197 protein-coding genes, 17 tRNA genes, 3 rRNA genes, 1 pseudogene and 1 riboswitch (2 of these 219 cut by a window edge) are annotated in these 230,686 nt (G+C 38.5%); of the genes and pseudogenes, 43 read left to right on the top strand and 175 right to left on the bottom strand.

Annotated features, from left to right (window positions below; genetic code table 11):
- A protein-coding gene (locus AC2TFD_RS07185) for a M14 family zinc carboxypeptidase (RefSeq protein WP_484675365.1) crosses the window boundary here: on the bottom strand, positions 1 to 966 show its 5' portion. 24 nt of this gene lie to the left of the window's left edge; 966 of the gene's 990 nt are visible here — the first part of the coding sequence; its start codon is at positions 964 to 966; its stop codon lies beyond the left edge, outside the window.
- Positions 967 to 1,116: 150 nt separating this feature from the next.
- Between AC2TFD_RS07185 and AC2TFD_RS07180 the strand changes: the two genes are divergently transcribed.
- Positions 1,117 to 1,371: a YhdB family protein gene (locus AC2TFD_RS07180; protein ID WP_335509629.1), complete on the top strand. Its 255-nt coding sequence runs from the start codon at positions 1,117 to 1,119 to the stop codon at positions 1,369 to 1,371.
- A 106-nt stretch (positions 1,372 to 1,477) separates the two neighbouring features.
- On the opposite strand, the gene AC2TFD_RS07175 is transcribed toward AC2TFD_RS07180, so the two are convergent.
- The 3 genes from AC2TFD_RS07175 to AC2TFD_RS07165 all read right to left on the bottom strand — a co-directional run bounded on the left by AC2TFD_RS07175 (position 1,478) and on the right by AC2TFD_RS07165 (position 4,520).
- Positions 1,478 to 2,200: an SDR family oxidoreductase gene (locus AC2TFD_RS07175; RefSeq protein ID WP_335509627.1), complete on the bottom strand. Its 723-nt coding sequence runs from the start codon at positions 2,198 to 2,200 to the stop codon at positions 1,478 to 1,480.
- Between the two features lie 44 nt (positions 2,201 to 2,244).
- Positions 2,245 to 3,987: a phospho-sugar mutase gene (locus tag AC2TFD_RS07170; protein WP_335568944.1), complete on the bottom strand. Its 1,743-nt coding sequence runs from the start codon at positions 3,985 to 3,987 to the stop codon at positions 2,245 to 2,247.
- 146 nt (positions 3,988 to 4,133) lie between these two features.
- The gene (locus tag AC2TFD_RS07165; RefSeq protein WP_335509624.1) at positions 4,134 to 4,520 is read right to left on the bottom strand and encodes a YhcU family protein; all 387 of its coding nucleotides are present in this window, start codon (positions 4,518 to 4,520) and stop codon (positions 4,134 to 4,136) included.
- Positions 4,521 to 4,656: 136 nt separating this feature from the next.
- Between AC2TFD_RS07165 and AC2TFD_RS07160 the strand changes: the two genes are divergently transcribed.
- Positions 4,657 to 5,574 (top strand): RluA family pseudouridine synthase, encoded by a 918-nt coding sequence (locus AC2TFD_RS07160; RefSeq protein ID WP_335509622.1) that lies wholly within the window; start codon positions 4,657 to 4,659, stop codon positions 5,572 to 5,574.
- 33 nt (positions 5,575 to 5,607) lie between these two features.
- Here the strand turns inward: AC2TFD_RS07160 and AC2TFD_RS07155 are convergent, their stop codons facing one another.
- Complete coding sequence (locus AC2TFD_RS07155; RefSeq protein ID WP_335509619.1) at positions 5,608 to 5,868, bottom strand: GlsB/YeaQ/YmgE family stress response membrane protein; 261 nt, start codon at positions 5,866 to 5,868, stop codon at positions 5,608 to 5,610.
- Positions 5,869 to 6,192: 324 nt separating this feature from the next.
- Between AC2TFD_RS07155 and AC2TFD_RS07150 the strand changes: the two genes are divergently transcribed.
- The 3 genes from AC2TFD_RS07150 to AC2TFD_RS07140 all read left to right on the top strand — a co-directional run bounded on the left by AC2TFD_RS07150 (position 6,193) and on the right by AC2TFD_RS07140 (position 8,497).
- On the top strand, positions 6,193 to 6,807 hold the full coding sequence (locus AC2TFD_RS07150; protein WP_335509617.1) for a DUF47 domain-containing protein: 615 nt from the start codon (positions 6,193 to 6,195) through the stop codon (positions 6,805 to 6,807).
- A gap of 11 nt (positions 6,808 to 6,818) precedes the next feature.
- Complete coding sequence (locus AC2TFD_RS07145; RefSeq protein WP_335509615.1) at positions 6,819 to 7,811, top strand: inorganic phosphate transporter; 993 nt, start codon at positions 6,819 to 6,821, stop codon at positions 7,809 to 7,811.
- A 110-nt stretch (positions 7,812 to 7,921) separates the two neighbouring features.
- Positions 7,922 to 8,497 carry a YitT family protein gene (locus AC2TFD_RS07140; RefSeq protein ID WP_335509613.1) on the top strand — a complete coding sequence of 192 codons (576 nt, stop codon included), beginning with the start codon at positions 7,922 to 7,924 and terminating at the stop codon, positions 8,495 to 8,497.
- A 52-nt stretch (positions 8,498 to 8,549) separates the two neighbouring features.
- Here AC2TFD_RS07140 and proC read toward each other — a convergent pair whose 3' ends face one another.
- The 3 genes from proC to deoC form a co-directional block, all read right to left on the bottom strand.
- Positions 8,550 to 9,353: a pyrroline-5-carboxylate reductase gene (gene proC, locus AC2TFD_RS07135; protein WP_335509612.1), complete on the bottom strand. Its 804-nt coding sequence runs from the start codon at positions 9,351 to 9,353 to the stop codon at positions 8,550 to 8,552.
- A 66-nt stretch (positions 9,354 to 9,419) separates the two neighbouring features.
- Entirely contained in the window at positions 9,420 to 9,590 is a 171-nt protein-coding gene (locus tag AC2TFD_RS07130; protein ID WP_335509610.1) for a XapX domain-containing protein, read from the bottom strand.
- A gap of 21 nt (positions 9,591 to 9,611) precedes the next feature.
- Positions 9,612 to 10,286 (bottom strand): deoxyribose-phosphate aldolase, encoded by a 675-nt coding sequence (gene deoC / locus AC2TFD_RS07125; protein WP_484675364.1) that lies wholly within the window; start codon positions 10,284 to 10,286, stop codon positions 9,612 to 9,614.
- Between the two features lie 189 nt (positions 10,287 to 10,475).
- Here deoC and AC2TFD_RS07120 point away from each other — a divergent pair, with 189 nt between their 5' ends.
- Complete coding sequence (locus AC2TFD_RS07120) at positions 10,476 to 12,653, top strand: MMPL family transporter (protein ID WP_335509606.1); 2,178 nt, start codon at positions 10,476 to 10,478, stop codon at positions 12,651 to 12,653.
- A gap of 36 nt (positions 12,654 to 12,689) precedes the next feature.
- On the opposite strand, the gene AC2TFD_RS07115 is transcribed toward AC2TFD_RS07120, so the two are convergent.
- The 6 genes from AC2TFD_RS07115 to AC2TFD_RS07090 form a co-directional block, all read right to left on the bottom strand.
- On the bottom strand, positions 12,690 to 13,031 hold the full coding sequence (locus AC2TFD_RS07115) for a cupin domain-containing protein (protein ID WP_335509603.1): 342 nt from the start codon (positions 13,029 to 13,031) through the stop codon (positions 12,690 to 12,692).
- Positions 13,032 to 13,179: 148 nt separating this feature from the next.
- On the bottom strand, positions 13,180 to 13,728 hold the full coding sequence (locus tag AC2TFD_RS07110; protein ID WP_335509600.1) for a 2-oxoacid:ferredoxin oxidoreductase subunit gamma family protein: 549 nt from the start codon (positions 13,726 to 13,728) through the stop codon (positions 13,180 to 13,182).
- 7 nt (positions 13,729 to 13,735) lie between these two features.
- Positions 13,736 to 14,482: a thiamine pyrophosphate-dependent enzyme gene (locus AC2TFD_RS07105; RefSeq protein ID WP_335509598.1), complete on the bottom strand. Its 747-nt coding sequence runs from the start codon at positions 14,480 to 14,482 to the stop codon at positions 13,736 to 13,738.
- Positions 14,479 to 15,543: a 3-methyl-2-oxobutanoate dehydrogenase subunit VorB gene (locus AC2TFD_RS07100; protein WP_335568945.1), complete on the bottom strand. Its 1,065-nt coding sequence runs from the start codon at positions 15,541 to 15,543 to the stop codon at positions 14,479 to 14,481. The genes AC2TFD_RS07105 and AC2TFD_RS07100 overlap by 4 nt, the downstream gene beginning before the upstream one ends.
- A gap of 19 nt (positions 15,544 to 15,562) precedes the next feature.
- Positions 15,563 to 15,793, bottom strand: a complete 231-nt coding sequence (locus AC2TFD_RS07095; protein WP_335509595.1) for a 4Fe-4S dicluster domain-containing protein — start codon at positions 15,791 to 15,793, stop codon at positions 15,563 to 15,565.
- Positions 15,794 to 15,812: 19 nt separating this feature from the next.
- Positions 15,813 to 16,484 carry a hypothetical protein gene (locus tag AC2TFD_RS07090; protein WP_335509593.1) on the bottom strand — a complete coding sequence of 224 codons (672 nt, stop codon included), beginning with the start codon at positions 16,482 to 16,484 and terminating at the stop codon, positions 15,813 to 15,815.
- A 204-nt stretch (positions 16,485 to 16,688) separates the two neighbouring features.
- Between AC2TFD_RS07090 and AC2TFD_RS07085 the strand changes: the two genes are divergently transcribed.
- A complete protein-coding gene (locus AC2TFD_RS07085; RefSeq protein ID WP_335509590.1) occupies positions 16,689 to 17,807 on the top strand; it encodes a metallophosphoesterase in 1,119 nt (372 codons plus the stop codon).
- Positions 17,808 to 17,849: 42 nt separating this feature from the next.
- Here the strand turns inward: AC2TFD_RS07085 and AC2TFD_RS07080 are convergent, their stop codons facing one another.
- The 13 genes from AC2TFD_RS07080 to AC2TFD_RS07020 all read right to left on the bottom strand — a co-directional run bounded on the left by AC2TFD_RS07080 (position 17,850) and on the right by AC2TFD_RS07020 (position 37,285).
- A complete protein-coding gene (locus AC2TFD_RS07080) occupies positions 17,850 to 19,337 on the bottom strand; it encodes a UxaA family hydrolase (RefSeq protein ID WP_335568946.1) in 1,488 nt (495 codons plus the stop codon).
- Between the two features lie 14 nt (positions 19,338 to 19,351).
- Entirely contained in the window at positions 19,352 to 20,821 is a 1,470-nt protein-coding gene (locus AC2TFD_RS07075; protein WP_484675363.1) for a tagaturonate reductase, read from the bottom strand.
- Between the two features lie 27 nt (positions 20,822 to 20,848).
- A complete protein-coding gene (gene uxaC / locus AC2TFD_RS07070; RefSeq protein WP_335568947.1) occupies positions 20,849 to 22,249 on the bottom strand; it encodes a glucuronate isomerase in 1,401 nt (466 codons plus the stop codon).
- Between the two features lie 38 nt (positions 22,250 to 22,287).
- On the bottom strand, positions 22,288 to 23,130 hold the full coding sequence (locus tag AC2TFD_RS07065; protein WP_335568948.1) for a sugar phosphate isomerase/epimerase family protein: 843 nt from the start codon (positions 23,128 to 23,130) through the stop codon (positions 22,288 to 22,290).
- A 172-nt stretch (positions 23,131 to 23,302) separates the two neighbouring features.
- Positions 23,303 to 24,856: a response regulator gene (locus AC2TFD_RS07060; RefSeq protein ID WP_484675362.1), complete on the bottom strand. Its 1,554-nt coding sequence runs from the start codon at positions 24,854 to 24,856 to the stop codon at positions 23,303 to 23,305.
- Positions 24,849 to 26,654, bottom strand: a complete 1,806-nt coding sequence (locus AC2TFD_RS07055; RefSeq protein ID WP_335568950.1) for a sensor histidine kinase — start codon at positions 26,652 to 26,654, stop codon at positions 24,849 to 24,851. The genes AC2TFD_RS07060 and AC2TFD_RS07055 overlap by 8 nt, the downstream gene beginning before the upstream one ends.
- A gap of 189 nt (positions 26,655 to 26,843) precedes the next feature.
- Positions 26,844 to 29,750 (bottom strand): fibronectin type III domain-containing protein, encoded by a 2,907-nt coding sequence (locus AC2TFD_RS07050; RefSeq protein ID WP_335509575.1) that lies wholly within the window; start codon positions 29,748 to 29,750, stop codon positions 26,844 to 26,846.
- Between the two features lie 121 nt (positions 29,751 to 29,871).
- Positions 29,872 to 30,978, bottom strand: coding sequence for a glycoside hydrolase family 88/105 protein (locus tag AC2TFD_RS07045; RefSeq protein ID WP_484675361.1), 1,107 nt, complete (start codon positions 30,976 to 30,978; stop codon positions 29,872 to 29,874).
- 86 nt (positions 30,979 to 31,064) lie between these two features.
- On the bottom strand, positions 31,065 to 32,408 hold the full coding sequence (locus AC2TFD_RS07040; RefSeq protein WP_484675360.1) for an ABC transporter substrate-binding protein: 1,344 nt from the start codon (positions 32,406 to 32,408) through the stop codon (positions 31,065 to 31,067).
- Between the two features lie 142 nt (positions 32,409 to 32,550).
- Positions 32,551 to 33,387: a carbohydrate ABC transporter permease gene (locus tag AC2TFD_RS07035; protein ID WP_335509570.1), complete on the bottom strand. Its 837-nt coding sequence runs from the start codon at positions 33,385 to 33,387 to the stop codon at positions 32,551 to 32,553.
- A gap of 8 nt (positions 33,388 to 33,395) precedes the next feature.
- Complete coding sequence (locus tag AC2TFD_RS07030; RefSeq protein WP_335509568.1) at positions 33,396 to 34,337, bottom strand: carbohydrate ABC transporter permease; 942 nt, start codon at positions 34,335 to 34,337, stop codon at positions 33,396 to 33,398.
- 153 nt (positions 34,338 to 34,490) lie between these two features.
- A complete protein-coding gene (locus tag AC2TFD_RS07025; RefSeq protein WP_484675359.1) occupies positions 34,491 to 35,828 on the bottom strand; it encodes an ABC transporter substrate-binding protein in 1,338 nt (445 codons plus the stop codon).
- 152 nt (positions 35,829 to 35,980) lie between these two features.
- Positions 35,981 to 37,285, bottom strand: a complete 1,305-nt coding sequence (locus AC2TFD_RS07020) for a Gfo/Idh/MocA family protein (RefSeq protein ID WP_335509564.1) — start codon at positions 37,283 to 37,285, stop codon at positions 35,981 to 35,983.
- 236 nt (positions 37,286 to 37,521) lie between these two features.
- On the opposite strand from AC2TFD_RS07020, the gene AC2TFD_RS07015 reads away from it, so the two are divergent.
- Positions 37,522 to 38,535 (top strand): DUF1646 family protein, encoded by a 1,014-nt coding sequence (locus AC2TFD_RS07015; RefSeq protein WP_335509562.1) that lies wholly within the window; start codon positions 37,522 to 37,524, stop codon positions 38,533 to 38,535.
- A gap of 202 nt (positions 38,536 to 38,737) precedes the next feature.
- Here the strand turns inward: AC2TFD_RS07015 and AC2TFD_RS07010 are convergent, their stop codons facing one another.
- Positions 38,738 to 39,751, bottom strand: coding sequence for a PAS domain-containing protein (locus AC2TFD_RS07010; RefSeq protein ID WP_484675358.1), 1,014 nt, complete (start codon positions 39,749 to 39,751; stop codon positions 38,738 to 38,740).
- A gap of 235 nt (positions 39,752 to 39,986) precedes the next feature.
- Between AC2TFD_RS07010 and AC2TFD_RS07005 the strand changes: the two genes are divergently transcribed.
- A complete protein-coding gene (locus tag AC2TFD_RS07005; RefSeq protein ID WP_484675357.1) occupies positions 39,987 to 40,649 on the top strand; it encodes an FMN-dependent NADH-azoreductase in 663 nt (220 codons plus the stop codon).
- 34 nt (positions 40,650 to 40,683) lie between these two features.
- Here the strand turns inward: AC2TFD_RS07005 and AC2TFD_RS07000 are convergent, their stop codons facing one another.
- Positions 40,684 to 41,688 (bottom strand): hypothetical protein, encoded by a 1,005-nt coding sequence (locus tag AC2TFD_RS07000; protein WP_484675356.1) that lies wholly within the window; start codon positions 41,686 to 41,688, stop codon positions 40,684 to 40,686.
- A 177-nt stretch (positions 41,689 to 41,865) separates the two neighbouring features.
- Between AC2TFD_RS07000 and AC2TFD_RS06995 the strand changes: the two genes are divergently transcribed.
- Together AC2TFD_RS06995 and AC2TFD_RS06990 are read left to right on the top strand one after the other, a co-directional pair.
- Entirely contained in the window at positions 41,866 to 43,017 is a 1,152-nt protein-coding gene (locus AC2TFD_RS06995) for a diguanylate cyclase domain-containing protein (protein ID WP_484675355.1), read from the top strand.
- 160 nt (positions 43,018 to 43,177) lie between these two features.
- Entirely contained in the window at positions 43,178 to 44,443 is a 1,266-nt protein-coding gene (locus tag AC2TFD_RS06990; RefSeq protein ID WP_484675354.1) for an ATP-binding protein, read from the top strand.
- 40 nt (positions 44,444 to 44,483) lie between these two features.
- Here the strand turns inward: AC2TFD_RS06990 and yhbH are convergent, their stop codons facing one another.
- From yhbH to queG, 6 genes are all read right to left on the bottom strand, one after another.
- A complete protein-coding gene (yhbH, locus tag AC2TFD_RS06985; RefSeq protein WP_335509551.1) occupies positions 44,484 to 45,650 on the bottom strand; it encodes a sporulation protein YhbH in 1,167 nt (388 codons plus the stop codon).
- Between the two features lie 256 nt (positions 45,651 to 45,906).
- Complete coding sequence (locus AC2TFD_RS06980) at positions 45,907 to 47,802, bottom strand: PrkA family serine protein kinase (protein WP_335509549.1); 1,896 nt, start codon at positions 47,800 to 47,802, stop codon at positions 45,907 to 45,909.
- 448 nt (positions 47,803 to 48,250) lie between these two features.
- Complete coding sequence (gene nfsA, locus AC2TFD_RS06975) at positions 48,251 to 49,000, bottom strand: oxygen-insensitive NADPH nitroreductase (protein ID WP_335509547.1); 750 nt, start codon at positions 48,998 to 49,000, stop codon at positions 48,251 to 48,253.
- A 57-nt stretch (positions 49,001 to 49,057) separates the two neighbouring features.
- Complete coding sequence (gene trmL / locus AC2TFD_RS06970) at positions 49,058 to 49,531, bottom strand: tRNA (uridine(34)/cytosine(34)/5-carboxymethylaminomethyluridine(34)-2'-O)-methyltransferase TrmL (protein WP_335509637.1); 474 nt, start codon at positions 49,529 to 49,531, stop codon at positions 49,058 to 49,060.
- Between the two features lie 65 nt (positions 49,532 to 49,596).
- Positions 49,597 to 50,463, bottom strand: a complete 867-nt coding sequence (locus AC2TFD_RS06965) for an amidase domain-containing protein (RefSeq protein WP_335509544.1) — start codon at positions 50,461 to 50,463, stop codon at positions 49,597 to 49,599.
- A gap of 88 nt (positions 50,464 to 50,551) precedes the next feature.
- The gene (gene queG / locus AC2TFD_RS06960; protein ID WP_335509542.1) at positions 50,552 to 51,685 is read right to left on the bottom strand and encodes a tRNA epoxyqueuosine(34) reductase QueG; all 1,134 of its coding nucleotides are present in this window, start codon (positions 51,683 to 51,685) and stop codon (positions 50,552 to 50,554) included.
- A 567-nt stretch (positions 51,686 to 52,252) separates the two neighbouring features.
- Between queG and AC2TFD_RS06955 the strand changes: the two genes are divergently transcribed.
- Positions 52,253 to 52,924 (top strand): B3/B4 domain-containing protein, encoded by a 672-nt coding sequence (locus AC2TFD_RS06955; protein ID WP_484675353.1) that lies wholly within the window; start codon positions 52,253 to 52,255, stop codon positions 52,922 to 52,924.
- Positions 52,925 to 53,007: 83 nt separating this feature from the next.
- Here the strand turns inward: AC2TFD_RS06955 and AC2TFD_RS06950 are convergent.
- Positions 53,008 to 53,081, bottom strand: a tRNA-Gly gene (locus tag AC2TFD_RS06950).
- 455 nt (positions 53,082 to 53,536) lie between these two features.
- Between AC2TFD_RS06950 and AC2TFD_RS06945 the strand changes: the two genes are divergently transcribed.
- On the top strand, positions 53,537 to 53,956 hold the full coding sequence (locus AC2TFD_RS06945; protein WP_484676283.1) for a hypothetical protein: 420 nt from the start codon (positions 53,537 to 53,539) through the stop codon (positions 53,954 to 53,956).
- 80 nt (positions 53,957 to 54,036) lie between these two features.
- Here the strand turns inward: AC2TFD_RS06945 and AC2TFD_RS06940 are convergent, their stop codons facing one another.
- The 7 genes from AC2TFD_RS06940 to AC2TFD_RS06910 form a co-directional block, all read right to left on the bottom strand.
- Complete coding sequence (locus AC2TFD_RS06940) at positions 54,037 to 55,224, bottom strand: DUF2812 domain-containing protein (RefSeq protein ID WP_484675352.1); 1,188 nt, start codon at positions 55,222 to 55,224, stop codon at positions 54,037 to 54,039.
- Entirely contained in the window at positions 55,217 to 55,537 is a 321-nt protein-coding gene (locus AC2TFD_RS06935; RefSeq protein ID WP_335517714.1) for a PadR family transcriptional regulator, read from the bottom strand. Before AC2TFD_RS06935 ends, AC2TFD_RS06940 begins: the two co-directional genes overlap by 8 nt.
- 308 nt (positions 55,538 to 55,845) lie before the next feature.
- Positions 55,846 to 56,235, bottom strand: coding sequence for a VOC family protein (locus AC2TFD_RS06930; protein WP_335517717.1), 390 nt, complete (start codon positions 56,233 to 56,235; stop codon positions 55,846 to 55,848).
- A 177-nt stretch (positions 56,236 to 56,412) separates the two neighbouring features.
- Positions 56,413 to 58,488 (bottom strand): sigma-70 family RNA polymerase sigma factor, encoded by a 2,076-nt coding sequence (locus AC2TFD_RS06925; protein WP_335517720.1) that lies wholly within the window; start codon positions 58,486 to 58,488, stop codon positions 56,413 to 56,415.
- 209 nt (positions 58,489 to 58,697) lie between these two features.
- A complete protein-coding gene (locus AC2TFD_RS06920; RefSeq protein ID WP_335517723.1) occupies positions 58,698 to 59,885 on the bottom strand; it encodes an MFS transporter in 1,188 nt (395 codons plus the stop codon).
- Positions 59,878 to 60,309: a MarR family winged helix-turn-helix transcriptional regulator gene (locus tag AC2TFD_RS06915; RefSeq protein ID WP_335517726.1), complete on the bottom strand. Its 432-nt coding sequence runs from the start codon at positions 60,307 to 60,309 to the stop codon at positions 59,878 to 59,880. Before AC2TFD_RS06915 ends, AC2TFD_RS06920 begins: the two co-directional genes overlap by 8 nt.
- A 456-nt stretch (positions 60,310 to 60,765) precedes the next feature.
- The gene (locus AC2TFD_RS06910; RefSeq protein ID WP_335517729.1) at positions 60,766 to 62,130 is read right to left on the bottom strand and encodes an amino acid permease; all 1,365 of its coding nucleotides are present in this window, start codon (positions 62,128 to 62,130) and stop codon (positions 60,766 to 60,768) included.
- Positions 62,131 to 62,285: 155 nt separating this feature from the next.
- Positions 62,286 to 62,367: riboswitch (glycine riboswitch) on the bottom strand.
- 239 nt (positions 62,368 to 62,606) lie between these two features.
- Between AC2TFD_RS06910 and AC2TFD_RS06905 the strand changes: the two genes are divergently transcribed.
- Positions 62,607 to 63,509 carry an EamA family transporter gene (locus AC2TFD_RS06905; protein WP_335517732.1) on the top strand — a complete coding sequence of 301 codons (903 nt, stop codon included), beginning with the start codon at positions 62,607 to 62,609 and terminating at the stop codon, positions 63,507 to 63,509.
- A gap of 203 nt (positions 63,510 to 63,712) precedes the next feature.
- Here AC2TFD_RS06905 and AC2TFD_RS06900 read toward each other — a convergent pair whose 3' ends face one another.
- A complete protein-coding gene (locus AC2TFD_RS06900) occupies positions 63,713 to 64,348 on the bottom strand; it encodes a YczE/YyaS/YitT family protein (protein ID WP_335517735.1) in 636 nt (211 codons plus the stop codon).
- Positions 64,349 to 64,788: 440 nt separating this feature from the next.
- Here AC2TFD_RS06900 and AC2TFD_RS06895 point away from each other — a divergent pair, with 440 nt between their 5' ends.
- The 4 genes from AC2TFD_RS06895 to AC2TFD_RS06880 are packed head-to-tail and all read left to right on the top strand — an operon-like array spanning position 64,789 to position 67,912.
- Positions 64,789 to 65,976, top strand: coding sequence for a hypothetical protein (locus AC2TFD_RS06895; RefSeq protein WP_335517740.1), 1,188 nt, complete (start codon positions 64,789 to 64,791; stop codon positions 65,974 to 65,976).
- A gap of 12 nt (positions 65,977 to 65,988) precedes the next feature.
- Positions 65,989 to 66,549 carry a hypothetical protein gene (locus tag AC2TFD_RS06890; protein WP_335517742.1) on the top strand — a complete coding sequence of 187 codons (561 nt, stop codon included), beginning with the start codon at positions 65,989 to 65,991 and terminating at the stop codon, positions 66,547 to 66,549.
- A gap of 20 nt (positions 66,550 to 66,569) precedes the next feature.
- On the top strand, positions 66,570 to 67,148 hold the full coding sequence (locus AC2TFD_RS06885; protein WP_335568961.1) for a hypothetical protein: 579 nt from the start codon (positions 66,570 to 66,572) through the stop codon (positions 67,146 to 67,148).
- A gap of 29 nt (positions 67,149 to 67,177) precedes the next feature.
- Positions 67,178 to 67,912: a hypothetical protein gene (locus tag AC2TFD_RS06880; protein ID WP_335568962.1), complete on the top strand. Its 735-nt coding sequence runs from the start codon at positions 67,178 to 67,180 to the stop codon at positions 67,910 to 67,912.
- Positions 67,913 to 68,103: 191 nt separating this feature from the next.
- Here the strand turns inward: AC2TFD_RS06880 and AC2TFD_RS06875 are convergent, their stop codons facing one another.
- The 21 genes from AC2TFD_RS06875 to AC2TFD_RS06775 form a co-directional block, all read right to left on the bottom strand.
- Positions 68,104 to 68,595 (bottom strand): OsmC family protein, encoded by a 492-nt coding sequence (locus AC2TFD_RS06875; protein ID WP_335568963.1) that lies wholly within the window; start codon positions 68,593 to 68,595, stop codon positions 68,104 to 68,106.
- Positions 68,588 to 69,769, bottom strand: a complete 1,182-nt coding sequence (locus AC2TFD_RS06870) for a cobalamin-independent methionine synthase II family protein (RefSeq protein ID WP_335517755.1) — start codon at positions 69,767 to 69,769, stop codon at positions 68,588 to 68,590. Before AC2TFD_RS06870 ends, AC2TFD_RS06875 begins: the two co-directional genes overlap by 8 nt.
- 95 nt (positions 69,770 to 69,864) lie before the next feature.
- Positions 69,865 to 70,686, bottom strand: coding sequence for a phosphate/phosphite/phosphonate ABC transporter substrate-binding protein (locus tag AC2TFD_RS06865; protein WP_484675351.1), 822 nt, complete (start codon positions 70,684 to 70,686; stop codon positions 69,865 to 69,867).
- Between the two features lie 16 nt (positions 70,687 to 70,702).
- Entirely contained in the window at positions 70,703 to 71,830 is a 1,128-nt protein-coding gene (locus tag AC2TFD_RS06860) for an acyl-CoA dehydrogenase family protein (protein ID WP_335568965.1), read from the bottom strand.
- Between the two features lie 794 nt (positions 71,831 to 72,624).
- Positions 72,625 to 73,575, bottom strand: a complete 951-nt coding sequence (locus AC2TFD_RS06855; protein ID WP_335518188.1) for an aminoimidazole riboside kinase — start codon at positions 73,573 to 73,575, stop codon at positions 72,625 to 72,627.
- A 12-nt stretch (positions 73,576 to 73,587) separates the two neighbouring features.
- A complete protein-coding gene (locus AC2TFD_RS06850) occupies positions 73,588 to 74,976 on the bottom strand; it encodes a sucrose-6-phosphate hydrolase (RefSeq protein WP_335518191.1) in 1,389 nt (462 codons plus the stop codon).
- A gap of 42 nt (positions 74,977 to 75,018) precedes the next feature.
- A complete protein-coding gene (locus AC2TFD_RS06845) occupies positions 75,019 to 76,413 on the bottom strand; it encodes a sucrose-specific PTS transporter subunit IIBC (RefSeq protein ID WP_335518194.1) in 1,395 nt (464 codons plus the stop codon).
- A gap of 157 nt (positions 76,414 to 76,570) precedes the next feature.
- The gene (locus tag AC2TFD_RS06840; protein ID WP_335518197.1) at positions 76,571 to 77,560 is read right to left on the bottom strand and encodes a LacI family DNA-binding transcriptional regulator; all 990 of its coding nucleotides are present in this window, start codon (positions 77,558 to 77,560) and stop codon (positions 76,571 to 76,573) included.
- A gap of 138 nt (positions 77,561 to 77,698) precedes the next feature.
- Complete coding sequence (locus tag AC2TFD_RS06835) at positions 77,699 to 77,869, bottom strand: hypothetical protein (RefSeq protein ID WP_335518200.1); 171 nt, start codon at positions 77,867 to 77,869, stop codon at positions 77,699 to 77,701.
- On the bottom strand, positions 77,851 to 78,321 hold the full coding sequence (locus AC2TFD_RS06830) for a YczE/YyaS/YitT family protein (RefSeq protein ID WP_335518202.1): 471 nt from the start codon (positions 78,319 to 78,321) through the stop codon (positions 77,851 to 77,853). Before AC2TFD_RS06830 ends, AC2TFD_RS06835 begins: the two co-directional genes overlap by 19 nt.
- 240 nt (positions 78,322 to 78,561) lie before the next feature.
- Entirely contained in the window at positions 78,562 to 79,179 is a 618-nt protein-coding gene (locus AC2TFD_RS06825) for an SGNH/GDSL hydrolase family protein (RefSeq protein ID WP_335568966.1), read from the bottom strand.
- Between the two features lie 31 nt (positions 79,180 to 79,210).
- Positions 79,211 to 80,776: a beta-N-acetylhexosaminidase family protein gene (locus AC2TFD_RS06820; protein ID WP_335518208.1), complete on the bottom strand. Its 1,566-nt coding sequence runs from the start codon at positions 80,774 to 80,776 to the stop codon at positions 79,211 to 79,213.
- A gap of 28 nt (positions 80,777 to 80,804) precedes the next feature.
- The gene (locus AC2TFD_RS06815; RefSeq protein ID WP_335518211.1) at positions 80,805 to 82,649 is read right to left on the bottom strand and encodes a hypothetical protein; all 1,845 of its coding nucleotides are present in this window, start codon (positions 82,647 to 82,649) and stop codon (positions 80,805 to 80,807) included.
- A gap of 28 nt (positions 82,650 to 82,677) precedes the next feature.
- The gene (locus AC2TFD_RS06810; protein ID WP_335518213.1) at positions 82,678 to 84,258 is read right to left on the bottom strand and encodes an FAD-dependent oxidoreductase; all 1,581 of its coding nucleotides are present in this window, start codon (positions 84,256 to 84,258) and stop codon (positions 82,678 to 82,680) included.
- Between the two features lie 73 nt (positions 84,259 to 84,331).
- Entirely contained in the window at positions 84,332 to 85,306 is a 975-nt protein-coding gene (locus AC2TFD_RS06805; RefSeq protein WP_335518216.1) for a Gfo/Idh/MocA family protein, read from the bottom strand.
- Complete coding sequence (locus AC2TFD_RS06800) at positions 85,303 to 86,313, bottom strand: Gfo/Idh/MocA family protein (protein WP_335518219.1); 1,011 nt, start codon at positions 86,311 to 86,313, stop codon at positions 85,303 to 85,305. Before AC2TFD_RS06800 ends, AC2TFD_RS06805 begins: the two co-directional genes overlap by 4 nt.
- Before the next feature lie 45 nt (positions 86,314 to 86,358).
- Positions 86,359 to 87,702: a GH1 family beta-glucosidase gene (locus AC2TFD_RS06795; RefSeq protein ID WP_335568967.1), complete on the bottom strand. Its 1,344-nt coding sequence runs from the start codon at positions 87,700 to 87,702 to the stop codon at positions 86,359 to 86,361.
- A 12-nt stretch (positions 87,703 to 87,714) separates the two neighbouring features.
- A complete protein-coding gene (locus AC2TFD_RS06790; protein WP_335518225.1) occupies positions 87,715 to 89,595 on the bottom strand; it encodes a beta-N-acetylhexosaminidase in 1,881 nt (626 codons plus the stop codon).
- Between the two features lie 115 nt (positions 89,596 to 89,710).
- The gene (locus tag AC2TFD_RS06785; protein ID WP_335518228.1) at positions 89,711 to 90,715 is read right to left on the bottom strand and encodes a zinc-binding dehydrogenase; all 1,005 of its coding nucleotides are present in this window, start codon (positions 90,713 to 90,715) and stop codon (positions 89,711 to 89,713) included.
- Between the two features lie 21 nt (positions 90,716 to 90,736).
- On the bottom strand, positions 90,737 to 91,792 hold the full coding sequence (locus tag AC2TFD_RS06780; protein ID WP_484675350.1) for a dihydrodipicolinate synthase family protein: 1,056 nt from the start codon (positions 91,790 to 91,792) through the stop codon (positions 90,737 to 90,739).
- Positions 91,792 to 92,808 (bottom strand): NAD-dependent epimerase/dehydratase family protein, encoded by a 1,017-nt coding sequence (locus AC2TFD_RS06775; protein ID WP_335518233.1) that lies wholly within the window; start codon positions 92,806 to 92,808, stop codon positions 91,792 to 91,794. Before AC2TFD_RS06775 ends, AC2TFD_RS06780 begins: the two co-directional genes overlap by 1 nt.
- Positions 92,809 to 93,043: 235 nt before the next feature.
- Here AC2TFD_RS06775 and AC2TFD_RS06770 point away from each other — a divergent pair, with 235 nt between their 5' ends.
- On the top strand, positions 93,044 to 94,399 hold the full coding sequence (locus tag AC2TFD_RS06770) for a hypothetical protein (RefSeq protein WP_335513906.1): 1,356 nt from the start codon (positions 93,044 to 93,046) through the stop codon (positions 94,397 to 94,399).
- A 73-nt stretch (positions 94,400 to 94,472) separates the two neighbouring features.
- On the opposite strand, the gene AC2TFD_RS06765 is transcribed toward AC2TFD_RS06770, so the two are convergent.
- From AC2TFD_RS06765 to AC2TFD_RS06745, 5 genes are all read right to left on the bottom strand, one after another.
- Positions 94,473 to 95,372 (bottom strand): Gfo/Idh/MocA family oxidoreductase, encoded by a 900-nt coding sequence (locus AC2TFD_RS06765; RefSeq protein ID WP_335518972.1) that lies wholly within the window; start codon positions 95,370 to 95,372, stop codon positions 94,473 to 94,475.
- 29 nt (positions 95,373 to 95,401) lie between these two features.
- On the bottom strand, positions 95,402 to 96,178 hold the full coding sequence (locus tag AC2TFD_RS06760; RefSeq protein WP_420489117.1) for a carbohydrate ABC transporter permease: 777 nt from the start codon (positions 96,176 to 96,178) through the stop codon (positions 95,402 to 95,404).
- A 63-nt stretch (positions 96,179 to 96,241) separates the two neighbouring features.
- Positions 96,242 to 97,168: a carbohydrate ABC transporter permease gene (locus tag AC2TFD_RS06755; protein ID WP_335518999.1), complete on the bottom strand. Its 927-nt coding sequence runs from the start codon at positions 97,166 to 97,168 to the stop codon at positions 96,242 to 96,244.
- Positions 97,169 to 97,284: 116 nt separating this feature from the next.
- Positions 97,285 to 98,553 (bottom strand): sugar ABC transporter substrate-binding protein, encoded by a 1,269-nt coding sequence (locus AC2TFD_RS06750; protein WP_335518977.1) that lies wholly within the window; start codon positions 98,551 to 98,553, stop codon positions 97,285 to 97,287.
- A gap of 271 nt (positions 98,554 to 98,824) precedes the next feature.
- Positions 98,825 to 99,904 carry a GNAT family N-acetyltransferase gene (locus AC2TFD_RS06745; RefSeq protein WP_484675349.1) on the bottom strand — a complete coding sequence of 360 codons (1,080 nt, stop codon included), beginning with the start codon at positions 99,902 to 99,904 and terminating at the stop codon, positions 98,825 to 98,827.
- A 153-nt stretch (positions 99,905 to 100,057) separates the two neighbouring features.
- On the opposite strand from AC2TFD_RS06745, the gene AC2TFD_RS06740 reads away from it, so the two are divergent.
- Entirely contained in the window at positions 100,058 to 100,678 is a 621-nt protein-coding gene (locus AC2TFD_RS06740; protein WP_484675348.1) for a YesL family protein, read from the top strand.
- A gap of 136 nt (positions 100,679 to 100,814) precedes the next feature.
- Entirely contained in the window at positions 100,815 to 102,410 is a 1,596-nt protein-coding gene (locus AC2TFD_RS06735; RefSeq protein ID WP_484675347.1) for an FAD-dependent oxidoreductase, read from the top strand.
- 56 nt (positions 102,411 to 102,466) lie between these two features.
- Here the strand turns inward: AC2TFD_RS06735 and AC2TFD_RS06730 are convergent, their stop codons facing one another.
- Both AC2TFD_RS06730 and AC2TFD_RS06725 read right to left on the bottom strand, forming a co-directional pair.
- Entirely contained in the window at positions 102,467 to 105,490 is a 3,024-nt protein-coding gene (locus AC2TFD_RS06730; RefSeq protein WP_484675346.1) for a cohesin domain-containing protein, read from the bottom strand.
- Complete coding sequence (locus tag AC2TFD_RS06725; RefSeq protein ID WP_484675345.1) at positions 105,481 to 106,383, bottom strand: carbohydrate binding domain-containing protein; 903 nt, start codon at positions 106,381 to 106,383, stop codon at positions 105,481 to 105,483. Before AC2TFD_RS06725 ends, AC2TFD_RS06730 begins: the two co-directional genes overlap by 10 nt.
- Positions 106,384 to 106,747: 364 nt before the next feature.
- Here AC2TFD_RS06725 and AC2TFD_RS06720 point away from each other — a divergent pair, with 364 nt between their 5' ends.
- Both AC2TFD_RS06720 and AC2TFD_RS06715 read left to right on the top strand, forming a co-directional pair.
- Positions 106,748 to 108,730, top strand: coding sequence for an NHL repeat-containing protein (locus tag AC2TFD_RS06720; protein ID WP_484675344.1), 1,983 nt, complete (start codon positions 106,748 to 106,750; stop codon positions 108,728 to 108,730).
- Positions 108,731 to 108,755: 25 nt separating this feature from the next.
- Positions 108,756 to 111,803 (top strand): FIMAH domain-containing protein, encoded by a 3,048-nt coding sequence (locus AC2TFD_RS06715; RefSeq protein ID WP_484675343.1) that lies wholly within the window; start codon positions 108,756 to 108,758, stop codon positions 111,801 to 111,803.
- A gap of 54 nt (positions 111,804 to 111,857) precedes the next feature.
- On the opposite strand, the gene AC2TFD_RS06710 is transcribed toward AC2TFD_RS06715, so the two are convergent.
- The 21 genes from AC2TFD_RS06710 to AC2TFD_RS06610 all read right to left on the bottom strand — a co-directional run bounded on the left by AC2TFD_RS06710 (position 111,858) and on the right by AC2TFD_RS06610 (position 123,666).
- On the bottom strand, positions 111,858 to 115,637 hold the full coding sequence (locus AC2TFD_RS06710; RefSeq protein WP_484675342.1) for a carbohydrate binding domain-containing protein: 3,780 nt from the start codon (positions 115,635 to 115,637) through the stop codon (positions 111,858 to 111,860).
- Positions 115,638 to 115,935: 298 nt separating this feature from the next.
- Positions 115,936 to 116,017, bottom strand: a tRNA-Leu gene (locus AC2TFD_RS06705).
- Between the two features lie 23 nt (positions 116,018 to 116,040).
- Positions 116,041 to 116,126 (bottom strand) — tRNA-Leu (locus AC2TFD_RS06700).
- Between the two features lie 28 nt (positions 116,127 to 116,154).
- Positions 116,155 to 116,225 (bottom strand) — tRNA-Cys (locus tag AC2TFD_RS06695).
- Between the two features lie 6 nt (positions 116,226 to 116,231).
- Positions 116,232 to 116,306 (bottom strand) — tRNA-Gly (locus tag AC2TFD_RS06690).
- Between the two features lie 4 nt (positions 116,307 to 116,310).
- A tRNA-Gln gene (locus AC2TFD_RS06685) sits at positions 116,311 to 116,385 on the bottom strand.
- 16 nt (positions 116,386 to 116,401) lie between these two features.
- Positions 116,402 to 116,477 (bottom strand) — tRNA-His (locus AC2TFD_RS06680).
- Positions 116,478 to 116,492: 15 nt separating this feature from the next.
- Positions 116,493 to 116,566 (bottom strand) — tRNA-Trp (locus AC2TFD_RS06675).
- Positions 116,567 to 116,604: 38 nt separating this feature from the next.
- Positions 116,605 to 116,689: transfer RNA gene (locus AC2TFD_RS06670), tRNA-Tyr, on the bottom strand.
- Between the two features lie 24 nt (positions 116,690 to 116,713).
- Positions 116,714 to 116,789 (bottom strand) — tRNA-Thr (locus AC2TFD_RS06665).
- A gap of 25 nt (positions 116,790 to 116,814) precedes the next feature.
- Positions 116,815 to 116,890: transfer RNA gene (locus tag AC2TFD_RS06660), tRNA-Phe, on the bottom strand.
- Between the two features lie 47 nt (positions 116,891 to 116,937).
- Positions 116,938 to 117,014 (bottom strand) — tRNA-Asp (locus AC2TFD_RS06655).
- A gap of 3 nt (positions 117,015 to 117,017) precedes the next feature.
- Positions 117,018 to 117,091: transfer RNA gene (locus AC2TFD_RS06650), tRNA-Met, on the bottom strand.
- 48 nt (positions 117,092 to 117,139) lie between these two features.
- Positions 117,140 to 117,215, bottom strand: a tRNA-Val gene (locus AC2TFD_RS06645).
- A 42-nt stretch (positions 117,216 to 117,257) separates the two neighbouring features.
- A tRNA-Glu gene (locus tag AC2TFD_RS06640) sits at positions 117,258 to 117,332 on the bottom strand.
- A 23-nt stretch (positions 117,333 to 117,355) separates the two neighbouring features.
- Positions 117,356 to 117,447, bottom strand: a tRNA-Ser gene (locus AC2TFD_RS06635).
- A 9-nt stretch (positions 117,448 to 117,456) separates the two neighbouring features.
- A tRNA-Asn gene (locus tag AC2TFD_RS06630) sits at positions 117,457 to 117,531 on the bottom strand.
- 17 nt (positions 117,532 to 117,548) lie between these two features.
- Positions 117,549 to 117,665: ribosomal RNA gene (gene rrf / locus AC2TFD_RS06625) — 5S ribosomal RNA — on the bottom strand.
- Between the two features lie 131 nt (positions 117,666 to 117,796).
- A 23S ribosomal RNA gene (locus AC2TFD_RS06620) occupies positions 117,797 to 120,751 on the bottom strand.
- 217 nt (positions 120,752 to 120,968) lie between these two features.
- Positions 120,969 to 122,518: ribosomal RNA gene (locus tag AC2TFD_RS06615) — 16S ribosomal RNA — on the bottom strand.
- Together the 16S, 23S and 5S rRNA genes with 16 tRNA genes alongside form the textbook arrangement of a ribosomal RNA operon.
- Before the next feature lie 272 nt (positions 122,519 to 122,790).
- Positions 122,791 to 123,666, bottom strand: a complete 876-nt coding sequence (locus AC2TFD_RS06610; RefSeq protein WP_484675341.1) for a nucleotidyltransferase-like protein — start codon at positions 123,664 to 123,666, stop codon at positions 122,791 to 122,793.
- 149 nt (positions 123,667 to 123,815) lie between these two features.
- Between AC2TFD_RS06610 and AC2TFD_RS06605 the strand changes: the two genes are divergently transcribed.
- Positions 123,816 to 124,181, top strand: a complete 366-nt coding sequence (locus AC2TFD_RS06605) for a YgzB family protein (RefSeq protein ID WP_335514338.1) — start codon at positions 123,816 to 123,818, stop codon at positions 124,179 to 124,181.
- 23 nt (positions 124,182 to 124,204) lie between these two features.
- Here the strand turns inward: AC2TFD_RS06605 and perR are convergent, their stop codons facing one another.
- The 4 genes from perR to AC2TFD_RS06585 form a co-directional block, all read right to left on the bottom strand.
- Complete coding sequence (perR, locus tag AC2TFD_RS06600) at positions 124,205 to 124,642, bottom strand: peroxide-responsive transcriptional repressor PerR (protein ID WP_335514335.1); 438 nt, start codon at positions 124,640 to 124,642, stop codon at positions 124,205 to 124,207.
- A gap of 106 nt (positions 124,643 to 124,748) precedes the next feature.
- On the bottom strand, positions 124,749 to 125,303 hold the full coding sequence (locus tag AC2TFD_RS06595; protein ID WP_484675340.1) for a cob(I)yrinic acid a,c-diamide adenosyltransferase: 555 nt from the start codon (positions 125,301 to 125,303) through the stop codon (positions 124,749 to 124,751).
- A gap of 245 nt (positions 125,304 to 125,548) precedes the next feature.
- Positions 125,549 to 126,019, bottom strand: a complete 471-nt coding sequence (bcp, locus tag AC2TFD_RS06590) for a thioredoxin-dependent thiol peroxidase (RefSeq protein WP_335514330.1) — start codon at positions 126,017 to 126,019, stop codon at positions 125,549 to 125,551.
- A 66-nt stretch (positions 126,020 to 126,085) separates the two neighbouring features.
- On the bottom strand, positions 126,086 to 126,433 hold the full coding sequence (locus AC2TFD_RS06585; RefSeq protein ID WP_335514326.1) for an ion channel: 348 nt from the start codon (positions 126,431 to 126,433) through the stop codon (positions 126,086 to 126,088).
- Positions 126,434 to 126,645: 212 nt separating this feature from the next.
- Here AC2TFD_RS06585 and AC2TFD_RS06580 point away from each other — a divergent pair, with 212 nt between their 5' ends.
- The 3 genes and pseudogenes from AC2TFD_RS06580 to AC2TFD_RS06570 all read left to right on the top strand — a co-directional run.
- The gene (locus tag AC2TFD_RS06580; RefSeq protein ID WP_484675339.1) at positions 126,646 to 127,941 is read left to right on the top strand and encodes a glutamate-1-semialdehyde 2,1-aminomutase; all 1,296 of its coding nucleotides are present in this window, start codon (positions 126,646 to 126,648) and stop codon (positions 127,939 to 127,941) included.
- 341 nt (positions 127,942 to 128,282) lie between these two features.
- Positions 128,283 to 129,356, top strand: coding sequence for an aromatic acid exporter family protein (locus tag AC2TFD_RS06575; RefSeq protein WP_335514322.1), 1,074 nt, complete (start codon positions 128,283 to 128,285; stop codon positions 129,354 to 129,356).
- Between the two features lie 96 nt (positions 129,357 to 129,452).
- Positions 129,453 to 129,536, top strand: a pseudogene (locus AC2TFD_RS06570) (nucleoside-diphosphate kinase); the annotation flags it as partial.
- Positions 129,537 to 129,748: 212 nt separating this feature from the next.
- Here AC2TFD_RS06570 and AC2TFD_RS06565 read toward each other — a convergent pair.
- The 15 genes from AC2TFD_RS06565 to AC2TFD_RS06495 form a co-directional block, all read right to left on the bottom strand.
- Entirely contained in the window at positions 129,749 to 130,906 is a 1,158-nt protein-coding gene (locus tag AC2TFD_RS06565; RefSeq protein WP_484675338.1) for a CaiB/BaiF CoA transferase family protein, read from the bottom strand.
- A gap of 47 nt (positions 130,907 to 130,953) precedes the next feature.
- Positions 130,954 to 131,508, bottom strand: a complete 555-nt coding sequence (locus tag AC2TFD_RS06560) for a Fe-S-containing hydro-lyase (RefSeq protein ID WP_484675337.1) — start codon at positions 131,506 to 131,508, stop codon at positions 130,954 to 130,956.
- A gap of 14 nt (positions 131,509 to 131,522) precedes the next feature.
- Complete coding sequence (locus tag AC2TFD_RS06555; protein ID WP_484675336.1) at positions 131,523 to 132,368, bottom strand: fumarate hydratase; 846 nt, start codon at positions 132,366 to 132,368, stop codon at positions 131,523 to 131,525.
- A 121-nt stretch (positions 132,369 to 132,489) separates the two neighbouring features.
- Positions 132,490 to 133,335, bottom strand: coding sequence for an HpcH/HpaI aldolase/citrate lyase family protein (locus AC2TFD_RS06550; RefSeq protein ID WP_484675335.1), 846 nt, complete (start codon positions 133,333 to 133,335; stop codon positions 132,490 to 132,492).
- Between the two features lie 111 nt (positions 133,336 to 133,446).
- On the bottom strand, positions 133,447 to 133,971 hold the full coding sequence (locus tag AC2TFD_RS06545) for a PaaI family thioesterase (protein ID WP_484675334.1): 525 nt from the start codon (positions 133,969 to 133,971) through the stop codon (positions 133,447 to 133,449).
- Between the two features lie 50 nt (positions 133,972 to 134,021).
- Entirely contained in the window at positions 134,022 to 134,780 is a 759-nt protein-coding gene (gene sdhB, locus AC2TFD_RS06540) for a succinate dehydrogenase iron-sulfur subunit (protein ID WP_484675333.1), read from the bottom strand.
- Between the two features lie 17 nt (positions 134,781 to 134,797).
- Positions 134,798 to 136,576 carry a succinate dehydrogenase flavoprotein subunit gene (sdhA, locus tag AC2TFD_RS06535; RefSeq protein ID WP_484675332.1) on the bottom strand — a complete coding sequence of 593 codons (1,779 nt, stop codon included), beginning with the start codon at positions 136,574 to 136,576 and terminating at the stop codon, positions 134,798 to 134,800.
- 67 nt (positions 136,577 to 136,643) lie between these two features.
- Positions 136,644 to 137,294 (bottom strand): succinate dehydrogenase cytochrome b558 subunit, encoded by a 651-nt coding sequence (locus AC2TFD_RS06530; RefSeq protein WP_484675331.1) that lies wholly within the window; start codon positions 137,292 to 137,294, stop codon positions 136,644 to 136,646.
- Positions 137,295 to 137,584: 290 nt separating this feature from the next.
- Positions 137,585 to 138,982, bottom strand: a complete 1,398-nt coding sequence (locus AC2TFD_RS06525) for a short-chain fatty acid transporter (RefSeq protein WP_484675330.1) — start codon at positions 138,980 to 138,982, stop codon at positions 137,585 to 137,587.
- Between the two features lie 47 nt (positions 138,983 to 139,029).
- On the bottom strand, positions 139,030 to 139,860 hold the full coding sequence (locus AC2TFD_RS06520) for an alpha/beta fold hydrolase (protein WP_484675329.1): 831 nt from the start codon (positions 139,858 to 139,860) through the stop codon (positions 139,030 to 139,032).
- Between the two features lie 17 nt (positions 139,861 to 139,877).
- Complete coding sequence (locus tag AC2TFD_RS06515; protein ID WP_484675328.1) at positions 139,878 to 140,273, bottom strand: hypothetical protein; 396 nt, start codon at positions 140,271 to 140,273, stop codon at positions 139,878 to 139,880.
- A gap of 39 nt (positions 140,274 to 140,312) precedes the next feature.
- Positions 140,313 to 140,723: a hypothetical protein gene (locus AC2TFD_RS06510; RefSeq protein ID WP_484675327.1), complete on the bottom strand. Its 411-nt coding sequence runs from the start codon at positions 140,721 to 140,723 to the stop codon at positions 140,313 to 140,315.
- 160 nt (positions 140,724 to 140,883) lie between these two features.
- Positions 140,884 to 142,080: a CaiB/BaiF CoA transferase family protein gene (locus tag AC2TFD_RS06505; RefSeq protein ID WP_484675326.1), complete on the bottom strand. Its 1,197-nt coding sequence runs from the start codon at positions 142,078 to 142,080 to the stop codon at positions 140,884 to 140,886.
- A gap of 24 nt (positions 142,081 to 142,104) precedes the next feature.
- Complete coding sequence (locus tag AC2TFD_RS06500; RefSeq protein WP_484675325.1) at positions 142,105 to 143,277, bottom strand: acetyl-CoA acetyltransferase; 1,173 nt, start codon at positions 143,275 to 143,277, stop codon at positions 142,105 to 142,107.
- Between the two features lie 3 nt (positions 143,278 to 143,280).
- Positions 143,281 to 144,714, bottom strand: a complete 1,434-nt coding sequence (locus AC2TFD_RS06495) for a zinc ribbon domain-containing protein (RefSeq protein WP_484675324.1) — start codon at positions 144,712 to 144,714, stop codon at positions 143,281 to 143,283.
- A 145-nt stretch (positions 144,715 to 144,859) separates the two neighbouring features.
- On the opposite strand from AC2TFD_RS06495, the gene AC2TFD_RS06490 reads away from it, so the two are divergent.
- Positions 144,860 to 146,542, top strand: a complete 1,683-nt coding sequence (locus AC2TFD_RS06490; protein ID WP_484675323.1) for a PucR family transcriptional regulator — start codon at positions 144,860 to 144,862, stop codon at positions 146,540 to 146,542.
- Between the two features lie 83 nt (positions 146,543 to 146,625).
- Here the strand turns inward: AC2TFD_RS06490 and AC2TFD_RS06485 are convergent, their stop codons facing one another.
- Positions 146,626 to 147,513 (bottom strand): LysR family transcriptional regulator, encoded by an 888-nt coding sequence (locus AC2TFD_RS06485; protein ID WP_484675322.1) that lies wholly within the window; start codon positions 147,511 to 147,513, stop codon positions 146,626 to 146,628.
- A gap of 120 nt (positions 147,514 to 147,633) precedes the next feature.
- Here AC2TFD_RS06485 and AC2TFD_RS06480 point away from each other — a divergent pair, with 120 nt between their 5' ends.
- Positions 147,634 to 148,851, top strand: a complete 1,218-nt coding sequence (locus AC2TFD_RS06480) for an MFS transporter (RefSeq protein ID WP_484675321.1) — start codon at positions 147,634 to 147,636, stop codon at positions 148,849 to 148,851.
- A 90-nt stretch (positions 148,852 to 148,941) separates the two neighbouring features.
- On the opposite strand, the gene AC2TFD_RS06475 is transcribed toward AC2TFD_RS06480, so the two are convergent.
- The 7 genes from AC2TFD_RS06475 to fabL form a co-directional block, all read right to left on the bottom strand.
- A complete protein-coding gene (locus tag AC2TFD_RS06475; RefSeq protein WP_484675320.1) occupies positions 148,942 to 149,745 on the bottom strand; it encodes an alpha/beta fold hydrolase in 804 nt (267 codons plus the stop codon).
- Between the two features lie 27 nt (positions 149,746 to 149,772).
- The gene (locus AC2TFD_RS06470; RefSeq protein ID WP_484675319.1) at positions 149,773 to 150,147 is read right to left on the bottom strand and encodes a hypothetical protein; all 375 of its coding nucleotides are present in this window, start codon (positions 150,145 to 150,147) and stop codon (positions 149,773 to 149,775) included.
- Positions 150,148 to 150,489: 342 nt separating this feature from the next.
- Entirely contained in the window at positions 150,490 to 152,262 is a 1,773-nt protein-coding gene (locus tag AC2TFD_RS06465; protein WP_484675318.1) for an ABC transporter ATP-binding protein, read from the bottom strand.
- Between the two features lie 124 nt (positions 152,263 to 152,386).
- The gene (gene ntdP, locus AC2TFD_RS06460; protein ID WP_335568927.1) at positions 152,387 to 152,917 is read right to left on the bottom strand and encodes a nucleoside tri-diphosphate phosphatase; all 531 of its coding nucleotides are present in this window, start codon (positions 152,915 to 152,917) and stop codon (positions 152,387 to 152,389) included.
- 195 nt (positions 152,918 to 153,112) lie between these two features.
- Positions 153,113 to 153,370: a YgaB family protein gene (locus AC2TFD_RS06455; RefSeq protein ID WP_335514314.1), complete on the bottom strand. Its 258-nt coding sequence runs from the start codon at positions 153,368 to 153,370 to the stop codon at positions 153,113 to 153,115.
- Between the two features lie 195 nt (positions 153,371 to 153,565).
- Positions 153,566 to 153,883: a gamma-type small acid-soluble spore protein gene (locus AC2TFD_RS06450; protein ID WP_484675317.1), complete on the bottom strand. Its 318-nt coding sequence runs from the start codon at positions 153,881 to 153,883 to the stop codon at positions 153,566 to 153,568.
- Positions 153,884 to 153,956: 73 nt separating this feature from the next.
- Entirely contained in the window at positions 153,957 to 154,706 is a 750-nt protein-coding gene (fabL, locus tag AC2TFD_RS06445) for an enoyl-[acyl-carrier-protein] reductase FabL (RefSeq protein WP_484675316.1), read from the bottom strand.
- Positions 154,707 to 154,816: 110 nt separating this feature from the next.
- Here fabL and AC2TFD_RS06440 point away from each other — a divergent pair, with 110 nt between their 5' ends.
- The gene (locus AC2TFD_RS06440) at positions 154,817 to 155,041 is read left to right on the top strand and encodes a hypothetical protein (RefSeq protein ID WP_484675315.1); all 225 of its coding nucleotides are present in this window, start codon (positions 154,817 to 154,819) and stop codon (positions 155,039 to 155,041) included.
- A gap of 34 nt (positions 155,042 to 155,075) precedes the next feature.
- Here the strand turns inward: AC2TFD_RS06440 and mutY are convergent, their stop codons facing one another.
- Positions 155,076 to 156,170 (bottom strand): A/G-specific adenine glycosylase, encoded by a 1,095-nt coding sequence (gene mutY / locus AC2TFD_RS06435; RefSeq protein ID WP_484675314.1) that lies wholly within the window; start codon positions 156,168 to 156,170, stop codon positions 155,076 to 155,078.
- 171 nt (positions 156,171 to 156,341) lie between these two features.
- Here mutY and AC2TFD_RS06430 point away from each other — a divergent pair, with 171 nt between their 5' ends.
- Positions 156,342 to 157,325, top strand: a complete 984-nt coding sequence (locus tag AC2TFD_RS06430) for a metal-dependent hydrolase (RefSeq protein ID WP_335514299.1) — start codon at positions 156,342 to 156,344, stop codon at positions 157,323 to 157,325.
- Between the two features lie 28 nt (positions 157,326 to 157,353).
- Here the strand turns inward: AC2TFD_RS06430 and AC2TFD_RS06425 are convergent, their stop codons facing one another.
- Positions 157,354 to 157,623, bottom strand: coding sequence for a YfhJ family protein (locus AC2TFD_RS06425; protein ID WP_484675313.1), 270 nt, complete (start codon positions 157,621 to 157,623; stop codon positions 157,354 to 157,356).
- Positions 157,624 to 157,761: 138 nt separating this feature from the next.
- Between AC2TFD_RS06425 and AC2TFD_RS06420 the strand changes: the two genes are divergently transcribed.
- On the top strand, positions 157,762 to 157,935 hold the full coding sequence (locus AC2TFD_RS06420) for a small, acid-soluble spore protein K (protein ID WP_335514348.1): 174 nt from the start codon (positions 157,762 to 157,764) through the stop codon (positions 157,933 to 157,935).
- Positions 157,936 to 157,984: 49 nt separating this feature from the next.
- Here the strand turns inward: AC2TFD_RS06420 and AC2TFD_RS06415 are convergent, their stop codons facing one another.
- Positions 157,985 to 158,308, bottom strand: coding sequence for a YfhH family protein (locus AC2TFD_RS06415; protein WP_484675312.1), 324 nt, complete (start codon positions 158,306 to 158,308; stop codon positions 157,985 to 157,987).
- A gap of 84 nt (positions 158,309 to 158,392) precedes the next feature.
- On the opposite strand from AC2TFD_RS06415, the gene AC2TFD_RS06410 reads away from it, so the two are divergent.
- Complete coding sequence (locus tag AC2TFD_RS06410; RefSeq protein WP_484675311.1) at positions 158,393 to 159,070, top strand: SDR family NAD(P)-dependent oxidoreductase; 678 nt, start codon at positions 158,393 to 158,395, stop codon at positions 159,068 to 159,070.
- A gap of 8 nt (positions 159,071 to 159,078) precedes the next feature.
- On the opposite strand, the gene recX is transcribed toward AC2TFD_RS06410, so the two are convergent.
- Positions 159,079 to 159,888 (bottom strand): recombination regulator RecX, encoded by an 810-nt coding sequence (gene recX, locus AC2TFD_RS06405; protein WP_484675310.1) that lies wholly within the window; start codon positions 159,886 to 159,888, stop codon positions 159,079 to 159,081.
- Positions 159,889 to 160,029: 141 nt separating this feature from the next.
- On the opposite strand from recX, the gene AC2TFD_RS06400 reads away from it, so the two are divergent.
- Positions 160,030 to 160,164, top strand: coding sequence for a YfhE family protein (locus AC2TFD_RS06400; protein WP_484675309.1), 135 nt, complete (start codon positions 160,030 to 160,032; stop codon positions 160,162 to 160,164).
- A 94-nt stretch (positions 160,165 to 160,258) separates the two neighbouring features.
- The gene (locus AC2TFD_RS06395) at positions 160,259 to 160,447 is read left to right on the top strand and encodes a YfhD family protein (protein ID WP_090760423.1); all 189 of its coding nucleotides are present in this window, start codon (positions 160,259 to 160,261) and stop codon (positions 160,445 to 160,447) included.
- Positions 160,448 to 160,523: 76 nt separating this feature from the next.
- Here the strand turns inward: AC2TFD_RS06395 and AC2TFD_RS06390 are convergent, their stop codons facing one another.
- The 12 genes from AC2TFD_RS06390 to argC all read right to left on the bottom strand — a co-directional run bounded on the left by AC2TFD_RS06390 (position 160,524) and on the right by argC (position 175,858).
- Positions 160,524 to 161,192 carry a GNAT family N-acetyltransferase gene (locus tag AC2TFD_RS06390; RefSeq protein WP_484675308.1) on the bottom strand — a complete coding sequence of 223 codons (669 nt, stop codon included), beginning with the start codon at positions 161,190 to 161,192 and terminating at the stop codon, positions 160,524 to 160,526.
- Positions 161,193 to 161,206: 14 nt separating this feature from the next.
- Complete coding sequence (locus tag AC2TFD_RS06385; RefSeq protein WP_484675307.1) at positions 161,207 to 161,875, bottom strand: GNAT family N-acetyltransferase; 669 nt, start codon at positions 161,873 to 161,875, stop codon at positions 161,207 to 161,209.
- 12 nt (positions 161,876 to 161,887) lie between these two features.
- Entirely contained in the window at positions 161,888 to 162,745 is an 858-nt protein-coding gene (locus AC2TFD_RS06380; RefSeq protein ID WP_484675306.1) for a carbon-nitrogen hydrolase family protein, read from the bottom strand.
- A 785-nt stretch (positions 162,746 to 163,530) separates the two neighbouring features.
- On the bottom strand, positions 163,531 to 164,907 hold the full coding sequence (argH, locus tag AC2TFD_RS06375; protein ID WP_335514272.1) for an argininosuccinate lyase: 1,377 nt from the start codon (positions 164,905 to 164,907) through the stop codon (positions 163,531 to 163,533).
- A 63-nt stretch (positions 164,908 to 164,970) separates the two neighbouring features.
- Complete coding sequence (locus AC2TFD_RS06370; protein WP_335514269.1) at positions 164,971 to 166,182, bottom strand: argininosuccinate synthase; 1,212 nt, start codon at positions 166,180 to 166,182, stop codon at positions 164,971 to 164,973.
- Between the two features lie 76 nt (positions 166,183 to 166,258).
- Positions 166,259 to 167,236, bottom strand: coding sequence for an ornithine carbamoyltransferase (gene argF / locus AC2TFD_RS06365; RefSeq protein WP_484675305.1), 978 nt, complete (start codon positions 167,234 to 167,236; stop codon positions 166,259 to 166,261).
- Positions 167,220 to 170,456: a carbamoyl-phosphate synthase (glutamine-hydrolyzing) large subunit gene (gene carB, locus AC2TFD_RS06360; RefSeq protein WP_484675304.1), complete on the bottom strand. Its 3,237-nt coding sequence runs from the start codon at positions 170,454 to 170,456 to the stop codon at positions 167,220 to 167,222. The genes argF and carB overlap by 17 nt, the downstream gene beginning before the upstream one ends.
- Positions 170,443 to 171,516, bottom strand: coding sequence for a carbamoyl phosphate synthase small subunit (locus AC2TFD_RS06355; RefSeq protein ID WP_484676282.1), 1,074 nt, complete (start codon positions 171,514 to 171,516; stop codon positions 170,443 to 170,445). Before AC2TFD_RS06355 ends, carB begins: the two co-directional genes overlap by 14 nt.
- A 19-nt stretch (positions 171,517 to 171,535) precedes the next feature.
- Entirely contained in the window at positions 171,536 to 172,723 is a 1,188-nt protein-coding gene (gene argD, locus AC2TFD_RS06350; protein ID WP_484675303.1) for an acetylornithine transaminase, read from the bottom strand.
- Positions 172,723 to 173,517: an acetylglutamate kinase gene (gene argB / locus AC2TFD_RS06345; protein ID WP_335514257.1), complete on the bottom strand. Its 795-nt coding sequence runs from the start codon at positions 173,515 to 173,517 to the stop codon at positions 172,723 to 172,725. Before argB ends, argD begins: the two co-directional genes overlap by 1 nt.
- Before the next feature lie 14 nt (positions 173,518 to 173,531).
- On the bottom strand, positions 173,532 to 174,758 hold the full coding sequence (argJ, locus tag AC2TFD_RS06340) for a bifunctional glutamate N-acetyltransferase/amino-acid acetyltransferase ArgJ (protein ID WP_335568914.1): 1,227 nt from the start codon (positions 174,756 to 174,758) through the stop codon (positions 173,532 to 173,534).
- A 62-nt stretch (positions 174,759 to 174,820) separates the two neighbouring features.
- The gene (gene argC, locus AC2TFD_RS06335; RefSeq protein ID WP_484675302.1) at positions 174,821 to 175,858 is read right to left on the bottom strand and encodes an N-acetyl-gamma-glutamyl-phosphate reductase; all 1,038 of its coding nucleotides are present in this window, start codon (positions 175,856 to 175,858) and stop codon (positions 174,821 to 174,823) included.
- 321 nt (positions 175,859 to 176,179) lie between these two features.
- Between argC and AC2TFD_RS06330 the strand changes: the two genes are divergently transcribed.
- The gene (locus AC2TFD_RS06330) at positions 176,180 to 176,767 is read left to right on the top strand and encodes a YdcF family protein (protein ID WP_484675301.1); all 588 of its coding nucleotides are present in this window, start codon (positions 176,180 to 176,182) and stop codon (positions 176,765 to 176,767) included.
- A 26-nt stretch (positions 176,768 to 176,793) separates the two neighbouring features.
- Here the strand turns inward: AC2TFD_RS06330 and AC2TFD_RS06325 are convergent, their stop codons facing one another.
- From AC2TFD_RS06325 to desA, 5 genes are all read right to left on the bottom strand, one after another.
- A complete protein-coding gene (locus AC2TFD_RS06325) occupies positions 176,794 to 178,131 on the bottom strand; it encodes a diguanylate cyclase domain-containing protein (RefSeq protein ID WP_484675300.1) in 1,338 nt (445 codons plus the stop codon).
- 104 nt (positions 178,132 to 178,235) lie between these two features.
- Entirely contained in the window at positions 178,236 to 179,000 is a 765-nt protein-coding gene (locus tag AC2TFD_RS06320; RefSeq protein WP_484675299.1) for a MerR family transcriptional regulator, read from the bottom strand.
- 244 nt (positions 179,001 to 179,244) lie between these two features.
- On the bottom strand, positions 179,245 to 179,844 hold the full coding sequence (locus tag AC2TFD_RS06315; RefSeq protein ID WP_335514238.1) for a response regulator: 600 nt from the start codon (positions 179,842 to 179,844) through the stop codon (positions 179,245 to 179,247).
- Between the two features lie 3 nt (positions 179,845 to 179,847).
- On the bottom strand, positions 179,848 to 180,981 hold the full coding sequence (locus AC2TFD_RS06310; RefSeq protein ID WP_335514233.1) for a sensor histidine kinase: 1,134 nt from the start codon (positions 180,979 to 180,981) through the stop codon (positions 179,848 to 179,850).
- 147 nt (positions 180,982 to 181,128) lie between these two features.
- Entirely contained in the window at positions 181,129 to 182,157 is a 1,029-nt protein-coding gene (desA, locus tag AC2TFD_RS06305; RefSeq protein ID WP_335514230.1) for a Delta(5) desaturase DesA, read from the bottom strand.
- A gap of 324 nt (positions 182,158 to 182,481) precedes the next feature.
- Here desA and AC2TFD_RS06300 point away from each other — a divergent pair, with 324 nt between their 5' ends.
- A complete protein-coding gene (locus AC2TFD_RS06300) occupies positions 182,482 to 182,847 on the top strand; it encodes a DoxX family protein (protein ID WP_335568912.1) in 366 nt (121 codons plus the stop codon).
- Positions 182,848 to 182,983: 136 nt separating this feature from the next.
- On the top strand, positions 182,984 to 184,006 hold the full coding sequence (locus AC2TFD_RS06295; protein ID WP_335568911.1) for a UvrB/UvrC motif-containing protein: 1,023 nt from the start codon (positions 182,984 to 182,986) through the stop codon (positions 184,004 to 184,006).
- 35 nt (positions 184,007 to 184,041) lie between these two features.
- Here AC2TFD_RS06295 and AC2TFD_RS06290 read toward each other — a convergent pair whose 3' ends face one another.
- From AC2TFD_RS06290 to hpt, 11 genes are all read right to left on the bottom strand, one after another.
- Positions 184,042 to 184,650, bottom strand: coding sequence for a methyltransferase (locus AC2TFD_RS06290; protein WP_335519916.1), 609 nt, complete (start codon positions 184,648 to 184,650; stop codon positions 184,042 to 184,044).
- 22 nt (positions 184,651 to 184,672) lie between these two features.
- On the bottom strand, positions 184,673 to 185,230 hold the full coding sequence (locus AC2TFD_RS06285; protein ID WP_335519919.1) for a hypothetical protein: 558 nt from the start codon (positions 185,228 to 185,230) through the stop codon (positions 184,673 to 184,675).
- Positions 185,231 to 185,233: 3 nt separating this feature from the next.
- Positions 185,234 to 185,866: an SCO family protein gene (locus AC2TFD_RS06280; RefSeq protein ID WP_335568910.1), complete on the bottom strand. Its 633-nt coding sequence runs from the start codon at positions 185,864 to 185,866 to the stop codon at positions 185,234 to 185,236.
- Positions 185,867 to 186,016: 150 nt separating this feature from the next.
- A complete protein-coding gene (locus AC2TFD_RS06275) occupies positions 186,017 to 187,699 on the bottom strand; it encodes a cbb3-type cytochrome c oxidase subunit I (RefSeq protein WP_335568930.1) in 1,683 nt (560 codons plus the stop codon).
- A gap of 19 nt (positions 187,700 to 187,718) precedes the next feature.
- Positions 187,719 to 188,186, bottom strand: coding sequence for a cytochrome c oxidase subunit II (locus AC2TFD_RS06270; RefSeq protein WP_335519924.1), 468 nt, complete (start codon positions 188,184 to 188,186; stop codon positions 187,719 to 187,721).
- Positions 188,187 to 188,198: 12 nt separating this feature from the next.
- Positions 188,199 to 188,342 carry a hypothetical protein gene (locus AC2TFD_RS06265; protein WP_335519926.1) on the bottom strand — a complete coding sequence of 48 codons (144 nt, stop codon included), beginning with the start codon at positions 188,340 to 188,342 and terminating at the stop codon, positions 188,199 to 188,201.
- A 328-nt stretch (positions 188,343 to 188,670) separates the two neighbouring features.
- Positions 188,671 to 189,588 (bottom strand): heme o synthase, encoded by a 918-nt coding sequence (cyoE, locus tag AC2TFD_RS06260; RefSeq protein WP_335519928.1) that lies wholly within the window; start codon positions 189,586 to 189,588, stop codon positions 188,671 to 188,673.
- Positions 189,589 to 189,681: 93 nt separating this feature from the next.
- Complete coding sequence (locus AC2TFD_RS06255; RefSeq protein WP_335568909.1) at positions 189,682 to 190,434, bottom strand: TPM domain-containing protein; 753 nt, start codon at positions 190,432 to 190,434, stop codon at positions 189,682 to 189,684.
- Positions 190,434 to 191,009, bottom strand: a complete 576-nt coding sequence (locus AC2TFD_RS06250) for a LemA family protein (RefSeq protein WP_335519934.1) — start codon at positions 191,007 to 191,009, stop codon at positions 190,434 to 190,436. The genes AC2TFD_RS06255 and AC2TFD_RS06250 overlap by 1 nt, the downstream gene beginning before the upstream one ends.
- A 95-nt stretch (positions 191,010 to 191,104) precedes the next feature.
- The gene (locus AC2TFD_RS06245; RefSeq protein WP_335519937.1) at positions 191,105 to 191,332 is read right to left on the bottom strand and encodes a hypothetical protein; all 228 of its coding nucleotides are present in this window, start codon (positions 191,330 to 191,332) and stop codon (positions 191,105 to 191,107) included.
- A gap of 28 nt (positions 191,333 to 191,360) precedes the next feature.
- Positions 191,361 to 191,888, bottom strand: coding sequence for a hypoxanthine phosphoribosyltransferase (gene hpt, locus AC2TFD_RS06240; RefSeq protein ID WP_335519940.1), 528 nt, complete (start codon positions 191,886 to 191,888; stop codon positions 191,361 to 191,363).
- Positions 191,889 to 192,584: 696 nt separating this feature from the next.
- Between hpt and AC2TFD_RS06235 the strand changes: the two genes are divergently transcribed.
- Complete coding sequence (locus AC2TFD_RS06235; RefSeq protein WP_335568908.1) at positions 192,585 to 193,013, top strand: VOC family protein; 429 nt, start codon at positions 192,585 to 192,587, stop codon at positions 193,011 to 193,013.
- 51 nt (positions 193,014 to 193,064) lie between these two features.
- Here the strand turns inward: AC2TFD_RS06235 and AC2TFD_RS06230 are convergent, their stop codons facing one another.
- The 5 genes from AC2TFD_RS06230 to AC2TFD_RS06210 form a co-directional block, all read right to left on the bottom strand.
- A complete protein-coding gene (locus tag AC2TFD_RS06230; protein WP_335513241.1) occupies positions 193,065 to 193,811 on the bottom strand; it encodes an amino acid ABC transporter ATP-binding protein in 747 nt (248 codons plus the stop codon).
- Positions 193,812 to 193,825: 14 nt separating this feature from the next.
- Positions 193,826 to 194,485, bottom strand: a complete 660-nt coding sequence (locus tag AC2TFD_RS06225) for an amino acid ABC transporter permease (protein WP_484675298.1) — start codon at positions 194,483 to 194,485, stop codon at positions 193,826 to 193,828.
- A 64-nt stretch (positions 194,486 to 194,549) separates the two neighbouring features.
- Positions 194,550 to 195,329, bottom strand: coding sequence for an amino acid ABC transporter substrate-binding protein (locus tag AC2TFD_RS06220; protein ID WP_335513237.1), 780 nt, complete (start codon positions 195,327 to 195,329; stop codon positions 194,550 to 194,552).
- A gap of 130 nt (positions 195,330 to 195,459) precedes the next feature.
- Positions 195,460 to 196,005, bottom strand: a complete 546-nt coding sequence (locus tag AC2TFD_RS06215; protein WP_484675297.1) for a GNAT family N-acetyltransferase — start codon at positions 196,003 to 196,005, stop codon at positions 195,460 to 195,462.
- Positions 196,006 to 196,021: 16 nt separating this feature from the next.
- Entirely contained in the window at positions 196,022 to 197,266 is a 1,245-nt protein-coding gene (locus tag AC2TFD_RS06210; protein WP_335513233.1) for an MDR family MFS transporter, read from the bottom strand.
- Positions 197,267 to 197,365: 99 nt separating this feature from the next.
- Between AC2TFD_RS06210 and AC2TFD_RS06205 the strand changes: the two genes are divergently transcribed.
- The gene (locus tag AC2TFD_RS06205; protein ID WP_484675296.1) at positions 197,366 to 199,018 is read left to right on the top strand and encodes an ABC transporter substrate-binding protein; all 1,653 of its coding nucleotides are present in this window, start codon (positions 197,366 to 197,368) and stop codon (positions 199,016 to 199,018) included.
- Positions 199,019 to 199,054: 36 nt separating this feature from the next.
- Here the strand turns inward: AC2TFD_RS06205 and AC2TFD_RS06200 are convergent, their stop codons facing one another.
- The 11 genes from AC2TFD_RS06200 to AC2TFD_RS06150 all read right to left on the bottom strand — a co-directional run bounded on the left by AC2TFD_RS06200 (position 199,055) and on the right by AC2TFD_RS06150 (position 214,423).
- On the bottom strand, positions 199,055 to 199,228 hold the full coding sequence (locus AC2TFD_RS06200; protein WP_420489061.1) for a hypothetical protein: 174 nt from the start codon (positions 199,226 to 199,228) through the stop codon (positions 199,055 to 199,057).
- 372 nt (positions 199,229 to 199,600) lie between these two features.
- Complete coding sequence (locus AC2TFD_RS06195) at positions 199,601 to 201,403, bottom strand: ABC transporter ATP-binding protein (protein ID WP_484675295.1); 1,803 nt, start codon at positions 201,401 to 201,403, stop codon at positions 199,601 to 199,603.
- On the bottom strand, positions 201,400 to 203,139 hold the full coding sequence (locus AC2TFD_RS06190; RefSeq protein ID WP_484675294.1) for an ABC transporter ATP-binding protein: 1,740 nt from the start codon (positions 203,137 to 203,139) through the stop codon (positions 201,400 to 201,402). The genes AC2TFD_RS06195 and AC2TFD_RS06190 overlap by 4 nt, the downstream gene beginning before the upstream one ends.
- A gap of 222 nt (positions 203,140 to 203,361) precedes the next feature.
- Complete coding sequence (locus AC2TFD_RS06185; RefSeq protein WP_335513223.1) at positions 203,362 to 204,051, bottom strand: ABC transporter ATP-binding protein; 690 nt, start codon at positions 204,049 to 204,051, stop codon at positions 203,362 to 203,364.
- On the bottom strand, positions 204,048 to 205,694 hold the full coding sequence (locus AC2TFD_RS06180; protein ID WP_484675293.1) for an ABC transporter permease: 1,647 nt from the start codon (positions 205,692 to 205,694) through the stop codon (positions 204,048 to 204,050). Before AC2TFD_RS06180 ends, AC2TFD_RS06185 begins: the two co-directional genes overlap by 4 nt.
- 1 nt (position 205,695) lies before the next feature.
- A complete protein-coding gene (locus AC2TFD_RS06175; protein ID WP_484675292.1) occupies positions 205,696 to 206,778 on the bottom strand; it encodes a Fe(3+) ABC transporter substrate-binding protein in 1,083 nt (360 codons plus the stop codon).
- A 217-nt stretch (positions 206,779 to 206,995) separates the two neighbouring features.
- Positions 206,996 to 209,356 (bottom strand): polyprenyl synthetase family protein, encoded by a 2,361-nt coding sequence (locus AC2TFD_RS06170; RefSeq protein WP_484675291.1) that lies wholly within the window; start codon positions 209,354 to 209,356, stop codon positions 206,996 to 206,998.
- Positions 209,357 to 209,524: 168 nt separating this feature from the next.
- Positions 209,525 to 210,730: an ABC transporter permease gene (locus AC2TFD_RS06165; RefSeq protein ID WP_484675290.1), complete on the bottom strand. Its 1,206-nt coding sequence runs from the start codon at positions 210,728 to 210,730 to the stop codon at positions 209,525 to 209,527.
- Positions 210,727 to 211,407: an ABC transporter ATP-binding protein gene (locus AC2TFD_RS06160; RefSeq protein ID WP_484675289.1), complete on the bottom strand. Its 681-nt coding sequence runs from the start codon at positions 211,405 to 211,407 to the stop codon at positions 210,727 to 210,729. Before AC2TFD_RS06160 ends, AC2TFD_RS06165 begins: the two co-directional genes overlap by 4 nt.
- Positions 211,391 to 212,614, bottom strand: coding sequence for an efflux RND transporter periplasmic adaptor subunit (locus tag AC2TFD_RS06155; protein WP_484675288.1), 1,224 nt, complete (start codon positions 212,612 to 212,614; stop codon positions 211,391 to 211,393). The genes AC2TFD_RS06160 and AC2TFD_RS06155 overlap by 17 nt, the downstream gene beginning before the upstream one ends.
- 339 nt (positions 212,615 to 212,953) lie before the next feature.
- Positions 212,954 to 214,423 (bottom strand): protein adenylyltransferase SelO, encoded by a 1,470-nt coding sequence (locus AC2TFD_RS06150; protein ID WP_484675287.1) that lies wholly within the window; start codon positions 214,421 to 214,423, stop codon positions 212,954 to 212,956.
- Between the two features lie 268 nt (positions 214,424 to 214,691).
- On the opposite strand from AC2TFD_RS06150, the gene AC2TFD_RS06145 reads away from it, so the two are divergent.
- The 3 genes from AC2TFD_RS06145 (at position 214,692) to AC2TFD_RS06135 (ending at position 216,226) form a co-directional block, all read left to right on the top strand.
- Positions 214,692 to 215,030 carry a YmaF family protein gene (locus AC2TFD_RS06145; protein ID WP_484675286.1) on the top strand — a complete coding sequence of 113 codons (339 nt, stop codon included), beginning with the start codon at positions 214,692 to 214,694 and terminating at the stop codon, positions 215,028 to 215,030.
- A gap of 168 nt (positions 215,031 to 215,198) precedes the next feature.
- Positions 215,199 to 215,906 carry a DUF421 domain-containing protein gene (locus AC2TFD_RS06140; RefSeq protein ID WP_335568902.1) on the top strand — a complete coding sequence of 236 codons (708 nt, stop codon included), beginning with the start codon at positions 215,199 to 215,201 and terminating at the stop codon, positions 215,904 to 215,906.
- Between the two features lie 80 nt (positions 215,907 to 215,986).
- Positions 215,987 to 216,226, top strand: coding sequence for a hypothetical protein (locus AC2TFD_RS06135; RefSeq protein WP_335568901.1), 240 nt, complete (start codon positions 215,987 to 215,989; stop codon positions 216,224 to 216,226).
- A gap of 340 nt (positions 216,227 to 216,566) precedes the next feature.
- Here the strand turns inward: AC2TFD_RS06135 and AC2TFD_RS06130 are convergent, their stop codons facing one another.
- From AC2TFD_RS06130 to AC2TFD_RS06100, 7 genes are all read right to left on the bottom strand, one after another.
- Positions 216,567 to 217,508, bottom strand: a complete 942-nt coding sequence (locus AC2TFD_RS06130) for a carbohydrate kinase family protein (RefSeq protein WP_335568900.1) — start codon at positions 217,506 to 217,508, stop codon at positions 216,567 to 216,569.
- 115 nt (positions 217,509 to 217,623) lie between these two features.
- Positions 217,624 to 221,244, bottom strand: a complete 3,621-nt coding sequence (locus tag AC2TFD_RS06125; RefSeq protein WP_484675285.1) for a 5'-nucleotidase C-terminal domain-containing protein — start codon at positions 221,242 to 221,244, stop codon at positions 217,624 to 217,626.
- Positions 221,241 to 224,714 (bottom strand): lamin tail domain-containing protein, encoded by a 3,474-nt coding sequence (locus AC2TFD_RS06120; RefSeq protein ID WP_484675284.1) that lies wholly within the window; start codon positions 224,712 to 224,714, stop codon positions 221,241 to 221,243. Before AC2TFD_RS06120 ends, AC2TFD_RS06125 begins: the two co-directional genes overlap by 4 nt.
- A gap of 296 nt (positions 224,715 to 225,010) precedes the next feature.
- A complete protein-coding gene (locus AC2TFD_RS06115; RefSeq protein ID WP_484675283.1) occupies positions 225,011 to 226,276 on the bottom strand; it encodes an anaerobic sulfatase maturase in 1,266 nt (421 codons plus the stop codon).
- 36 nt (positions 226,277 to 226,312) lie between these two features.
- Positions 226,313 to 227,821, bottom strand: a complete 1,509-nt coding sequence (locus tag AC2TFD_RS06110; protein ID WP_484675282.1) for a sulfatase family protein — start codon at positions 227,819 to 227,821, stop codon at positions 226,313 to 226,315.
- A 104-nt stretch (positions 227,822 to 227,925) separates the two neighbouring features.
- Positions 227,926 to 230,547 carry a polysaccharide lyase 8 family protein gene (locus tag AC2TFD_RS06105; protein ID WP_484675281.1) on the bottom strand — a complete coding sequence of 874 codons (2,622 nt, stop codon included), beginning with the start codon at positions 230,545 to 230,547 and terminating at the stop codon, positions 227,926 to 227,928.
- A 104-nt stretch (positions 230,548 to 230,651) separates the two neighbouring features.
- Positions 230,652 to 230,686: the end of a YesL family protein gene (locus AC2TFD_RS06100; protein WP_484675280.1), read on the bottom strand. It continues 577 nt past the right edge of the window; the window shows 35 of its 612 coding nt (coding positions 578-612); the start codon falls outside the window, past its right edge; the stop codon is at positions 230,652 to 230,654.

Raw genomic sequence — 230,686 nt, 5'->3', positions numbered from 1 at the left:
TTTTGCTTCTTCGGCCAAGGTTAGTCCCACATATTTATTTCTCTCCCACTCTGATTCAAAGACATCAAGCGGAGGGGAAGTTTCTCCAACAAGCGGGCTAATTTCAATCGTCATGGCAGGGCGATGGTATTTTGTAATAAACCAGTCGGTAAAACCTCCACCAGTAGCTTGTTTAGGCGGTTTAGCTAGTGGATACCCCGTCAGTTTTGAGATTCTTGCCGCAACCTTCTTGTCGCGTTGAAGGTGCCTGCCATTTTTGTAATTCCAAAAAATCTCTCTGCCAGATGAGTGATAGGCTATGGCAATTTCCGGCTTCACCTCGTCAATGAAGTTAGTTAAGTATATTACCTCTTTAGCAACTAATGGCCTTCTCCCCTTGTAAAATTGGTAATTAGGATATGTAGGTCCATCCTTCAGCCCCTTCCACCCCGCTGGATATTGTCGATTTAAGTCAATTCCAACTCCATTTGCTTTCCACCGTTCAAAGTTCTTTAAATCATCATTCATACGTAACAGTTTCTTGGTAAATCTATTGGGAAACGAATCAAGTTCATTTTGTTGGATGGTGACACCGTCAGGATTTAGCATAGGAATAAACCAGATGGATACATCATTTAATACATCTGTTGAAAAGGATCCAAATTTGACTTTTCTATGATAAGCGTCAGCATACTCCTCAAGTTTCTTTATTAATAGCATGCTTGTAATCCATTCACGCCCATGGTGGGCCCCAATTAATACAATATTTTTCTTTCCTTTTCCAAGCTTAATCGCGTAAATATTTCTTCCAAAATGAGTTTCCCCAATTTTTTTAACTTTTAATGCACGATATTGATGATTAATTTTCACAATATCTTCTTTCATTCCTTCATATGTATAAGGTTGTTTTGTATCAAGAATTTTAGCATGCGCAATATGTTCAATCTGGAAGGATACAACCAACAAAATGGAGAGTAGCTTCTTCATACTGCCTTCCTTTCGAAATGAATAATTTTGCTTTTATACAGGTAAATGTTGAAAACCGCTATATAATGGTTTGTCCAACATTTTCTGCGAAAGTTATCTGCAAAATATCATAAAATAAATTCAACTCCTAGTAAGGAGGAGACAAACCAAATGAATAAAATGGATTATGATCGAGCTTTGTACTATACACATCGATCTCAATGGGATAATTTACTGATACTCATGGTACGAACGAAAGATCAGTTCTTATCAAAAAGGATAGAGCAATTCCTGCATGCCTATCACTTTGAACGTGACTATTCAGTAATTGAAAAGAAATTATATTCACTGCTCCGTTATATCGACCATGCTAACGAAAACAGTGATCCTGATAATAATGAGTTACCGATGTATAGTCTTTCCTGAAAAAAACAAGTGGATACCATTTTTGTTGAGAAATACTTAACCGGACCAAAGAATTCCACCAAAAAAACGGCTTCCTAACTGGAAGCCGTTTTAAAAGTTCTTTATATTAAGCAATGGGATATTGTTGAACAAGCGGATGAAGGACAATTTCATCGATAAGCATATACTTCGGTGCTGAAGCCATATAGACAACCGCATTTGCAATATCTTCCACTTTCAGCCAATCTTGTTTCTCCGGTAAACCTTGTGTAGATTCAGCAAAGTACGTATCCACCATACCGGGGTTGATCGTCCCTACACGGATACCATATTCACGAACTTCTTGTGCGACAGAACCAGAAAAGCCTTGAACCGCATATTTCGTTGCGGTATACGCTGCTCCGTTGGGAATCGTATATCTGGCTACATCTGAAGCAATTGAAATAATGGTGCCTGATTTGCGCTCTTTCATATGAGGCAGGACAGCTTTCGTAGCAAGAAACACACCTTGGACATTTACTTCAAACGCCTTTTTCCATTCCTCCAGCGTTACTTCCTCTGTTAATTTAAAAAATCCAATACCAGCATTATTAACCAAAAGGTCCACCTGGCCATATTCTTCGATGGTCTTTTTTACTACTTGCTGTAAGTCTTCTTCCTTTGAAACATCAGCTTGAATCGGCAATATATGTGGAAAGCCCCTTTTCTTAAGTTCATCAGCTGTTTCTGATATTTGTGCCGAACTCCCAATAATTGCTATCTTCATTCCTTGCTCCGCAAGTTTAACCGCAATTTCTTTACCAATACCTCTAGAAGCACCAGTTACAATGGCGATTTGATCCTTTAGCATGTTGTTCTTTCCTTTCGTGATGAAGTACTTAACTGCGTCGCAAATTAGTTTCCTGTGACCATTTTAATTTTTTCGTCAACCAGTCCCATAAAGTTCTTTTCAATTTCCTGTAACTTGTTTCTGCTTTCCTCTAAGCTTACACTATTTACTCCAAAATAGAATTTAACTTTTGGTTCCGTTCCGGATGGTCTCAAGCAAACCCATGATCCATCAGTAAAAGTATATTTTAATACATTCGACTTTGGTAAATCAATTTTTTCCTCACCATTTGCTGTTTGGCGGATACCTGTGAGGTAATCCTCTGATAACGCAATAGTTAAATTTCCAAGGTTCTTGATTGGCTCTGAACGGAAAGAAGCTAAAATGCTTTGAATCTGTTCAGCCCCTTCTTTCCCTTTTAACGTTAACGATCTTAGGCCTTCCTGGTAATAACCATACTTTTCAAATACCTGCAGTAAGCCTTCATAAAGTGATTTACCTTGTTTTTTATAATAAGCGCAGACTTCTACTGCTAAAACAGCTGCTTGAACTGCATCCTTATCCCTTGCAAAATCTCCAATTAAATAACCATAACTTTCTTCATAACCGAATAAGAAAGAATACTCACCAGTTAATTCATACTCCTTAATCTTTTCAGCAATAAATTTAAAGCCTGTTAACACATCAAAAGTAGGAATTTTGTATGCTTCAGCAATTTTTCTGCCGATTTCCGATGTCACAATCGTTTTTAGTACAGCTCCATTTGATGGAAGAGTACCTTTGCTTTGTTTTTGTGTCAGGATGTAATCCAACAATAAAGCTCCTGTTTGATTTCCTGTTAACACCACATACTCACCTTCATGGTTTAGAACAGCGATTCCCAAGCGGTCTGCATCAGGGTCTGTTGCGATTAATAGATCTGCTCCCACTTTTTTACCGTCCCGAATCGCTAATTCAAAGGCAGCATGTTCCTCAGGATTTGGACTTTTCACGGTTGAAAATTCGGGATCTGGCAGTTCCTGTTCTTTGACAACGGTTACGTTGGTATATCCCAATGCCTCTAAAGCTGCACGAACAGGTTTATTCGCTGTTCCATGCAACGGTGTAAATACAATCTTCACATCAATTTCTTTTGAAATCGATGGATTTTCTGAAATGGTTTTTAATTTTTCGTTATAAGCTTGGTCAATCTCTGCACCAATGGTGTTAACTAACCCAAGGGCTCTAAGATTTTCCTCAGTGTCAACCTCAATTATCAATTCATTCGCTATTTCGTTCACCTTCGCAATTACCTCGTCAGCTGCCTCTGGCGGCAGCTGACCGCCGTCAGATCCATATACTTTATATCCATTATATTCTGGCGGATTATGGCTTGCGGTAATAACGATCCCAGAAAAGGCATTCAAATACCTTAATGCAAAGGATAGTTCTGGAGTTGGTCTTAATTCATCGAATACATATGTTTTGATCCCTTTAGAAGCAAGTGTTTTGGCAGCCTCCATACAAAACTCTGGAGATTTATGTCTTGAATCGTATGCAATGACGACTCCACGTTGTTTTGCCTCACTGCCTTGTTCATCTATGTGCGCAGCTAGTCCAGCGGAAGCTTTGCGAACTGTATATAGATTCATCCGATTGGTACCAACACCAATTTCCCCTCTCATTCCGCCAGTACCAAACTCAAGATTTTTATAAAAAACTTCTTCAAGTTGTTTTTCATCGTTTTTGATTTCCTCAAGCTGCTGCTTTAGCTCTTCATTTAAAGCAGGAAACCCCATCCACCTGTTTGCATTTTCTTTCCAACTCATGATTTTTCCTCCTTGTTCCTTCCATACTTAATTATTGTTTGTTTCTCCCAAAAAACTTACACCTACTTATTGTATATTGTATCTTTAGTAGTTCCAAGGATAAATTAATAAAAAAATGCCTGCAATTGCAGACATTTTCCTCTAAATTATATAAGTAACTCATTAGCGGCTTTGATATAAACACTAAATACACTGTTTTTCATATTTTTTGCTTCAACGAATTGCTCAAACTCAAACGGAAAGAAAAGACCGAATTCTTGTAATGTGGAAACATTCTTATTAAATAATGCTTCATATTGATCATCTAATGTTGGAGACTCCAATATCGAAATTACAGTTTGCATACTTGTCATCACTTGAAAAGCATCTTTTAATGTATTAAAGTCATCTGGAGTATGCAATACTTTTAATTCTTCAAATTCACTAATTTCCTTATCCGTAAAGTAGAGTGGAAAAACAGTTGAATAGATATACCTCACAAGTCCACTAATTTCTTCTTCCTGACCCGGCGTCGAGGCAAAGACAATTTTCACTTGTAACCCACCTTTGCGATAACAATAATCTATCGTAATATATATACATAAGAATAGCATATAAAAAGTAAAATTCACGGTGGTAATTATAACCACGTCAAAACTTGCAGGGGTATCCCAGGAAAAAGGAGTAAAAATGCTTACATACACGCGAAAAGGCAATTGGATGGAAATTATTACACCAAGAAAATGGGAAGGAAAAACACTTGAAGATATCTTTCGAACGGAATGGCAGGTCCCGAAGAAACTTACTCATCATTTCCGCATGGAACAAAGCCTATTAGTAAATGGAAATAGAGCGAATTGGAATTTACCACTTACAATAGGAGATAAGATTCTTATTAAATTATTTGCTGAAGAAGAGCAAAATACTATACCTGCCTTCGTTTATGATGTACAAGTTTTGTTCGAAGATGACCATGTTATTGTTTTTAATAAACCACCTTATATGAACACTCATCCGAATGATGATTCTGATACAAACTCACTTGTAAATGCAGCTCAGTTCTATGCCCAATCAAAAGGAGAAGTTATGATGGTTCGGCAGATACATCGATTAGATAGGGATACATCCGGTGCTATCCTTTTTGCAAAACATGGATTAGCGGGTGCTATCTTAGATCGAATGCTTGAGAAGCGCGAAATAAAAAGAACCTATCTTGCCCTCGTCCAGGGTCACTTAAAGAAGAAGAAGGGGACAATAATAGAGCCAATAGGACGAGACCGGCATCACCCGACTAGAAGAAGAGTATCTGTGACTGGGCAAGAAGCTAAAACACATTATCAGTTTCTCAAAGAAGATCATGGGGATTGTTATGTAAAATGCTGGCTAGATACCGGAAGGACCCATCAAATACGTGTCCATTTTAGCCATATCGGCCATCCCTTAGTAGGCGATCGATTGTATGGGGGCAAACCACTGTTTAAGCGGCAGGCACTGCACGCCGCAAAATTGGAGTTCCCCCACCCTATAACGGGTGAAGAAATTATTTGCTATGCCCCGTTTATAGATCAGCCCCCTATATTTAGAGGAATCGATGTCTATCGTATTTAATGCAAAAGGCCCCCCATTTTGGGAGGCCTTTGCTTATTTATCTGTCTGTTTTCTAAATGCCCTCATAATTAGTGATAACAGGAAGACCAACGCCACAGATCCGACAATGGCGGGGATAATCGCAAAATCTGCAACCACAGGTCCCCAATCTCCTAATAATGCAGTACCTAGCCAAGCACCTACAAACCCAGCAATTATGTTACCGAAAATACCACCTGGAATATCTCTACCTAAAATAAGACCAGCTAACCATCCAATAACGCCTCCGACGATTAATGACCAAATGAAACTCATTCAGAACACTCCTTTTTAAAATCATTACTTTAATGACACGGTTTATTATTGATAAACATTGCTGCCGTGTACCCTTAAAATACCCAACATTTGAATTTCCATACAAAGGATTATTCTTTGTTCCGAAAAATACATAATAATATTTGGTCAGGTAACATTAATGAAATAAATAATAATCTATATTGATAGACTGAATTAACAGAATTTTCTTTTGTTAAGTTTTTGTAAATTAGGTTAATTTTTTGTGTTTTTTCGTTCTTTTTCCTATAAAATGTTGTCCGTTGGTCTAATAATTTTTACATACTATTTAGGGGGATTCATACAATGGCGAAAAAAGTAGATAAATTTTCTGGTCTTTTACGTAATATTTCTTCTAATTTAACCGAAGGCGCAGATTACTTTGCTGATTATAAATTAAAAAATGTTAGTGACTTGAAAATTTTCTCCGAAAAGATGAAAGAGATTGAAACGAAAGGTGATTCTTTTGTTCACGAAGTAATTAAACAATTAAATGATGCCTTTATCACCCCTATTGAAAGGGAGGATATTCTTCACCTAGCTAATAGTATGGATGACGTACTAGACGGATTGGAAGCAACAGCTGCATTATTTGAAATGTATTCCATAACTAAAGCGGATGATTTTATGCTTCAGTTTGTTAGCGCCATAAAATCCAGTGTTCATGAAATTGATAAAGCGACTGATTTGTTAGCGAATAAGAAATTACCTCAAATGAGGGAGCATGCAATAAAAATAAAAGATTACGAATCAAAGTGTGATAACATTCTACGTCAATCGATTAAGCATTTGTTTACAGTAGAAAAAGACCCAATTAGAATTATTCAGTTTAAGGAAATTTATGAAAATCTTGAGGATATCGCTGATAGCTGCCAGTCAGTTGCGAATACACTTGAAGCCATCATCATGAAAAATGCCTAAGGAGCAAACAAATGGATATATTAATTATTTTAATTGTCATTGGTGCCCTTGCATTTGACTTTATTAATGGGTTCCATGATACAGCAAACTCAATCGCAACCTCCGTTTCAACAAAGGCTCTAAGACCGCGGCAAGCTATTCTCTTAGCAGCAATCATGAACTTTGTTGGGGCAATGACGTTTACAGGTGTCGCAAAGTCAATTTCAAAGGATATCGTGGATCCTTTTACGCTTGAAAATGGATCACTGGTTATTCTAGCAGCATTACTCGCAGCTATTTTTTGGAATCTATTGACTTGGTACTATGGAATCCCAAGCAGCTCCTCTCATGCTATTATCGGTTCTATTGCTGGTGCTGCGCTAGCTTCTGCAGGTTTTGGTGCACTTAACTATAGTGGATTTTTGAAGATCATCCAAGCGTTAATTATTTCACCACTTTTAGCTTTTGCTGTCGGTTATATTGTTTACAGTATTTTTAAAGTGGTGTTTAAAAATGCAAATTTAGCGAAGACAAACCGGAATTTCCGGTTTATGCAAATTGCTACCGCTGCACTTCAATCGTATTCTCATGGTACCAATGACGCTCAAAAAGCGATGGGGATCATCACTATGGCACTAATTGCGAATGGTTACTTAGGCGGTAATGCTGAAGTTCCATTTTGGGTACAGTTCTCCTGTGCGCTGGCAATGGGACTAGGTACATCTGTCGGTGGATGGAAAATTATTAAAACCGTTGGCGGTAAAATCATGAAAATCAGACCTATTAACGGTGTAGCAGCGGACTTAACTGGTGCAGCTGTTATCTTTGGTGCAACCTTCTTACATGTACCAGTTAGTACAACACACGTTATTTCTTCCGGTATTTTAGGGGTTGGTTCGGCACACCGCATAAAAGGAGTTAAGTGGGATACAGCGCAGCGGATGCTGATAACTTGGGTGATCACTCTTCCAATATCAGCTGGAATCGCAGCCATTTCTTATTTCATCTTAAACCTGTTTTTTTAGCATACTACTTTAAAAGAGGATGGTTTTCCCATCCTTTTTTTATTTTCGGCACTTCTAAATGGAAATCCTCTTCATATTTTTTATGGAGGGACAAGTTTGGAGTGAGCGAAATGAAACAAAAAATAGCCGCCATGCTGATTGGCAGCTTATTATTAAGCCTTGGTGTCAATGGTTTTCTCGTGCCTTATCATCTTTTAGATGGCGGCGTGATTGGTTTAGGATTAATTATTCATTATTTTTATGGATGGCCGACAGGGCTGAGTATGATTGTTTTAAGTCTTCCTCTCTATATCTTGGCATGGTTTTATGAAAGACGTTATTTTTATTACAGTCTGCATGGATTAATTATTTCCTCTTTCTGTATTGACCTGCTATCCTTTATAAATGGAAAAATAGAGGTTGGCATTTTTCCTAGTACAATCATTGGAGGCATTCTTGTAGGAGTTGGAATCGGGCTCATGCTGCGCTACGAAACGAGTACGGGTGGAACTGATTTACTTGCCCAGATACTAACGAAATTTACCTCCATTAATGTTGGAGTTATCATATTTTTAATTGATGGTCTTGTCATTACAAGTGGAATTCAAGTAATTGGATTAGAGAAATTTTTCTACTCTTTATTAACGATTATTTTTGTAGGCTTAATGACATCTCTGACAGTGATTAAAAAACCCCAAACTTATTAATGTAAAAGGAAAGAACCTACTCCATTGTAGGTTCTTTTCCTATTAAACATCGTTAAGTTAGTGATTTTACTTTTTTTGTACAGCTTTCCATCGCTTCGAGGATGGAACCGCGGAACTGCATTTTCTCAAGGGTGGATACGGCTTCAATTGTTGCTCCCCCAGGGGTGCAGACATTATCTTTAAGGACTCCTGGGTGTATTCCCGTTTCAAGAACCATCTTAGCAGCCCCAAGTACGGACTGTGCTGCTAGACGATACGCTTTATCCCTTGGAATACCTTGGAGTACACCACCGTCTGCTAGGGCTTCAATGAACATATACACATATGCAGGTGACGAGCCGCTTATCGACGGAATACCATCCATTAATTTCTCTACGATTCTTTCAGTCTTACTAAAGGTATGAAAAATCTGTTCTACTTCCACTATTTCATTTTCACTCAATACATCATTTGGACAAATTGCACTCATCCCCTCACCCACTAATGCTGGGGTATTGGGCATAGTCCGTATCGTTTTAATCCGAAAACCAAATTCACGTTCAATATCTGCTAATGTAATCCCTGCAGCAATCGTAATGATTATTACATCGGGGTTAATCTCGTTACGAATCTCAGCTATGACCTTTGAATGTAAGTCAGGTTTTACAGCAAGAAAAAGAATATCTGCAAATCTTGCCACTTCTTTATTATTCGTAGTCGCTGCTATTTGGCAGGCGGTTTTTATCTTATCAATCGTTTCTTCAGAAATAGCACTTGCCATAACATTTTCTCTTGCTATTTGATCTGTTTTTAGCATGCCTTCAATCATAGCTTGTGCCATTTTCCCTGCACCGATGAAGCCGATCTTCCTATTCACCAAGCTCACCCTCCAAAAGTATTAAAAATAGAGACAGGGATCACAGCCTGTCTCACGTAAAAAACTTTATTTATTGAAAAAACTAACCATCCAATTGGCAATAACGCCTCCAAAATAAACACCAAAAACCCCAACTACTGCGGAAAATACTGGAGGGGCCGGTAATGGCAGCCTCATAAATTTAAATATGATTCCTACAATTAATCCAGCAATTAGTGCCAATACTACTTCTTTCATTTTTATCCCTCAAATCGTTAATTAATAATTACTTTGAGAAATTTCACCTTTACTAATCGATACTCCAGAACTTGCACCAATACGAGTAGCTCCTGCTTCGATCATAGCAAGTGCCTCCTCACGGCTGCGAACGCCTCCAGAGGCTTTCACACCAATATTTGGCCCGACAGTTTCCCTCATTAAACGAATATCTTCAACTGTAGCACCGCCTGTAGAAAACCCAGTAGAAGTTTTTACAAAATCAGCCCCAGCGTTAACGGAAAGTTCACATGCTCTAACCTTTTCCTCGTTCGTTAAAAGACATGTCTCAATAATAACTTTTGTTAATGCTTTGCCTTTCGCTGCCTCAACAACTGCTTTGATATCCCTTTCCACTAAATCATCTTGTTTATCCTTGAGTGCTGCAATGTTGATCACCATATCGATTTCATTCGCACCATTTTCAATCGCATTTTTTGTTTCAAATGCTTTCGTTTCAGATGTAGATGCTCCCAAAGGAAAACCAATTACGGTACATACTTTTACTTCTGGGGTTTCTTTAAGCATATCTGCTGATATTTTTACCCAAGTTGGATTCACACATACGGAAGCAAATGAATATTTCTTTGCCTCTTCTACTAACTTCACGATTTCTTCCTTGGTTGCATTCGCTTTTAATAATGTATGATCAATCATTTTAGTTATATTTTGAGTCATATTTTTCATCCTCCATATTTTAGAAAAGCATAAATTTTATGGTTAATATTCACAAATGTAACTATAACAAAACGGGTAAACAATTGTAAATTAGTTATCGAACTAATGTAATATTCAAATTCTTTTCCATGAACTGGTTCTGATATACTAGTGTAGGGAATCAAAACCTATGATAAAGGAGGGGTAAATTTGGAGAGACTAGGGGGATTCACATACCGTTATCGGAAATGGGTACTAGCCCTTTGGGTAGTACTGATTGGGTTATCAGTGGTTTTTGCATTAAAATTACCTGCCGTTTTAAGTGGAAATGGCTTTGAATATAAAGGTGAATACAACGAAACCAGAATGCTCCTTGAAGAGGAATTTGGACAAGCCAAGTCATCCATCATCCTTGTTTTTGAAAAAGAGCAAACTGTTAACAAAACAGACTGGAATCAATTTATCAATGATACCTTTGAGAAATTAAAAGAGTTCGATGGTGCTAAAAGCATTACCAGTCCTTTAGACAGGGACGGAATGATGAAAGGTGAAATTGCTTATGGTCTGATAGCTTTTGATAAAAAAGCAGAGGATCTCGAAGAGGAAATTGATCAATTAAAAAAAATACTGAAAAACAAACAGGGACTATCTGTTACGATGACGGGTGAGCCGATTATTGTTCAAGATCTAAATATCGCAAGCCAAGAGGATTTAGCAAAAGCAGAAATGATTGGATTACCCATTGCCTTGATCGTGTTGGTCCTTGCATTTGGAGGGTTAATTGCTGCCTCTATTCCAATTGTAATTGGTGTGTTATCCATTTTAACTACAATGGGTGTTGTTTTCTTTTTTAGTTATGGCACCGATTTGACGATCTTTATTTTAAATATTGTCCCGATGATTGGGCTCGCCTTAAGTATTGACTTTGCCTTATTATTAATAAACCGCTACAAAGAGGAATTACATACCAAGTCGATTGAAGAAGCGATTAAAATTAGCGTCGCAACCGCTGGACGATCCATTATCTTTTCAGGTCTTTGTGTTTTTATTGGCTTATCCGCTCTCTGGTTCATTCAAATTGATATCTTTCAGAATGTTGCATTAGGCGGGATGGCCGTTGTATTGATTTCGGCCTTTTGTGCTTTAACCTTTCTTCCTGCCTTGTTAGCGGTTATCGGTACAAGAATTAACAAATATAGCATTCTTCGTTTCAAGGATACAAAAACAAGTATATGGCATAGGTTTGCCAAGTTAGTCATGAGGCACCCCGTTGTTATGGCAGGGTTATCTCTGGTTATTCTTCTAGCAGGACTTGTTCCCGTTGCCCAAATGACTATGTCAATTCCAGGAACAGAATCCCTTCCTGAAAAATATCCATCTAGAATAGCCATCGAAGCCTTTGAAAAACATTTTATCCCGAAAGACAAACGAACTGAAAACAAAGTTTCAATTGTTATAGAAACGCAAGGTAATATGATTGAAACCAGCAATCTTGAGAAAGTAAACAGATTTCTTGAGAAACTTTCGAAGGATAAACTTGTTGATACGATTGATTCTCCTTTTTCTGCAACGGGAGTGGACGACACGTCAATTTTATCGCAATTGCTGCGTTTTGGTCCAAAAGAACAGACAGCACCGATCCTTGATTACTTTGTCAGAGATAATAAAATGCTGGTTGACGTGTATTTAAAGACTACTGATCATTCTGCTGAAGCGAGACAATGGGTCCGTGATTGGTCATCAAATGGAGATGAAAAACTAACGACCCATTTCGGTGGAGCAATTAAGTTTGAACAAGAAATCTTCGATGAGATATTTGAGAAAGCACCATATGGTTTATTATTAATTGTTGTCTCAACCTTCTTCATTCTCATGGCTGCCTTTAGGTCCATTCTCATTCCACTAAAGGCGATCGTAATGAACATCTTGAGCCTGAGCTGTACATTTGGAATTGTCGTCTGGATTTTTCAGAAGGGGCATTTTGGAGTAGAGCCTGTTGATATCGCCTTGATCTTACCAGTGTTTGTGTTTACCCTTGTCTTCGGGCTTTCAATGGACTATGAAGTATTTTTAATCTCGAGAATACAGGAATTTTACTTAGAAACTGGAAATAATACGGAAGCTACCATATCCGGGTTGACGTACACAAGTAAAATCATTACCTCTGCCGCAGCGATTATGATTGTCGTAACAGGAGCTTTTGCCTTTACAGGAGTTATGCCGATTAAACAGCTTGGCGTCGGCATCGCAATTGCCATTTTCATTGACGCCACCATCGTTCGAATGGTCCTCGTTCCGGCGTTGATGAAGTTGTTAGGTGACTGGAACTGGTGGTTCTTTGGAATTAAATATAAAGGTAAAACAAAGAATACAAAGAAGCCAGCATGATTTAAGCTGGCTTTTTCTGTTTAGATCGCTTACTTACTAGATATTTTTAGCATATTCTTCACTTGGTACCTTACTTAAAACTACATATAAGCTTACGGGTTCAGTGCCTGTATGGTTAAAGGCAAGTTCTTCTTCTCCACCTACATGAACTAAATCCGCTTCAGATATCACGGTTTCCTGACCATCAATGATGAGTGTACCGCTTCCTGTTACTACATATAGATATAATTCAGTACCAGGGTGCTTATGCACCGGAAGCTGCTGTCCAGGCATAAAGTTTAACACAAACGCTGTTGTTTCCCCTTTTTTGTAGATAATTCGTTTTGTAAATCTCTCTTCATTAAATTCCTGGTAGGCTTTTACCGAATTTTTTTCCATCCTAAATTCCCTCCTAACGTTGTCTTACTTATATCTTAACTGAAAATTATTTTCAATTAAGTGAAGCGTGTCACTGTTTATTCTTTCTTACATTTCCCTGAACAAACCATAAATAAGCCAGCCTGACAAACTGTCTGGCTGGCTTATCTCACTTTACCGTGACCGAAACCATTGCTGCTCCCTTACGCAGTGCTTGTTTGTTGACTTCGATTAAATGATGCTTGTCTTCTGACAAGACTTTCTTCAATGATTCGATGATGGAGTCACAGGTAACCACTTTTGTAAGTTCGATAAATGCTCCTAATAAAATCGTGTTCGCGACCCGTGCATTTCCAAGGTCCGCTGCTATATCGGTTGCAGTTATTTCAATTATTTCGACATCGCTTCGGTCTGAAACCCTTGTAACTAATGAGGAATTAATAATCAGTAATCCCCCTGGCCGTACACGGTGCTCGAATTTTTCGAAGGAAGGATTATTTAGAACGATCGCAGTCGAAGGATTTGTGACGAGTGGCGAACCCACGGGTTCATCGGAAATAACTACCGCACAGTTTGCCGTACCGCCGCGTTGTTCTGGACCATAGGAAGGCAGCCAGGATACCCCCTTTCCTTCAAGCATCCCCGCATAGGCAATCAACTGACCCATCGACATAACTCCTTGTCCGCCGAATCCTGCAATAATTATTTCTTGCAACATTGTTACTTCACACCCTTCTGTTTTTAAAAACACCTAGAGGGTAAACCTGGATCATGTTTTCTTTTACCCATTCAAGGGATTCGTAAGGATCAAGTCCCCAGTTTGTCGGGCAGGTCGATAATATTTCAACCATTGAAAAGCCAAGACCATTTCTTTGTGCTTCAAACGCTTTCCCAATTGCACGTTTTGCTTTTTGAATATGTGGTACATCATGTGTTGAGACCCTTTCGATGTAGGCAGTTCCATCCAGTGTTGCCAACATTTCACAGACTTTAATCGGCAAACCCTGAACACTTTCATCACGCCCCAAAGGGGTTGTTGCTGTTTTTTGTCCAATCAAGGTTGTTGGTGCCATTTGTCCGCCTGTCATTCCATAAATGGCATTGTTAACAAAGATAACCGTAATCTTTTCCCCTCGAGCCGCAGCATGAATGGCCTCGCTAATGCCGATGGAGGCAAGATCGCCATCACCTTGGTAGGTGAAAACAAAGCGGTCTGGCAAAACCCTTTTCACACCTGTAGCCACAGCTGGTGCTCTTCCGTGTGCAGCCTGTGTCATATCACAGTTAAAGTATTCATACGATAAAACCGAACACCCAACAGAGGCAACTCCAATCGTATCTTCTAAAATATCCATTTCTTCTAAAACTTCACCAACAAGGCGATGAATTACACCGTGAGTACAGCCAGGACAATAATGTGTAGGGGTATCGGTCAAACCGCTTGTCTTTTTGAAAACTGTCTTCATCGTCATACGGTAATCACTCCCGTTACACTCAAAATCTTCGCATAAATCTCTTCCTGCGTTGGTACAACTCCACCTGTCCGTCCATAAAAGTCCACCTCTGCATGACCGTTAACAGCCAATCTTACATCTTCAACCATTTGCCCAGTACTCATTTCCACAGAAATATATCCTTTTACTCTATCTCTTGTTTCCAGGAAAGGTTTTTCAGGGAAAGGCCAAAGTGAAATCGGCCGGATTAATCCAACTCTTATGCCTTGCTGCCTTGCTTTATTAATGGCATTCATTGTAATTCTGGCAACTGTGCCAAAAGCAACCAAAATATAGTCCGCATCATCCGTTTTATAAGTTTCGAAGCGAACCTCATTTTCTTTTATTCTTGCAAACTTTTTCTGTAATGCCTCGTTACGCATTTCAAGCGCTTCTGCATTAAGCTCAAGCGAGGTGATAATCTTAGGAGGACCGTCGCCGCGGGTCCCAGTAGTTGCCCAATTCTTATCCGGAAGTTCAGATTGGGCCTCTTCTTCAAATTCTACTGGCTCCATCATTTGTCCCAGCATCCCATCCCCCATCAGAATCACAGGTGTTCTGTAGTGATCTGCAATATCGAATGCTGCACTCGTCAATTCGACAATTTCTTGTAAAGAGGCAGGTGCCAACACTGGGATATTGTAGTCACCGTGACCACCTCCTTTTGTTACCTGGAAGTAATCAGATTGGGCAGGCTGGATATTACCTAAACCTGGACCACCTCGAACAATGTTTACAACCACGGCAGGAAGCTCCGAACCTACCAAATAAGAAATCCCCTCTTGTTTTAAACTAAAGCCAGGGCTTGATGATGAAGTCATCACCCTTACACCTGTTCCTGCAGCACCATATACCATATTGATAGCGGCAATTTCACTTTCAGCCTGCAGGAAAAGCCCCCCAACCTCAGGCAGTCTTCTCGCCATATAGGCAACCAGTTCGCTTTGCGGTGTAATTGGGTAGCCAAAAAAGTACTTACAGCCTGCTTGGACAGCAGCTTCTGCTATTACTTCATTTCCCTTCATTAATACTTTCCCCATAAAGAAGTCTCCTTTCACGTTAAACGGTTTGCAATACCTTTACCGGTCTGTATACCGATATCACAGTATCCGGACAAATTTGTGCACATTTTGCACAGCTGATACAATGCTCCTGATCGGTTACCGCAGCCGGACGGTACCCTCTTCTATTCAAATAGTCTGCGAGAAAAATAACATTTGCCGGGCATACCTGTACACAAAGCCCACACGATTTACACATGTCCTCATGAAAAACAACCTTCTTTTCCACCTGATTTCATCTCCTATCCTTACCAAGGTACTCTCATAAAACGTTTGATAAACATGACTGGATGATTTATCGCAAAACTTTCTGCTTCCTTTTCTAAGTCGACAGAAATAGTTGTACAAACCAGTGGTATTGAAATCACGTCAGATATTCTGACTCCCAACTCATAACCCTTAAGGATGTCATCCATGCTCGTTTCATTCCCAATATTGGAATTGTTTATGACTCCAGTCACCTTTAGTCGCGATGCCTTTTCGATTTGTTCAATCGTGTAACTCGCTCCTTTCAAGGTGCTGACATAGGGACGATTCGCATTTAAAACAAATAACAGCTCAGGTTCTAATGACTTCCATTCATGATAATATTGCCCTAATACTTTGGCTCCATCTATGTCACCACCTGCGTCAATTATTAATCTATAGCGATCGTCATGTAATACACGATAGATTTCACCAGATACAATTGGTAGATCTGAGGCTGCGAGGCGGTTATGAGGGGCAATTAAATCTACGTCATGCTGCAGAAAAATATCGGATACATCTCTTGAGCGAAAATAAGGGTTAATAATATCTAAGTCATTAATAGCTGTTTTCTCATATAGTTTCTTTTCCTTTAATGCTAAATTAATAGCGATTTCAGTTTTCCCACATCCAAAATGTCCTGTGAGAATAATAATTCTTTTATGTAATTCCAATGGAATGAACACCTCCGCCAGGAATTTTTGTAAACACTTACAACACTATCACGTACCTAGCCTACTTTTATTATAAATGACTTTTTCACCCAACTGTGTTGACCAATGTCACAATTTAATGAAAACGAGTCTTTTCTAATGTATCAACCGAAACCATCTGCCAAATAATACATATAATTAGAAGTTTAGAGGAGGCTCTCATTAGTGAAAATTAAAAAGTTTTTCCCATTACTCTTTCTTCTTACAGTAAATTGGACTTTATTTCCTTCCATGATGTCCGCAGAAACCACTAAAGCAGACAACAATGGAATAATCGATTTACGCATTCTTGAAACAACTGATTTACATGCTGCTTTAGTAAATTATGATTATTATCAAACAAAAACGGACAACAGTATTGGACTTGTAAAGACCTCTAGCCTTATCCATCAGGCAAGAAGTGAGGCAATGAATTCTCTTTTGTTTGATGATGGTGACCATTTAAAAGGGAACCCCCTTGGTGAATACTTAGTACGGATCAAAGGTATTCAAAAAGGAGACATCCATCCCGTTTACCGTGCCTTTAATTACTTAAAGTATGATGCCATTACAATCGGCAATCATGAACTAAATTATGGGTTAAAATTTCTAAAAACAGTTTTGAAGGGGGCTAAAATGCCAGTTGTTAATGCAAACGTTTATTCAGCAATTAAAGCCAAGCCCTACTTTAAGCCCTATGTCATTTTAAAAAGAAAAATGGTTGATAAACAAGGGGCAGCCCACAATATAAAGATTGGTGTCATCGGTTTCATGCCGCCGCAAATTATGAAATGGGACAAAGCAAACCTAGAGGGTAAAGTGATAGCCAGGCCAATCGTGGAGACAGCCAAGGAATTTGTACCAATCATGAAGGCTGAAGGTGCGGATATCATCATTGCCCTTGCTCATACGGGAATAGATAGTGAGCCTTACCATCCTGAAACAGAAAACGCAGTCTATTACCTAAGCGAAATAAAAGATATTGATGTAATATTGGCCGGACATTCTCATAGCGTATTTCCCGGAAGCACCTATAAGGATTTACCAAAGACCAATATTAGTGAAGGGAAAATTAATGGAAAACCTGTAGTCATGGCAGGTGCCTTTGGAAGCCGGCTTGGAATCATTGACCTTCAGCTTGAGGCTAATGCTGGAAAGTGGAAGATCCTAAAAAGCACCTCATTTACTAGACCTATTGCCGATGAAAACGGAAACCCACTTGTGAAAACTGATAAAAAGTTATATAAACTGATTAAACCAGAACATCAGGAAACCGTTGACTTCTTAAAAAAACTTGGTATATAGAAAAACGATAGGTCTTCGCTGACCTATCGTTTTTTACTACTCCTATAAAGTAACTCCTGTTTTAAAAATAGCTATCTCTCTATAATCATTTTTTTCGTTATTTACTAGTTCGCCGCTTGCCACCTGGATAATATACTCAATAAATTCTCGTAATACTACATCTGGCTCCTTCTCCAACAGCACGCCTGCATTAAAGTCAATCCAATGCTGCTTCGCCTCGTATATTGGTGTATTAGTGGAAATCTTAACTGTTGGAACAAAAGCTCCAAATGGTGTTCCGCGACCAGTTGTAAATAGAACGAATTGACATCCTGCTGCAGCTAAAGCGGAAGATGCTACAAGGTCATTTCCAGGGGCACTTAATAAATTTAGACCCTTCTGTTTAATCATTTCTCCGTATTTAAGGACATCCATTACTACCGATGTACCTGCTTTTTGCGTACAGCCAAGTGATTTATCCTCGAGGGTAGTAATCCCGCCTGCTTTATTTCCTGGAGATGGGTTTTCATACACTGGTTGATTATTTTGAATGAAATATTCCTTGAATTCATTAATTAATTCAACGGTTTTTTCAAATACTTTACCATCTGCGGCCCGTTCCATCAAAATCGTTTCAGCGCCAAACATTTCAGGTACTTCTGTCAACACCGTCGTTCCGCCTTGTGATACCAAGAAATCTGAGAATCTTCCTAATAACGGATTTGCGGTAATCCCTGAAAATCCATCCGAACCACCGCATTTTAAACCAACCTTTAGTTCGGATAGCGGCACTGCTTCCCGCTTGTCATCCTTTGCATTCTCATAGATTTCCTTAAGCAGCTTAACACCAGCTTCAATTTCATCCGTCACCTCTTGAGAGACTAAAAACTTTACTCGATCTTCATCATATTCTCCCAAGCTTTCTTTGAATTCATATAAATTGTTGTTTTCACAACCAAGACCCAGTACTAACACTCCACCGGCATTTGGGTGTAGCACAGCATCCCTAAGAATTTTCTTTGTATTTTCATGGTCGTCACCTAACTGTGAGCAGCCATAATTGTGTTTTAGGACAAGGACATTTTCGAAAGGACTAATATCGCCTATTTCTTTTTCAAACAGCTTAATCATTCTTTCAGCCACGCCATTTACACAACCTACTGTTGGCACAATCCACAGCTCGTTTCTTATTCCTACATGCCCATTTTTTCTTTTGAATCCTTTGAATGTTCGGTTCTCTTTTTCATATTGAGTGGTGTTAAGCCTTTGATTATATTGATATTCCTGGATACCCTCTAAATTTGTCTTCGTATTATGGGTGTGAATATGTTCCCCCACAGAAATTCCTTTGATGGCATGCCCAATCGGATAACCATATTTAACAACATGCTCATCTATGTCAAAGTTTTGAATGGCGACCTTATGTCCTCTTGGCACATCTTCCTTTAGCGTGATTGTTTCCCCATCTACAGTAAAAGTTTGACCTTCTTTTAAATCTTTTAAGGCAACCACAACATTGTCTTGATTATGGATCTGGATGATATCCAACATTCGATTTCCCCCCGTTAGTTGGCTGCTTTTTGTCCTAAAATTGCTTCTACTGCCTTTTTCATTCCCTTTGTTTCAATCGTGAAAAGATCATTCGTAACAGCAGCGGTTAGTCCAGGCACTTGGTTTAAATCCATCTCCCAAACCTTCTCGAATGCTAACACAGTAGAAACGATGTTCTTAACGCTGTCGATTGTTCCATTATACTGACTCCACTGTACATTGAATAATTCCAGTACATCCTGGTCATCGGCTAATTGAATCTGTTCTTCTCCTCTTTTTCCCTTATAAAAAGAGATAAGGGCTGCAAGAGAAAAGACAAGTTTTTTTGGAAATTCACACTTCCGCTTGTGATATTCCAATAATGAAGGTAAATCTCTTGTCTTAAACTTAGACATCGAATTAAGTGAAATACTTAATAGAAAATGCTGCATAAATGGATTCCTAAATCGATCTAAAACAGCCTCTGCAAATGAATGCAATTCTTCGATTGGAAGGTCCAGCGTCGGGATGATTTCATCATAAATAAGCTCTTTGACAAATTGCCCGGTCACTTCATCCTCAATTGCTTGGGCTACAGTATTGATCCCGTATAAATAGGAAACTGGTGTCATTGCCGTATGGGCTCCGTTTAAAATACGTACCTTTATTGTCCGATAAGGTGTCAAGTCATCAACTACCAACGTATTTAGTCCTGCCAAATGTGCTGGAAACTCTTCACGAATTGATTGTGGTCCTTCGATTACCCATAGATGGTATTGTTCACCGGCGACTAGTAGATTATCTTTATATCCAAGCTCTTGTGTGATTTCCTCAATCGTATCTCTTGGATAGCCAGGAACGATTCGGTCAACAAGACTATTACAGAATGTATTCCCTTCATGTGTCCATGAGATAAATTCGTCATCCAGATACCAAAATTCTGCATATTTTAGGACGATTTCCTTTAGCTTTTCACCATTCCGTTCAATCAGTTCACAAGGAATGATAATAAAGCCTTTTTCCTTATCACCTTGATAAGCAATGTAGCGCTCATATAAAAAAGCGGTTAATTTTCCAGGAAAGCTTTTTTGCGGGCGATCTTCTAAATGATCATTTTCGTCAAAGGCAATTCCGGCTTCTGTTGTATTTGAAAAAATAAATCTCAGCTCTGGACTCTTTGCCAGCTCAAGATATTGATCGTATTCGTTATAAAGATTTATGCCTCTACTAATACTGGTAATTATTGAATGCTCCTGAACTGCTTTACCTTCCTTCACCCCCTGTAAGTAGAGTGTAAACAGACCATCCTGTATATTTAATCTCTCAATTTTTTCTTGGCCGCGCGGTTGGACCACCACAACACTGCCACTAAACATCCCCTGTTTATTCATGACATCAATCTGCCAATCAACAAATCCTCTTAAAAAATTCCCTTCACCAAATTGCAATACTTTTTCAGGGTATTTTTGGCGATCCTTAACTAAGCTATTATTTAAAAGTTCCATGAATGCTCCTCCTTATAAATGGGGCATCTAAAATTGAAAATACTCTTTTGCATTGTCATAAGAGATTCCTTGAACAATCTTTCCTAAGAATTCTGTATCATTAGGAACCTCGCCATTCTCCACCCATTCACCGATGAAATAGCAGACTAATCTTCTAAAATATTCATGTCTTGTATAGGATAAGAAGCTTCTGGAATCTGTAAGCATTCCAATAAAACGAGTAAATAACCCAACATTGGCTAATGCCTGCATTTGATCAAGCATCCCTGATTTATTATCGTTGAACCACCATGCGGTTCCAAATTGAATCTTTCCTGGAATACCGCCGCCTTGAAAATTACCAATCATCGCTGCGATAATTGCATTATCGTTAGGATTGAGAGAATAAATAATCGTTTTAGGAAGCGCATTGTCCTGCTCCATTGTATTTAATAATCTTGCTAATGGCTTAGCAATTTCCTCGTCATTAATAGAATCATAGCCTGTGTCTGGACCTAATATTTTAAACATTCTCGCATTATTATTTCTTAATGCATTAATATGGAGCTGCATCGCCCAGCCTAATTCGGAATAGAGCTTGCCTAGGAAAGTTAATGTATAGCTTTTATATTTCTTTTCATCCTCAATAGAAACCTTTTGACCATTCAAGGCCTTTTTAAAAATCTGTGCAGCTTCTTCTTTTGTTGTATCAGCATACATCATAACGTCAATCGCATGGTCCGAAACTCTTCCTCCAACGGAATGAAAAAAACGAGCTCTTGATTCAAGCGCTTGTAAAAAGCCATCATAGGTATCAAACGGAATATCAGAAACCTCCTGCAGCTTGTTTACCCACTCGAGATATCCATCGCGATTAATTTCTAGTCCTTTATCCGGCCGGAAACTTGGCAGTACCTTTACATCAAAATCGGACTCTTTTTTTAATCGTTGATGATATTCAAGACTATCTACAGGGTCATCCGTGGTACACACCACTTGAACATTCGATTTTTTGATAAAATCCCTTGCTCCAAAGCCATCACTATTGAGTAAAGCATTTACCTTCACCCAAATAACTGGAGCACTTTCTTCATTCAATAGCTCATTAATCCCAAAGAACCGTTGTAACTCTAAATGCGTCCAATTAAACAGTGGATTCCCAATTGTCATTGGAACGGTCTTTGCCCAAGCCAGAAACTTTTCATAATCACTGGCACTGCCAGTAATAAACTCTTCATTAATTCCATTACTGCGCATTAAGCGCCATTTATAGTGATCCCCAGATAACCAGATATCTGTAATGTTTTTAAATTTCTTATTTTCATATATTTCCTTTGGACTTAAGTGGCAATGGTAATCAATGATTGGCATATCCTTTGCATATTCACGATACAAAGTAATCGCTGTTTTATTGTTTAGTAAGAAATTATCATCCATAAAGTTTCTCATCTCGACACCCAACTCTCTTTGTTTTGTTTTATCTCTAACTAGGCATTCGCGTATTTATCGATTAAGAACGCTAGACTTCCATCAACGTATGGTTCCTGTGTGCTTTCCATTAAAATATTGATAAATGGTTTTTTCTTTTTTAATAAGGTAAATAGTAAGTCATAATTTAACAATCCTTGACCGACTGGAACGATTTTGACTTGTTCATCCTCAATAATAAAATCCTTCGCATGCATAATCACCATTCTGTCTCCAAACAACTCAAACGCTTCTTGGATAACTGCTTCTTGATTTGGATAATTATCTATGGAAATAAAGTTGGCAGGGTCATAAATTACCTGAAGATTATTAGATGGAACAAGCTCCAGTAATCTCTTCATCCGCCCAGGTGTATGAATCGGGTGGTTGATTCCTCCTTCGATTCCTACTATTACACCAAACTTTTCTGCTTCCTCCACGAGCTCCTTAACACTCTCCACTACTTCAAGAAACGGCTCTTCCGTAAAGTTCTCTTCTGTATAAACGATTTCAGCCTGAACATTTCCAGTTTCGGTCCCCACAATACAGCAGCCAAAATCCCTTGCAAACCGGAGATGCTCCTTGAATCGCTCCATCCCTATTCTTTTTTCCGCGGGATTAGGATGAATCATGTTGAAATAGCAGCCTAATACAGCTATTTGAATATCCTGGTTATTAAAAACACGCCGTATAGTTTGTACAAAACCGGGACTTAAGCTTCCTAATTCGGAATTGATATTCCTTAAGGATTTGCCTAATGCTAACTGAACAGAACTGAGCCCTTTATTTGCGATTATTTTAACGACATTCTCGATTGATGGGTCCCCAATATCATGTGCCCGGATTCCTATATTCGCCGTCATTTCCATCCTCCAGTCATTTTCCGTTCATTCCCTTACAAGTTGATTATATTAATCCGTGAAAGGGGTTACAATTAATACTGATAAAGTCCTTAAAATCTTAAACAATTTTCTTAAAAATTTCATAATATTAAAAAATCCGCATGGAATCTTCCACGCGGATTTTTTTCGTTATTTATTTGAATTTTTTCTTGAATTCAGCGGGGGTAAAACCAGTATATTTTTTAAAACAGATACCAAAATATTGAGGATTACTATACCCTGCTTGTTCACATACTTCGTACGTTTTCATATTCCCTTCTCCCAGCAGCTCCATCGCTTTTTTCATGCGTAACTCTAGCAAGAAATCCCCAAAGTTAAACCCTTTCTCTATTTTAAATAGATTACTAAGGTAAGGTGTGCTGACATGGATGAACTCAGCAACTTTTTGAAGAGTTAAACTGCTGTCGTGGAAATTCTCCTGCATATACTTAATTGCTTGGTCAACATGACTATAGTAATTGTTTTCTTTCTTTTTATACATAGCTGAAGACCATTCTTCGATTAGACTATGCAGCATTTCTGTCATTTCTGTCAGGCTTGATAATGCCATGATATCTTTATATACATCAGATGAGTTAAAACGATCTGTTGAGTCTTCCTTTTTCCATTTCTCAATTTCAAAAAAGAGCATAGTACTGAATTTAAGTCCCAGTACTTTTAAATCTGCTAGAGGAACCGTTTTTCGATCAATTATAGCGGTGCTTAACTCCACCAGTGCTTCATTTGCCTTTTCTGGTAAACCGGACTTGATTTGATTCTCGAATTTCATCTCTAAATCTTGGATATGCTCTTCTTTTTGGTTACACTTTGAAACCGTCTCATCCAAAGAGATGACACGCCCTGTCCCCATAATATGTCTCATATCCATAGCTACCCTGGCTTCTAGGAAAGACTTACCGACTTCAAACCGATTTGGATAGGCACGTCCATGTGTAATGGTAATGTTATCGTCTATTTCTATGCTTAGATAATTAAACAGAGCTTCGGCTAGCTCCCCTTTCCTTGAATCCTGATCTTTTTCAAGTGATAAAAGGATGACATATTCACCAACTTCTGCGTTCATCACCAAACAAGGTAAGTCAATAAAAAAGGAAGAAGTGAAACTTGTAATCTTATCTTTAAAAAAGTTTCCCTCGAGCTCAAGCTCAATGGTATTCTTAACAAGAATAACCGCATAGAAAGGACCTTCCATTTCAACATCCAGCGCCAGCAGCTCATTCTCGACATCCACTCGGTAATCGCCTTCTCGAGACAACTTTTGAAAGAATTTCTGCTGCAGTAAAGGCAGGGACTCTATGATTCTTTTTTCCTTCACTGATTCTTTTTCCCAATCTGCTGCTGCTTCTTTGGCTTTTTTTAGCAGGTATTCCGAATCAACAGGCTTTAATAAATAGTCAAATGCTCTCAACTTAAGAGCTTCCTGTGCATACTTGAAATCTTCATATCCAGTCAGAAAAATAATTCTTGTCTCAGGGCTTCTTTCTTTAATCTGTTTCGCCATTTCTAACCCACTCATAAAGGGCATATTTATATCGGAAATGACCACTTGGGGCTGTTCCTTTTCGATTAACTCTAATGCCACCTCACCGTCTCCCGCTATAACAAAACCATGTTCTCCCCAAGGGATCGCCTGGCATATGCCCCGACGAATAATTCTATCATCCTCTACAACAATTACTTTATGCATATTCGTTAATCTCCCCTTTTGTTTTGGGAATCCTAATGCTAACTACTGTTCCATTACCAGGTTCACTTGCAATAGTAAGACCATATTCGTTTCCGAAGTGAATTTTAATTCGTTCATTTACACTTTGCAGGCCAATACCGAGATACCTCTTTTTCTCTTGATACGAGGCTTCTATTTCTAGCAAGATATCTTTTAACTTTTGTGGTTCAATTCCGTTTCCATTATCCTCGACCTCTAAGTGGATGGTATCTTTAACCTGAAATCCACGAATGGTGATTTTTCCTTGCCCTCGTTTCTGCTTTACCCCGTGGTAAATAGCATTTTCAATAAGAGGCTGCAATGAAAGTTTAATAATATTATTGGAAAGAATCTCTTTGTCCATTGCAATTTCATAGGAAAAATCATCGCCATAGCGCATTTCCTGTATAAACAAATAATGCTGAATATGTTCCATTTCTTCATGAATGGAAATAATTTCTCTTCCTTTACTGATTCCAATGCGGAAAAAACTTGCAAGTGCACTAATCATTTGGCTAGCGTCTTTATTTAGACCCATATCACACAATCCTTTAATGGAATACATCGTATTATAAAGAAAGTGTGGATTAATTTGGGCATGCATAATGGCGAACTCTAATTGTCGTTTCTCTTCTTGTTCTAAACGGATTTGGTCCATTAAGGTATTAATTCGGATAATTAATTCTTTAAAGCCTGTATGGAGAATTTTCATTTCTTCTGGACCTGACATTTCAATATTTAGGTCCAGATTTTTTTTATTAATCATCGCCATCTGGTTCGCCATTTTTTTAAATGGATGGGTAATATATTTCCCTACTATATTGGTAATAAAAATTGCACTCATAATCATCAAAATGACCAATAGGATGGTGAAATCTTTGATGTAATTGACTTTATTTAAGATTTCATCTTGTGGAATTACAGCTGCTATTTTCCAGTTGTTCGAACGTAATGTATTGAAAATCACAATCATTTCTTCCCCTGCGGTATTTTCATAGGAGAACTCCCCAGCTTCGTCATTAAGGTTTTGCAGCGATTGAAGAGTAGGCTGATCCAGCTTATATTCGGTTTTAACAGTTTTAGATTCATAGATTCCATCTGGACTAATCAGTGTCAGGTATCCATTCTCTCCGATTAACGATTTATTCAATACTTGTTCAAAAAATTCTACCCGTAAATTAAATAAAATAATTCCTTTTGAGGATGATTGATTCTTATCAATCAATCGAAATAACGACATGACCTTATTATCTTTATTAAATTCATGGTCTTCGTGGATATTTCTCCAATAAAAACCCTCTTTGTTACCATTAAATTTTGTAAAATACTCATCATAATTGATCGTTGGATTTGAATTGTAATTGGTATGATACAATAAGAAACCATTTTGCTTATGATTTACGAGGACGGATTCAAGAATGACATTGTATCGTGAATAAATTAGCTTTAAATTATTATCAATCTCAACATAAGATTCCGGCTTTATTTCAGATACATCTTTATCTACTAACGATAATATTCTAGGATCATTCGATAAGGAGACTAACTGCTGAAAAACATCTGCCAGCATATTATCAAGATAATTCTTCGTTTGAAAAATCGTATCATTCACATTTTTATAGGCATTTTCTTCTATTTGTGCGGTTGCTAGCAAAGATGAAACCCATCCTGTAATGAGTATAAAAAGAATAATGATAGGTAAATAGAGAGTATTAATGGTGGATTTAAAAGAATAGAAAAAATGTTTGCGAATAAAGTTTTTAATCTTTACAGCTGTCATAGAAGGAACTCCCTGTTAGTATATAAATTATTAATATCCTCTAATTTAATTGTAACCGTTTTCCGCATTTTATCATAATACAAAATTATTGGTCAATTGGATATAAAAACAGCGGCCAGATTAAAAAATCTAGCCGCTGTAGTCTAGTTTACCTCTGGAGCAATTAATCTTAATGCTTTTACTGCATTATTACCATTTTAAAGTGAGCGTTTTGCTTGGTCCAAAGCCACTCCAACGATAGCCTTCCACTCTGACAAGACCGTTCGGAATGACATCGGATAGTCTTTCTCTTTTTGAATACTTGATTCCTTTTCCGACTGCTTCTACTTTAAATGTATACTCTTTTCCTGGTTCGAGACCTTTTGCTGTATAAGTAGTAGCAGCAGTTGTCATTTCTGCGTTAATTGGCGTAAAATCCACACCTTCAGGCCTAATTGGCTGCCCATTGATATATACGCGATATCCAATTACCTCTTGGTTATTGGCTTTTGCATTGTTCCAAGAGAGAGTCACACTTGCTTTATCTTTTTCGACTTTTGCCCTTAATCCACCATTAAAGCTTGGTGCTCCAATCGCATATGGAGCGGCTGTTTCGATTTCCAGAGTGGTGTTATAAGGTGTCTTGTTTCCTGCAAGATCTACTGCTGCCACTGTTACATCATATTTTGTGCCTGGTTGAAGATTGGATAGTGTATAGTTGCTAGTTTTAGCAAATCCTTGTAATTTGCCATTTGCATATACATTATAACCTGCAATACCAGTATCATCACTTGCGGCATCCCATGTAACGGAAGCCCATGTAAAGCCGGGATATATAACCTCAACTGCCTTGCCGCTAAAAGTATCACTAGCAGGAATCGTAGTTGTTGGTTCCTTAATCTCAGTATTTGCTGGAAGCACTGGAGCAGTTACATCCGCTCCTCCATTTGTTTTTACTTTGGTGGTTGGGCCATCAGAAGTACGATTGCCAATCCCGTCCGTTGCTTCTACCTTAAAGGTGTATTTCTTAGCTGGTGTTAAACCGGAAACTGAAAAACTCGATTCTTTCGTTGTCGTGTAGCCAGCTCCAATCTTCTCACCATCTTTATAGACAGTGTACCCCGCTACCCCTAAATTGTCTGTTGCGGCATCCCAGGTTAAAGTCACACTCTTACCATCTTCAGATGAGACTGCCTGCATCGCAGCACCTTTAGACCATTTAGGCTTTTGCGCGGCATTTACAGGAGCTGCTGTCGTATTTTCAAAAACTAGACCAGTAGAGTTGGTAATTCTCCAAGGACTTCCATTGTTATCTTTGACATTCGTAAATGCAACATTTATAAATTTAATATCTTTCGCGTAATCCATTTTCACGGAATATACATTATCAAATTTCACATCTTTAAAGGTAATATTTTCGTGATAGACTTCTCCGACATCATTATTTCCTTGTAAGAGGATTGCCTGTTTATTGCTGCCGCCTTGGTTGCGTACAGTGGTATTTTCAATCTTCATATCTCTGAATTGCGAAATTTGCTGTGCTGGTTCATAAAGTATCGCAGCATTCGCGTCTTCATATGCAGAAGTAAAAACAAATGGACCATCACCGTCAATTCCTTCTAAAGCATTATCCCGGAATAGGATGTTCCTTGCTCCGCCACCCATCGGGGTATTGGTTTTGCTGCGTAAACCAACATCCGTTTTATACATGATATTGTCTTCGATGACAAAGTCTTGGATCCAGCTGCCAGTATGACTGCCTGTTACCACCCCGCCGTGACCTTCACGAATATAGTTATTGAAGATCCATGCATTTCCAGTCGGTTCTTTACCTGCTGCTGCCTGCCCCATACCTGCTGCAAAGTTAATGGCATCATCTCCGGTATCCACAAAGTTATTGAAGACCATAATATGCTGGGAGTCCCCAAACTCATAACCATCCGCATTATTGGCATCGTATGTTTTTGAAATCGTTCCATTTACAACAATGTTTTTACTATGAAGATTCACAATCCCGTGAAAAGCGGGATTCAGTTGTGTAAATCCTTCATAATACATACCGTCTACACCACGTACCGTAATTAAGCTAGAGCGTGTGGAATAAGCGGATTTCACGTTCATCCCCATCTCTTGTGACGCATAGGATTGGGTAGCTCCTAAAATACCAAGTGTATTAGGAGAATTAAGATCTAACGGACTCATCTTTCCATTTTCTACTTTTACATTGCCTGTAACTTTTGAGTTATTGCCCGCAAAGTAAAATGGCAGTTCATTACCTAGTTCATCAATGGTTGGTTTTTTTGACGGGTCTAGCTTCCAGCCATTCCCATCAATCGTTCCTTTCCCTGTAATTCTAATATTCTTAAGACTGCCATAATCATATGTATGAGCATTGATCAGGGAATAGGAACGTTCATCTGTCGAATAATCATATACCCAGAAATTCCTGCTATAATCTTCCGGGTCATTGGAACCTAGTAAGTAACCATCTACTTGTAAAGTCATATCCGATTTAAGCCATAACTCTCCGGAAGTAAACTTTCCTTCTGGAATTAAAACTTTCGCTCCTGTTGATGCTGCATCAATGGCAGCTTGAATGGCTGCAGTATCCTTCGTGTCATCATCTGGAGTGGCACCAAAGTCGACAATATTGAAAACCTCTGGTACTGGTGTTGTTTTTCCTTCAATCTTGTTAGAAGGAGCTGATTCAACTCCATCTTTTTTTACGGAAGTGACATAAAATTGATATGAACGGTTTGCTTCCAGATTTTCTACGGTGAAATTATGAATGAGAATGTCGACATGAAAATCATCTTTATCAATATTTTCATAGAAACTATCTATATACTCTTTTGCCGGACCGCTGTTATCCTTTAAAGCACTGCCAATTTTTACCCCATCCATATAAACATTAAAATCAACGATATCCTTATAATCTTCAGGTTTTTCCCACACAAGGGTGATGCTGTCATCGTCAAAAGCAAGTTTCGGTATCTGTAAGTTTACTGGTGCATCCGAAGTAGAAGTTTGTGTTTTTGCCAGAGGTGCTGTTCCCAAATTACTGAATATCAGCAATATTGCAAAAAATAAAGAGAAACTGTTTTTAAATATCTTCAACTCTTTTACCACCTTTTTTCTGACTTTATGGAACTCCTTTTCCTATGCAAAAAAGCTACATAGGAAAAGGTTCATATCTTAATATTCTGAAGGGCTAAAAAAAACGTTCCGTTGAATGCTATTACTTAATTAGGTCGTAGTACGCCATGCTGCCTAAAATAAATGCACCCATTCCATGAAGATCATTTTCGGATGTTGGACGTGATACATAGTAATCGTATGTTCCTGCTGAAGTTCCGATCACGATTCCTTTTAAGGTGAAAGAAGAATCATTCGTTTCCACCATATGCTCTAATAATCCTGCATAGGCTTTATCACAAACTTCACGGTAAGAATCATCAACAATACCATGCTTTACAGCCTTCGCAATAAAATATAAGAAGAGAGCAGAACAAGAGGATTCTAACCAATTGTCTGGACGGTCTCCTTTATCGACCACATTGTACCATAGGCCAGACTGTTCATCCTGGAATTTCACGATAGCTGGAATGAAACTTTGGAGGGATTGAATCCATTCTTCTTGACCACGTTTCTTTTCACCCAAAACCTCTAACAGATCAATCAATGCCGCACCGTACCAGCCAACCGATCGGCCCCAAAAGTCCGTTGAACAGCCTGTTTCTGGATCAGCCCATGGCTGCACTTTTTTCTCATCCCAAGCATGGAAGAGCAAACCAGTACTAGGGTCTGTCATGTGTTTTCTCATTAACTTTTCCTGAAGCAATACATGCTGAACCAATTCTTCTTCTTGAAAATGCTTGCTGTACATAAGCATGAATGGCCCACCCATAAAAAGACCATCTAACCACATTTGATAAGGGTATTTTTCCTTATGCCAGAAACCATTTTCAGTGGTTCTGTTAATGGTATCTAATGCGCTTCTTAATTTCTTTGCCGCAATCATATATTTAGGATTCTTTGTCTTTTCATATAAAGGAAATAAAAGAATCCCCGGCATGATAGAATCTAATTGATCTCTCTCGAAAACGACATTTCCTTCTTCATCAATTAAGCGATCAAAATAACCTTGGATGTAGTTAAAATACTCTTCCTTACCGGTTTCTTCCCATACTCTATACATTCCATATAGAAAGACACCTTGGTGATAATGGAACCAATTTACTGGAGGTAAATCCGCAGCCCGATAAGTATTCATTAATGCTTGGCATGCCTTTTCCGCCATCACCAACGGAGTTTCTGTTCTTATTTTATCTGTTGTATTTTCCATTATCCTATCTCCTTCTCAGCTATCTATTTAATCTTCCATATAAGAAAACTGGGTGTTAATAGAATCAACACCCAGAATGTACTAACTTACTTTTTAAATGTTGCATCATATTTTTCTTTAGAGTCTTCAATTGCTTTTGCCCACTCATCTAGGAAGTCCTTTGCAGACATTTTTCCACTCATAACTGCCTGTACACCTGGGTCTACTACACCATCAAGAATGGCACGATAATCTGGCAGATAGAATGGCGGTTCATATAGTTTTGTATCAGGATTATTGTAAACTTCAAAGGCTGTTTTGATATGCTGTGCATCTTGTACCCATTTATCATCCAACACATCAGAGTTTGTAGGGATTTGGCCCGTTTGTTCATTCCAATAGCTTTGTGCTTCTTCTGAGTTAACAAATTCTACGAATTTCCATGCTTCATCAGCATGCTTTGTTGATTTGAAGATCGCTAGATTAACTGCATTACCACCTTCTGCAACATATTGACCTTTTTCTGTTGTCGGTAGTGGAATTAACTTGTAGGAACCAGCTGGTAACGCTTTATTGTGCTCACCGTAAGAACCAGGATTGTGGTGTACCATTGCTACTACACCTGTGTCAAAGCCTGCAATCATTTCTTTATAACCATTTGTGATATCACTCTTTGGTGTAAATTTGTCATAGTAAGAGAAATACTTCTCAACAAATTCTACGTGTTTCGGATCGTTGATGTTCGTCTTACCATTTTTATCAAAAAAGTCTAAACCACTATAAGCAAACATTGCTCTTTGAATCGTGAAAGATGCACCTGCACCACCGCGAATGGTAAATCCATAACGATTATTGTTTTGATCTTTCATTTTTTCAATAACTGTAAAGAACTCATCCCATGTTTTAGGCTCTTGTACACCAGCTTGTTCAAACCAGTCTGTACGAATCCATAAAGCATCTAAATTCTGTGCATATGGAATACCATAAAGCTTGCCATCTTGAGTAATTTTCTTATTTACACCAGTAGCACTAGGGTTAATTTTCTTACTGATGTCAGACTTTTCGAAATAAGAATCTAGTGGCAGCAAAGCTTCACGAATAGAGAATTCTGGCAGCCAGGTTGTTTGCACAGAGCCAATATCCGGCATATCATCTGCCGCAATTGCAGCATCATATTTTGATTTTGCAGAACTATTCGGAATACCAACATACTCAACATCAATATTAGGGTTCTTTTCTTCAAATCGCTTAATGACTTCTTCCCAAACAGGGGTACGTGCTGGGCCTGCGTTTTCATCCCAAAATTGGAGTGTTACAGGTTCATCCGATTTCGTTGTGTCTTTCTTAGTCGTTTTTGTTGCAGCTTGTTCCTCCCCACCGCAGCCTGCAAGCAGCATACTTGCCGCCATTGTTAGTGCAAGTACAGAGGTTGTCATTTTTTTCTTCATCATGGTAATGCCCCCTTAATATTTTTTATAAGTCTTGTTTCTAAAAGTATGGTGTTAAAATCCTAAAGCCGATTTTAACGCTGAACAAAATAGTTTGGTGCTTGAAATAAAGGTTGCAAGTTCTTTTCTAAAGAGCCTTTTATAATTAGCCTTTTACAGCTCCACCCATACCGTTTACAAGGTGCTTCTGTGCATAGGCAAATAATATAACTGCAGGAATTAAAGCGATTACACTCCCAGCCGCCAGTGCACCATAGTTGATACTAAATTCTCCCAGCATCGTACTTAATCCAACTGGGAGGGTAAATTTGGATTGTTGATTGGTCAGCATCAGTGCGATTAAAAATTCATTCCAAGTATAGATAAAGGTAAAAACTCCAGTTGCTACAATCCCAGGCAGCAATAATGGGAATACTACATGACGCAGTGATTGAAGTTTCGAGCAGCCGTCAATCATCGCTGCTTCTTCTAATTCCCTTGGAACATTTGAGATAAATCCACTCATCAAGATCGTAGTAAACGGAATCTCAATTGCTGTATATGTAATAATAAGTGAAAGTGGATTACTGATTAACCCAAGATTTTTGAAAATGACGAACAAAGGAATAATCATCATCGCTCTTGGAATAAATTGAGTACATAACAGCATAATCATAAAACTGCGTTTTCCTTTGAACTGATATCTGCTTAATGCATAACCGGACAATGTCGAACAGACAAGCACAACCAAAACAGTAGAAACCCCAACGATTAAACTATTTTTAAAGAAAGTAGCAAAACCGACATTGGTCCACGCAGTCACAAAGTTTTCAGTTGTCGGGTTTACCGGCAAGTACTGCAGAGGACGTTTTACGATATCTCCTTCAGGTTTAAAAGCTGTATTTAATGTCCAGTAGATTGGAAAGATGGTAAAACTCAACAACATGGTTAAAGGAAGGTATAGAGTTAAAAGTTTGTCGACTTTTTTATTTGCTGTAAACATCCTTCAAATCACTCCTTTTCATAACGTGATAGCTTCAAATAAAGGATGGCGAAAACGAGTAAGATTCCAAATGAAACGACCGTTAATGCTGACCCATATCCAAAATTGCTTCCATGAACAGCTAAATCTGCAATATACATCGTAAGTGTTGTAGTTGAATGTGCAGGTCCGCCACCCGTTAAGTTAAACAAAAGATCGACGTTATTAAACTCCCAAACTACTCTTAGTAATGTAGTTAGGACAATCGTATTTTTTAATTGTGGTAATGTTACATAAATAAACGACTTCCATCTGCTTGCACCATCTACCTTGGCTGCTTCATATAGTTCATTCGGAATACTTGATAATGAAGCTAGTAACGTGATGGCAAAGAACGGAATCCCCCTCCATAATTCAGCTATAATAACCGACGTAAAGGCTGTTGACGTACTTGCTAAGAAAGCCTGTGGTTCATCAACGATTCCCATTTTCATCAGCAAGTCATTGAGTACACCCATATGTTCATTAAACATCAATGACCACATAGTTGATGCCAGCACCCCTGATATAGCCCAAGGGATAAAAGCCACCGCACGTACTACCCCTCTAAACTTAAATGTTTGGTTCAATAGTAGGGCTAGGATCATACCAAACACTAATTGTAGTCCAACTTCCGTTACAACCCATTTCAAACTATTTATTAAACTAGGTATGAACATCTTGTCATTTGTAAATATTTCTTTAAAGTTCTCTAAACCAGCAAAGCCATTATAATATGGTGCCGACACATCATAGTGTTGAACACTGTAATAGAATACAGTCGCTATCGGATAAAATAGAAAACCTAAGATTATCAGGAAAGAGGGCAGTATAAAAAGGTAGGGAACCCATTTATCCTTTTTGATTTTCTTCCGATTCACCGCCTTTTTGCTGTTAATAACCGTTTCAGTAAAACCTTGTGATAAACTCATCTCGTTTCCTCCTCTCTGTTTTTTATAATAAATGAAAACGGTTACTTAAATAATTAAAGATTTTAAGATGATTGATTAAAATTTTAAGATATTTCAAAATATAGTTTAAAATACAAAAAGGCACCGGTGCTTATTTGCACCAAATGCCTAAGTTTATCTTAAATTAGCTAATGATTCATCGTATTGCCGCTCTGCTTCTTCCATTGCTTCTGCCCAATTATCTAGAAACTCTTCCACGGTTATTTTACCGCTTAACACTGATTGTGTACCGGTGTCGACGATGGTATTAAGAATGGTTCGATATCCCGTGAGATAGAATGGCGGCTGAAAAAGAATAGTATTCGGGTCATTATAGACTTTCAGAGCTGTCTGAATATGCGGTGAAGTCTTGACCCATTCTTCATCGAAAACATCAGTATAAGTAGGAATTTGGCCAACTCTTTGATTCCAAAAACTTTGTGCCCACTGCGAATTAATAAAAGTGATAAATTTCCATGTTTCCTCTGGATGTTCCGTTCCTTTAAACATACTTAAGCCAATAGTATTGCCGTCTTCCGCTACATAATGGCCTTTAATAGATTTTGGCAAGGGGATCGCTTGGAATTGACCCGGATTCAACGCTTCGCTATGTTCCGCAAAAGATCCGATGTTATGCTGAACCATCGCAATCTTCCCTGAATCAAATCCAGCAATCATCGCCTTATAATCATTCGTGATATCGCTAATAGGAGTATAGGTTTGATACAAGGCAAAATATTTCTTTAAGAATTCCACATGCTTGGGGTCATTGATTGTGCTTTTCCCATCTTTGAAGTATGTTTCAATGCCTGAGTAGGTATACATCATCCGTTGTAACTGGAAAGAGCCCCCTGCTCCTCCTCGAATGGAATATCCATAACGATTATTCATTTTATCCGTTAACCTTTCAACGGATTGAAAGAAATCATCCCATGTGTCAGGCGTGTTCAAATTGGCTTCTTTAAACCAATCCGATCGAACCCAGAGAATATCCAGGTTTTGTGTATAGGGAATTCCATATAACTTTTGATTATGCACGATGCGTTTATTAAACTCGATTGCAGCTTTATTTATTTTTTCCTTTTCGCTCCATTTTGAAAAATTAGTATCTAATGGCATTAATGCGTCACGCATCGAAAACTCTGGCAGCCAGCTCGCATAAACGCTAGCAACATCAGGCATTTCTCCTGATGCAATAGCAGCATCAAACATGGCCTTTGCTGAGTCCTTAGGCAAACCAACGTATACAACATCAATGGTTGGATGCTCCTTTTCAAATCTAGTAATTAATTCGTCCCAAATAGGGGTCCGCTGTGGTCCAGTATTATCATCCCAAAAAATAATTTTAATCAATTTATCTTCTTCTTGGTTTGTCTGTTGGTAAAAGGAGTATTTGCCTTTGCACCCTGTAAGCAGCAATCCAATGATCATGATTAGAGCCATCACAGATGTTGTTCGTTTCTTCCTAAGCATGCTTTACTCTCCTCTTTGAACAGCCGATAATTCCTTAAAGTATAAAATCATTCTACTCATTTTGAACCACCATGCAAAGTTAATTTCATTGAAAAATGAAAAAAACATACTATCAGTCTAAAATTACGATAGTATGTTTTTCTATCCATTCCCTAAAACTTATTTGGCAGGAGATCAGACTGAAATAAAATTTCTTTTATGTTAATAGGTCTCTTTTCTGCTACGGATCGCCATACCGCTTCCCCAACAGCGATGGAATAGGCACCCGCATCCGCACCTGCCAATATTTGATATTTTCTAGCTGGGTCCGGACCAAGGAATAGATCTGCTAGAAGAATAGGATCTCCCCCTCCATGTCCGCCAGACTCTTTGACAAGTTCAATCGTTTCTTTTCCACCAAAAAGAGGAAAATATTCGATCTTTTGTTCAGGATACTCAAAAGGAATTCGAGAAGGTTCATGGTATTCCGTTGTTTCAATTCTTCCTTTCGTTCCATTGATCGCCAGGCGGTACCCCTCATAAGGAGCCGAAAAATTAATCGAGTAACTTAGCATACTCCCGCCGTCATATTTAACTGCAGCCACATACGTATCCTCAATCGAGATGTCTTCATCAAAAATACAAGCATCAGGTCGATAATTCGTATAAGGCACATCCTTTTCATAAACACCTGCTAAAAGATGGTCATCTCTTACGGTAGTCGACCCGCTTCGAGGGTTCCAACGCCTAAAATAACTGCAATCGTTCCGAACATCACAAGTTCCACAAAAACGTCCCGACTCTTTTTGCGGATTCAACTCACTCTCATGACCAAAGTAATTTAAAGCTCCGTATGCAAACACTTCTTCAGGCTTTTGGTCTAACCACCAATTGATTAGATCAAAATGATGGGTAGACTTATGAACTGATAAGCCTCCTGATGTATTACGATTCCGATTCCATCTTTTAAAGTAACTTGACCCATGATACGTATCAATATACCAATTTAGGTCAATGGAAGTGATCCTGCCAACTTTCCCTTCAAGAATCATTTCTTTAATTTTTCTGTGAAAGGTACTATAGCGGTAATTAAAGGTGACAAGGACCTTTCCTTTGCTGGCTGCCTCAGCTTGCATTACCTTATAGGCATCATCTGCGTTTGTCACCATTGGCTTTTCAGTAATCACATTCACCTGTTTCTTTAAGGCCCTTAAAATATAATCAACGTGAGTATCATCTCTGCCTGTTACAAGAACATAATCCGGCTTTGTTTGATCGACCATCGTTTCAAACTGTTCTGGGAGAAAGATTGGAACTCCCTCTAACTGCGGATACTTTTCCTTGCAAATCGTAAATCGAAGTGTGTCTGAATCTAGTAATCCTACAATTTCATTCTCTTTTGAAAACTCATGTAAAAGAGGTTTAATAAACATTTCCAATGCGCGATTGCTAACGCCGCAGATTACATACTTTTTCATACAAATCCCTCCAATTTTTAATAAAGGCAGATTTACTTATCCTCATTTTATATGGAAACCCTTTCTTAATTAATTGAGAATCTTTAGTCTTTTGTGTAAATATTTAAGATAATCTAGTTATAAATTTAATAAATATAACTTATAAATATCTCAATATTCTGTTAAACTTCATCCAAAAAGGTTTATAATAGACTTATAGTTTTTTCATTTAATAAAATATAAAGGATTTGGTATGTTTGATTGGATTAGTAATCATTTTAATTTTAGTTTTATTTCTACCTTTTTCCGTGAAAAAAGTGGAACACAATTTGGAGATTTTCTTATTTGTTATGGGAATTGCCGCTGCGACGATTAGCGGTATGATGAACCTTCATTTAATCGAAAAGGCACTTATTGATCCGATTAACATTACACTTGCAGTATTGATTGCTGGATTAGTATGTAAGTGGGGGCAGGTTCAACTCGAAAAGTCGATTCTTTGGTTAAGCAAAGCATTAACTCCAAGAATTTTCTTCGGCTTAACCGTCATTATTCTAGGACTAGCATCCAGTATTATTACTGCGATTATCGCAGCGATTGTCCTGGTTATTATCATCAACGTCCTTCCACTTGACCGTAAATCAGAAATTCGCTTTACCGTTTTAGCTTGTTTTTCAATTGGGCTTGGCGCTGCCCTCACCCCTATTGGCGAGCCATTAGCAACGATCACCATTAGTAAGTTAAATGAAGACTTTTTTTATCTTCTAAAATTAATTGGTCCAGAAGTTATTCCTGCGGTCGTCCTGTTTGGTTTATTGACAATCTTTTTGGTTAAACCCCAAGAAAGCTCTGATGGTTTAGCGTCAGAACAAAAGGTAGAAAGCTATAAAGAAATTTTGGTTCGATCTGCAAAAATTTACTTGTTTGTCATGGGTCTAACCTTCTTGGGACACGGATTTGAGCCATTAATAAATGAGTATATTCTTGGACTTCATCCAATGTTGTTATACTGGATTAATATGATTTCAGCAATTTTAGATAATGCTACCCTTGCAGCAGCAGAAATTAGTCCAGCCATGGACCAAGAAACAATACGTGCTGTTTTAATGGGTCTAATTATCAGCGGCGGTATGCTGATACCTGGTAACATTCCTAATATTATTGCAGCTGGGAAACTGAACATTACAAGTAAAGAATGGGCACGTTTTGGTGTTCCCGTTGGACTAATAACCATGGCAGTTTATTTTGTAGTTCTGTTTTTTATCTATTAATCTTATGGTAAAAAAAGAATCGGAATCCACTTAAAAGTGAAGCCGATTCTTTTTATTGTCTAGCTCCAGCGCCCAGCGGCTAGTGTACTTCGCCCTTTTCCCTACGATAAGTCAACATCGGATCGCTAACGCTCTCCGTGTTTCCTTTATCTCAGTCAAAGTACTCCAGTCCATACGCCGCTGAACGGGCGCTTCCGCTTTTCTATTTTGACAACATATGCATGCGGTCAATTGCCTTTTCTTTCATCATTGGTGTAAACAATGAATAACAGTTTCTCCCTTTCTCCTTGGAGTGATACATAGCTAGGTCCGCATTTATTATTAAGGTTTCCATATCTTCACCATGAATGGGATGCAAGCTAATTCCAATACTAGGAGAAATGATAAACTTTTGTCCATAAATCCTAAATGGTTCTTTCATAGTCTTGATGATCTCTTCACTCACTTCAAATGCTTCATCTACGGATGTTATTTGGGGCATAAAGATAATAAATTCGTCTCCGCCAAATCTGGCTAGGACGTTATCTTCTTTTATTACTTCTCTTAGCCTCCTTGCAACAGATTGCAATAACTGGTCTCCTGCTTCATGACCCAAGCTGTCATTAATTATTTTGAAATGGTCTAAATCCAGCAAGAGAATACCTTTATCAGCCGCAGAGTTATATTTATTTAGACAGGACTTAATAAACCAGCGATTCGGTAAACCAGTTAGGGCATCATGATAGGCCATATGTGAAATCTTCTCTTCTGCATTTTTTAAATCTGTGATATCCAAACCAAAACCAAGTAAATACTCTTTCTTTGATTCCTCAAGATTTATAATTGTTTTTCCAGTAAGCATATGACCTTTTTTTCCGTTGAATTCTGTGCTTACCTCATTTGTTTGAAGTGTCCCTTTTTTCCATACCTCTAGATCAATTTCACGCAAACTCTCAGCTATAGATTTAGGAAAAAAGTCAAATACTGTTTTTCCAACAAGATCTTCCCCATTTACACCATGTGCTTTACAGACCTGTTCATTTACAAAAATGGTTCGACCTTCCGGATCCTCTAAAAAAATATTAATAGGTAACGCATCAAGAATTTTTAGATGCAGGGACTCGTTTAAGCGCAGGCTCTTTATAAGATGTTTCTCTCTATTTTCTAACTCTTCTACTCTATTCCGTAATTCTTCTATTTCACTTTCCTCATTAAAATGCGATTTTTGCCGAATCATCATAAATTCCGCCTTTAGTCTGATATCTGCTACTTTAATAACTTAATCATATTGTATTTCTAAATCATTATCTATTAGATTTCTAACAATTTAATGAAAATTTTAAATTTTTTCCTTCAAGGAAATAGACACTGATTGTTCAAGAACTTCACTTTATGTTCAAGAATGTTCAAGTTTTTTTCCTTATAATAATAGTAATGATTGATCTCATAAAAATTGATTGGATGTGTGTTAGGTGGAGAAATTATTATATATCACTGCTAATCCTAAAGGGCTTGGAAAATCAAAAGGGTTAAAAATTGGTGAAGCCTTTATTACCACAGTTAAAGAGGAAAATCCGGAAATGGAAATCAAACATATCGACCTCTTTACATTAGATATTGCTCATATGGATGCAGAATTAGTTTCTGCAAGAGGAAAATTAGCAGGATATGGATATACATTAGATCAATTAACCGATGGAGAAAGAGAGAAAATCCTGAAAATGCATACACTAGCTGAGGAATTCCTGTCTTATGACTATTATGTTTTCGTCTCTCCTATATGGAATTTAAGCTCTCCAGCAGTGTTAAAAGCATATTTGGATAATCTATTTATTGCAGGTAAAACCTTTGCGCATACGGCAAATGGTCCAAAAGGTCTTCTTACTGGTAAAAAGGCAATTCATATCAATACCCGCGGTGGTCTCTACACTGGTACACCAATGAGTGAGTTAGAATGTGGAGACCGTTATTTAAGAATTGCACTTAACTTCCTAGGAATTGAAGTAATGGACACGATTATTGCCGAAGCATTAGACATCTATCCTCAAAAAGTTCCAGAAATTATTGAAAAAGCGAAAGAAGCAGCTGTTCAAGCAGCAAAGGAAATGATAAAAGCTCCAATCGCTCAAGCATAGCATGAAAAAAGCTTCCTTATAGAGGAAGCTTTTCTTATGCAAAACGATAGTAAATGAGAAGGAATGTTGATAGGGTAAAGACAAAATTCAAAAATACAAATACCATACGGGAAATTTTGGTACTATGGATATTAATAGGCGGGTCATAAAAGGATACACCCTCTATAATAAAAATCAGCAAAACGATGTGAATCATGAGATGACCAATAATCTCCGTTACACCAAATAGCATGGTCGATGTGATAAAGATTAAGGTCAAAACAAAAGCTAAGAGACGATTCAGAATCCCTACTATTAGCAAATAGCCTACAACAAATTCGATAAACGCAGCAAGAACCACAAAGGTTGCTGGCGCAAACCCAAATGTTGGAACGGCGTGCTGGTGAATAATATCAATACTCATAGCCGGATAGACCCATTTTTCAACAGCCACCCAGCATAGCGACAAACCTGTCCCTAAGTAAAGAAATGGAAATCCCCAATCTTCTAGTTTTGATCTTCCTACTAATAAAACTCCAACAATGGCCAGGTAAAATCCATAATCAAGCATATGAAATAGTCCTGATTGCCCCAGCTGATAGAAGAATAAAATCAGTATAATCAGTGCTCCGGCTTTGGTTGCAAAATGATTTGGAATAAGTAATAGAAGGATTGTTATCCACATTAATATACGTATGATTGAGTTAGTAATCGCAAATTCTGGTGCAAATAGGGTACCCGACAAAACCTGAATAAGGAACGCAAGGGCAGTACCATATTTTAAAATATATCTAGAAGATTTACGATATTTATCTAGGAACCCATCAATTTTTTTGGTGATTGGAATATTATCAAGTATTGGCAATAGCTGCGTTAAGACAGCAAGTAATGCGGCAATCAATAAGGTAATAGATATGAACATCGGCGATAAAATGTTTTCGACTTCCTCTTTTTCCGATGTAACTTCCGTAAACCATTTTACATGTGCATCCACCAAAAAAGGTGAACAAACCATAACAAAAACAAATAATATTACGACTATAGCTTTTCTCTTCTTCATTAGGTCCTCCCCAAAAAGTTTTCATTTATATGTTTTTCGGATACACGCCTAAATATTCGAGCGATAGGAAATATTCGCACCTGCTCATTCACAGATGTATGTTTTTCTACTATAATTAATTGATGGTTTATGTAATGATAGAGTGGACTAATGTTCCAGAAATATAGGAGTTTATGAATGATAAAAGACTTAATATCTAATGCAACAATTTTAATTGCCACATTTACAATGATGGGTCAACTTTTTAAAAACAAGCCATTACATTCCTCCTCACGTGCTCTAACAAAAATTTATTGGGGGATTTGTTACGGGATTCTTGGAAATATCTTAATGCAATATAGCTTTCAAATTAATACAACGACCATAGCAGATTTACGCCACTTGGCTATAGTAATTGCTGCTGCCTTTGGTGGATATATTCCCGCTATTATTGCCTCTGGGATCATTGCTTTAGGGAGATTATTCTTTTTTGGCTATAATGAAACAGCTTTACTTGCAGCTATCGGAGCACTTTTAACAGGGATTGCGTGTAGCATGTTTTCGAAATTAGATTACCATCCTGCAGTGAAAGCCTTTTATATGAACTTAATAGGTTTATTTTTCATTTCAATTGTTTTTGTTACATCTATTGAAGATCGAACAACCTTGACATATGTACTCATTACCCACTATCTTATTTCATTCATTGGTGGATTTTTGGCCTATCACTTATCCGCGTATATTGCCAATTCAAATGCTGCGGAACGAGAATTACATTTGAGCTTAATAAAATTAAAGGAAAGTAAACAAAAACTCAATAGAGCAAATGAAAAGCTAAATCGCCTTTCATATATGGATGGTCTTACAGGCATTGGTAATAGAAGACATTTTGATGAAACTTTAACAAAGGAATGGTCAATGGGAGCCCCAAGAAATACACCAATTACACTAATTATGTTTGATATTGATTATTTTAAAAAGTTCAACGATACTTATGGTCATTTAGAAGGCGACCATTGTTTACAAAGAATTGCTGAAGCCATAAATAAATTGGTAATCGACAAACCAAACATCACCTTTTGTCGATATGGCGGAGAGGAATTTGCGATGATTCTGTCTTCCACTGAACAGAAAAAAGGAATGCAATTGGCCGAACTGGTTCAAGAGGAAGTTGAATCACTTAAAATCGCCCATATTAGTTCGGAAATATCCAAAATTGTAACACTTAGTATAGGAATGGCCACACTAACTCCGTCTCCTGTAAATACACCCAATCAATTAATTCATTTGGCAGACACGGCCTTATATACTTCCAAAACCAATGGGAGAAATACCATTTCTATTTCATAAAAATACTGAAGGGATGTTGCATACATACCCTTTTTTATGTCAATCTTCTACATTTTCCATCTGTTTTCACGGATTTATTCTAAATAATTAGTAAATTTAGTTGTATTAAGTCGAAGAAGATTGTAAAATTTTCCTAAAGGACTATTGGACGGTGAAATAGATGGAAATAACGAAACACCTTTTCTTGAATCTTTCCATTTTAATAATATTGCTCCTCTTTCTCTTAATTTGGCTTGACCGAAGCAGCAATATATCATTATCAAAAACTGTTATTATCTTTATATCCATCTTAATGTTATGGATTTGTATTCATTTCGCCTATAGTCCTGTTCCATATGCAAGGTATGATTTGCGTATTATTCCCATTGTCATAGGCGGTTTATATTTTGGAATTGGTCTCATTCTTATTGCTGCTATGTTTATTATTAGAATCTTTTACGGTTTTGATGCAGGTCTAATTGAGACAATCATTCTTTATATTCCACTCTCCATCGCTTTTTTCCGGCTTTCACCCTGGTTCTGGAAACAACCCTCAGACCGTCGAATTACCATATCAATTTTTTTAGGAATCATCCTGGGAATCCTTACTGTCGGGGGTATGGAATTTATCAATCAAACCGGAAGTAACTGGTATGATGTATGGTTAGCATATTTAACGATTCCCCCTTTAGGTATTGGGCTTATCGCATATTCGATAGAATATATCAAAAAAAGTGTGGAACTTAAACTTCAATTAATCAAAGTGGAAAAATTAAAAGCTGTAGAACAAATGGGTGCAGCCATTTCCCATGAGATTCGAAATCCACTGACTGCAGCAAATGGGTTTGTTCAGTTACTCAATGATGACTACCTTCCTAGACATAAAAGAAGAGAATATCTCTCGATTGTAAAAGACGAACTAAATTCTGCTGAAAGAGTCATTCAAGATTATTTAACATTTGCCAAACCTTCCTTGGTTTCAATTGAAGAACTAAATGTCAAAAATGAACTAAAGCAAATCATTAACATCTTAACACCGATGGCGAATCAAAATTCTGTAGAAATTATCACCGATTTTTCGGTCATTGGATTTATTAAGGGTGATCGCCAAAGATTTCGGCAATGTTTTATAAATATTTTAAAGAACGCTTTAGAGGCAATGCCAACTGGCGGTCATCTTTATATTGATACTTTTTTCAGCAAGGATTATGTAACCATATGTGTCAGAGATACTGGAATGGGGATGACTTCCGAACAGCTTGAACGACTTGGCGAACCCTATTATTCAACAAAAGGCAAAAATGGGACTGGGCTTGGCATGATGGTGGTTTATAGTATTGTACGAGCTATGAATGGTTTTATCAAAGTGGAAAGTGAATTGGGGGCAGGTACTACCTTTCGCGTAAAATTTCCAACCATCACATCTATTCATAAAAATGAACAGTAAAAAAGATAAAATCGACAGGCATTGTACCTGTCGATTTTCGTTAAGCATACATCTTATTTTCTTCTTTTTGGAAAAAGCTTTTCATCGCATGGAATACATCCGCTTTTTGCTTGAGAATATAGTAGCGGAACTGCTCATCTTTGATATTCTTGTAGGCAGACATTAATGTCGAATGACGGTTATACTGATTAACCTCTCCGTAACCAAACATGTTTGAAACTTTCATTAGTTCTTCAACAAGCTTTACGCAACGAGCATTATCAGATGTTAGATTATCACCATCAGAAAAGTGGAATGGATAAATGTTGAATTTTCGCGGGTTGTACTTAGCATCGATAATTTCTAAAGCCTTTCGGTATGCAGACGAACAGATTGTTCCACCGCTTTCACCCTTTGAGAAGAAATCCTCTTCAGGAACAACCTTAGCTTCTGTATGATGGGCAATGAATTCAATTTCTACAGTTTCATATTTGGTCCGCAAGAAACGAGTCATCCAGAAGAAGAAACTTCTCGCCATATACTTCTCCCATATTCCCATGGATCCACTTGTATCCATCATGGCAATAACGACCGCCTTGGAGTCTGGTTTAATCACTTCATTCCACGTCTTAAATTTTAAATCTTCCTTGTAAATCGGATGGAATGCAGGTTTCCCCGTCATAGCATTTCTCTTGAATGCCGACATCATGGTACGCTTCTTATCAATATTACCCATTAGGCCTGTTTTACGGATATCATTGAACTCGATATTTTCAACCAAATGCTCCTGTTCTTCTTTTCTCTTCAGATTTGGCAGTTCTAGTTGTTTAAACAAAGCTTCTTCTAATTCCATTAATGAAACTTCAGCTTCAAAGTAATCCTCACCGGCTTGATCCCCAGCACCTTGCCCTTTTCCTGGACCTTTTTGCGCATTGGAACCATCACGAGCAATAACGTCACCTACTTGACTCTCACCGTCACCTTGGCCCACGTGTTTGTTTTTATCATAATTATAGCGGATTTTATATTCGTCCAAGGAGCGTATTGGAATTTTCACCACATCGCGTCCATTAGACATAATAATGCTTTCCTCTGTAATGAGGTCAGGAAGATTGTTTCGAATAGCCTCCTGAACTTTTTCTTGATGCCTTTGCTGGTCATCGTGGCCTTTGCGGTGGAGGGACCAATCTTCTCTAGAAATCACAAATTGATGGTTATTGTCAGACAATGTAAACCCCTCCTTATGAATTTTTTGTTTGCTTGAGTCACATTTTCTTTCAAATGTCATAAAATAACCCGAGTGCAAAAATGCATATTATATTGATTACTTTATCCTATGCAGAAACCGCAAATTATTTACAAATTATTATGACAATTAGGCTCATGCAAACAAAAATGGACGAGCATTTGTGATAATTTATATAAGTTAAACCAATTATTGAAAAAAACAGACTGGCAGATCCTTCCGCCAGTCCCTACTATTTTTACCGGTTTAACAAGCTGCCTACATACCTTAATAGTTCATTCGCGGATGTTGAGTTATAGCCATGTTCGTCAATAAGTCTGGCAACCACATCATTAATCTTCTTTAACTGCTGCTCATCAGGTGTTTTTGAAGAAGTAGTAATCTTCACTACGTCTTTAAGGTCAGCAAATAATTTCTTTTGAATTGCTTCACGAAGACGATCATGTGAGTTGTAATCAAATCGCTTCCCTTTTCTTGCAAAGGCTGAGATACGAATCAAGATTTCTTCCCTAAACGCTTTTTTCGCATTCTCAGAAATACCAATTTGTTCTTCTATCGAACGCATTAATTTTTCATCTGGATTGATTTCCTCACCAGTTAAAGGATCACGAAGCTTTGCTTTGTTGCAGTATGCTTCAACATTATCAAGATAATTGTCCATTAACGTTTTAGCAGACTCTTCATAGGAATAAACAAAGGCTTTTTGAACTTCATTCTTAGCGATATTGTCATACTCTTTTCGGGCAACCGAAATGTAATTCATATAACGCTCACGGAGTTCAGCCGTGATTGATGGATGTTGATCCAGCCCGTCTTTTAATGACCTTAATACATCTAAAGCATTAATGGACGGTACTTCTTTCCGGATAATCGTAGATGAAATTCGGTTGATAACATAACGCGGATCAATTCCGCTCATACCTTCATCTGGATACTCTTTCTTAAGTTCACTTACATCTACGGCGTTAAAACCTTCTACGTTTTCACCATCGTATAGGCGCATTTTCTTTACTAAATCAATATCGCCTTTTTTCGGCTCTTTTAGACGAGTTAGAATGGTAAACATTGCCGCAACGCGTAATGTATGCGGTGCAATATGCACATCCGAAACATCACTTTCACGGATCATCTTTTCATAGATTCTCTCTTCCTGAGAAACTTTTAAATTATAAGGAATTGGCATCACGATAATCCTAGAATGTAATGCCTCATTCTTCTTATTTGAAATAAAGGAACGATATTCCGTTTCGTTCGTATGAGCTACAATCAACTCATCTGCTGAAATTAAGGCAAACCTTCCTGCTTTAAAGTTACCTTCTTGCGTTAATGACAGCAGGTGCCATAAGAATTTTTCATCACACTTTAACATTTCTTGGAATTCCATCATCCCACGGTTTGCTTTATTAAGTTCCCCATCAAACCGGTAGGCGCGTGGATCTGATTCGGAACCAAATTCAGCAATCGTTGAAAAGTCAATACTTCCTGTTAAGTCGGCGATATCTTGTGACTTTGGATCGGATGGGCTAAAGGTTCCGATTCCAGTTCGCTTATCTTCTGAGAAGAAGATTCTTTCTACTAATACATCTTCAATTCTTCCACCGTATTCCTTCTCCAAGCGCATCATATTCAATGGTGAAAGATTTCCTTCAATTCGAATTCCATATTCTTCATAAAAATCGGCGCGCAGATGATGCGGGATTAAATGAAGTGGATCCTCGTGCATTGGGCACCCTTTAATGGCAAATACAGAGCCTCTATCCGTATGAGAATATGCCTCTAACCCCCGCTTAAGCATAGTAACAAGAGTAGATTTCCCTCCGCTTACCGGACCCATTAATAGTAAAATCCTTTTTCTTACGTCCAGTCGTTTTGCTGCAGGATGGAAGTACTCCTCAACCAGTCTTTCCAGTGACTCCTCAAGACCAAATAATTGATTACTAAAGAAATTATAATTCTTTGTTCCTTTTACGTCCTCAATACCAGAGTCCTTGATCATATTATATACGCGTGAATGTGCAGATTGTGCTACCCATGGCTTCTCTCTTAACAACTGTAGATAATCAGCAAATGAACCTTCCCAACGGAGCTTTTCTTCCTCTTCTCGAAACATCTCAATTTTTTTTAGAATATCCATAAGGCCCTCCCCCTGTGGCGTTTTCAGAGACGATTAATATACTCTATGCACCAAATAACTTGAACATGCGTACCGATGAATGATTCCTGCCTATCTTTTTTGTTTTACAAAAAGATTGGAATATTGCTCTTTTCATTTTTTTAAGATAGGCTATAATAAATGTATATGTGACTAAATAGAGAAATATCTTAAAATTAAGGAGGCTTTACATAAGCATGGGAACATTTATAATTATTTTAGTTATGGTGGCGTTTCTATCAGCTATTTTTACAGCAGGTTATAATGATAAGCCAGGTTCAAATAAATAATTTTCTGCATAAATAGGCTGCCTTCGAGGCAGCCTTTATTTTGTAGGAACGGTATTTTTTTGTTGAAACTGTATGGTTTTTTGTAGAAACTGTACGGTTATATATAAAACCTGTACGCTTTTACGCAGGAACTGCACACCTTATCTCAGATTCATCTTATTTTTCTGAACAAATTCCTTCATATACATACGGGTTTGTTTTTCTAGCATGTTCGCCATCTGCTCGGACCAGCGATCTTTCCGTTTCCCGCCTGTCCTTTCATCATAATAGCTGGAAATTAATTGGTCGTATTCTTGAAGCTGACGTACATAAGTGTCCTTATCCTGCTCATATTCTTCTTCATGATAGATATGTTCAAAGGGAAGTCTCGGCTTTTGGTCATTGATTTTATCTGGATAGCCAACCGTCATTCCAAACAGCGGTATTACTCTTTCAGGTGTCTTTAATAATTCCTTCACTTCATCGAGCTTATTTCGAATTCCACCTATGTAACAAATACCCAGCCCCATGGATTCGGCAGCAATTGCAGCATTTTGTGCAGCTAACGAGGCATCAATGAGGGCAACCATAAATTTCTCTGTACTTTCAATTGAAGGCAGTACATCCTTCCCTTCTAATTCTCCAATCAATTCATGGCGGCTTAGATCGGCGCAGAAAACAAAGAGATGACCATTTTGGGCAACATATTCTTGATTACCTGCAATCTCAGCAAGCTTTCGCTTCTTTTCCATATCTTTAATACCTATTATGGAATAGGCTTGTATAAAGCTGGATGTGGACGCGGCTTGTGCAGAAGCAACAATCATTTTAATTTGTTCATCACTTAATGGTTTGTCCTTAAAATGTCGGATGGAACGGTGGTTTAACATAGTGGTAATAGTCTCATTCATTAAAATACTTCCTTTCACATTACGAAAAAGAGGCCCCTTCGCTTGGCCCCTTACGTCTTATTTTAGATGACGATAGTCTTGCTGGCGCAACGCTTCATAGATTAGAATCGCAGCGGTATTGGATAAATTCAAGGAACGAATATTTTCGTTCATTGGAATTCTCAAGCTGACATCCTTATTCTTTTCAATTACTTCTTTTGGAAGCCCCGTCGTTTCACGGCCAAAAATGAAAAAGTAATCTTTATCTGGGCTGCTATAGTCAAAGGAACTATATGCCTTCTCACCAAATTTCGTGATATAGAAAAACTCTCCGCCTTCATTCTTCTGATAAAAATCATCTAGAGAATCATAGTAAACAATGTTTACAAACTCCCAATAATCCAATCCTGCTCTCTTTAACATTTTATCATCCGTAGAAAATCCTAATGGGCGAATCAAATGTAAGGATGTATCGGTTCCAGCACAGGTTCTCGCGATGTTTCCTGTATTTGAAGGGATTTGCGGCTGATATAGTACAACATGTATTGCCAAGTCACTCACCTCATAAAAAAACTCTCTAAACATTATACCATTAACCACCAGTCAAACAAATTTTCCTACCCATCCACAATTGTGAAAAACTTATATTTCATGTTAGGTGTATATGCGGATGAATCTTCATATGCCCAATACCTCATACGGCTATTGTACGTATTTGCATTTACAAGCGGCATTCCATAGGCATCCTTACCTGTAACAATCGTATTATGATTAAACCTGCCATCCCCTTCGAAGTCATAGCAAATGACATCTCCCAATAACAATTGATCCGGGTTGCTCATTTCCCTTGCCCTTAAGCCACTCTTAGAATTAGCCAAATACAAGCGTAACGAATGGGCCACAGTCCAGCTATAGCTCCAATTATTATTTCGAAGCCACCAGCCTGTTCCCCGGTTTGGATATCCTCTCATCGGTGCTCCGCCTGCGTGAAGACATTGCGAGATATAATTCGTACAGTTGTTTTCAAACGACTTATAAGCAGGATTGTAACTGTTCCACCAGCGTTCCGCATATTGAACCGCCTTTATGCGGTTATATTGATAGCTAATCCGTTCCTCCTGTTCACCAACTACTTCGATTTCTAACTCAGGCTGATTTTCATAAGGATTTACTTCTTCATCCATAATCAGATCATTGTTAAAAAACGTGCACATTCGTACTTCGACTTCTTCTTCTTGATAGAGAGTCCCTCTTTGTTTTATCAGGTATTGGTAATGAACCCGATAGATAGTAGTTTGATAATCCCCATCGAAAGATTGATTGAGGATATCCCCCCGTGCCTTTACCTTTACAATATCTGCAGAACGCTTCGCAAAAGACTCCAGCTTTCGTTCTGCCTTTTCATAATTTCCAGATTGTCTTTTACTCTTTGAAACAAATTGTTCGATACGCGCTTCAAACAATTTTTGGAGTGATTGATCCATCTTCATCTCCCCCTTCTGTTTCATACATATGTGCAGAAGGGAAAATTAATCAAAAAAAATGAGCAAGGACAGAATGTCCATTGCTCATTTAGTTCTTTCGCTTTAGTAGGCTTTTTTCAATCATATTCTTTACTTCTAAGTCCATTTCTTTTGCTGCCGCTTTTTCTAGTACTTCTACTGCTTCCGGACTGCCAATTTTACCTAGAGCCCAGGCAGCGGTTTCCTTTAGAACAGCGCTGGTTTCATTTTCTAAAACACCTTGTAAATCGGGAACTGCGGTTTCATCCCTGAAATGGGCAAGAGCGATGATAGCATTCCGTTGAATCGGCTTTTTGCCTCGCCACGATCCTGCTACCGAGCCAAATTTATTCTTGAATTCACGATTACTCATTTTTAACAAGGGTCTAAGTAATGGCTTCGCGATCTCAGGGTCAGCCTCCATTTCCTCATGGAAGTGAAAATCCTTCCCTTTATTGACTGGGCAGGACGTTTGGCAGGAATCACACCCATACACCCGGTTGCCGATTTTATCTCTGTATTCCTCAGGAATCACAGTTTTTGTCTGTGTCAAATAGGCGATACAGCGCTGAGCATTAATTTGTCCCCCTTGAACCAACGCTCCAGTAGGACAAGCTTCGAGACAGGCTGTACAGGAACCACATTGATCCTCCATTGGAGAATCAGGAGCAAAAGGAATACTCGTAATCATTTCGCCTAGATAGACGTAGGAGCCATATTCCGGCGTCATAACGGCACAGTTTTTACCGCTCCATCCAATTCCGGCCCTCACGGCAACACTACGGTCAGAAAGCTCACCGGTATCGACCATTGATTTTAGACGAGCATCTGGTACTTTTGTGAGGATAAATTCTTCCAGTTTTTTAAGGCGATCACGTAATATATGATGATAATCCAATCCCCAGGAAGCACGGGAAAAAAAGCCTCTCCGCTCGCCCTTTTTCCCTTCAACACGAACCTTCATTTTCGCTGGATAGGCCAGAGCGATAGAGATAATTGACCGCGGTTCCGGAAGAAGTAATGCAGGTGTCACCCGTTTTTCAATATCAGGTTCTTCAAAACCTGATTGATACCCAAGCTCATTCTGGCGAATCAGTCTATTTTTCAACTCAGTAAAAGGGTCTGCCGTGGTAAAACCAATCTTATCAATGCCTATTGTTTTGCTATAAGCAATGACTTCCTCTTTCAATTGATCAACATTCATTTGGAAACCTCCCTTCTTCTCGGCTAAGTTGATTTATCTAAAAAAATCCTTATGAAGGACATATCATACTGGAAACTCTTCTGTTTTGTCCTTCATCCACCTTATGAAGGACATATCTTACTGGAATCTCTTCCGATTTGTCCTTCATCTACCTTATGAAGGACATATCTTACTGGAAACTCTCCCGATTTGTCCTTCATCCAACTTATGAAGGACATATCTTACTGGAATCTCTTCCGATTTGTCCTTCATCTACCTTATGAAGGACATATCTTACTGGAAACTCTCCCGATTTGTCCTTCATCCGCCTTATGAAGGACATATCTTACTGGAAACTCTCCCGGTTTGTCCTTCATCTACCTTATGAAGGACATATCTTACTGGAAACTCTCCCGATTTGTCCTTCATCCGCCTTATGAAGGACATATCTTACTGGAAACTCTCCCGGTTTGTCCTTCATCCAACCTTTTATCAAAATATAGTAAAAATCAAATCAGTAAGCCGTTAATTTTCGGTACACATCTAATTATGATAAACTATTTTTATTAAATTTTGGAGGTGGAATCATTGGAAATTCAGCTTTCGTCAGAAATCATTAGCAAGATTCCTCATTTTAAGTTAGGAATCATTGAATATAAAAATATCACTGTAGGCGATTCCCCACAAATGGTAAAAGGAAGACTGCAGCTTTTTCAGGAATCAATATTCTTTGATTTAGAAAATAAAAATTTATCTGAGCTTCCTGGAATTCATGAATGGCGTGGTATTTTCAAAACATTTGGCAAGGACCCTAACCGTTACCGGCATTCAGCAGAGGCTCTATACCGCAGAGTCCAGAAACAGAATTATCTAACCAGTGTTCAAAGTGCCATCGACATTAATAACTTTTTCTCCCTCCAATACCAAGTTCCGATTGGAATTTATGACACCGATCGATTAGAAGGACCTATCACAATCAAAATCGCGAAGGCAGGAGAAGAATATCTTGGCCTAAATGGCCGGATGAATTCATTAGAAAACTTGATTGTCTCCTCGGATCAGCTTGGACCATTTGGAAGCCCGTTTGTCGATTCCAATAGAGCGCCAGTTACAGAAGCAACCAAAAATGCACTGCAGATTATTTATTTACAACCGAAAACAGCGTTGATTAGTGCCGAAAAGCTGACAGAGTCATTGATGAAGATGTTTAACCAAATACATGGCGGTGACGCAAGCTTCTATATAATAGGAAGCGATTAGAGCCTCCTTTATTAGCAGCCAAAATATAAAAAAACGCAATGCATCGTTCTCAAGTAACGATACACTGCGTTTGGTAATATGTATGGAGCGGGTGATGAGAATCGAACTCACGTCATCAGCTTGGAAGGCTGAGGTTTTACCATTAAACTACACCCGCACAATAATAATTATGAACAAAAAACAAATAACTTAAACACGTTTATTATAATACTAAGTTTTTTCTCAATGGTCAAGAGGATTTTGTGTTTTTTTGTCGAAAAAAGTTATTAACATAAATATCCCATTTGAACATTCTGTTTATTGTTATGCTGCTGTACCAGTATAAATACCAACTATTATTTTTCCTTTAGTGTTAAACACTTTCTGCCAAATGATAAATCTCTCCTCTTTAAAAAGTACTTTATCAGCATTAAATATTTTTTCTAAAATAAAGGGAAACTAATTTATAGTTGAATTAGCAAGAGGTACCTTAGTGGAAAATTCCCACAATCTCGAAATTACCCTGCATATAGTCTGTGTTAATAGGGCTGAAATGCTTATTGATTACTTACCTAAAAAATAAAATTGATAAGGGATCGTAGGATTAATGTGAAAAATGCAAAAGAAAAATTAATGTGGAGTATTGCCCTGCCAGGGTTTGGACAATATTTAAATGGAAAACTTTTTAAAGGTACTGTTTTTATATTTTTAGAATTTCTAATCAATGTGCAATCCAATTTTAACGAAGTGATTATTTTAAGTTTTCATGGGGAGATTGAAAAAGCCATTGCACATACTGATTATCAATGGTTAATGTTTTATCCTTGTTTGTATTTCTTTGCAATGTGGGATGCGTTTAAAGATGCAGGGGGTGGAAAAGAAAAGAATTCTTTCCTTCCGTTTGTATTTTCAGCATACTTTGTAACTGTTGGATGCATTTTTTCCTCGAATTTACGGATATTTGGGATACTTTTTGGACCTGTTTGGCTTCCGATGTTATTTGTCATTCCAGGATTAGCTGTCGGCTTTATCATTATGAAATTGATTAAATGATATAAAATTAACTAGGGGCAATCGCCCCTTTTTATCTTTATTATCCCAACCGTTATTTTAATAGAAAGTTTTACGATCGATTAATCCAACTTCTCCACGATATTTTCAATTATTGAATTTATATCTGCATAGCCAAAATAGCGTACATACATCACAGCTTTTCCTTTAGATGCAAATACCTCTTTCCTCTCTTCTTCCTCACGAACAATCAAGAGTTCCAATTCAGGATGTTCTGTTTCAACAAAATCTTCTCTACTATCTTCATATCGATATCTTTCTATTAAATCATAAATCAGATTATCCGACATCGAAGGAATACTCAGCTGATAAAACTGTGTATGAATGGACGGTGAATATTCACCGCTGCCGTCCTTCCACATCTTTCCTGGAACTACACCCTCTTCATCTGTTTCATATTGCACAGGGGCTAATGGACTCCACTCATATGTATACCGGTTGCCCCAATCCACATTGTCACTTACATAGGAAGGTTCCACTCGGACCATTGCCGGATTCTTTTCTATATATGTTAATCTAACAATCGGTAAGTCAAGACTTGCTGCAGGCAAGGTTTTGGTTTCCATTTTTACAAGCTGAACGAATGGAATGATCGCACTCAATCCCACCCCTGCTGTAAAAAGAAATGCGATGGTCGAATGTAATCGGTAGTGCCTCTTCCAAGGTGCATGATGATCAATCGGTTTACCCTCAATAAGATTTCTTCGCAAAGCACGAATTGAAATAGATGCTTGCAGCGAAGTAAAGGCAGAGTATCCCAAGAAGAGAGCCAATATGGTTTGTTGAATAGCAACGCCCTTCACCATAACGAATGTGGGTGCCCCATCAAGAAACCAAATTGCAGATAACATACCGATTATTAATATCATTGCTATGACTACGATGAAAGCATTGGAAGCTAATTTCTTATCCAGTTCCTTTAATGTATAAGACTGTTCGGCGGGGTCTGTATGAAGCTCCGGTGCATCGAGCTCTTCCGGTGATGAAAATACATGAAAAAAACTATAGCTTGTTATGTAATCCCAGCCACTTTCCGCATACATCTGGGTTTGTTCTGGTGTAATCCTCTTCTTTGGAGATACCTCTATTCTGTACCTCATTTTTTCCGGAGTACCCTTAGTAAACTTGGCAAAATGTATCCCCATCTTTTTTAGATGCAGCCCATTAGCCGCCATGTCTGTAAACCAGCTTTCATGCTTACCAATCCGCCAATAATCACTCGGCCGAAGTTTATGGACTGTTTTATTCATCCTCATCACCTTCCTCTAAAATGCTGCTATCTTTTATCAAGGCTTTCAATCGACCATACTCTAAATGAAGAGCTTGTTCCCCTTCTGGTGTTATTCGGTAGGTTTTTCTTCTGCCATCATCTTCTGCTAGTGATATAAGACCGTCTTTTTGCATCCGTGAGAGTACCCCGTAAAGTGTCCCCGGCCCCATTTTTAATCTGCCATTTGATACCTCTGTAATTGCGTGCATTAGCTGATACCCATGGTTAGGACGCATTAAAGCTAGTAGTACATAATACATTGCTTCGGTCATCGGTCCCCCATTATATGCCATTGTTACCTCACTTCTTTCGTTTTTAGAGATAGTATGTAACGCGATATTATGTATAACGATATATCGTATGACATAACAATACATCATGAAATGTCATCTGTAAATATATAAACAGAAATAGTTTTCATAATTTTTCCTATTTGCAACTATAGGAATTCATAAAAAATAGCCTAGTCCTAATTGGACTAGGCATTTAGATTATGAAATCTCCGTAAATAATTCAACTTCTCTTTCTGTAAAAGTCCGTTTAAACGGAATGATCTCTCCTACTATTAACGGTATTTAAATCTCCCTTCCCAAGGTTCCTTCTATTTATTCTTTTGTGCGATCTGTATATAGTTGCCACAGGTATCGTCGAAGACAGCGATTGTGACTTGTCCCGCATCTGTCGGCTCCATCTTAAATTTCACCCCAAGATTCTTTAATCGTTCGTACTCTTTATGTATATCTTCAACCCCAAACATAGTTGCTGGGATGCCATCTGCAAATAGCCTCTTCTGATACTCTTTGGCAGCGGGATGATTATTCGGTTCGAGCAAAATCTCCGTACCTTCTTGATCCTCGGGAGAAACAAGCGCTATCCACCTATATTCTCCTACTGGAACGTCATGCTTTTTTATAAAGCCCAGGGTTTCAGAATAAAACTTCAGTGCCTTGTCTTGGTCTTCTACAAATATACTGGTCACAATGACTTTCATATTAGTTTGCCTCCTTTGATTTGTCCATGTATCTAGCCTTCCATAATCCTACTTCGTTCTATTATTAAAAGCAACTTTCACGATTAAATCACCATGACTAATAGTAGTTTTGGTCATCATCAACATCATCAGCTTGGTAATGACCACAAGCAAGATTCCTAATATGAACAAAATCCCTTATTTCAACGAAATCTTTACTAGATCATCCAAATATTTTATCGCATTATATCCATAAATCTCGAGTCTTTTTGGATTTACTTTTTCTCCAGTTCTGTCATTTTGTAATTCCACGCTAAGAACGGTAATAAAATGGCGGGGCTGCTCAATTTCTTCATATATGACCGGGTTTTTATTGTAATCGTAAACGACCCCGTTTTTATCCATGAGCACTCCTTCCGTATACATCTCCATTGAATTTATGGCATTTTCGTCCTCACCGAAAATTTGGAAATGAAGAGTCTCATATGCACGATTCTCAATTCCATGATCGCTTATGACCACTTTAGCCGGCTGCCCTGCTTCTACCTTATCAATAGAAATTGTACTGCCAGCATATTCAAAGGTTTGAGGATAATCCTTTGAAGAATCCAGCTCAATGATATGATGGTCATCAAACGTTAACTGAGCGGATTCGAGTTGAACGTTAACCTCCTTTGGCTTCTCTCCAAAAAGAGGGGAAAAGTGTCTTTGATAAGAAATCCAATTTACATCTAGTTGTGTATCGAAAAAGGACCTGGCATACAAATCTACTTTCACTTTTTTATCATTCACTTGCAGATGATTAAAATTAAGATTGTCAATCTGCTTATTGGGTTGTTCCATATTGATGTCATAGTGCAAAACCGTCGCTGTTGGCGCAATGGTTAGCTTATCAAATCGAACCGGTATTCCTTCGACTTGTGTTTCTCCTTTCAATGCATATTCGACGGAAGGCTTTTTGGTTACAGGGATTTCGAAGGTCCACTTCCCTATTTTATCCCCCATGATTTGGAAACCCATCCCACCATTCTGTTCAGCGGAATCACTAATTATTTTTTGAAGCTTGGAGATCTGCAGTTTAATTGTCCCGTTATCAGTATTGATTGGCTGCAGACTAATTTTTCCATGATACACATTCTTCTCTTCTTTATTCATATCCGATTCAAGATCAGGGGGATAGAACCCTTGGTACCCTTCACCATCCATGATTTCATGTTGGTTCTCCACAAAAACACCATCAAAATTATCCATCATATATTGGGAGTCTTTTTTTGTATCTTCTATTTCATAAAAAACGAGCGTCTGAACCTCATCCGCAATCGTACCCTTAATCTTGATTTTCACTCCGTCGCTCTCATCCTCAAGGTTCAGCCTTTCACCCAGGTCATGTTGCAGAAAGGCACGCAATTCCTGATTTTTTTCTGTCCAATTATAGTAGAGGTTGGAAAACGCCCCAGTGAAAAAATCGATTCCTATTAATAAGACGAATATACCTGCAAAAACAAATCCTTTTCTTATTCGTTTCTTGTTCCTCTTTTGTCTGTGCTTTTCCTTTTCTGCCAGCCTAGCTTCGAGGTTCTCTATGAAATCAACGGGCACATGAAAATCTTCCAGCCTATCAGGTAGATTTAACATAGTCAACATGACATCCTGAAAGCTGGCCAAATCCTCCTGACAATCTTGACAATGATAAAGATGTTTTTCAAAATCTATCTTTCTGGGCCGATCCAGGGTTCTTTCTAAGTAATTGATGTAATCCTTATGATACTCCTTACAACCATTAAAGGTTGGTCCGTACCCCATCTCAATTCGAAGTGACTGGATTCCGGAAAACAAAATCCCCTTTATCTTATTCTCTGAAACTTGGAGAAGATGTGCCACTTCCTCCTTAGACATTCCTTTAACATATGTAAGGACCACCGCATCTTTCTCGTTCTCTTTTAAGCAATCTAGTGCTTTGAAAAAATCCTGACGAGGTTCAGTTTCTACTCTAGCTAGTAAACTTCTATCATAAGAAAGCTCCCTGCAAATATGTATGAAAATGGATGTAACCCACGTTTCGAATGATGTATCTCTTTTAAATCGGGGCAATTGCTTATGTACTTTAATAATAGTCTGGTAAAAAAGCTCTTCCATTTGCTGCTGATTGCTAAGATAGGACAAACCAAGTAAATAGAACGATTGTTTATGCTGATCGAACCAATCGATAATGGATTCCACGTCTCTTTCTCTTATCGGTGCGATTGAATTGGAATCTATTTTTGCTGGGATCATAAGTGTGTTCCCCCTTTAAACATATTAACCTACTTTTAATATAACAAAAATTGGATATGAAATCTCTTTTTTCCATCGAACAAAATCCCGCTAAATTGGAAAAACAGCCGATCGCTCATTAAATTACATTTATATATGAAAAAAGCCGAGATCCAGATAGGAAGTTCGGCTTTTCTTGTGAAGGATTGTACGTAAACAAATTTATTAAGTTAAAGCATAGCATTCATACTAGCCTTTTCTTTCTTTCCGTGTAGAAAAAAGTAAAGACCAGACGTTCCCAACACGACAACTCCTAGAATCATATAAAGAGTACTAAAGCTCGAAAATGGCAGGAAGAATCCAAGTAAATAAGGACCGAATCCAAGCCCTGCATCAAGAAAGATAAAGAAAGTCGATGTGGCCAGTCCCATACGTTGAGGAGGAGTCACCTTAATAGCGATTGCCTGAGAGCATGACTGCATATTACCAAATCCGAGGCCAATAAGGATTCCCGCTAACAACAAAGTAAAACTGCTATGGGCTGTACCTAATAGAAGCATTCCAGCTGCAAATAGGACAAAGGACGGATACATCACATAGTTCGCCCCTTTTACATCCATTAAACGTCCTGTGAATGGGCGTGAAAACAATACTGCTATGGAATACACAAGAAAGAAGAAACTGGCTGTACGAACCAGGTCAATTTCAATGGCATAGAAACTAATAAAAGAAAGAACACTAGAGTAACAGAAACCTAATATTAAAGTAATCATTGCAATGGGAATTGCCTTTGGTTCAATAAGTTGAGAGAGTTTGAATCCCTTTATTCCATTTATGTTTGTGATGCCTTCCAATGCCGGCACATTCACAAAGAATGCTGTTATTAAACTGAAGATACCTAAAGCTAGACAAAGACCAAATATGAATTGAATGCTTGCATGTTGGATCATATAAAGACCAAAGAAGGGTCCGATTGCTGTAGACAGTGTCGAGCTCATACTGTAATAACCGATACCTTCTCCTTTTCGTTTCTTCGGTATAATCTGAGCCACAATTGTTCCTGCTGCGGTACTCGCAATACCAAGTGCAAAACCATGTAATAAACGGGTAATAAGTAAGAAGGTGATACCCAATTGAATAAAATATAACGCTGTTGTTAAAACAAAAAGAATTAATCCGATGAACAACGTTCTTTTTAAGCCAATTGAATCCATACTGCGGCCAATTAGGAGACGCCCTATTAATGTCCCAACAATAAAAATTCCAGTAATCAACCCCGCCTGGCTTGTGGTTGCATGATATTCATTTACCGCATAAACACCTATAATCACGATTAATAAATAAAAGATTAACGATAACAAAAAATTGACGCCGGAAACAATAATAAAATCCTTCGTCCATAATTTAGGTTTATTCACGTTTGTTCCCCTCGCCTACGGTAATATTTTCCTGTATTTTAGGAAGAGTTTGAAACGTAATCAGTTGATCTTCATAAGAAATACTTTCCATCACACTATTTTCTAAATTCGTAATATTTTTTCTACATGCTAAGTAAATCTCTTCTCCAAATTCTGTCAACTGAATAACTTTTTCCCGCCTATCCATACCAGGAATTTGTTTCACCATTTGTAATTCTTCTAAACGGTGAACCCTTCTTGTAATGGTTGGTTTTTCTACATTGTATTTATTGGCAATATCTACAAGTGTCGATGGCCCATTGGTTTTTATATAAAAAATAACCTGCCAAAGAGAATAAGAAAGCTCATACGTACTCATAAGTTCATTCAATTTGGTTATCAAGGGTCTATAAAGACTTAAATAATGCTGAAAAAAACCTTCCAATTCATTCTCCCCTTCCAACCAAATTAGTTACCATGGGTAACTATTACCTTAGATAACCATAAATACTTTTTAAAAGGATGTCAAGGGAAATGTCTTTAACTAAGCTTTGATTGCTTATTAAAAAGGGAGTAATTAAGGTAATAAGGAGATAACGATGATAGTGTATTTCTACTTGATAAAAAGATGGGTAGCTAAAATGAAATTCAAAAAAGAACATAAGGACCGCGTTGCATGGAAATGTCTATCAGTGACCAATTCCTAAAGAAGTTGTCCCTGCTTGTAATAGATAAATGGATTACAAAAGTCATTTAAATAATCATACTGAAAAGGCTTCTTTGTAGAAGCCTTTAGTCGTCCACCATGACGTATCTGAATGAAGTATCGAGTTATCCTCGCGGTCTAGTTTTTCAATAATACTGCTTTTCAAAGTGAGAAGTGCGCTTTTATTCCATGCTCTTATGCTGATATCTTGATATTTTTATTCTTTTTTCTTCTATTTGAATACAGCATAAATAATAGAATAAACCACAGCGGTGTCAGCAATAACGCAGGACGTGTTTCTTCCGCAACCAGCATGATAATTAGAACCATTGCAAACAATGTTAGGACCGCATAATTGATAAATGGTGTGAATGGTGCTTTAAATGTTGATTTTGCATGTAATTGCGGCTGTGTTTTCTTGTATTTAATATGGCAAACGAGAATGACACCCCAAACCCAGATAAAACAAATCGCACTAATCGTTGTCACAATTCCAAAGGCTTGTTCTGGAATGAGTTTACTCAAAAGTGCGCCCGCTGATACGACAAGCGTGGATGTAAATAGCGCATTACTTGGTACATGATTTTTATTCAGTTTTGCCAGATTGGATGGTGCCTGGTCATTTTTGCTTAAGTTAAAAAGAATCCGGCTTGTTGAGAACATCCCGCTGTTACAAGCAGAAGCCGCTGACGTTAATACGACAAAATTAATAATGCCTGCAGCAATCGGAATCCCGACTAAACTGAAGGTTTTAACAAACGGACTTTCCCCTGCATTTAGCTCCGTCCAAGGATTCACGCATAATAGGACAATCAGTGCACCCACGTAGAAAAATAGAATTCTTAAGGGAATTTTATTAATAGCCGATGGAATACTTTTTTTAGGATCGGATGTTTCCGCTGCCGATACCCCAACTAATTCCACACCGACATAGGCGAACACGACCATTTGGAAGGAAAGTAAGAAACCTGTAACGCCGTTTGGAAAAAGCCCTCCATGGTCCCAGAGATTTTGAACTGTAACACTTCCTGCTTCGGTTTTGAACCCCATTATCAGCAAAATAACCCCAATGGCAATTAATACGAGAATCGTGATGACTTTTATTAATGCAAACCAAAACTCTAATTCTCCGAAAAGCTTTACCGTTAGTAAATTGAATCCTAATAAGATAATTAAGCAGATGATGGCAGGTATCCATTGCGGAATATCAAACCAATATTGGACATACACACCAACCGCAATCACATCCGCCATCGCCACCATAATCCAGCAAAACCAATAGGTCCACCCGGTTACGAACGCTGCCCGAGGTCCAAGATAATCTTCGGCAATGTCAGTAAAAGATTGATACCCTGCTTTTGACAACAAAAGTTCTCCCAGTGCCCTCATGACGAAAAAAATAGCGATACCTACAAGTAAATAGGCAAATATAATAGATGGCCCCGCCAGTTGTATGGCTTTACCTGATCCCAGAAATAATCCGGTTCCGATAGTCCCGCCAATGGCGATGAGTTGAACATGCCGATTTTTTAAATCCCTTTTTAATTCTTGCTGTGCCATACCAAATTCCTCCCTATAACCATTTTCACTGTGAATCGATGAGCAATAAATTTACCCATCAAAAAAGAGATTGGAAGTTTTCCAATCTCTTAGGTCATAAGAATAGCAAATAATAGTTGTAATGCTAACGGATATCAGCACCACAAATAAATATTTAGTACTCTTCTGTCCTTTTGCCTGAGATAGTGAACCCTTCGGCGCCGTGGAAAATCCAGCGGTCTCTCCAGAAGCTGCTCCTGCTATAGTGTGATCCATAGCAATCATAGCTGCTAATTATTAAATTTTTAAAAGTGAAATTATTTTTGAATATTTTCTATATATTAATAGTAGTTTATTATTTTGTCAATATATTTTATTATTGTTACTTCAGATAAGGTTCATCTAAACCCCTCACTTAAAGGAGTTACTAGGAACAACCTTTTTTTCTATTTATGATATAATAATTTGATAGTTTTTTGCTCCAAGGAGGTATCATCATGAAAGGCAATAAAGGGATTTTATTTATATTAGTAGGTGCTGGCTGCTTTGGTTTTACACCGATATTTGCTAAATTGGGATTTAACTACGGCTATTCTCTTGGCCAAATTAATATCGTTCAAATGATCATTTCCTCATTTTTATTATGGTCTTTGACTCTACTTAAACGCAGCAGCTTTAAGGGACTTAATAGGAAAAATATTCCCCAAATTATGGTAACTGGTTGTTTTATCGGCTTAACAAGTATCTTTTATTATGGTGCGATGCAATATCTGCCGGCCTCATTGGCCATCATTTTAATGTTCCAATTCGTTTGGATAGGAATAATTTTAGAATGGATTTTTAGTAAAATAAAACCTGCTCCTATCACCATATTGTCCATCATTTTAATTTTGATCGGGGTCTTTTTTGCTTCCAATTTATTAAATGGCGATCTACAGGGACTACCTTTGAAAGGCTTCCTTTTTGGAATTTTATCCGCATTCACTTATGCCGGATTTATTTTTTTCAGCGGAAAGGTAGCTGTAAATGTAGACCCATTGACTCGGACTTCTTTAATGGCAACAGGGTCAACTATCTTAGTACTTGTCCTATTCATGCGTGACATTCCATCCGTACTGCCATTCGAGGCAAATTTGCTAACAACTGCACTTGGTGTTTCGCTATTTGGAGCAGTCCTTCCCCCGCTATTTTTCGCTGTTGGCGCACCATTGGTTTCAGGTGGAATCGCCAATATACTTACATCGATTGAATTACCAGTCGCTATCCTATCTGCCAGCATTATTTTGTCAGAGGAGATAACTCCGCTTCAGTGGTTAGGCACGGCTATTATTCTAGCAGCCATTGCTTTAAATGAACTTGGCAGTAGTATTTTTAGGGTCAGGAAACATCTTAAGGGGTAGAGTTTTTGGATGCTTTTATTATGAAAAAGGGTCAAGCCCCTTTTTCCGTTCTGGGGAATATCTTTTTATGAATTAATCATACACGGCACTGGCTCATATTTCATAGACTACCTTAAAATGGATGTGGAAAAGGGTTAAAAATAACTTACTATCAACAAAGGCGCAGATTAGTGATCTGCGCCTTCTGTAATGGAACTGCGGAACTAAACCGCTAGTTTATTATCAGCTTTTTCATCGAGTAAAAACTTTAGTAGATTTTTAGACTTCGGTAAGGAAATTCCTACAACTGGTCCTAATAGGAATGCAATGATTACTGTTCCAATGCCCACTGGCCCTCCTAATGCCCAACCAAGTAGAAGTACTAGTACTTCCATTCCACTGCGAACCCGTTGTATACTCCAGCCTGTTTTCCCTATAATCAATAGCATGATTCCATCACGCGGTCCAGAACCCAAACCAGCCGACATATAGATTCCTGTTCCAACACCCATAAGAACTGCACCTATGCTAAAGAATATGACAGCACCAATTACACTATTGGTACTTGGCAAAAGCCAGATAAAGAAATCCGTAAACAAGCCAATCAACAGCATATTTAAAAACGCACCAATTTTAGGCAGTTTTTTCGTTGCAATGAAGGTAACCATTAATAATAGCAAGCCCATAATGATATTCCATGTGCCAATCGTCAGTCCGATTCGCAAAAACAGTCCATAGTGAAACACATCCCAAGGCCCTATTCCTATTACTTTTCCTTCAACTGTTAAGGCAATGCCCAACCCAAATACGATTAATCCAAAAATAAAAAAAGACCAGCGACAAATCTTTTCTTTTCTCATAACTGCTCCTTTAAATGCATAAATTTTCTCTTACGTATAATACCATAACTAGCAATCTAAAAGTATATTTAATATATGGAATCCAGTGTAAGACTAATATATTTAAGGTTGATTCCCCCAACTTCCATGGATAAATAACCCGTTTAAAAAACAAACGAAAATAAAGCTAATGTTATGTTCTTACAAAGTGTGACACCTTCTCGAACCAAGTTAACTCTTGGATTTTGGCTTTACTCCATCCAATTCGTAAATTTCTATGCAGTGGTTACATAGAGACTTCACGACCTGAAACTTCCAGAAGACTTTCCTTAATCATTCTCTACATACTCCTGTGATAGGCACCTATATAGTATTAAATTCCTATTTTAAACCTGCCGAATATTCGTTATGGTAAAATATAGGGATTTTTCATAATGATCCAGGGTGAAGGTGGAATGGAATTGTCTACAATTAAGGTGAATTTAACAGGTATTCAACAAACGATTCCCGAGGTTCATACTTGTTCAAATAAACTTTCTAACATTAAAAATCAGTTAACCGGTTTAAAGTCGGGTATCGATACAAGAATAATAAACCGCCGAGGAATTGGCGCCAGATTAAATCATACGGTACAGGCAACAAATGAATTGGAAATGAAACTTAAAGCACTCGAAAACTTCCTTCGTATTTCAATAGAAAAATATGTACAAGCCGAACAAATTATAGAGCGAAAGTCCCAATCACTACAAGGTGCGGATTCGAAAGCGGCCACTACAATCGGAATCCATCTGGCACTTGGGAATTCCACTTTTCGATCGAATAACGGACTTAGTGCATTAGGTTTAGGAACTTTTCAAAATGCTGCTCTTTTTAGAGGAGCAGCGGCTTGGAGCACTTCCATAAATGGAAAATTCCCGAGTGTATCGAAGAACGCGGACATAAGCTGGGGTCAACTTTTATTAAAAAAATGGAATCAGGCTGTTGGTGAAACAACAAATGCTTGGACCCGCGGGACGAACTATATCGGAAATCAAGCCACCCATGCTTGGAATCGCAGCACTAACTATATTGAAAATCAGGCAGGCGATGCTTGGAACTATGTGGAAACGAAACGCAAGCAAATGATCACTACTTATGAATTTGCAAAAGACAATAAAACAGATATTTTTAATGCTCTGCTAGAAACTGGAGTGAGAAAGACTCTTGATATCACCCCGAGTGGACAGGATTTTAGGGAACGGCTGGAGTATTTCCATTATGAGCAGAGAAAAGAAATGAATGGCCCCCCTCCAATCTATGAAGAGGTAAAAGACCCTGCATCGGGATGGATCAGACTCCCTGTGGAGATGTCGATTTATCATGATAATAATCAAGGCGAGCCTGAACTGAAATTCATCCATCCTGATGGCAGAGAAGCTGTGTTTAATGGAGACGATCATAGCCTTGTAACGGACCCCCGGTATATAGGAACTTATAATTATATTAATCCATCCCTGCAACCTGAAGGTTTTCCGACAAACAAGGAGGAGTTACTAGAATGGATAGAGTTCGGTAAAACTGGAATTGGCCATGTTGCTACAGATGTTGTCCCTTATTATATGGTTGGACAAAAGAACGAACGGGATCAACAAAGATTTTTAAATGATTAGGGGTGGTTAAGTATGTTTAAGAGGTTAGTAAAATTTTTTACGATTGGAATGCTTGCTATAAATCTTGCTGGCTGTCAAACAGCTACCATTATCGATTTATTTCATGCCAAAACAGAAAAGCTTCAAGTAACGGAAGTTGTTTTTTCAAATCCTGCCTATGAACCCAATAGGGTGGGTACTGTTTTCTTTGCTCCTTATACTGTACAAAATGAGTCTGATACCGATCCCGTCTATTACAAGTATTCTTTATATCTTAAAGCCTTTAGACTCGTGGAAAATAGCAATCCGGTTACCATCAATAGTGTTAAAGTGAAGGGAACGAAAGATGTAACCTTTAAAGAGCTTTCTAAAGATTTGTCCATTCCTTTGGAGTTTTCCGACTGGGAGGGCTCCATTCAAAAGAGTGACAATCTTCTTTTTGAAGAAATAAACGAAGAAAATATGAAACTAACGGACGACAGTATTATTACGGTTTTAGTCAACGTAAGTGTAGAAGAAAATGGAGAAACCATTACAAAGGATTTAACCTTTGAATTAGAAACAAGATCCCGAACCTATTCGGTTCAACAGTAATTTCTTAAGGGGGCTGAAGTGTGTTTAAGAGATTACTTAAAATTCTGAGTATAGGTGTGCTTTCTATTAGTCTGGCCGGCTGTCAAAAGGACTCAATCATCGATCTGATTCATGCTGACACGGAAAAGATGAAGATTTCGGAAGAAGTTTTCTCTGACGATGCCTATAAGCCTTATGTTGTGGGAGAGGTACTCTTCATGCCCTACATGAGACATGCTGGCTTTGAAAAGGATGAGGAAGGCAATGATTATACCAATTTCACGCTGAAATTAGCCGCTTATAAACAGCAGGATAATATGAATACTATTTTGATAAATAGCATTAAAATCGTTGGAACTAAAGATGTTAATTTCGAAGAAATAACGAAGGATTTAGCACTTCCTCTGGAGTTTACTGCGGATGAAGAACTTCCATCTATCCAGCTAAGCGATAATGTTCTTTTTGAAAAAATAAACGGCAATAAAAATTTAAATCTCACCGATAACAGCATGATTACCGTTGCTATAAACGTAAGCGTCACAGCGGATACCGAAACGATTACCAAGGATTTAACGTATGAGTTTAACACAAGAATCCGAACTTATTCGGTTCAAAGATAAACGTCCCAAAAAAGGGAGTGTCACTATTTATGGATATTAGGTTATCATCAAAGGAAATTTATTTTTTGAGTGAGCTGCTTCATATAGAAGTAATTGTAGGAATGACGGATCCTTTTGCAGGAAATACCCAAAGCGAGTTAAAGGAAGCTCTTTTTCAAATACAAGAGGATTTGATCGAAAAAGAAATTCTTTTTGAAAAAGAAACCTTTGAAATCGAACGAAGGGTTGCGATTCTGATCAATGCGATGCGACCACAGTCAGTTTACCTGCGATTGAGTAGGATTGAGCAACATCAGCAGGAGGACACCCATTATTACTTTACACCTAAGCTTGTAGTAAAAAGAACTAAAGCTCCCGATGCAGATATACATAAGATTGAATTAATCGGAACCCCTCTCGAGGCATTTACAGAAATCGTGGAGCGGTTTTCTCTGTCTCATGTGGAAAAAGTAGATTCTAGGAGCATTTATTTATCGAGGGATACCTTTAACCAATTGTTACAGAGTCAGCCCGTTGATATGGGCCCTGAAATAGAAGCATTCCTTTATAGTTTGAAAACACGGAAATTAGCAGGACAAGTCGAGGTCATCACATGGGATGATCAACGAGGTAACTGGGATACCGCGGATTTAAGTTTTATTCACGGTGAAAACGGTGTTTGGCTCACCACTCCAGAAACCGTCGAAGGCGTGAAAATAGTCTATATACAGCCTGTTGCTGGAGTGGAAATTGAAGAACAAATAAAAAAATTGATTTTAGAGTGAAGAAGCTGTCTCGAATAATTTAGGGACAGCCTTTTTTGTAAGAATATCAAGCTATCCACCAGAAAAACCCTGAAATTGTAAAATTGTTTATCTATTTTAATATAAAAATAGATATCCTGCCTGAATTTTTCGGTTCTTCCAGGAACAGAATAATTCCATTTCAATGGCTGCTTACCATTTGAATTGAGCACTTATAAAAGCTTTTTAAAAAAGACCTCAAGTTCCATTGATTTTTTTAACGTATTGTAAATAGGGGAATTTTTAAGTGCCCTGAAGCACAAGTCATTAAAATCTTTGTCCTCAAGATCTAAAAATAAAAAAACGGTAACGGTTATTTTTTTGATAAACGGTTCTTGATCATATCCTTTTACACCTACCAAGTACAGAGGATTTTCCAGTGTTAGGTTCAAAACCCCTTCTATTTCTTCAATCTTGGAACCCCTTTTTTCCGACTGCTGCAGTAGAGTCAATAGTATGCTGCTTAAAACTGAACCAGCAAAGTATTCAATACTACTAATTTGTTGGTATTCTGAGTCAAAGCTGATTTGCTTCTCGATTTCAAAGCTATTTTTACTTGTAAAAATTTTTACAGTTGAAAGGTCATTTGACGTTCCCCTAAAGCTCATGTCAAAAATCCTAGACTCATATAAAGTGTTTAATTCAGCTTTCGACTTTTTATTCATATTTGCTCCTGAGTATGGAACTTGCTTCTGTTAATGAGCGTATTTTTCTAGAGATATTCTCAAGTATGTTAACGGGACTATTTGAGAAGGTTGCAAAACCGCAATCCGTATTCAGCCACACTTTTTCTCTTGGAAGATAATTTATTGCCTCTTCCGCTCTAGTAAGGATGGAGTCCAATGTTTCAATTTCATCTGTACGTGGGTTTATCACACCTAAACCAAGTGTTGTGAGCTCTCTGATTCTTGAATCAGTCAATAATGAGCTTAACTCCCCTGCTCTTGGTGTTGAAAATTCAAGTGTTAAAAGGTCCGGGTTCACCTCTGCAAATAAATCAAGCAAAGGAGTATAGGATCCTGATAATAAAATGCTCTCATTCTTGCTCCAGTTTCCTCTGCAGACATGTAAAGAAGCAACTGTCTTTGTCCTATCTATATGCCCCATAACTTGACCAATCAAGGAGCAGGCAAATTCGAGCTCCTCTTTAGGATCCTTTCTCTCGGAAAGAGCAGCACACATAAATGACCTTGGCTTTCCCTCTGTGAAAACAACCTCAGTCAAAACTGGTTCGTCTAATTGAATCACATCAACCCCTATGTCCATAAGATGGTCTATCTCTTCCTTCATGATTTTTATTACGTCTTGCCCTAGTTCTTCCTTGCTCCCATAAATCTTACCAGAGAGAGTAGGAAGCCACATTGATCTGGTAAGAAGATAGGGACCCGGCATGGTAATTTTAATGGGTTTATTGGTGAACTTCTTCATCGTCATAAGCTCATTTGCAACAATATCACCATTGTAGTTCAACTTACCAACACAAATAGCATTTTTAATACTGACTGCTGGAACATCAAGCGTGGTTAAAATATTCTCAAAAGCTTTTTTATCCTCAATATAATCGAGCATTTCACTCATGCTCATCATTCTTACTCCGCCAATTTTATCGGAAACAAAGGACACATAGTTATCCCGTCCGATCTCTCCACTTGTAATGATATCAATCCCTAAATTCTCCTGAAGCTTGACGACCTTTTGCGTTTCACTCTCAATAAGCTTGTTGAAGTCGTTTCGTCCAATCGTTCCTCTTCTATTCATTCTAAGGGCTTTTAGAACCTCTTTTGATCTTGGCATACTTCCTATTAACGAAGTGGGAAATAGCGGTAATGACCTTATCATGTCATTCAACTCCAAAACTCAATGTAAAGTACAAGAGAAGCAGCGGAAAAACCACACGCTTCTCTTTTTTATTACCGATTTCATTAGTCCTCTATTTATCTAGTAAGCACCCTTTTAAGATAGTCATGAGCTTCACATAATTGCTGAAATCCTGTGATTCTGCCTTCAACCCATTCCTTTAACCCTTCCATATCCATCATCTTTTGATGGGCTTCATTGGAATAGTCCATTCGATGGAGCACCTTTTGCCATTCTTTAAACCTTTCATGTGAAAACTCAGGATGAGCGACGAAAATACAGTGGTCATACAAATCCGTCGTGTCTATGCATACCAATTGATTTTCATCAATACTTCCATCCTTCTTCCAAGCTTCCCAGTTCAAATCCAGCGTGACAGAAGCATCTACTGTTCCCTCCAACAATGCTTTAATAGCCTCTAGCTCACCTCCGATATGGTCTCCATGGAGGCCGATGCCAATATCAAATCTTATCTCTGTGTAATCTTCTCCATACTCAAGTCCATTTTTATACAAATGGTTGATTGGGATCAATCTTGCTTGCGGAGAGTCAATCGCTCCAAAACCAATCGTCCTGCCCCTAAGTCCATCAAGATTGGTGACGCCGCTATCTTTTCTAACAATAAAGCAGGACTTTCTGTCTCTGTCCGTATCTCTCATGGATCCCATCTGGCATTTGCCATTGGTTCTCGTATACGCATCCAGCCATGCTAAGGGCGAATTCCAGGCGATATCAATCTCTCTGTTCATTAGACCGTCAACCTGTTTTTCATAATCCTTATAGAAGATACATTCGATTTCAAGCCCTTCCTCTTTGAAAAAATCTGCGATAATGCCCCAGATCACTGTAACTCTCGGATCATAAATAACTGCACCGACTTTTATTGTATCATTACTCAATGCGCTCACCCTTTCCTTATGGAATCATCTGACCAGTTAGTGCTTTTCCTAGCCAAACAGCCAGAACGTCGGCACTTGGGGCCATAATTTGACCGGCATATGCATCTCTCAGAAGTCTTTCTGTAGGGAGTGCCTTATTGTATGCTTTCCCTCCTCCCACTCTCATGGCAAGTCTTCCACATTCGATTGCAGCTTCTGATGCCACGATTCTTGCAGCCAGGATCTTTGCGAGCGCGTCGGCTTCCCCATTTGCACCTGCTCTGGCAGCATCTAGCGTGATAGCTTTGGCAGCAGCTGCATGTTTATAAATGTTTCCAATATGCACCTGGACTGTTTCAATATTTGAAAGTGTCCTTCCATCAGGATATTGCCTATCAACAACATGATTGCTGGCGATTTCAAACATATGCAATGCGGTACCGCTGTAAACTGCTCCAAGCCCTGTAACAAAAAATGGAGCTACTACGTTAAATACCTGCTCTTCGCCTGAACCTTCTTCGCCGATCCGCAAGGATGAGTCCAATGTCACATGATCAATGTTCATTGGACAGGATGAATTACCTCTCATTCCAAGACCATTCCATTTGGCCATTTCAAACGATAGACCTTTTGTTTCCAGAGGAAATACCCAGTTATTAATTTTTCCTTCTTCCACAGATGGTGCAAGAACGAGGTAGTAGGAAGCATATGTAGCAGAGGTTACCATGCTCTTACTTCCATTAAATGTTGTGTAATCTCCGTTAATTTCCGTAGTCATGCCTGAAATATAAAAGTTTGTCCCTGTTCCAAACTCGCTGTATGCCAGTGCCATGAATTTCCCATTTTCTATAATGTCGGTAAAAATTTTCTCCTTTAACTCCTCACTGCCATGAGCTAAAACACACATCACCGCAACATTGTGCATCATATAGCAAAGAGCTGTAGTGGCGCATGATTCTGCAAATGCCAGACAGGCCTGTGCATGCTCTTCAAGCCCTTTCCCGTGTCCGCCATATTGTCTAGGTATGAGCAGTTTTAAAAAGCCCTTTTCATTTAGCTTTTTAAATGACTCTTCAGGAAATATCGACTCCTTGTCAATCATTTCTGTATAAGGCAGTATGTAGGACCTTGCAAATTCCTTACCTTCAAAATAAACATTGTTCAAGCTATCTCCTCCTTATTTTTTCATGTCCTATAAAAATCTATTAATCTAATTGAATATTATGTAGGATATTTCCAATTATTTTTTTGAAAATTAGAGTAAGGACTAATCCTTCTAGCTGCTCGTTTCGTTTTGTCCTCAAGATCTCGCATTGAGGACTAATCCTTCTGGCTGCTCGTTTGGTTTTGTCCTCAAGACCCCGGATTGAGGACTAATCCTTCTGGCTACTCTTACTGATTTGTCCTCAAGACCCCTCATTGAGGACTAATCCTTCTGGCTGCTCGTTTTGTTTTGTCCCCAAGACCCCAGATTGAGGACTAATCCTTCTGGCTGCTCTTACTGATTTGTCCTCAAGACCCCGCATTGAGGACTAATCCTTCTGGCTCCTCTTACTGATTGGTCCTCAAGACCCCGGATTGAGGACAAATCCTTCTGGCTGCTCGTTTCGTTTTGTCCTCAAGACCCCGCATTGAGGACTAATCCTTCTGGCTCCTCTTACTGATTGGTCCTCAAGACCCCGGATTGAGGACCAATCCTTCTGGCTCCTCTTACTGATTAGTCCTCAAGACCCCGGATTGAGGACTAATCCTTCCGGCTGCTCTTACTGATTTGTCCTCAAGACCCCGCATTGAGGACAAATCCTTCTGACCTGTCTTGGTGATAAGTCCTCAAGCGATGTTATGATGACCATCTCCACGACTTTCCTAGGAATTCTGTTCATCATCGGCATAATGAACTCAACAAGAACAAAAAAGGTGCATACTAATAAAAAGTACACACCTTTTCCATACCATGTATTAAGCTTTTTCCCTTGCTAATCTGTCTTTGATTTCCTCTAGTGCAGGCAGACCCGTCATGGCGCCTTTTTTGGTCGTGGCTAAACCGCCGGAAACACTTGCAAATTGGATAACTTCACTTATTTCCTGTTCCGAAAACTTATCTAAGGCTTTTCCAGCTTCATTCACCGAATAAAGAATTCCGGAAACAAATGCATCACCGGCCCCAGTTGTATCAACCACCTTGCATTCCAATGCAGGCACCTTTCCAATCTGGCCTTTAAATCGGTACATACAACCCTCTCCGCCTAATGTCACCAAAACCAGCGGCAAATCAGGTAATTGCCCCATCCCTTCTTCTAAATGGCTGCAGCCTGTTAAAAAGATAAGCTCTTCCTCGGAAACTTTTAAGATATCTGCATGGGAAAGAGTAGCAAGGATGGTCCCCTTCGCCTGTTCTTCAGAATCCCACAAACCCAACCGAAGATTCGGATCATACGAAATCAACATACCTTTTTCCTTCGCCAGCTCAATCGCCCGAAGTGTGGCTGATTTAGCCGGCTCGCTGATTAATGAGATTGAACCGAAATGAAAAATCTGATGCTGTTCAAATAGTAACGGATCCAATTCTTCTTTTCTTAAAAATCGGTCCGCACTCGGATTGATATAAAAACTGAAACTCCGCTCTCCGGAAGACTCCAATGTAACAAACGTAAGCCCTGTTCTGGCTTCATCTGTAAACTTCATCGATTGTGTATTGACACCGTAATCTATCAACGTCTTCTTAAGGAAATGCCCTAGGACATCATTTCCGACCTTGCCAAGGAAAGTTGCCTTCCCTCCAAGCTTTGCAATTCCAACAGAAACATTAGCCGGTGCACCGCCCGGAGCTTTTTGATATGTTAAATTGTCGGAATCAAGCGGGATAAAATCAATAAGGGCTTCGCCTAAACATAAAACTCCGTTCATCATCGTCACCTCTGTCTAACCAAGATTCCACTTGGTCCATTTAAATTCTGCTTCCCCTTCAATGCTAATCATAGTATCTTTCGGTTTTGGAAAATACCGTGCCGTAAATACCTCTTCACCGTCATTGATGAAAATCTCCAGAGAGGAATGGTCCATAAAAATTTGCAACGTAGAAACTGAATCTATTTTACAGGATCTTTTTTCGAATTCTCCTGTCTTTAAACTTCTTCTTTTTAACGTAAGCTTATCAGAATCAAAGCTTAGGTAAGCTTCATTACGAAATGAGATTTCAAATGGACCGGCTTTTACAAAGTCCACAAGTAATTCTGTTGAAGTCCCTTCGCATGTATTCCCTTCCACAACTTCTTGAGTCTTTCGCAGCTTCTTTAATTCGTCCACTGGCTTTTGAAAAATTTTCCCGTTATGAAGCTGTAATTCTCTTGGGATGGTTAGGGCATGGACCCAATGATTCGCGATGGTCGGCTGATAAGCTTCCTGCTCATCAGTTATTCCCATCCAGGCATATAGAATCGTTCTATCTGACTCATCCTTAAAGGTTTGCGGTGCATAGAAGTCAAAGCCGCGGTCAAGTTCGGTAAACGGGCCATGCTGGAACTTTATGCTCTTATTATTTAACTCTCCAATAAAATATCCAGATTGAAACAAATTATGATAGAGATCCCCTTCTGGCTCAAGCCCCTGCGGCGAAACCAACAAGACATCTTTACCATTTAAATGAATCAAGTCCGGACATTCCCACATATAGCCAAAGTCCCCGAGTCCATTCATACCGGAGCCTGCAATCGGGCCCGCTTCCTCCCAATGATACAAGTCTTTTGAGTGAAACAATACCGCTATACCCTTTTCATCCAAGGTTTGCGCCCCGACTACCATATACCAGGTATCATCTTTTTTCCAAACCTTTGGATCGCGGAAATGGGCTGTATACTGTTCTGGAAGCTGTAATACCGGGCCATGCTTTTCAAAAAGCATTCCATCTTCAGACACCGCAAGGCATTGATACGTTTCTCGAGTTCCATCTTCTTGCTTCACATTCCCTGTATAAAAGAGATACAGTTTTCCATCCGCTTCTACGGCGCTGCCAGAATAACAGCCGTTTCTTTCATACCACTCACTTGGGGCCAAGGCAATCGGCTCCTCCCGCCAATGGACCATATCCTCGGACGTAAAGTGCCCCCAAAACTTAGCACCATGCGTTGTATCAAATGGATTCCACTGGTAAAAAACATGATAAATCCCTTTAAATTGAATTAATCCATTAGGGTCGTTTAACAATCCAACAGGCGGCATGAGATGATAGTCTAACCGGTAATGATCGTTTATTACCTTATTCTTATATTTTTCTACTTCATTGTACGCTGTTTGAACAAGGATTTCTGTCATTTCAGAACCTCCAATTAAAAAGAAAAGGCAAGTTAACCTTGCCTATTTCTCCACTTCTTTATCTGAATAGCCGAACATCCAAGTTAAAATGAAGGCTACGGCGATTGCAACGACGTTTACTAAAATATATTGTAAAATCTGCCCATTTAGATAAAGCAGGGTTCCAGGAATAACGGTAACCGCCATACCTGTTGCCTTTAGTCCAAGAATGGAAGCTAAAAATCCTCCTGCAGCACCGCCAATCAGTGCCATAATAAATGGTTTTCCGTAACGAAGATTTACCCCGAAGATGGCTGGCTCAGTGATTCCTAAAAATGCTGAGAATGAGGAAGGCAGAGCCAGTGCTTTTAATTTTGCAGATTTTGTTTTTAATCCTACTGCCAGGGCAGCACCGCCCTGTGCCGCAACCGAACACGTTATAATCGCGTTGTAAGGGTTGTTTTTGAATTCAGCCAGCAGTTGAATTTCTAACATATTGAATACATGGTGAACACCTGTGATTACAATCAGCTGGTTTAATCCGCCAATTAATAGACCCGCCAATCCAAATGGCCATGAAAGGACATTGGTCGCAACATTTAAGATACCTTGCTCAACTGTATGGAAGATTGGGCCGAGGACTAATAGTGCAAGAGCACTCATCACAAGTAGCGTAACAAAAGGAGTAACAATTAAATCCAATGCTTCAGGAACACGTTTTCTAATCGCTCTTTCAAGCTTCGCTCCAATAATACCGGCAATAAAGGCTGGGATCACAGAACCTTGATAACCAACTACCGGAATAAAGTCGAAGAAACGTAGCGCTTCTTCACTGCCGCCTGCAACTGCATAGGCATTAGGCAAGGCAGGTGAAACCAGCATGAGTCCGAGAATCAATCCAATAATTGGAGTTCCGCCAAATACTCTAAACGTTGACCAGGCAACAAGAGCCGGCAGGAAGATAAAGGCTGTATCCGTTAACACCTGTGTAAAGAGCAAGAAGTTTTGTGATACATCCTCCGGCTTCATTCCAAATAAAGCTAATAGTTGGTCCTGCATCACCAAACCGCGAAGACCCATAAAGAGACCTGTTGCCACTAGAACCGGAATAATCGGTACAAATACGTCCCCAAAAGTACGGATTGCTCTTTGAAATTTTGTTCCGCTTTTTACTGCTTCTTTTTTCTGATCAGTTGCGGACTTTGTATCGAGTCCTAAGTTGGATACTTCTTCGTAAATTTTATTTACTGTACCGGTGCCAAAGATAATTTGGTATTGACCGGAATTATAGAAAGCTCCCTTTACTTTATTGATTTGTTCTACCTGTTCTTGGTTGATTTTTTCTTTATCATTGACCATGATTCTTAGTCGTGTTGCACAATGGGCTACTGATTGGATATTCTCCTCGCCCCCAACAGCTTCGATCACATCTTGCGCAATTTTGCGATTTTCTGACATCGTATTCACCTCAGTTTTTAGTATGGAATCGATTCCAGATAGTAAAAAAAAAATTTCTCTTATTTTGTGGAATGTATCCTACATTTATACCTTGTGGAATCGATTCCCTTTTTTGAAAAAATAAAGTGCAACCGTTGTGGAATCGATTACACACTAATTATATACTGGAACGTTCCAGAAGTCTATACTTAATTGTCTTAACGGTTTCATGATAATTTTCACCTTTTATTTGCGCCAATAATAAACTGGCAGCCTCGCGCCCTGCCTCTTCCACTGAAAAATCAATTGTGGTCAAAGGAGGAGAAATATGTCTTGCCAGCTCTGAGGCACCCATTCCAGTAACAGCGATATCCGTTGGGATGGAAAGTCCTTTATCTTTAATGTAATGGGACGCACCTATCGCAAGCCGGTCCGTCACAGCCACCACCGCATTAGGTGTTCGTTTGGAGGTTTCCATGATGGTCTTCATGCAATCATAACCCGAATCGACATTAAAAATTCCTGTTTGCACCCAGCTTTCCTCAACACCTAACTGATTCTCTTTCATCGCATCCAGGTAACCCAACTTCCGTAAATACCCAACTGAATAGTCTTCCTCCGTTACGCCGATAAAAGCAATATTTTTATAGCCTTTTTTAATCAAGTAATAAATCATATCTTTAGATGCCTGATAATCATCAAACAGGACATTGGCCAAACCGGAGATAGGCTGCCCAACAGTAACAAATGGAATTTTTAACTGATAAATCTCTTCCACTAATGGCGGGTTAATATTGGTCGCCGACAGGATCATGCCATCGACATGTCTGCTTTTTAACAGCTTTAAGTATTCAATCTCTTTTTCCGGATTGAGATTGGTATTGGCTAATAGGATTTGATAACCCTCTTTTGCGAAAATTTCGTCCAATCCACTTACAAGCCGGCTCGATGTTTCCGTACTGATTTTAGGGAGAATCACACCAATAACCTTTGTCTTTTTCGTCCGTAATGATTTAGCATTTTCACTAGGGATATATCCGGTTTCTTCAATTACCTTTAATACTCTTCTTTTCGCGTCCTCACTAACATACCCCGTATTATTTATGATTCTTGAAACGGTAGTACGCGAAACATTTGCCCTTTCGGCTATTTCTTTAATGGTTACCATCCATGGATCCTCCTGGACTCAAATTATCCTATACCTATTTTATTTTAACACTCTTGTTATCTTTATCAACAAAGTGCGGAACCAGGATGATTAACTGATAGTTAGTTAATCATCCTGGTTCCGCTGGAAACATGTCCGTTAAACTGCTAGTTTATTATCTGCTTTTTCCTCGAGTAAAAACCTTAGCAGTTTTTTAGACTGTGGTAAAGAAATTCCTACAATTGGTCCTAAAAGGAAGGCAATAATTACTGTTCCGACACCAACTGGACCTCCTAATGCCCAACCAAGTATTAGTACGAGTACTTCCATTCACTACGAACCCGTTGAATACTCCAGCCTGTCTTTCCGATAATCAATAGCATGATTCCATCACGCGGTCCAGAGCCCAAATCAGCCGACATGTAGATTCCCGTTCCAACCCCCATGAGAACTGCACCTATGCTAAAGAAAATTACAGCTCCTATTAAACTATTGGTACTTGGCAAAAGCCAGATAAAGAAATCTGTAAATAAGCCAATCAACAGCATATTTAAAAACGCACCAATTTTAGGCAGCTTTTTCGTTGCAATAAAGGAAACCATTAATAATAGCAAGCCCATAATGATATTCCATGTTCCGATTGTTAGCCCGATTCGCAAAAACAATCCATAGTGAAACACATCCCAAGGACCTATTCCTATTAACTTTCCTCCGACTGTTAAGGCAATGCCCAACCCAAATACGATTAATCCAAAAATAAAAAAAACCAGCGGCAAATCCATTCTTTTCTCATAATTGCCCCTTTAAATACGATATTTTCACACTGGTACTATACCATAACTAGTAAGCTAAAAGTATATAAAAAACATGGAATCCTGAGAGACTACCTTTATCTTAGGTTGATTTCCTGTTTTTATAGCATAAAAAACCTCGTTTATTTTCTAAACGAGGTTGGTACATTTAAATAAACATTACCTTCATAATGCAATAGGTTTCAAGTTGAAGTAGTAAGTCTTCCTTCTCTACCCTAATACTAACTTTGTTGCTTTTACCCATGCTTTTGCCATCAGCATATTCCCCAACGAATTCATATGGACACCATCTATTGTAAGAGGATTATCATTACTAGACTCCAAAAATCCAATAAACGCTTGGTGTGTTGGGACGACAGTTGCATTATATTTATCTGCTAATCGATGAATAGCTTCAATATATGGGATGAGCAATTTATTTCCTAAAGAGTGAACATCTTCTTCAATAATCGTTGGCTCCATTAGTACAATAGAGGCTTTTGTTTTTGTTGTAATGCTTGTAAGGAGAGAATCATAAATTTTTTCAAATTGCTCTGGATATACTTGATCTATCTCAGGAGAATCGACTTGTCGCCATACATCATTAATACCGATTGAGATAGAAACAAAATCCGGATTTAAGGAAATAACATCACTCTCCCAGCGATTGGCCAAATCTGTCACACGATTCCCACTGATACCTTTATTAAAAATGGCCAAATTCCGATTTGGATAGGTAACCTTTAAATAATCATGAAGCAAACGCACATAGCCAGTACCTATTGGATCATCTTCACTTATTCCCCACCATGTAATACTATCCCCAATAAAGACAATTCGTTGTTTCATATTCTTACTCCCACCGTTCCATATCTCATTTTTACTTATCATTCCACTCAGATAGGTACTCTGCTAATTTTTCGTTTAAGTACTGTATATAAAAGCAAATCATACTATAAGGATCGACAATTTCTTGTACAGCATTGCCCTTCAATTGTTCAAGATCCTTTTTCCATTTTAATAAATCATTACAAACTAACTGTAAGTCTTTATGACCTACTACTTTTTCTGGATCCATAATCCGATTTGGAAATAATGGCACATTCCATTTAGAGACTTCCGATAGTATAGATTCAATCTTTCCTAACGCATGTTTGACTTCAGCTTCATGTTCATCAAAAACGGAAAAAAAGTCTGTTTCTACATCTTCAAAAACATCTCCCCAACTTAATCGAGCAAAGTAATAACCATTCATTAACTGAGTTGATTTCCATGGATACAAAAAATCTAGTTCAGTTGCATGTTCTTTTGGAAGATAAGGAACAATCAAATTAACAATATTTTCTATTCCTAGCTGATAAAAAGACTCGATATCTTCATGAATCCGTTTGAATAATGGTGGAAATAAATCACCAAGCATAAAATGATCACTATAGTATTCAAAAACGGCTAATTCCTTATTCCATGCTTTTGTTGCATCACACCATTTTTGTAGTACATCCATTGCCCTTTCTTCATTTCTGAAAGATTGCTGATAGTTTCTACCCCAATAGGCGAATAATGTATTCACAGATTTTGAGTTTTCCACATCGTCCGTTAACTCTAACATTTTCCACGATAGACCCGCATTGTAGGCAATATGTTCAACGTGAATTTTGGGAAGTTCACTTTGGATTTGTTCAGTAAACGCGATATAATGAGCTAAAAACGGTTGGTCATCTTCTACTCCAATATCAGCAGGCCATAATGATACTCTTTCTATCGAGCTGGTTTCAGCACAATAATCCTTTATTTTTTTGATGATCAAGTCCTTCCAACTGTCATCTGCAAAATTGATCTGTTGTTTTTCTATAACAGAAGTTTCCTTTAATAAGTAGTGCATACTATGACCGCCCAAAGTGATTGACAATCCACGTTTTTCAATCTCTTTTACCACAATATGTTTCACTTTATCCCATAACATGAATGTAAAAAATAGTTCATTTAGATAATGTTTGGCTGCCCAGTCGATTAACTGTACTAGAAAATCAGGTTCATCATAGTTTTCAACAACCAACCCTCTCCGTTTCATTTTTCCTTTAGATATAGCAGGAACAAGGATTCTTTGATCATCAAATGTGATTTTTTCATTTGGAAAAAAACTAACCCACTTATAACCAAAAAGATTTTTACAAAGATGATAAACACCAAATAGGACTGAACGTGGGTTTGCACCAACAATATAAATTACACTTTCTTTTTGAATCAGTTGAAATGCATCGATTGATGCGCCATCTTGAAATAATGGTTGATCAATGAAGCCAATTTGAAGAAAATCTTTTTCCACCCCTAATACAAATGAATAATGGATGGGCTGTTTAACTTCTTCTGCATATTTGTGTAACTCTTCTTTCGCAAATTTAACAGGGGTTTCATCCGTTAAAATTGTACAGTTAATGGTAGACATATAAACATCTCCTTGCTTTAGCTTTACATCAAAAATCTAGTAGCGACTGATCCAATTCTTTCAATAATAATCCTGACACAATGATAGCATTCGTCCAACCGCTCTCCATTACATAAGCACCCCAGCCTGTATCGCCATTATTGCCATAATACTCGCCACGCTCCAGGTGAAAAGAACGCATCCAACCGCCATCAAATTCGCATTTCGGAGCGGAGATTTGAATGGAAGAGATAAAATGGACTATTTTTTCATGGAAATCTTTTAAATCAGAATTTCTAGTTGCTTTCACGGCTTCCCAGGCATTTACACATAAGAAATTATTAGTATATAACTGATCAGCAATACCTTCTTGATTCAAACGAAAAACACCGGTATCTTCCGTTCCATATCGTTCTGGATCAGGATTATCCGCTTCCTCAATAGCTCCGAGTTCATGTTGGTGTCTAGTTAAATAATCAGTAACTTCATATAGACCTTTACGGATTTCTTCATCTTTTGTTATGGCATACAATTGCGCTAATGATAATAGGAATCTGCTGTATCCTGCTGTTTTGCTATACATAAACTTCAGTTTCTCTTTATTTTCCAACAAAGTTAACGTACCCTTAGAGGCAGTCTGTAGAAATTCACCATCATTTGAAACAAGATAGGCTTGTATAAATGCAGCATGAACAATTGCTTCGAAATGCGGATTCATACTGGCTTCCGTTGAAGTTTGAAAATAAGCCTTTCCGTTATCTACTAATTCTTGTTCTCGGATACATTCTGGTCGTAGACCATTTACATTTTGAGTGTTTAATAAAGCATAAGCTGTTAACAGACCTCTTTTTTTGTATTCTTCAATACCCGTTTTTCGATAAAGATATAATAGAACAAGTGCCACCCAGCTATTATCATCTGAAAAGATTTGATCAGGTTTGCTTCGAGGACTTTGATACCACTTCCAAAAACCATAAGTTATCGAATTTGGGACAACGTCCTGATAGCCTGCTTCGAATAAGTAAGTTAGCAAGTTTGCAGACATGTTTTCCCATTTACTATCCTTGGTATATTCTCCATACAAATAAAACATTAAAGCGGTATGAGCATGACAATCAGGCCGTAAATCATTGCTAATATCACTTCGAATCGAATGAACATTTTCATAAACCCCGAGACTTCCATCAGCCTTCGGCAAAATTCCTGAATGTAAAAACCACTGCACACCCTTTTCAATGGTTTTTTCAAAATCACCTTGTTTTGATAGCTGAATAACCGGATTTATCATCTTCAGTGGCATTTGATAATCCTTTATCAGCCATTTTATAACATCATTCCATAACCAATTAGGTCGCAGCGTCCAGATTTGTTCATTTCCTAAAAAGGAAAAAGTAGAAAAAATAGCTTTCCCTTTACCATGACTTTTTACAATTATCCCAGGATATGCCCCTTCCTCTTCTGTCCTATGGGTTTCTTTAAAATGACCGATATCCAATAATCTTTCCGTATCAAATGTAAACCCAGTTAAAAAGGGACCTTGCCATTCGAGCAGCTGACCTTTTTTACAATAGAGGTTATCGGTGGAAATGACTAATTTCTCAAGACGGCGATTGGTCACAGCAAAATCTTGTTTGAATCCAAACAGTCTTGATGTTGGGAATTCCTCACAATTAATTAATTCTCCATATAAGGTCCCGCCCTGCTCTATAAATTCCCATAACTTTTCTATCATTCCATAAGGCAATTTCATTGGTATCCCATTGTCGTTACCATTGATGATAATAAACTCATACTTTAACAGATTTTTTTCTTGTAACTCTTCAATACTTGAAAAGTAGTTTGTAACATCCACAAACGGTTTCATTTGCTTACTGTTGTCAACAAGAGCGATCAAAGCTATCCACTCCATTCTAAAATAGGAATCAGACTTTATGAATTTTTGGCCATTCTAATTCAATTCCTGCTTGTACCAATCGTGACTGAAAATCCTTTAAAAATGATTCTTTATTTCTCACTTCATGTGGAACTATGTTTTTATCTATACAATAAGAGGCTAATTGCCCCGCCGCTTCTCCGATATTCCACTCAACGGGATGAAGCCGGTAACAACCATTGGTTAGATGAGTGGTACCGATATTTTTACTAGCAGGCAAAAGATTTCGAACTCGAATCGGAATTAAACTGCCAAGTGGAATCTGGAATGGATGGGCTGCTATATCAATGTAACTATTCATTCCTGTGCTTGGATGAAGGTCTAAACGGTAACAACCAATCCCTACACTATCTTCAAAAAAAGTGGCAGTATCCTTTCCATCGATTTCACCACTAATATGCTGTTCTTTCACCGTGAACTCTGCTTTAATTCTTCTTGATTCCCGTATATATGGGTACATCGCCAAACCATCTTCTGTGCCTAAAACATCTTTTCTTAACCGTAAACCAGGATACCCGCTGCCTCCATCTGGACGCGGGGCTTCGGTTTGCATCCAATATAGTAACGATAAACTTAATTGTTTTGCATTAAATATATGCTTTTCCCTTTCTTCATCCGATACATCAATAATAGGACCTAACCAATAATCATTTTGCGGCCAGTTTACAATGGTAATATCACTTTGAAATGTTCCTTGTTCAAAATTTGTTTGATCAATAATTCTCCGGTAATTCCATAATGAAAAACGGTTTGGCTCGTAAAAAAATGAATACTCAATGGGTTCCAATGTATGTGGTACTAGACCCCACCAGCTTAATTGCTTTGCAGGCCAAAAGTGCGCCTGGTAGTCTTTCCAAAACTCATATTGGGCAGGTTTTTCGATTGTATGGTCTTCCCCCTCAACATAATCAACTGCAAAACAATACGTAAAAGCCTGCATATTGAAAGGTTCTGCTTCCATACTAACCGCATGGTCTTCACCGGTTTCTGCTTGTGATTCGGCTCCAGTTACATACTCAACATTCGCAAGAGGCAATACATCACCTGTTTCCGTTGCGTCCAAAAAATAGTTTCCCTTTAGTAGAAGCAAATGTTTTGTTATTGGATTATTAACGGTTAAAGCAAGCACCTGATCCTTTTCTGTTTCAGCACAAATTATTTTGTACTCGATTAACAATGTGAGCTTCCCACTACTTAAAAAAGGAGCCAACATATCATTTAGAACAGTTAATGCCACTCTTGGTTCGTGGCTAATAGTACTAACTAATGCATTACCAGGATTAAATTGCTGATTGTTTCGTTGGTTATTCTTCACTGGATAGTTAGTAAAATAGTAGTCTCTAATTTTTCTTCGGAATGTTCGATAATTTCTTGTTGCACCGAAACTTTCAATCCATGGATGTTCATCTGGCGGTACCCCTTGGTTGGTAATTTGACCACCAATCCATTTTGTTTCTTCAGTTAAAATTACCGTTTTTCCAGTCTGCAGTGCAGCAAGTGCAGCTGCACAACCTCCCAGACTGCCGCCAATAATGACAAGATCCGCAGATATTTCTTGTGAAACTTTCAATGTATTCACCCCTTCATTTTGTTCATGTAAAAGCAATCAAGGAATCAAGTAACCCCCTTGATTCCTATCATTATTAGTTCAGTTTTATTGGGGTCTTTTTTTCATTAGACTGATAGGCTGCAAGTGCTACCTCAACTGCCTTCATACCAGAAAAGCCAGTTGCCAGCGGAGACTTCCCTTCTCTTACACTGTTAACAAAATCTTCTATAAGCCCTGCATCCATATCATCACCCCAGCCAATCCATTTGACACCATCGTGATCAGAATATAAATCAAGCTTTTGTGAAAAGGCATCCACCTTTAACGTTCCATTCGTTCCAATAATTTCTAGCGTTACATCGCCCCATGTAGGATAGCAGCTATTCCTAGACCAGCTGCAATCTAAAGTGGCAAACATCCCATTCGTAAATTCCATCGTAATAATTCCGCAATCATCAATGGGATGATTCGTATAAACACTACCAATTTCCGCATATACTTCCGTCACTTCGGCACCTGTGAACCATCTCATAATATCGACAACATGAACAGTATGGTCAAGCACAGCTCCACCACCCGACTTCTCTTTTTCAATAAACCAGCCTCCAGGATTAGTTCCACGATTGGTTCCTTTAATCGCTAAAATTTCTCCTAGCACGCCCTGTTCAATCATCTTTTTAGCCTGTTGAATGGGAGTGTTAAATCGAACTGGAAAAGCTGTCCCTAACAAAACTTGATTTTCTTCGCATACAGTAATCATTTCTTCCATATCGTTTAAATTCGTTGCTAATGGTTTTTCACACAGAACATGTTTGCCAGCTTTGGCTGCTGCCAGTACATGTTGATGATGTAAACTGTTTTCTGATGTAACGATCACAGCCTCAATATCGCTTTTTAGCAAATCTTGATAGTTTTGATAATAGGTCGTGTCAAAAAACTGAGAATACGTTTTGCCTCTTTCTTCATTATCATCGGCTATTCCTGCCAGTGTCACACCTTCCATACCTTTCAATACGGATGCATAACTATGTGCATGCATATGGGCAAAACTGATAATTCCAATTTTCATTTCAGATCGCCCCTTTCTGTATCAAGTGATACAGGTAAACCTGTTTTTAAAGACTTTAGTGCAGCCACTGAGATTTCCATAGCTTTATAGGCATCTTCTGCTGTTACAATAGGCGTTTCATTGGTTTGTAAACATTTTAAGAAATGTTCAAGTTCAATATAATACGGTGACTTTTTCAAAGGACTTTGAGGTACGGGTACACCGCTATTTTCCTCATTTGATTTTCTAACTGAAAGTAAAACGGGCTCTTCTTTTAAACTATCATATTCGAGAATGCCGCTTTTTCCTGCAAATTCAAATTGTGAAGAAAAGGTTTGATGTGCCCATGTTCCTTCTACATGAGCAATAATTCCTGATTTAAAAACTACCGTCACTAACGCATAATCAAGGTGTTCGATGTTCCGTTCAGAAAGGCCTTTTGCAAACACTCTCTCAACCTCTCCAAAGGTCCAGCGCAAGAAATCAAAATCATGAATAATTAAATCAAGAATCACTCCTCCACTTTTCGTATGATCGGCATACCAATCGCTCCATCCTGCAGGAAAGTTCCCTCCCCTTTTCGTTCGAACGACACCTATATCTCCAATCGTTCCATTCGATACGAGTTCTTTTGTTTTTGAGTATTGAGGGAAAAACCGAACAACATGCCCAACGAATAATCTCACATCTTTCTTTTCACAATAATCAATCATTTCTCGTGCATCTTGAAGTGTATACGCTAACGGTTTTTCACAGATTACATCAATTCCATAATCCGCTGCCTTCATCACATATTCTTTATGTAAAAAAGTAGGAACACAAACATCGATAACATCAATATGATCTAGATTATCAACTGCTTCCTCTAAGGTTTGAAAAATCTTTGTATCATGTTGACCAATAATTAGTTCAGCTTGTTCTTTCCTTAAATCAACAATCCCGACTACATGAACATCTTCCATAGAATAATAGGAAGTGGCATGTTCCATCCCCATCGTTCCTGCACCAATCAATACTATCTTTTGCATACGATTAATCCCTCTTTCGATATATTCAGGATTCTGTCAGCCAATTTATATTTCCATCCAGCCATTAGAAATTACTTTTTTATACCAGTAGTAACTATCTTTTTTTATCCGTTCCGCTGTATTGAAATCTACATAAACAAGACCAAATCGTTTTCCATATCCTTCTGCCCATTCAAAATTATCGAGTAATGACCATGCCAGATAACCTATAATATTGATTCCTGAATCAATTGCTCTGCTTACCGCTGTTAAATGCTGTTTATAATATTTGATCCTATCTAGGTCTATCACTTTTCCATTAACAAGTTCATCAATACAACATGCCCCGTTTTCTGTAATAAATAATGGAACATTGCCATAGCGCTCTGCAAGATATTGAAACACTTTATAAAAGCCGTCTGCATAGATTGGCCATTCAATATAGGTCTGGTCATAATCGATTTCAATGTTTTCAATATCCAATAATCCAGCATTTTCTTTATAACGTGCAATATTTCCTGAATAATAGTTAACACCTATAAAATCAATCGGCTGATGAATGATTTCCATATCCCCTTCTTCAATATGGAGTTCTGCGCCTTTCTTTTTAAACCACTCCACCAAATAGTCTGGATAACGCCCCTTTAAAATGGGGTCTAGAAACCAGTCAATATTATGTCCAATTTCTCTTCTGCAAGCTTCAATGTCTTCCCGCTTATTGCTAAATGGTTCTCTCCACGTTGTATTGGTTGCTGTGCCAATTTGACCTTCTATTTCCATATCTCTAAATAACTTGACTGCTCTTCCATGTGCTAAAACTAAATGATGGGAAACATCAACAGCTAGCTGCAGGTCTTTAAACCCGGGCGCATGAACACCTCGATAATTGGATAAAAAGGCTGCACACAAAGGTTCATTAATTGTTTGCCAATACTTTACTTTCCCATTAAATTCTTTAAAAATCGTTTCAGCGTATTGACTATAGGCTTCAACGGTTTCTCGGTTTGCCCAGCCTCCATTATCCTGTAGAGCCTGTGGGAGATCCCAATGGTAAAGGGTAAGCATTGGTTCAATCCCTTTTTCCACTAAATGATCAACAAGGTTATGGTAATATTCCAACCCTTTAGGATTGAGTTCTCCTTTTCCGTTTGGATATATCCTTGGCCAGGAAACTGAAAAGCGATACACATTCGCCCCTAATTGGTCCAATAGTTCAATATCCTCTGTATAACGATGATAACTATCACATGCGACATCACCGTTATCTCCATTTTTCACGTTTCCCGGGGTACGGGAAAAGGTATCCCATATGGATAACCCTCTCCCATCCTCGAATGCTGCCCCTTCTATTTGATAAGCAGCAGTTGCACTTCCCCACTTCATATCTTTCGGAAACTGAATAATTGGCATATGTCTGACCTCCTAAATTAAGTTGCCCGCTGTGACAATCCGATGATAGAAGTGGTTTCCTAAAGAACCTTCTTCAATACCATTTGGACCATCATGTATTAATCTCTTTTCTTCTAATTCTTCAATGATTGTAATCTTATCTTCTAGCCATTGCTGTATACGGAATTGTGCAGTTTCCATCCGCGCAATTAGACCACCATAGCGAAGTTCCAATACTTCCCATCCAAATGGTTTATATAAGGAAAACCATACTTCTCTATGCTTGTGTCGAAGAAACCCGGCCTCTTTGGTCAGTTCGTTACTTTCTTCTAAAAGAGATGTCATTTTCTCCTTATCTTTTTGGTCATAGGCAGACTTTAACTGTATTCCCATTTCTGCCTTTACACTTAAAACACGAGCTAATTGTTCATAGAACTCAAATAAAAGCAATGCGTTAGGGTTTCTATCCTTGGCAGCATTTAATTGGGGAACTAGTTTTTGAAAATGCTCATTCATTCCCAGCCCGCGGATATTTTCATCAAATAAACCTAACAGTAAATCCTGCCACAGCAAAAATTTTGAAGCATTTGATGAATGTAGATTTTTTTCCATTACACCTGGGGTTTCATCTAATTGATTTAATAAAAGAAAATCCTCTAAATGATTACCAGTACTGAAATGGAATCGGTCTGCTAATTGATTTTTCCCAACCTTTTCATGATAGGTATGTTCAGCAAAAAGCTGAATGACGGGTAATGCAGTAGATAGTGGTGTTTCTGCTCCATTGTCACCCCATAATGTAGTGAAAATTTCTTGAATACCTTCTTTTTTACATGCCGTTAAAGCTGCTTCCGTTGTCGCAAACGCTCTTCCATAATTAGGTGATATCCCATTCCACGTCCATGCGCCGCCAGCAAAAACAGTATTTGTTCCCAACTCTCTATGTTTCTCAAAATAAGCGCGGTAAAAGTCTTCATCATCATGATAGTAGTCCCAATAAACAAGCTGAACATTCTTTGGAATGGATTCAATCGCTTCTTTTGGAATACTAACATCTGTATCATAATATTCCCCATGCTTTGAGCCTAATCGGAAGTACATATCACTCCAAATCATTGGCTTTAAACCATGAAGTTCCGCGATGGAAACAACCTGACTTAAATGTTTGTTCATAATCTCAAAACGATTTTCATAACCATTTAAGTCTAAATAACGCCCGAGCCCAAGCTGATGGGCTTCATCCATCCCAATATGAATTCGTTTCGATTTAAATGGTCTCGAGGCAGCTTCGATCATACTTTCGATAAATTGATAAGTTTTCGGTTCACCGACTAGTAATATATCAGCTGTATCTCTTATATCTGAAGCATAGCCCCACTTTAAAGCCATTATTAAATGGGCTAGGGTTTGAATGCAAGGAATCATTTCAATGCCAAAGGTATCAGCATATTCATCGCAAGCTTTCAGTTCTGCTTCTGTATATCTTCCACGCATATAACCAAAATACGGATAATCTGGAACTTCATATGTATCCTCTGTATAAAGCATAACGACATTTAAACCCATTACTGCCATTTTCCTAAGCAGTCCGTTTACTTCCTCTACTTTTAAAACAGCATTTCTAGAAACATCCAGCATCACACCACTGGTTTGAAATTGAGGGTGTTCTTTCAGTTCAAATTCACCATTCTTCCGGTAGTTTTCCAACCATAAACCAATGGCTCGAAAGAAATGAATTTTTTCCTGATAAATGATTTCACCTTTGCCACCTTTATTACTAACTTGAATAGGACCGACCCTTTGTGTGACAGAAATCGGGTACCCTTTTTCATGTAATTGAATGTTCAACTCATCCGATAAAAGCTGTAATCCTGTTAAAATCGAATTAGATTCGCCCATTAAATTTATTTGCATATGGTCATACCTCATTTCACCAATTTCATAATTTCAGTAAGTACGGTGTAGATAAAACCCATTGCATAAATACAATGGGTCAAATCTATTCCTTCAAAAAGTGAATTTTATTTATTTACTTATAGTGAATTAGTTTAGTAAGTGTCGTAGATTCCTTATTAAACAATTTTTCAAATTCTTGTGGTGCTTCATCAAATTCAACTACTTCAGTAATAAATGCTCGAACATCAATCCGTTTTTCTTTGACAAGTCGAATATATTCTTCTACGTTTCTACCTTCCGTCCAGCGAACATATTCATATGGATAGTCAATTGCTTCATATTCATATACTTTGTCATATCTGCCAGGTCCGCCTGCTCGAGAAATAAGCAGCTGTGCTTCTTTAGCAAACATTAAATCTCTCGGGAAATCTGGTTCAATATCACCAACAATTACAGCCTTTCCTTTATTGCGGATCCATTTCAAACATTCCTGTGTTAGTGGTGAACGTTTGCCTCCCGCACATAATAGAACCGCATCAGCGCCATGGGATTTCGTTTCAACCCGAATGGCCTCTTCCATCTCTTCAATTGTCGAAAAGGATTTAATTTTTTCTCCCTGCAGCATTTCAACTCTGCTTTCGTGAAGATCATAGGCGATGACATTGTAGGCAGCAGCATTAGCAATTTTGGCAATTAATTGTCCGAGAACGCCTAATCCTACGATAACCACCGTTTCACCAAAATGTAGATTCGCAATACGCAGACCATGAATGGCAATAGCACCGAGTCCAGCAAGAGCCGCTTCTTTTGGATCAACTGATTCAGGAACTTTCGCATATAAAGTTTTCGGAACTAACAAATATTCATCATGATGAACATATGGAGCTCCATAACACGCTACCAAATCCCCTTTTTTCACATCGGTGATTTCACTTCCGCATTCAACAACCTCACCCATCGCACTATAACCAAGATGAATCTGTTTATTTTCACTATTTGAAAGAATCGTAAGTTCAGTTCCTGGCGAAATGACAGAATATAACGTTTTAACTAATATATAAGAAGGCTTTCCTTCTATTTGCGGTAACTCGTCTTCAATAATTTCAACCTTCTTGTTGTGGGCTACAATTCTTTTCATTTGAACTCTGCCTTTCGTCTATTATTTAGCGAACCACTTTGATAAATTTGCTTTCACAAAATCATCATCGTGCAAGTGTGGATAGCTAGCATAAACCCGATTCAGCTCTTCTGCCTGCCCCGGACTTAATACTTCATGATCAAGCAAACACCAATTCCCTTGTAACAATCCTTGTCTTGCTAAAATTTCATTAATTCCAGCAATACTTCCTTTAAAACTATTTCTAGAATCAAAAATTGCTGCATTTGCATCTGTAATCTCTTGACCAAGAGTTAGCAGCTCTTTTGGAATCAAATCGTGATTTTGCACTTCTTTTACTTGATCAAAAATCTCAACTACTCGTTTTGTCCAAACGGACCAGTGTCCAAGTAGACCGCCGACGATTTTCTTTTCCACTTTTTGATTTCCAATATTGAATTGAAAAGTTGTAAGCAAGTCATTTATGATGTTATCGTCATTACCAGTGTACAAGGCAATTTCTTCATTACGAGGAGAATGACAAACGGCACGTACAACGTCTATCGAACAATAGCGATCAAATGGTGCTATTTTTATTGCATAAACATTCGGGATGGATGCGAATCTTAGCCAAAAATCATATGATAAAACTCTTCCACCCACTGCCGGTTGTAAATAAAACCCGAATAGTGGAATGATTTCTGCTACTTTCTCTGCCCGGTCAATTAAATCATCTTCTGACAGATGGTTTAATCCACCCATACTTAGAAGTCCTAAATCATAACCGGCTTCTTTACTAAATTTTGCTTCAAAAAGAGCCTGTTCAGTTGGTCCGCAAATCCCTGCCACCTTAATAAATTCATCCGGAACATTGGCCTGTTTTGTTTCTTCTATCGCAAGAGATAACACTTTTTTATATAGATTATATTCAGGTTCACGAATTTCAAATTGGGTGGTGTGAACCCCAACTGCAATCCCACCTACACCAGCATCAATGTAATACCGTGTTAATGCCCGTTGACCAGGTTCATCCAACTGTCTATCCTTCGTCAATGCCAGCGGATGTGCTGGTATAACTGTACCTGCATGAAGCTTTTTCTTAACAGCCTCTTTCAGCATTAAAATGCACCTTCTCTTTCTTGGAAATGAGTTGGTTTATTAATGGTCTGCCCATCACTGACAACCCAGTCAGCAATCATATCAATCATTTGTTGTGCCGTTACTTTTGGATACCCAAATAATTTATGTGCATGTGATGCATTGTTAAGCAGCGCAGTTGGGCTTTCTGTATGAACAAACACTGGTTTCTTATCCATCCGTTTTCCGAACTCCGATGCCAGCCATCTTACAGATAATGTTTCTGGTCCTGTCACATTTAAGATTTTCGGAGGGTGATTGGTATGTAATAATGAGCGAATCGCATACTCATTCGCATCTCCCTGCCAGATTACATTTACATTTCCCATTGTCAAATCAATTGGTTTTTCTGAATACACACTTTTTGCAATTTCTAGTAGTACTCCATAGCGTAGATCGATTGCATAATTCAATCGAAATATAACCATTGGTGTTTGATTTTTATGAGAAAAATAAGTAAGCACACGTTCTCTTCCTAAACAAGATTGAGCATACTCTCCAACCGGATTTGCCGGTACATCCTCCGTGCAACTATTGCTTAAAACAGTTGAAAATGGATATACATTTCCTGTTGAAAAAGCAACAATACGTGAGTCTTTAAATTTTTCCGCTAACCGACCTGGCAAATAGGCATTCATCGCCCATGTATAATGCTCATTCCCTACTGTTCCAAATTTGTTTCCTGCCATATAGATAATATTGTTAACATTAGGCAAGTCCTGAAGATCTTCTTCTTTTAAAAGATCAGCCTGTATCGTTTCAATTCCGAATCCCTCTAATTCTTCTCTTAAACTACTATCGGTAAATCTTGCCACACCAATTACCCTTTTTTGTACGCCTGCTTGATCAATAGCTCTTTTTGTCATTTTCGCTAACGTTGGCCCCATCTTTCCACTAACACCTAATATCATAATATCGCCATTTACCTGTGCGATGTCTTGAATTAATTCTTGGCTGGGTTTGGTCATAAAATTGTCTAATTCTGCAATCGTTTTCATACTGATCCTCCTAGAATAAATATTAATGTCTTCTGTTATGAAACTCATATATTACTAATTTGATTTCATTTTATATTTAGCTTTATTAAAAGACAAGTCACTTAAAGGTCTTTTAATAGCCATCACTTTTCAGAAGAAAATTTTATGTTTGACAATTAGAAACGTTCATCTTAATCTAGTAGTAAGATTATATAAAGACATTTCTTTAATGTGTCTTTAAACAGGAGATGACAAGATGAAAACTAACCAATTATCTAACAACGTCCCCGAAATTATTATTGGAATCGTTGGTCCTGAAGCACTTGACAAAGAAATAATGAAAGCGCTTGAAGCCTTCCCGAATTTTCATCCCATTTTTTTAAATGCAACACCATCAACAATCGTCCCTGAAGTCATTGTTACCTTGATTAATAAAGTTGAAGTACTTCTATTCACCGAATTTCCCACTTACTTTAAAGCAAAACAGCTTATGGACTTCTCAATTCCTTCTCATTATGTTCCTTTAATGGGGACAGGTCTTTATCGATCATTGTTTCTAATTAAAAATCAATATGATTCAAAATATTTATCTATCGATACAGTTGAGGAAAAATATATTCAACATATTTTTTATGATTTGGGTGAAACCAAATATGAATATAAATCCTTTCCTACATATAATCAGGCCGAACCCATTCACTCAATCGTTCAATTTCATCAAGAAAACTATCGAGAATTTGGTTCCATTGCGATTACGGGTATACAGGAAGTTTCACTGGAATTATCAGAAATGGGCATTCCTAATGAATGGGTTACACCAACCTATCAGGATATAATTGTTTCCCTTGAACGAGCATTACTCGCTACGGAAGCTCGCAAAAATAAGGAATCGCAAATTGTCTTTGGAATCATCGATATTGATAAATTTGATAAAGCCACTGAAAAATATACAACTGAACATGAAGTACAATTATTAAAGCTGAAGTTTCAACAAATGATGCTGAATTACACAAAACTCCTTGATGGCCATTTAATCAATTCAGGCGGAGAGGAATTTTCTTTTATAACTACACGAGGTATTTTCGAAAGAGAAACACGTGGTTATAAATTTATTCCATTATTAAATGCCGCCAAAAGCGAACTTGGTGTGTCATTAAGCATTGGCGTTGGATTTGGACGCTCAGCAGCTGAGGCAGGCAGCCATGCAAGGATGGCACTGCGTCAATCAAAAGAATTAGGTGGTAATGTATGTTATATCGTTCGAGAAGACCAAAGTGTCATAGGACCGGTTGACATTATAACCGATACCCAATATGAAAAATATGATTTATCAATCACAGATGCAGAGCTGCTAGAAAAAGCAGAAAAAGCAGGAATGTCTGCAGCCTATATGACCAAATTAATGGCAAGAGTGGCACGTCATAAAAAATATGATTATACGGCCCAAGAATTAGCTTCAACATTAACCATTACAACGAGAAGTGCCCACCGGATCCTGTTAAAATGGATGGATGCGAATTTGGTAGATATTGTAGGTGAAGAAAAAATCACCTATAAAGGCAGGCCAAGACGCATTTATCGGCTTAGTTTTATAATGGATAGCAATAAATAATAATAATGATAGGATGAAACAGCGGGAATAGGAAAGTGACCGCTGTTTCACATTGTTTCTATCCCAACTAAAATCAAATCCATATTTGTTCCCCAGTCACTTTGCTGTCATTGGCCGCTTCAATAAAGCGAATTATTTCTTGCGTTTCAGTTACTGGTACACTCTGTTTGCCTTTTCTAAAGAAAAGGATAATTTGTTCTAGCAAACTAGCATAATACGGTTTTGATGCCGAGTCGATTAATACATATTCATTCCCGTATTCATAATGAATAACTGCACCAAAGTTATTATTGCCTTTTCTATTCCCTCTTGCTGTACCTATTCTGCCATCTTCCCATTGTGAAATAATCAAATCATAATCTTGATTGGACACTGTCCGTACATTTTTTGCCCCGCGCCCTAAAATGGCATAAAGCATTTCAATTGTATGTATCCCATACCAAAAGTACCCTGGCTGCGTTTCAACTATTTCCATTGGACCAAAACAGTCTGCTCCAATTATTTTTCCTTTATCTTGTATAGAAAGTGCCTGGCTCAAGGCTTCAGCAAATCGCAACGCAGAAGTGCTCATGATGGGAGTATTATATTTTTCTGATAGTTTCACCATTTTAGCAGCATCAGAGGAACGTAAACAAAATGGCTTATCAATGAATATTGGTTTATTAAACATGACCATTTTACTTAATTGTTCCAAGTGTACTCTGCCATCTACAGACTCTAATAAAATGGCATCACATTGCTCTGCCACTGCTTCAATGGTCCGAACGATTTTTACCCCATATTGTTCAACTTCCTTCGTTATCCCATCAATCCGAGAATAACTTAACTCAAAATCAAATGATCCAGCGGGGCATGCCATTATAACCCTTCCACCTGGTACATGAAACTGGTTTTTCGGATCATTTAATAATTTTGTAAAAGCAACAGCATGAGAGGTGTCTAAACCAATCATTCCAATTTTTAAATTCTCCATATTCCCTCTCCTCAATTAAACTAAAGAGACTATTTCAACCCTGACATCTGTATGCCTTCTGTAAAATATTTTTGGAAGAACAAAAAGATTAAGAAGGTCGGAATAAAGGATAAGGTGGCACCTGCCATTTCAATTCCAAAATTCCCTTCCTTACTCAAAGTAGAGGCTAAACCGACTGTAATTGGATACATTTTTTCATTCGTCATATAAATTAAAGGCTGAAATAAATCATTCCAGTTACTTACAAAAGCAAATGTCCCAACAGTTGCAATCGATGGAAATGCTAATGGCATATAAATTTTCCGAAAAACATGAAAGTCATTGGCTCCATCCATCCGAGCAGCTTCATCTAATTCCATCGGAATACCTTGCATAAATTGGCGAACTAAAAATACACCCATAATGGCCCAAAGTTCTGGAATAATTAATGCTTGATATTCATTAATCCAGCCAAATTTTGAAAACATAATAAATTTAGGAATGATTAGTAATTGTGGCGGAATCATTATGACTGCCATAAATGTCCAGAAAATGACTTCCTTCCCAACGAATTGCTTTCTAGCAAAAATGTAACCTAAAATACCTGCAAAAAACATTTGTGAAAAAACAGGAATGATTGTCACGATTACTGAGTTTAAAATCCAGCGCAGAAAATTATCATTTCTAAATAAGTAAATAAAATTATTCAAAGATGGATTATCTGGGAGCCAAAATAATGGATCTAAGGATGCAAATGTAGTTTCTTTTAGTGAACTTAACACCATGATTAAAAACGGAAGGAGAAAGCAAAATCCTAAGAAGAACATGACAAAATATTTTAATATTTGCTTTAACAAGTTATTTCATCTCCCTTACATCACGCTGTCTCATTAGTAAATACTTTGATCATTTCCAAAATATTTTTTCTGAATTAGCGAAATGACTAAGATAATAGCGAATAATACATAGGATAATACGGCTGCATAACTAAAATTCAAATTCGTGAATCCAATCGTATATAGGTAATACACAATCGTACTTGTTGAGAAGTTCGGTCCGCCACTCGTTAATAAATAAGCTGAGTCGAATATTTGGAAAGATCCGATGGTTGTAATAATTAATACATAAAAATGAATTGGTTTTAATAACGGGAAGGTAATCATCCAAAAGGATTTAAAAGGTGAGGCACCATCGATTTTTGCAGCTTCATACATTTCTTTTGGTACCGACTGCAATCCAGCAAAATAATAGATCATTGTACTTCCGGATACTTTGAAAATACTTAATCCAGCTAACACGATCAGTGCTTGTGTAGAATCGGATAAAAATAATTGGGGATTCACTCCCAAAAAGCTTAATAAATAGTTGATAAAACCTGATTTTGTTCCCGAAAATAACCATTCCCAAATTCCGGCTACAACAACAAACGATGTGACAACAGGAAGGAAAAATATGCCTTTAATCAATTTGGTGAATCGAATACCAGACTTGATGATGAGCGCCAAAATTAATCCAAGTGCCATTGTAGGAACAATATAATAGAAGGAAAATAATAATGTATTCCAAATAGACTTCCATGCAATGTCGTCATTAAATAATTGCATCCAGTTTCTTAGCCCAACGAATTCTGAAACACCGATAATTCGATAATTTAGAAAGGTTAATATAAAACTATAAATAAATGGAATGACTTGAAAGACAAGGAAATGAGCTAAAATTGGTACAAGTATAATATAGACGAGGGCATTCTTTCTCCATTCGTCTTTGATTCTTTGCTTTAGAGGACGCTTCACTTTTTTTTCATTTTCTAAAGTCATCTTGTTTTTGTTTACCATGACCTTTTCCAAGCAATCACCTTATTTCCTTTTTTGTTAAGTAACAGAGAGTTTTATTCACGTTGGAATAAAACTCTCTAATTAAAGAAACTATTCGTTTACGGCTTAGCTAATTCGGCTTCGATCTTTTTAGCTGCTGCGTCTGCTGCTTCTTTAGGAGTTTTTTCTCCAGACATCATTGATTGAATTTCTGCTTGAATAAATGGCATGATGGCACGACCTTTAGGGTGAATCACACCAGGTAATGCATATTGTGTATATGTGGATAGCTGTTTCATATGTTCATTGGAATCAAATATGTCTTTCGCTTCTTCTTGTGTTGGGATATATTGTGTCACATTATTGAAAATTCGTTGGTTTTCAGCATTGGTAATTGCTTTGACAAATTCTGCGGCTGCATCTGGATTGTCAGTATTGGAAGGTACTACAAACATTCCCGTCGTACCATACGTTAATTGTTCTTTATTCTTTAATGGTTCTGCAATGGCAAACTCAAACTTACCCTCTTTTTGCAGCATTGTAACATCAATACCTGAGCCTAGAACTGCCATGATTTTCCCACCAAACCATAATTCATTTTGGTTGGTTGCTGTAATCGAATCTTCAGGAATATATTTATTTTGGTACATCTTGTTAACAATTTCGAACGCTTTAACACTATCTGCGCTATTGATTAGAACTTTATTATCTTCTGACACAACACCGCCGCCAGCTTGCCAAATCCATGGATAAATGGTACCGTTCATGGAACCTCCGCCAGAATAAGCTAATGCATAGAAATCCTTTTCTTTTGCTTTTGCTGCCCAAGCTTCAAATTCTTCCCAAGTCTTTGGAAGATTAGCTGGATCTTCACCAATCGCTTTAACAACATCTACATTATAGAAGAATGTATAGGCTTCTTGTAAAATTGGTAATCCGTATTTCTTATCTTTCCATGTTGTTGATACTAATGAAGATTCAACGAATCCATCAAGATCACCCTCATCTAAATAGGGATCTAATTCTAGAAGCATTCCTACATCTGCATATTGTGGCATTTGGTCAGGTATGGCATAAAATACATCTGGTCCATTGTTAGCAGCTAATGCAGTTAACACTTTTTGATCGCGATTGGACCAAGGAATCGTTTCAATATTTACCTTTACATCAGGAAACTCTTTATTATAGTTTGCAATAATGTCTTTCCACATTGCTTCTTCTTTTTTCGCATCACTTGTATAAGGATGTACCCAAACTGTTATTTCACCATCAACTTTATCTTCACCTTTGTCATCACCTGGTTTTGAACTTGTTTTATCACTGCAAGCTGCAAGAATTAAACTAAATGCTACCATAAGTATCAGTAACCATTGACTTTTCTTTTTCATGTAATAAACCCCCGTTTAATTATTGAAATAAAAATCTTAAAGTCCTTAAATCTAATAAACTTTTATTTTTTATTGATCCCCTCCTTAATCCTTTATCCCTTTTTTGTAAAAAACATATAGTTGAAAGCGTTAACAAGGGTATCCAAAAAAATGAGCACCCATAAATTCTTAATACCTTCATTTTAGGTTTTTTTAAATATTGTGACAAGTCTATAAAGTGTCTTTAATAAAAACCATGAATTAATATAGTCCCTATATTAATTCAGTTGGATTAAACATAGTTTAACCCTTGCGGAAATGGAAAGGGAACTGGAAAAATATTTTCTAAATAGGAATCAAAACTTATGTTCCCTTTTAAGATTAGTTCTTCTAATTCTTGATTACTAATGACTACAGAATTTTGTTTAAAGGTAAGTTTTTTATGATTTTCATCTTCATTCGATATTTCTACCTTTCCATCAAAATATGAACCAAGCTGTTTTAGTAATAAATCCAAATTCATAATCTTCATTGTTCCTGGATATGGTACTTCCCCTTTCTCCAATGAGTCGAGCAGTTGATTAAGAGCTTTTTCAAAGGCAGGGACATTGGCTATCAAAGTATTCAAACCATAGTTAAAGGCTTCTGCAAGTAAACTCCGGATGGCTAAAGGGTCTCCTCCCCATTCTATCACTCTAGAATCTATATTTTCTTGTTCCTCATATGGCGTTCCAAACACCAAAAATGCTTTTAATTCCTGATTTTCTTTCGCTACAAGAACTTTATGATTCATTTTAAAAATACTAGCAAAACCAGCGGCCTCATTAAGAGTAGCTATTTCATAAATACTTTGTTCATATCGAATCGATCGATTTTGACTTAGTTTCCTTAACTGAAACCAGTCATAAGGCTGCAGCTCGCGAACTGTATAGTCTTCATCTATTTGAAGATCATTTGGATGAATTTTATATTGATTCATTTTTCCATAATAGGTACATCCTTGTTTCATGTAGATGGGTAAATCTCCAGAAATAAATAGTACAGAAGCGCATGACTTATTGACATGTTCAAAAATTATTTGTAAAAGTGTATTCGCTAGTCCTCTTTTACGATAATCAGGCTCCGTACAGACTGCACCAATTGAAAAAGCCTGCACTTCTGCACCCTCGATATGAAGAACTGATGGAACTAATCCAATAAAAGAGACTAATTTTTCATCGATAAAGGCTCCATATGATTGATTTAAAGCTGAAGAAAACACTTGAGGGAAGGCTTTTCCCATAGACACATGTCCTTCTTTACGAAATACTTTATCTGCTAAATCAAAAGCCTGTTGAAATTCTCCCTTTTGTAATAATCGGTATTCTATCATTCTTTTCACCTCAGTTTTTATTTAGTTAACATTTTGAATTATGCTATACTACTACTAAACTATATAACCTACTTTTTATTATTTATGATGTGACACGTCTATTAAATGTCTTTAAATAATTCCATTACACTATTTTTACATGAGGTGGTTTATTTGACTGGATGGGAAAAATTTAATACTTTTGCAATTTGGATGTTAAAGGTGGCTTATTTAAATTTACTTTGGATTGGTTTTACGCTACTAGGTGTGGTGCTATTTGGTCTGTTCCCCTCCACTGGTGCCATGTTTTCAATTGTACAAAAGTGGCTGCGAAAAGAGCCTGTCGAGAAAATTTTCCATACTTTTTGGAACATCTATAAGAAAGAGTTTATTTCCCTGAATAAATATGGGATCTTTTTTATCATGATTGGCTATATGTTAGTTTTTGACTTCTTATTTTTACTAAAAAATGCTGAGAAATTACAATGGCTCTATCCCGTTATCGGATTTATTACTATTTCATACATCGTTACTTTACTGTATTTCTTTCCTATCTACACACAATTTGAAATGAAATTCTTTCAATATATTAAACAATCCTTTTTAATCGGCGCCAGTGCCCTGTTAGAAACGATTCTTATTTTTACCTCATGTATGCTTTTAATGATTATTGTAAGATTCATACCAGGGATTCTCCCTTTATTTACTGGAAGTGTGTTAGCTATTGCGATTACATGGTGCAGCAACCGTGCCCTTCACAAAATTAATACCCGGAAAAAAATTCTAGATTATTAATTTGCTATTTGTTTTAGAGTGCCCATATTTGAGCACTCTTTTTACTTTTTCCTAGCAATATATTTAAAGTCCGTTAAGAGTCTTGCTTATTCCAATGATTATTTTAAACTTTAAGTAAAACCGAGGAGGTAATCAAATGGATTTCAGTGCATTACATTATTACTTACCAACTACTAAACCAATAAAACCAAAGATAATTGAAAGAAATTTAATCGTATATGGTGCAACACCTGCTGGAATCACAGCAGCCATACAAGCGAAACGGATGGGCTTGTCTGTAACAATTGCAGAATTTGGTACCCATATTGGCGGTATTACAGCCAGTGGTTTAGGTGCCTCTGATAGTGGTGCTAAAGAAGCAATTGGAGGTTTATCAAGAGAATTCTTTCAAGAGTTAGGAAAGTATTACCACACCGATGAACAATGGACTTTCGAACCAAAAGCCGCAAAATTTGTATTTGATAATTGGCTTAAAGATAATGAAATTGATGTATTTTTTAGCCAGCATTTAGAAGTTGTAAAAACAGAAAATAGCAAGATTATCGAAATAGTAATGGAAGATGGCACTACATATAAGGGATCATTCTTCATTGATGCTAGCTATGAAGGCGACCTAATGGCTAAAGCAGGTGTTTCGTACTTTGTGGGCAGAGAATCGAATGCCACGTATAAAGAGACCTATAATGGAATTCAGTTTGGACATCCCCACCATCAATTTGAAAAATGGATTGACCCATATGTGGTCGAAGGAGACCCTTTAAGCGGGGTGTTACCAGGCATTACAGAAACCACGTATGAAACTCTTGGGTATCAAGGACAAGGAGACCACCGAATTCAAGCGTTTAACTTCCGGGTTTGCCTAACAAAAAATCCTGATAACCGTGTTTCTTTTCCTAAACCACCTTCTTATGACCCGGAACGATATGCTTTATTGTTACGATACATCAAGGCTGGGGTTTGGGATGCAATGAACCTTCATACATTTCTCCCAAGCGGAAAAACTGACTTAAATAATTATGGCGGATTTTCCACTGATAACATTGGGATGAATTATGAATGGCCAGATGGAAACTATCAATCGCGTGAAAAAATTTTCCAAGACCATTTCACATATAACCTTGGCATGCTGTACTTTTTAGCAAATGATGAACAAGTTCCACAAGCGGTTCGAGACGAGGTAAGTGAGTGGGGATTGGCAAAGGATGAATTCGAGGAAACTGGGCATTGGCCGCATCAGTTGTATATACGAGAAGCACGAAGAATGCTAGCTGACTATGTTATGACCGATCATAATTGTTTAGGGGATCTTTCAGTTGAGGATTCGATTGGCCTGGCCTCCTATCAAATGGATTCCCATCATTGTAGAAGAGTGATTATCGACGGCCGTGTATACAATGAGGGGGATGTTGAAATCCCCATTTCGCCATATCCTATTTCATACCGGAGTATTCGACCTAAAGCTGATGAATGTACCAATTTACTTGTTCCAGTTTGTTTATCTAGTTCACATATCGCATATGGTTCGATTCGAATGGAGCCTGTTTTCATGATATTAGGCCAATCTGCAGGAGCCGCGGCAGCACTAGCCTATCAGAACAATACAACTGTACAAGACATATCTTATGAAAAGTTGAAAGATCAGTTAGTTAATTACGGACAAGTACTCGAGTGGGATGATTCCATAGAGGACGACCCTATCTTACGAATGAAATCGACATTTGGAAAGCAATAAAAAAATGACTACATTACCATTTTGTGTAATGTAGTCATTTTTTATCTTCATTTAATCTAGTTTCCTGACTTTACTGGCTGCTTCCCCTTTACTGAAGGTATAATCTTCACCGTAATGGATTGATCCTTTCCAGTGATTACGTTCTCATCACGGTCCACATTAGATACCACAGATTCAGCCAATAGTGAAATACTAGTTAAATCAGTTTCTTTTTTAGCTTTGAAGCGGAGCACAACGATTTGAGCGTCTTCAGTTAGTGATTTACCGTCAGTCAAAGCAGATTCAATTTTTAATTTTCCAGGTTTTTTAGTTACTTGGATTTCTGAACCCTCTTCACTAAATGTACCAGCCAACTTAGCTGATTTAAATATAAGGTTTTTTGAATCATATCCCATTTGAGCAATAAAGTGATTAAGATTATTGACTTGATTTGCATGTAGCGTTACTTCAAATTCTTCCCCTCGTTCAACACTTAATGGACCATTCAAATTTAATTTCCCAGGATGTGTTTTATCTGTAATGGTTACCTTGTACAATAACGTTCGATTTGAACGTGGTGAATAGTAAAGATGTCCATCTTCACCAATCGTAAAGGCTTCTGAATCCTCAAAGTAAACAAAATCAAGTGTAGTTGGATCGATGGCTGCAAGTCGGCGGCCGAGCTGCAAATAAAGGATATCGTTATGCCATTCGGCATTATACGCTCCCCATTGTCCCCAAGAACCATCTGAAGGGAACAAGTTTTTATATTTAATTAATGCAAGTGATTCTGGATCCATTGCAAACACAATTCCATTTACAGCACCCCAAAGCAATCCATCTGATCCAATGGTAAGTCCACCAATAGCAGGAGGGCTATAAAGACCAGGAATATTTAATGAGATTTCCTTTATTTTTTCTTCTTTTTCTATATCCCACACAAAGATTTTTGCTTCCTTAGCGCTGGTCTCAGAACTAAGTCCACCGTTAATACTTGTTGATCCATAAATTTTTCCGTCCTTATAAGCTAAAGATATAATGCTTTGATTTTCTACAATATTGCGGTATACCTTGTGAGATTCTTCTTGGTTTTGAGCAGATGGATCATAAACCATTAAAGCTCCACCAAGTTCACCATAGTCTGGTATCGACCCAACAAAGATTTTCCCTTCGGCTTCAATCCCACTTATTGGGCGATCTTGTTCATCCCCAATCTTAAATAGTTTCCTAGGATTATTGCCGCTTGCTGGAGTATATTCCTCAAAACCAGCACCCGGATAAACTCCAAAGTAGACTTTGTCTTGGTAAGGAATGACGGCTCCAGCTTGCCCCATAGGGAAAAGCTTTAAATCTTTCGTAAACACATCATATTCGGCTGCCTTAGAAGCTTGCATGCCGGTAATATAGATTTTTCCGTTCTCCCCCTTCTTAAACATGTGGGTGATAGAAGGTGAAGGAGGCAAGAAATTATTGATTGTTTTAATTTTTCCAGTAGCTGGATTAAAGAATATATAACTTCCAGCAAAATTCATCGTCACCAAACTTACCCCTGGGAGGTCTGGATCAGATGATTCTACCCAATCGGCACCTCTAAATCCTGTACCATAATCCACAATTTCTACTACCTCAAATGTATTGACATCAAAGGAAGCTATTTTCCCATTAACCGGCATATAAATTTTTCCATCTTGTGAAGTTTTCGGCAGCTGAAGACCGGAAGTACTGTTTTCAATTTTAACATCTAGCCATTGCTCTGACTGTAAATCATACACATATCTAGTTTGGGACGTTTCAAAACGGGCAATTAACAGCCTGTCATCGACAATATCTAAATCATATACATAACCTTCTTCATTTAGCGGCGAAGCAATTTCAACCTTCTCACCAGTCTTTACATTGATTTTATATATCTCTCCGAGGGAAGTTCCGCCATATACAAACCCATTACTATAATCAATAGAACGTACATATTCTTGGCTAATATGTCCCATTAATCGACCATAATCATGAGCTGTTTGTGTACTTGGGTCATATTTAATAATTTTACCCAGTGGACCTGTTGCAATATAAATATTGCCAGCTTCATCATGTTCAAGTGCCCAAAATACATTCTCTGTACTATGCGTATAAACTTTTTTAATATCCTGTGTTACAGGAGAGTAGACCCAAAGCTGTCCACCTGCAGCAACATATACATCTCCATTCGGTGCAATCGTATGGCTCCAAACGTCCCCTGCACCTTCCATTGGCAAACTGCGAATAAGCTTATGGTCATCTATATTCATAACATGAAAAACTGGAGGAACTCCTTTTACTGTCGTATACATGACATTGATACCGGATTCTTTTCCTGCATGTCCATCAAACAATCCAAGAGTATCCGCAATCGGTGCATTAAGGTTTTCGGGCTCAACAAAAACTAAGTTACCGAGTTTCCCATTCACTTCTCCAATACTAATCAATGTAGTTTGATCACTTTCTAACTGAAATTCATTGTTCAATATCGTTTCTTTACTCAATACCGCCCAAGCTTGTCCAGAGTCCGAAATCGCTTTGAACTGCAGTTGAACAATCCCTGAATCACTATCTACCGGCTGCTCCGGATTGGTAGAGGCTAAAATATTTATTTTCCCATTTGAATCTTCTGCTGTTACCGATGCATTTTCTGTTGAAAAGGAACCAAGTGGTTCAAATCCTGTAAACTGTAAATTCTGACGATCATAGATAAGATAGGCATTTATCTGAAAAAGTTCTTTTACCCTTGCTGCTTCTAAATTAATTCTAAATGTCTCACCTTTTTCTATTTGAGCAGGAGCAGTAATCGTTAGTGCTGCTGGTGATGGATCTGCTTCATGTATAATCGTAACATCATCAAAGTATGCTTCAGCAATTTGGTACGATGTTGTATACACTACCATTCTTGCATAAACCGCATTATCCGGTGCAACTACTTTTCTAGTATAAATATCACTCCATTCTACGACTGGAACGTCTTTTCCTGATTGATAATGCATTTCAGTTGCACCTACATCAATTCGGGTATTATCTGCATTATAAAAACGAATATCGATGCTTGCCGTACCACCATCTTTTAAATACAACTTGCTCGAACCTGTATAAAAATCCCCTGGTGTAACAGAAACATAATCACTAAGGCAACTGACTGATTTCTGGATTGATCATAAATCTTTAAACTATGATCTCCAGTTGAACTAACCTCTTCATTCCATTCATAGTTATAATCAGCTCCCACATTAAATAACGAATCCCAGTACTGGATTTTCCCATTATATAATGGTTTTTCAAAGCTCGAATTTCTTACATCTTTTCCGATTGGTTCTACTACTATTTCACCCTCAATGGCCACATCATCAAAATAGGCTTGTGCAATGGCATAACTTGTTGTAAAAACTACTATTCTTGCAGATTTCGCATTACTCGGTGCCTTGGCAGATGGTGTTGATACCTTTGACCATTTTTCGACTGGAAATCCCTTAGATGTTTCACTGTGTGTAACATACTCTACTGTTGGAATCTGCTTGTTATTTTCATCATAAAATTGTATACGTAAGCTTGCAGTACTATTGGCTTTCAAATACAACATCGTTGTACCTGTGTACGAATCCCCTGGTTGAACGACAATCGGTTCACTTAGCAAGCCGACTGATTTTCCCCTATCACTATCGGAAATATGAAGACTATTTTCTCCTGTTGCACCTTGTGCATTTGATACTTCAAACGTGTATCCTTGCCCTGTCGCGAACAATGGTGTCCAACTAGGTATTCGTCCATCCACCACCGCCTCTTCAAAACTACTATTTTTTACTAAGATCGATGTTGATGTTGTAGACGCACTAGCATTTTCTAAAAATAGTGATGATCCCTGAAAAGTTCCAGAAAGCGCCAACAAAATAGATAAGAATAACAGCATTACCTTCTTTTTCGCAGCCACAGTAAAACCCCTCTCCCTTTTGATTGGTAGTAAAGCTAACATCCACTTAATCTTCCCCATTGTATTTCTATCACAATAGTGTAACAAGTCTGAAAATTGTCTTTAATTGGGTATAAATAAATTTAGGTAATTATCATCATTTCTCCCCACCTACTAAAGTACTAACTTCTTTATCGTCATATTAAAGACTAGTTTCCTTATTTATCCTTTAACTGAAATTAGAAAATTTATAATAGTTCTAATGAATACCAATTTATACTCCAACTTACAGTCAGTTAGTGAGTAGAGGAATCGAGGTGTTTTGACCTTAAAATTTGTAATCGTTTTCAAATGTTGTGAGTTAAACAACCAATTATTTACAACATCAGTCTCCCTCCCCTATCAAAAAGCGAAAGGAAGGTAAGCTATGAAAAGAAAAACATTTACTTATATTTTGTTTACAGTAATATTCTTTTTATTATTTTCAAGTGTTGTTGGAAGTCCTCCAGCAAATGCTGAGGAAAGTAATGTTCGTGAGATTGGTACTGTTCTGAATTCAGTCTCCGTTCCCGCAGCTGATTACGGAAAAGGTCCAAATGGTGAAGATTGGATTTACGCAGTCGCTAACGGTTCCCCTGCTGTTTTTAATGTTCTTGATGCAAAAACCGGCGAGCGCGTTGCTAGCTTTCCACTAGATGGTGCAAGTGGAGCATGGGGGGTAACGGTTGATCCGATGGGAAATGTCTATGTCGGAACAAACTCAAAAGCCTCTTTGTTTAAATATGTTCCAGGCGCAGATCATGTAGAGAACTTAGGGAATCCGATTCCAGGTGAATCCTTTATTTGGCGAGTAAAATCCGATGACGATGGACGCATTTATGGGGGGACCTTCCCTAATGGAAAGGTATTCCAATATGATCCTGAAACCAACGAGTTTCGGGATTATGGACAAATCATGGAAGGACAACAATATTCTAGAAGCCTTGCTGTCCATAAAGACAAGCTTTATGTTGGCATCGGAACGAATGGAGCAAATCTTTTCGAGGTAGATATCCAGTCTGGTAAAAAGGTGGAAATCCCTCTGCCTGAAAAATATGCAAAAGGAACCAATGTATATGATATCGATGTAGTTCACAATAAAATGTTCGCGCGGGTAACCGGTTCTAGTAATACGATTCTAGTATTTGACTTGAAAACAATGAAGATCGTGGACGAGATTGATGGTGCAAATGGACTTGATGTTTCTGAACCTGGTCCAGGTAATTTGGTTTATTTTATCAAAAATGAAGAGCTGTATTCCTATGATTTGAACTCATTGAAGCTAACACCAACTGGTTTTAATAATCTTTTCTCAGCAAGAGATTTCGGCTGGGCAAAATTTAAAAATAATCAATATCCGGGCAAAACATTAGTATCCATTGCTTGGGATGGAAAAATTCGTCATTACAATCCGATTACCGGAAATCATCAAATTTTACAGGGGCAATTGAGCGGTCAGCCTGTTGGTATCCAATCCCTTACTCAAGGTCCTAACGGAAACATATTTGTCGGTGGATATTTATCTGGCGGGCTAGCTGAATTTAACTATCTAACAAACCAAGTAACAGAGAACAAGGGTCTAGGACAAATCGAAGGAATGATTACCCATCAAAATCGTTTATACATGGGGATCTATCCTGGGGGGTTCTTACATTCCTATAATCCGATGCAAAGCTATGAAATGGGTGTAAATCCAGTTCAACATTTTAGCTTAAAATCTAAAGGTCAAGATCGCCCCTTTGCTTTAGAGTCTGCAGGTAATCTATTGGCCATCGGTACGGTTCCGGATTATGGACAACTCGGCGGGGCATTAACTATATTTGATCCAGCAGCAAATGATTATACCCTTCATCGAAATATTGTTCAAAATCAAAGTGTGATCTCATTAGCGTATCAGGATGGGCTGCTATATGGCGGTACTTCAGTTTGGGGCGGTTTAGGTATTTCGCCTACAGAGGAAGAAGCAAAATTATTTGTCTATAATATGGAAACTGGTGAAAAGCAGTTCGAAACCATCCCTGTACCTGGTGAAAAAGCCATTTCTGCCCTAACCTTTGATAAGGAAGGCAATCTATGGGGGCTTACTTCAGGTATTTTATTTAAATACGATACTAAAACAAACCAAGTTGTTGCTACAAAGGAACTATATTCAGTGAATTGGGATTCAATTGGACATCTATGGCGCGGTGGTTTCTTAGAATTTGATGAAGATGGCTATCTATATGGCCAAGCTCACGGAGAATTATTTAGAATCAATCCTGATACGTTGGATCAAGAGGTATTAGTAGAAGATGCCAACCTTTTTGCAATGGATCCTGATGGAAACATCTATTTTGCTAGAGGACATAAGCTTTATCAATATGAAAGATAGATTTGTAGATAAGGGGGAAAAAATATTGAAATATAAAATTAAAAAACTTTATAGCTGTATTCTAGCAGCCATTCTAGTTCTATCATCACTTCCCTTTAACCAGCAACCTATCTCTGCAAAGGCTGCAGATGGTTGGAAAGAGCTAAATATAGAAAACGGTGGTTTTGAAGCAGAAACAGCCTCTGAAACAAATCTGCCATCATGGGTTTATTGGACAGGCGGACTTAAAACTGGAATGAAGATAACAGAGAATGTAGTTTTTGCTGGCAATCAAAGTCTTGCTGTGGATAATAAAGGCGCGGTTGGATTATTCAGTAAGGAAATTGATATAACTCCAGGAAATCAATATAAATTATCAGCACAGCTGTATGTTGAAGAATTAACAGGTAAACCCGGAATTTGGCTGCGTTGGTATAATGATGAAGGAAAGAATTTTTCTGACACACCAAAATATTTTGATGTTCCTGCCTTCAATAAGTGGCAAACAGTAGAAATCGAAGCAACTGCTCCAGCCGGTGCAACGGGAGTAAAGGTTTTTATCTATCAACCAACCACCTCCAACATGAAGGGATATTATGATGATGTGAAGCTATTTGAAAAGGAATCAAATATTTTAGATTTCCCTATTGAATATGGTAAACCTATTAATCATGGTCCTGCCGCATTAGCTGCTAAATCTCAAGGGGTAGCCATAGGTGATGGCGAGCTCTACTATGCAACGAACGGTTCACCAGCCACCTTTTATGCAACGGATTCTGTAACGGGTAAGAAGATATTTTCTCAAGACTTGCCGGGCAGTGATGTCGTTTGGGCAATGGTCATCGGTGCAGATGGCAATGTTTATTTTGCAGGCACCTATAATGGAATTTTATACAGATATGTCGTCGAGGAAAAACGCCTTGAGCAGCTTGGAAAAAATCCATCTGATAATTGGGTCTGGCAGCTAGAGGCTTCTGTTGATGGGAAAATCTATGGCGCTACCTATCCAAATGCTAAAGTGTTTGAATATGATATTGAATCTGCCCAATTTACCGATTTAGGTACTTTTTATGAGGGTCAACAATATGCACGTGGACTTGGAATCACTGAAGAATCTCTTTATGTAGGTACTGGTACAACGGCTTATTTAATGAAAATGGATCTTGCAACCCGTGAAAGAACAGAAATTAAACTTCCAATTACTGGCGTTGCAACACAAATATCAAATATTTGGGAGTATGGAAATAATATCTTTGTTGCTTATGGAACTTCAATGGTTACTATCGACAAGACAACAGGCGAAGAGAAAAGTACCATGAATTGGCAGGATGAGCATACCTTTGATGGGCTTATATCATCTCCATCACCATATGCTGAAAATATTATCTACTATATTAATAAAAATACGCAGCAATTATGGACATACGATATGACAACACATGAAACGGCAAAAGTAGAACCGACTGTTCAATTGCCTGCCACACCGGCAAAAGCGATGAGTTGGATAAAAGATGAAAGTGGGAAAGATGTATTAGCCATCTTACATCATCAAATCGAGTATTCTATCTTTGATCCAACTACTAATGCTGTAAAAATAAGTTATCCTGAAGTAGATATGCAAGGACTATTAATGCAAAGTTTAGAAATTAGTGAAGATCAAAAAATTTATATGGGCGGATATCAAGGTTCCTTTGGAGTCTTTGATACTTCTATCGATGAATATATCCTGCATGAACGGGATCCTCACCAAATAGAGGGAATCGGATTTTTGAATGGCGATGTTTATTTAGGTACCTATGGGGGCGCCAGAATTTTTAAATATGATCCAGACCTTCCGTTTAATTATACAGGTGGTGTAAGTGGTGATAATCCGGTGATGGTTCAGGACATCGGGGATGATCAAAGCAGGCCTTTCACTTTTGCATCAGGCGACAACAAGCTGTTTGTTGGTACCATTTCTGATTACGGAAGACTTGGCGGTGCATTAACTATTTACGATTCTGAAACGGACCAATGGAATACAATCCGTAATATTGTTAAAAATCAAAGTATCATTGGATTAGCTTATTTGGATGGTACCGTGTTTGGGGGATCGACTATTTCTGGAGGGCTCGGTATTGACCCTACCGAACACAAGGCAAAAATGTTTAAATATGATGTTGAAACAGGTACGCACGAAGAATTCGACCTTCATGTGGATGGATTAGAGAAACCAGAAATGATTGGTGAACTAACTGTAGGGCCTGATGGAAACATTTGGGGAGTGGCATGGGGATTAGATAAAACCGGTGCCCATAACACGGTGATTTTTGCGATGAATCCAAAAAATAGAGAAATTATTAAAAGCATGGAACTTTATAAAGGTGTAAACAGAGGAAGTCAATGGCGACCATTTTTCATACGCTGGGATAATCAAGGATATCTTTACACAACAGCAGGACGCCAATTAACAGTCATCGATCCGAAAACAATGAAAAGCAAACAATTAATTACCGGGAATGTTCAATTAATGGATCTTGATAATGAGGGCAATATTTACTATACAGCCGACCATAACTTATATCAATTACCAGTTCGACTAGACAAAGGTACATTGACGGTAGCAAATGATTCATTACTTCAAGGGGCCGAACAGAACATTGATTTGTTTGTTACACTCGTAAATGGAAACACAATCGATTTAGCAGGTGCTGAAATAGAATGGGTGAATTCAAATCCTAATGCTGCTATCGTTGAAGAAGGTAAAATCATCGGTAAAAATGCTGGAACAACCGAAATTTATGCAAAAGTTGCTTACAATGGAGAAGTTGTCACTACCAATAAGTTAATTGTAACTGTTGAAGTCACAACTGATACTTTATCAGCGCAAATTTTTGAGTTAGAAGAAGCAGGTGGCATTCCCCATTCATTGGCAAAACAATTAACAAACAAGTTGAAACAAGGGGAACATCATTACCAAAAAGGTAATACCAAACAAGCAATGAAGCACCTCGAAGATTTTCGTAATCATTTAGATAACAGCAACATTGATGAAACATTGAAAAATGCATTACACAACAATGTAGATTCAATTGAAAAAACTTATTCTAATTAACAATCGTTAAAAGAGGGTGTCCCCAAAGTTGGGACACCCTCTTGATTTTACTATTTAATTTTTACCTGGTTTCTCTGGTTTCTCTGGTTTTCCTGGTTTCTCCGGTTTTCCTGGTTTATCCGGTTTTCCTGGTTTATCTGACCAAACAATGGTATACGTTAACGTTGATTTTCCATCCGTACCAATGACTATAATTTCTGTTTTATCGGTTGAATGGACGATATCCAAAATAGCACCTGATTGATTCGCTTCAACTAGAATGTTTTCAGTTGGCTTAGCATTTACTGTATAGTTTAGTACTCCCTGTTGAAAACCTTCCAGGGCCTCCCCATTAATCGTAACCGATTTTAACGTTGCATCCGTTTCAGGTACAGCAATTTTATGAAGCTCACTGCCTAGGGCATAATAAATACTTCCATCCATTCCAATCGTCATGCTGTTCATGAAATCCTCTTCAAGCACTTTGTAATCCAACGTTTCAGGATCAATAGCAATTAGGCTGCGGGCCAATGTTGTATATAACATTCCATCAGGTCCCCAACTTAGTTGGTACGGAAACCATTTGCTGCTGTTATATAAGCTAGGTCTTATCACTTTACTATCTAATACTTCATAGGTATCAGGGTCCATTTTAAAAATAGTTCCTTCTATGGCTCCCCATAAGAATCCATCAGGGCCTATTGATAAATCACCAATCATTTTCGGTGTTACATCGATTCCCGGGATTTCAGGAGTGAATTCGGCAATTTTTTCACCCTTTTCAACATCCCAAACAAATATTTTGGCTTCATCAGCTGCAGGATTAATTCCTAAACCACCCCATATCGATGTACCTCCAAATAATTTACCATCATGATAGGCTAAGCTAATAATACTTTGATCCTGAACTACATTTCTTTGCTGAGACCATTTCTCTGTATCTGCATCATAGATAGCAAGGGCCCCTCCCAATACCCCATAATCTGGGATTGTTCCGACAAAGAGCTTGTTATCACCTGAAGTGATCGCAAAAGGACGATCTTGTTCATCGGTAATATCATATTCAAGATTCGGATTGCTGTTTAAATCTACTGGCTGTGTTGGGTCATAGCTGTACATAATGGCCCCCACGTATGTTCCAAAATATACTTTGTCATTCAAAAATCCAATTCCTTCTGGCTGTGCAAAAGATGGAATATTAACTTCGATTTCATTTGTAAACGGATTATACACACTCATTCCACGCTGATATCCACCCATATAAATTTTTCCGTCGGGACCAGCTTCTAGTGATTGAATCGCCACAGATGTTGCCGCAAGATTTAAAGCAACAAAGGTCAACTCATTTGAATCCGGATTATACAGCATATATTCCCCATATTGCGTTACCATCGCCAATACGGTTTCACCATTTGATAAGGTAATCCAAGACATATCCTTTACCCGCAATGTATCTGGTAGAAGTGGAATTCCTTCAATCAATGATGACTCATTGGTATTCATATCATATTTGTACAATTGTGATTCATTTTTATAATAGAAAATATTAGGTTGGTCAGGGTCCGGTTCAGAAATCATATTACTAAACACAAACGAATTTTCCACTGTCTTTGTAGCTGGATCAATTACTAACATATTTACAGTTGATACAGCAACTAACAGCTTACCATTAACAACCCAAATGTCTTGGATAATCCCGTTTTCACCGGATTGACCTTCAATAATAATCTCTTCTTTTTCCCCTGTGTGTCGATTAATTTTATAAAGATGTTTGGTTGTTCCGATTCCAACATAGAGAAAATCTCCATCTACCGCCAATCCACGAGCATAATCTTGGTCAACAACACTGCCGAAGTCTTTAAATTCACTGGTGTTGATGTCATACTCGAACACTCCTGTACCTGGATAGGTGGCACCATATATTTTACCATCATCGGCAGCTTCCAAATCCCAAACCCATGCTGCGGAAGGGTTGGCTCCAAGCTCCTGAACTTCTTTTAAAGCTGGGACATAACGATACAATTTTCCATCAGAAGTACCTGCAAAATATACGTTTTTATCCAGACCAATGCTAATTGCCCAAACGGCCTCTGTATTTGGGATCACTTTTGAAAACTTGAGTTCCCCTGTCTCTGCATCTAACACTGAAAACGTTCCAGGGTGCCCATTGGAATGATAGTATACTTCATTCTCTCCAAGGCTATTTTCCTGAATAGCACCAGCTTGACCTAATTGAACACTAACCATTTCTCCAAGATTAGTAGACGGTCCATATTCTCGGTCTAATTTGGAATCGTCAGTCACTTTTTCTAAAGTAACATCATCGAAATAGGCTTCGGTAAAACTAATTCCTCCAGAATAAAATGAGAGTCTTGCATATGCTGCATTGTCAGGTGCATCACTAAATACTTTTAAATCCTTCCATTCGTTTCTAGGCAAATTCCCATTAAGTTGTCTATGTTCTATAATTCTATTATTGTTTGCATCAAAATAGCGGATTTCAGTCACAATATTATGTGTTTGATTCACAACATTGGTATAGACTGTTAACAGGTAGGATTCACTAGGCTCAATGGCAATTTTATCACTTAAAACACTGACTCCTGCTTTATCAGTAGTATCATGCAGATGTAAGCTTTGCACTCCAGTGCGAGCCCTCTCTGAACTGATTGTAATGCCTGGCCCAGCAAATTCAGATATCCAACCCGGAATGTCTCCATCCTGTAGTTCAGCTTCGAAGCTAGGATTCATGATTTCGCTGTTTGGTATTTCTACAGGCGGACCCTCACTACCTATACCTACAATGGATACATCATCAATGAAGGCTTCGGTTATAGCGATAGTCCCAGAATTGAATCGAAGTTGAACCTGTGTTGCACCCGCCGGGACTGTAAATGGGATACTGATCTCGCTCCATTGATTCGTTCCTATATCAGCTGATTTAAAGTTAATAAAGGTTGGACTACCAATCTTTTCATTTTGATCATTGTAGTAATGAACCTCGTAACCAATACTATGGGACTGACGAATCACATTAACCCAGGCTTTTGCAGTATAGGGTTCACCTGAGGTAACGGGAATCATGTCGCTTGTTATTTGCAATTGTTCTAGATTACTTGGATTATCAAAATGAAGACTGCTAAATCCAGTATGGACGCGTTCCTCACTGATAGAAATTCTGCTTAATGAATTTTGAGTTACTGGACTCCAACCAGGAATAGCGAGTTCCTCTTCAAAGCCTGCATTCACAACGGCTAGTCCATTTTCTTCAAATCCTGTATTGATTGCTACATCATCTATGTAGGCCTCTGTGATCGCCACTTTTCCTGAATTAAAGCGAAGTTGAACCTGTGTAGCGCCAGCTGGAACGACAAAGGGTACACGAATTTCTGTCCATTGATCTTTTCCTAAAGCTGCAGTTCCAAAATTAATAAAAGTTGCACTTCCCACTTTTTCATTCTGTTCATTAAAATAATGGACCTCGTAACCTAAACTGTGAGACTGATAAACTACGTTCACAAATGCCGCAGCCGTATAGGATCCACCTGGAGTTACAGGTAGCATCTCACTTTTCATTTGCAATTGTTCTTCATTACTTGGATTATTAAAATATAAGCTTTTCGAACCGGAGTGGGCTCTATCTTCACTAATGGAAACCCTACTTAATGTATTACTCGTAACAAGGCTCCAACCAGGAATCTCAACTTCTTCAAAGCCCCCATTGTGAACATCTGTAGCAGCAGCTTCGACAGCAATTGCCTGCGAATAAAAACCCGTGTATGGAGCAATTAAGGAGAAAAGTAGCATAAAACTGAATGTAAGCATTTTTGCTTTTTTGTAACTTCGATTTTGCAAACAACAAACCTCCCCTTTTTTAATATTCCGACTTCTTAAATCAATATTTCCCATTTTCATCCCCTTCCTTTTACATATATTGATTCTACTTAAAAATTCTATTTAGACATATAGTTTTTACTGACGAGAATTGGACTTTAAATAGGCTTTTAACCATGAAGTCTTCATGATGACTGGAAAAGATAGAATTACTAAAATACAGTCACGGAGATCCTATATATAAATTAACAAAGTAAAAAAAAAACGTTTCTTACTTAGTGTAAGAAACGTTTTTTTTCGCCTGATAAGCGATTGATGATACCGGTGGTCGGGGTCGAACCGACACTCCTTGCGGAACACGATTTTGAGTCGTGCGCGTCTGCCAATTCCGCCACACCGGCAAAATAAAGTTTTAAATACGTAATGCCGAGAACCGGAATCGAACCGGTACGGTAGTCACCTACCGCAGGATTTTAAGTCCTGTGCGTCTGCCAGTTCCGCCACCCCGGCAAAATATAAATGATATTAAATAAAATAAAGGCGCCAACCGGATTCGAACCGGTGGTAAAGGTTTTGCAGACCTCTGCCTTACCACTTGGCTATGGCGCCGTATTATGGAGCGGAAGACGGGATTCGAACCCGCGACCCCCACCTTGGCAAGGTGGTGTTCTACCACTGAACTACTTCCGCAAATTGGCTGGGCTAGCTGGATTTGAACCAACGCATGTCGCAGTCAAAGTGCGATGCCTTACCGCTTGGCTATAGCCCAATGAAAAATGATTTAATGGGGCGACTGATGGGAATCGAACCCACGAATGCCTGAACCACAATCAGGTGCGTTAACCACTTCGCCACAATCGCCACAATAAAATTTTTTGGCAGGGGTAGTAGGAATTGAACCCACACCAAAGGTTTTGGAGACCTTCGTTCTACCTTTAAACTATACCCCTATATATAGAATGTTATTTTCACTATCGTGAAAAAACATTGGTGGAGGGGGACGGATTCGAACCGCCGAACCCGGAGGGAGCGGATTTACAGTCCGCCGCGTTTAGCCACTTCGCTACCCCTCCACATAATATGAATCTTTCACCTAATGGTGCCGGCTAGAGGACTTGAACCCCCAACCTACTGATTACAAGTCAGTTGCTCTACCAATTGAGCTAAACCGGCAAGCATATAATCAATAGAATTAAAATGGTGGCTCAGGACGGAATCGAACCGCCGACACAAGGATTTTCAGTCCTTTGCTCTACCGACTGAGCTACTGAGCCACACTATTAGGCCTCTTTATTAAAAACCAGTAGGTTTAAAATATAGATGGCGGTCTGGACGGGACTCGAACCCGCGACCTCCTGCGTGACAGGCAGGCATTCTAACCAACTGAACTACCAGACCGTATTGCGGGGACAGGATTTGAACCTGCGACCTTCGGGTTATGAGCCCGACGAGCTACCGGACTGCTCCACCCCGCGACAATAAAAATACTATGGAAAGTTATTTTCGCTATCGCGAAAAAACTTTGGTGGAGGATGACGGGATCGAACCGCCGACCCTCTGCTTGTAAGGCAGATGCTCTCCCAGCTGAGCTAATCCTCCATATTACAGGAAAGTTATTTTTCACTATCGTGAAAAAAACTCTGGTGACCCCTACGGGATTCGAACCCGTGTTACCTCCGTGAAAGGGAGGTGTCTTAACCACTTGACCAAGGGGCCATACAATATAGATAGTGTTTTTATGGCGGAGAGCAAGGGATTTGAACCCTTGAGACAGGGTTACCCGCCTACACGATTTCCAATCGTGCTCCTTCGGCCACTCGGACAGCTCTCCATAAAAGAATGGCTCCGCAGGTAGGACTCGAACCTACGACCGATCGGTTAACAGCCGATAGCTCTACCACTGAGCTACTGCGGAATAATAAAATTGTTACAGCCTGGCAACGTCCTACTCTCACAGGGACGCTTGTCCCAACTACCATCGGCGCTGAGAAGCTTAACTTCCGTGTTCGGTATGGGAACGGGTGTGACCTTCTCGCCATTATTACCAGACTGTTTTCTCAAAGACATACTTTATTATACTGTCTTTCAGAGATTTTTCAAGAGGTTTTTGAAAAAATTCATTCCCTCAAAACTAGATAATTTCAGAAGAAGTTAGTAAAAACGAGTTCATCTTTTAAAAATTGGTTAAGTCCTCGAACGATTAGTATCAGTCAGCTCCACACGTCACCGCGCTTCCACCTCTGACCTATCAACCTGATCATCTTTCAGGGTTCTTACTAGCTTGACGCTATGGGAAATCTCATCTTGAGGGGGGCTTCATGCTTAGATGCTTTCAGCACTTATCCCGTCCGCACATAGCTACCCAGCGATGCCTTTGGCAAGACAACTGGTACACCAGCGGTGCGTCCATCCCGGTCCTCTCGTACTAAGGACAGCTCCTCTCAAATTTCCTGCGCCCACGACGGATAGGGACCGAACTGTCTCACGACGTTCTGAACCCAGCTCGCGTACCGCTTTAATGGGCGAACAGCCCAACCCTTGGGACCGACTACAGCCCCAGGATGCGATGAGCCGACATCGAGGTGCCAAACCTCCCCGTCGATGTGGACTCTTGGGGGAGATAAGCCTGTTATCCCCGGGGTAGCTTTTATCCGTTGAGCGATGGCCCTTCCATGCGGAACCACCGGATCACTAAGCCCGACTTTCGTCCCTGCTCGACTTGTAGGTCTCGCAGTCAAGCTCCCTTGTGCCTTTACACTCTGCGAATGATTTCCAACCATTCTGAGGGAACCTTTGGGCGCCTCCGTTACTCTTTAGGAGGCGACCGCCCCAGTCAAACTGCCCACCTGACACTGTCTCCCACCCCGATCAGGGGTGAGGGTTAGAATTTCAATACAGCCAGGGTAGTATCCCACCGACGCCTCCACCGAAGCTGGCGCTCCGGCTTCTCAGGCTCCTACCTATCCTGTACAAGCTGTACCAAAATTCAATATCAGGCTACAGTAAAGCTCCACGGGGTCTTTCCGTCCTGTCGCGGGTAACCTGCATCTTCACAGGTAGTATAATTTCACCGAGTCTCTCGTTGAGACAGTGCCCAGATCGTTACGCCTTTCGTGCGGGTCGGAACTTACCCGACAAGGAATTTCGCTACCTTAGGACCGTTATAGTTACGGCCGCCGTTTACTGGGGCTTCGATTCAGAGCTTCGCTTAGAGCTAACCCCTCCTCTTAACCTTCCAGCACCGGGCAGGCGTCAGCCCCTATACTTCGCCTTGCGGCTTCGCAGAGACCTGTGTTTTTGCTAAACAGTCGCCTGGGCCTATTCACTGCGGCTCTTCGAGGCTATTCACCTCAAAAAGCACCCCTTCTCCCGAAGTTACGGGGTCATTTTGCCGAGTTCCTTAACGAGAGTTCTCTCGCTCACCTTAGGATTCTCTCCTCGCCTACCTGTGTCGGTTTGCGGTACGGGCACCTTTTATCTCGCTAGAGGCTTTTCTTGGCAGTGTGGAATCAGGAACTTCGGTACTATATTTCCCTCGGCATCACAGCTCAGCCTTACGGTGAACGGATTTTCCTATTCACCAGCCTACCTGCTTACACGCACATATCCAACAGTGCGCTTACCCTATCCTCCTGCGTCCCCCCATCACTCAAACGATAAAGAGGTGGTACAGGAATATCAACCTGTTGTCCATCGCCTACGCCTTTCGGCCTCGGCTTAGGTCCCGACTAACCCTGAGAGGACGAGCCTTCCTCAGGAAACCTTAGGCATACGGTGGATGGGATTCTCACCCATCTTTCGCTACTCATACCGGCATTCTCACTTCTAAGCGCTCCACCAGTCCTTACGGTCTAGCTTCAACGCCCTTAGAACGCTCTCCTACCACTGACATCGTAGATGTCAATCCACAGCTTCGGTGTTACGTTTAGCCCCGGTACATTTTCGGCGCAGAGTCACTCGACCAGTGAGCTATTACGCACTCTTTAAATGGTGGCTGCTTCTAAGCCAACATCCTGGTTGTCTAAGCAACTCCACATCCTTTTCCACTTAACGTAAACTTTGGGACCTTAGCTGGTGGTCTGGGCTGTTTCCCTTTTGACTACGGATCTTATCACTCGCAGTCTGACTCCCACGGATAAGTCTTTGGCATTCGGAGTTTGTCTGAATTCGGTAACCCGATGAGGGCCCCTAGTCCAAACAGTGCTCTACCTCCAAGACTCTTACAACGTGAGGCTAGCCCTAAAGCTATTTCGGAGAGAACCAGCTATCTCCAAGTTCGATTGGAATTTCTCCGCTACCCACACCTCATCCCCGCACTTTTCAACGTGCGTGGGTTCGGGCCTCCATCCAGTGTTACCTGGACTTCACCCTGGACATGGGTAGATCACCTGGTTTCGGGTCTACGACCACATACTTATTCGCCCTATTCAGACTCGCTTTCGCTGCGGCTCCGTCTCTTCAACTTAACCTTGCATGGGATCGTAACTCGCCGGTTCATTCTACAAAAGGCACGCCATCACCCGGGTTTTTTCGAAAGAAAAAACATAGGGCTCTGACTACTTGTAGGCACACGGTTTCAGGATCTATTTCACTCCCCTTCCGGGGTGCTTTTCACCTTTCCCTCACGGTACTGGTTCACTATCGGTCACTAGGGAGTATTTAGCCTTGGGAGATGGTCCTCCCAGCTTCCGACCGGATTTCTCGTGTCCGGCCGTACTCAGGATCCACTCAGGAGGGAACGAAGTTTCAACTACAGGGTTTTTACCTTCTATGACGGGCCTTTCCAGACCGCTTCATCTACCCCGTTCCTTTGTAACTCCATGTTGAGTGTCCTACAACCCCAAGAGGCAAGCCTCTTGGTTTGGGCTATGTCCCGTTTCGCTCGCCGCTACTCAGGGAATCGCGTTTGCTTTCTCTTCCTCCGGGTACTTAGATGTTTCAGTTCCCCGGGTCTGCCTTCAATACCCTATGTATTCAGGTAAAGATACTGCTCCATTACGAGCAGTGGGTTCCCCCATTCGGAAATCTCCGGATCAAAGCTTACTTACAGCTCCCCGAAGCATATCGGTGTTAGTCCCGTCCTTCATCGGCTCCTAGTGCCAAGGCATCCACCGTGCGCCCTTTCTAACTTAACCTAAATGGTTATTCTCTTATTTAATAAGAGAGAAAAACTAAAATGGCTAGGAAAAATTGAACTTCATTTTTCCCTTCACTCGGTTTTTACTTGGTTTCTTCTTCTTACGATTATCTAGTTTTCAAAGAACGAATATATCAGAGAGATTACTCTCTCAAAACTAAACAAACAAGTAACAGTCAACGTTTATCAGTCCACAAGGACTGTATATTCCTTAGAAAGGAGGTGATCCAGCCGCACCTTCCGATACGGCTACCTTGTTACGACTTCACCCCAATCATCTGTCCCACCTTAGGCGGCTGGCTCCTTACGGTTACCCCACCGACTTCGGGTGTTACAAACTCTCGTGGTGTGACGGGCGGTGTGTACAAGGCCCGGGAACGTATTCACCGCGGCATGCTGATCCGCGATTACTAGCGATTCCGGCTTCATGTAGGCGAGTTGCAGCCTACAATCCGAACTGAGAATGGTTTTATGGGATTGGCTAAACCTCGCGGTCTTGCAGCCCTTTGTACCATCCATTGTAGCACGTGTGTAGCCCAGGTCATAAGGGGCATGATGATTTGACGTCATCCCCACCTTCCTCCGGTTTGTCACCGGCAGTCTCCTTAGAGTGCCCAACTGAATGCTGGCAACTAAGAACAAGGGTTGCGCTCGTTGCGGGACTTAACCCAACATCTCACGACACGAGCTGACGACAACCATGCACCACCTGTCACTCTGTCCCCCGAAGGGGAACGTCCTATCTCTAGGAGTGTCAGAGGATGTCAAGACCTGGTAAGGTTCTTCGCGTTGCTTCGAATTAAACCACATGCTCCACCGCTTGTGCGGGCCCCCGTCAATTCCTTTGAGTTTCAGCCTTGCGGCCGTACTCCCCAGGCGGAGTGCTTAATGCGTTAGCTGCAGCACTAAAGGGCGGAAACCCTCTAACACTTAGCACTCATCGTTTACGGCGTGGACTACCAGGGTATCTAATCCTGTTTGCTCCCCACGCTTTCGCGCCTCAGCGTCAGTTACAGACCAGAAAGCCGCCTTCGCCACTGGTGTTCCTCCACATCTCTACGCATTTCACCGCTACACGTGGAATTCCGCTTTCCTCTTCTGTACTCAAGTCCCCCAGTTTCCAATGACCCTCCACGGTTGAGCCGTGGGCTTTCACATCAGACTTAAAGGACCGCCTGCGCGCGCTTTACGCCCAATAATTCCGGACAACGCTTGCCACCTACGTATTACCGCGGCTGCTGGCACGTAGTTAGCCGTGGCTTTCTGGTTAGGTACCGTCAAGGTACCGGCAGTTACTCCGGTACTTGTTCTTCCCTAACAACAGAGCTTTACGACCCGAAGGCCTTCATCGCTCACGCGGCGTTGCTCCGTCAGACTTTCGTCCATTGCGGAAGATTCCCTACTGCTGCCTCCCGTAGGAGTCTGGGCCGTGTCTCAGTCCCAGTGTGGCCGATCACCCTCTCAGGTCGGCTACGCATCGTCGCCTTGGTGAGCCGTTACCTCACCAACTAGCTAATGCGCCGCGGGCCCATCTGTAAGTGTCAGCGTAAACCGACTTTCAGCTTCCCCTCATGAGAGGGAAAGAATTATCCGGTATTAGCACCGGTTTCCCGGTGTTATCCCAGTCTTACAGGCAGGTTGCCCACGTGTTACTCACCCGTCCGCCGCTAATCAAGAGGTGCAAGCACCTCTTGATTCGCTCGACTTGCATGTATTAGGCACGCCGCCAGCGTTCGTCCTGAGCCAGGATCAAACTCTCCAAGAAAGTTGATATAGCTCATTTGTTACGTTGGCTAGTTTCTTATAGAAGAAACTAATATTTTTTGTTGACGTTCTTGTTTGTTTAGTTTTCAAAGAGCAATTAACACTTTCGCTCGTAAGCGACTTTTATAATATAACACAACGTAATTTAAAGTGTCAATATTATTTTTTCAAAAAAAGAAAACCGTCACTCGCAGAACTTTTATTCAATCGTTCGCAGCGACGGTTATAAATATATCAAGTATCTCAAAAAAGGTCAATAGGTTTTATTATTTTTTACAATAATTTTTTATTCACCTGATAACATCGATGAAAAATGCCATGTCCCTTTGTATCTAGACTAACAACATCAATTAATCCTTTTTCTATTAAGTACTCAATTAAAACAGCAAGATCCACTGAATAAGGGACTAACTCTTTCTCATTCTGAATTTCATTGAAGGTCCAGTATTCTTTTGTACCGAGGACATCTAAGAGATGAGCACATCCTACTTTGGTACGTGAATGAATCATAAACTCGCTTGCTAAAAATAATAACTCCAGCCTTTTTTCTATTGGTTCTTCACTATTAACGAGTTCTTCATATAATTTTACTATTTCAGGTTCAATTTGTTTAACCTGCTGCCAAACCGTTAATTCGGGATGAAGCCCATTTTCAACTACTGCTAATCGCGCTAAGTGGTGTAGAGAATGAACAACATAATTATAGGCATCTAAGAATTGTTTGTTTTCAAAGAGCGCTTTCCCATCGACATACCGTCTTATCAGCTTAGCAAATTCTAACCCCATTTTTATCTTTCGACCATTAAACGGAAATTCACGGAGCTCGGTTTTGAGATTCGCAATATACTCATTGCGATCAAATAATATTTTTGCATTATGAAGCCATTCAAATATTTTTCGATTTGTGCCTAGGAGAAGCCATTCTTTTAATTGTGCTTCGGTAATGATATGCATCGCTGCCTTATTATCATTGTAAGTATAATGCTTTATTAGTAATGGCTGTTCTCCCTCTTTTATTATGATTAAAAGGATTACATCAAAGGTGTCTGTGGTATGACTTGATTTATGTCTTTTTTCTATCATCAATACACCAAGTGTATTGGATTGACTAGCCCGTTCCTGATATATAGGCCGAAGAATGTCTTTCATTCACTCATTCCTCCAATTTTCTCGATAACTATAAGTTCGACAGTAATATAAAATCTCCTTCTTACGAATAAGACAAACTTCGACATTTTTATACATACCCTTTTTTCCCCAGATGTAAATATGGTATAGTTTGTCTAGGAGGAGAGAATATGGCTAAATATTCAAGTAAAATAAATAAAATTCGCAGTTTTGCATTGTCCTTAATCTTTATCGGTTTTATTGTTATGTACGGTGGAATCTATTTTCGCAACTCACCACTTATTATGACCATTTTCATGTTAATTGGACTTTTATTTATTATTGCAAGTACCGTAGTTTATTTTTGGATTGGAATGTTATCCACTAAAACAATTCAAGTAAAATGTCCAACCTGCGGAAAACACACGAAAATGCTAGGTAAAGTGGATATGTGTATGTATTGTCGTGAACCCCTAACACTTGATCCTAACCTTGAAGGAAAAGAATTCGATGAGTCATATAACAAAAAACGCCAAAATAAAAAGCCGATCGTCTAATCGGCTTTTATTGTTGCGCCTCATTAATGCACTTCTTTACTTGTACACTCAGGACAAGTTCCGTAAATCTCCATACGATGATTATTTACTTTAAATCCCGTAACATGCGAAGCAAGGTGTTCCACTTCATCTAATCCAGGATAATGGAAATCTACGATTTTGCCGCAGCTTTCACAAATCACATGATAATGGTGTGATGTTACAAAATCAAACCGTGCTGAAGCATCACCATACGTTAATTCTTTTACTAAACCAACTTCACGAAATACTCGTAAATTATTGTAAACTGTCGCCACACTCATATTAGGGAATTTCCCCTCTAAGGCTTTATAAATTTCATCTGCTGTAGGATGTGACATCGAGTTTATTAAATATTCAAGTATCGCATGACGTTGCGGGGTAATCCGTACTCCCGTTTCCTTTAAAGTTTCTAACGCTTCTTTTAACTGATTCATCGCCATGCACCTCTAATCCAAAAAAATTCTTAAATTATAATTGTTATAATTAGTTTACTAAGGAAATAATACTTTTGTCAATATTGTAATATCGTTATCATACAAATGTTTTTCAATTCTCTTGGTGTAACGTTTGCTCTATACTCCCCAGCTCATGATTAACAAAACGGGCAGTCACAAATAATAGATCAGAAAGTCTATTTAAGTATGCCAAAACAAGGGAATTTACTTCCTCCCCCAACGAAACCGCGCATCTTTCTGCTCTCCTTGTAGTTGTACGAGCAACATGGAATGCAGCTCCAGCACAATGTCCACCTGGCAATATAAAATTTGTCAACTCCGGAAGTGATTGATTCATCTGGTCTATTTGCTTTTCCATTTCTTCTATATCACTTACTTTAAGAGACCACTTTACTGGCTTTCCTTTTGGAGTAGCCAACTCCGCACCCACGTGAAAAAGATTTGTTTGTATTTTATGATACATATTCTCTATTAATTCTTTCTTTTGAAAAGATTCGCCTTGTAGATAACTTAATGCAAGTCCAATCATTGAATTCGTTTCATCACAGGTTCCATATGCCTCAACACGCAAATCGTTTTTTGCAACCCTTTGCCCATAAATTAAAGATGTAGTCCCTTTGTCACCAGTCTTTGTATAAATCTTCATATTCCAACCCCCATAACGAAATATTATTTTTACTACTATATGTATACCACTGTTGTATTTTCTTCATCATATCATCTAATTGAACGCCTATAAACACAAGATATAGTGTTTAACCATAAAAAAAAGGGCCGATAGTCGACCCAAAAGTTTTATCTGAGGAGGTATGCCCTAATAGAATGATATTCAAATCGGATTCATTTGCATTGGACAAAAGCCTTTACTGTAGAAATTAGGCTTAAAAATTGTTAGCCCAGATTTTCTTTAATGTATGCTAACGCATTTTCTACATGCCCTTTTACTTGAACCTTTCTCCATTCCTTAACTAGAGATCCATTTTTATCAATGATAAAGGTAGATCTTTCAATACCCATATATTCCTTACCAAAATTTTTCTTTAATTTCCATACACCAAATTCTTCTGCTACGCGATGTTCAGTATCTGCAAGCAGCAAGAATGGCAATCCATATTTCTCTATGAATTTCTGATGACGTTCGACTGGATCAGGACTAACCCCGAGAATCACTGCATTTAACTCTTTAAATTGTTCACTTAGATCACGAAAATCACAGGCTTCTGTTGTACATCCAGGAGTCATATCCTTAGGATAAAAATATAAGACAACATTTGATCCTCTTAAGCTTGATAGCTTTACTGTTTCACCATTATTTGCCGGCAGTTCAAAATCCGGAGCTTGCTTCCCAATTTCAATTGTCATGGTTATCATCACCTCATGGAAAATATTCTCTCCCATAAGCCTAACCAAACATGCTCCACAATACAACTATTTGATTTCCTTTACTTCACGGTCCATCAATGCGCGTGCTACAAATGCTGCAGGCATTGTATAGCCAATTAATGCTTCAACAACCGCTACCATTCTCCCAACACCATGAGGGATGACATCGCCATTCCCAACAGAAAACAAAGTCATCGCACTGAAATAAAAACTTGTTTCAAAGATGTTATAGTTGTTTTCGCCATTTGTTTCTACAAGCAATGATATGCCCCTTAATTCAAACAACAAATAAATGAGTCCAAATCCAAGGATAACGGTAACGTAGATTGACCCCAAAAAAAGGGCATTTTCAATCGAAACCAACTTTCCTTTAACCGTGTTTGGGATAAACAACGTTCTTAAACTCATAAAAATGCAGAAAATTACGATGGGAAGTAAAAAATAGAACACGAGCAGCCACCTCAATTGAGTCAATTATTCTCATTCTATGCAGGCTTGGACGATAAAATATGCAGAGAGTGAAAATTTTTCAAAAAGTAAAATAAATAAAAGTCCCTGTGAAAAGTGATAAAATTGGAAGGAAGTCATTACGAGGAGGAAAACTCATGCAATTTACCAATTCAGAACGGATACATAATGAGGCGCTAAAGCATATAGTCGGCGGGGTAAACAGCCCCTCTCGCTCATACAAAGCTGTTGGCGGCGGAGCGCCAGTGGTAATGGAACGCGCTCAAGGTGCTTACTTTTATGATGTCGATGGAAATCAATACATCGACTACCTTGCTGCTTACGGTCCGATTATCACAGGTCATGCTCACCCTCATATTACAGAAGCAATTAAAAAGGCAGCGGAGAGTGGTGTTCTTTTTGGCACGCCTACACCGCATGAAGTAAAGTTTGCTAAAATGCTAAAGGAAGCTATGCCTTTTTTAGAAAAGGTTCGTTTTGTGAATTCAGGAACAGAAGCGGTCATGACAACCATTCGAGTCGCCCGAGCCTATACAGGAAGAGACAAAATTATTAAGTTCGCTGGATGCTACCACGGACACTCTGACCTTGTACTTGTAGCTGCAGGCTCAGGACCATCCACCCTCGGAACACCTGATTCTGCCGGTGTTCCAAAGAGTATTGCCCAAGAAGTCATTACCGTTCCATTTAATGATATTGCACCTTTTAAAGAAGCCTTAGAGAAATGGGGCGACCAAATCGCTGCTGTCTTAGTTGAACCGATTGTAGGGAACTTCGGAATTGTTGAGCCAAAACCTGGTTTCTTACAGCAGGTAAATGACCTTACTCATGAAGCAGGGGCACTTGTAATCTATGATGAAGTCATCACTGCTTTCCGCTTTATGTATGGAGGTGCACAAGATTTATTAGGAATCCAGCCTGACTTAACCGCACTCGGGAAAATTATTGGGGGCGGTCTGCCTATCGGTGCTTATGGCGGACGTAAAGAAATAATGGAAAAGGTTGCTCCGCTCGGCCCAGCTTATCAAGCGGGAACGATGGCCGGAAATCCAGCTTCCATTCTTTCAGGTATTGCTTGTTTGGAAGTATTAAAGCAAGAGGGTGTATATGATTATCTTGATCGTTTAGGCGCAATGCTTGAAGAGGGAATTTTAGAAGCCGCTCGAGAACACGATATTCAAATTACTATCAATCGTTTAAAAGGCGCCCTCACCGTTTATTTCACAAATGAAAGAATTGAAAACTATGAGCAGGCAGAAAACACAGATGGTGAGATGTTCGGAAGATTCTTTAAGCTTATGCTGCAACAAGGAATAAACTTGGCTCCTTCCAAGTATGAAGCATGGTTCTTAACCATTGCGCATTCAGAAGAGGACATTGAAGCAACACTTCATGCGGTAAACAATGCATTTTCTTTACTTAAAGGAGAATAGACATTTTTCATGCAGAATTAGAGAGTGGCAACACTCTCTATTTTTTTAACACCATAATCCATGAGCGTTTCTTCTTACCGTAGGAGCAGTTTTTTTGATGGGAAGGTCATTTTGAACCCGCTTAAGTAACGGTCACCTTGATTTTTCCAATGCACGGGTACTATAAAACCTCCTGAGTGACCGTCAACATTGTTTTTTCTATGTCACGGGCACTATGAACCCCTAAGCAAATTTCATATTATATCTCTTGATAAAATATTTTAATCCATGTATAGTACGTAATTGTTCATTATGAAGTAAACTAAGAATAAGTCACTTAAATTTGAAAGGAACCATTTAGAATGAAGTTAGGTGCCCGCATTTTAAAAACGGGAATTGCCATTGTCTTGTCCCTTTATTTAGCACAGCTGCTGCACTCGCCCTCTCCTGTATTGGCAGGCATTGCCGCCATTTTTGCCATCCAGCCAACGATTTATCGTTCTTATTTGACGATTGTTGAACAAATTCAAGGGAATTTAATTGGCGCGATCCTCGCAGTTGTTTTTGTCCTTCTCTTAGGAAATCATACTATCGTCATTGGATTGGCTGCTATTATTGTTATTATCATCATCCGTAAATTAAAAATTGAAAATACTATCGGTCTTTCACTCGTTACATTGGTTTCGATTATGGAAACACCCGGAATAGACTTTATTCCGTTTGCCGGTATTCGCTTCTCAACCATTATGATTGGGGTATTTTCTGCTTTTATCGTCAACCTTGTGTTTCTGCCGCCTAAATATGAGAATAAGCTTTATTTTAGTATAACAGGAACAACCGAAGAAATTATTCGTTGGATACGATTAAGCACCCGCCATGATTTTGACTATAACCTTCTAAAAGCGGATATTGAAAAACTAAAAGAAAATTTACTTAAAATGGAACAGTTTTATTTAATGTATAAAGAAGAAAGAAGCTATTTCAAAAAGAATAGTTTAGAAAAGTCGAGAAAACTCGTGGTATTTAGACAAATGACTTCAACTGCAAAACGAGCACTTGATACATTAAAAAAGCTTCATCGATTTGAAAACGAAATGCTGCACTTATCTGAAAGCTTTCAACTGTCCATCCAAGAACAGCTCGATCGTGTCATCTATCATCATGAGCAATTAATGCTTCGATTTATCGGCAAAGTTCCAACACCTATAGAAAGTGAAGCATATACTTGTATTGATAAAAAGGAGTTATTAGAGTTATTCTTGAGTCATCAGAAGCATTACAGCGATCAAGAAGATCCGCATCTTTATCATACAATGCAAATAATTTCTTCTATTATTGATTATGGGGAACAGGTTGAACACCTTGATACACTTATAAACAGCTTTCACTCCTTTCATCATAATGAAGTATCCATTGAGCAAAAAGAAATCGAATAAAAAAAGCAGCTGTTATTGGTTCAGCTGCTTTTTGACTATGGTTTTGCTGTTGCTGTTTCTTCATGCTGTTCGAGTTGCTGCACTTGAAATAATTTTGAAGCAGCGCCAGGTACCATTCGTGGTGACTATGCCTCTACCGAAGAAGAGAATGTCATCCATGGTTTCGATTCTCTTAAATGAAATCGATAATTTCATCGGTCTTCTAAAAGACACAGATTAGGTGATGATTTTCCATTCGACATTCGAAAATCTGTTTAATACTTTTAAATCTATCCCCTTGGCCTATTAATGCTAGACGGAAATCCCACCCGTTATAGTTACGACCTTGCTCGGCCGCAAGGTCTGTCCCCGTAACAACCGTTAAACATCGAATTACAAAATCACTTAATCATTCACATTAGTTTAATTTCTTTTTCAACCATAAATTCTTTTAATATTGCCTCGGTATGCTCTCCAACTCTTGGAATTGGATTCATTACTGCGTTTATTCCATTGAATGTAACTGGAGGAATCAGTGCCTTCACTTTTCCGACTGGGGAATCCACTTCTCTCCAACGATTACGAACTTTTAATTGCGGGTGGTCGATAAACTCTTTTACTGTATTTAATCGAGCGTTCGCAATTTTAGATTCCTCGAGTTTTTTTATGATTTGATCTGAATCTATTCTTAAAAACACTTCATCAATAATTGACTTTAAAATAGCTTTGTTTTCTACACGGTTAGAGTTGCTACTGAATCTGCTGTCGTTAGCTAACGCAGGGTTACCAAGAACCTTCTCACAAAATTGGACCCATTCCCTTTCATTTTGGATTCCTAAAAATACTAACTTCTGATCGCCAGCGGTAAATGGACCATAAGGATAAATGGTGGCGTGGCTTGCCCCTGTTCTTTTTGGTTCCGTACCTCCATATAAGGAATAATAAAGTGGATACCCCATCCATTCAGCGAGGGCTTCTAGCATGGAAACTTCTAAAACCGTTCCTTTGCCCGTTTTATGACGTGCTAATATCGCTGTTAAAATTCCCGTATAGGCATACATCCCTGCTGCAATATCAGCAATTGAAATCCCTGATTTTGATGGGGATTCATCTGTACCAGTAATGGATACTAATCCTGCCTCACATTGAATTAGGAGGTCATAAGCCTTTTTATTCGTATATGGACCGAACGTACCATATCCTGAAATCCCGCAAATAATTAAATGCGGATATTTTTCTATTAACTCCTCTGCTCCAAACCCAAGTCGATCAACTGCACCAGGAGCTAAGTTTTGAATGAATACATCTGCCTCTGACAAGAGCTTATCCAAGACCTTCTTGGCATCATCTCGTTTTAAATCCAAAGCAATGGATTCTTTCGATCGATTGGTCCATACAAAATGACTTGACATACCATTTACAGTTTTATCGTAATTACGTGCAAAATCTCCTGTTTCAGGTCTTTCTACTTTAATAACACGTGCACCTAAATCAGCTAACTGTCTTGTAGCAAAAGGAGCTGCAATCGCCTGTTCTAGAGATACAACGGTAATTCCCTCCAATGGTAACATATCGTTTTCCCCCTTCATGAATCGTCCCCAGTTTTCGAGTAAATATTTTAATTGGATTGAAAACCTTCCACTCCTAATTTATACCAATCATTTCCATATGCATCATTAATCACAACGGCTGGGAAATTTTCAACAACCATTTTTCTAATAGCTTCCGTTCCCAAATCTTCGTAGGCAACCACTTCCACTTGTTTAATCGTCCGTGCAATCAAAGCTCCTGACCCACCAATAGCTGCAAAATAAACGGCTTTATTTCGTTTCATGGCTTCAATAACTTCCGCACTTCTATAACCTTTTCCAATCATTCCTTTTAGTCCCATATCGAGGAGTTTTGGAGTATATTTATCCATCCTTCCACTCGTAGTCGGACCTGCTGAACCAACCACTTGCCCTGGCTTTGGAGGGGTTGGACCGACATAATAAAAAACCTTTCTTTCAATATCAATCGGCAACGTTTTTCCTTGTTCAAGGGCTTCAAACATACGTTTATGGGCAGCATCTCTTGCCGAATAAATTGTCCCGCTGATCAACACTCGGTCACCGGCTTTTAACGATAAAATCGTGTCTTTACTAAATGGTGCTTCTATATGAATGGCTGACATTTTCATTCCCCCCATTAAAGGATGATTTCTTTATGGCGACTGGCATGGCAGTTTAAGTTAATAGCTACCGGTAAAGCGGCGATATGACAAGGAGCGATTTCAATTTTCACATCAAGAGCTGTTGTATTTCCTCCCATCCCTTGAGGACCAATTCCAAGCCTGTTGATTTCATCCATTAACTCTTCTTCTAAATCTGCTATTTCAGACAAACCACTTCTCTCACCAATTGGGCGAAATAGTGATTTCTTCGCTAAATAGGCACACTTCTCAAAATTCCCGCCTATTCCAATCCCAACTACAAGGGGTGGGCAAGCATTTGGACCAGCTATCCTTACCGTATCAATTATAAAATCCTTCACACCTTGTAACCCATCAGCAGGCTTTAACATTTTAAGCGTGCTCATATTTTCACTGCCTCCGCCTTTTGCGGACATATGCATAACGAGTTGATCCCCCGGAACGATTTCGACATGAATAACGGCTGGAGAATTATATCCAGTGCTCTTTTTCCTTGTTAAAGGATGATCGACAATCGAATGTCTTAAATAGCCTTCCTCATAGCCTTTTTTTACACCTTCATTAATAGCTTCATATAAATCGCCGCCAATGATATGACAATCCTGACCCAACTCAACAATAAATACAGCAACACCAGTATCTTGACACATAGGAACACGCTCGCTGGTCGCAATATTCGCATTCAAGATGAGTTGGTTCAAAATATCTTTTCCATTTTCAGAGACCTCTGTTTTCAAGGCCGATTTAAATGCATTTAAAACATCTTCACCGAGATCATAATTTGCTTCTTGGCAGGCAATACTCACCTTTTCAACAATTTCTTCATAAATTATTTTTCTCAAACCGTTTCCCTCCTTAGTTCGGAAAATTCCAAAAATAACGAAGACTATATATCAGTTATAGTTTCATAAATTGTCCTTGCTAAAAATTCTAGTTTGTTTCTATTACACTTTTCGCTCATGGTTATTTTGTAGAGAGTGTTAAGATCCCTTTCGCTTTTTTGTAAACAGGATAATCAACTAGTGCATTATTTACATTAATCGAAGCGATCCCGTTTCTTTCCGCTTCTTCAAATGCACGGACAATCTCTAGCGCTTTGTTTATTTCATTTTCTGAAGGGGAAAATACACTATGAACAATTTCAATTTGTTTTGGATGAATCAAAAGCTTAGCTTTAAATCCGATTTGCTTTGAAAAAACAGCTTCATATTCCAAACCTTTCTCATTGTTTAAATCTGGATAAACCGCATCAATCGGACTATTAATACTTGCTGCTCTTGAAGCAATAACGACTTGTGAACGAGCATATAAAAGTTCTAAACCATTAGGGGTAAGCTCACAATCAATATCAAGGGCAAAATCAATCGATCCAAAAGCCAGTCTCGATATCATAGGATCAGCTGACGCAACTGTATACACATTTTGGACGCCTTTGGCTGTTTCAATTAAAGGAATAACTTCGAAGGCTCTTCCCTCTTCAATAACTAACCTGCGAATTTTATTACAGACCCCCCGGATATACTCTGAAGATTCCGACTTCGGTATCATGATACCTTTTGCACCGCTTGTGATCGCACACATCACATCTTCTTCCCAATATGGCGAATCTAGGTCATTGATTCTTATAATTATTTTTTTTGTATGACTGTCTTCTAATAAAACTTTTTTTATATTTTCACGAGCCGTTTCTTTTTCTGAAAAAGCTACTGCATCCTCCAAATCAATAATGACACAGTCTGCATTTGTAGAAATAGCCTTTTTAATCATTCCAGCTTTGGTGCCTGGTACAAATAAATAAGAACGTTCCATTCTATCCCTCCTCAAATATTAGGGTATTGGATTCTAAAAATATGTACTGAAGAGTATAAATAAGGATAAACCTTCCAATCTATTGGAAGGCGGGATAATAGGAGAAAACTACTATCCTCGCATCATTTTAATGTTCATCGAATCTTCCAACGGACTGTTTTTATTAGTATGTTTGATAAAAAAGGTACCTAATGCCATTGCAACAAGATCACCTTCCTCATCTGTTATGGCACATTGTCCTACAACGGTAGATTTTCCCTCATGCAGGATGGTTGGCTTTGCATAAAGCTTCCTTCCTTTTCCTGGCTTAATATAATTGACTTTCAGTTCCACTGTTAAAACTTGGCTATCATCTTTCACCGCAGAGAGAATTTTATATCCAATCGTAATGTCCGCCAGTGTATAAATAGCTCCTCCCTGAGCAACCCCATATGTGTTGGCATTTTGCATGCCAAGATTCATGGATACTACATCGGGATCTGTCACATCTATACCGAGAAATCGACCTAAATAATAGAAACTGCCTTGTTTGGATTCTTTTATCGAATTAAGGACATGGTGAATATGTTCCAATTCTTGTACGTTTAATTCGTTTAGGTCTTTATTTATTTCCTGTAAAAGAAAATCCTTCAACATTTACATTACCCTCTCGTTTAGTAGGATACTATTTTCATAACAAGTAAGATCTAACTTCTAAACCAGTTTTTCAAAGCTGTAAAATTGGCTTCTCGATTCAACTCACCAAGGGCATGTGTTAAGGGAATTTCCTTTGGACACACCTGAACACAATTTTGTGAGTTCCCGCAATTCGCTATTCCATCTTCTCCAATGACAACTTCCATTCTTTCATTCTTAAGAGTTGCACCAGTTGGATGCATATTAAAATACTTAATTTGTCCCATTGCTTGAGGACCTATGAAAGGTGATTGGCTATTAACGTTAGGACAAGCCTCAAGGCAGCACCCACATGTCATACAAGTAGAATATTTATAAGCTGTTTGTTGGTCATTTGGAGAGATATTCGGTCCCCCATCTAATGCATACGTTCCATCGATTGGAACCCACCCTTTTACTCTTTTTAAAGCTTCAAACATTCTGCTTCGGTCAACAACTAAATCCTTTTGAACTGGAAAAGTAGACATCGGTTCTAATGTAATCGGCTGTTTAAGATTATCAACTAAAGCTGAACAAGCTTGCCTTACCTTACCGTTTATTCTCATACTACAGGCACCACAAACTTCTTCTAGGCAGTTATATTCCCAGACAACGGATTTAACTTTTTTTCCTTCTATATTAAAAGGATTGCGCTGGATTTCCATTAAAGCTGATATAACATTCATATTAGGGCGGTAAGGGATTGAAAATTCTTCCCAATATGAAGGTTCATCTGGAGAATCTTGTCGTTTAATTTTGAATTGAAGCAGCTTTTCTTTTACCTTGACCATCATTTATCCCCCTTTATTTATGCCTTTTGAGTAACTTCTTCTTTTTTACTAGTTGTGACGACATCGTATCTTCTTTCCCGAGGTTGGATATATCGTAAATCCACTGGGTCATAACGGAATATGGGACCATTACCCGTATATTCGGTAATTGTGGTTTTTAACCATTCTTCGTCATTTCTGTTTGGAAACTCAGGTTTGTAGTGAGCGCCTCTACTTTCATTCCTATTTAAAGCACCAAGTGTAATGGCTCGGGCTAGCTCCATCATATTGCGAAGCTGTCTTATGAAAGGGGCTGTTCGATTTTCCCAGACAGTTCGATCATCAGTTCCAATATGATTCCAACGCTCCAGCAACTCTTGTAATTTTTCGTCTGTTTTTTGGAGGTTTTCATTGGTTCGAACCACCGTTACGTTATTGACCATCCAGTCGCTCATTTCAACGTGAAGCTGATATGGATTTTCATCCCCATCCATTTTGAGAATTTTATTAAATTCATTTTTTTGGAACCTTTTTTCCTCTTCATATATGTAACTAGGAAGATCAGCAGACCTCTTTTCAAGACCTTGCACATACTTTACAGCGTTTGGACCAGTAATCATCCCACCGTAAATCGCAGAAACTAAAGAGTTGGCTCCAAGACGGTTGGCTCCATGGTATTGATAATCACATTCGCCGCAAGCAAATAACCCCTTGATATTCGTCATTTGATCATAATCAACCCATAAGCCACCCATAGAATAATGCATCGCCGGGAATATCTTCATAGGCAGTTTTCTTGGATCTTCCCCTACGAATTTTTCGTAAATATCTAAAATCCCACCAAGCTTCCGATCTAACTTTTTATGATCGATATGTGATAAGTCGAGATAAACCATATTCTCCCCATTTATACCTAGCTTAAGGTCGACACATACATGGAAGATTTCCCGGGTTGCAATATCACGAGGCACTAAATTCCCGTACGCAGGATATTTTTCCTCAAGGAAGTACCATGGCTTTCCATCTTTATATACCCAGAGCCTTCCTCCTTCTCCACGAGCAGATTCTGACATTAATCTCAATTTATCATCACCAGGGATTGCGGTTGGATGAATCTGTATAAACTCAGGATTCGCATAAAAGGCTCCTTGTTGATAAGCAATACTATGGGCACTTCCAGTATTGATAATAGAATTGGTACTTTTTCTAAAAATATTGCCAATACCACCAGTGGCCATGATAACAGCATCCGCTCTAAAATCCTGTAATTCCATTGTCTTTAAGTTTTGAGCTACAATCCCTCGGCATGTACGTTCCTCATCAAGTACAAGTGAGACCAATTCCCAATATTCATATTTCTCTATTAAACCTTCAACCTCATACTTTCTCACTTGTTCATCTAAAGCGTATAAGATTTGCTGTCCTGTAGTTGCTCCGGCAAAGGCTGTTCTTGAATATTTAGCGCCACCTAATCGACGGAAATCAATTTTTCCTTCTGGAGTCCGATTAAATTGAACCCCCATTCTTGCTAGTAAATAGATAATATCAGGTGCTGCATCACACATAGCCTTTACAGGAGGCTGATTTGCAAGGAAGTCGCCGCCATAAATCGTATCATCAAAATGTTCCCAAGAAGAATCTCCTTCACCTTTTGTATTGACCGCTCCATTAATTCCTCCTTGAGCACAGACGGAATGTGATCTGCGAACCGGTACTAACGAGAATAATTTTACTTTTCCACCTGTTTCAGCTATTTTTATGGCTGCCATTAATCCTGCTAACCCGCCGCCAATAATAATGTAGTCTTCTGTTTTCATGGACTTTCCCTCCCGCTGTATTTCCCTAAAATTGCATTCAAATTAATCTGTTTAAATTCATTTCTAATTAGATAAAGGCAGTCAAAGTTAAGATACTGATCACACTGATTACGAAAAATAAAACAAGGCTAATTTGTGTGGAGACTTTTTGTGATTTTTTTCCGATTGTGATTCCCCACGTAATAAGACCAGTTGATAAACCGTTACAAAAATGAAAGGCTGTTGAGATAACCCCAATCACATAAAAGGCGAATATAAAAGGGTTTTGTAAATGCTCACTGACGAGATTATAATTCACTTCTGTTCCAGTAATTGCCGTTGATATTCTAAACGACCATACATGATAAGCAACAAATATTAAAATGATAATTCCGCTCATTCGCTGAAATAAAAATAATAGATTTCTTTTGTAGGTGTATTGATTTGCATTGTTTTTAGATATAAATCCTAAATATATGCCATAAATTGCGTGAAACAGCAGTGGAATAGCTATGAATACAATCTCAACTACGATTAAAAAAGGAATGCTCTGCAGTAAATGAATTTGTTCGTTATACTTTTCACTGCCAAGAATTGCAAGGGCGTTTGTATAAATATGCTCTATCAGAAATAATCCCAGTGGAATAATTCCGGCTAGTGAATGTAAACGTGCATATAGGAATTTGTTCGATTTGCTTTTTTGCTGTGGCAGTGCTGGTGTCACTTTACTTGCTTCCATTTGCTTCATCCCCTACCTTATAAGAATTTAGTTAATTCTTTTTTATATGATTAACTTTTAAAAGGATAGCTGGCCTGTCTCCTTTATAGGAGAAAATGATACGGTGATTTTTCATGCCATAAAGAATATTCCGAATTTAAAATTCGAATTTCCGCTTCTATTGTTGCTTCGTTCAGACCAGCTTTTCAATTATTTAGATTTCATGAGGAGGATTTTTTATTTCTAAAAGCTTTATAGTAGGTACATTGTGTCTTTAGTATAATTGGTTTTAAAAAGTGAACCCTCAGTCTTTATAAGAATCCCCAAAGGAAAACACCAGTACAGAGAATAACACCCACCCATAGGAAAGCGATGACATTGTAACCCATAATATCCCGAATCCCGAGACCTGAAATGGCTAATGCCGGCAGCAGCCACATCGGCTGGATTATGTCCTGCCATGCATTCCCCCACATAACGGACATCGATACTTTCGCAAGATCTGCTCCCATGGCATTCGCTGCTTCAATCATAAATGGTCCCTGAACTGCCCAGTGTCCACCCGCTGAAGGAGTGAAAAAATTAATTAACATCGATGAAAGCAATCCCCAGAATGGAAGGGTCTCGGGAGAAGAAATAGCTACAAATCCTTCTGAAATGGTATTAACTAAGCCTGAATGATCCATCATCCCCATAATTCCCGCATAAAAAGGGAACTGAATGATCATACTACCAACATTTTTTGAGGCTGAACTGACTGCATTTAAATAACGGCGAGGTGTACCGTGCAACAATAAACCTAGGAATAGGAAAAGGAAATTGATACTGTTGATATTCAAACTTCCTTTTGTAAATGCAAAATATTGAATAAGAAATACCATGCCTAACGTGACTGCAATAAAAGCAATAAACTTGCTTCGTTCCATCTTTTCAGCCGGAGTTGACGCCCCTTCGCTTGTTGATTCAATTATAGGAGCATTCTCGTCCTTTTTAGTAACACTGACAATCCTTCCCTTTGGCTTGATCAAACTATTAACGAGAGGTAAAGTGACGATTAATAAAAAGAACATTGTGAGGGCAAAACCTGAAAATATGGTCTGATTAATTGGGATAATTCCCATGCTTCCTTCCAAAAAGTGCCCCTCTGTTGATATTAATAACGGAATGGTTGCGGAAATTCCAAATCCATAAAACGCAAAGCCACTGTAGGCAGCAGCAATAGCGAGAGGATAATGCAACGTTGGGATTCTTTCTGCTAATTTTCTCGCCATAATGCTTCCAACGATTAAACCAAAACCCCAGTTGATAAAGCTGGCTATTCCGGCAACAAAGGTAGCTAATGCTATAGCTCCACGAGGTGTCCTGACCATGCCGGCAACCCGGTCGAGAAAACGTTGTACCAATGGTGCCTCAGCCAATACGTACCCTGTTACCAGAACAATGATCATTTGCATGGCAAAGGTAAGTAGGCCCCAGAAACCATCACCCCAATAGCCAACCATTTCTACCGGTGTTTTCCCTTCAACAAAAACACCTAACAATATGGTAATAGCCGTTAATAAAATTGCAAATATAAAGGGATCAGGCATATACTTTTTTACAATCGCAGAGAATACATCACTAAATAATGAAACGACTCTACTAAAAAATCCCTCTTTTTTTAATTCTTCAGTCGTGTTTGTTTCTGGAATCTGGTACATTCTATTCATTTGAACACCTCCTGTTTTTTTAAAAAGCAAATTCCAAGCCTATTAAATTAAAGAACTTCAACCTTACTATCCATTTCTAACATTTGGAGAAATTCATCCAAATACTCACTGACTAATTCAGGATTCTCCACCGGGATAAAGTGACCATATCCTTCAATAGGTTTATATTGAAGCATTTTACAATTTGTCATCCGGCTAATGGTTGCTTCGGCCATTTTACCGGTAGCTATTTTATCATCCAAACCATGAATAACCAGCACAGGACAAGTGATTTGGTCCATTTTGTCACGGACATCGAACCCATTATACATCGTCAAATCTCCTTGTTTGGTAATGCCTATTTCCTGCATGACACCCCAATAGATAAAATCTTTTCTATCCTGATTGGTTTTGCTACCAATTAAACATTCACTAAACTCTAAGTGTGAGTGTTGAGGATTGACATATGGATGGTTTAGCAATTCAAGTATTTTTTCATCAATAGTGGGCGTATAATCAGCTCCCTGCATCGAACAAATTGCTTTTACAGGATAATCCTGTGCTAAATGGTAGACGATATTTCCACCCATTGAACAGCCGATAACAATTGGATCCTTCACATTTAATTCTTCAATAACTGACCAAACGAATTTTCCGTAATCAATATAGTTATTGATCACTTTGTTCCCTGGTAGTGGCCAGCTCTTTCCATGGGCTGGCATATCAAAAGATATCATTCGATATTTATCTTGTAATATTTCCATCATGTCATGATATTGCCGGTTCTCCCTGCCAGCAGTATGCAAACAGACGATCGTGTTACCATTCTCTGGGCCGTTATTTGTTTCACAGTAAATCTTAATATTCTTCACGTTAATATAAAATCCAGTTATTGCCATTTTACTTTCTCCTTTCATCATCTAATAGATGCGTAGATTCGGATTAATTGGGCAACTACATTGAAATTTTGACGGAAGCGGATTGCGCCGCCCAGGGTGATAAGATTGTTGCTGTTTCCCTTATTGGTCGCTACACTCAAACTTTTGTGAGTAACAAACTTATCCCAGTCTGCTATTGATCCTGAAACGCCGATGTCCAGTCCGCTGTTTGGTATCCCTTCGACAACATCAATGCAGGTCCCATTATGGAAGGTCAGAGTAACCGTTTCATCTTCTTCCGTGATGGTGATATTCCCGTTGAAAAACTTCCCATAGTAGAATTCCTTAAATAATTCGGCCTCTTCGCAATTAATCTTCTCTTTCAATATCTGCATTGTGTCATACAGGTTCATCGTTTTTTCAACCATATTCATCGTTACCCTCCTACTCTGTTACTATGTTAAATTTTTTGATTAATAAACGAGTTTGTTTAATTCCGAGATTTGCAAGACTTCCTTAGGAGATTTCCCCTCTATTTCCTTAGAAGTCACATACTTTGTAATAGGAGACATTGTCACATCAAGGTAAGCGGTATCAAAAGCTTGTATAAAAACAGTTCGTCCATCATTCATTCTTTCTTTTATGTCTCTCATGACGGCATCGATATCATCTGTTTCGATATCCCAAATTATCATATATTTATATTTTTGTTCTCCATCTGAAAGCTGTTTATCGGATAGCTCATAGAATTTGCAACCTACATATCCATCAATTCGTAATAGATCATGGATATGCTGTCCCGCGTACCAATCTAAATACTCGTTTTCAAGACCTTGAGTAGGATTACTAAATACAAACATAGAATAGTGTTTTTTTTCTGCCATTTGTGAACCTCCAAATTTCATTTATTATTATTTAGGTAAATCGCCATACTACAAAAGCTTTCTGAAAATATCTTTCAATCTAAATTTTCAGTTTTTTAATGGTGCATTAACATGATATTCTAACTAGTTTATTAGTTATTGAATGCTTGTTTCATAATAATTATATAATATTATTCTGCTTAAACTCTTCAATCTGCTCTTCACTAAAACCAAAACTCTTATAAACTTCTTCATTATGCTCACCCAGTAAAGGAGATGAACTTCTGACAAACGGGGAGGTTTCAGACATTTTAATAGCTTGATTCGTAACTTCTACCTCCCCGACAATTGGGTGATTGATTTTCGTAAACATCTCACGATCACCCATGATATGTGGATCATTATAAACTTGTTCCATATCAAAAATCGGACCTGCCGGCAACCCAACCGATAAAAACAGTTCGACTACTTCGTTAACTTCCTTATCTTTGGTCCAATCATTCATAATCTCATCTAATTCAATATAATTTTGAACTCGAAGCTGATTCGTCATAAATCTTTCATCTTCTAACAACTCTTTTCTGCCAATTGTTTTACATAATTTCAGCCACGCAGAATCACCTAGAGCCAAGAAGATGACATAACCATCTTTACACTTGTAGGAGCCACCTGGTGCACCAGCAACATATCCATTTCCTCTTCTTTGAGGCATAGTACGGTCAGTCAAATATAGTTGACTTACTGAGGCAAGACTAACAATGGTAGAATCTAATAAGGAAATATCAACCAATTGACCAACACCTGTTAGATTACGATAATACAAGGCTGCCAAAATTCCTAATGCTGCATTTGTTCCTCCCAAAATATCAGCGATGGACGCACCCGCACGAAGCGGTGGACTATCTGGCCATCCATTAATACTCATCAATCCGCTCATTGCTTGTGCAATCGGGTCATAACCTGCACGTTTACTATAAGGACCAGTCTGCCCAAAACCAGAAACAGATGCATAAATTAATCCAGGATTTACTTCCTTTAATGTTTCATAGCCTAATCCGAGCTTTTCCATTACACCTGGGCGAAAATTCTCTATAATGACATCTACCTCTTTTATCATTTGAAGAAATAGATTTTTCCCTTTTTTAATATCTAAGGTAATCCCTTTTTTGCTGCGGTTAAAATTCATGAAATAGGTGGATTCCCCATTTTTCATCGGTAAATTATCTCGTGCATTATCACCAACTCCAGGCATTTCAACCTTTATCACTTCTGCCCCCATATCAGCTAACAAAGTCGCAGCAAATGGTCCAGCTATTACTCTACCAAGATCCAGCACTTTAATTCCCTCTAAAGCAGAACCTTTCTTGTAAGCGTTCATCCAACTACACTCCTTTCTATTACATTAGCCTTTTTCATTTCCTAGAATTAACACTGCACTAATTTGTGGCGGTCCACCGAATGTATGTGACAACCCTCGAGAAACGTTCTTCACTTGACGTTTGGGATTATCTACTTTGTATTGCAATTGTTTATAAATTTCGTAGGTCATTCTAATTCCACTAGCACCCACAGGATGTCCGAAACACTTAAGGCCTCCATCTGTATTGACCGGCAACCCACCATCTAATTCGAAAAAGCCGTTTTCAATATCTTCTCTTGCCTTTCCTCTTTCGGAGAATCCAAAATCTTCGTAAATGAGCATCTCTGTTACGGTAAAGCAGTCGTGAACTTCCGCAATATCAATTTCCTTACGTGGATTCTTTATACCAGCCATCTCGTATGCACTTTTAGATGAGTTGACTAGCGCTCCAAAACTGGTCCATGAAAAATTTGGTCTATATAAGGGAGAAACATCATCCATAGCCGATCCAAACCCCTTGACATAAATAGGATCCTCTCTAAAACTACGAGCAATTTCAGCCGTCGTAATGATTGCACATGAAGAGCCATCACTATTTCCACAACAATCAAATAGGCCAAGTGGAGAAGCTATCATGGGTGCATTCAAGACATCATCTAAAGTGATTTCCTTATGAAAATGAGCTTTTGGTGATAACATGCCGTTTTTGTGATTCTTGACTGCAATTTTTCCAATTGTGCTGCGCCCTTCTTCATAAGATAAACCGTACTCATGAAAATATCGTGTACCTATCAGTGCAAACGAACCAGGGGCTGTTCTCCGTGATTCCAACACTGGGCTCATTCCGCGTCCTACTCCTAAACCTGGATATCCAGTATCCTTTAACTTTTCAGCTCCCAATGCCATAACAACTTTATGCTTTCCGCTTGCGACTGCCAAGATGGCTTCAATCAACGCAATATGTCCGGATGTACAATAGTTTTCATTTCTAATAATCGGGATTCCGCTTAACTTTAAAGTATCTGCTACAGCAGTTGCTCCAATTCCATGGGCAAAACCATTCCCATAATAAACAGCCTCGATGTCCTTTGGTCCCACACCAGCATCTTCATAAGCTTCATAAACTGATTCAAGGATTAAATCGGATATATCACAATCCCATCTTTCCCCAAATTTTGAACATCCCATTCCAATAATGGCTACATTATCTTTCATCACTTACACCCTCTTTCTACGAATAGGTCTAACTTTCCAATAATAATTTACAAAATTTCCAAGACTATGAATCTTCCGAAAAGTAAATTCAAGGTCCATGTTTATTTCAATTTTTTCTCGATTAAAATCTGTCATATTTAAATAAAACCTTGTGCCATTAGCATCCTCTGAAATGGATTGAACGACGACTGGATCATCGCTTCTTCCAGCTAACTGATCAATTGAATATGTAAACAACTTGGTGATTTCTTCTGATTTATTAATCTTTTCAAATTCATCCTTCGAGCCACATTGGTAGCAGACCCTGTTAATTGGAAACATATGTGTATCACAATTTTTACACTTGCTTCCATATAGTTTTAAATAAGTTTCCTGCTCTCTCCATGTTTGAGCTGTTGATGCTGGAATCTTATAATCCTCACCAGGTACAGCCTCGATAATGCCTTTAAATGAAAGAAATCTTCCATAATCTTTAAATTCCATTCGATCGTCCAAATATTTTCTAACTGAATTGGCTTTTGAAACTTTTTTGACATTCTCTGTTGCCGTAAAAAGTAAGGCATCAGCACCATTTCCATATGAGATTAATAGGATCTTATCTCCAGGCTGCGAATGCTCAAGTGCATCCACTAGCAACACTAATGGTTGAGCTGCTCCTAAAACTCCGATCTCTGAAACGAATGCATCCTGAAGCTGTTCAGTCGTTAAACCCAACTTTTTTGCTATTTTAATATTGTCTTTCATTCCAGGAGTCGTAATGATGACTTTCGTTAAATTAGACGAAGAAAGGTTCGCTTTCTCTAAAATCTTCTCGAAGGCATATGCTACAGAGGCATTGTACCCTTCATCAATGGCAAATCTGGCCTCAGCATTTCTTACATAATGATCGTCTTTATTTCTCCACATATCTTGAATCTCGTTTTGGCATGTAAAAGAATGGTCAATTGTAGCCAATACATCTTTCGTTCCAATAGTTACTGCAGCCGCGCCATCTCCGAATAATTGCTCTTGCTGTGATTTGGGGTAAGCGTTCCGGCTATCGGCCGATGTTATTAGCACTTCCCTAGAGTTACCGGATAAAACTTCACTAAATCCAGCTTTTAGTGCACTTGTTGCACATCTAAGAGATGACTGAAAATCGGCGGCAAAGATTTCTTTATTCAAGTCACATACTGTAGAAACTAATGTTGCATGTGATTTTTCTGAATATGGTGCAGTAGTTGAAGCGAAAAATAACCCATCAATATCACTCCGTTCTCTGTATCTAAAACACTCTAATGCAGCTTCTACTGACATTGTCACACTATCTTCATCTGATGCCGCAATGCTTCTTAACCCTTTTATCCCTTTTACTCCCCAGGCATCCCCAATTGTTTTTCGATTCATAAAGTAATATGGGATATACGCCCCGATGGATGTTATTCCTACTCCTGACATTCTTGAACCTCCCTTTACAAATTGAAAGCGGTTTATGTATTTAGTATAATAATTATCAAATCCTATGTCTTTACTAGAAAACACGGAAAAAAATATGTGAATTTTACTATAAAAATAGGAAACTACAGAAGTGGAGTTGTTTTACATGGCAATCCGCATTGAGAATTTGCAAAATTTAAAGGTATTTAAACAATCAATTTACTTAGTCGCAGGTAAAAATGGAATAAATAAAAATGTTCAATCTATCACAGTCATGGAGGTAGAAGATTTTACGGAGTTTCACCTTGGGGAAGGGCTCTTCGTGCTGACGACTTTTTCTACAAGCGCGGATGATCCTAAAAAAATGGAGAAAATTTTCTTAAATCTTATTCAAAAGAACATCTCAGGAATCGGAATAAAAATCAATCGGTTCTTAAAAAAAATACCTCTCTCCTTAATCAGATTAGCAAACAAATTTAGTACCCCTTTATTTCTTATCGAAAAGGAAGTCCCATTTCGCACGGTTATTACTGATGTTACTTCAATGATTATTAATCAACAGTTTGAAACGATTAAATCATTAAACGACCAATATGAAGATTTATATACGTCCATTTTAAAGGGAGAGGATTTAAGCTTTTATCTCCAGCAAATAGGTAGATCTTTATCTTGTAATTGTTTTTGTTTTTCTCATACAGATGAATTACTTGAGCAATATATTCAAACGACTCCTGAAAATACAGAATTGCTCTTTCAGTTTATCCGTTCATTAATGAATGAGCCTGAAAAAGTTTGGGAGCTTATCGGCTCTGGAGAAAAATATCTTGCAAATCCAACAGGGGAGTTTTTTGTCTTTCCGTGCATTGCCTATAATAAAATTTTAGGGTACTTCGCTGTACAGCATTTAAATCGCTTTAATTCCGAGGCGATGATGAATGTAAAACAAATTACTTCCTTTCTATCGATTAAGTTAATGGAGGATGCCATCAAAAAAGAAAGTGAAACAAAATACAAAATCCAACTAGCAAATGATCTATTTTTTAATACAAATTTGAACGAGGATACGATTAGAGGTAAGCTCAATATACTGGGATTAAGTCCAGAAGAATATTACTATTTAGTCTACATTGAGCCATCAAATCAAACACAGAATCATTACAATATTATCAATTCAAGTTATCTAAAAGATAAAATCTCTTTATTTCTAGAAACTCATAACTTCAATTACTTAATTTCTGAAATTAGTGATGGATACTATATCCTCCTTACTTTTGAACATCATAGTCGGTTTAATGATACTACTATTTTAAAAGAATCATTGAACAAACTTGCTAAAATAATAGAGATCCCCTTCGGCTTTAAAATAGGATGCAGTCAGAAAGAAAGCCGCCTTATAGATATTTCGAATGCACTGAAGTCTGCCCAAAACTCCATCCTTATAGGAAAAGAAATATATCCAGAAGAAAGCATTTATTATTATGAGGATTATTTTGAAATACGGATCATCATGGGTTTGTTGAATACAAAGGAACATGACTTAATTCGGTCTCGAATTATTGAACCTTTGGAAGAATACGATAAAAAATATAAATCACACTTGCTTGATACACTAGAAACTTGTCTAAAAACACCTTCCCTACAAGAAGCTTCTAAAAGCCTGTTTATTCATAGCAGTACATTACGGTACAGATTGGAAAAAATCCACGAACTAACTGGCGCCAACTTTTTCACGAACTTAGGGAGGTATTCTTTAACAAATGCATTTTTACTCTCGAAGTTAGAAAAAATTTTTGGTTTGGAAATAAAAAAAACTAGCTCATATGTTAAGCCCTCGTTGCATCTGACATAAGGGAAAGAAATGACTTGCATTGTAACAATCACTATACCTCAACAGATAGTGATTGTTATAATTTTTGTTTCAAGTCCTACATATCATGTATCAATTGAGGCAAAGTACTCGGTCACGAATTCTTTAAACCTTTTCACAATTGGTGTTAGAAATTCATCATCCAGCGATGATATAGCAATGGTTCTTTGACACTTATAATCTGATATATTTAAGAAACTCAGATTATCATAATTAATTTCACTGATTTTTGGTAAAAGTGTAATCCCAAGTCCTTCGGCTACAAATCCCGCAACTGTTGTTGCCTCTTCCCCTTCAAACGTAATGTTCGGTTGGATTTTTAGTTTCATGCACATCTCATCAAACATATCGCGAATCCCATAACCTTTTTTAAGACAAATAAAGTCTTCCCCCTCTAAACTCTTAAAAGAAATATCAAATTTATTTGCAAGATAATGGTTATTAGGGACAACCAAATAGACTGGTTCTGTTTTTAACGTAGTCCAGGTTAATTGTTCATTTTGAACAGGCGGTAATGATAAGCATATATCAGCAAGCCCTTGCAAAACTTGATTTAGTACATAATTATTCGCTCCCTGATAAAGCTGGAAATTGACATTTGGGTACATTTTTTTATAATTAGCAATTAATTTAGGGATAAAATGTTGGCCAAGTGTGTGTAGAAAAGCGACTGTTATTTCTCCAGCCTCAATTGAACTCTTCTCTTGTATTTCTTCTATCCCTTTTCTGATTGATGTTTGAGCCTGCATTGCTTTTTTTAAAAAAATTTCGCCGTATCTTGTAAGGTTTACATTTTTTCTTTCCCGCAAAAATAATCGGACGCCTAATTCCTGTTCTAACTTTATAATGGACCGACTCAATGCAGGCTGTGATATAGATTGATGTTCCGCTGCTTTTGTAAAATGTTTATATTTTGCTACCGCAATAAAATTTTCTATTTGATGCCATTCCATCCGCATTCCCTCACTTACATAACAAAAAGTTATCACATTGATACTTATTATAAATTAGACGCATTAGAATTTACAGATTATAGTATTGAATATAGAAAGTACAGGAAATGAGGAATTCTAATGCCTTATATTAAACTCGGAACAAAAGCCTATAATCGGGCAAAAATTTCATTATTTATTGCTGGCTTTGTCATTTTCACCTTGATCTATACTACTCAACCGCTAATGCCGATCTTTACTAAAGAATTTAATGTTACTGCTCCAGTTGTAAGCTTAACCTTATCCTTAACGACTGGATTACTTGCATTCCTTATGTTATTTGCAGCCTCTCTTTCAGATCGAATTGGAGTAAAGAAAATTATGCTATATTCCATGTTGATTACTTCTATTCTAGGAATTTTATCATCATGGAGTCCTAATTTTATGGTGCTTCTTTTTTTCAGAGCATTGTTAGGGATATTTGTTGCAGGAGTTCCTTCAATTGCTATGGCTTATATTGGAGAGGAATTCAGCCCAAAAGATAAGGCAATGATTATGGGTTTTTACATTTCTGGATCTAGTATTGGTGGAATGTCTGGTAGAATATTAACTGGGGTTTTGACTGATCTATTTGACTGGAGAATAGCGTTTTTAATAATTGGAATTATCTGCTTCATTTTAAGCTTATTGTTTTGGTTTATACTTCCTAATCCTCAAAATCATGCAAGAATAAAATTAGAGCGTTCATCAGGATGGTTATCGTTTAAAGAACATCTGACAAATAAAAATATTAATTTTCTATTTATTCTTAGTTTTTTACTTATGGGAAGTTTTGTATCAATCTATAACTATATTAGCTTTTTGCTAATGGAACCACCATATTTATTAAGTCAAACAGCGATTGGGTTTATTTTTACCGCTTATATTTGCGGTACATTTAGCTCTATTTATATGGGGAAAAAAGCTAGTCTTCATGGAAGTTTGTTTATTCTAAAAATATCTTTATCCATTGCGATTATAGGGGCACTCTTTACCTTGTTTCCCGCCTTATTGTTTAAAATTATAGGATTAGCCATTTACACGTTTGGATTTTTCGGAAGCCATTCAATCGCTAGCAGTCTAGTTGCAGAACGTGCCAAGGAGAACAAGGCACAGGCTTCTTCACTTTTTTTACTCTTTTATTACCTTGGATCTTCCGTTTTGGGGTCATTAGGTGGCTATTTTTGGGAGAAATTACATTGGTTCGGTGAAATAGCGTTTATTTTAAGTTTATTAACTATAAGTTTTAGCCTTGTTTTGGTTTATGGTTCAACACAAAGAACAGTTTCGATCAAACATAAAGCAAAAGAAATCCTATAAAATGAGTGTTCCTAACTTTTCAAAAGATTACTAAATTTTTTTCAACAATAAAAAAGGTGACCCTGTGATTACGGGACGCCTTTAGTTCTTTTATAATGACTGAATAAACTCTTCCAAATACTTACATACTAATTCAGGATTCTCGACTAAGATAAAGTGTCCATAGTCGGGAATTGGTTTATAGACGAGGTTTGGACAATTGGTTAATCTGCTAATCGTTTGTTCAGCCATTTCGGCAGTAGCGATTTTATCATCCAATCCGTGTACAACGAGGACTGGACAAGTGATTTGACCCATTTTTTCCCGGACGTCAAATCCATTGTACTGTGTTAAATCCCCTTGCTTCGTAATCCCGATTTCAGTTTGCACGCCCCAAAGAATAAAATCTTTTCTTTCTTGTGATGTCGCTTTTCCGATTAGACATTCCGAAAACTCTAAATGGGAAATCTGCGGATTTACATAAGGATGATTTAATAATTCTAGAATATCTTCATTGATGGTCGGCGTATAATCAGCGCCCTGCATTGAGCAGATTGCCTTAACTGGATACTCTTGTGCCATATGGTAGACAATGTTTCCTCCCATTGAACAGCCAATGACAATCGGGTCCTTCACCCCTAGCTCTTCAATTACCGCCCAAACAAATTTTCCGTAGTCAACATAATTATTGATCACTTTATTTCCTGGCAGCGGCCAGCTCTTCCCATGCGCTGGCATATCAAACGAGATCATTTTATATTTATCCTGGAAAATCTCCATCATCTCATGATATTGTCGACTCTCTCTGCCTGCGGTATGTAAGCAAATAATTACTTCCCCATTTTCCGGTCCGTTATTTGTTTCGCAATATGTTTTAATTCCATTTACTGTAATATAAAAACCCTGAATAGCCATGTTTATTTCCCCTTCTCATTCCTAATCCTATCGAATAAATGCGTACACACGAATGAATTGAGCAACAACGTTAAAGTTTTGCCGGAAGCGAATGGCACCTCCATGTGTCGTTAAATTATTGGTGTTCCCTTTGTTCGTTGCGACACTTAAACTTTTATGGGTCACAAACTTATTCCAATCTTCTTTTGTACCAGCCACTCCGATATCCAAGCCTGTATTCGGGATTCCTTTTACAACATCAATACAGTTTCCTTTATAAAACGTGAACGTCACTGATTCTTCATCTTCGCTTAATGTAATATTACCGGTAAAAAACCTTCCATAATAAAACTCCTTAAATAATTCTGCCTCTTCTCCGTTAATCTTTTCTTTTAATTCTAAGCATTTTTCATACACTATCATTTTTACTCCTCTCGTAAACTCTTAATCAGTGAATCGATTCACTTTTTTCTTTTTTTAGTATATATAGTAAAATCTAGTAAAGTCAATTAACTTTCAGAAAATTGAAACGGTGGTAGTAATGAAGCATAACAAAGCATTCCGCTATCAAAATAAATGATAAATCTCCTTCCGTCTTAAGATAATCAAATACTTTCGATTTATTAGAATAATCTTTCAAAATAGTATATAGAAAAATGCCATTAGCGTTAACACTAATGGCATTTTCAACGAACCTTACCCGAAGGTTTGCTAAATAAAAAAACGACTTATGCAAATTTTTACATCATTCCTTGTTTACTTTTTCTATGTTTCCAGCGGCATGTCTTCATGCTGTTCGAGTTGCTGCACTTGAAATAATTTATGATAATTGCCTTGTTTCGCCATTAATTCATCGTGTGTGCCCACTTCAACAATTTCTCCGTGTTCAATTAGAACAATCCGATCGGCGTGGGTGATAGTAGATAAACGGTGCGCTACAACAAATGTCGTTCGATCCTTCGCCAGCATATCAAGTGCTTCCTGGATAAGGTGTTCACTCTCTAAATCCAGCGCTGAAGTTGCCTCATCTAGTATCAAAATAGGTGGATTTCTCAAAAATACACGAGCAATGGCTACCCTTTGCTTTTGTCCGCCTGAAAGCTTCACTCCTCTTTCACCAACCTTCGTATCATACCCATTTGCTAAATTCTCGATAAAATCATGGGCATTGGCTGCTTTGGCTGCTTGATAAACATCTTCATCACTTGCTCCAGGTTTCCCTAATAAAATATTGTTCTTAACAGAGTCACTAAATAAAATACTGTCCTGAAAAACTACACCTATTTTGTCCCGTAAGGATTGAACCTGGAAGTCGCGGATATCTACTCCATCTAAAAGAATTTTCCCTTCTGTGACATCGTAGAAACGCGGAATCAAGCTGACAAGTGTCGACTTGCCTCCTCCACTCATACCAACAAGGGCGATGGTTTCTCCTTTTTTTACATCGAGGGTGATGTTTTTCAGAATCAGATTCTCTTTTTCATTGTATTTAAATTGAACATGATCAAATTTAATGTTCCCCTTCACATCCTTACACTGTATTGCATTTGGGGAATCGACAATATCATATTTTACATCCAAAAACTCAAAAACCCTATCCATCGAGGCGAATGACTGCGTTAGGGTTGTGGAGGAATTCACCAGTCTTCTCAAAGGATTGTACAATTTATCAATATAGGCAAAAAACGCAATCATTGTTCCAAGCGTTAAATCTCCTTGAATAACAAGGTAAGCTGAATATCCGATAACAAGAAGCGGTGCGATATCTGTAATGGTATTAACGGCAGCAAATGCCTTTGCATTCCAACTAGTGTGCTCTAATGCTTTATCTAAAAAGTTCTTATTTTGTTTATCAAACTGAGTCTGCTCAAACTCTTCAATCGCAAAGCTTTTAATAACAGGCATTCCCTGCACACGCTCATGCAGGTAGCTCTGCACCTCAGCCAGTGCTTGTGAACGAGATCGAGTGAGTTTACGCAGATTTCCAAAGAAGTATCTTATCGAAATTGCATAGAGCGGGAATAACAAAATTGATACGAAAGTTAGACTGACATTCATATAAAACATAATAATAATAGCGATTACAATTGTGGCCATGTCTAGCCACAGATTCATTAAACCAGTGATGACAAATGTTTTCGTCTGCTCCACGTCATTAATAACACGCGAAATGACTTCCCCTGACCGGGTGTTGGAGTAGTATTTAAAACTAAGTTTCTGAATATGTGTATACATACGGTCACGGATATCATAAAGAATTTTACTAGACGTCCATTGTGCGAAATATTGACGGTAATACTCAATTGGCGGCCTTAAGACGACAAATATAACAATCATTACCCCCATAATTAACAGTAGTTTATTTATTTTCTCATCATTGGTTAAACTCCCTTTGCCAATGATATCATCCACTACATATTTAATCAGCATGGGAATGATAAGCGGAATAGCGAATTTTACAAGCCCGATCAAAATGGTTCCGATAATTTGAAGGCGATATGGTTTAACAAATTGAAGATACCTGCGAACACTGCTCAAGATTGGCCCTCCCTTCTTGCTGTCACATTAGTTATTAATCCACAACATGGAAAAATGATGAAGGCAGCCACTATATCGTTAGTAGATGCCTTCATCATCTTTCCTAGCGCTAAAGCATTTTCCATTAACGTCTGTAAGTTAGATACCGCTCATACCAAATATCAATAAAATCTGGCGCAAAAGGCCCTTTACGCTGCCGTATCCAATGGATAAGCTTATCCACATTTCTCTTCAGAATTTGATCGATTACTTCTGGATACCTCATCTCACGACGATGGCGTTCATACTCATCCTCATCTAATAAATTAAACGTCATATCAGGGAATACCTTAATATCCAGGTCATAATCAATATATTTAACAGCTTCGCCATCAAAGATAAATGGAGAGCTTAGATTACAATAGTAATAAATACCATCTTCTCGAATCATCCCAATAATATTAAACCAATACTGTGAATGAAAATAACAAATAGCCGGTTCCCTTGTAATCCATGTCCTTCCATCTGATTCCGTTACAATGGTACGGTCATTTCCGCCAATCACCAGATTTTGAGATCCCTTTAATACGGTCGTTTCCTCCCAGACGCGATGGATGTGCCCATTGTGTTTATAGCTATGTATTTGTATTGGTTCACCTTCGATGGGTACGCCCATGATTCTCCCCTTCTTTCATTCCTAAACGCTTTGTAACCGATCCTCCAACAATTAAACGACAAATGGCAACAAAGTTCATTTACTATTTCTTATTATTATAACGGTTGAATACAGAATTTAAAACAAAAGAGCCATTGATTTCAATGACTCTTTGAAAATAATTGCATATTTTCAACCATAATTCGATTTTTCGAGTTAAATTGAAGGTTCTAAGTCACTTTCACGGTAAGATTGAATGACTTCTTCGGTTTGTTTTTCAAAAATTTCTTGAATCTCTTTTAATTCTTTTTTCATTTGATTAATATCAAACTGGACACTTTCTAACTCAGTTTCATTTTGCAAGGTCATTAGCTGTTCTTCGATTTCTTGACAACGTTCAAGCTCTCCTTGTAGGTATAGTAATTTTTCCATTGTCATCATCTGTTCAGATACTAAACGGTTAAAATGATCCATCTACCACACCGCCTTATTTTTTCTATCTAATAATATTCTTTAACAAATAATTATATCCTTTGACTAATTATGTAGAGTAAAGAGAAGTTTTGTCGAACAGCTCATATGTTATAACATCATACCTGGGCGCAAAAAGCAGGACAAAATAAAGAAGGCGCTCCTCCGAATGAGAGCACCTTCTACTTACGAAATTTCTTAGCTTTCGCCAAATTGACCAGAATTGCCTTGGCCTTTATTAGCTTGAGATTGTTGGTTTTGTCTTCTTACTTCAGCAGCGTCTGTTTGGCTAGCGAATTCAGTTCCGTATTGACCAGAAGAACCTTGACCTTTGTTAGCCTGAGACTGTTGGTTTTGTCTTCTTACCTCTGCAGCGTTTGTTTCGCTTGCAAATTCAGTTCCAAATTGACCAGCTGCACCTGCACCGCCCTGAGATTGAGCGTTTTGCTGTCTAACTTCTTGAATGTTAGTACCAGCTTGAGTTCTGTTAGGTTGTTGGTTGAAGTTGTTTGCCATTGTAATCACCTCCACAAAAATTAAGATACCCGCTTATTGTGGAGACTATCCAAAATTTTTTTAAAAAATTTTATTACACGAGCAATGAAATCCCACCATCAACAATAATCGTTTGTCCTCTAATCATGCTGGACTCTTCAGATAAAAGGAACATAACACAATTTACCATATCCTCTATTTCGACCATTCTGCCTGCAGGAGTTTTCTCTTTTGCTTCTTGAAGAAGCTCCTCGCGGTTTGGAAAATGAGTTAATGCTTCTGTATCAACAGCACCACCAGAAACCGCATTTACGACAATATTCTTCGGGGCTAATTCAACCGCTAAATATCTTGTCAACGCCTCAAGGGCCGCTTTTGAAACACCTACTACTGTATAATTTTCTAAATAACGTATGGAGCCGAGCGAGCTAATGCTGACAATCTTTCCGCCGCCATTTTTCTCCATTAGCTTGGCCGCTTCTTGAGCACAAAATAATAATGCTTTACTGTTTATGTTTAATGTCCAATCCCAGTGATTTTCTTCTAATTCCATAATTGGCCGCTGTACCCCGGAGGCTGCATTATTAACAAAAATATCCAGTCTGCCGAATTCTTCCTCAATTTGAGTAAACATAGTTTTAATTTTACTTACATCACCAACATTGGCTTTTACCACTAAAACTTTTCTTCCCATAGCTTCGATTTCTTCCGCTACTTCGAGTGCAGACTTCTTGCTTCTGGCATAATTGATGACAATATCATATCCTGATTGGGCAAGCCTTAATGCTGTGGCCTTTCCTATTCCCCTGCTGCTGCCTGTAATTAATGCTACTTTTTGTGTCATGATTGTTATCCCCTTCATTATAAAGTATTCATACCATTTTAGCCTTTTCATGAATAGAAGACAATTGATTACAAAACCTATAGCTATTAAAAGCAGAGAGGAAGAAGCAAATGTACATAGGACGTGATATGACAGAACTGTCAATGGTTGCTAAATCGGATTGGGATAACAGTGAGCTGGCATTTTTCCATCATTCATTACAACAAATCGCTCCTTATTTAAATAGTGAAGGAGTTACTATTCATCGGGAAATCATTGAAGAGATAGAAAATAGAGGCGGATTGAAGCGACAAGAAGCTGATTACACACATGGCACACATGTAGGATATGACTGATTCCAAAAAGAACGCCAAAATATGGCGTTCTTTTTTAATTATATTCATGATAGAGCTTTACTATTTTATGATAAGAAACGGGGAAGGCATATTCGTCTATTTCATCTAACGAGACCCATTTCCATTCGTTATTTTCCTGGAAAGGTGAAATGATTGATCCAGTATAAACGCGAATATTCCAAATCAGATGGGAAAAAATATGTTCAATCTGACCAATACCCTTTTCAAGCTTACTATTCAAATTAAAGGATTCACGAAACAAGTCTGAAATTTGGGCACGGTCCATCACGGTAGGCTGATGGATTTCAATATTTGGAAATTCCCATAATTTCGCCAGAAGTCCAGTTTCGGGACGCTTATGAATTAAAATTTTTCCCTGGTCATCCTTTAAAATGACAGCAACCAGATCGACTGACCTTTTAGTGTTTTTTTTGGATTTAACAGGGAGTTCAGACTCTACTCCCTCATTAAAGCCTTGGCAATGATCCCGAACTGGGCAAAGTAAACAAGACGGTGAGGTTGGTGTACAAATCAATGCCCCAAGTTCCATTAATGCCTGATTAAATGCTGACGGATCATCATGAGAAATGAGCTGCCTTACAGCATTTTCAAAAACCTTCCTAGTAGATGGCTTTGCAATATCCTCCCAGATAGAAAGGATTCTTGATAATACCCTCATTACGTTGCCATCCACTGCCGGTTCAGGAATACCATAGGCAATGCTCAAAATAGCACCAGCGGTATAAGGACCAACACCCTTAAGTTTAGAAATTTCTTTTGGTGTATTTGGAACTTCACCATTGTATTTCTCGCTAACTTCCTTAACGGCTGAATGTAAATTTCTTACTCGCGAATAATAACCTAGTCCTTCCCAAGCTTTTAGTACTTTATCATCATTTGCTTCTGCAAGGGCTTCTATCGTTGGAAACCATTCAACAAAACGATTAAAATAAGGGATAACCGTATCAACTCTTGTTTGCTGTAACATGATTTCTGAAACCCAAACTTTATAAGGGTCCTGGTTCTTTCTCCATGGTAATTCCCGCTGTTCGGCTTTAAACCAGGAAATTAAATCATCTTGAAATTTTTTTATTGAGATTTTTTCTATATTTTTCAGCACATTACCCATTACAAAAATGCCTCCAGCCTGTTAAACTAAACGAAATAAGGGAATATAATAATAAACATTTTATAACGATAAGCCAATTTGTTGATTTTGACAAGATAAAGATAGTGGAAGCATCCTTTTTAAAGTCCGCTGCCGCTGGAAATTTAAATAATAAAAGGAGGATTTTTCCTTTTGGATACTGGAACTCATGTTGTAATGGGAATTGCCCTTGGGGGTCTTGCCACCCTTGACCCTATAGTAGCCAGCAGTTCAGTAACAGCTACAAGTGTGTTAATTGCTACGATTGTAGGATCACAAATACCAGATATTGATACCGTTTTGAAGTTAAGAAATAATGCCATCTATATTCGAAATCATCGGGGGGTTACCCATTCTATTCCCGCAGTACTAATATGGCCGCTTATACTTCTGGCGGTGATTTATCCTTTTTTTCCTACTGCAAATCTTCTCCACTTATGGGGATGGACATTTGCTGCAGTTTTCATCCATGTATTTGTTGATATTTTTAACGCCTATGGAACACAAGCTCTAAGACCTTTCACTTCTAAATGGGTAGCCTTGGGAGTCATCAATACTTTTGACCCTATTATTTTCGCCATTCACATTGTTGCAATTATTATTTGGGTTATTGGAGCAGATCCTGGCTATACTTTTTTAACAATGTTTATTGTTTTAATTGGATATTACCTCCTTCGCTTCAGAGCTCAAGGAAAAGTACGAAGAGAAGTTTTAAAAATAATTCCAGATGCCACAGATATCATTATTGCTCCTACAATGAAGTTTCATCAATGGAGAATTGCAGCGATGAATGAAGGGGAGTTTTTTGTTGGCAAAGCGTTAGGAACGAATGTCGAGATATTAGATCGTTTTAAACGAATTCCTGTTCCAGAAACACCGGTACTTGAAGCAGCAAAGAAGGATAGTAACCTTGCAGCTTTTCTTTCCTTTTCCCCTGTGTACCGTTGGGAATTAGATGAATATGATGACCACTATGAGGTTCGGTTTATTGATTTAAGGTATCGCAGCAATGGCCACTACCCGTTCGTGGCAGTTGTTCAATTAGATTTGGAATTAAACCCGATTAGTTCCTACACAGGCTGGGTGTTCAGCGAGAAGAAATTGCGGAAAAAGCTAAGTATACTACCAGTGGAATAAAAATTAGCGATGACTAACGTCATCGCTTTTAATTTATCTTATCTTTTTCTTCCTTAAAAAAATCTTTATATTTTGGGTTCTTGGCTACAAACTCATGGAGCCGATCTCCATAATTCTCAATCCATTGGCGTACTATTCGTTCCGTCATTTCACTGCCGAGGAACTCCCTCCCCGCCTTAGCAGCAGTGGTTTCAAAATCCTCCCACATTAACTCGACCCAAGTTCGTGCTTGATTGTACGAGAGCTGATTATTTTTTTCTACTAGTAGCCTTGATAATCTTTCATGATAATCGTTCATACATTCACCTCATTGCCAATTTCTTTTAACATAACCTCAACGTAAAAATCAAATACTATTACCACGTGATAAGCATTGTTGTGACGACACTTTGCTATTCACGGTTTCTCATTCCCTTTTGATGGAGGTACCAACATGGTGAGAAATAAACAAAGAAATTTCCCGAATCAAAATAACAACAAGCTCGAGGGAGAGCCGCGGGCAAAGGCCGAATATGCTTCAACAAGAGCCGATGGTACGATCAACACACATCCGCAGGAGCGTATGCGTGCTTCTGGTCAGCGTGATAAGGATACTCCTGAGTATTTTTAATCACCTGAACAGTGACAAACCAGAGAGAAGTCTCTGGTTTGTTTTTAGTTTACTTCAGCCATTTCAGCATAGAAATCGGCAGTGCTTCTTCTTTCCCATCACCTTTCAAACGATAACCCCAAGCAAAAACACCATTCATATAGTCAATTTTGAAATATTCTCCTGGGTTTCCTTCAAGCTCATAAATCTCACCTGGTTTAAATACAGATGGATCTAACAAATATGCCCGTGCCATTGCTGCCTTTCTCTCTAGTACCGCATATTCACTGACCATCCCCATTTGTTCTGCTTTTCTAGCCTTTTCTAAAAGCTGCGCGATTTCCTGCTTTAATTCATGCTCCGTCATCATACTATAGCGTTTCTCCTGTTGCATGCCTTCCACTCCCGTTTTCGTTTTCTCTTTTATTTTAGTATAGTTACTTTTATAAAATTAATAAAGGTTGAAGGAGAGATTTTAGTGAAAACCATCATCATTACCGGAGCAGGGTCCGGATTGGGGAAGGAATTGGCGTTATTGTTCGCAGAGCAGAGTTATCATCTTTTATTAACTGGGAGAACCATCGATAAGCTTACAGCCGTTAAGGCAGAAATCGAAGGTGCTGGCGGCAGGGCTGATTTTGTTGAACTCGATGTCCAAAAAGAAGCAGATATAATAAAAAAAATAGATGATATAAGCAAAACGCATACGATTGTGGGCTTAGTAAACAATGCTGGTGTCGGGTATTTCGGTCCTTTCGCTCAAATAAAAGAAAGGGAAATCTCTGAAATGCTCCACACCAATGTACTTGGAACCATCTTAATGACAAAGGCTGTATTACCATTACTGAAAGACCAGGGTGAGGGTCTGTTAATGAATATCATTTCAACTGCAGGGTTAAGAGGGAAAGTCAATGAAGCCGTTTATGCAGCTAGTAAATTCGCAGTTAGAGGCTTTACCGAGAGCCTGCAAAAAGAATACGAAAACAGCCCAATTCAAATTAAGGCCGTCTATATGGGCGGTATGGACACTCCCTTTTGGGAAGGCAGCACTCATGTTTCCAATCCTTCACGTTTTCGTTCACCGAAAGAAGTGGCTAAAATCATTATCGAGCAAATCGAACAGGATTCGATTATCATCGAAAGTAAAAAATCATGACAAAAGTGTCATGATTTTTTACTTTCTTCTAGATATTTATCTATAAGTTCGATTGAAAATCCCTTACGGTATAAGGCTTGTTTCATTTTTTGGCTGTATTCAAAGCCAGTGTATTTACTATACTTCCGATGTGCTTTTTCACCTTGAAACCTAATAGCTTCTAGTTCTTCATCTTCTTCTTTATCAAGGTCCGCTTCATTTAATGCCAAATGGATAATATCAAATGGGTAACCTTTTCTTACTAACATTTGCTCAGCTTTTTCCTTAACAAGACGCTGTGATTCCTTCGTACTCTTTTTCAATAATTTTTCAGATAGCTTTATTGCCTTTTCAACTTGCTCCTCGATCGGATATTCTGCGAGTGCCAATTTAATGGTATTTTCATTTATACCTTTTTCTTTTAATTCCATGCGAATTACATCTGGACCTTTATCCGTCGTATTCTTTTGAGTTCGGACATATGAAAGAGCAAATTCCTCATCATTTATATATTTTTGAGAAGCCAATTTATGAAGAACCTCATTCACAATCGGTTCATCTACTTCTTTTTTTACTAAATAATCTTTTATTTCTTTTTCAGCCCTCATTCTGATTGCCAAATAATTGACAGCTAAATAATAGGCCTTACGGATGTCATCTTGATATTGAATTTCCAATATGGAAAACTCATCAACCTCCATCCCTTTTCTCAATTGAAATCGAATCAGCACATCACTATCGACACTAAAGGCATATTCTTCACCTTTACCATCATCCGTAAAAATGTTAAACCGATCTTTATTTTTCTGCTGCGTGGTGATTTTTGTAATAACAGCCATATCCGTCACCTCCCCCTTACTTTACCATATTTTTTTTACATTTGAGTATCATTCCATTCCTAAAAGGTAAAAATGGAGAATGTGCTTAATTTTTTCCATAAGCTTTAACGATTAACAAAAATGTTGAAAGGAATGAGCAATATGGCAGGAAAGAAGAAAAAGGATTTGGGCAGAGGTAAATACAGCTTAACCAGTACGCAGGAAGTTTTATATCAGCGTGACTTTAAGTTAGCGGACCGTGCTGGCGGGTTTAACGACAGTAAGACTAAACTTTAATATTTTTCCATTAATGGACCTCTTTCAAATGGTACATGCTATGAAAGGGAACAACTCCAGTTCCTTATTGCTAACATGGAAAGGGGTTTTTGTAATGGGTCGTGCTCAAGGACATAAAACTCGTGATAAAAACAAAGGTTCACTTCCACAAGTACCTAAGAACATGAAATCCGATGGAAATGACGTGGAATATTCAGCAGAATTTGCTGATCATGCCGATCTTGAGGCAATGGCTCGTGCAAACGCAGCCAACCAGCGTGTTACAAACAAGCGAAGAAAATAAACCCTTTTAAAAAATATGGCAGCATTTATCATTGCTGCAAAAAAAGAAGAAGCAGGTTTTTCCTGCTTCTTTACTATTATAGCGGTAATAAAGAAATTGTTTCTTTTCTCTTCAACTGCTCGATCATCTCCAGCCATTCCTTTGGCTTGTTTGAAAGGATGGAATAATAGGCGGTTAGAAAATCAGCCACAAGGGATGCAGGAATATTTTCTAGCTCGTCGTTCATTGGCATAAAGCAGAAATCAAGGCCCTTAACGGCTTCACCATTGTTTTCCCATGATGGGTGTACATAATCTAAATCAATTCGTTTATAGCCTAAATGGGAGAGAACTTCACGTCGGACATAAGGATCCATGACCTTCACACCGCCAAACTCATAGCCTACTCGATAAGGATCATAAATTTCAGCAAACATACCAAAAAGTTCTTTTCCATTTTCAATAGCCAGCTTTTGCAAGTCTTTTAAGCGGTTCTGTGCCAAGAATCTTCCAAGGCTAAGACCGGGTTTACTAATGATCGTGAAATCAGTCATCGCTATATTCCAATCTGGATAATAACGGTACTCCGTTGCCCCTACAACCTCATTGTCATTAATGGCTACAAATACACGTATGCCAGGATCCTCTAGAGGTTCCTTCCATAATTCGTATTCTAAAACTTCTTCAGGAGGAAAGATTTCGCTCATTAAGTTATGCAGTTTTTTAAAGTTTGGATCTGTTATGGATGTAATACGTATATAGTCCATTATCATACTCTCCTTCATTCGATTATAAATGGGTTTTTCCATTCCATTAATGCAGCATAATTGCAAGATTCCTCATCATCAAGGTAATCTTTTATAATGCCAATTGGCACCCTTCCACATCGGAGTAAAAATGTAATCACAGGGTCTTTCAAGTTACCTGCCAACACTCCTTGTAAATATTGATCAGGTGTCATCGTATTTACCACTTTGTGATAGCCAGGCATTCTGCCGCCGCCAAGCAACCTCACCAGTTTCTTCTGAATCACAACATGATACATGGCCTGCATCATCTGTTTTCCTAATCCAAGTTTTCGGTACTTTGGCCGTACACTGATATCAACAATATATAGTGTGTCACCATTTGGATCATGATTCTTAATGTATCCTTTGTCAGTTATTTCTTCCCATGTATGTTCCATATGGTTAGGATCAAAGTTCACACAAAGACCTGTAAGAGAACCAGCTAATTCCCCATTGACTTCAATACATAGCGCTCCTTCTGGAAAGTACCTGACATGATTGGTTAACTGTTCTTTATTCCACCATAACTCAGATGGAAACGGCGGCGGAAAACATTCAGATTGAATCTGAATTAGCTGATCAAAATCCTCCTGAGTGTAATTGCGAATAGTCAAAGGAACTGGCTTATCCTCGTCAAAAACATAAAATTGACTATGATACATGGCATTTCACCCTTATTCCCAATCTGGATACAAATCTGTTCTCCGGTCACGCCAGGTTGTTACTGCGCCTCGTTCTCTCACTTCATATAATAGGTCTAAATCAAGGTCAGCAGTAACTACCATATCGTTGTTCAATTCCCCTTCCACCAGAATTCCTTTTGGCGGAAATGGAATATCATTTGGCGTAATAATAACGGCCTGACCAAAGTTTGCACGCATGAAATCCACGGTTGGCAGCGAACCTACTGTCCCGGTTAAAACAACATAAACCTGGTTTTCAACTGCCCGAGCATGACTTGTGTAGCGAACACGATGGAAGCCATGGCGGTCATCCGTGCATGAAGGACAGAATATGACATCAGCACCCTTTGCTTTTGCCATGCGGACAATTTCCGGAAACTCAATGTCATAGCAAGTGAGAAGAGCAATTTTCCCTTTGTCAGTTTCAAATATTTGAAAGCTGTCACCTTTCTCCATGTTCCACTCATTTACCTCAGTAGGGGTAATATGAAGTTTTGCCTGCTCACCAATACGTCCATCTGGATAAAATAAATGAGCGGTATTATAAAGCTTGCCACCCTTTTCAATTACATGTGTACCAGCGATGATGTGCATGTTTGTTTGTTTGGCAAAATTCTTAAATAACTCTTTATACTGCTCAGTGAAGCCAGGCAGTTCGTTGATTGTAAGACTCTGACCCTTGCCATTTCCTATCGATAACAGCTGTGTAGTGAAGAACTCAGGGAAAAGAACAAACTCCGCACCAAATTCTTCAGCTGTTTTTATGTAATGCTCGCATTGCGCAGCAAATTCTTCAAAGGAAGTAATCGTATGTAAGTGATATTGAACAACAGATACACGTATTTTCATGTTTTCCTCCTCTTAATAAAATCTCATTGTGAAAATTATCCAATATTTTACCTATTAATACAAATAAAAACCACCCATGAGGTGGTCAGACTATGGAGAAAGGTATTTTTTCTCGGACTTATTTATTATTATGTGCTTTGAGGGCAAATTGTTTGAGCAATCAGTCATATTTGTCCTCAATACAGGGGTTTGAGAACAAATCGCTTGAGTACCGAGCAAGGATTTGTCCTCAATACAGGGGCTTGGAACAAATCGCTTGAGTACAGGGCAAGGATTTGTCCTCAATACAGGGGCTTGAGGGCAAATCGCTTGAGTACAGAGCAAGGATTTGTCCTCAATACAGGGGCTTGAGGGCAAATTACGCAATTCCCTCTTTTAACCTTTGTCAAAATAAAGGCCGTCAAGATTTACTCTACAGCCTAACCACCCATGAGGTGGCTTTTGTATAAATTTCCGGTTCCCCCGGCTTTATAGTTACCGGTACACTATTAATCGTGAGTCACAGTCAATATAAGCGCTCTATAGTTACCTTGAACATTAAAAATCAGATGACACGGTCACTATAAGCGCCCCATAGTTACCTTGAACATTAAAAATTAGATGACACGGTCACTATAAGCGCCCCATAGTTACCTTGAACATTAAAAATTAGATGACACGGTCACTATAAGCGCCCCATAGTTACCGTACCCCTTAATAATCATAAACAACGGTAACTATAAACTATAAGAACTCTTGATTACCAACAGAAACAAATAAAAACCACCTGATCAGGTGGTTTTCGTTTAATTCCCTAGTTTTCCTTGTGCAAGCTCGATTTGTTTAATCACTTGTTCTGGTGATGTTCCTCCGAAGCTATTTCTTACTGCAACAACATGCTCTGGTGCTAAAATCTTATATATATCCTCTTCAAATAACGAACTGAACTCTTGGTATTCTTCAAAGCTCAAATCGAGCAAGAATTTACCTTGTTGAATGGCATATAAAACAATCTTTCCAATCACTTCGTGTGCATCTCTAAATGGCAGACCTTTTCTCACCAAATAGTCAGCAATATCCGTTGCATTTGAGAAGTCATTATTAATGGCTTTTCTCATAATATCTTTATTTACTGTCATTGTTTCAATCATAGGTGCTAAAAGCATAAGAGACCCTTCAAGTGTCTCTACTGTATCGAACATACCCTCTTTGTCCTCTTGGAGATCCTTATTGTATGCTAGCGGCAGCCCCTTAAGAACAGTCAGCAGGCCAATCAAGTTCCCATACGTGCGACCAGTCTTTCCTCTTAAAAGTTCAGGAACGTCTGGGTTCTTCTTTTGTGGCATAATACTAGACCCGGTGCAGAAAGAATCATCAAGCTCAACAAATTGGAACTCTTGGCTTGACCAAATTACAAGCTCCTCTGATAATCTTGAAATATGTGTCATAATTATTGATCCAATTGAAAGGAATTCTAAAATAAAATCCCGATCACTAACGGCATCCATACTATTAGGATAAACCGTTTCAAAACCCAGTATTTCTGCAACACGTTCACGGTTAATAGGAAATGTCGTCCCTGCTAAAGCACCGGAACCCAAAGGCAGCCAATTCACACGCTTTAAACTATCAATGAGTCTCTCTTTATCACGTTCAAACATCCAGAAGTATGCCATCAAATGATGGGCAAATGAGACCGGCTGTGCACGCTGGAGATGTGTATAACCTGGAATTAATGTGTGAATATTTTCTTTTGCCTGCGCAAGCAGTGAACCTTGAACATCTTCAAGCAGTTTAATTAATTCCGTTGTCTTTGTTCGTAAGTAAAGATGCATATCCGTTGCTACCTGGTCATTTCGACTGCGGCCTGTATGTAACTTACCACCAACGGGGCCGATTTTTTCTATCAATAGTTTTTCAATATTCATATGAATATCTTCATCTTCTACTAAAAACTCAACCTCATCTTGGTCTATCATCTTTTTAATTTCAAGAAGTCCAGCTTTTATTTTTTCAGCATCCTCCGTCGGAATAATGCCGCATTCACCTAGCATTTGAACATGCGCTAGACTGCCGGCAATATCTTCCTTTGCAAGCTTTTGATCAAAGGAAATAGAAGCCGTAAATTCTTCCACTAATTTATTTGTTTCTTTTGTAAAACGCCCGCCCCATAATTTGGACATTGATGGTCCCTCCTCGAATCTAACAAGTTTGCCCTCGAAAAAGCCTTCGAGGGCACCTGTTTATTATTTCATTATCTTTTCTTTATTATTTACCTCAGCATTTACCTTTGTAGGCAGTCCCCAAATTTTGATGAATCCAACTGCCGCATTATGGTCGAAGGCATCTCCTTTTGAATAAGTTGCCAATTCTTCATTATAAAGGCTGTTTGGAGACTTACGACCTACAACTGTATGGTTTCCTTTATGGAGTTTCACTCGGATCGTACCATTAACTACTTTTTGTGTTTCATCAATAAAAGCATCAAGAGCTGGCTTTATTGGAGAATACCAAAGTCCTTCGTAGATAATTTTTGCCATTTGCTGTTCAACTTGAGTTTTGAACTGCGTTACTTCACGTGTTAGAGTTAAGAATTCTAATTCTTTGTGAGCATTAATTAAAATTAATGCTGCTGGGTTTTCATACACTTCTCTGGATTTAATTCCAACGAGTCGATTTTCAATATGATCAATACGGCCAACCCCATGCTTACCGCCAAGTTCGTTCAGTGTTTCGATTAATTGTACCAATGGCAGCTTCTCACCATTCAATGCAACAGGAACACCTTGCTCGAATTCAATTTCAATATATTCGGCTTGGTCTGGTGTTAATTCAATCGGTGCTGTCCAGTCAAAAGCAGCTTCTGGAGCTTCTGCCCATGGATCTTCTAAGACACCAGCTTCACAGGCACGTCCCCAAATATTTGCGTCAATTGAGAATGGATTATCTAAATCTACTGGAATTGGAATACCGTTTTCCGCAGCATACTGAATTTCTTCATCACGCGTCATGCCCCATTCACGAACAGGTGCCACAACCTTTAAGCTTGGATTTAACGCTTGAATGGAAACTTCGAAACGAACCTGGTCATTTCCTTTTCCTGTACAGCCATGAGCAACAGCTGTTGCTCCTTCCTTTTCAGCCACTTCTACCAATAATTTTGAAATTAATGGACGTGAAAGTGCAGATGATAGCGGGTATTTGCCTTCATATAAACAATTCGCCTTTAAGGCTGGTAAAATATATTCCTTTGCTAACAATTCTTTCGCATCGATCATATAGGCTTTAATAGCCCCAACATTCAATGCCTTTTGTTTAATCGCTTCTAGATCTTTACCTTCACCAACATCTAGACCTAGTGCAATGACATCATAACCATATTTCTCCTGAATCCATTTAACTGAAACCGAAGTATCTAATCCGCCTGAATACGCTAAAACAATTTTTTCCTTAGCCATTTATATTCTCCTCGCATGTACGTGAATTAATATTCAATCAATAGAATTATTATACAACAAAATTCAAAAAAAGCTACTATTCTAGCAAAAGTTTTAAAATTGCTTTTTGAGCATGAAGTCTATTCTCTGCTTCATCAAACACGACCGAATGTGGTCCATCAATAATTTCAGCGGTAACCTCTTCACCACGGTGTGCTGGTAAACAGTGCAAAAAGATATAATCTTTTTTCGCGTGTTGGCATAGTTCAGCATTTACTTGATAGGCTCCTAGATCTTTTAATCTTTTTTCCGTTTCTGCTTCTTGACCCATACTAGTCCAAACATCTGTAACGACAATATCAGCATCCTTGATCGCATCTATTGGATTATGTGTAATCGTAATTTTGCTTCCAGTTAATTTGCCGGCTTCAATCGCCTTTTCCGTAATTTGACCATCAGGTAAATATCCAGGAGGGCTTGCAATGCTGATATGCATTCCAACCTTTGCGGCACCTTCCATTAATGAATGTGCCATATTATTGTTCCCGTCCCCTAAATAGCACATCTTTAATCCAGCCAATTTGCCTTTGTGCTCTTGAATCGTTAATAAATCAGCCATTACTTGTGTCGGATGGTGCAAATCGGTTAAACCATTAATAACCGGAACAGTTGCATGCTCTGCTAGTTCTTCAACCGTCTCATGCGAAAACGTTCTAATCATCATACAATCAATATATCGTGATAAAACTTTTGCTGTATCCGAAATGCTTTCTCCTCTGCCAATCTGAATATCCTTTGAACTCAAGAAAATCGCATGGCCTCCTAATTGGAGCATCCCTACCTCAAAGGAAACTCTAGTACGAGTAGAAGCCTTCTCAAAAATCATCCCTAGAACCTTTCCGTTCAAATAAGGATGTGGCTTTCCTTGCTTTTGGAGGCTTTTCAGTTTCTTTGCTTCATCAAGAAGATAGAGTATTTCATCTGAATGGTAATCGGACAAGGTTAAAAAATCCTTGCCCTTAAATTGTGGTTGTTGTGATACGTCCTTTGAATTCCATTTAATTACATTTGACATGTTTTGCACCGCTCTCTTCGATTTGATAATACTCTGTTACAGTTCGAACGTTTGAAGGTGCACTCGATTGAGCCTGAAGGTCAATCATCGCCTCCACTGTATCAAGATGGGTAAACACAGGTACATTGTAACGAGTTGCTTGTTCACGAATGTAAAATCCGAACTTTATTTTATTTCTGCCTTGGTTTGGTATATTAATGACGGCATGGATGGTATTGTTTCGGAAAAAGTCATTGACATCTTCGTTATCCTTCACGATTTTTTCAATGGAAAGTCCATTTTTCTTAAGGAAATTTGCCGTTCCTTCCGTTGCCGCTATTTTATAATTTTGATTCACAAATTGCTGTAGAATCGATAGACTAGCTTGTTTTTCCCGATCGGAAATGGAACAGAATAAATAGTTCTCTGTTTCTCCGCATGTAGTTGGAAAAGCCTTTTCCAGCGCTTCATGGAAGGTTGCTCCTAAACCTAATACTTCACCAGTTGATTTCATTTCCGGTCCAAGTACATGGTCAACTCCCTTTAATTTGCTTCTTGAGAATACAGGTGTTTTTACTGAATAATAATTAGGCTCTGCTAATAAACCATTTACACTCGATAGCGAGTCTAAGGATACTCCCATCTGAACCATTACAGCCCACTCAATCATCGGAATTCCTGTAACCTTACTCATGATTGGAACGGTTCGGGAAGAACGTGGATTTACTTCTAGTACAAGAACCTCACCCTGATATATAACAAATTGGATATTCATAATGCCTACAATTGGTGCAGATTTAGCAATTTTTTCAGCATAATCAATTAATGTTTCTTTAGTCTCTTTTGCGATTGAAAGAGGTGGAAAAATGCTGATACTGTCTCCAGAATGTACTCCTGCTCTTTCGATATGTTCAAAGATACCTGGGACAACTACATTCGTTCCATCACTAATCACATCGACTTCACATTCAAGACCTGGCATATAGCGATCCACTAATAATGGCCACATTTTATCCTGTGAGCTGTTTTCCTCAAGCTGCTGGATGTAGTAGTTTAGATCTTCCTCTGAAAAAATAGTAAACATCGATTGTCCGCCGATAACGTAGGATGGGCGAACTAACACTGGATAACCTATATTTGCAGCTGCATTTACCAATTCATCTTTATGATTAACAGTCTTTCCAACTATATGCGGGATGTTTAAATCTTCTAGCAGCTGATAAAATTCTTCACGGTCTTCAAAACGGTCGACATTTTCAACTGTTGTACCTAGAATCTTTACTCCTTCTTCCCGAAGATCATGTGCTAAATTAATCGCTGTTTGTCCGCCAAACTGAATTAATACACCTTCAATTTTCTCTTTTTCAATAACGGTAAGAACGTCTTCAGCCGTTAATGGTTCAAAATAGAGACGGTCTGCAACAGAATAATCCGTGCTAACAGTTTCTGGATTATTATTGATTACCACTGCCTCATAGCCCAGCTTCTTAATTGCCTTCGCCGCATGTACAGAGCAATAATCAAATTCAATTCCTTGACCAATTCTGATCGGTCCTGATCCGAGCACAAGGATTTTTTTGGTATCTGTCACCTCTACCTCATCGGCTCCAAGCCAAGTTGAATAATAATAAGGGGTAATTGCGTCAAATTCTGCTGCACAGGTATCAACCATCTTATAGCCAGGTTTCCAGTTAAGTTCTTTCCATTTCCTTCTTATTTCCTTTTCATCTATACTGTAAATTTGTGATAGCAGCTTATCGGAAATATTGTGACGCTTTGCTGTCTTTAATAGATCAGTTGAAACATTGCTCCAGCTATATAAAGCTAATTCCATTTCTAAGGCAACAATTGCGTTAATCTTGTGTAAAAACCATGAATCTATATCAGTTAATTGCTTAATTTTTTCAAGTGAAATCCCTCTTCTGAAGGCTTCAGCTATGATAAATAGTCTTTGGTCATTAGGATTTTCAAGTTTTTCAAATATAAGTTCGTTGTCAAGACCTTGGAACGTTTCCAAACATAGCCCATATATATTTAATTCCATGGAGCGGATGGCTTTATTAAGCGCACCTTCAAAAGTACGATCAATGGCCATTACTTCCCCAGTCGCTTTCATTTGTGTACCTAATGTACGGTCTGCTTCAGGAAATTTATCAAATGGGAAGCGTGGAAGTTTTACAACAATATAATCAATGGCTGGTTCAAATGATGCAAAGGTATTACCTGTTATTGGGTTCACAATCTCATCTAAATGATAACCAATGGCACATTTTGCTGCCATCCTAGCAATCGGATAGCCCGTTGCCTTTGATGCTAATGCCGATGAACGGCTTACACGCGGATTAACCTCAATAATGCAATACTGATTTGATTCAGGGTTTAGAGCAAACTGAATGTTGCAGCCACCGATAATCTCTAATTCTCTTATTACTTTTAACGAAGAGTTCCTTAGCATTTGATATTGAACATCATTCAATGTTTGGGATGGAGCAACAACAATCGAATCACCCGTATGAACCCCAACAGGATCCAAATTTTCCATATTACAAACAATAATACAGGTGTCATTTGCGTCTCTTATTACTTCATACTCAATTTCCTTCCAGCCTTTAATGCTTCTTTCCACAAGAACCTGATGAATCGGGCTTGCTGCTAACCCCTTCTTTAAGACAGTTTCAAGTTCTTCATCATTATGGGCAAAGCCGCCGCCGTGTCCGCCAAGTGTATATGCTGGTCGGATGATTACAGGAAAACCTATTTCGTTGACGAACGTTACACCTTCCTCATAAGTATGAATAATCGCTGATTCTGGGATTGGTTCATCAATCTTAATCATTAAACTGCGGAACCTGTCGCGGTCCTCACCATTTTTTATCGATTCTACAGAGGTGCCTAACAGCTCTACATTGTATTTTTCCAGAATATTCTTTTCATAGAGTTCTACTGTTAGATTTAACCCGGTTTGACCACCTAAAGTTCCAATAATTCCATCAGGCTGTTCTTTTTGAATAATTTTTTCAATGATTTCAACGTTTAAAGGTTCAATATAAACTTTATCAGCAACACTTTCGTCCGTCATAATCGTTGCTGGATTATTATTAATTAAAACCACCTGTATTCCCTCTTCTTTAAGAGCAATACAAGCCTGTGTTCCCGCATAGTCAAATTCTGCTGCCTGCCCGATTACAATGGGTCCTGATCCAATTACTAATACTTTTTTTAGGTTTTTATTTAATGGCATAACGTTTTTCTCCCGCTGAGGTAATCTGACTTATAAATTCTGTGAGTATATATTCTGTGTCGCTAGGCCCTGGATGTGCCTCCGGATGAAATTGAACCGTTTGTATAGGATAACGACGATGCATTAATCCTTCGATTGAACGATCATTAACGTTACGGTATGTGACTTGGAATACTTGCGCGTCGATACTTTCATCGACAACTACATACCCATGATTTTGAGCAGTAATTTTTACTTTTCCTGTGGCAATTTCTTTTACCGGGTGATTTCCGCCACGATGTCCATAGGCAAGTTTTTCCGTTTTCGCTCCATAAGCAAGAGCAATTAATTGATGGCCAAGGCAAATGCCTAATGTTGGATAATGTTGTGTAATTTTTTTGATTTCTGGAAACCATTGTTTTAACATCATTGGATCCCCAGGTCCGTTACTTAAGAGAACACCATCCGGTTTCAACGCTTTGATTTTTTCAAAAGATGTATTGAACGGGACAATGGTTACCGAACAATTTTTATCTAGCAGTGCATTGAGAATTGATTTTTTATATCCAAAGTCAATTAGGACGACGTGTGGTCCTTCATTTTGGAAAGTTTGTATATTCTTTATTGAAACTTTCTCTACCCAATGTGTTAATTCGTTCCCAGAGAAATCGGTTTGCTTGGTTTTACTTAAATAGCCTTTTACAGTACCACGGCTGCGTATCGTTTTTACAAGCAATCTTGTATCCACACCAGCAATACCAGGAACTCCTGCCTGCATTAGTTTTTCAGAGAATTTATTAATGGATTGGTAATGGCTTGGTGTTTCACATAAATCACCGATAACCACTCCAGCGAGTGAAGGCGAAATGCATTCATCGTCCATGGCATTGATTCCATAACTTCCGATAATCGGATAGCAAAACGTAATCAACTGCCCTGCATAGGAGGGGTCGGTGATGATTTCTTGATAGCCAGTCATGCTTGTATTAAAAACAACTTCTCCTAAAGAGTCCTTGTTTGCACCTATTAAAATTCCTTCAAAAACTTCTCCGGTTTCCAAAGTAAGGTAACCATTTTCCAAAACACTCACACGCCTTTCTCTATATACTTTGGAAAGCCTTTTCCAACTTTTCTATGAATTCGTTTATTTCTTCTTTGGATACTGTTAATGGTGGTAAAATTCGTACCACATTTGGTCCTGCTGTTAGAATTAAAAGTTGATTTTCAATTGCCTTTTGAACAATTTGAGGAGCCTTACTTCCGACAACGATCCCTTTTAGGAGACCTTTTCCTCTTATTTCTTCTATAAAAGTGTACTTTTGCTTAAACTTTGTTAACTGTTCATCTAAGTACACTGAGATTTCATTCACATGTTTTAACAAATTACTTTCGATGATATAGGTTATCGTTGCGACCCCAGCAGCCGTCACAAATGGATTGCCGCCAAACGTACTTCCATGTGTTCCAGGCTCAAATGCCTTTGCTGCCTTTCCCTTGGCAATAATCGCCCCAATTGGAAAACCCGAGCCGAGACCTTTAGCTATACTGATAACATCCGGCTCTATACCGTATTGTTCATAGGCGAACAGTGTTCCTGTTCTGCCGATTCCAGTTTGGATTTCGTCAACCATTAAAAGAATATCCTTCTCTACACAAATTTCAGCGATTTTCTTTACCCATTCTTGATTTGCTGGAATCACTCCACCTTCGCCCTGGACAAGTTCCAGTAGAATGGCAGCCGGCTGGAGGTCTTTTAGCTGTTCAAGTGCTTCTAGATCATTAAATGGCAGATAACTGAACCCTTTGACTAATGGAGCAAAACCGTGTTGGATTTTTTCCTGTCCAGTTGCTGATAGAGTTGCTAATGTTCTTCCATGAAAGGATTGCTGAAAGGTAATAACCTCAAAGGAACCTGTTCCTTTGATTTTCTGTGCGTATCTTCTCGCAAGCTTGATGGCTGCCTCATTTGCTTCCGCGCCGCTATTACAAAAGAAGACCTGATCTCCACAGCTATTGGCTGTCAGCAGTGCAGCAAGCTCCTGTTGATTTGGAATATTATATAGGTTTGAACAATGCCATAGGTTTTGAAGCTGCTCTTCAACCTTTTCTTTCACAACATCAGGTACATGCCCCAAGTTACATGTTGCAATACCAGAGGTAAAATCTAAGTACTTTTCCCCTTGATCATCCCATACATAGCTTCCTTTCCCCTTTACCAACGTAACAGGAAAGCGGCTATACGTAGCAATTACTGGCGAGATTGGGGAGACGGAAGTATCAATGGTCATTAGGCTATCTCCTCTTCTAAAACAATTTTTGTTCCAATGTTTTTGCCGTTCACATAATCTATCAAGCTATTTTTTTCAAATCCATCAATGATACCAACCATCGGTATTTTATGAACCAGCCCGTCAATGGCAGCTTTCACTTTTGGAATCATCCCGCCATAGATGGTTTGATTTTCAATCAGTTCTTCAACCGTTGTTTTCGTAACCATATCTAGTTTTGTCTTTTCCCCATTTTTTTCAACTAAAATTCCTGGGATATCACTGATAAAGCAAAGGTTCGCCCCTAATGCTTTGGCTACTGCACTTGCGGCAACATCACCGTTTATGTTGTACCGCTGTCCGTCCGCTCCAATCCCTACTGGTGAAATGATTGGAATATGTCCTTGATTTACAATACTTTCAATGATGGAAGTATTCACTTCAACAACGTCCCCGACAAACCCTAAACTTTCATCTGCAGTTGGAATGGCTTTTAACAAACCTCCATCCACTCCACTCATACCAAATGAACTTCCGCCGGCTTCAATGATGTTCCGTACTACTTGTTTATTCACCGTTCCGCTTAATACCATTTCTACAATATCCAAAACCTCGTTATTGGTTACTCGTAACCCATTTACAAAGGTAGTTTCAACTTCTAAGCTTTTTAATAATTTATTGATAAGTGGTCCGCCTCCATGGACAATAATCGGTGTCCATTCACCTTTTTGATGAAGCGTAATGACATCTTCATAAAAGGACTTTGGCAGATTTTCTAACACACTTCCGCCACACTTAATGACTAAATATTTCATCGATAACCCTCCACTTACGTGCGGTAGGAAGCGTTGATTTTCACGTAATCATAGGTTAAATCGCAGCCCCATGCCGTTGCACTTTCTTCCCCTTGATTGAGCTCAACAAGAATTTTAACGGTTTCCATTTCTAGGTATTCTTTCACTTCTTCTTCAACAAACGAACAAGGCAAACCATTTTCAAATACTTTGTATGGGCCAATCGCTACTTTTAGTTTATTCGGTTCTACTGGAATTCCTGAATATCCGATGGCTGTAACAATTCTTCCCCAGTTCGGATCCGTTCCATAAATTGCTGTCTTTACAAGATTAGAAGAGATAATGGACTTTCCAACAGCTCTTGCAGCATCATGACTGAATGCCCCATTTACTTGAACTTCTACTAGCTTCGTGGCTCCTTCACCATCTCTGGCGATTTTCTTTGCAAGCTCTTCACTAACTAGTTTTAAGCCTGATTTGAAAAGCTCCCAATCTGGATGATCTTTTGTTAACTGGTCGTTACCTGCTAAGCCGTTTGCTAGGACTAAAACCATATCATTTGTACTTGTATCACCATCAACGGTAATCATATTAAAAGTTTGATTCGTAATATCTTTTAGGGCACTATGCAAATCCTCATGGGCAATATTTGCGTCTGTTGTGATAAAACCGAGCATTGTCGCCATATTTGGATGAATCATCCCTGATCCTTTGGCCGCACCGCCAATGCTTACTGTTTTGCCGTCGATTTTCAATTGAACCGCGAACTGCTTAATGCAGGTATCGGTTGTTAAAATCGCTTGCTTGAAGTTTTCCTCTGCTTCATATTCCGGGTGGAGGATTTGGTCAATCCCTGACTTTACTTTATCCATCGGCAGTAATTCTCCGATAACACCTGTTGAAGTGACTGCCACCAAGTGCTCCTGGATCCCTAATTGGCTGGCAAATCCTTTTTGTATTTCAATAGCGTCTAATAATCCCTGTTCTCCTGTACATGCGTTAGCATTTCCAGAGTTAACAATGATTGCTTGGATCTTGTTTTCTTTTGCAATACTCTCTTGAGTAAGTAAAAGGGGTGCTGCTTGAAAAATATTCGTTGTATAAACGCCAGCAACTGCTGCCGGAACTTCCGAAACAATATAACCAAGATCAAGACGTTTCCTTTTTATTCCGCAATGCATGCCTCCTGCTGTAAATCCATTCGGCAGGGTAACACTTCCTTCTTCTAGTACAACGATTTCTTTAGTTGAAATTGCTGGCACTTTTAACTCCCCCTTTTTCTTTTCCTGTTTCGTTATTAAACTCGTTAACTCAAAAGTTATCATTATGGATACATTGGTATGCTATTAAGCCCCGTCCTGACATCCCAATCGTTCATTAAGTTCGCATTCTGAATGGCTTGCCCTGCAGCACCTTTAACCAAATTGTCGATTACCGAAACGATTGTAAGGCGATTGGTCCGCGGGTCAACATGTAATCCGATATCACAGTAGTTGCTTCCTTGTACTTCTTTGGTAGCGGGATAATTCCCCTCTGGCCGAATCCGTACAAAAGGATGATTTTTGTAAAATTCCCTATATAACTCATTTACCTCATTCGTTGAAACATTCCCCGTTAAATTCACGTAGGCTGTAATCATGATTCCTCTGTTCATTGGAACTAAGTGGGTTGAAAATGAGACGGTAATCAAACTTCCAGTTTCATCTTTTAGTACTTGCTCAATTTCCGGTATATGCTGGTGTGCGCCTAGTTTATATGCTTTGATATTTTCATTAATCTCCGCATAATGGGTTGTTAAGGAAAGACCTCTTCCTGCACCGGATACCCCTGACTTCGCATCAATAATAACGCTTTTTTTGTCTGCTAAATTTGCTTTTAAGATAGGTATTAGACCTAGTGTGGTTGCAGTTGGATAGCAGCCCGGGTTAGCAATAAAACTTGCCCCTTTAATTTCTTCTGCATAAATCTCACTTAATCCATAAACTGCTTTGCTTAAATATTGCTTTTCTGGTGCAGTATGCTTATACCAAGTTTCATATTCACTTTGCGACCTTAGCCGGAAATCTCCCGAAAGGTCGATAACCTTTATTCCTTTATCTACAAGCTGCGGCGCCATCTTACTACTTACGCCTGATGGTGTCGCCAAAAACACGATATCATTTTGTTCAGTTAATCTATCTAAATCAAAACTTTCAAGTGGTTGATTGATAATTTCTGTTAGGTGTGGATAGGATTCACTAAAATTGTGCCCTGCCTGCGAGTTGGAAATAACGGATCCAACCTCCAAGAAAGGATGATTATGAATAAGTCTTATCAATTCAATAGCGCCGTATCCTGTTCCACCAATGATGGCTGCTTTCATTTAATTCATCTCCTGCAGTTCCTTTATAATGAATCATTATACATTCCATGTAATAATTATTCAACAAAAAAATTGCCTAATTTTCAGTTTTTTATTGGGTTTTATTACCCTAATATTTGGAAACGCTTTCATTTATGTATGCATGAATATACGGATATTATGCAAAGTATATGCATGTGCGTAATTTCCCCCGAAGTTCCCAGTATATTGGTGTAATAAGCAAGATTGATTCACTATAATCTTGAGAAATACAAAATCCAATTGGATAACTATGGTAAAATAAAGGAAGTTTAAATTTATCATAAAGGGTTGGATATGAGGATGAAAACACGGAGGACTTTAATTAAAGCTTTAGGCATTTTTTCACTCATCTTACTTTTATACTTTGCTTCTTTACATATAAAGATTAGAGAACATACGAATGTAAAGGCACCTAATCATGCAGACTATATTATTATTCTTGGTGCTCGTGTAAAAGGTGAAGTACCTTCATTGGCTCTTCAATATCGAATAGACACCGCAGCCGACTATTTAAAAGCTAATAAGGAAAGTATTGCAATTGCCTCGGGGGGACAAGGGGCAGGCGAAGAAATTAGTGAAGCAGAAGCAATTAAAAGAGGCTTAATTGCCCGAGGGATTAATAGGAATAGAATTTTATTAGAGGATCATTCAACGGACACAGTAGAGAATATCAAATTTTCAAAAAAACTAATTCCAAATAATCTGCAGACTGGATTACTTGTAACAAATGATTTTCACCTTTATCGAGCAAAATCTATAGCTAAGGATCAAGGTTTAGATTTAGAAGGACTACCCGCTAAAACTCCAGCTGTAGCCATTCCAAAATCATATGGCCGGGAATATCTTGCTATAACTAAATATTATCTAGTTAAATTTTTTCAAGATTAAAACTGGCTTATGATTACTAGCCAGTTTTAATCTTGATAAATTTGATAATTATTTCTTCCTTTTTCTTTCGCCTGGTATAAAGCCATGTCCGCTTGTTTATATAATGATTTTTCGTCTAGTTGAAAGTCGTTATAGAAGGAAATCCCAATACTAGTAGTGATTTGTATATTTTCACCTGATACATGCCATTCACTTAGACTTAGCAGTATTCTTTCCGCGATTTCTTTGGCATTTGTTTTATCAGTTAAATCAGGTAATAGAATAACAAATTCATCACCACCCATTCTTGCCATTATGTCATTCTTTCTCAACGTGTTCTTTACACACGAGGCAAATCCTCTCAGCACCTCATCACCAATGTCATGGCCAAGTGTATCATTAATTTTTTTAAAAGAATCTATATCTAGTGCGAAAATTGCGAGTGTCATATTTGTTTTTTTGGCCCTCGCCATTTCTACTTTTAAGCTTTGCGAAAAGTAATTCCTATTTGGCAAGCCTGTTAATGGATCATGAAGAGCAAGGTGCTTTAACTTGTTTTCATATTTCTTTCTTTCAGTGATATCTTTATATACTGCGACACCGCCATCCCAGTTACCATTATGATCATAAATAGGTGAATACGAAGCAAGAAAATCAATTCCTTCTCCATCTCTCGTGATGCGTTTCACTTCATGAGATTGGATATTTTCACCTCTTTTTAATTTTTCGATAATTTCTCTTAAATCTTCCTTACTGTCCTCTGGAATAATACTAATTGACTTATCGTTCAAAATTTCTTCTTGCGGCCATCTTAATAATTTTTCAAAAGATTTATTTACAGATACAAAATCTTCATTTCTATCGAATGTATACATGGCGTCTGCTACACTATTCCACACGAGCTCAAAATGGTCTTTTATTCTTTTTATTTCCTGCTCTTTCTCCCTTTGTTCTGTTAAGTCACGTACAATGGCTAACAAATGGGTACACTCCCCATCTTGATTAAACACTGGTGTAATGGTCGACTCCCAATAAATTAATTTATGGTTATAATCGAATTTTTGGGGAAGTGTTGAAATCTTAACCTGGTCTTCGTAGATGATTGGCTTTTTCTTCTCCATTGCTTCACGGTATTTTTCCTTAATAATTTGAAAAGCCTTCTCGGGCAAAACCTCCTCTATCGGTTTTCCAAAGGATTCATTCGTTAATCCGTAAAGGTCTTTAGCAGGTTTATTTAGAAGAACGTAACTAAACGATTTATCACTGTTTACTTTTGTTAAAAAAACTAAATCCGTCATATTATTAAACAACTGAAAAAATAGATTGTGGCTATTTAAAATTTCTAAATTGGTTATTTCATACATTTGCATATCGCCTTTCATCATTGGTAGACTGTATCTCCCGTTTATCTTACCAAAAAACACAGACTTCTACACTTAGAGGAACATTGAAAAACTCACCCAAACTATACATGGGTGAGTTGTTTCACTTATTTCTTTTGCCCTGTGTAAATATGAATGGCATCCCTTAAGAATTCTGCGGTTCCAGGCTGTTCCTTGTCATAGTAGGCTGTAAATCTTTCATCATCCACATACATTTGTGCTAAACCTGCATGGGCTTCCTTATTGTATTCTTTCCAATAATAAGTTAACCATTGCTTGTGTAGATCTGCAGCCTTTTGCGCTAATTCACCTGCGGGGTCCCCTGTTTTAAAGGCTTCTGCAAGTGTAACGTGCACTTGATCGGCTAACGTAGTTACCTCCTCAAATTGTTCCTGTGTCATGTTCATGACTTTTGCGTTAGAGGCTTCGATATTATCCTTGCCATATTTTTCGCGAATTTCTTTACCATACTTATCCTCGTTATCCTCAACAAGCATCTTCTTAAAGCCTTCAAATTTTTCCTTATTTGACATGGTCATTCTCCCTTCTGATACTGCTATTGTTTTATCGACGTTAGCGATTAATAAATCTAGTTGTTCTCTTTTTTTGAGGAGTTTTTCACGGTGTTCCCGCAGTGCTATTGCACTGTCGAAATCAGGAGCAGTTACAATTTCCTTGATGCTGTCTAACCCTAGCCCTAACTCTCTAAAAAAACGGATTTGCTGAAGGCGATTAACTTCCTCCTGACCATAGATTCGATATCCAGATGAATTGATTCTTGCCGGCTTAAGAATTCCAATTTCATCATAGTATCTGAGTGTTCGCGTGCTGACACCTGCGAGACTTGCTAGTTTTTGAACAGTATATTCCATGTAATCATCTCCTCATTAACAACGATACACCTTTACGCAACGTTAAAGTCAATCACTAGTTTGCCTATTTTCATAAAAAAAGAGGCATCCACCCGTCTGGGTGATGCCTCTTTTTTTATTCTAATTCAATATTCAGTCATTAATGTCCATCTAGGGTGGACACTGTCCACGAGCGGTGCCTGTCACCGCGAATTGTCACCACGAATATATACCACGAGTATATCACCGCGATTAATGTGTCCTTTTATTTAAACCAGCCTTTTTCTCTGGATTGTTTGATGGCTTCGATTCGGTTTTTTACGTCGAGTTTGTCCAGGATGGTTGAAATGTAGTTTCGGACGGTCCCTGTTTTGATGCTGAGCTGTTCGGCGATTTCTTGTGTGTTTTTGCCATCTGCGACGAGTTCTAAGACTTCTTTTTCCCGGTCTGTAAGTGGATTTTCTTCGCTGTAAACATCGTCCATAAGCTCAGGGGCGTAAATGCGTTTTCCTTCCATCACCCGGCGGATGGAACTCGCCAGCTCCTCACTGGGACTATCTTTCAACAGGTACCCTCTAACCCCTGCTTTGATTGCGCGTTGAAAGTATCCTGTCCGTGCAAAGGTTGTTAAGATGATCACCTTGCAATCCATTCCTTTTAGCTCTTCTGCAGCTTCAAGTCCTGTTTTTCCTGGCATTTCTATGTCCATTATGCAAATATCTGGTTGATGCTTCCTTACTAAAGCCACTGCTTCTTCCCCATTTGAAGCCTTCCCCACCACTTCCATATCTTCCTCTAAATTGAGAAGTGAACCGAAGGCGCCTAATAGCATTTGCTGGTCTTCCGCAATTACAATTCTAATCATTTACTACACATCCCCCTTTTCCGACGGCTTTACATCATTCGGTACTCTAATGACTAAGGTTGTGCCTTCTTTTGTTAAAAGCTCTATGCTGCCATTAATAAATTCAAGGCGTTCTTTCATTCCTAAAAGACCGCTTCCTCTCGTATCTTTATCTCCTTCATCTTTAAACACACCATTATCATGGATGGTCATCACTATTTCCTTCCATGATTGCTCAATAGAAATAGAGCAGGAGCTTGCACCGCTATGTTTGACGACATTATTTACTGCCTCTTTCATACACATACTAAGAATGTTTTCGGTTAGTAACGGAACATTTTTTAACGAAAAGTCTTGATTACCTTCGAAGTTGATTTCGGCGGCCTTTAATATTTGCTTCACCCGGACAATCTCTTCCTTTAATCGAATTCCCCTCATCGAAGATACCATTTTTCGAACTTCACTTAATGCTGTTCTTGCTGTTTGCTGAACATCCTTTAATTCACTGCGTGCCTGTTCAGGATCTTTTGTAATTAGGCGTCTTGCTAAATCACTTTTCAAACCAATAAGTGAAAGCTTTTGACCCAAAGTGTCATGAAGGTCGCGGGCAATTCGCTGTCTCTCCTCTAACTTCACCAGCTCTGATATCCGCTTGTTTGCATCCTCTAGTTTCTCCTCAAGCTGCCCCATCTCTTTTTTGTTACGAATATTAAAAGGAAGCAAAATGACACTAATCCAAATAATAATAACAAAAGGCAATTGTTTGAGAAAAAGTGCATCCATCTGTACAATGCTGAAGTTAATCGATGCAGAAGTGCTGATCAAATGAATAAAATATAACGTAAAGAACGTAATCCGATCTTTAATATTTCCGATAAAATACGCGAGGAAAAAGGCAAAATAAACATAGCTGAAAAGACTGGTGGATGTAATTGATATACCGATTAAGATGAATGTCCAAAGGTATACTGGCCAGCCTTTGGCGAAAAATGCAATTCGATAGAAGATAAAAAAGAGAATCGTAAGGATTATTCCAACGATGATTTTAATAGGCGAGGATGTTTGGAATATAAAATAAAATGGTAATATACAAAGAATTGTCCAAATATAAGGTGAAATACCGCTATTTTTCTGGAATGTCATATACCTCTTAAACATAAAAGAACCTCATTTTCAGCTAAAAATAGTTAATTAACCTAATCTTACCACAATTCTCCTTAATCTTCATTTACTACTATCTATTCGACCAAACCAATCGTTTAGAACATAAATAACGACAAGCCCTTATGATAGGACTTGTCGTTTCTATGCCTTCTCAGGTCTAAGAATCTCTTTTTGTTTTTTTACAAGGTCTTTTATTTCTTTAAAGCCGACAAACTTCTTCGCTTGCTCATCCCAAAGCCGAAATTTGAGTGAGCTGAAACTTGTTGCTAACGTAATCGTGGGAACATTTTGTAATGGAAGGGTTTGATTATGTGCCTCTTCCAGCTTATAGTTTGGAACCCTTGGGCTTAAATGATGAACATGATGGTAGCCAATGTTCCCCGTAAGCCATTGCAATATCTTGGGCAGTTTATAGAAGGAACTGCCTTCAACCGCTGCTTTCAAGTATTCCCAATGCTTGTCTTCTTCAAAGTAAGAATCTTCAAAAGTATGTTGGACATAAAACAGCCAAATTCCAAGAGAACCTGAAATTAAAAAAATCGGTCCTTGTACGAATATGAACTGTTTCCAGCCAAGAATCAAACATAGTATGACTGTTACAGCCAAAATCCCTGCATTTGTTATATAGGTATTGATTCGCTCATTTAGCCTTGCACCTCTTCGATTAAAGCGATTCTTAATTAAAAAAACATATATTGGACCCAATCCAAACATGATAAGCGGATTCCGATACAAGCGATATTTAATTCTTTCAAATGTTGAAGCTGCCAAATATTCTTCAACGGTCAATACCCAGATATCCCCGGTTCCCCGCTTATCTAAATTACTGCTTGTTGCGTGATGTACAGAGTGATCGTGCTGCCATTGGTTATAAGGAAAAACCGTCATTATCCCAGTGATGGTTCCAAGCACGGCATTTGCTTTTCGATTCCTAAAAAAGGAGTGATGGCAGCAATCATGGAAAATAATAAACGTCCTCACCAAAAATCCGGCAGCTAGAATGGAAATACCCAATGTTAGCAGGTATGAAAGAGATAAACTTTTATAGGCCAGCACCCATAATCCAAAGAACGGTATCAGGGTATTTAGCAGCTGCCAAATACTTGCCGGTAAACTTGATTTTTCAAAGGCTGCAACTTGCTTTCGTAAATTCTTTTGCTTCTGATCCATTTTCTCATTATTCCCTTCTTTCATTTTAGTCCATAGCTGTCATATGCAAACCATGATAAATGTCATATTCCCCTATTACGCGAAGAGAGGAGAAGCTCGACTCCGAGCTTCTCCTCCCCTTTTGGGCAAGTTTATTTTTTGCTTTTCTCGTACGAATTAACCCTAATTTTATAAATTTTTCTATTTTACTCATGGTTTGGACCAGCTATTGAATACATTTTATTAAGGTTGTTTTCGTAAAGATTGTTGTTAAAATCTTAAAGCCGATTTTAACGTGGTTTTAGCTATTTTGCGCTTTAGAATTTAGTTGAAGGGGTAATGGACTTGAGTGATTCGTTTACAAACTTTAAATTCATCCGATTTGCTGTGGCATATGTCTTTATTACATCTGGTGTGATGAAATTATTTAGCACAGAACTTGCACAAGTATTTATCGGTTTAGGACTGCCTTTTCCAGATATACTCCTGTATGTTACAGCCTTTCTGGAAATTATTTGCGGTATTCTCATATTGGTAAACCGCAGTGTAAAATACGCAGTTATCCCCTTAATTGGAATTATGATTGCGGCCATTCTGCTGACAAAGCTCCCTGAGTTACACAACGGGATTTTACCTTTTGCCTTTAAGGCAAGGTTAGATATTGTCATGCTGGTGCTCTTGTTTGCCTTATATTCAAAATCATCATCATAACCGATGTTTACCAGTTTGTTTTCGTCAATCCGGTTCTCAATTTATGTTAAAATGATGAAAAACAAGCAAAGGGGAGATCTTTATTTTTATAAAAGAAAAGGTAAAAAGTCTTCCCGCAACCCCCGGGGTATATTTAATGAAGGATTCCCGCGGAACCATCATTTATGTCGGCAAGGCAAAGAATCTTAAAAGGCGTGTTCAATCCTATTTCCAGCAATCTAAAGCACATCCTCAAAAGATTATTAAGCTTGTCAGCAATGTGCGAGATTTTGATATTCTGTTAACAGATACAGAATTTGAAGCATTTATGCTGGAGTGTAAGTTAATTAGGGAAATCAAACCTCTATTTAATAAAATGATGAAAAGCCCCCAATCCTACTCCTACATTGTGGTCGACCAAGGTACAAGGTACCGTGATGTTAAGATTACAAACTGTCGTGATGAACAGGATGGCAGGCTATATTTCGGGCCTTTTCCCAGCAAGAATAAAGTCGAAACAGCAATAACAGGCATTAAGGAATCTTATAAAATTCTTTGCAGCAACCCTAAAGCAAAGAATTCGCTGTGCTTAAACCATTCACTTGGGTTGTGCATTGGTATGTGCGGAGGCGGACCGGCTATACAGGAGTATAATGCGATTATCGAGGATTTCATTGCCCTGCTTTCTGGTGAGAATAGGGTAATTCTTGATCAGATGAAAAAAAATATGGCGGAAGCTGCAGCCCAATTTGATTTTGAGGCTGCCGCTAAGTATCGAGATCGAATCGATGCCATTCAGTCTCTTCTTAGAAAAGAAAAGGTTATCGAGTTTACCGAGTCAAATAAGAATTTAATCGTTTTAGAAAATTTAAACGAGAACTCCTTCAAGCTTTTTCTCATTAAACGGAACGAAATTCTTTACAGTCAAATCCTAACGATTGACAGTGCAGACCTTCATCAGCTCAGTAGGACCATCAGTTCAACCTTTACCGATAGTGCTAAACATGCCCGCAAACACGTAAGTAGAGATGAAATTGATGAAGCACAAATTGTTTATAATTATGTAAAAAGTAGCCATTGCCGTTATACAACGGTTCCTAATAAATGGGTTCAGACCCACATGGATACAAAAGTGGAAAACGCAATAAACAAATTATTAGTTAATAACCCCATAAAATAGCCCTCGTTTGTCTCTATTAGACTGTGAGGGCTATTTTAATATGCCAAGCGATAAATTAAGAACCGCTCATTGGGATTATTCTCATATAAGCCAGGAAGTTGAACCTCTTTTATTAATTCAAATAAAGTATGATTTTCTAAATAATAGATATAATCCTCAGATGGATAATATAAAATTACGTCAACTTCCCGTTTGTATTTCTCCACCGAAGCCAAAATTTTATTCATGATTTTCCAAAAAATTGGTATCGTAAATGGGTTAAAAAAGTAAAAACGGTTATCGAAAGCTGTAATATTATACTTTTCTGCCAAGCAGCACTGAAATTGAATCTTGCCCTTATATTCTTTCATTTTTCCTAAATAACTCGTTTGGTTGGCTAATGCTTCTTGGTAAAGATTCTCGTTCATTTCAACTCCGGTAACAGAAGCATGAAACAAGTAATGAATAAAGAAGTTGAGTCTGCCTTTTCCGCAGCCAAAATCAACGATATGGTCGCTGCTCTTCAATTCATATTCAGCAAATAATTTTTCAAGTGCCTGGTAAGGTGTTGGCTCATATCTGTGATAATGGAAGGACTTGTTGAATCCCTTTTGATACCCTTCTGTTTTTATATTCAGTAATTCATCGTAATTACGTTCTTTCATGCATTTGCTCCTGCCTGCCCTCTCATTCATACGCGGAAGGGTCGATAAAAAAATTATAGCCTAAATAAACTACCATTCCGATTGCCGTCAGTAAAAATGCCCAACCGAGCGTTAGCTGCTCGATTACTAAATAGTTATTACATAACTGCACAGGTGACCATATATATAACCACCCCAGTCCAATAAACATTAGAGTGAAACTAATGATCACAACATTTTTTCCTAATGAACTGAGTTTTCTCCAACTGTCTCGTAAAGGAATTCCCGCTAATAATGGTAAACTAATAAATTTAAAAACTTCTACCATCTGCGAAGTCAATGCTTCATCCATGCTTCGAGGTAACATCCAGTATACCATGATAATGACAAATAACGTAATTCCCGGAACTCCATTACTATTCCACTTTTCAAAAAAATGAGGAAATCTTTTTTGGAAAAAAGGTGCCATTAACATTCCGGCGATTACCAGCATCGGCATCTGCATATGCATATGGATGACCATTAAGGTTTCCATGAAATCTGCAACAGGAGGAATAACTAAGAAAATGAGTAAAAGTAAGCCATAAAACGACTGATTCATGGACTATTCCTCCCCTTTGTTTTCAAGGATGTTAGCAACCTTTTGAGCAGCTTCGTCGATTTTTTTATAATCCATTACATCAATCAAACTGCCTTTTTTATCTATTAAATAAAAAGCAGAGTTATGAGCAAAATTTCCGTTTTCATCTGGAATCACAATGACACCGAATGCTTTTAATAACGAATCTAACTCAGCCCGGTCCGGAATTCTTGCCATACGCCAGGTTTCAGCATCACTTTTAAAAAAGTCTTTGTATTTGTTTAAAACAGCCGGAGTATCTCTTTCCGGATCGAAGCTTATGCTCAAGAAGACAATTTCTTCTCCTTTTACACTGCTTGGCAGTTTATCGTAAACCTGCTTCATATTGTATTCTAATTCAGGGCAAACCGTGGTACAGGATGTATAGAGAAATGTAATAAATACATATTTATCTTCAAATTCAGATATTGAATATTTTCGTCCCATACTGTCTTCAAGGGTAACATCCGGGAATTTAGGTTTATCATCTTTTAGCTGCTGCACTCTTGCTTTTTCTGCAGTAAATGCGGTAAATCCATCGGTTCCGATAAAAAACAATCCAATTCCAAATACTATAACAAGAAAAAATGAGATTTTCGTATATCTATTATTGATCATATAGATCACTTCCAAATTTGTTTTATTTGAATAAAGAGATAGCCCAAGCACTTTGAGCTATCTCTTATAGTTTAAATCACTGTCTAGCTTCAGCACCTAGGAGAAATTGAACTGCAATTTTCCCTGGCCAGGGCGCTTCCGCTTTTCTTATTACCAAGTCTTAAACGGTGGTGATCCTGGAGGCGCATTTACAATCATATCAGTTAAAGGTATTACATATGCCATTGCAACAATAATAAGCATTACTACGATCCAAATGCCCCAACGCTCTGTCCAATAAGGAGTTTTTGATGCATTTTCCTCTTCTTCTGCAATTGGGAATTCTGTTTCACCTTTTGGTGCAAAGAACATCATATTGAATACAGCGTACACTTGTAGAATAACACCGATAATTAGTAAAGTACCGCCAACTGCTAATAACATCAAGTATGGGTCCCAGCCTAATGCTGTTGCATGATCCCCGTACGTTGTGTAAGAGGTTCTTCTCGGTGAACCTAGCAAACCAACGTAGTGCATTGCACCAGACATACAGATCATACCAATTGTCCAAATCCATGTTTGGATAACACCTAAACGATTGATTTGCGGCGTTAATACGCGGTTCGATATAAAAGGAACTAACCAATAACTGATTCCAAAGAATGTCATAACCACTGACATACCTAATGTTAAGTGGAAATGTCCAACAATCCACATTGTATTATGAACTACTTGGTCTAATTGATTTGTGCTTTGTGCAATACCGCCAGCTCCAGCTGGAATGAAAGCAACCATCGCGATAAATGGAGCTAGGAAGCGAACATCGCCCCAAGGCATTTTCTTCCAGAAGCCAATTAGGCCTTTGCCGCCTTTTCTTCTAGCCGTACGCTCAAATACTGCAAATAGTGCAAATGCTGTCATGAGAGAAGGGAATCCAATTGCCAAACTCATAAAGACGTGCATAAATTTAACGTATTGATTGATAGCAGGGTCAATGATTTGGTGATGGAATCCACCAGTGATGTTCATAACGACTAGAGCGATAATAACCACACGAGTTAATACATCACTCCAGCGCTTTCCGCCGATAATTTTGGGTACCACTACGTACCATGCAGAAACAGCTGTTAAATACCAGATATTAACCAATGTGTGTCCAAAAGCCCAAAACAGTGTACGAGCGACCATTACATTGATTGTTTCTACCCAGCCAAACGTCCATGGTAAAATCATAACCAAGACTTCAACTGCTACGAACATGAGAGCGAAAAATAATAGAATGAATACACCTGTTGCAAAGTAAGAAAGGATTGGAACATGCTGACCTTTATGATTTTTCCTCCAATTCGCTACTTGGATGAATGCTCCAACACAGCATAACCAAACGCCGACTACGATTAAAGCTAAACCAATATAGAATACTGGATGTGCAGCCATCGGCGGATAGAAGGTGTACATAACCGACGCTTCATTCATTAAGATTGGAATAACCGCTAAGACAAACCCGACCAACTTGATGAAGAAACCAACCCAGGCGAGCTTTCTTACTTTTGGAAGAAGTCCTCCCAAGTTATGTGAAAGTGTTGCATAAAAGTATCCAATGGTAAAGAATGCTGTTAACACGAGGATTAATATTAAACCATGCGCCGTCAATACTTGATAATAATTAAACCAAGTTGGTAACTCTAACAATCCTGCCCGGTTTAAACCTTGTAATAATCCTAAAAATCCACCAACTAATAATGCGATAAATGCTACAGCTATATATGATTTCGAAATTTTTGCATCCTCTGGGTGATATCCCAGCATTTTGTTTGCTTTATCTTTAAAACCTATTTTTAAATCTGCCTCCATTTTCATCTGCTATCCCCCCTTATTTCACCGTAATCGTTGTACTCATTACTTGGTGACCCGCACCACAATATTCATTACAGATAACCAAATAACTGCCTGCCTTATCAAATGTTTGTGTGATTTTTTGAATATGCCCTGGCATAACCATTGCATTGATATTTGTTCCTGCCACTTCAAATCCGTGTACAACATCTTTTGAAGTCATAATAAACGTAACTTTTGCTCCAGCTGGAATCTCAATGTTATTTGGAGTAAAGCCAAATGCTTGTAACGTCATAACGACTTCATATTCATTGTCGCCCACTTTTTTTACTCCTGGATTATCAAAAGGAGCTATATTATCAACATTCTGTGGATCGATTGTTTCCATATTACTTGGTGGTCCCATTTCTAGTGCAAAAGCTTGGTAACCTGTGATTAACATGAATCCCATGATGATACCAAAACTTATCGTAAGCCATATTTTTTCATCAAGGTGCATTTTCATCTTTATCCCCCCTTATATTCTGGCCATATAAAGACCGTATAGAACTATATACGTAGCAACAATCACGACTCCAACCACAGTTACGGAAAGCCATGTTCCTTTTAATGGTTCTTCCTGATCTTTTTTATTTTTTTGAGTAATCTTTGTAGCTGCCATCGAAATTCAACCCCCTTAATTTGTTGTTACTTATATAATAATTGCGAAACGTTCTCACTGAAGTGAACTGAATCACATAGAAAAAACAAAAATACAAAAATATCAACTGAATTTTTATATCAGTTTTGTGTCTATTTAGAGAAAAACGCACGAATATCAACCTTTTAAAACCCTGAAGAATCAATATTTTATATTCTGATATAGAAAGGATTCTCAGGTGGTAAAAGTGACAAATTTATGAACGATAGAAACAATATTTAAATTTTGTCAAAGTAAAAAGCTGCCCGTTAATGGACAGCTTGAATGTATTTATATGAATTAAAATCTGTTAAAATAGCGGCAGTGTAAAAATAATCACCATTAGGAATATTATCATTATATAATTTACCGAATATAGAAAAACCGCATGAGCCCATTTTAAGTCATCCTTCGTAGAAAATCCTCTTATACATACGACTAGCCAGCCAATGTTTAGGATCGTGGCAGCCACTACAAAGGCGGTACCAAGCTGCGTTAAAAAAAAGGGCAATGGCAGCAGGCAGGCAACATACACGACAATTTGGACTTTTGTATTTTTAAATCCCTTTACCACCGGAAGCATTGCCACACCCGCAGCTCTATATTCTTCACACTTCTTCATAGCAATGGCAAAAGTATGCGGCATTTGAAATACAAATAATATTAGAAAAAGGATAATGGGAACGATATGAAAACTTGACTCAACTGCTGCCCATCCAATTAAGGGAGTAACGGCTCCTGAAACACTGCCAATTACCGTATTTAAGGTATATCTCCGCTTTGACCACATCGTGTACAAAATGACATAGGTGAACCATCCTACGAAAGCATATAGTGCTGCTTCAATGGTAGTAAATAGTAAAAGAATTAAACCCAGAATGGTTAAAACAATACCAATGGTCAAAACAACGTTTAGAGGAATATTTCCCGTTACAGTTGGTCTATTTTTCGTTCTTTCCATTATTGTATCTATATCAACATCATACCAATTATTAAGGACGAGAGCTCCAGCCATAACCATTGTACTTCCAATAACTGTTAGCAAAAAAACTTCCCAGTAATCACTAAATGAATGGTTAGAAAAATGCAGCGCCAACCAGAAACCAGAAAAAACAGGCAGAACATTAGCAATTAATACACTTGCTTTAAAAAGTGACTTTAGGTCAGAGATTAAGCTAGAGGGGTTTCTATCATCTATCTGAAAAAAAGATATATCGTTTTTACTCATTTCACTAAACCTCCAAACTTAAATCCTTCCCTATCATTAAATCATACATCATAAGCCTTTTGCATGATATTCATCACTTAAAATTTTCCAAACTCACCATCCTCGTCCTGCGCCGCCGCCACCTGAAGAACCGCCTCCGCCTCCCCGGGGACCACCGCCGCCTCCACCTCTTCCACGTGAGATGATCGATAGCAGAAGATACGTTAGGGTTCCGCCAAAAAACTTAAAATCAAGAAAAACAACGACAACGACTATAAGGATTAACAGCCATGAGGGTATACCGAGCCCTTCATTTCCAGATGGCTGCCCAGCTTGATTTTTCTGTACCGGCATGCCTCCCTCTTGCCCGTATTCGGCTAAAACTTCATTTGCCAGTGCCTTATACGTTTCTATGATCGCTTGGTTTGGCTGATTATTTTGAAGATATGGAATGGCATGCTGATCAAGAATCTGCCCAGCTTTTCCATCAGTGATTCTCCCTTCCAATCCATATCCCACTTCGATTTTTATTAAACGATCGGTTACGGCAATAACCAGCAATACACCATTATCTTGTTGCTCGCTGCCAATTCCGTACTGTCTAAAAGCTGCATTCGCATATTCCTCTATTGTGTTTTCTCCAATGGTGTCTACTGTTAATACAGAAACTTGGGCAGTGGTTTGATCTTCAATAGATCTTCCTAAATTTCTCAATTCTGCTATTTCTACTTGTGTTAATATCTTCGCGAAATCTTGAACATAAATATCGCCAATGGGCGCAGGCATTTTAATTTCTTTAGCAGCTGTACTGCCTGATAGCAGGAAAAAAAATAAAAAAAGAAGGCTGAAGACCGCTTTCGGTTTCATTATCCATTGCCTCCAAAGTCAACTTCAGGAGCTTCAGCCGCTTTCGGATCTGCTGTAAAATATTCTTTCTCGTCAAAACCGGTCATACCTGCTATAAGTGCCCCAGGAAATTGCTTTACTTTTTTGTTATACACAGCGACCTGGTCATTATAATCTTTTCTTGCTACGGAAATCCGATTTTCCGTTCCAGCCAACTCATCCATTAATCGCGTAAATTGCTGATCCGCTTTTAGATTCGGATAATTTTCAACGACAACCAGTAACCGGCTTAATGCACCTGATAATTCAGCATTTGCCGTCGCTTCTTCTTCTACTGTATTCGCTCCTGCTAATCTTGCCCGAGCATCAGAAATCGATGCGATCACTTCTTTTTCATGTGAAGCATATCCTTTTACGGTATTCACAAGGTTTGGTATCAAATCAAGCCTTCGCTGCAGCTGATTTTCGATTTGTGCATAGGATTGATCTACATTTTCTTCAAGAGTAACAAAGTTATTGTAGCTCGACGCCAACATCACCCCAGCAAAAACAATCACAGCTAAAATAATTCCAATTACGATATATCCTTTTTTCAATTGAACACACTCCTTTCCCTATAGTATGTTTCACTTACTATTTCTACTATGAAAAGCTGTGTGGATTTATTTAATCCGCACAGCTTTTTTTCTTTTTATTTATGATCATTTAATTCATCAATAAGCTGCTTTGTTCTTTTTGCGTTTCCTTCTGCAAAGTTTTCAAGGCGTTCCTTTAGTTCATCGTCATCGTGAACCCGTTCGGCCGTTATTAAATAAGTCCGCATTAGATCCTCTTCCATCTCTATAGAATCCTTAAGAATTTCTTCAAGATTATTTTTTTCTTCTTTTTCACTTTTCCCTTTAAAGATATTTGCAGTCAAAGCATATGCCTCCTTTAAAATCAGGTACCTAATACTCCTCCACTGTTGCAATATGTGGTAAGTTTCTGTACTTTTGAGCATAGTCAATTCCATAGCCTACAATGAATTCATCTGGAATCACAAAGCCAACATAATCCACAGGCAATTCCACTCTTCTTCTCTCGGGCTTGTCTAATAGTGTGCAAAGTTTAATTTGTTTTGGTTTATGCATGTCCAAATGATTCCTCAGAAAATGCAAGGTAAGTCCACTGTCTATGATATCTTCAACAACCAAAACATTCTTATTCGTAATATCCTCATCAAGATCCTTTAACAGCTTAACTTTTCCAGTTGTTTCGGTTTGGTCGCTATAGCTTGAAACCGAAATGAAATCGACATTAATGTCTCCTTTCATTTCACGAATCAAGTCTGCTGCAAAAACAAATGATCCCTTCAGCACAACGATTAACATTATTGGCTCATTGTTAAAATCGCTTTCAATTTTCTCAGCCAATTCCCGTATTCTTTGTTTGATCTCGTTTTCTGAAATCATCGTGTCTTTTATTCGATAGGGCAAGAACCATACCTTCTTTCTATTTAATCCGAATTAATCAACATTACTATTCCCGATTTATACCATCTTGAAACAAATTTCTATTTGGGTAATGCTCTTTCATTATGAAGGACAATTCTATCGGCATTTTTTCGAGTTTTGTCTTTCATCGCGGGAATGAAGGTCAATCCTACCGGGGTTTTACTGAGTTTTGTCTATCATCGCCTTCATGAAGGACATTTCCTCCGGCACCTTACCGAGTTTTGTCCTTCATCGCCTTCATGAAGGACATTTCTACCAGCATTTTACCGAGTTTTGTCCTTCATCGCCTTCATGAAGGACATTTCCCCCGGCACCTTACCGGGTTTTGTCCTTCATCGCCTTCATGAAGGACATTTCCTCCGGCACCTTACCCGGTTTTGTCCTTCATCGCCTTCATGAAGGACATTTCCTCCAGCACCTTACCGGGTTTTGTCCTTCATCGCCTTCATGAAGGACATTTCTACCAGTTCTGCTGGTTATTCTTTATCAGACAGCGATACCTTTGATTTAGTCATCCAGTTCTGTCTCGTGATAAAAATATATGATTTTATCAAATCAATCAGGCTTTGGACTATTTTAATTTAAATCCATTAATTTAAAAGAGGAAAAAAGAGATTAATATGGAATAAATCGGTTAGAATGGAATTTGTACATAATCATTTAAGAGGAGTGAAGAAAATGCCAATAAATGCTTATCTTGTTTTTAATGGTAACACCCGAGAAGCAGTAGAGTTTTATGCGAAGGTTTTTAAGACAGAAACACCGAATATCATGACCTTTGGAGAACAACCGCAACATCCTGATTATCAAATGCCAGAGGAAGTAAAAGATTTGGTTATGCATACACGACTTAACATCGATGGAAGCACTGTCATGTTTTCTGATAACTTCCCTGGGTCACCATTTATTGAAGGCAATAATATAACAATGGCTTTAGTCAGCCAAAATTTGGATGATATTCAATCTTGGTATGATCAACTAAAAGAAGGCGGAAAGGTTACGATGGAGCTCCAAGAAACCTTCTGGGCAAAACTTTATGGTCAAGTAACGGACAAATTCGGAATCCACTGGCAAATCAGTCATGATAGCGGAGAATACGGCAAGTAATTATCATAAATAAAAAGGATACAGCCAATTTTGCGGCTGTATCCTTTTTATTTACTTCAAACTTCTGCTTAAGAAAGCTTTTGTCCGTTCGTTCTGTGGATTTGTAAACAATTCTTCTGGGTTCCCAGATTCAATAATTTCTCCGTTATCCATGAAAATCACCCGATTGGCCACTTCCTTGGCAAAGCCCATTTCATGCGTCACAACAATCATCGTCATTTGCTCTTCCGCAAGTGCCTTGATTACTTCAAGGACTTCTCCCGTCAATTCAGGGTCCAATGCCGAAGTAGGCTCATCAAACAAAAGAATTTCAGGATTCATCATAAGTGCTCTCGCGATGGCAACTCTTTGTTTTTGACCTCCTGAAAGATTGGCCGGGTAGAAATCCGATCTATCACTAAGACCAATTTTCTTCAAAAGTTCGGTACTTCTTTGTTGAATGTCGGCAATTGGTTCCTTTTTTACCAATCTAGGCGGAAGCTCTAGATTTTCTTTTACTGTCAGGTGTGGGAATAAATTAAATTGCTGAAAGACCATCCCCATTTTAGAAGTTATTCTTTTTACTTCTAGTGGTTTCGCGTAAATTCCATCTTGAACGAATGGGTCACCCGATATTGTAATGCTTCCTCCATTTATTTCCTCCAAATGGACTAAACTTCGGAGCATTGTGCTTTTCCCTGATCCAGACGGACCAATTACAGCAACAACATCATTTTTATTCACGTCAAACGTTATTCGTTTCAAAACATCCACATTGCCAAACGATTTCTTCAGGTTGGATACTTCAATGATAGCCACATTTACCAATCCTTTTATTCAAATTTATATCTCCGCTCAATTCCTTTAAAAACAAATGTTAACAAAAGTGTCATTATCAGATAAATCAAACCAGCAACGAAAAATGGCACAATCGTAAAGTCTCGGTTAACAGCTGTTTGCGCGTAATGCAGTAATTCCGGTACAGCCACTGCATAGAGCAGTGCGGTATCTTTAACGAGTGTTACCGATTCATTTGCAATTGCGGGAAGCGTGACTCGAAACATTTGCGGTAAAATGATCCTCGTAGTTGTCTGCCATTTACTTAAACCAAGTACCTGTGAAGCTTCATATTGTCCCTTATCAATGGCTAGGAGACCACCGCGGAATATTTCCGCAAAGTACGCTGCGTAATTTAGGACAAATCCTAAACATGCTGCAACAAATCGATCTAATACTAAATATTCTCCGACTACTGGCAGCATAGGAAGACCGAAGCAGATAAGTAATAATTGCAGTAATAGCGGGGTACCCCTCATAACATATATATACCCTTGCGCTAGTAATGATAAAGGCTTCAAACTGCTCTTAACAGCAAGCGTTAATAAAAAACCGAGCGGAATTGAGACGATGATCGCAATGAAAAATAAAAGAATCGTCATCTGTGCGCCTTCAAGCATCGGTTTGAGAATCGAAGTAAAATAGTCAAATGACATGGAAAACTCCTCCAAAAACAAAACAGGGTTCCCATAGGAAATCCTGTTTTACCTTATTTTCATATTACTTTAATACTTTATCTTCTCCAAACCACTTTTCTGAAATACTAGCGGCTGTTCCGTCCTCATTCATTTCATCAAGTGCCTTTTGGAGTTTTTCAAGTAATTCTTCATTGCCTTTTTTAACACCAATTCCATATTCCTCTGGAGCCAGCGATTCATCAAGTACCTTAAATGTACCTTCTTCTTTCGTCATATAGTAATTGATTACAACTTCATCAATGACCACAGCATCTAAACGACCACTCTTTAAGTCTGTTAAGGCTTGTACATTATCTGCAAATTCAGTAACAGTCTTAAGTTTTTCTTTCACTGGTGAAGAATCAAGGGCATCCGAAGCTGAAGAAAGTGACTGCAGCCCAACTACTTTCCCATCTAAATCATCTAGTTTCGTAACCTTTGAATCAGCAAGGGTAACAAGAACCTGTGCATTTTTCAGATATGGTTTTGTGAAAAGGACCTTCTCTTTGCGCTCATCCGTGATTGTGTATCCGTTCCAAATCAGATCAATTCGTCCACTGCTAAGCTCAGCTTCTTTTGTTTTCCAATCGATTGGCTGGAATTTAACTTCTGTTCCCATTTTATCTGCTGCTGCTTTCGCATAATCAATATCAAAACCTACAATATTATTATCCTCATCACGGAATCCCATTGGAGCAAATTTATCATCAATCCCGATAACTAGCGAATCCTTTTCCTCTTTACTCTGTGATTTTGAGCACCCTGTAAAAACTAAAAGTACGGCAGTTACGATAAGAATCACAGTTGCTAAACTTTTCTTCATTTGTATTTACCCCTTTTTATAGAAAATTATTTTTACTTTAGTACGTTACCATATTATCGCGCTACCACATTATAACACTATAATATTATCAAATACAATAGCTAGAAAAAGAATTATAAAAAAAAGGAGTCTACTTAATAGACTCACCTATTTGTATTTTCCAAATCATATGATCTTGCCCCTGACCCCAATAATTCTTCAGTAAATACTCAGGTTCTCCGAATTTCTTTTTCCAGATCGTTTGGGCAGTTTTGTAGCCGCTGTCGAGACAGATTTCTAGGACACCCTTTGACTTTAATGTTTGCAGCAGTTTAGCAAGCAGTTTATTCCCTACACCTTGTCTTTGATAGTCAGGATGTACAAATACGGTTCCCACTTCAATCATTTTCCCAAGTACTCCATTGGTACAGTCCTGAATCAGTTTGCTGGCAGGACCATATTCTATTGTCCCAATAATTTTATTTCCAGCCAAAGCTATTAAAATATACCTTTTCTCTCCATTACCTTCAAGGTCGATTTGCAGATAATTTTTCTTGCTGGTAATTTCAATTTCAATATCTTCCTTTAACTCCGAAAGTCCTTCTCTATCAAAGGTATTGGTAACCACAACCCTAAAAAAATGGTTCAGTTCTTCGGTGTCTTCAAATTCTGGCCTTCTAATCTCGACTTTTCTCACACCAAAGCCTCCTTACTTACATTGACATATTTTTTTGAACGGTGATCTTATTTACCACAAAAAGTCCACTATAGAGCAGGAAAGTTCCGGCCATTAAAATAATTCCTACGTACACAGACATCATGGTTGGCACTAAAAAAGCTCCCAAAATGATCGATGCACGTGCGATTAAATCTGCCCCGCTGAAACTTAAGTTAGAAAAGGCTGAGTAAGAACCACGCTTGTCCTCCGGCATCATATTTGCTTTTTCTGCATTCATAATTGGGGAGTAAATAAGCTCACCAATTGTGGCCAAAGCATTGAATAAAATCAGGACATACCAACTATTCGCTGAAGTGACAATCGTATACCCTGCACTATAAAACAATAATCCTAGGAGTAACATCTTCCGTTTTGAATACTTATCTGTTATTTTTGTTATAAAAAAGGTAAGAGCTACTACCATCAGCATATTTTCGATATTTAGAAAACTCAGCATCCTTACCCCTGCAATTTCGAAATTCCCGACAAATACCGATTTGAATTCCTCTGCTAATCGTACCCCAATATAACTATTTAGTGAGAATTCTGCTGCAAAAATAAACATTGACCCAGCAACTGCCATGACAAATGGTTTATCCTGAAACGCGACTTTGTAGTTTTGATAGAGATCCACAAAAATATTTTCATGCTTTTTTTCCAGCAGCTTAACGCGTGTATCTTGAAGCCATATTCCATACGCAATCGGCAGGCTAATAGAAACGATTGTTAAAGCGATAAATAGTTCTATTTGATGGTTCACATACAAAAGACCACCCAAAGCTGCACCTATTGCCATCGACAGATTAGTAAGCCAATATTCTATTGCATAAACACTCTTCCGATTTTCGGGTGTTGTCGAGTCAATGATAATGGCATGAACGGCTGGCCGGCCAAGGCTGCTGGTAATCGTGAAAATCACATAGCTGACCGCAAATAGAACAATCCATTTTTGATCTGGGAACAAGCTTACTGTCATAAGTGCAAACATAAATGCACTAGACGCTGATGATAGAATAATAATCTTTTTTCGAGGGAAGCGGTCTGAAATATAGCCGCCGATAAAATTAATAAAGAAGCCTATGATTACCGTAATTGCTAAGAATATACCTGCCCAAACCGCCCCTTTGTGCTGTGCAAAAAAGAGCGCCATAAATGGCATTACCGAGCTGGCAATTGCTCGGTTAAAAAACGAGGTAATCAGCCGAACCTTAATATTTTGAGGATAGTCCTTCCACGCCATATTTATCAACACCTTTCTCACTCTATATAGTAAACTAGACGTAATAATATAAAAATGTCCAATTTTCAAAAATATGTCTACTTTTAAAGGAATGATGGGATGGACCACTATTTATTAGCATTATGGAACTCAACTCCCTCTGGAGAAGTTAAAGTGAAACTGCTGGCAGAAAGATTGGATTTGAGCACCAAACAAACCCGCCGTAAACTGAATCAATGGCAGGATGAAGGCTGGCTGAGCTTCCAGTCTGGAAAAGGCAGAGGCATTTATTCAAAGCTGATTTGGAACAGGGACGTGGAATCAGCGTATGAACAGCAATTTATAGCCCACTTGGAAAGATACTCCATTGAACAGGTTAGCAAACTATTATTATATCAATGGTCAACAGAAACAAAACAGCGGTTAATGACTAGGTTTCAATCCAAGTTTGGTTTTCATCAAGAGGGTCAGGACACGTTAATTATTCCGCGGTTTTACCCATTCATAACGTATCATCCATTAAAGGCTGCGGACGTACATAGTGCAAATCTAATCGCAAACCTATATAACCGGGTTGTCGCACTGAAGGATGATAATACGGTCATACCTGAGCTTGCACATAGCTGGGAGGTTGAAGATCATCGGCTAACCTTATACCTGCGAAAGGATGTCAGTTTTCATGATGGTTCAATCTTAAAAGCGGAGGACGTCGTCAAAACGTTTATGAGAATGAAGCAAGATAAGATTTATGCTGAACTGTGGAAACCAATTACAAAAATATTTTCCCCTGCACCACTAATCGTAGAACTTGAATTCCCATATGGCTGTACCTATGTATTGCCGCTTCTAAGTATGATTTCTGCAAGTATCTATAAAGAATCTGCCAACGGATTGGTGATCGGAACAGGCAGCTTTTATCTGGAAGAAGATACCGATGAGAGAACAGTATTACATGCGTTTAAACATTATTACGGTGAGCGTCCGCTATTGGATACAGTGGAATTTATACAGGTTTTAAGAGAGTTTGGAAATGTTTATTACGGTGCTCATGAATCAAGAGAAGTTGGAACCTTTGAGGTTGAGAGTGATTCAGGATTTGGTGTCGTAGTAATGAATGCCTTTCGTCAAAGTGATATTGCTAGAAAAGAAGTACGAGACTATATTCATATGCTGATAGATAAAAATCGCTCGCAAATTTCAATGATTGATTCTCGGATATCAGCAAATACCGATGGCTGCTTAATTGGCTATTCAGGGAGTTACACGGTGCCCGAAATTCCAAAACCAATCCTTTCAAATCCATTAAAGATGAAGTATGTTGGGTATTCAAAGGACACATCCTTTTGGTTAAAAAACATCCTCGATGAGGCTGGTATTCCGTTGGAGTTGGAAGAAGTCTCATTTCATGATGCATTGTACCATGCTCATTTGCAGAAAGCAGATTTATTTATTCATGGAGAAATATTTGAGATGAACCAGAGTTTTTCCTACTTTAGCTTTTTGAAAAACACGATTTCGCCGCTCTATAAATTAACTCGATCTGATCAACTTTTGCAAAAGCTACTGCAAAACTATGATTTTATCCCCTTTGAGAATTGGATGGAGCAGCATTTAATCATAGAGGATTATTTAATTAAAAACTCATTATGCATTCCTCTTTATTATTCAAAAAGACAAATACCATTTTCAATTAATTTAATGAACGTAAAAATTAAACATTTTGGCTATGTTGATTTATCGAAATTATGGATGAAACCTAATAGAGAAGCCTGACCACAGTGGTCAGGCTCTCTTTGCCATTTTATTATATTAATCCTGATATCCTGATAGTTGGTCTTGCACGGAGTTTAGGGAATTAATTGCTTGTTGAATTTTGTTTTTATTTTCTGGTTTTTCAGCAGTACTTAGGGCTTGCTGCAGGGTGTTAACTGTATTTTGTACGGAAGACATACTTTGGTTTACATAATCTTGAGCCTTTGGCAATATTAGCACCTCCTTGATAATGTCAAAAATAGTATCTACATCTATTGGAAAAATATGTGTGCGATTTACGATTTCGACTAGGATTGTGCCTATAATTGAGGCAGTCATTTTTTATCGGAACAATTCGACCTGGATTGTGCCCGTAATTGATGCGGACCCGATTTTTCGGAACAATCAACATAGGATTGTGCTCATAATCGAGGCAGTCACTTTTTATCGGAACAATCCGACCGGGATTGTTCCCGTAATAATGGTCACCCGTTCATTACGGGAACAATTCAACTGTAAATGTATACTGTCGTCTCCTCTCCCCTCCCGAACATTGCAAAAAAAGGCAGCCCCTCAGTTTTTGAAAGCTGCCTTACTCTAATATTACCTCACTTGAACACCTGAGGAGCTTATGGTTTCACCGCCGATTTCGGCTTCTCTGCCAAATAATCTAGCATAGACACCATGGTTATTCTCTAATAGATCGGTATGTTTTCCTTGTTCGGCTATTGTCCCATTTTCAAGGACAATGATTTTATCTGCAGAAAGAACCGTTGAAAGGCGGTGCGATATGATTAAAATCGTTTGTTTTTTTCCTGATTTTAAAACTGCTTCATTGATTTGCGTTTCCGTAATTGGATCGAGTGCCGAGCTTGCTTCATCAAGGATAAGGATTGGAGCATCTTTTAAAATAGCTCTAGCCAGCGATAATCGCTGCTTTTGACCTCCTGAAAGCAGGCTTCCTCTTTCTCCTACCTTTGTATCCAATCCTTCGGGAAGACTTTCCACCAATTCTTCCAACCCGCTGTCATGTAATGCTTTAAGCAGCTCCTCCTCTGTGGCATCAGGTTTTCCAATTCTTAAATTGTCTGCCAGGGAACCATTTCGCATTTGAACATCCTGAGTCACGATTGCCATTTGAGATCGTAGCCATCCTGTATCCCATTCTGTTATATCTCTTCCATCTACTTCAATACAGCCATTCTTCGTATCATAAAGCTTAAATAACAAATCAACAATCGTTGATTTACCAGAACCACTCGGTCCAACTAATGCCACCTTCTCACCAGCGTTAACCGTAAACGAAACCCCTGACAGTACATTCTCTTCTTTTTCCGGGTAAGCAAACGTAACATCCTTTAGTCTGATTTCACCATTTGCTCTGCCGCCGCGGATCCCCTCCACTATTTCTGCCTTGGAAGGCTTATGGGAAAGAAGAATGTCAGAGCGATCTAGTGCTGGCCCAGTTCTTCTTACAGAAAGCCAGTTACGAAGCAGTCTTTGCATTTCATTGGCAGCGATCGTCACTAAGCCACCTGCGGTCAGCATTTGTCCGCTTGTTAAACTATCATTCCAAATTAATAATGTACTAATGAAGTAGACAATTCCCAATGCGAATCCATTGTAACTGGCAATTACCACCACGGACTGCATTCTTGCCTTTAATTCCTTAATAGAATGCTTCACGAAAGAGTTTCGGATAGCAATAACACTTTCCACCTCATTTTCAGAAACCCCCATAACCCTTGACAAGTGGATTCCCGTCACCGATTCTCTTAGTCTTTCAAGATAGCGGGAAGCCTCCTGTCTAGCATCGGCGGAAGCAGCTCTAGTCCTCGCTCCTACATAATTAGATGCCCAATAGAAGATTACACCTAGAATCACACTAGTAATCATCAAATAAGGGTGAATCCATAACAGCACGAGACTATAAATTAATACTCCCTGGACACTTGCCATGAATGTCGATCCTTCCCATGCAAGGAAATTATGGAGCGTATCAGGGTCATCCGAGACTCTTGCTAGTAGTTCTCCGGATGAATTGTTATGGTAAAAGGAAAAGGGCAGCACCTGTAAATGACTAAACAGGCGCAGTTTTTGCCAATTAGTTACGGTCTTTGCCGTCTGATGGCAAAAATATTCATCTATGATCATCATGACTAAATCAAAAATAGCAGAAAAGACCAGCAGCCACATTAATCCCCATAGCAAGGAGTGATTTTCATTCGGAATAATGGTATCAACAAGCCAAGCGAAAGCTAATGTTGGGATTAGTGCTGAGAAAACCTGACTAATTGCAATAACGAATGAGTCCGCAAAAACCCACTTTTTATAGGGTCTTAAAAAAGCAAGGACTCTTCGACCGTCCCGATTCTTTTTTTGATGGGAGACAGTGTTCACGTTCATCCAATCATCTCCTTTTCCAACTCGCTATATTGGGCCTTGTATAATTCATAATACTGACCTCTTAATGCAAGCAATTCTTCATGTGTTCCTTGTTCCGCCACCATCCCCTGATCTAAAAGAAGGATTTTGTCGGCATTTCTTACTGTTATCAGCCTGTGGGCAATCGTAATCGTTGTTCTGCCCGGTATTAGCTGCTCAAGGGCTTCCTGAACTTTTTCTTCTGTTTCCCCGTCCAATGAGGAAGTGGCTTCGTCAAAAATTAAGACTCGCGGCTGGCGCAGGATGGCTCTGGCAAGCGCCACTCGTTGTCTTTGCCCGCCGGAGAGCTTCAATCCTCGTTCACCGACCACTGTTTCATATTTATCTTCGAGAGATTCGATTAGTTCTTTTAGCCCGGCTGCTTCCACTGCGAGTTCGAGCTCTTCCTGGGTGGCATTTGTTTTTCCGTATAGAAGATTATTTCTAAGTGTACTGTTTAGTAGAAAGGTTTCCTGAGAAACCACCCCAACCTGTTGTCTAAAGCTATTTCGGTTGTATGCGAATAAATTTTTACCATCAATCAAGACCGATCCTTTTTCAGGTTCATATAAACCTAGGAGGATTTGGATAAGGGTACTTTTCCCCCCGCCACTGGTACCTACAATTCCAATGTGATTCCCCTGTTCCAATGATAGCGAAACACCCTTTAAAATTTTTTTATCACTGGAAGGGTAGGTAAACCAAATATTCTCTATGTCTATGTTTCCCTCTACTTCTCCAAAAGAAGGCAGATTTTCTTCATGCTCTTCCGGTAAATCAAAATATTCATAGATTCTTTGCAGTGCCGGAATTGCCTGTTGAATGGTCAGCGCATTTTCAGCCAATGACCGGACAGGCAAAAACATAATAGGAATAAAATTAAGACAGGCAATCAGGGTTCCAATCGTAATCGTGCCTTCCCAAATAGAGAATCCACCGATTAGCATGACAACACCGGGAGTTGCGATATTAAATAAATTTCCAAGCCGCCAATTGACCTTTCCAATTAACGCTGCACGAATCGAGTAGTTTTTCCATTCTGTCTGTTTTTTTCGCTGTGTTTCAATTTCCTTCTTTTGTGTCTGAAATGTTCGAACAAGTCTGGTGCTTTCTATACTTTCTTGCAGGTGCTGGTACATATCTGCACTCATATCCCTTTGGACCGCACTCATTTTCCGCATCGTTTTACCGAGCTTAAATGATGGAAGTATGTAAATGGCAAACACGGCAAACATAACAACAGCTGCTGGCCAATATAATGCAAATACGGCTGAAAATGCAGCAATTGCACCAATCACTTGCTGTAAGATACGTGGAACGACGGTGTTATTTAGGTTTTGAACAGATTCCACGTCATGCGTTAATCGATATAACATATCTCCTCTTGGTGTCGTTGTAAAAAACGACATCGGTGTTCGATGCAGCTTTTTAAAGGCCCGAATCTGCATATCCGTTATTACATCGAATCCGATTTTCACCTGTACATATTCTTGTAAAGTCTCAAATAAAGACTTTCCTAAGAATGCGACCAAAACACCACCGACAAGTAAAAGTAAAAAGGATATCTCTCTAGCCCCAATCACTTCGTCCACTAATTTTCCTGCCAGTAACGGCGGCAAGATGGTAAATGCTCCACCTAATAATGAAAAAAATAAGGCAAGCAATAATTTCCTCCAATAAGGTTTGAAATGTCCTAATGTCGTTTTTAATAAATTCATTATAATCCCCCTCGCAAAATAATATTTTATTACAAATCATGGCAATATTCATTACTATTTGAAAAAAACTTCTTATTTTACGAAATCTAAAATATTACTCCTCGTTTTTTCTACTATCATATTGTTATTTTTCCACTATATTTGTCTTTATAAAAAATATAAATGCCTCAACTCCATTAGGAATTGAGGCTTTATTACAATCTATAATTTGCCATTAGATTACTATTTTACGGTTTTAAGTTTTACTCTATTTATGCCATTAGAGACATTCGATTGACCTAGGACGATACTATTATCACAAATTGCTTCAACATCATTTCTATCATGTGTGACCATAATACATGTCATGTTGGCTTTTTTCAAAATCAACCCTAGATCGTCTCGAATCGACTCTTTTAAATCAGCGTCTAAGTTGCTAAATGGTTCATCCATTAATAATACATTGGGCTTTGGGGCAAGCGCTCTAGCAAGAGCAATCCGTTGCTGCTGCCCGCCACTTAATTCATGAGGATACCTTTTGTAGAACTCCTTCATTTGAACAAGTTCCAACATCTCATCTACACGCGAGTTTCGCTCTTTCCTTGGTAAACGTGATAGTCCAAAAAGTATATTATCCTTGACAGTCATATGAGGAAATAGAGCATAGTCTTGAAAAACCATCCCCACCCCTCTATCCTCTGGGTGAACAAATACACTTTCACTTACAACGGTAGTACCGGCAATTTTTATGGTTCCTTTGACCGGCATTTCTAATCCTGATATCAGGCGAAGTAATGTACTTTTCCCACTTCCACTTTGTCCTAAAATACCGACGATTTCCCCTTTTTCCATAGAAAACGAAAAATCGTTAATAACAGGGTCCTCTTTACGAGAATATGAAAAAGTGAGACCTTTAATTTCAACAATACTCATTGTTTCACCCTCTTACCAACTATTTGAAAAATGACCACAGATAAAATACTGATTAAAATGATTAGAAGCGATGAAATAGAAGCCTCATGGATTTGTTCATCGTTTGCATATTGATATGTTTTTGTTGCTAACGTTTCAAAATTAAAAGGCCTTAACAACAATGATAATGGTAATTCCTTGCAAATTTCAACAAACGTTAAAATGAAACCACTAATTAAAGATCCTTTTATTAATGGGAGGTCTACTTTAAAGAACGTTTTTGTCACTCCCATTCCGAGCATTCTTGAAGCTTCCATATATTTCGTTCCTACCTTCTCAAAACCCACCTCAGTTGCATTAAACCCAGTAGCCATAAACCGAATGAAATAGCCGACGATTAACATGACTAGAGACAAGCTTAAGATGAGAGGTTCTTCACCAAGACCCAATGTAAAATACATTGGTGCGAGCCATTTATCAAGTGAGATAAAAACAGCAAGAACACCAATAGCAATAATTGGACCTGGAATGGAATAACCTGAGGTTACGCATTTCGATATGATAAAAGAAAACGAAGAATGAGATCGGCAAATGTTTGCAACAACAACGGAAAGAACTAGAATAATCAATGTAGATATTACGGCAACATAGACGGTTTGATATAACAAGGTAAAAAAGGCAGGTTCCCAAACTTTATGGAACGTCATCTTTGCCCATGCAATCAACTGTATGAATGGGATGAGAAATCCTAATAAAAATACAACTCCGCAATATATAAAGGTTGCCACCCCCGCGAGTCCTTTCAGTTTCACAGGTACAAGCGGCCTCGATTTATTACTCAAGTGATAACGCCGCCGCTGCCTAAGCAGTCTTTCTAAAAAGAAAATGCCCACAATGATCACCATCAGCCACGCAGCGAGTTTCATAGCTGAATTTACATCATACATCCCGAACCATGTTTGAAAAATAGCGGTTGAAATGGTATGGATGCCCAAATAGCTGGTAACTCCATAGTCTCCAAGCACTTCATAGATGACTAAAACGGTACCTCCTACAATTGCTGGTCTTGAAAGAGGAAGAACTACTTTATAAAATACAGCGAATGGTTTTCTTCCTAACAACCTTGCACTCTCTACATAAGATGTACTTTGACTTTCAAGAAATGCTCTGGTTATGATAAACACGTACGGAAATAGAAATAAAGTAAAAATAAAAACAGCTCCACCTATTCCCGAAACGGTTATCCATTCTGGGTCTAGCTGATAATCAAAATGATTCCTTAACGTTGTTTGTACTACTCCGGTATAGCCTAGCATCGTTCTGTACGTATAAGCCGCTATAAAAGTTGGGATTGACAGTGGCAAAATTAACCCCCAACGGAAAAACCGTTTTAGTGGAAAATCAAAGGCTGCAATCAGCCACGCCAAAGTTACGCCTAAAAAGGACGTAAAAAGGCCAGTTAAGACTACCAGGACGACGGTGTTTGCAACATAATTTGTTAGCAAATACTGACGAATATGAAGCCAGTTTTCATTAGGTTCTAAAAATATAGAAGAGAAAATAAAAAGGATAGGCAGTAGAATAACTACTGCCCCAACTAAACTAATGATCCACCAGCCGTTTATTTCCTTTTTAATAGTACGCTTTATTAATTTCGCATTCATATTACTTCCAGCCTGTTTTATTAAAGATCTCGATTGCCTTTTTATTATGCTCTCCTAAAGTATCAAAATTTAGTTCTTGCATTTTAAAGTCGCCCCAGCTTTCAAGTAATTCTGGTTTTGAAGCCTTAGGGTTTACAGGAAATTCATAATTATTTGCTGACAAGATTTCTTGTGCTTCAACATCAGTCATATACTCAATTAGCTTAATCGCATTTTCTTGATTCTTGCTATGCTTTGTCAAACCAATTCCGCTGATATTTACATGAGTTCCATTTGTTTCTTGATTAGGGAAAAATACCCCGATACTTTCAGCAACTTTTACTTCTTCGGGATCTTCCGAATTTGCAAGCAGCCCTACATAATAAGTGTTCATAATCGCAACATCACCAGTGCCTGCTGCAATTGCTTTTGCTTGGTCACGGTCACCGCCATCCGGCTGTCGAGCAAAATTATTTACAATCCCTTTCGCCCATTGTTCTGCTTTTTCTTCACCATTTAATTCAATAAATGAAGCAAGTAATGATTGGTTATATAAACTGGTTGAAGAACGAACTAACAATTTCCCATTCCATTTTTCACTTGTTAAATCTTCATAAGTAGACAATTCCTCAGGTGAAACTCTGTCTTTTGAATAGGCGATTATACGTGCTCTTGTTGCCAGTCCAATCCAATTATTATCAACATCCCGAAGGTTTTTAGGTACATTTTTTTCAATAATATCTGAAGTAACTGGCTGGAGGATATCATTTTGCTTAGCATTAGTAAGGACCCCGCCATCTACTGTAACAAATAAATCTGCTTGTGTACTTTTACCTTCACGCTTTAATCTCTCAATAAGTTCTTCCGCTTCCCCTTTTACAACATTAACTTTAATGCCTGTTTCTTCTGTAAATTTGTTATAAATCTCATCATCAACTTCATAATGTCTTGCTGTGTAAATATTGACTTCTTGTTTTTCAGTTGTTTTTGGCTTAGAAGCCGCTTTATCTCCTTCTGAATCATTTTGATTTGTTGCGCAACCTGCTAAGCCAATCGTCAGTATCGCACTTGCCAATAAAGGTTTGAATAATTTTGATAAAGCCATGATATGTACCCGCCTCTTCTTAGTTTTTGAAAATGATAATGATAATTGTTATCAATTAATATAATTTTATTCTAATTAGCCCTATTTCTTTTGTCAACAATATTTTGGACTTTTAAAAAAATTCACGACGAAAAATAAAAAGGTGATCGAAATTTATTCGATCACCTTTTCCAATATTTCCGCTTTAAATATTAAACTTCCATTTGATATTACCTGCTTAATGGTCCCGATGAACAATATAATTCAATAAATGCTTCAAAAAATTGGTCTTTTGTTTAACATCTTTTAATGAATCAATAGCAAGACAGTAATGATCCCACATTGCTTTCTTTGCACCATCTGTACCAAGGATTGACGCAAAAGTTGAGTTTTTGTTTGCTTGATCTTTTCCTACCGATTTTCCTAATAAAGCCTGATTTCCTTCAACATCCAGCAGGTCATCCTTAATTTGAAAGGCAATCCCAGCATGGTAAGCATATTTTTTCAGAGCCTGCATGTCTTCTTCCACTGTATTCGCAAGAATGGCTGGCATGATAAGCGAAGCTTCGAAGGCGATTCCCGTCTTATAGAAGCACAATTGATTCAACTGTTCGAGCGTTAGCTGCTTCCCTCTGGAATCCAAATCCATTGCCTGCCCCTTACACATTTCCCCTGTCATTTTGGCAGAATAGTGAATCAAACTAAGCACTGTTTTCGAATCAAACTGATCAAGTGACGCTTGTTCTTCAAAAGCCTTTTGGGTAAGAAAAAGTCCAGTTAATTCAGCAATCGCACTGTTGTAAACCATATGCAAGGTAGAACGTCCCCTGCGTATCGAGGCATTGTCCTGCGAAGGAAGATCATCGAAAATCAGGGAAGCTGTATGCATATATTCTAATGAGCGAAGCAGCGGAATAATGGCAGATTGATCTAATCCGTATTCATTTATTCCCATCATCCACGTTATGATCGGCCTTATCCGCTTACCATCTCCCTCTAAACTATAGTTTGCCGCCTCAACAATCGGCTCTTTCACAAAAGAAGTGGGAATAGGTAAAAGTGTGTTTATTTCCGATCTGATTCCTTCGATGGTATCTAAAAATTCCGTCCGTTCCTTCCGATCATTTTTTAGATTCTTAATCATATGATCGCGAAGCAGTTTATCAAAGAAATCTACATCATCCGCTTTTTGCACCATTTTTTGTATTAAAGCATTGAATTTGGGATTTCCAACACCAAATAATTTCATTACTTCATTGTATTTTTTTGTTCCCATTCGTTCTTTATATCTTTTTAAACCGTTGATGGCACGATCTAGAATTACCTCACAAGCTTTTGAATCTGATTGATACACGTTATGAATCAAATGATTGATGACACACCAATATAACTCAAAAGGGTTAATGAGATCGGCGCGTTGATCATGGTATTTTAAATAATACGTATAGGGTGTAACCGCACCAGCCTCCAAGTCTTCAAACATATCAGCAAAATCATCGGCAAGCTGGTTATAGATACCATAAAAGAAGGTTCGGTTATCAAAGCCTTCATCCTCCTGAGCATCGAGTACAGAACGTACAATCAAACGTGAAGAGGAGGATTTAAGGATAATTGGTATATAGAGATCCTCATTGGTGTATTGATGGTTGGATAATTCCTTTACCCGATCCACTTCCTGAGATTGAAAAAATACATACGATTGTTCAAAGAATGATTGCAATGTTTCAGGCCGCTGATGGGTCTTAATGAACTCATAGGCTTCACGGAGCTCTGAATGGATATTTGTAAGCAATTCTATTTGATTGTCAGCCCAATCACCTAATGCCGGAACTGTTCCTGTAATAAGTGTGGTACGAATCAAATCTGAATAACACTTCTTTTCGTAATCAGATAAAACATTGGCATCAAGAAGATCATCAATAAACGGATACGTCAAACCATAGCAATAGCCCAACCTTAACGCTTTAGCGAGTCTACTAGAGCGTTCTTTTGAGGATATTTTTTCGTCCATTTCTTCTATTTCCTGCATCACTACCCCAGCAATAATTTTAATCAGTTTTCGCTGAGCATGGTCCGCGTCCATCCCTTCAGGTATATAGGAGGATGCGGTCTTAAGTTTTTCTATCAGCCAAATTATGGTCGTTTCAATGCCCTCTTTCTGGGCCCACTTGTACATTCCTGCGAAACTATACATATCCGTTTCGGACGTGCTGGAATTCGTCAACTGTTTTTTTAAAGAATCGACTACATTCCGAATCCTCATCTGTGCATCTTTTGAATCCAGTGCTTTGCCCAAGTCACGCATAAAAATATAAGATATGCTTCGATCAAGATAATGGTCCAGCTTACCGGTGTAATTCAAGTATTGAATATAATGATGATAATCATGGGGAGTTGATTTTCTTTTACTACGTGAAAAGAAAGAGAAAAAGGAATGATGATGAATATGGTTGTGTTGCCAAGATTGGAAATCTTTTATTACGTTATGGACATACGTCTTTTTGGTGAGCTGGATCTGGAGGATTTTAAAATAATTTAGTGCTCTCTCCTCCGCCAGTTGGTAGCATTTACCTGCGTTTATTACGAACTCCACACTCATTAATACATTACCTCTACTTCATTTCTCTTTTTTATGTATGTATTTATTATAATACACTTTCGAAAATGCCTTTATAACTATAAAACTATAATTATTAGCTCAAAGGTAAAAAAATCCCCCAGATTGTTAATCTAGGGGAATAATCATAAGGTAACTACACTCTATTTTCTACTCATATCTCAATGCATCAATTGGACTAAGCTTCGAGGCTTTGTTTGCTGGGAGTAATCCGAATATGATCCCAATAAACGCTGAAAAGCTTACACCAATTAGGACAATTAGAGGACTAATCGTAGCGGTGATTGGTGAGAATTGCGAAACAATCACACTTCCAATAGAAGCTAGTCCGATACCTATCAACCCCCCTATTGAGGTTAAGGTAATAGATTCAATTAAAAACTGTAAAAGAATTTTCCTTCTAGTAGCACCTATAGCTTTTCGGAGTCCAATTTCTCTTGTTCTTTCCGTAACGGAAACAAGCATAATATTCATAACACCAATCCCGCCTACCAGGAGAGAAATACCTGCTATACTTCCGATTAGTAATGTGAGTAAAGAAATCATTGTATTTAATTCTTTTTCATAATCTTCAAAGCTATTGGTTGAATACATCCCATCCTCGAGCTTTTTCGTTTCTGTCAATGTTTCTGCAGCTAGCCTTCCTGTCTCGGAAATTTTTTCAGAATCACTCGCAATGACCGATAATTGTTCAATTTCCCGATTACCAAACATCATTGAAATAACGGAACGCGGCATCAGCATTTCGCCCGTTTCCTTATTACGGAATTGTTCAGGGAGCGGTGATTCATATACACCCACAATCTTATAAGGATTTTCATTTAAATCAATGATCTCACCAATTGGGTTTTCTGTTTCTTTAAAGAACTTTTCCCTGGCAATGGTATCAATAAGTATGACCCGATTCAAACCGTCATTATCCGCGGCGTATAATGCCCTTCCTTCTACTACTTGTATATCTCTTGCTGGAAAGTATTCAGCACCCACACCTGTTATTTGCATTTCTCCTTGTACTTCATCATGCCTCATCATTCCCCAGCCTTGATTTGTAGCAATAACAGCTTTAACACCCGGAACATTTGCAAGTGTTTGAATATCATCTGAAGTCAATTCAGGTTCCTGCCAAAACATGGGTTCCTCACCCTCAGGTGGTATGTATTCATAATAAATATCAATGGCATTTTTATCCGTAGAGAACAATTCATCAGTCATTTGTTTTTTCGTACCTTGTCCAATTGCAACAATAACGATAACTGCAGCCACACCGATAATGATACCAAGCATGGTTAATATCGACCTGACCTTATGATTCCAGATTGACGAAAGGGCAATTTTGAAACTCTCCCAAATGTTCATATCGTCACCCGCCGGTCATCTGTTATCCTGCCATCTTTTATGGTAATAATCCTTTTAGCATAAGCGGCTATTTCTTCCTCATGGGTAACGATAATTACAGTCTTTCCCTCTTGGTGGAGCTGTGAAAATAGTTCCATGATTTGTCCGCTGGTATGTGAATCAAGGGCCCCTGTTGGTTCATCTGCTAACAGAATGGTTGGATTATTGACCAGAGCTCTAGCAATCGCAACGCGCTGCTTCTGACCTCCAGATAATTCATTGGGCAAGTGCTTCATCCGGTCTCCTAGACCGACCTTTGACAGCATGTTTTTCGCCCGCTCCGTTCTTTCCCGTTTGGAAACACCCGCATATACTAGTGGAGAGGCAACATTTTTTATCGCATTGTCCCTTGGAAACATGAAGAATTGTTGAAAAACAAAGCCAATGTGCTCATTTCTAAGTAGTGCAAGGGCGCTTTCTTTGGCGGAGTCAATTTGTTGCCCGTTTAATTCAAATGTACCCGACGTAGGGTAATCTAAAAACCCAATAATATTCATTAAAGTGGATTTTCCAGATCCGGATGGACCCATGATGGCAACAAACTCTCCATCTTCTATTGTCAAATCAATCCCATGAAGGACAGGTACCTCCAAGGAGCCTTTCCCGTATACTTTGGTAATATTACTCAACTTCATCAAATGAAGTCACTTCCATTCCATCATGCATTTCTTCTGTTGGTGCAATCACAACAAGTTCCTCAGGCTTTACCCCATCGGTTGCTTCGATGTACGCGTCATTCATAACCCCAGTTTGAACTTCCCGTCTTTCAAGCTTCCCATCTTTTAAAATATAAACAAATTTGATTCCAGCTTCGTCCATTAAAGCTGGATGTGGGATGGCAATCTTTTTGTCAGAACTGCCGGCTTTAATTTCTAAAGAAACATGGAAGCCTTGGCGCAACTCAGTGGTATCATCTGTAATGGCAACTTTAAATGGATACATAGTTACATTGCCGCCTCCACCGCCGCCGAATTCTTCACCACCGCCGCCACCTTCGTTCGGGAACTGTGAAATAGATTCAACTGTACCATTCCATTCGCGGTCTTTATATACTTTGGGCCTAATAATAACCTGCTGCCCCTGTTGAATTTTGACCGTGTCAAATTCACTCATCGTTCCAATTACTTTATATGGTTGACTGGAAATGATGTGGATGACAGGTTCAGAAGCTCCTGCTTCTGTTTTCGCTACGTTCTGATTTACCTTTACAATGATCCCATCCATTTTACTAACAACAGTCATTTCCTTTTTTTGTGCATTTAGTTCTTTTATTAGATCGTCAGCTGAAGCAATTTCAGATTTCGTACCTTCATATTGCATCTCTAGTTGAACCTTTTCATTCGAAAGGAGGTTAATGTCTTCTTTCGAAACAAGTTCTTCTGTAACACCTTCTGTTGCAGCAGCCTGCGTTTCCAATTTCTTTTTTGCTTCAGCTAATCTCTTTGCACTGTCTGCAATTTGGTTTTGTTCGGTTTTCCCCCTGTTTTGTAACAAGTCTTTTTGTCGAACTGCTTTATTAAGTTCATTATCAATTTTGGAAGAATCATAGATTAATAGAGAATCGCCAGCTTTGACTGCTTGGTTTTCTGCCACCTTAAATTCACTAATTTCTCCTTTTTCAGCTTCTAAAAAGACTTTCTGCTCACTTTCTGGTACTATTTTACCTGTTACCAGAATCGATTCTACCAATTCCTGTTCACTCACTTTTTGAACACTTACCCCCATTTCAACGATTTCATTCCCTACCGTTTCAGCACCTGTTTTCGCATATAAATAGCTTCCTGTACTGGCAATAATAAGTACGCCAACAATTACTGAAACCCAAATCCATATCTTTTTCTTCACAATATACCTCCGTCCACTCTTTGTTTTCTTATTTTTACTATACCAATTATGGAAATATTTTCAATCAATATAGTAATATATTTCTAGTTTTTCAGTTTTGAGATATGAGAAAAGGCTGACGAATGCGCCAGCCTTTTTGTTGATTATGTGACCCTTCTATAGTTACCAAGTGCTTTGGGAATTGGTTTTCCGGTGAAACAGGACCTCTGCATTGACCTATTACTCTTTTCCAATGGGGTTTCGGTCACTCCAGCACCTCTGCATTGACCCAAAACGCTGTTCCGATTGGACCTCGGTCACTCCAGAAATTAACCAGCATGATTGCATCCATTTGCCTGATCAAGTACCGCAAAAAGTCTGATAAGGTCGAGCGGAAGGTGCCGGCAATGAGCAGTATTTAACCTGTTCTGGAGAGTAGGAGTATGGATTCGAAAGAACATTTAGAAGACGTTCCATCACACTATAGTCTCCGCTATTCACTGCCGCCTCCAGTGCTTCTTCTACCCGATGGTTTCGGGGGATTACAGCAGGATTGCTGTTCCGCATTAATTGATTCGAAGAGTCCTTCGATTCCTTCTGCTTGCCGCGTCTCGCTTCCCACCTCTCATACCACTGAGTAAATTCTGGTGTTCCGTACAGACCGGTTTCCTCAATAGAGTCAATGGTTAATGCTCTGAATGTATTTGTATAGTCGGCACCATGCTTTTGCATGACTTGGAGCAGGCTTTCAATAAGGGATACATCCTCTTCCTCTTCTTGGAATAAACCCAATTTCGCTCTCATTCCCTTGAAAAAGTTCGCTTTAAATAATCCAGCAAATTCGGAGAGTTTCTCCTGTGCAAGCGTGACAGCCTGCTCCTGATTTTCGTGAAGCAGCGGCAGCAAAGCTTCTGCTAATCGTGCAAGATTCCACACGCAAATATTTGGCTGATTGCCAAAAGCATATCGGCCTTGTCTATCAATGGAGCTGAAGACCGTTGCCGGATCATAAGTATCCATAAATGCACATGGTCCATAATCGATGGTTTCTCCACTTATTGTCATATTGTCAGTGTTCATCACCCCGTGAATAAAGCCAACAAGCTGCCATTTAGAAATCAACAATGCCTGCCGTTTTACCACTTCCTGAAGTAATGATAGATATTTGTTGTCATCATCTGCAATTTCAGGATAATGACGTTCAATCGCATAGTCCGCCAGCTCCTGAAGTTCTTCATCATTTCCCCATCTTGCCGCGTATTGAAAAGTACCGACACGCAGATGACTCGCAGCCACTCGCGTTAGAATGGCACCAGGAAGTTCGGTTTCACGGATAATAGACTCACCAGTAGAGACTACTGCCAAACTACGAGTGGTTGGAATACTAAGCGCATTCATTGCTTCGCTAATTATGTATTCCCTCAGCATAGGACCAAGTGCCGCTCGGCCATCGCCCCCGCGGGAATATGGTGTTCTCCCTGAACCCTTAAGCTGAATATCAAACCGCTCATTTTGAGGTGTAATCTGCTCACCTAGCAATATCGCTCTACCATCCCCTAACATCGTAAAATGACCAAATTGATGCCCCGCATATGCTTGGGCTATAGGAAAAGCGCCATCTGGTATTTTGTTTCCAGCAAAAAAAGCAGTACTTTCATCGCTTTTCAAAGCTTTTACGTTCAACCCTAGGGTCGCTGCCAGCGGTTCGTTAAGGATGATTATTTTTGGGGAACGAACAGGCGTTGGATTCTGACTTGTAAAAAATATTTTCGGCAGCCGAGCATAACTATTATCAAAGTTCCATCCCGTATCCATTAATTCTCTTGTCATTGTATCCTCTTTTCTATTTTTGTTTTTCTATATAATAGGTTATCCATTAACTATATATGTTATTTTTTATTATTTCTATGTTCCGTAGTTACTGTCTTTTTTGTTTTTATCGACTTTTTTCATATCTTATGAATATTTCACATGTCTATATCATAACTGAATAGTTAAGAAAATATTATGAGTAAAGAAGGGGAATAAAGGAGGGGGAAGTTAATAATCGGAAAAATGATTAAAGATGAGTGCAACGGATTAAAGGGGGAGTTTAATTATGGCTAATGTAGGAAAAGATGACTTTGTAAATGGCTTTGTACCACATCATAATCATGGGTCTGTTGATTATACTTCTGTTGAAGCGGGTCATGTCCACCAGTGTTTAGATGTCACTTCACCTCCAATAGCAACACAGGATCAAAATCACATTCATTACACGGAGGGTTATGTTGTTTTTGAAGATGGGCATACCCATCATTATAAGGCATATTCAGGTCCTGCTATACCAGTAGTGAATGGGATGCATGTTCATTATTATGATTTTTATACTTCTGAAGATAATGGGCATAGGCATCATGTTAGAGGTGTTGACCATCCAGCGCCAGGGAATCGATAAATAATGTTGAGTTCGTACAGCTAGTGTCTATAAACAAAACATAAAACAGCTAGGAAAACACACAGTTTTACATAACATCTGTGTGTTTTTTTTATCGCGGTTTAGACTCGGATTAAATGCCAAATACTATATATTATATCTAGAACATTCTTTTAAGGGAGTGCAAATTTGGAAGCATTTTACCGTACTTTCTTGGTTTTTGTAGTCGGATATTTGTTTATAAGATTTACTGGAAAAAAAGCAGTTGCTCAGATGCACACATTTGATATTATCTATATCCTCATTCTTACCAATATTATTAGTACTCCTGTTGAAGATAATAATATGGGTAAAGCCCTTATCTATGCTGGAATAACAGTAATTTTATATAAAGTTTTTATTCGATTATCGTTACATAATAAATTGAGATGGATAATATATGAAAGTCCTACAGTGTTAATTCAAAATGGTCATATTGATCGAAAAGGCTTAAAGAAGGTAAGGATGCCTATGAACGATTTATTATCACATTTAAGAGTAAAAGGGTACACAGATATTCAAAGTATTTCTATTGCAGTGATGGAGGAAACAGGGAATATTAGTGTTATCCCTAAGTCGGAATATCGTCCTGTTCAACCAAATGATTTAAATTTACAAGTAAAGAAAGAATTTATTCCAATACCATTGATAATGGACGGACAGATCATTTACCATAATTTAAAATATCTACAATTAGATCGTGGATGGCTAATGAATGAACTTAAAAACAAAGGAGAACGAGTAGAAAATATTACCTTGGCAACTCTTTTAGAAGATGGAAAGTTATTTATCGATAATAATGATGAAAAGGACCATAAAGGTAATCCTTTTTACTACAATCCAGGGAAAGATAACTAACATGAAATAGGCAATTATCCATTCCTCTTTGAATATGGACACATACACTATTTTGAATCAATTTGAGGAGGAGAAAAATAATGGAAAGACAATACTTTGGCAGCGGTATGGGTTATGGTGGTTATCCTGGTTACGGCATGGGTTATGGTGGTTTTCCTGGTTATGGCATGGGTTATGGTGGTTTTCCTGGTTACGGCATGGGTCATGGCGGTTTTCCTGGTTACGGCATGGGTTATGGTGGTTTTCCTGGTCACGGCATGGGTTATGGTGGCTATCCATTTCACCATCATCATGGATTCCATCACGGGTCCTGTTGTTAACATACAAAATGGAACCCTTGAGCGATGTCTTCAGGGGTTTTTAATTGTTTTTAAAAGGATTTTATTACATATTTTAATTCTACTCTTATATGCAGTTCGTGTTCATCAGATCGGAGGTTTGCCGCTCGCTTTCTTAAGATCCCGTGTCCCCGCGAACTCCTTTGCATTAAGCTACTGTTACTTCTCCCATCACAGCTCGGGACTTGCACCTATAGACTGCACCCATGCTTGGCGCAAAAAAACGACAGGAATCCCTTATCGGGAATCTGCCGCTCGCCTTCCGTTAAAACGTTTTCAGAGTAAAAGGTTAACAGAAAAATGGTGTTTTCTCTTAAAAACTTCACTGCTTAAAAATTTTTTTCAACTCCGTTAAATCTATGCTGGAAGTTAAAGATCCAATTTCAGTTGTTGCTGCAGCACCAACAGTATTTGCAAATTGCAGATACTCCGTTAATTCCTTTTTCCCTACAGGCATTCCCTTTTCGTGGAAGCAATACAAAAGTCCGGACGTAAAAGCATCTCCTGCACCAGTTGTATCAATTGTATCTACCTTCGGAGCGCGGATGAACACTTTGTCTCCATTCATTACTCCATAAGCGCCTTTCCCACCCATCGTAATAAATAAATAAGGAATGTTCAACTTTGATATTTTTCCCAATCCAGCCTCAATTGAATTTGTTTCCATTAAAAAATTCAACTCATCTTCAGCCAACTTGACGACAGTAGCATGTTTAAGGAACGAAACAACTGTTTGACGGCATTGTTCCTCGCTTTCCCACCGCTTTAAACGAATGTTTGCATCAAAAGCGATCAGATTGGAAAACTCTTTAGCATATTTTAGTGCGGCCTCGGTCGTCTTTATGGATTTTTGTTGAAAAAGGGTGCCGGAGCCAAAATAAAGAATTTTTGTCTTTTCAAAAACGTCTCTTCTTAATTCTTCTTCTCTTAATACTTCATCCGGAGTTGGGTTTATATAAGAATGGAAGTTTCGCTCGCCAGTTTCTTTCAGATGTACATAGACCCCGCACATTCTTTTTGTATCAGTACGAACAGAAAACGTAAGATTGACTCCTTCCTGTTTTAATTCTTGTTCCACAAATTGACCGATTGAATCTGTCCCCAATTTGCACAGATAATAAGTGGGGAGCCCCAGTCTGCTGGTACCGACTGCCAGGTTAACAGTTGCGCCTCCCAACAGCCGCTGGAAATTGGTATTGGTACTGTCAGTTGAAATATAATCTACAAAGGCTTCTCCTAATGATATAACTCCTTGTTTTTCCAAAATAGCCCTCCTGCCGAAATGTATAAACAACATTATAAACTATATATAATCTTCTTTCTGGTAAACCATAAAAAAAATCCCCCAAACATTTAGTCTGAGGGTACATAATTAATAATCATAAATTAATTTGAAATCTTCTCTTAACGAAGTATAAAACGACACCAGATAGAACTAATATTAATCCTGCTAGTAAAATGTTAAAGTTGTTTGTCGCGGTATTTGGAAGTTCATGATCAGCTTTTGTGGGAATCTTATTAGTATCTGGTTCACCTTCAAATACACCATACGTACTGAAGTGATCAGTATAAGCTGACACTTCACCATTATTGTATTCTCCACCGATTGATTCCCATTTTTTTGCCTCTTCATTCCAATAGTAAACTTTTACATTTTTAGGATTTTTAATTTGTTTAGGATCCACTTTGAATGTTAATTTAACTTTTTCATTGAACTTATGATACAATTTGCCATCAGCTTCAATTGTAAAGTCATAAACAGCTAGGGAACCATTTGCTGCCATTTTCTTTACTTTAATATCTAGATTTTCTGCTAATGGCAGGATAGAAGCAAGAATTTGTACATCTACATTTCCATTGCTTACCTGAATCGCTGCACCAGCTTCTTTTAAGGCTTTAATTTGTTCCTTCGTCAGTGTTAATGTTGCATTTATTTTATTATCAACTTCAACAACAACGATTGCTTCGTTTTCAAGATTTTTAAGTGCATTTTTACTAATTGTATACTTGTTACCTTCTTTAGCCACTGACGGTTTAATTTCTTTTGTTTTATCTGATTTACCTGGATTTTCACCTGGTTTATTGCCTGGGTTTTCTCCTGGTTTGTTACCTGGGTTTTCTCCCGGTTTGTTACCTGGGTTTTCTCCCGGTTTATTACCTGGGTTTTCTCCCGGTTTATTTCCTGGGTTTTCGCCTGGATTTTCTCCTGGTTCAACACTTTTATCTACAATTCTGCCTTCAACTTTTGTTGGGATAGTTTCTAAGCTTACTAGATGATCTCTGAAGTTTTCCCAATCTGATAGACCTAAGTCTGTTACACGGCCTTCTGCATAAGCTTTCGCAAAGACATTATATCCGTCTCCACCTTTAGCTGTGAAAGCATTTGTGGCTACTGTGTAGGTTACTTCGTCTTGAACTTCTACATATTCACCATTTTGATTTAAATATTTTACGGATATTACACGTTCTCCTGTTGGTTTCGTAGAATCAAATTCCACTTTACCACCGGCTACATGTAAGAAACCACCATTTTCTCCTGGGTATTTACTGAAACTAATTTCAAATGCTTCTTTTAACTCAGCACCAGTTAAATCCATGGTTGCTAGAGTATTAGCAAATGGAAGAACAGTGATTACTTCACCCACAGTGATTGGACCAGCATCAATTGCCGAGCGGATACCACCGCCGTTTTGCAATGCCATAATGATATTTTTACCTGTGAATTCTCTTGCTTTCGTAAGCATACCATCCGTAATTAGGTTACCAAGAATGGTTTCGTTTTTACGTACACTTGGTGCTGTATTATCACCATTCGTACGTGGGTTTTCCAACTCTATAGTCGTTGTTACGCCGATTTCTTCATTCGCAATAGCATCTACTTTCGTTTTGTATGGTGCTAACAATGCTGCAGCTTCTGAATCATCCGCTTGTTTATCAATTGCGATTAATTCCCCAGCCTGTCCAACTACAACACCATTTCCATCAAATTCAACATCAAGCACACCGAGGTTGGTGTTTGCATTACCGGTTTGAACAATAACAGTTGGTGTTGCGTCTTTTGCAACAACTACTGGTTCAGCTAATACTGTATGACTATGTCCACCAACAATAACGTCAATGCCTTCAACTTTTTCTGCTAAAACTAAGTCGTTATCAATGGCTGCATTATCGTCATATCCAATATGAGTTAATGCGATAATCTTGTTGACACCTTGTGCTTCAAAAGCAGCGACTGCTTTTTCTGCTTCTGCTTTATAGTCTTCAAAAGTAATAGCGCCTGGGCTAGAAAGATCTTCAGTTTCTGCAGTTGTTAAACCAAAGATTCCCACTTTTTCACCATTAATTTCTTTGATAATGCCATTATAAATTTGAGCATTCATTACTTCAGTTGAAATGGAATCATTGAATATTCCAGTGAATTTATCATCTTGTGAGAAATCTACGTTTGCACTCACAAATGGGAATTTTGCTCCCTTAATAAAGTCAACTAAACCTTGATGTCCTTCAGCCGAAGAACCAAGATCAAACTCATGGTTACCGAATGTCATCGCATCATAGGCCATAAGATTCATTAGAGCCAAGTCAGCTTGTCCTTGGAATTCATTGAAATACAAAGTACCAGTGAAAACATCCCCAGCATTTAAAAGTAATGCTCCTGGGTTTTCTGCTCTTACTTCTTTTACTGCCGTTACAGTTTTAGGCATTTTGTCTAAAGCTGAATGGGTATCATTGGTATGCATGATCGTTAATTCTGAGTAATCTTTTACATCAACAATTCTGCCTTCAATTTCTTCAGGAATAGTTTCTAAGCTTACTAGATGATCACGGAAGTTTTCCCAATCAGATAAACCTAAGTCTGTTACGCGGCCTTCTGCATAAGCTTTTGCAAAGACACCATATCCGTCTCCACCTTTAGCTGTAAATGCGTTTGTTGCAATTGTGTATGTTACCCCATCCTCAACAGGAACATCATTTCCTTCTGCATCTTCATAAAATAAAGATACAACTCGTTCACCTGCTGGTTTAGATGAATCAAATTTAACCTTACCACCAGCTACATGTAAGAATCCGCCATTTTCTAGAGGATATTTACCAAAGCTGATTTCAAATGCTTCTTTTAATTCTGCCCCCGTTACATCCATTGTTGCTAATGTATTAGCGAATGGAAGTACAGTTATTACTTCACCTACTGTAATAGGTCCTTCATTAATTTCGGCACGAATTCCACCACCGTTTTGCAATGCCATAATGACATTTTTACCAGTGAATTCTTTTGCTTTTGTAAGCATACCATCCGTAATAAGGTTACCAAGAATGGTTTCGTTTTTACGTACACTTGGTGCTGTATTCTCACCATTTGTACGTGGATTTTCTAATAATTTTTGTGTTGTTACTCCGATTTCTTTCTGCGCTACTTCATTAACTTGAGTTTTGTATGGTGCTAACAATGCTGCTGCTTCATGATCATCAGTTTGTTTATCAATAGCGATTAATTTCCCAGCTTGTCCAACTACAACACCATTTCCATCAAATTCAACATCAAGCACACCTAGGTTGCTGTTTGCATTACCAGTTTGAACAATTACGGTTGGTGTTGCATCTTTTGCAACAACTTCTGGTTTAGCTAATGCAGTATGACTGTGTCCGCCAACAATAACGTCAATACCTTCAACTTCTTCTGCTAATACTAAGTCGTTATCAATGGCTGCATTATCGTCATATCCGATATGTGTTAATGCAATAATCTTGTTAACACCTTGTGCTTCAAAAGCAGCGACTGCTTTTTCTGCTTCTGCTTTATAATCTTCAAAAGTGATAGCTCCAGGACTGGATAAATCTTTAGTTTCTGCAGTTGTTAGACCAAAGATTCCCACTTTTTCACCATTAATTTCTTTGATGATTCCGTTGTAAATATTTCCATTTTTTGGTGTGTTAGATAGTAAATCACTAAAAATACCTGTGAATTTATTATCTTTGGCAAAATCTACGTTTGCACTCACAAATGGGAATTTTGCACCCTAATAAAGTCAACTAAACCTGGATGTCCTTCAGCAGAAGAACCTAGATCAAACTCATGGTTACCGAATGTCATAGCATCATAGCCCATAAGATTCATCAAAGCCAAATCAGCTTGTCCTTGGAATTCATTGAAATACAAAGTTCCAGTGAAAACATCCCCTGCATTTAAAAGTAATGCATCTGGCTTTTCTGCTCTTACTTCTTTTACTGCCGTGACAGTTTTAGCCATTTTGTCTAAAGCAGCATGAGTATCATTTGTGTGCATAATACTTACTTCAAATTTTTTCTTTGCATTAGCTAGATCAATTTGAACCAATACTGGATCGTGGTCAGAGGCTTGTTCAGTAAAGTTCGCATTGATGTGAATCATGTCAGCTTTTGTAACATCTAATAAGTTGTTTGATACTAAAATATGGTCTAACGTTTGGTTGTTGCCCTGGAAAAAGTAAGAGAAACGATCTTCAGCCGGAACTTGATCAACCATATTAGTTAAAACATCGCCTTTAAGTGTTTCAAGAGCTGGGGTGAATTCGAAATCGTTCATATCTCCAGCAACAACAAAATTTAAATTGGGATTTTCTGCAAGCCCTTGGTCAATGAAGTCATTAATAGCTTGTGCTAAACCAAGACGTTCCGCTTCTGAACTTAATTTAGGCGGCTGATTAGAACCCCATAAGGATTGATCTCCACCTTTAGAATTTAAATGAGCACCGATAACAACTAGTTTTTCACCTTGGAACTCAAATTCGGCAGCAATTGGCTTACGAGTATCAGGGAATTTAGCAGGATTAATTACTCCTGGGTTAAGCGTTAAATTTCCTGTTTCACTCCATGCATTAGCTTCTGTTCCTGTACCTTTTGTACCTTCAACTAATGAAACGCGTTCAGGATTATAAAGATAACCTACACGGATATTACCACCAGGTGCTCCACCGTTATCATTGTTTACAGGAGCAACATCTGTCCATTTATAAGTAGGACCACCACCAACTTTGATTGCTTCAATTAAACGATTGTAACTCTCTGACGCATCTGTACTGCCTGAGTCAGTTTCCCCGTCATTATCTTGTACTTCTACAAGAGTAATAATGTCTGGAGATTTCATATTGTCTACAAATGATTTTGCAATTCTAGCAACTTTATCATCTGGTGTTTTTGATTTGTTATTTGAGAAGTTTTCAATATTGTATGCTGCAACTGTTAATTTATCTGTAGCCGATTCAATATGAGTAACTTCTGGTTTTAAGTCTTCTTTGATTAAAGCAGGTAATTTAGTTTTATCAGTGACTAATTGATAACCAGTGCTTGCATAAGTAAGGACACCGATTACATCCCCATTAAATTGGTCACCCGGACGGAAATCAGAGCCGACATTGTCCAAGAAGATTTTTTCAGGGTTATAATCGTCTTTTGCAATATTAAGTCCGCCCTGAACATTTAATTGATTATTTGTTGTGCTTTTAACAATAATTGGAACATCATTACTATATGGAGGTCCAACTACAAGGGCATTCGGGAATGAAACACGCATGTATTCAACAGATTCCCAGAAGTCAATGCCGTCTTCTTCTGGATCAAAAGATTTCATTTCATCATTATCAATGACTTTGTTTGGAGGCACGATATCTTTGCCGACAACAAGTGGTGCAGGCAAATCTGCTGTGCCTGTTTTTGTAACTGCGGACGCAGTAATTCTTGTTGTAGACAGGTTGGCACCTCCGCCATTTTCTGTAACTTTTCCATCAACAGAAACGGTATCGCCAACTTTTACTCCATGAGCTGATTTGGATACTTCAATTGCCTCCGATGTCGCAATGTCAGTATCTGCATTTTCAACGTCTTGCATAACAAAGCTACTCGTGCCAAATACGTGCGTTACTACACCAGTGATGTTTGTAACTGAAGCCCCATTATAGTCGGAAACATGTCCCTTTCCTTGAATATCATGGATTTTAATGCCTTCAGTAATCAGGATATTATAAGTAAAGCTGAATACTTCACTTACATCTTCACCTTTCACTGCAATTGCTTTGAGGGTTGTTTCACCAGTTTCTAATGCAATTGGTGCAACATATTTTGTGCTTTCTTCGGTTGGTACAGAACCATCAGTTGTATAATAGATTTCCGCGCCCTCAAGGCCTGAATTCAATTCGATCTTGGTACCAGCTGGAACAACGCCTTGTGTCTGTGTAACATATACGGCTGGCTTGTTTACCAAATCATAGCTTTCAAGACCAGTAGTCTTTAAGTGATATCCACTATCATCAATAGATCCAAGTCCTGTTAGATGAACTTTATCGCCTTCTTTGTAAAACTTAACAAGTTCATCGTAATCAAAGCCAGTACGATTATCGTGGATAACCCTTACTTTATCTCCGTTTTCGAATACTGCTTGGAAAATAGCCGTACCATAGTTATCTTTTGTTAATTCAGTGATTGTTACATTTTCTAATTTGAGCAGTTCAGCTAGTGTAGTCTCATCTACTTTTGTCACTACCTGTGCCGCTGGAAGTGTATTACCGGATGAAGTGATTTCAAGATTTGTTGGTTCAATCTCAAGTTCACCTTTATACGTGAGCAATTTACCAGTTATTTTTACTTTATCGCCTGGTTTTACAGTTTTTGAGCTTCTAAAAACAAACATACCAGCAGTTTCATCTTGCATATAGAAAGTTTCGTTACCCCAAAGACCTGTATTCGTTGTAGCAATACCTTCGATCGTTACTGTATCTCCTACAGCTGCTTTACGAGCTTCTGCTACTGTAATAGCCTCTAGAGGGGCTTCAGGTTCGGATGGTTCCTCTACAGTAGAACCATCTAATGTATGCTGTCCTAAATTCGAAAAGACATCCTTGCCTAAATTAGTCCATTCCTTTTTAACATCAAAAGCATCATTAATTATTGTATCGCCAGTTAAAACATTACTATTTCTAACTAGAGATACATCTGCAAGGGAATTTTCTACTGATCCAACCTGTCCAATTGAATCAATAACACTTCCATTTTTTTTAAGGACGATTTGATCGTTACCATTGAAATTAATAACTTGTTTGCTTTCATCGAATTTATCAGTTACAGCAGCAATAGTAGCAGCTGCATCTGATCGAGAAATGACGTATGTATCACCATCTGCTAGTTTACCCTCTAAAGGCAGGACCTTATCTGTTGTGGTAGTTCCTGTTGTAGCACTTCCACTATTATTATAGTGTTCTAGGGTATAATTACTTAGATCAATCTCAGTGCCAGTCCCATTGTATAGCTCAATAGCTTTGTTAAAACTGCTGCCTTCAATATACTCCGAAATAATCAGATCCGTTGTTTTTTGTGTGGCAGCCTCCACCGGGGAAGCAAATGTCGGTCCGACTATGCTTGTTAATAAGCTTGCCGATAATAATACATTGAAAGGCTTTTGCCACTTTTTCTTACTCATCAAATCGAGTTTTCTTTTCATGTTTCTCCTCCTTTAGATTGAAACGTGCATAAGTAAATCTAGTAAAATTATACAATTATACTATTAATATATTGTAAACTTAATGTAAAGAATTATCGGTAGTTCAAATAACCTAAAAAGTGTTAATTACAAGCAGTAATATATGAATATAAGACCATTAAGAGCCAGGTAATTACATAGTAATTTTGTCTCACTTTTTAACTTACAAGTTAATAAACATTTAAACACCGTCCAAAGTGTTTATGGACGGTGTTTGATGTTGTGTTATATTTTATTTCCCCAAACCACTAATATACTCAATGCGATATGCTGTGTTGCAGCAGCTGTTCACAGCATTTTTTAAACTTTTTTCCACTGCCGCACAAACAACTATCGTTTCTGTCTGGCTTTGGACGGCCTTCTCGAAGATGATTTTGCATCCATTGCTGTTTTATCGTAACAGCTAACTTTTCCATTCGTTCGTGGCCATAGTTATAGAGCTGAAGATAACTCTCACAGAAATAATCATACATTACCTGGTCTTCCTCTTGGTTCCATACTCGATTTCTTGGACAACCGCCATGGCATAGATGTAAATACTTGCAGCTCCCACACTTATCTGGCAAATTAGGTTTTAAGCCTAAAAAGTCTTCATATTTGGGACTGTTTAAAATATCTACGAGCGAATCCTGACCAACGTTCCCTAGTTTATAATCATCATTTATATAAAAATCGCACGGGTAAGCATCTCCGTTTTGTTCAAGGATCAGTGTTTTCGGGCATGACTGGCGATGCACACATAATTCTGCCTCCTGATGTAAATAGACACTAAGAATGTTATCAAAGAACCGAACAGATCTTTTCGGGTTGCCATCGTTATACCAAACATCAAACGCCTCGCATAAAAACTGGCCATATTGTTCAGGAGTAATCAAATATTGCCCCGGCTTATTCGGTTCTTGGGCTCGAAAATCCATACAAGGAATAAATTGCACATGGCTAAACTCTTCTGTCTGATAAAACCCCATCAACTCTTTTGCCCTGCCTACATTGCTTTCGTGAATAACCGTCAGGATATTAAAATCAACATGGGCTTTTCGCAAATGATTAATTCCACGCATGACACGGTCGAAACTCCCAATGCCCTGACCATTCACCCTTCTAGCGTCATTAATTTCCTTTGGTCCATCCAGACTAACACCGATTAAAAAATTATATTGTTTAAAAAAACTTGCCCATTCTTCTGTAATGAGCGTGGCATTGGTTTGCAGTGAATTGCTAATGATTGTATTCTTCGGAGCGTACTTTGCTTGTAAGTATACAACCTGTTTAAAAAAATCCAAGCCAGCAAGGAGCGGCTCCCCTCCCTGCCAGGCGAACGATGCCAAACCATTGGTAAGAGCCATATATTCTTTAATAAATTTCTCCAGCATAATGGAGTCAATTTTTTCAATTTTTCCCGGCTGACCGCCGCAGCTGCTATAATAGCAATAATCACAAGCAAGATTACATGCCTCGGAAACGGTTTTCCACATTACACCGATATGGCCATGGTTCTTTGAAGTTAAACAGGCTTGTACCATTTTTATATTGTCTCCTTACTGTTTGATGTATGTTCTTTATGCGTGTGAAATTCTTGGCATTGGCATCTGCTCTTTATGCAGCTCTGCCCACGCATATTTTAATAGAAGTTCTTTTTTCAATTCTTGATAGTCTGGATGATCCCATAAATTATTTAATTCTTTTGGGTCCTCCTGCAAGTCAAAAATTTCACCGTAGGTTTGCCGGTAATAAATTGTGATTTTATAGCGCTCATCAACGTATGTTTTTTGATGGATGGTTGTTGGTTCATGGCGAAATTCACAGAGAATGTGATCCCTTGCCTTCTCTTGGATTCCCAGCCAAACATCTTTTTGGTCTTCTCCAGACATTTGCGGCGGAATAGGGATATTCGCAAAGGACAAAAAGGTTGGTGCTAGATCAACCAGCGATTGCAGGGCGTGCGATTCTTTCTGTGCCGGAACCTTCCCTGGATAGCGGACAATAAATGGCAGTTTAATCAAATCCTCATAATGAAACCCGCCTTTGTACTGCAAGCCATGCTGGCCAAAGAAATGACCGTGATCTGTGCTAAAAACAACCAGTGTCTCATCGGCAATTCCCAGTTCATCCAGCTTATCTAGAATCTTTCCAATATACTTATCCATGAAACTTATCATTCCATAATAATTCGCTACTAATTTTTTGCGGTCGTCCTCTGGCAGCAAATGCGAGTGATAGCCGTGAATGCCCCAGCCTGATTCCTCCAAGTAAGAAAAATCAGGGTTCTCCTCCTGGGTCTTTTTAAAATGCGGAGGATTTTTTTCATGTTCACCCGGAACGGCTTCAGGAATCTTCAACTGATCAGGATCATACATCGAAGCCCACGGTTCTGGTACTAAATAAGGAGGATGCGGATCCGGAAAGCTTGTCCAAAGGAAGAAATTTTCACCTTGTTGTTGATAGGTTTCCAAGAGCTTAATGGTCTTTTCCGTAATAAAGGTATTGTAGTGATACTCCTCCGGAATCCCCCAGGTATATTTAATCGCTGGATCCATGGTTCCCGTTGGCGCCATATAATACTGATTCCAGTCATGATGTCCCTTCTCCTCCAACCATGCGACGTAATGCTGTCCCACCAAATATTCATTGGTATGATTGCGCAATAGCTCGATTTTTTCAAAACCATAGAATGGCTGATTGTAAGATTTCCAAAAATCAATATCCTGGAGTAGCGGCAGCGATTCTAACGATGGATACGCATCTGACGAGCGTGTTGGCTGGAAATGAGCCTTCCCGACAAGGGCAGTTCGATACCCATTTTCAACAAAAACATCGCCGACTGTCGGTTGCTCCTCGCTTAGTTTTGTACCCAATGTCCATGCCCCGTGCTGACTTGGATATGTGCCGGTAATAATCGAGGACCGTGCCGGAGTACATGTCGGATTCGGGCAATAGGCACGTTGAAAGGAGGTTCCCTCTCTCGCCAATCGGTCGAGGTTTGGGGTGGAAATTTCCGGGTTAAAGACACCTATCGTGTCATAGTGCTGCTGGTCACTGGTGATCAATAATATGTTGGGTCTTTTCATAACTGCCTGCACCTCTTTAACTTTATTAATAGCACGAAAAAGCAGTGGGAGTGGATCCTGCCCGCGATAATGCCGTCCACTCCACCGCATTTTTTCAACTAGTGTTACTCTTTAACTTTTAGCTTAATTTCAAAACTCTTTCCATAAGAATTCTTTGAATCAATATGAATTAACGTCTTTTTACTGGATACGGAAGCCTTAACACCCTTACTCGCTTCTACCATTGAAGGGCGTGGGAATTCTACCTCCAGTTTCATTTTATCCAAGCTGAACGTCGGGTCGGAAACAGCAATCGTCACAATATCTCCATCTTTTTTCACAAGAATTGATGCCGGATTATAAGAAGTAACATTGCTAACACTTCTCTTTTTGTCACCAAAGAAATTGAAACCTTTCAGCCCAAGATTTACATGTTCAACAGCATGCACATCTTCGTTATTTGCCAAGATACTCACACCTGGATTGTTCGCATATTGCTCCGTTGCCTCTTCATTGAAATTAGGTAAAATCACATAGGCATATTTCGCATTTTGCGGATTCGTCCCATGATCCAGTCCTAACGTAAAGAAGTTCTTCGTAATGTTGGTGTCTGTATTTCCAGTACGGATTTTTTTAAGACTTTCTGTTACCGTATTGGTTGAAACATTAATACTGGTGGCCTCCGGGAAGTAATACCCTACCTTGTTGGCTTCATCGTCCGTTTTGAAATTTAGCCATTTTAACTCGTATTTTCCATTTGCTGGATTGATTAATTCGTTATTCTCATAGGTTGCTCCGGTTATGGAGCTGGTTTCGCTAGTGTCAAACATCCGGTTATCAATCGTAGAAATAACCTCCCTGCCCAGCTGATCATTAATACCAGAACCCAGTAAAACAATCTCATCATCAAACATAAACGCTGATTTATTCGCATCAGCATTTTTATATGCAACAAAGTCCTCAGGCAGTAATCCATTCTGTTTATCACGATAGCCAATCTCGTCCCCGAGCTGAATACCTGTTACCCCGTATTTCCCCAGCTTAACCCCGCCGGAATAGGTATTCGTTCCCACCGGAAAATAAACATAATCATTTTGCGACACTGAGGAGGCAAAGAAATTCAATGGGTGATTGGTATTTTCATAGAAAAGCTTTCCGCCATAAAGTTGAGGAATCGTTTTTCTTTCCTCTACAGGTACAGTTGTACCCGGTAGCTTATAAGGATCCATTGCCGCAAAGTAATTTGCACCAAATGATTTCGTTTGATCTCTCCCTGATAAATATAAGTAATACGCGCCATCACCTTGGAACCACGGCATTAAGTTTTCGCCGCTCATATACTCATACTTGCTGATTCTGTCAGAGCTTCTTGCAAATGCAAATGCATAGGAGTCCCTTAAATGGACCGTTTTATCCATTAAGTTAAATGCATAATGATTTTCGTTCGCAATTGCGTTCTTAGCCTCAATCGTGGAATCCGCAATTAGGTTATTATACTGTACAACAGCTAAATTAGAAGTGAAGGAACCCGTATTAATAGTGCCTTTCGTAGTTTGAGCAATATATTTGATATGGGAATTTAATTGCTGACTGTCTTCTTCATTCAAGTAATTCGTTAAATCAACCATTGCTTCGACGATACCATTAACATCCGCATACCCGGTTCCTGTTCTTGAAACCGCCCGGCCTTTGACGATTTCCATCATATACCCTTCAAAAATTACGGGAGAGAATCCTTGATATAACCAATTCTTGACGGTTGGAACCAATATTTCTTTCGGATTATAAGAACTATTATCCAGAATTTTCATAGTTTGGATAATTCGATTGATGAGAACTTTACCGTAAGAACCCGTATAGGCGACCCGGTGGTGCTGAATAAAGGAGCCATCCTCATAAAATCCATCCGTATTCCCATTAACAATATGATCAGGATCAATCGTTTGAAAAACAGTCAAAATGTTGGCCACTGCCTTTGATACCCGCTGCCCATCTCCGGTAACCGCCCCTTGGATGATGCGATTAGTGGCGATATCGGCGAGGTTTGCGCCTGTATGTTGACGGGCGGTTAAATCGATATCCCCATCTTTTCCGTTTCTTAAGAATAAATCCATCGAGTTCACATAGGCACCAATTAGGTCCGGTTTCTGAGTTTTAATCTCATCCTCTAACAAAAGTAAGATTTTCGAAATATTATTTGGGGCACCTATTTCCCATTCATACCAGTTCCCATAGTAACCTTTTTCTTGGTCGGCAAAGTGATTATCATAAAGCCAATCCAATCCCTCAATAACCTTATTGATTACTTCTTCATTTTTATAAAAATTATTACCACCTTGGCTAGGGTCTTTATAGGTCTTGGCAGCCAGCACCATTTGGTATAAATACAAATAGGAGTTGGCTAAATTTTTCGGATCTTGGCCAAGTGCGACACCTTTGAACAGACCTTGTCCCCTTTCCTCGATGGGAAGGAACTCTCCGAGTCTTGAATTGGCCGTGTTGTGGACAGAATTGATTTTACTAGCTAGCAATGGTTCGGAATTCAAGCTTTCAGTCCCAACTAGATACTGTTTAAAGTTCTCCTTTAATTGATTCAGTTCGTTCACAGTATCTGCGGAATTTTCCATGGTGGAAGCTGTCGGCGTTTCAGAGGCTTGAGCGGAGTTGTTGAAATCTAGTGCCGAAACAGATAAAAAGGTTGTTAGTGTCAAGGATGTCGCCAGAATTTTCTTTAGATTTTTTTCCATAATACACCATCCCATTGATTTTATCTTTATGTACATAGAGCGTCTCTATACGCCCTGGAATTGGGAACTTTTCTGTCTCCTACTTCTAGGGCGCGTAGCAAAAGTTACTCAGCGGCTGTTTGGTAATTGGTTTGAACCT

It is taken from the genome of Neobacillus sp. plas4, assembly GCF_057221695.1.
The sequence above is the reverse complement of the archived record's forward strand: the minus strand, read 5'-3'. Positions and strand labels throughout refer to the sequence as shown.

What these genes read in the sequence shown, in the direction of transcription:
- AC2TFD_RS07180 (WP_335509629.1), top strand. Translation starts at nt 1,117, where the DNA reads ATGAATAAAATGGATTATGATCGAGCTTTGTACTATACACATCGATCT.
- AC2TFD_RS07175 (WP_335509627.1), bottom strand. Translation starts at nt 2,200, where the DNA reads ATGCTAAAGGATCAAATCGCCATTGTAACTGGTGCTTCTAGAGGTATT.
- AC2TFD_RS07170 (WP_335568944.1), bottom strand. Translation starts at nt 3,987, where the DNA reads ATGAGTTGGAAAGAAAATGCAAACAGGTGGATGGGGTTTCCTGCTTTA.
- AC2TFD_RS07160 (WP_335509622.1), top strand. Translation starts at nt 4,657, where the DNA reads ATGCTTACATACACGCGAAAAGGCAATTGGATGGAAATTATTACACCA.
- AC2TFD_RS07155 (WP_335509619.1), bottom strand. Translation starts at nt 5,868, where the DNA reads ATGAGTTTCATTTGGTCATTAATCGTCGGAGGCGTTATTGGATGGTTA.
- AC2TFD_RS07150 (WP_335509617.1), top strand. Translation starts at nt 6,193, where the DNA reads ATGGCGAAAAAAGTAGATAAATTTTCTGGTCTTTTACGTAATATTTCT.
- AC2TFD_RS07145 (WP_335509615.1), top strand. Translation starts at nt 6,819, where the DNA reads ATGGATATATTAATTATTTTAATTGTCATTGGTGCCCTTGCATTTGAC.
- AC2TFD_RS07140 (WP_335509613.1), top strand. Translation starts at nt 7,922, where the DNA reads ATGAAACAAAAAATAGCCGCCATGCTGATTGGCAGCTTATTATTAAGC.
- AC2TFD_RS07130 (WP_335509610.1), bottom strand. Translation starts at nt 9,590, where the DNA reads ATGAAAGAAGTAGTATTGGCACTAATTGCTGGATTAATTGTAGGAATC.
- deoC (WP_484675364.1), bottom strand. Translation starts at nt 10,286, where the DNA reads ATGACTCAAAATATAACTAAAATGATTGATCATACATTATTAAAAGCG.
- AC2TFD_RS07115 (WP_335509603.1), bottom strand. Translation starts at nt 13,031, where the DNA reads ATGGAAAAAAATTCGGTAAAAGCCTACCAGGAATTTAATGAAGAGAGA.
- AC2TFD_RS07110 (WP_335509600.1), bottom strand. Translation starts at nt 13,728, where the DNA reads ATGTTGCAAGAAATAATTATTGCAGGATTCGGCGGACAAGGAGTTATG.
- AC2TFD_RS07105 (WP_335509598.1), bottom strand. Translation starts at nt 14,482, where the DNA reads ATGACGATGAAGACAGTTTTCAAAAAGACAAGCGGTTTGACCGATACC.
- AC2TFD_RS07100 (WP_335568945.1), bottom strand. Translation starts at nt 15,543, where the DNA reads ATGGGGAAAGTATTAATGAAGGGAAATGAAGTAATAGCAGAAGCTGCT.
- AC2TFD_RS07080 (WP_335568946.1), bottom strand. Translation starts at nt 19,337, where the DNA reads ATGTTGGATATCATCCAGATCCATAATCAAGACAATGTTGTGGTTGCC.
- AC2TFD_RS07075 (WP_484675363.1), bottom strand. Translation starts at nt 20,821, where the DNA reads ATGGAACTTTTAAATAATAGCTTAGTTAAGGATCGCCAAAAATACCCT.
- uxaC (WP_335568947.1), bottom strand. Translation starts at nt 22,249, where the DNA reads ATGAGAAACTTTATGGATGATAATTTCTTACTAAACAATAAAACAGCG.
- AC2TFD_RS07065 (WP_335568948.1), bottom strand. Translation starts at nt 23,130, where the DNA reads ATGACGGCGAATATAGGAATCCGGGCACATGATATTGGGGACCCATCA.
- AC2TFD_RS07060 (WP_484675362.1), bottom strand. Translation starts at nt 24,856, where the DNA reads ATGCATAAAGTAATTGTTGTAGAGGATGATAGAATTATTCGTCGGGGC.
- AC2TFD_RS07055 (WP_335568950.1), bottom strand. Translation starts at nt 26,654, where the DNA reads ATGACAGCTGTAAAGATTAAAAACTTTATTCGCAAACATTTTTTCTAT.
- AC2TFD_RS07045 (WP_484675361.1), bottom strand. Translation starts at nt 30,978, where the DNA reads ATGGAAAATACAACAGATAAAATAAGAACAGAAACTCCGTTGGTGATG.
- AC2TFD_RS07040 (WP_484675360.1), bottom strand. Translation starts at nt 32,408, where the DNA reads ATGATGAAGAAAAAAATGACAACCTCTGTACTTGCACTAACAATGGCG.
- AC2TFD_RS07035 (WP_335509570.1), bottom strand. Translation starts at nt 33,387, where the DNA reads ATGTTTACAGCAAATAAAAAAGTCGACAAACTTTTAACTCTATACCTT.
- AC2TFD_RS07030 (WP_335509568.1), bottom strand. Translation starts at nt 34,337, where the DNA reads ATGAGTTTATCACAAGGTTTTACTGAAACGGTTATTAACAGCAAAAAG.
- AC2TFD_RS07025 (WP_484675359.1), bottom strand. Translation starts at nt 35,828, where the DNA reads ATGCTTAGGAAGAAACGAACAACATCTGTGATGGCTCTAATCATGATC.
- AC2TFD_RS07020 (WP_335509564.1), bottom strand. Translation starts at nt 37,285, where the DNA reads ATGAAAAAGTATGTAATCTGCGGCGTTAGCAATCGCGCATTGGAAATG.
- AC2TFD_RS07010 (WP_484675358.1), bottom strand. Translation starts at nt 39,751, where the DNA reads ATGATTCGGCAAAAATCGCATTTTAATGAGGAAAGTGAAATAGAAGAA.
- AC2TFD_RS07000 (WP_484675356.1), bottom strand. Translation starts at nt 41,688, where the DNA reads ATGAAGAAGAGAAAAGCTATAGTCGTAATATTATTTGTTTTTGTTATG.
- AC2TFD_RS06995 (WP_484675355.1), top strand. Translation starts at nt 41,866, where the DNA reads ATGATAAAAGACTTAATATCTAATGCAACAATTTTAATTGCCACATTT.
- AC2TFD_RS06990 (WP_484675354.1), top strand. Translation starts at nt 43,178, where the DNA reads ATGGAAATAACGAAACACCTTTTCTTGAATCTTTCCATTTTAATAATA.
- AC2TFD_RS06980 (WP_335509549.1), bottom strand. Translation starts at nt 47,802, where the DNA reads ATGGATATTCTAAAAAAAATTGAGATGTTTCGAGAAGAGGAAGAAAAG.
- nfsA (WP_335509547.1), bottom strand. Translation starts at nt 49,000, where the DNA reads ATGAATGAGACTATTACCACTATGTTAAACCACCGTTCCATCCGACAT.
- AC2TFD_RS06965 (WP_335509544.1), bottom strand. Translation starts at nt 50,463, where the DNA reads ATGGATCAATCACTCCAAAAATTGTTTGAAGCGCGTATCGAACAATTT.
- queG (WP_335509542.1), bottom strand. Translation starts at nt 51,685, where the DNA reads ATGAATGTTGATCAATTGAAAGAGGAAGTCATTGCTTATAGCAAAACA.
- AC2TFD_RS06945 (WP_484676283.1), top strand. Translation starts at nt 53,537, where the DNA reads ATGTGGAGTATTGCCCTGCCAGGGTTTGGACAATATTTAAATGGAAAA.
- AC2TFD_RS06940 (WP_484675352.1), bottom strand. Translation starts at nt 55,224, where the DNA reads ATGAATAAAACAGTCCATAAACTTCGGCCGAGTGATTATTGGCGGATT.
- AC2TFD_RS06935 (WP_335517714.1), bottom strand. Translation starts at nt 55,537, where the DNA reads ATGGCATATAATGGGGGACCGATGACCGAAGCAATGTATTATGTACTA.
- AC2TFD_RS06930 (WP_335517717.1), bottom strand. Translation starts at nt 56,235, where the DNA reads ATGAAAGTCATTGTGACCAGTATATTTGTAGAAGACCAAGACAAGGCA.
- AC2TFD_RS06925 (WP_335517720.1), bottom strand. Translation starts at nt 58,488, where the DNA reads ATGATCCCAGCAAAAATAGATTCCAATTCAATCGCACCGATAAGAGAA.
- AC2TFD_RS06910 (WP_335517729.1), bottom strand. Translation starts at nt 62,130, where the DNA reads ATGGCACAGCAAGAATTAAAAAGGGATTTAAAAAATCGGCATGTTCAA.
- AC2TFD_RS06905 (WP_335517732.1), top strand. Translation starts at nt 62,607, where the DNA reads ATGAAAGGCAATAAAGGGATTTTATTTATATTAGTAGGTGCTGGCTGC.
- AC2TFD_RS06900 (WP_335517735.1), bottom strand. Translation starts at nt 64,348, where the DNA reads ATGAGAAAAGAAAAGATTTGTCGCTGGTCTTTTTTTATTTTTGGATTA.
- AC2TFD_RS06890 (WP_335517742.1), top strand. Translation starts at nt 65,989, where the DNA reads ATGTTTAAGAGGTTAGTAAAATTTTTTACGATTGGAATGCTTGCTATA.
- AC2TFD_RS06880 (WP_335568962.1), top strand. Translation starts at nt 67,178, where the DNA reads ATGGATATTAGGTTATCATCAAAGGAAATTTATTTTTTGAGTGAGCTG.
- AC2TFD_RS06875 (WP_335568963.1), bottom strand. Translation starts at nt 68,595, where the DNA reads ATGAATAAAAAGTCGAAAGCTGAATTAAACACTTTATATGAGTCTAGG.
- AC2TFD_RS06870 (WP_335517755.1), bottom strand. Translation starts at nt 69,769, where the DNA reads ATGATAAGGTCATTACCGCTATTTCCCACTTCGTTAATAGGAAGTATG.
- AC2TFD_RS06855 (WP_335518188.1), bottom strand. Translation starts at nt 73,575, where the DNA reads ATGATGAACGGAGTTTTATGTTTAGGCGAAGCCCTTATTGATTTTATC.
- AC2TFD_RS06850 (WP_335518191.1), bottom strand. Translation starts at nt 74,976, where the DNA reads ATGACAGAAATCCTTGTTCAAACAGCGTACAATGAAGTAGAAAAATAT.
- AC2TFD_RS06845 (WP_335518194.1), bottom strand. Translation starts at nt 76,413, where the DNA reads ATGTCAGAAAATCGCAAAATTGCGCAAGATGTGATCGAAGCTGTTGGG.
- AC2TFD_RS06840 (WP_335518197.1), bottom strand. Translation starts at nt 77,560, where the DNA reads ATGGTAACCATTAAAGAAATAGCCGAAAGGGCAAATGTTTCGCGTACT.
- AC2TFD_RS06835 (WP_335518200.1), bottom strand. Translation starts at nt 77,869, where the DNA reads ATGGAAGTACTCGTACTAATACTTGGTTGGGCATTAGGAGGTCCAGTT.
- AC2TFD_RS06830 (WP_335518202.1), bottom strand. Translation starts at nt 78,321, where the DNA reads ATGGATTTGCCGCTGGTTTTTTTTATTTTTGGATTAATCGTATTTGGG.
- AC2TFD_RS06825 (WP_335568966.1), bottom strand. Translation starts at nt 79,179, where the DNA reads ATGAAACAACGAATTGTCTTTATTGGGGATAGTATTACATGGTGGGGA.
- AC2TFD_RS06820 (WP_335518208.1), bottom strand. Translation starts at nt 80,776, where the DNA reads ATGTCTACCATTAACTGTACAATTTTAACGGATGAAACCCCTGTTAAA.
- AC2TFD_RS06805 (WP_335518216.1), bottom strand. Translation starts at nt 85,306, where the DNA reads ATGAAAATTGGAATTATCAGTTTTGCCCATATGCATGCACATAGTTAT.
- AC2TFD_RS06800 (WP_335518219.1), bottom strand. Translation starts at nt 86,313, where the DNA reads ATGCAAAAGATAGTATTGATTGGTGCAGGAACGATGGGGATGGAACAT.
- AC2TFD_RS06795 (WP_335568967.1), bottom strand. Translation starts at nt 87,702, where the DNA reads ATGCCAATTATTCAGTTTCCGAAAGATATGAAGTGGGGAAGTGCAACT.
- AC2TFD_RS06790 (WP_335518225.1), bottom strand. Translation starts at nt 89,595, where the DNA reads ATGCAAATAAATTTAATGGGCGAATCTAATTCGATTTTAACAGGATTA.
- AC2TFD_RS06785 (WP_335518228.1), bottom strand. Translation starts at nt 90,715, where the DNA reads ATGAAAAGAATTGTAGCCCACAACAAGAAGGTTGAAATTATTGAAGAC.
- AC2TFD_RS06780 (WP_484675350.1), bottom strand. Translation starts at nt 91,792, where the DNA reads ATGCTGAAAGAGGCTGTTAAGAAAAAGCTTCATGCAGGTACAGTTATA.
- AC2TFD_RS06775 (WP_335518233.1), bottom strand. Translation starts at nt 92,808, where the DNA reads ATGAAAACGATTGCAGAATTAGACAATTTTATGACCAAACCCAGCCAA.
- AC2TFD_RS06770 (WP_335513906.1), top strand. Translation starts at nt 93,044, where the DNA reads ATGAAAACTAACCAATTATCTAACAACGTCCCCGAAATTATTATTGGA.
- AC2TFD_RS06765 (WP_335518972.1), bottom strand. Translation starts at nt 95,372, where the DNA reads ATGGAGAATTTAAAAATTGGAATGATTGGTTTAGACACCTCTCATGCT.
- AC2TFD_RS06760 (WP_420489117.1), bottom strand. Translation starts at nt 96,178, where the DNA reads ATGTTCTTCTTAGGATTTTGCTTTCTCCTTCCGTTTTTAATCATGGTG.
- AC2TFD_RS06755 (WP_335518999.1), bottom strand. Translation starts at nt 97,168, where the DNA reads ATGACTTTAGAAAATGAAAAAAAAGTGAAGCGTCCTCTAAAGCAAAGA.
- AC2TFD_RS06750 (WP_335518977.1), bottom strand. Translation starts at nt 98,553, where the DNA reads ATGAAAAAGAAAAGTCAATGGTTACTGATACTTATGGTAGCATTTAGT.
- AC2TFD_RS06745 (WP_484675349.1), bottom strand. Translation starts at nt 99,904, where the DNA reads ATGATAGAATACCGATTATTACAAAAGGGAGAATTTCAACAGGCTTTT.
- AC2TFD_RS06735 (WP_484675347.1), top strand. Translation starts at nt 100,815, where the DNA reads ATGGATTTCAGTGCATTACATTATTACTTACCAACTACTAAACCAATA.
- AC2TFD_RS06725 (WP_484675345.1), bottom strand. Translation starts at nt 106,383, where the DNA reads ATGTTAGCTTTACTACCAATCAAAAGGGAGAGGGGTTTTACTGTGGCT.
- AC2TFD_RS06720 (WP_484675344.1), top strand. Translation starts at nt 106,748, where the DNA reads ATGAAAAGAAAAACATTTACTTATATTTTGTTTACAGTAATATTCTTT.
- AC2TFD_RS06610 (WP_484675341.1), bottom strand. Translation starts at nt 123,666, where the DNA reads ATGAAAGACATTCTTCGGCCTATATATCAGGAACGGGCTAGTCAATCC.
- AC2TFD_RS06605 (WP_335514338.1), top strand. Translation starts at nt 123,816, where the DNA reads ATGGCTAAATATTCAAGTAAAATAAATAAAATTCGCAGTTTTGCATTG.
- perR (WP_335514335.1), bottom strand. Translation starts at nt 124,642, where the DNA reads ATGGCGATGAATCAGTTAAAAGAAGCGTTAGAAACTTTAAAGGAAACG.
- AC2TFD_RS06595 (WP_484675340.1), bottom strand. Translation starts at nt 125,303, where the DNA reads ATGAAGATTTATACAAAGACTGGTGACAAAGGGACTACATCTTTAATT.
- bcp (WP_335514330.1), bottom strand. Translation starts at nt 126,019, where the DNA reads ATGACAATTGAAATTGGGAAGCAAGCTCCGGATTTTGAACTGCCGGCA.
- AC2TFD_RS06580 (WP_484675339.1), top strand. Translation starts at nt 126,646, where the DNA reads ATGCAATTTACCAATTCAGAACGGATACATAATGAGGCGCTAAAGCAT.
- AC2TFD_RS06575 (WP_335514322.1), top strand. Translation starts at nt 128,283, where the DNA reads ATGAAGTTAGGTGCCCGCATTTTAAAAACGGGAATTGCCATTGTCTTG.
- AC2TFD_RS06565 (WP_484675338.1), bottom strand. Translation starts at nt 130,906, where the DNA reads ATGTTACCATTGGAGGGAATTACCGTTGTATCTCTAGAACAGGCGATT.
- AC2TFD_RS06560 (WP_484675337.1), bottom strand. Translation starts at nt 131,508, where the DNA reads ATGTCAGCCATTCATATAGAAGCACCATTTAGTAAAGACACGATTTTA.
- AC2TFD_RS06550 (WP_484675335.1), bottom strand. Translation starts at nt 133,335, where the DNA reads ATGGAACGTTCTTATTTATTTGTACCAGGCACCAAAGCTGGAATGATT.
- AC2TFD_RS06545 (WP_484675334.1), bottom strand. Translation starts at nt 133,971, where the DNA reads ATGTTGAAGGATTTTCTTTTACAGGAAATAAATAAAGACCTAAACGAA.
- sdhB (WP_484675333.1), bottom strand. Translation starts at nt 134,780, where the DNA reads ATGGTCAAGGTAAAAGAAAAGCTGCTTCAATTCAAAATTAAACGACAA.
- sdhA (WP_484675332.1), bottom strand. Translation starts at nt 136,576, where the DNA reads ATGAAAACAGAAGACTACATTATTATTGGCGGCGGGTTAGCAGGATTA.
- AC2TFD_RS06530 (WP_484675331.1), bottom strand. Translation starts at nt 137,294, where the DNA reads ATGGAAGCAAGTAAAGTGACACCAGCACTGCCACAGCAAAAAAGCAAA.
- AC2TFD_RS06525 (WP_484675330.1), bottom strand. Translation starts at nt 138,982, where the DNA reads ATGAATAGAATGTACCAGATTCCAGAAACAAACACGACTGAAGAATTA.
- AC2TFD_RS06520 (WP_484675329.1), bottom strand. Translation starts at nt 139,860, where the DNA reads ATGGCAATAACTGGATTTTATATTAACGTGAAGAATATTAAGATTTAC.
- AC2TFD_RS06515 (WP_484675328.1), bottom strand. Translation starts at nt 140,273, where the DNA reads ATGAATATGGTTGAAAAAACGATGAACCTGTATGACACAATGCAGATA.
- AC2TFD_RS06510 (WP_484675327.1), bottom strand. Translation starts at nt 140,723, where the DNA reads ATGGCAGAAAAAAAACACTATTCTATGTTTGTATTTAGTAATCCTACT.
- AC2TFD_RS06505 (WP_484675326.1), bottom strand. Translation starts at nt 142,080, where the DNA reads ATGAACGCTTACAAGAAAGGTTCTGCTTTAGAGGGAATTAAAGTGCTG.
- AC2TFD_RS06500 (WP_484675325.1), bottom strand. Translation starts at nt 143,277, where the DNA reads ATGAAAGATAATGTAGCCATTATTGGAATGGGATGTTCAAAATTTGGG.
- AC2TFD_RS06495 (WP_484675324.1), bottom strand. Translation starts at nt 144,714, where the DNA reads ATGTCAGGAGTAGGAATAACATCCATCGGGGCGTATATCCCATATTAC.
- AC2TFD_RS06490 (WP_484675323.1), top strand. Translation starts at nt 144,860, where the DNA reads ATGGCAATCCGCATTGAGAATTTGCAAAATTTAAAGGTATTTAAACAA.
- AC2TFD_RS06485 (WP_484675322.1), bottom strand. Translation starts at nt 147,513, where the DNA reads ATGGAATGGCATCAAATAGAAAATTTTATTGCGGTAGCAAAATATAAA.
- AC2TFD_RS06480 (WP_484675321.1), top strand. Translation starts at nt 147,634, where the DNA reads ATGCCTTATATTAAACTCGGAACAAAAGCCTATAATCGGGCAAAAATT.
- AC2TFD_RS06475 (WP_484675320.1), bottom strand. Translation starts at nt 149,745, where the DNA reads ATGGCTATTCAGGGTTTTTATATTACAGTAAATGGAATTAAAACATAT.
- AC2TFD_RS06470 (WP_484675319.1), bottom strand. Translation starts at nt 150,147, where the DNA reads ATGATAGTGTATGAAAAATGCTTAGAATTAAAAGAAAAGATTAACGGA.
- ntdP (WP_335568927.1), bottom strand. Translation starts at nt 152,917, where the DNA reads ATGGGCGTACCCATCGAAGGTGAACCAATACAAATACATAGCTATAAA.
- AC2TFD_RS06455 (WP_335514314.1), bottom strand. Translation starts at nt 153,370, where the DNA reads ATGGATCATTTTAACCGTTTAGTATCTGAACAGATGATGACAATGGAA.
- AC2TFD_RS06450 (WP_484675317.1), bottom strand. Translation starts at nt 153,883, where the DNA reads ATGGCAAACAACTTCAACCAACAACCTAACAGAACTCAAGCTGGTACT.
- fabL (WP_484675316.1), bottom strand. Translation starts at nt 154,706, where the DNA reads ATGACACAAAAAGTAGCATTAATTACAGGCAGCAGCAGGGGAATAGGA.
- AC2TFD_RS06440 (WP_484675315.1), top strand. Translation starts at nt 154,817, where the DNA reads ATGTACATAGGACGTGATATGACAGAACTGTCAATGGTTGCTAAATCG.
- mutY (WP_484675314.1), bottom strand. Translation starts at nt 156,170, where the DNA reads ATGGGTAATGTGCTGAAAAATATAGAAAAAATCTCAATAAAAAAATTT.
- AC2TFD_RS06425 (WP_484675313.1), bottom strand. Translation starts at nt 157,623, where the DNA reads ATGAACGATTATCATGAAAGATTATCAAGGCTACTAGTAGAAAAAAAT.
- AC2TFD_RS06415 (WP_484675312.1), bottom strand. Translation starts at nt 158,308, where the DNA reads ATGCAACAGGAGAAACGCTATAGTATGATGACGGAGCATGAATTAAAG.
- recX (WP_484675310.1), bottom strand. Translation starts at nt 159,888, where the DNA reads ATGGCTGTTATTACAAAAATCACCACGCAGCAGAAAAATAAAGATCGG.
- AC2TFD_RS06400 (WP_484675309.1), top strand. Translation starts at nt 160,030, where the DNA reads ATGGCAGGAAAGAAGAAAAAGGATTTGGGCAGAGGTAAATACAGCTTA.
- AC2TFD_RS06395 (WP_090760423.1), top strand. Translation starts at nt 160,259, where the DNA reads ATGGGTCGTGCTCAAGGACATAAAACTCGTGATAAAAACAAAGGTTCA.
- AC2TFD_RS06390 (WP_484675308.1), bottom strand. Translation starts at nt 161,192, where the DNA reads ATGGACTATATACGTATTACATCCATAACAGATCCAAACTTTAAAAAA.
- AC2TFD_RS06385 (WP_484675307.1), bottom strand. Translation starts at nt 161,875, where the DNA reads ATGTATCATAGTCAATTTTATGTTTTTGACGAGGATAAGCCAGTTCCT.
- AC2TFD_RS06380 (WP_484675306.1), bottom strand. Translation starts at nt 162,745, where the DNA reads ATGAAAATACGTGTATCTGTTGTTCAATATCACTTACATACGATTACT.
- argH (WP_335514272.1), bottom strand. Translation starts at nt 164,907, where the DNA reads ATGTCCAAATTATGGGGCGGGCGTTTTACAAAAGAAACAAATAAATTA.
- AC2TFD_RS06370 (WP_335514269.1), bottom strand. Translation starts at nt 166,182, where the DNA reads ATGGCTAAGGAAAAAATTGTTTTAGCGTATTCAGGCGGATTAGATACT.
- argF (WP_484675305.1), bottom strand. Translation starts at nt 167,236, where the DNA reads ATGTCAAATGTAATTAAATGGAATTCAAAGGACGTATCACAACAACCA.
- carB (WP_484675304.1), bottom strand. Translation starts at nt 170,456, where the DNA reads ATGCCATTAAATAAAAACCTAAAAAAAGTATTAGTAATTGGATCAGGA.
- argD (WP_484675303.1), bottom strand. Translation starts at nt 172,723, where the DNA reads ATGACCATTGATACTTCCGTCTCCCCAATCTCGCCAGTAATTGCTACG.
- argB (WP_335514257.1), bottom strand. Translation starts at nt 173,517, where the DNA reads ATGAAATATTTAGTCATTAAGTGTGGCGGAAGTGTGTTAGAAAATCTG.
- argC (WP_484675302.1), bottom strand. Translation starts at nt 175,858, where the DNA reads ATGAAAGCAGCCATCATTGGTGGAACAGGATACGGCGCTATTGAATTG.
- AC2TFD_RS06330 (WP_484675301.1), top strand. Translation starts at nt 176,180, where the DNA reads ATGAAAACACGGAGGACTTTAATTAAAGCTTTAGGCATTTTTTCACTC.
- AC2TFD_RS06325 (WP_484675300.1), bottom strand. Translation starts at nt 178,131, where the DNA reads ATGATGAAAGGCGATATGCAAATGTATGAAATAACCAATTTAGAAATT.
- AC2TFD_RS06320 (WP_484675299.1), bottom strand. Translation starts at nt 179,000, where the DNA reads ATGGAATATACTGTTCAAAAACTAGCAAGTCTCGCAGGTGTCAGCACG.
- AC2TFD_RS06315 (WP_335514238.1), bottom strand. Translation starts at nt 179,844, where the DNA reads ATGATTAGAATTGTAATTGCGGAAGACCAGCAAATGCTATTAGGCGCC.
- AC2TFD_RS06310 (WP_335514233.1), bottom strand. Translation starts at nt 180,981, where the DNA reads ATGTTTAAGAGGTATATGACATTCCAGAAAAATAGCGGTATTTCACCT.
- desA (WP_335514230.1), bottom strand. Translation starts at nt 182,157, where the DNA reads ATGGATCAGAAGCAAAAGAATTTACGAAAGCAAGTTGCAGCCTTTGAA.
- AC2TFD_RS06295 (WP_335568911.1), top strand. Translation starts at nt 182,984, where the DNA reads ATGAAGGATTCCCGCGGAACCATCATTTATGTCGGCAAGGCAAAGAAT.
- AC2TFD_RS06290 (WP_335519916.1), bottom strand. Translation starts at nt 184,650, where the DNA reads ATGAAAGAACGTAATTACGATGAATTACTGAATATAAAAACAGAAGGG.
- AC2TFD_RS06285 (WP_335519919.1), bottom strand. Translation starts at nt 185,230, where the DNA reads ATGAATCAGTCGTTTTATGGCTTACTTTTACTCATTTTCTTAGTTATT.
- AC2TFD_RS06280 (WP_335568910.1), bottom strand. Translation starts at nt 185,866, where the DNA reads ATGATCAATAATAGATATACGAAAATCTCATTTTTTCTTGTTATAGTA.
- AC2TFD_RS06275 (WP_335568930.1), bottom strand. Translation starts at nt 187,699, where the DNA reads ATGGAGGCAGATTTAAAAATAGGTTTTAAAGATAAAGCAAACAAAATG.
- AC2TFD_RS06270 (WP_335519924.1), bottom strand. Translation starts at nt 188,186, where the DNA reads ATGAAAATGCACCTTGATGAAAAAATATGGCTTACGATAAGTTTTGGT.
- AC2TFD_RS06265 (WP_335519926.1), bottom strand. Translation starts at nt 188,342, where the DNA reads ATGGCAGCTACAAAGATTACTCAAAAAAATAAAAAAGATCAGGAAGAA.
- cyoE (WP_335519928.1), bottom strand. Translation starts at nt 189,588, where the DNA reads ATGAGTAAAAACGATATATCTTTTTTTCAGATAGATGATAGAAACCCC.
- AC2TFD_RS06255 (WP_335568909.1), bottom strand. Translation starts at nt 190,434, where the DNA reads ATGAAACCGAAAGCGGTCTTCAGCCTTCTTTTTTTATTTTTTTTCCTG.
- AC2TFD_RS06235 (WP_335568908.1), top strand. Translation starts at nt 192,585, where the DNA reads ATGCCAATAAATGCTTATCTTGTTTTTAATGGTAACACCCGAGAAGCA.
- AC2TFD_RS06225 (WP_484675298.1), bottom strand. Translation starts at nt 194,485, where the DNA reads ATGTCATTTGACTATTTTACTTCGATTCTCAAACCGATGCTTGAAGGC.
- AC2TFD_RS06220 (WP_335513237.1), bottom strand. Translation starts at nt 195,329, where the DNA reads ATGAAGAAAAGTTTAGCAACTGTGATTCTTATCGTAACTGCCGTACTT.
- AC2TFD_RS06210 (WP_335513233.1), bottom strand. Translation starts at nt 197,266, where the DNA reads ATGGCGTGGAAGGACTATCCTCAAAATATTAAGGTTCGGCTGATTACC.
- AC2TFD_RS06205 (WP_484675296.1), top strand. Translation starts at nt 197,366, where the DNA reads ATGGACCACTATTTATTAGCATTATGGAACTCAACTCCCTCTGGAGAA.
- AC2TFD_RS06195 (WP_484675295.1), bottom strand. Translation starts at nt 201,403, where the DNA reads ATGAACGTGAACACTGTCTCCCATCAAAAAAAGAATCGGGACGGTCGA.
- AC2TFD_RS06190 (WP_484675294.1), bottom strand. Translation starts at nt 203,139, where the DNA reads ATGAATTTATTAAAAACGACATTAGGACATTTCAAACCTTATTGGAGG.
- AC2TFD_RS06185 (WP_335513223.1), bottom strand. Translation starts at nt 204,051, where the DNA reads ATGAGTATTGTTGAAATTAAAGGTCTCACTTTTTCATATTCTCGTAAA.
- AC2TFD_RS06180 (WP_484675293.1), bottom strand. Translation starts at nt 205,694, where the DNA reads ATGAATGCGAAATTAATAAAGCGTACTATTAAAAAGGAAATAAACGGC.
- AC2TFD_RS06175 (WP_484675292.1), bottom strand. Translation starts at nt 206,778, where the DNA reads ATGGCTTTATCAAAATTATTCAAACCTTTATTGGCAAGTGCGATACTG.
- AC2TFD_RS06170 (WP_484675291.1), bottom strand. Translation starts at nt 209,356, where the DNA reads ATGAGTGTGGAGTTCGTAATAAACGCAGGTAAATGCTACCAACTGGCG.
- AC2TFD_RS06165 (WP_484675290.1), bottom strand. Translation starts at nt 210,730, where the DNA reads ATGAACATTTGGGAGAGTTTCAAAATTGCCCTTTCGTCAATCTGGAAT.
- AC2TFD_RS06150 (WP_484675287.1), bottom strand. Translation starts at nt 214,423, where the DNA reads ATGACAAGAGAATTAATGGATACGGGATGGAACTTTGATAATAGTTAT.
- AC2TFD_RS06145 (WP_484675286.1), top strand. Translation starts at nt 214,692, where the DNA reads ATGGCTAATGTAGGAAAAGATGACTTTGTAAATGGCTTTGTACCACAT.
- AC2TFD_RS06135 (WP_335568901.1), top strand. Translation starts at nt 215,987, where the DNA reads ATGGAAAGACAATACTTTGGCAGCGGTATGGGTTATGGTGGTTATCCT.
- AC2TFD_RS06120 (WP_484675284.1), bottom strand. Translation starts at nt 224,714, where the DNA reads ATGAAAAGAAAACTCGATTTGATGAGTAAGAAAAAGTGGCAAAAGCCT.
- AC2TFD_RS06115 (WP_484675283.1), bottom strand. Translation starts at nt 226,276, where the DNA reads ATGGTACAAGCCTGTTTAACTTCAAAGAACCATGGCCATATCGGTGTA.
- AC2TFD_RS06110 (WP_484675282.1), bottom strand. Translation starts at nt 227,821, where the DNA reads ATGAAAAGACCCAACATATTATTGATCACCAGTGACCAGCAGCACTAT.
- AC2TFD_RS06105 (WP_484675281.1), bottom strand. Translation starts at nt 230,547, where the DNA reads ATGGAAAAAAATCTAAAGAAAATTCTGGCGACATCCTTGACACTAACA.